Genomic DNA, 226275 nt, shown 5'->3' with positions numbered 1-226275 from the left:
GAAGTTTCCTTGAACGCACGAGGCTGCAGAGAAGTCTGCGACTCTTCCCTTGCCGGATTGTCGAACAAATGTATTAAGTCAGATACAAGTAGGCATGAGGTCGCCAATATGCAGCAATGGGACGCCCAAGTGGTCATCGTCGGCGCCGGCCCGGTCGGGTTGAGCGCGGCCTTGAGGCTGGAAGCTTTCGGGATTTCGGCCATCGTGCTTGAGGCCGAAACGGAGCTGCCGGAAGACCTGCGGGCGTCGACGTTTCATCCCCCGACGCTGGACATGCTGGCGCAGTACGGGCTGGCCGAGCCGCTGATCGCTCAGGGGCTGAAGTGCGAACAGTGGCAGATCCGGCATCATGAAACCGGCGAACGCGCCGTCTTCGACCTGTCCTACCTGCACGGCGAGACGCAGCATCCCTTCCGGCTGCAGTGCGAGCAATTTCGTCTGTGCCGTATCCTGGCCGACCACCTGTCAGATGCGCGGCATGTCGAAATCCGTATGGGCGCAACGGTGTGCGCCGTGGATCAGGATGCAGACGGCGTCAACGTCACCTATGAGCAGGGCGGTCAGGCGCAGACTCTGCGCTGTCGCTATCTGATCGGGGCGGACGGCGCCCGCAGCGCGGTGCGGACCCTGCTGGGGTGGGAGCTTGACGGCAAGACCTATCCTGAGACGACCATCCTCGCGATCACGGACTTCCCTTTCGAAGAACATCTGGAGGGGCTTTCGAACGTCAACTACTGCTGGACGGACGGCGGCACCTTCTCCCTGCTCAAGCTGAAGGATTTCTGGCGCTGTAGCCTCTATCCGCGCGGCGAAGAGTCCATCGAGGACGCGCTGGAGCCCGCCAGCATCGAGCGCAAGCTTCAGGCCATCGTCGCAAGGGACGAACCATACAAGGTGCTGGAGATCCGTCCCTATCGCGTGCACATGCGGATCGCGCCGGACTACCGCAGCGGACGGGTCGTGCTGGCGGGCGACGCCGCCCACATCAACAGCCCGTCCGGCGGAATGGGCATGAATGGCGGCGTCCATGACGCGTTCAACCTGACCGAGAAGCTGAAGGCCGTGCTGGAAGGCGCCGACGAGAGGCTGCTGGATCTCTACACCCGCCAGCGCCGCCCTATCGCCGAGCAGGAGATACTGGCCCAGGCGGATCGCAACCGTGGGCGGATGCAGGAGCGCGACCCGGAACGCCGCAAGGTCATGATGGCCGAGATGCAGGCCATGCTGGCCGATCCTGTGCGGCACAAGGACTATGTGATGCGGTCATCCATGATCGACGGCCTGCGCAAGGCGGCGACGCTGACCTGAGGCGAGGCTCCTCCGCGCGTCGCTGCTTGAGGGAGCATCGGCGAAAGCGGAAGGGGGCGCGGGCGACGGGCCGGGATGCGAAGGCGTCCCGGCCCGTTTTCGCATCAGGCGCCTAACTGTCCCTTGAGGGCGTCGACCTCTTCCTGAAGTACGTAGAACACACGGTCGGTCAGCGCCGCGTGGCGCGCGCGGCGCGCGGCCTGTTCCTGCTCGGTCAGGACATGATGATCGACGGCGTCTGGCGACAGAACGCCCTGGGCGGCCAGCAGGTTTTCCAGCGTCGCCACCCGGTCGCTCAACCCGGCCACCTCAGTCACCAGGGCGGTGATGATGGCGGTCAGCCGGTCATTGGCGGTGTCTTCGAAGAAGGTCGGGCGGGGCGGCTTGGGCGTGGACATCGGGAAACTCCTCGAAACGAAATCAGAATAGGGCGTCAGGCGATCTTCAGCCGGGCGTGAACGGCGGGGAAACGGCTCCATAACCGTTCGCGCCAGGCAGCGTCGGCGCCAGCCATTCCGTGATCAGCGGCCGCTCTTCCAGTCCCAAATGACGCGCGACCGACCAGGCTGTGGCCAGGTTGGAGGACAGGATCGGGATATCCGTTTCCTCGCTGGCAACGGCCAGGGCGGCCAGGCTTGGCGCGCCCGTTCCCATGACGATCACGGCGTCGGCGACGCCCGCCTTCAGGCCTTGGCGCAGCCCTGTCAGCAGGGTGGCGGCCGTCTGGCCGTAGATCGGGTGGGCCGCGCCATGCGCGAGGGGCGACTGGATGACAGCGGCCACATCATATCCCGCCGCGCGCCAGTGGTCCTGAGCGGCCTCGGTCAAGGCAGAAGGGTAAGGGCTGACCAGGGTGATGCGCTGCGCTCTCAGCGATTGCAGGCCATCCTTCAGCGCATCGGCGGCGCAGACGACAGGACAGGGCCCGTGGCGACGCTCCAGCGCTTCCGGCCGACGCCGCGAAGGGCCCAGCAGATAGGTCGAGCCGGTGCAGGCGAACGCAACGGCGTCCAGAGGCGCGTCGCCGAAAGGGGCCAGCCATTCCTCAAGCCGCGTCTCATAGGCCCTCAGTCTGGCGCTCATCTCGGAAGCGGGCGCATACATGCGCGCTGTCAGCAGGTTCACGTCCGGCGGCATCAGCAGCGACAGCTCGGGCTCGGCGGTCGGGTTTTCGGCCGGGGTCAGCAGGGCCACCACGCCGCGCGCGCCCAGATCGGGCCGATCGTGCTCCACACCGGATGCAGCGTGACCAGGGGGCGGCGAGATTGAAGGCATGGTCCGATCCGACGAAGAGACTTCCGCATAAGAGGTATTTGAGATAATACATCATGAAAGACTGAACGCCAGTCGAACATGGAGGAGAGCGCATGATCATCGACCGTACGGCCACCCATGAACTTCTGGCGCGGCCGCTTCACGACGAGGCGGCGCGCACCCAGTACATCGTGCAGTTGAAAAACCGGCTGCGCCGCTATGAGGACGCCAACAAGGTCGCCCTGGACGCCCGCGCTGGGCCCGCCTTCAAGGCCGCCTCGGGCAGGGCGCCCGAAACCGTCGAGGACATCACGGCGGCCATGGTCCGTGATCCCTTCTACCAGATCTGGAGCGCCTTCAGCCGCAGCGCTCAGGACGTCATGTGGAACTCGGTGGGAGAGACCATTCATCGCGAACTGCCGCGCATGAAGGAGGTCGCCGTCAGTCTGGCCCAGGCGCCGGCGGGCGGCAGCTGCGAAACCAGCCCCGACTTTGCGGCTCCGGCCGACGCCTATGCCGGCCACATCCACGGCCAGCCCGGCGGCTATATGCTGGGCGAGGGTTCAGCCGACGACTTCACGGCCGGGGCCTTCTATGAAAGCGGCGGAAACGCCTATTCGCTGGGCGTCGGCATCGGCACGCGCGACTCCAAATCTGCGGCCGTCATTGAATTCCTGGCTGAGCGTTATCCCGGCTTCAAGCCGCGTCGCATTCTGGATCTGGCCTGTTCTTCGGGAGGCGCCACGGTCGGCTATGCGGCGGCCTTTCCCGAGGCCGAGGTTTACGGCGTCGACGTGGCGCCGGGTCTGCTGCGCTACGCCCATATCCGGGCCGAGGCGATGGGATTGAAGGCGCACTTCCGTCAGATGGATGCGGGCGCCATGCCGTTCGAGGACGAAAGCTTTGATCTGGTCGTGTCGCACAACATGATGCACGAGGTCTCGCGCTCTTCGCTCGGCCGCATTTTCAGCGAGGCGCGCCGTGTGCTGCGTCCCGGCGGCGTGGTCGTGCACCAGGACGTGCCGATGAAGGGCGCCGATTTCAGCGCCTTCGAGAAGTTCATCTTCGCCTGGCAGACCAAGAACAACGACGAACCCTTCTGGGACGAGTTCCTGGCGACACAGGCGCCGGACGTCATGCTCGAAGCGGGTTTCCCGGCTGACGAAGTGCTGGAGACGACGGTGCGGATGCGGGACGGCCCGCGCGCCTGGTATATCGTGCTGGGCGAGAAGCCCGACGCTGAGGGACGTCGCGGCACGGCTCTCACCCGCTGATCGACCCGGCGATCAAATGATGAAAAAGGCCCCGGACGCATCGCCGTCCGGGGCCTTTTGCATTACCGGCCAGAAGCTGCCCGAGGCCGGGGCCTCAAAGAAAAAGGGCCCGCAGCGTGAACTGCGGGCCCAACCAGCTTCCGGGAGGCAGGTCAGAAGTTGGCTTCGTAAGTCAGGCCGATCTGACGGCCGCGCGGCAGGGAGCCCACAAAGCCGCGACGGTTGGTGGTGAAGTCCGAATAGCGGACGATGCCGACAGGATCGATGTTGTCGAAGATGTTGCGGCCGAACAGGATCACCCGGTGCGGGCCGCGCTCCCACCCCAGCTGCACGTTGGCGGTGTCGCGGCCGTCCACCCAGGCCAGGTTGGCGACCTGATCATATTTCTTGGAGCGGAAGGAATAGGTGCCGTCGACGAAGAAGCGGTTCTCGCCGACGTACCAGGCGTAGTTGCTGCCCAGGGAGTACTGGATCTTGGGCGCGTTGGGGATCGCCTTGCCGCTGACGTCGCCGTCGCCGCCGGTCAGGGTGGCGAAGTCCGGGTCGAACGCATTGGTGTATTCGGAATCCGCATAGGCGAAGGTGCCGCGCACGGACCAGTCGGAGGTGATCTTGGCCTGGGCCTCGACTTCGACGCCCTTGACCTCGACCTCGCCGACGTTGCGGATGAAGGAGACGGTCTCGGTCGAGGACAGATTGGCCACCTGGGTCATCTGCTGGTTCGACCAGTCGATATAGTAGCCGGCGACGTTCAGGCGGACGCGGCGATCGAACAGATCGCTCTTGAAGCCCAGTTCATAGTTCCAGGCGGTCTCTTCGCCGTAGGAGCGATCCGCGGGGCTCAGGCGCACGTCGGTGTTGAAGCCGCCCGGCTTGTTGCCGCGCGCCACCAGGCCATAAAACATCAGGTCGTCAGTGGCCTTGTACGACATGGTGAAACGCGGGTTGGTCGAGCGATAGGTCGCTTCGTAATCGAAGTTGGAATCGCCGCCGGTCAGGTGGAGCTTTTCTTCGGCGACCCGCACTTCGGCCGTGCCCGACAGCTTGTCGGTGAAGTCGAAGCCGACCAGGCCGAAGGCGGCCAGGTTTTCCGTTTCGATCGTGCCGTTGTCCTGCAGGGCGCGTGAGACATAGCGATAACGCCCGTCCCAGCGGTCGCTGTTGAAATAATAGGCCCCGGCCATCCAGTGCAGGCGTTCGCCGCGCGGCGAGGCGATGCGGAACTCCTGGCTGAAGCCCTTGATGTTCACCCGGTCGTCGACATGCAGCGAACCGCCCAGCAGACGCTGGGGCAGGTAATCAAGGTCGGCCTTTCGATGCTCTTCGGAATCGTTATAGGCGCTGATCGAGGTCAGGGTGTAGCCGCCGTGATCGTATTCGGCGGTCAGGCTCAGACGGCCGGTCTTGCGTTCCACGCCGCCGCCGCCGATTTCATCCAGATTCAGGCCGATCATGTCGGGCGTGACGTTGATGGCGCCGCAATAATACTGGGTGCGCGTGTTCAGATAGCAGTTGTTGGCGCTCGAGCGTTGGATCGCCATCGGCTCGTGGCCGTCGTTGTTATGGGCGTACGAGCCGCGCAGGATGAAGCTCAGTTCCGACGTCGGCGTGTACATCAGCGCCAGGGTGCCGCCGACGGTCTTTTCCTGACCGATGGTCTTGCCGTCGCTGGGCGTGCCGGGCGCGTTGTTCCGGTACTCGCCGCCATAGGTGTAGTAGTTGACGGACGCCTGGGCCGACAGCACGTCCTTCACCAGCGGCCCGCTGAGGCCCATCAGGAAGTTGTATTCGTCATGCTCGGCCGCGGTGGCGCGGATCAGGGCCTCGACGTCCTGCGACGGCTTGCGTGTCGTGTAGCTGATCGCGCCCGAGAAGGTCTGGCGGCCGTACAGGGCCGACTGCGGTCCCTTGATCACCTCGACCTGATCGACGAAGGCCATTTCGGTGGCGAACAAGCTGTCCGGGATATAGACGCCGTCGATGAAGGAGGCGGCGTTGGGCGCGCCGAAGACGTTGGCCTGGCCGCGAATGACCGGGCGCTCGAAGCGGCGGCCCTGGTCTTTCTCGATGTTCAGACCCGGCGCGATCGAGGACAGATCCGTAACGTCTCGAATGCCGCGACGCTGCATTTCCTCGGCGTTCAGGGCGGTAATGGCCAGCGGGACCTCTTGCAGACGCTCGCTGGTCTTGCGTGCGGTGACTATGATGTCATCGACCTGGGCGGTTTCTTGGGCTGCGGCGACGCTGGCCAGGACGCTGAAGCCGGCCGCGACGGCAGTCATGGCTAAGGCGTGGGTACAATGTTTCACGGTGGCTCCCCTGTCATGCCCTCTTGGCCGAGCATGTATCTTTATGAATACGTGCGATGTCGACATAACCTGAGCTTTCTGTCAATCAGTCCACATGAAAACCTGACAAACGCACGCGACGAGCCGTGCCGTTCGGTCGTCCCAGGGCTGCCCTAGAATTTAGAGGTATTCAAATGCACTCGTCATGGCTGGGCCGTGCGCGCAAGGCGCTGTCGTGCGGGCCGCCCCCGGATAGCGCACAGTGGTCTGCTCGACGCCCAGAGCGTGACGCTCCCGACTTTCGCCTAACTCCTAGGCAGACTGCAGGTTACCGGTCGCCTCGCGCCAACCGGCGGGCCTGACCGCCTTTCTCTCCAGCAGGTCCTTTCGAGGTTAAGCGCGTGACGCCAGCGCGGCTGATCCAGAGGTCGGGATGGGGCGTATTGTGCGCGGGTGCGGTTTGGAGTTCCGACTGTCGTGAAGCGCTTACCTCATCAGGCAGAGCCGGCGGATTCCGGGATGATCGTCTACTACGACGGCGGGTGCCCGCTCTGCTCTCGGGAAATCAGGGTGATGCGGCGGCTGGACCGTCACAGGCGTCTGTCCTTCCTCGACGTGACGCGGCACGATGTGGGGGATATGGACCGCGACGCGCTGCTCCGTCAGTTTCATGTGCGCGGGACCGACGGTCAGACCGTTAGCGGAGCCGCAGCCTTCGCCGCCGTCTGGCGCGAGCTTCCGGCTTTGAACTGGCTCGGCCGACTGGCGACAATCCGACCTGTCGCCGCAGTTCTGGAGTGGGCCTACCGAGGCTTCCTGCGCCTTCGCCCTCGCCTGCAGAGGGTCGTTCGCCGCCTGGAACGCGAAGGCGAGGGGGTATAATGCAGGCCCCGCGCTCAGCGATGATCCTGGGCTGGTCCGGCGTTCTGCCCTTTGCCGGCCTTGTGGGGGCTCTGGCGTTTGGGCTGGGCGATTCTGAACAGGTCGCGGGCGCCCTGCGGCTGTACGGGGCGATTATTCTGTCCTTCATGGGCGGCGTCCACTGGGGCGTCGCGACGTTGAGAAATGAAGATGAGGCGCCGCCTTATGTCGTCAGCGTCCTGCCCGCGCTGTGGGCCTTTGCCATGGGGTTCGCCCCGACGACGATCGGTCTGGTCGGGCTCGCCGCCGGTTTCTGCCTCCTGCTGGCCTATGATCTGAGACGCGTCCGGCGTGGCGACCTTCCGCAATGGTATGGTCGGATCCGTGTATGGCTCACTTTGGCAGTCTGCGTTTGCCTGATCGCGGCGTCCGCCGTGCTCCTGACCGCTAGACTTTGACGCCGAGATCGCGGGTCTTCCCCAGGATCTGAGCCGCATCGTCGCCGAGCGCCGCGCCGACCTTCACCGGCCTAAGCCTTCGTCCGCGCCGCTGATCGGCGCAGCGCCGAGAGCCAGCCGCGCGGCTTCCGCCTCTGCCAGCAAGGCGGCGCGTTTCGCCTCTCCAAAGCCGTCCAGCGTGCGATAGGGCATGGCCAGGCGGGCGTTGTGGCGAAGGCGCGGGCGATTGCGTTCCAGGAAGCCCCAGTAGAGACGGTTGAACGGACAGGCGCCATCGCCGCTCTTGCCCTTCACGTCATAGCGACAGCCGCCGCAGTAGTCGCTCATGCGCTGGATATAGGCGCCGGACGCCGCGTAGGGCTTGGAGCCGACGATCCCCCGTCCGCAAAGGTCGCCATGCCCCGCGTGTTCGGCATCTCGACCCACTCATAGGCGTCGGCATAGACGGTCATGTACCAGTCATCGACGGCGTCGGGATGAACCCCCAGCATCATGGCCAGATTGCCGGTGATCATCAGGCGCTGGATATGGTGGGCGTAGGCGTTGGCGCGGGTGGCGGACACCACGTCGGCGACGCAGGCCATGTCCGTCTCGCCTGACCAGAAGAACCAGGGCAGGGTGCGGTCCGCGTCCAGAAAGTTCATGCGCCCGTACTCGGGCGTTTTCAGCCAATAAACGCCGCGCACGAACTCTCGCCACCCCAGGATCTGGCGGATGAAGCCCTCGACCGCGTTCAGGGGCGCGGCGCCGGCCCGATAGACGGCTTCGGCTCGTCGGCAGACGTCCAGCGGGTCCAGCAGGCCCATGTTGATCGCCGTCGAGACCAGGCCGTGCCACATCCAGGGCTCGCCGTGCGCCATGGCGTCCTGCCAGTCGCCGAAGGCGGGCAGGATGCGCGCCAGAAAGGTCTCCAGCGCGGCCTCGGCCTCTTCGACCGTGGTCGGCCATCCGAAATCGTCCAGATCGCCGAAATGGTCGGGAAACAGGCGCGCGACGTCGGCGATCGCGCCCTTCGTCGTGGCCGAGGGGGCGGTGCGCAGCCGAGGGGGCGGGCGCAGTCCCCTGGTCAGCTTCTTGCGGTTCTCGGCGTCGTAGTTCCAGCGACCGCCTTCGGGATCGGCGCCCTCCATCAGCAGGCCCGTCTCGCGGCGCATCTCGCGATAGAAATACTCCATTCTGAGTTCGCGCTTGTCGGCGGCCCAGCGTCGAAAACGAGCATGGGAACAGATGAAGCGCCGGTCCTCGCGGATCTCGACCGGCAGGCCGGCGGTCGCGGCGAAGGCCGCGAAGGCTTCGGCCAGCCTGACTTCGCCGGGCTCGGTGATCACGACGCGGGCATAGGTGTCGTGCGTAAGGGCGCGATGCAGTTCGCCTATGATGGAATGCGTGTTGTCGGGGGCGTCGATGCGGACATAGCGAACCGTCACGCCTCGCGCCGTCAGCCGGTTCGCGTGCGCGCGCATGGCGGCGAAGGTCAGCGCGATCTTCTGCTTGTGATGACGCACATAGGTCGCCTCGTCCCGCACCTCCGCTATCAGCACGACGTCGCGCGCCGCCTCCAGATCAGTCAGGCCGGCCAGGCTGTCTGAAAGCTGATCGCCGAGCACCAGCCGCAGGATCCTCGCGTCATCCACCCGCGTCATGACGGCATCGACGAAGGACGGACAGGCTTGCCCGCATCATCGACGGGCGTCTTTCGGGAGGCGCAACGCGCGCTGCAGTAGATCACGTTCGGCCAGTCTCTTTGCCATTTCTTGCGCCACGCGAAGGGCCGGGCGCAGACGGGACAGGTCTTGGAAGGCAGGTCCTTCTTCTGAACTCGCCGCATCCAAGTCACCTTCCGCCCTGCAAGAGGGGTCCCGCCTCAGTCGGGCTTTATTACGCTCCAGCCCTCGGTTGGATCAGGTCTAGCCGCCTCCATTCAGCGGACTGTCGGGGAAGGGGCGGCTTTGGGGCCTGTCGAGGGGCCCTTTCTCGTCACGAGGAGGAGGCCTCAGAGGACCGGCCCCGCGTCTTCCAGAGCGACCACAACACCCCGGCGGCCAAGATGAAGGCCGTGATGGCCAGCGACCATTCCGCAGGAAACTTCTCCCAGCCCAAGAGGTCGGCCACAAAAACCTTGCCGCCTATGAACACCAGCAGCACGGCCAGCGCCTGCTTGAGATAGGCGAAGCGGTGGATGATGGCGGCGAGCGCGAAATAGAGCGCCCGGAGCCCCAGGATGGCGAAGATGTTCGAGGTGTAGACGATGTAGGGGTCAGTGGTGATGGCGAAAATCGCCGGCACCGAGTCCACAGCGAAGATCACGTCCGCGATCTCGATCATCACCAGCGCCAGGAAAAGCGGCGTGGCCCAGAGGGCCGGGCGTCCGGTCTTCGGGTGGGGCTCCCGCACGAAGAACCTCTGGCCGTGCAGCTGGTCGGTGATTCTGAGATGCCCGCGCATCCACTTCACCAGCGGATTGGCGCCCACGTCGGCATGTCCGTCGCCGGCGAAAAACATCTTGATGCCGGTGAAGATCAGGAAGGCGGCGAAGATGTAGAGCACCCAGCCGTACTGGCTGACCAGGGCCGCGCCCGCGCCGATCATGATGGCCCTGAGCACGATGACGCCCAGGATGCCCCAGAAAAGCACTCGGTGCTGCAGCGCCCTCGGAATAGCGAAGTAGCCGAAGATCATGGCGATGACGAAGACGTTGTCCATCGCCAGCGACTTCTCGATCGCGAAGCCTGTCAGGTATTCCATGCCCGACTGGCTGCCCAGCTCCCGCCAGACCCAGCCGCCGAAAAGGAGCGCGACGGCGATGTACATGCTGGAGAGCAAGAGGCTCTCACGCACGCCGATCTCGTGCTGGTCGCGGTGAAGGACGCCCAGGTCCAGCACCAGCAGCGCCACGACCACGCCCATGAACGCCAGCCACATCCAGGCCGGCTTGCCCAGCCATTCGGTCAGGAAGAAAGTCATCAGGTCCATAAGGACACCCCTTGTTCAAGGAGCGACCCCGGCGCGCAATTTGGGGGATCGACCAGAAAGGGGTAGTCGCGCACCGAGATCACTCGATGCGGTCCGACATCACGTCTGCCATCAGACGTCAGAGGGGCCCGGTCCGCTGATCCATAATTTACCGGGCCCGAACTTTCCCGGCAAGCCGAAACCGATGCGGGGCGGCCGAGCCTAGTGCAGGATAGACGGACTGGGCGGCGGCGCCCCGAGCGAGAGCGGCCAAGCGCCGATCTGGCCTGTTCCGCGCCGGGCGTTCTGCCAGCCAAGCGAGGCGCCTGGGACCGCCTTTGCGCCGTCCCAGGCGGAACCCCTCAGTAAGTGTAGGTCAGGTCGACGCCCCACATTCTGGGTTCGGTGATGTTCACGAACGGCGTGCCCAAGGTGGTGGCGGTGATGTTGTTCACGCCGGTCACATACTGGTTGTCGAACAGGTTGTTGACGTAGAAACCGACCTGATAGCGCTCGTCCGCATTGCGCCAGTAGAGACGAACATCCGTTCGGTTCTGCGCCTCGGAGGGATCGAACCAGGGGTCTGAAGGCAAGAACCCTGACCCGTGGACGTCTTGTTGCAGCGACCTTCGCCGCGATAGGCGTGGATCAGCTGCATGTCGAGCGAGCCGGCGCCGCCGAGGTCGCGCCGATAGGAGCGCCCGCCGCCGCTGACCATAGCGGTTCGCCCGTCGGCTGGCCGGCCAGATCGCCGTCGTCGGTCATCTTTCGCTTGTAGGTGGCGTCGATGTACTGGGCGTTGGCGAACAGGTTCAGGCCGTCCAGAGGCTGCACGTCCAGTTGCATGTCGAGGCCCCAGGCGGTGTCGTCGCTGGTCTCGACCAGATACTGCGGCACATTGGACCCCGCCGGTGTGACCAGCCGGATCGACTGCTTGCCGTCGTAGTCATACTGGAAGGCCGAGATGTTGAAGCGGGCGTTGGGGCCCAGGCTGCTCTTCAGCCCGATCTCGAAATTCTGCACGTCTTCATTGTCGAAGCGCGAGGCGACCTCGACGCTGTTGAAGCCCCCGGCCTTGTAGCCCTTGGCGTAGGAGAAGAAGACCATGGCGTTGTCGGTCAGGTGATAGTCCGCGACGAAGCGCGGGCTGAGGTCGGACCAGGAGTCGGACAGCTTGCAGGCCACGCCTTCCTGGACCGTGACGCCGTTGTCGCACTGAACCCCCGCCAGGCCTGACAGGTCGAAGACGAAGTCGGAATACAGATAGCCCAGCGCCGGCCCCATGTAGGTATCCAGCACGAAGTTGACCGTGGGGTCGTTGAGCACGGCGTCCAGTCCGGGCGCGACGCGCGGGCCGTTCAGCCACTGGAACGTCTTCTTGTCGCGGGTATAGCGCAGGCCGAACGTCAGGTTCAGGCGGTCGTTGGCGGCCCAGATGACGTCGGCGAACACGGCGGTCGCATCGAAATCGCCCTCGTTGATCATGTCCTCCTGCCAGCTGTGGCCCAGCGTGCTGGCGGGGATTCCGGCCATGCCCAGGATCATGTCGGCCAGCGAGAACAACGGCTGTCCGGCCGCATTGGTCAGGATGGTGTTGATGCTGTCGGTGGTGGCGTAGGTGTCGCTGCGCTGTTCGGCGTGTTCGCTGTAGTAGCTGGCGCCGGCGATCCAGTTGAACGCGCCGTGTTCGCCGGCGAAACGGAATTCCTGGTACCAGGACCGGTTCTTTTCGCGGTTGTTGGTGTCGAAATACAGATCCGGCCGGTTGGTGCCGTCCTCGTCCTCGCGGTTCTCGGTGCTGAAGCGGCGAGCCGAGGTCAGGGAGGTGAAGTCGATGTCGCCGAAGGCGTGGGTGATCGTCAGCGTGCCCTCGTCCAGGCGACGCGTCTCGTGGTTGTCGATGACGTCATTGCGGATTCCGGCCTTGAACGGGTTCAGATAGTCCGCAGGATTCGACGGAAAGGGCGGCAAACCCGGTGCGGCGGGCAGGGGGCGACGCCGATCGCCGGGCGGGCGTCCTGATCGATCTCGTCATGGGTCCAGCTGAGGATCATCTGCGTCTGGGGACCGACATCCCAGCGCAGGGCTGCACGCGCGGCCCAGTTGTCCTCGCGGTCATAGTCCTGGCCGCTGGCCTCATCGATGAGCCAGCCGTCGCGGCGGTTCACCAGGGCGTTGACCCGCAGGGCCAGGGCGTCGTTGATCGGCAGGTTGACCAGACCCTCGAAGCGGCGCTTGTCGTATTCGCCCAGCCGGACGCCGAGGCGGGCTTCGAATTCGTCGCTGGGCTTGTTGGTGGTGATGGATACGGCGCCGGCGGCGCTGTTGCGGCCGAACAGGGTGCCTTGCGGCCCTTTCAGCACCTCGATCCGGGCCACGTCGCTGAACGCCAGCAGGCCGGCCCGAGCGCGCCGCATAGACGCCGTCGACATAGACGCCCACCGCCGGGTCCGTGCCGACGCCGAAGTCCGACGTCGAGACCCCGCGAATGCTGTACTTGGCCTGGGTCGGACTGGTGTTCGACACCGAGAGCCCCGGCACGAAGGCGGAGATGTCGCCCATGTCGTCCGCCGCCAGCGATTCCAGCGTCTTGGCCGTGACGACGCTGACCGTGATCGGGACTTCCTGCAGGCTCTGTTCGCGCCGTTGCGCGGTGACGACGACGTCATCGAGGGTCGTGGCCTCCTGCGCCGTCGCCAGACCCGGCGCGGCCATGGCGGCCAGCGCCACGCTCCCCGCCAGCGTCGCCTTGCGACAGTGTTCCATCTTGATCATCGCAGCCCCTCCCAAAGCCCCGTTTCTCAAACTTCAAGAAACAGAATATTATTCCGTTTGACAAGGGGCTGTGGCTCGATGCGGCGTATGGAAAGGCGTCAAGTCATGTTAGACGGCCTGCAGACTGGAATGGAGGGCGGCAGTGACCTCGCGCGCGTCGCAAGAAATCATCACCACGCTGGAACGCCGCGCCGCGCCGATGCAGCAACGTGCGCGCGATAGAATCACCCGGGTGCTGGCGGCGACCGAGAAGCTCCTGGCCTCGACCTCCGTCGATACGATCACCACCAGCGCCATCGCGGCTGAAGCCAATGTGCCGGTCAGCTCGATCTATCGCTACTTCCCGAACGTCTTCGCCATCTACAAGGAACTGTTCGAGACCCTGGTGGCGCAGCTGCACGCCCGCATTGCGGAGATCATGGAGAACCCCGAGTTCACGTCATGGCGCGAGCGCCATCTGCAGGTGATGCGGACCCTGCGCAAGATGCTGGACGAGGACCCCGCCTATCGCCCCCTGTTCCATCTGATGCTGACGACGCGCGAACTGCGGATCGTCAAGGAACAGGCCAATGCCCAGATCGCGGCCTATCTGGCGGCGCGGTGGGAGCAGGGGCTGGACGGCTTCCAGGGCGACGCGCCCCTGGCCGTCGCCCGCATGGCCACTGAGATTTTCACCTCGTTTGAAACTCTGACCAGCGGCGAGGCCCAGTCGGAATGGACCGACCGTCTGTTCGCGGAGGCGACCGTGGCGCTGGAGCGTTATCTGTCAGCCTATCTGCAGGACTGATCGGGCGCAGACGGCTCAGGCCATGCGTCGGAAAAGCGCCAGCTTGCCCGGGGTGAAGGGCGGATAGCGGATGCTGGCGTCCAGGGCGAAGCCGCGTTTCAGCACGGCGCGCCGATGGCTGAAGGCCTCGAAACTGTAGCGTCCGTGGTAGGCGCCCATGCCGCTGGCCCCCACGCCCCCGAACGGCAGGTTCGGATTGGCCATGAAGATCACAGCATCGTTGATGGTGGCCGAGCCGGATCGCGTGGCGGCGATGATCCGGTCAGCCGTCGCCTTGTTCCGGGTGAAGGCGTAGAGCGCCAGGGCAGGCGCGCGGGCGTTGATCGCCGCCAGGGGTTCGTCCAGCGTCTGATAGGGCAGGACCGGCAGGATCGGACCGAAGATCTCCTCGGCCAGAACCGGCGCATCGGCCGCGACATCCGTCAGGATGGTGGGCGCGACATAGCAGGCGTCGACATCGGCCTGGCCGCCCGTGACGGCGCGGCCGTCGGCCAGCAGGCTCTGCAGGCGCGCGGCGTGATGCGCGTTGATGATGCGGCCGTAGTCCGCGCTTTGCCGTGGATCGGGGCCGAACATGGCCGTGACCGCGCGCTTCAGCTCCTCCAGCAAACGAGCCTCGACGGAGGCGGCGACATAGACGTGATCCGGCGCCACGCAGATCTGGCCGGCGTTCAGGAACCGGCCCCAGACGATGCGCCGGGCGGCCACGGCGAGGTCGGCGGTTTCATCGACGATGCAGGGGTTCTGACCGCCCAACTCCAGCACGACCGGGGTCAGATGGCGGGCGGCGGCCGCCATGACGATCCGACCGACCCGTTCGCCGCCGGTATAGAAGATCAGGTCGAAACGCTGGTCCAACAGGGCTGTCGAGACCGCGGCGTCGCCCTCGACCAGGGCGAAGGCGCGGGGGTCCAGATAGCGTTCCACCAGGCGCTTCAGCAGGATGGAGGACTGGACCGCCATGTCCGAGGGCTTGATGACCGCGCAGTTGCCCGCCGCGATGGCCCCGACCAGAGGGGCCAGCACCAGCTGGAAGGGATAGTTCCACGCCCCGATGATCAGGGTCACGCCGTAGGGCGCCGGCTCGATAAAGCTCTTGCCGGGTTGGATCGCCAGGGGTGCGGGTCCGCTGGGGGCGGCTCCATCGGCCCAGATGCTTGCGCGCGAGGGCCGCCTCGCTGGAGACCAGGTCGATCTCGGCCGTACAGGCCTCGGCGAACGGCTTGCCCAGATCCGCCTTCAGCGCAGAAGCGATCTCCGCTTCGTTCTCGACCATCATCCGTTCGAGGGCGGCGAGCTGGGCCCGACGCCAGGCCAGGTCGCGCGTCAGGCCGCTGTCGAAGGCGGCGCGCAGCCGATCCAGGATCGCGGGGATCTGAGGGTCAGGGGTCTGAGCGGCAGGGGTCTGGTGCACAGGGGTCTGGGCCGCGTCTAACGACATGATCCCTCCAGTGAATCGATCCAGGACCGGATCAGGGCGACGCCCTCGTCATGGCGGGTCGAGCGGCCGATCTCGGGCATCATGACGGCCGGATGGGTCGAGTCCATGCGGTAGGCCATGATGGATTCATCCGCCTTGCCCGGCACGATGTCGAACCGCAGGTTCCCCGTGCCAGCGCCCGCCGCGACGGGCGGTTTGCACAGGCCTGCAGACCCGGACAGCGGCGAGGGCGCATCCAGATAGAGCCCCGAGGTGGCGGCGGCTCCCTTGGGGTTGTGGCAATGGCCGCAGTTGACGTCGAGATAGGCCCTGGCGCGGGCCTCGGTCGATGCGGCGGCGTCTGTCCAGGACACCTGAAGCGGCGCCTGGCCAGGATCGGCGACGCCCTTCAGATAGCCCATGGCGGTCAGGCGGCTCAGCTGGTTTTCCGTCCTGTCCGAATAGGCGAAGTCGCGGTTGAGCAGACGGGCCTTAGGGCCGATGGGCTGGATTTCGCGGGTGGCGACATTGGTCGCATGGCAGGCCGAGCACTGGGTCGCATTGGGGACGATGTAGGAGAAGGTTTCGTCCTTGCCGTCCGAGCCCGTCATCGTCAGGGGGACCGCGGCGCCGACGCGGTGCAGGACGGCGTCGGTCTGGGCCTCGTTCCAGAGATAAGTCAGGGCGGTCCAGCCCTCGGGCCGGCGGATCAGCAGGCGGGTTTCGATCATGCGAACCTGCTTGAGCTTCAGGCCGTCGCCTTCATGGAATTGCCTGGGGTCCCCCTGTCGCAGCACGCGGCCCTTGGCGCCGGTCGGGTAGAAGAAGGTCTTGGTGATGACCGTGCCGACCGGGAAGGACAGCGCGTCGTCCGGCGTGTAATCGGCCGAAACGCCCGGCGGCATCCAGATGGTCCGCAGCTTTTGCGCATAGTCGGTGAACAGCGGCGTGGTCAGGTCATACGGCGTGACCCGGGCGCCGAGGATGAGAGCGCCGTCCGATGTCTGAACCATGCCCCATTCCCGAAGGGATTTGGGATTGTCGGCCTCGAAATAGGTCGGCTCCGCCAGAGGCTGGGCCGCGGCCGGAGGCTTGGAACAGCCTGCTGCTCCGATCAGGAGCAGCAGGCCCAGCGAGAGCAGGCGAAGCGGTTTCATGGGCCGTGTCAGGCTTGCGGCAGGACGACCGGCTTGAGCCGGGGCAGGGTGCAGCGGTGCGGCGTGATGTCGGTGTTGGGCTTGGCGTATTTGTTGGGCCCGTCGACGTTCAGGATTCCGGCGTCGCCGTTGTCGATGCAGATCCGCAGTTCAGCGGGCAACTGGCCGTTCACCAGCTTCTTCGGATTGACATAGCCGTCCCACAGGATGTCGGGGAAGCGGCCGGTGGGGCCGATTTGGCGATGCGCAGGGCTTGGAAATCCATGCCGTCCGGCGCATTGCCGCCGCCGCTGAAGCGGTTGTCCTTGATCAGGATGGCTTCGGGATAGGGATCGAAGTCCGCGCTCATGGCGCTGTCGGAATAGCCGGCGGAGAACAGGGCGGAGATGATGATGTTGGCCGTCTTGTTGTCGGCGATCTCATTGTCGAAGATCTCGACCTGATCGTTGGAGTTGACGATCACGCCCGTGCCTGCGGGCACGCTGGCGACCGGGGTGCCGGCGTGGCCGAAGTTGCGCGTGTTGTTGGCGATGGCGCGGTTGTTGTAGACTCGCGTCCGATAGCCGGCCTGCTGAAGCTGGGGCATGTTGAAGACCAGAATGCCGCCGGTGTTGTTGGTCGCCAGGTTTTCATAGACGTCGGCGTCGATGCAGTTCTCGATCTCGATGCCGGCCACGTTGAACTCGGCGCGGTTGCGGCGGACCACCACATTCTGCGACTGGCCGACATAGATTCCGGCGTCGGAGGCGCCGATCGCCACGCTGTCTTCGATCAGGACATTCTTGGTCTGAACCGGATAGATGCCGTAGGCGCCGTTTTCCGTCTTAGGGCCCTGAGTCCATTCCGTGCGGATCTTGCGCACGATGATGTTCTCGCCCTTGTTGATCTTGATGGCGTCGCCCTTGGTGTCCTCGATCGCCAGGTTTTCGATGGTGAAGTTGCTGGCGGTGACCAGCAGCCCCTGGGCGCCGGCCGCCTGGTTGCGGAAGTTCAGGATGGTCTTGTCCATGCCCTGGCCTCGGATGGTCACGCCGTCGACCACGAGGCTCAACTCGGTATCGATGGCGAAGACGCCGGCGGGGATCTCGATCACCGCGCCGGGCTTGGCGTCCATCAACAGCTCCATCAGTTCGTTCTGATAGGTGGTGTTCGCCTTGCTGAGGTCCGTGCCCTTCTCGGCCGTTTTCGACCCGCAGGCGCTCAGAAACAATATCGCCGCGACCGGCAGCCAGATGCGCATTTTCATGATGTCCCCTCCAGAACGCTCGTGAGTGTTCGCCCAGCCCAAGGCTTTCACAAGCTTCATTACGCCGCAAGAAGAAAATGAAACTGTTTCTGTTTTTGGCTACGCTCGACGAATCGTCGGGGTTGTCTCGATGGCCTTCGTCGCCAAGACCTTCGCTCTCGCGCCGCAGTTTCGGCTCGGAAAAGCGTTGCTTTACGTAGGAGCAGGTGGCCACGAATGTGATTTTCAGTGCGCGCCGCCATCGGATCGCGCATCCATATGCAGGGTCGCCTGACCCTTTCGTCCAGGGATGAAGCCCTATGCTGACCGCATCCGCACCACCACGGTTCGCCATGATCGGCGGCGTTCGTATCCCCTTTTGGCGGTCCAGCGCCGTCTGGGCCGTTGGGGCGAACCGGGACAGGCTGACCGCCGCTCTGCGCGGTCATTGGCGCGACGCGGCCGCAGGGCGCCGGTCGGCGTGGGCGGTCGAGAAATGAGCGTCGTGACTGATTCCGCTGACGACCTGGACCAACTGTGGGCCGAGCGTTTCTGGACGAAATTCTATCACAAGGGCGTGCCCGGCTGCATTGAGGACGAGCTGGCGCGCTGGACGTCGGTCCCTCAGTTGTTCGAGGCGGATGCGCTGAAGTTCGCCGACCGGCCCGGCTTCGTCAGCCTGGGTTCGGCAGTGACCTACGGCGATATGCTAAAGGCGGCCAAGAGCTTCGGCGCGTGGTTGCAGTCGGTCGGCGTGCAGCCGGGCGAGCGGGTGGCGCTGATGATGCCGAACTGCCTGCAGTATCCGGCGGCCCTGTTCGGCGCGCTGTTCGCCGGCGCCATCGTGGTCAACGTCAATCCGCTCTACACCCCGCGCGAGTTGAACCATCAGCTCAAGGACAGCGGGGCGGTCGTCCTGGTGGTCATGGACATGTTCGCCGCCACGGTGGAGCAGGCGCGCGAAGGGACCGATCTTCGGCATGTCGTCGTCACCGCCATGGGCGACATGATGGGCGGCCTGAAGGGCGTCGCCGTCAGCGCCATGATGCGTCATGTGCAGAAGATGGTTCCAGCCTATCGCCTGCCTGGCGCGCATCGGTGGACGCGCCTGATGGCCAAGGCGCGGCGAATGAGCTTGCAGCCGGCGCCGATTAGTCCCGAGGACATCGCCTTCCTGCAATATACGGGCGGCACGTCAGGCGTGGCGAAGGGGGCGATGCTGACCCATCGCAACATCCTGGCCAACACGATTCAGGGGCGGGTCTGGCTGCTGGATCAGATTGATCAGACACGGCCTCTGGGCAATGTCACCATGCTGCCGCTGTACCATATCTTCTCGCTGACCGCGAACCTGATGATGTTCACGGGGGCGGGCGGGCGCAACATCCTGATCGCCAATCCGCGCGACGCCAAGCGGGTGGAATGGATCCTGCGCAAGGAGCGCTTCGTGGCCATGACCGGGCTGAACACCCTGTTCGTCAGCCTGATGAAAAGCCAGGCGTTTCGAGAGCGCGACTTTTCGGATCTGAAGTTGACTATCGCCGGCGGCATGGCGACCCAGAGCGTCGTGGCCCAGGAGTGGCAGGCGGTGACGGGCGCGCCGCTGATCGACGGCTATGGACTGACGGAGACGTCGCCGGTGGTCTGCATCGGGCGCGTCGATCTCGAGCATCCGGAAGGGATGGGCTTCGACGGAACGGTCGGCCTGCCGGTGCCCTCGACCGAGGTTCGCATGCGTCGCGAGGACGGCAGCTGGGCCGGGATCGGCGAAGAGGGCGAACTGCATGTGCGCGGCCCGCAGGTGATGCTGGGCTATTGGAAACGGCCCGACGAGACGTCCAGGGTGCTGTCGGACGACGGCTGGCTGGCGACGGGGGACGTCGGGGTGATGCAGGCGGACGGGCGCGTGCGTCTGGTGGATCGGATCAAGGACATGATCCTGGTGTCCGGCTTCAACGTCTATCCCGGCGAGATCGAGGACGTGGTCGCCAGCCATCCTCTGGTCGAGGAGGTCGCCGCCGTCGGCGTGCCGGATGCGGCGCAGGGCGAGCGGATCAAGATCGTCGTCGTGCCGCGATCGCCTGAGCTGACGAAGGAGATGCTGATCGCCCACTGCCGCGCGCAACTGACCGGCTACAAGGTGCCGCGCATCGTCGAGTTCCGCAGCGAACCCCTGCCCAAGACGGCGGTGGGCAAGGTGCTGCGTCGCGAACTGCGCGGCTGATCGCGTTCAGCCTGGGACGGCTGTTGCGCGCTTGTGGGTGATCAGCAAGCCGAACGCCGCCGCCAGGGGGAACATCAGCACGCCATAGACGGCGCCGGGCAGGGTCATCTCCGGGCTGCGCAGCACCGATTGGGCGATGACGATGGCGAGGGTGGCGTTGTGCAGCCCGACCTCGAAGGCGCTGGCGGTGGCCTGCGGGCGTTCGATCTTCAGCAGGCGCGGCACAGCGAAACCTATGCCGAGGCTGAACAGGCAGAACAGGATGACGATCCCCGCCAGGGCCTGGAAGTTGGCGAGCAGCACATCCAGGCTGGACGCCGCCGCACCCAGGATCACCAGGGTCAGGATCACGATTGAGGCGATCCGCACCGGCTTGTCCATCGCCTGGGCGAAGCCGGGTTTCAGCCCGCGCACCAGCATCCCCAGAGCCACGGGAACCAGCACGATCATGAAGACCTCGAGGGTCTTGGTCAGCTGCAGGCCGACCTTCATGTCGCCGGGCTGGAAATAGGCCACGGCCAGGTTGACGATGACCGGCAGGGTCACGACGGCGATGACGGAGTTGATCGCTGTCAGGCTGATGTTGAGGGCCACATCGCCGCGGAACAGGTGGCTATAGAGATTGGCCGTTGTCCCGCCCGGCGAGGCGGCCAGCAGCATCATGCCGACCGCCAGAAGCGGCGGCAGCTGGAACGCCAGCACCAGGGCGAAGCAGATCGCCGGCAGCAGAAGCAGCTGACAGGCCAGGGCCACCGCCGCCGCCTTCGGCTGTCGGCCCACCCGGACGAAATCGGATGGCGTCAAACTCAGGCCCAGGCCGAACATGATGATGCCCAGCGCGATCGGCAGCCCGATCAGGGTCAACGGCGAGCCCATAGGTCATTCCCCCTGTCGTCAGGTCCGCCCTGACAGCGCCCCTTCCGCCGCCGAGCCCGGAAGCTTCGCCAGCGGTATGGAGACCTTCCAGCACAGGGTCGTCGCGCGTCAAGACGGTTCGGAACAGGGCTGGAATCCGGCTAGAACGCCTTTCCTCAAGGCGAGCGGGCGCGGCCCGTGCTTGCTTGACGCAACGGCGGCGCGTCAGGATCGTTGGGGCCGGACGTGATACGGGGTGAAGCGATGGTGATCAGTGGTGTCGGGCTGTGCGTCGCGCTGGCTGCGGGGCCGATGGCGAGCAGCCAGGAGGCGGAGCGGCAGGCTCAACTGACCGCATCTGCGCCTCGAAACGCCGAGGCGTCCCGCACCCCGCTGAGCTATGCAGAGGCTGAGGCGCGGCTGCGTGCGACGTCCAGCCTGAACCGGGCGGCGGGGTATGCGGTAGAGGCGGCGGAGGCTCAGGCGCGCGCCGCAGACGGCCTGAACCGACCGACGGTGTCGCTGGACGCTCAGTTGATCCGCTATCGCAAGACGTTCGACCTGTCTCTGGGCGAGCCGCTGGACCGGGCGCAGTCCGACATCAGCGCGGCCATTCCGGGTTTGATTTCAGGTCTGCCGGGCGTGCCGGGCGATGTTCTGGGCGTCGTGGAGCAGAGGCTGCAGGCGGCTCTGCCGGAGATTTTCGCCGCCCTGCCGCACGACATACGGCTGCAGGTGGACGACACGACGTTTCGCCCCACGGTGACGGCGCTTCAGCCCATCTATACCGGCGGCGCCATCCCGGCCCTGCGTCGGGCGGCGGAGGCCAATCTGGATCTGGCCGAAGCCAAGCGTCGGGAAGCCGTCGATCTGGAGGGCGTCGGGCTGGCCCAGGCCTATTTCGGCCAGGTGCTGGCGGCGGAGGCGCTGAAGATCGCCATCGAAACGCGCGACGGCTTTGATCTGCATCTGAACAACGCGCGCCGCATGGAGAGCGAGGGTTCCTCAGCCGCGCCCAGACGCTTCAGGTCGAGGTGGCGCGCGATACGGCGCAGCGTCAGGTCAACCGCGCCGAGCTCGAGCATGAAAACGCCGTCGCCTCCCTGGCGCGCGTGACGGACCTTGAGGACGGGGCGACGCCGACCACGCCCCTGTTCGTCAACCGCGGCCCGCTGGGACCGGCCGACCTGTTTGTGGACAGCGCGGGGCAGTCGAACGCGCGGGTCATTCAGGCGCAGGCCGGACGCGATCTGGCCGAGGCGGGGGCCGATCTGGCGGCCTCGCGCCTGAAGCCGTCGGTGTTCGCCTTCGGGACCTACAACCTGAACCCCGATGATGCGCTGCCGACCGAGCCGGACTGGGCTTTCGGCCTGGGCGCTCGCTACACCCTGATGTCTTCGGTGGACCGGCGACGGCTGCTCGGCGCCGCGCGCGCCCAGGCCTCGGCGGCGTCGCAGATGGAGCGCAAGGCCCGCGACGACGCCCGGCTGATGGTCACGCGCGCCTATAATCAGGTCGATCTGGCCCGGCGGCAGTTCCTGAGCATGGACAGCAGTCTGGAGGCCGCGCGCGAAAACCTGCGCGTGCAGGAGGTCGGCTTCCGCGAGGGCGAGGCGACGGCCGCCTCGGTGATCGACGCCCGCAACCTGTTGGGAACCGCGCGCCTGCAACGGGCGGCGGCGGCCTATGAATACGACCTGAGCCTGGCGGCGCTGTTGGCGGCGTCGGGCAAGGGTCAGACCCTGAACGATTATCTGCAACGCGACGACCGGATCAGCGCCCCATGACCCATCGCCCCATGAGCGAGACGCCTTCTTCGGCCTATACGCCGCCCAAACCCGCCGAGGCGCCGCCGCCGAAACAGCGCCGTCCGCTTCTGCCGTTGATTGTCGCGGCGGCGGTCGCGCTGCTGCTGGTCTTCATCGTCGTGGGTCTGTTCCTGGCCGCCCGCCCGGCGCCGGATCAGGTGCAGGGCATGGTCGAGGCCGAGACCTTCACCGTCGCCACCAAGGTGCCCAGCCGCGTCGAACGCTTTATGGCGGCGGAGGGCGATCAGGTGACGGCCGGGCAGGAACTCGCGCTGATGAGCAGCCCCGAGGTCGAGGCCAAGGATGCTCAGGCGCGCGCCCTGCTGCAGTCGACGCAGGCCATCCAGTCCATGAGCCGCGAGGGCGCCCGCGCCGAGGACGTGCAGACGGTCGAGTCCATCTGGCGCGCTTCACAGGCGACGGCCCGTCTGGCCGATCAGACCGCGCGCCGGGCCGAAAACCTGTTCGCCGAGGGCGTCATTTCCGCCCAGCGTCGGGATGAGGCGGTGGCCGCCCGCGCCGCAACGGCGTCTCAGTCCGAGGCCGCGCGCCAGCAGTATCTGAAGGCGCAGGCCGGAACCCGTCCGCAGGAGAAGTCGGTCGCCGACGCCAACGTCAGCGGCGCCCGCGCCGCCGTCGCCGAGGTCGAAAGCCTGCAGGGCGAGACCCGTCTGACCGCTCCGCATGAGGGCGAGGTGTCGGAACGCTTCGCCAATGTCGGCGAGCTGGTGCTGACGGGCGTGCCGGTGTTCACCATCGTCGATACGTCTGATCCGTGGGTCGCCTTCAGCGTGCGCGAGGACCAGTTCCGCGAGCTGAAGATTGGCGCCACCGTGCGCGGGGACGTTCCGGCGCTGGGCGTGAAGGGCGCCGCCTTCCGCGTCACCGCCATCAGCCCGCAGGGCGAGTTCGCCACCTGGCGCTCGACCCGCCAGTCCAGCGGCTATGATGTCCGCAGCTTCCAGGTAAAGGCCAAGCCTGCCCGGCCGATCGAGGGCCTGCGGCCGGGCATGAGCGTCCTGTTTGACTGGTCGGCGCGATGAAGGGCGGGGCGGCCGTCTTTTTTGCGGCCGTTCAGGACGAGGCGCGGCGGCTGGCGACCCGCCCGTGGGACGCCTTCGTCGCTTTCGGCCTGCCTCTGATCCTGCTGGCGGTGATCGCGGCCATGCTAGCGCCCGGCGTGATCCGTCAGGCTCCGGTCGCCGTGGTGGATCAGGACAACTCAGCTTTCAGCCGTGCGGCGATCCGCAATATGGAGGCCAGTCCGGTCGTGCGCGTGGCCCATGCCCCGGCGACGGTGGATGAGGCCGTGGCCCTGATGCGGCGCGGCGAGGTCTACAGCATCGCGCACTTTCCCTCGGGCTTCAGCGAAGGCGCCTTCCGTCGTCCGGAGCAGGTGACGGTGTCGTTCAACGGCGCCTTCCAGACCGTGGGCGCCCTGTCAGCGCTGGGGCAGTCGGCGGCCATCGCCTCGGCCGCCGCGCCGCGACTGGAGGAACGCGCGCGCCAGATCGGCCTGCCCGCCACGGCGCTGGAGCCGCCCGCCGTCCAGGTGTCGATCATCGGCAATCCGCAGCTGAGTTTCGAACTCTTCCTCGGCGGCCTGCTGGCCCGGCGTGCTGCATCTGCTGGCGGCCTGTTCAGCGGTGCTGGCTGTCGGACGGTTGATGCAGGGCGGCTCGTTCCAGGCGTTCAAGGCCCAGGCTGACGGGCGGACGACGGCGGCCCTGATCGGGACGCTGATCCCGCATTTCGTCATCTTCACCCTATGGGGGCTGGCGTGGATCGGATGGCTGTGCGGGATCAGGGGATGGGGCGTGGCGGGGTCCTTGCCACTACTGATGCTGGGCGTGGTCGCCCTGATGGCGGTCAGCGTCGCCCTGTCGGCCCTGCTGGTCGCCCTGCTGGGGGACATCGACATGGCCTTCTCAGGCACCGCCATCTATTCGGGCGCGGCCATCGCCTTCTCGAACGGCACCCTGCCGCTGGATCACGGGCCGCGGTTCGCCCGGATCTGGAGCGACATCCTGCCCTACACCCATTATCTTCGGCTGCAGACCGGCCAGATGGTGACCGGCGCAGCGCCCGGCGGGGCCTGGCGCGACCTGATGGTCCTGAGCGGCGTCGCCGTCATCGCCCTGATCCTGGCCGCCGTGCTGGTCGGCCTGCGCGCCCGCCGTGCGCCCAAGGCCGAGGCGCTGGCCTTTCCCCTGCCGGAACAGGGCGTGGGCGCCGCCTTCATCGCCACATTCCGCAATCTGCCGCGCGCTCGGCCGGTCAGCAGCCTGCTGATCCTGGCTGTGGTTCTGTACGCCTTCTATTATCCGGCGGCCTATGCCGGGCAGGCGGCGACGGGCCTGCCGGTCGCCGTAGTGACGCCGACGCAGAGCGCCTTGACCCGCGCCCTGGTCGAAGACCTCAACGCCTCCCACGCGGTCGAGGTCGCCGCTGTGATCCCCTCGACCGCCGAGGCGTCCGACCTGATGCGGCGCGGCGTTGTGGATGGCGTCGTCATCTTGCCGGACCGGTTTGAGAGCGACCTGGCGCGCGGCGCGCCCAGCGGCGTCGCCGTCTGGCTGAACGGCGGCTATCTGGTCCGGGTCACCTCGGTCGGCAAGGCGGTCGCGGCCGCTGCGGCCCATGTCGCCGAGACGCGGCTGGAGGGCCTGCCTCAGGCCGCCCGCGCGGCAAAGCTGGCCCCGACGCTGAAGCAGGAATCCCTGTTCAATCCGACGGAAGGGTATGGCGATTATGCCGTGCCGGCGGTCAGCCTGATCATCCTGCAGCAGACCCTGCTGCTGGGCGCAGGCGTCATCGCCGCCCTGCGCCGCGAGACGGGCGCTGCCCCCTGCGGTGCAGCGCAAAGCTGGGTCTGTGGTTGGCGCTGACGGCGATCGGCACGGCGTCCTGCCTGTTCTATTTCGGCTTCGTGTTCTGGGTGCAGGATTATCCGCGCGGCGGCGATCTAGGCGGGGTCGTCCTGTTGTCGCCCGTGTTCGCAGCCGGGGTCTCGGCGCTGGGGCTGCTGCTGGGCGGATTGTTCGATCGTCACGAGCGGGTCTTGCAGGTGCTGGTCGGAACCTCGGCGCCTCTTTTCTTCCTGGCGGGGGCGGCCTGGCCGCATTTCATGATGCCCAAACTGCTGGTCTGGCTGGCTTATCTGTCGCCCTCGACCGCCGCCGTCCAGGCCTTTGTGCCGATGAACGCCATGGGCGCCAGTCTGGCGGAGGTCGCGCCTCAGGCGGCGGGGCTGGTGGCATTGGCGGCGATCTTCGGCGCCCTGTGGTTGCTGCTCGATCCGCCGCGTAGCAGCGTCGCCCGCCACGGCGGTAAATGATTAGTTAAAATTGACTAGTCCAAGATGAGTATCAACCTTGGGGATGTTGGCCTCTGGGGGAGGTTTAAATGGCGAGATTGTGGCGATTGGCCGCAAGTCCAGACATCGGAAGCGACAGTCTGGAATCTCGTTTAACAACCCATTCCCGGAGGCGAAGATGCGTACTTTGATGATCACTGCGGCCGCCACCGCCGCAGCAGCCCTGCTGGCTCTGCCCGGCGTTTCCAGCGCGCAAACCAATGTGACGGTCAGCACCAGCGTGACCAACTTCTGCGGCATCGGCCTGGCCAATGTGGCCGGCGGCAATGTCGCGGTGGCCAACGGCCAGCGCCAGAAAGTCACCACGCTGCGGATGTCGTGTAACGCCCCGACGGGCCAAGCTGACCTCCAGCGCCGCCAACGGCGACTTCAAGTCGGTCGACGGCGTGCTGATCAACTACGATTGGGACCTGGTGGTTCAGCAAGTGCCGACCCTGGGCTTCCCGGCTCAGGACACCTGGCCCGGCAGCCCGGCGATCGTCACCAACTCGGGCGGCTATAGCCAAGCCCTGGCTGACGGCATCTTCGCCGATCTGTTCCTGAACCTTTGCTACAACGTTCCGGGCGGCACCGGCGTCGGCGGCACGCAAGGCGACAACACCAACCCCGGTTCGACGGGCTGCGCGGCTGCGCCGTCTGGTCCGGGCGCGGCCACGGCCCCGGCCGGCACCTATACGGAGACCTTCACCTTCACGCTGAACCCGGCTTGATCGAGCCAGAACGGGAGCTCGCAAGGCTCCCCGTTTTTCTTTCGCATTACTGCAGGGGAGATGCAGTTATGAGAGTTCAAGTCATCGCAGGTTCGGTGCTCTGTCTGATGATGGCCATGACGGCGCCGTCAGACACGCGCGCCATGGACGTCTCGCCGATGGTGGCCAAGATCACGCCTTCAGGAAGCGGATCCAGCTACCGACTGACCGTGCGCAACACCGCCACGGCGCCGGCCACGGTGGAGATAGAAGTTTATCGGATGCGGGTTGACGAAAACGGCGTCCGCAGCCTGGTCCCTGAAGAAGACGACATCGGCGTCTTCCCGGTGCAATCCGTCATTCCGCCCAATCGCGAACAGGTGGTGCAGGTGCGCTATCTTGGCGACAGCGGGCCGGAAGGCAAGATGTACCTGGTACGGGCGGCGCAACTGCCGATCAATATGCAGTCGATCACCGGCGAGGACGAGGCCGGCGCCGACGTCAAACTGGCTTTCACGATCAACACCTATGTCTTCGTGGCGCCGACCAGCGCCAGGGCGGCGGTCGAGGTGACCTCCGTTTCCCGCGCGCCGAACGGCGACATCCTTCTGACGGCGCGAAACACGGGCGACGGCTTCGCCCATCTGCGCGAGGCGCGTTTCACGCTCAAGACGGCGGACGGGAAGACGCATGAGGTTCCTGCTGCCAATATTGATGTCGGAGAGGTCAGCGTGATGGCGGGCGGCGCCACGCGCAACATGCGTATCCCGGCTGCGCTGGCGGCTGACGCCAGCGGCGACGTGACCGCCTCGATCGTGCTGCTGTGAGATGTCCGGCCGCAAACGGATCTGGCGGCGCCTGGGCGCCGCGGCCTGCCTGGGCGGCAGCGTCGCCTCGGCCAGCAACGCCGAAGCGCCCTTCGCGGGGGATGAAGTCATCCGCACGGCGCGCAACTATTCCGAAGTCACCTACGGCGCCGCCGCCGTAGTCCCGGTCGAGCGAGACGCCCCTGACGTCCTGCTCGCCGCCGGCGCCGCGTCGAGTGTTCCCCCGCGCTCGATGCGGCGGCCGGCGGACCCCAGGATCAGACGCCCTCGGCCCGGCCAACGCCGGTGCTGAGTCCGATCCAGGGGCCGCTGACCCTCGATGGCCGCTATCTGGGCGACCTGGCGGGGGAGGTGGATCTGCAAGGCCAGGGGCTGGTCGACGCCGAGGGGCTGATGGACCTTCTGGGTCCCAGTCTGGCGCCCGCCCAGCGCGACCGGCTGAAGACGATCATCGCGTCGCAGAAGCGCGTCAACATGGCGGACCTGAGAGGCGAGGGCTTTTCCTTGAGCTTCGATCCACTGGCCCTGACCTTCGTGGCAGAACTGTCGGCCGGGGCGCGTGCGCGTCGGGACGTCAGCTTCAACCGTAACGAGTTGGTCGATCCGGCGGCCTTTGATCAGCCCGCCAATTTTTCGGCTGGAGCGAATATCACCATGGCTCAGCAGTATTCACATTCGGAGAACAGCTTTGCGCCCCTGGCGGGCGGGGTGGACATGTTCGCCAACTTCGGCGGTTTCGACGGCGTGACGTTAACGGCAGGCGTCGACTACGACGGCTCATCCGATGAGCGCTGGCGCCGCCGCGAAATCCGCCTCACCAAGGATCTGTTCCAGTCGGCGGTGCGCCTGACCGCCGGCGAGTTCGCCCCGCCGGTTGAGAGCTTCCAGGGTTCGCGACGATTTCTGGGCCTGTCGGCGGCGCGGGCCTATTCGACGATCCGACCGTTCCAGAACGTGCGGCCATCTGGGCGGCGCCAGTTCGTGCTGGATCGCCCCGCCCTGGTGGTGGTCGAGGTCAATGGCGTGATTATCGAGCGGCTGCGCCTGGACGCCGGGCCCTATTCACTGGGCGACTTTCCGTTCGGCCAGGGCGCCAACACCGTGCGCCTGCTGGTCGAGGACAATACGGGCCAGAGAGAGATCGCCGTGTTCGACCTGTTCGGCGGCGCAGGACTGCTGGACCCCGGCGTGCTGGATTTCGGCGTCTCGGCGGGCGTGCTGGAGGAGGGCGGATCGCTGGAATACGGCTCCGCCTTGGGCGCGTCGGGCTTTGTCCGCAAGGGGATAAGCGACGTGCTGACCCTGGGCGCCAACGCCCAGCTGGCCGAAGGGCGCGGCCAGGCCGGCGGGCTGGCCGTATGGGGCAGCCGCCTCGGCCTGATCCAGGCGAGCGCCGCTGTCAGTCATAACGGCGACACGGGACGGCAGGGCTATATCGGCTCGATCGACTATCTGCGCGAGACGACGTTCGGCCGGGAAGCCGATCTTCGCCTTGTAGCGTCAATCCAGGCGACCAGCCGCTATTTCCAGAGCGCCTTCGAAACCAATGGCTTCAACCGTGAGAGATGGCGCGCCGCCGGCCAGGCGTTGTTGCGGTTCCGCGCCTATACGATGGGCTTTGGCGCGGCCTATGTGAAGGGGCGGGGCGAGCGGGATCGGACCGACCTCAATCTGAACTTCGGTCGCAGTTTCCGCCGTTTCGGCGTCAATATGACCGTGCAGCGCACGACCGCCCTGGACGGGCGGGAGGACACGCGGTTCGGCATCAACCTGACCACTCGTTTCGGCGGGCGGTGGAGCGGCGTGGCCCGCTACGACAGCCAGAACGACCTACGCGAAGTCGGCCTTTCGCGCGCCTCGTCAGGCCGTCTGAACGATCTGAGCGGGGATCTGCGCTTCTCGGAAGACGGGACGCAGCAGACCATCGCCGGCGACCTGCGCTACATCAACAACCGCTTCGATGCGGAGATCATCTCAAACCGCCTGGTTTCGAACCTGAACGACGGCGAGACGCGGCAGGAGTCGCTGTGGCGGCTCTCGACCATGGTCGGTTATGCGAACGGCGCTTTCGGCATTGGCCGATCGGCGCGCGAAGGCTTCGTCATCGCCACCGGCCACCCGACATTGAAGGGCGCGCAGGTCAGCTTGACGGACTCCAGCGGCTATCCGGTCGCCAAAAGCGGCTGGTTCGGCCCGGCGCTGGCGGGCATTGATCGCGGCTATGGCGTCCGGCGCTATGAGTTGGAGGTCGATCCCTTGCCGGAGGGCTATGATCTCGGCGCCGGCGTGATCCAGGCCTTTCCTGGTTTCGGCAACGGCTATCGCTTTGTCGTCGGCAGCGACGCCTCGCGTACGGCGCGGGGCTATCTGATTTCGCCCGAGGGGCCGGTGGCCTTGATGGGCGGCCTGATCGTCCCGGCCGGTGCAAAGGACGACGCACAGGGCAAGCCCTTCTTCACCAATCGCAACGGGCGTTTCATCGCCGACGGCCTGGCCCCCGGACAATATCGACTGGTGATCAAGGGGCGAACGGTGGGCGAATTTGTCATTCCGGACAACGCGGAAGGAGTAAGCGATGTGGGAGAAATCAAAACCCCTGGCCCGGTGTCATAGGGCGCAAGGTCGGCTGATGATAGGGACAGCGGGCCTGCTTGCGGCTGCAGCCTTGGCGTCCAGCGTCTCGGCCCAGACATGCGAGCTGGCGGCGCGGGACGGGCCGCAGACGGTGCGGATCGAGTACAACCCCTTCGCCATCGGACCGTCGTCCGGCGCGCTGGACATCGACCTGGAGAACCGGGGCGACGCCGCCTGCGATGTGCGGATGTCGTTCACCGACGACGTCGGCGTTGAGGTCACCAGCGTGGTCCTGGGTAATGTGGGCGTGCAATTCCGGCCGCGTGAGGCGTCGGGCGTGCAGATGGCCGATGTGCAGACAGCCGTGTTTCAATACCAGCTCGCTCCGGGCGCCAAGGGGCAGGCCCAGTTCGACGCCGCTGTGGTGCAAGGAGCGGTGGCCGACGCCGGCGAATACGGCGTGAACCTGCGTCTGGTCGTGAAGACGGCGGACGGCGAACCGATCGGAGCGCCGATCCCGGTGCGGCTGATCCTTCAAGCGACGCCCAGAGCGCAACTGAATCTGGCGGGCGCAGCGGGAGCCTTCGGCACGGGCTCCAGCGTTGAGGTCGTGGATTTCGGCGAGGCGATCGCCGGCGTCACCCGGCGGATATTCCTTCAGGTCCGCGCCAATACGATGGCGACGGTGTCGGTTTCGTCTCAGCACGGCGGCGTCATGCGCCGGGTGGAGGAGGCGCCCGACGCCCCGGCCTTGCCCTACACAGTGGATTTGGACGGTGATGGTGTTGATCTGTCGACCCTGTGGACAAAACAGATTGATCCGCCGCGGACCCTGGCCGGTATTTCGATTCCGATGACCTTCATTTTGGGCTCTGTCGCCGGCGCCATGGAAGGTCGTTATGCGGACGTTCTGACGATAGACATCTCCCCCAAATGAACTGACCCATTTTGGGACTTTATAGCGGCGTGTTAAATTTCGTGCCAGAACGAATTTGTTTACAGCGCCAAGTATGCTGTTTGTCAGATCTGTGAAGTCATCGAAGTTTTTTATTTAGTGTTGATCAAACGTACCCACTAGGGAGAATCTTTAAAGCGCAGCTTATTAAAATCCCGATTTCTCATTTTGAACCTTGAAAAGCCACCGATACGCGACCAACAATGTGGAATTAGAGGATGCGCTGTTCAGCTTTCAGGAGCTGATGGTCCTTGGGGCCTGGCGTGCGGGAGGTTAGGGCGATGATCGGAGAGCAGACCACGACGACGCTTGGATCGGATACGGGGAGCCCCGTTGACGGGTTGTGGATAAGCCGATCTGAAGCGGCCTTCGGCGATATCCGCTCGTTCCATCCCCTTCCGCGCCTCGCGATCTGCCGGAAGCGGACGCTTGGTTTGAGGCCGATGATACGGCCCGCTTTATTCTGGATGCAGACGGTCGGGTTCTACGCACCAACGCCAAGGCGCGCGCCCTGGCCGACTGCGGCATGGTGGGGTCGCGCGGTCTGTTTATCTGCGCGGCGCATCGCAGCCGGGCGGAGCTGGACGCGCTGTTGCGGGACCTGGCCGATGGAAATCGGTCGAGCGGACGCATTCTGTTCCGCACCGGCGACGACGAGTGGTGCATCCTGGATCTGATGACGACGCCCGAGGCGCCGTGCCGAGTGTTCGCCACGGCCCAGCCGGTCAAACCGCTGGACGTGGCCAAGATCACGGCTCTCGGGGCGGTCTTCGGTCTGACCCGCGCTGAGACGGCGGTGCTGTTGCACCTGACCGCCGGCGCCACGCCCAAGGACATCGGCCGCAAGCTGGATATGTCGATCCATACCGTGCGGGCGCACCTGCGCTCGATCTGCATGCGGATGGGCGTCAAGGGCATCAATGGCGCCCTGCGGCTCAGTTTCCAGATGAGCTGACGCGCGGATCAGACGTCCAGGTCGGCGACGGCGAAGCGGGCGTTTTCCTGGATGAACTGATAGCGGGCCTCGGCCTTGCGGCCCATCAGGCGTTCGACCAGATCCTCGATCTCTTCCTCGCTGTCGGGCAGGGAGACGCGCGCCAGGGTCCGCTTCTTCGGATCCATGGTGGTCTCTTTCAGCTGAGAGGCCATCATCTCGCCCAGGCCCTTGAACCGGCCGATCTCGGTCTTCTTGCCTTTGAAGACGGTGGCCAGCAGCTCGTCGCGGTGGGCGTCGTCGCGGGCGTATTCCGACAGCGGACCCGCCGAAATCCGATAGAGCGGCGGCAGGGCCATATAGAGCCGTCCCTGACGGATCAGGTCCGGCATGGAGCGGTAGAAGAAGGTGATCAGCAGGGCGGCGATGTGGGCGCCGTCGACGTCGGCGTCGGTCATGATCACCACGCGCTCATAGCGCAGGTCGTCGACGCTGAAGCGGCTGCCCGCCTGGACGCCCAGCGCCAGCATCAGGTCGGTCAGTTCGATGTTCTGGCGCAGCTTGTCCGCCGTGGCCGAGGCGACGTTCAGGATCTTGCCGCGCAGGGGCAGGATGGCCTGGGTCGTGCGGTCGCGCGCCTGTTTGGCCGAGCCGCCGGCCGAGTCGCCCTCGACGATGAACAGTTCGGTGCCCTCGGCGGCTTGCCGTGAGCAGTCCGACAGCTTGCCGGGCAGGCGCAGCTTGCGCGTGGCGGCGGCGCGCTGGACTTCCTTGTCCTTGCGGCGGCGCAGGCGGTCCTCGGCGCGGTCGACGACGAAGCCGAGCAGGGCGTTGGCCTGTTTCGGGCTTTCGGTCAGCCAGTGATCGAAGGGGTCGCGCAGCAGTTGTTCGGCCAGGCGCGCGCCCTCGGGCGAGGACAGGCGGTCCTTGGTCTGACCCTGGAACTCGGGATTGCGGATGAAGATGGAGATCAGGGCGCCCGCATTGGCTATGACGTCTTCGGCCGTGATCTGGGCGGCGCGCTTCTCATTGATCAGCTCGCCATAGGCCTTCAGCCCCTTGACCAGGGCGGCGCGGAAACCGGCCTCGTGCGTGCCGCCGTCGGGGGTCGAGACGGTGTTGCAGTAGGAGGCGACGAAGCTGTCCGCGTCGCCGAAGCCGATCGGCGACCAGGTGACGGCCCATTCCAGCGCGCCGGCCTCGCCCTTGCGCTCGACGCGTCCGGCGAAGACGGGGGTGACGGTTTCCAGTTCGCCCACGCGCTCGGCCAGGGCGTCGGCCAGGCCGCCGGGGAAATGCAGCGTCGCCTGGGCCGGCGTCTGGTCGGTGATGCGCTCAGGGGCGCAGCTCCAGCGGATCTCGACGCCGCGGAACAGATAGGCCTTGGCTCGCGTCATGCGGAACAGGCGGGCGGGCTTGAAGGTCGCGCCGACGCCGAAGATCTGCTCGTCCGGCTTGAACCGGATCAGGGTGCCCTTCTTCTTAGAGGGGCCGACCTGCTGGATCGGGCCTTGCGACAGGCCGCGGCTGAAGGACTGGCGCCATTCGAAGCCGTCGCGCCACACCGTGACGTCCAGGCTCTCCGACAGGGCGTTGACGACCGAGACGCCGACGCCGTGCAGGCCGCCCGAGGTCTCATAGGCCTTGCCCGAGAATTTACCGCCCGAGTGCAGCACCGTCATGACGACTTCCAGCGCCGACTTGCCGGGATGGCGCGGGTGCGGATCGACCGGGATGCCGCGCCCGTCGTCGCGCACCGACAGATAGCCCTCGGCGTCCAGATCGACGGTGATCAGCTTGGCGTGCTTGGCGACGGCTTCGTCCATCGCATTGTCGAGCACTTCGGCGAACAGATGGTGCAGGGCGCGCTCGTCGGTGCCGCCGATATACATGCCGGGGCGTTTGCGGACGGGCTCAAGCCCTTCCAGCACCTCGATCGAGGAGGCCGAATAGCCGGTGGCGGCCGCCGTCGCCGTGCTGGCGTGGGACGTCAGCTCGACCTTCGGCTCATGCACCGGCGCAGGCGCTGCCTGAAGGGCCGCCGGGGGCGTCGCCGCAGGAGCGGGCGCCGCAGCGGGAGCGGCGGGCTTGGTCGGTTCGGCGTCGTCGAGCTTGGAAAACAGATCGTCCATCAGGGCATTTTGCGGCGATTCGGGGCAGGGTCTGGTAGGCTTCGCACAGAGCGGGGGCAAGCGTCGCCTCATTCAGGCCTGTTGACCATCAGGTTGCGGGTCATCAGGGCGACGAACAGGGTCCAGGGCAGGTCCTGGTGCCGCATCAGCACGCTCTCCGACAGGCTGAGCAGCAGGAATGCGGCCAGATAGGCCAGGCTCCAGTAGCCCTCCTGCCGCCCCAGGCCGGACAGGCGGATCAGGACGGCGGACGAGGTCAAGGCGACGACGGCGCCGACCAGGCCGACGCCCGTCCAGCCCAGTTCGGCGCGCAGGTCCAGCCAGCCCTGGTGAGCGGACGGCACGCGCCAGCCCGTCTCATGGCGGATCCATTCCATCGGCTCGGCGTGCGGCAGCCAAAAGGCGCTGTAGCCATAGCCGAGCCAGGGTTTGCGTTCGGTCATGCGGCCGATGGCGTCCCAGATTTCGGTCCGGCCAGTGAGGCTGGGGTCCTTGCCGAAGAGGGCCAGAATCTCGACGGAAAACTCGCTCCAGATCCACAGGCCGCCGAACAGGGCGACGCCCAGACACCAGACGGCGATGACGCCGAACACCGGGCCCATCCGCCGGATCGCCCGACACAGGACCACCAGCCCGGCGCCCAGCATGGCCATGATGAGGGCGGTCTTGGATTGCGATCCCAACAGCGCCACGGCGCAGACGACCAGCGCGATCAGCGCCAGATTCCGGTCGGCCTTCTGCTCCTGAGCGGCCATCAGGGCGGCGGCGGAGATCAGGCCCACGGCCATGACCATCCCCAGCTGGTTCTTTTCATACCACAGGCCGCGCCACATACCGGCGTTGACGTCGGCGTGCACGCCGAAGCCGGGAAGGGCGAAGACGGAGATCAGGCTTCCGACGCCAAGGGCCAGGAAGGCGGCGGTCAGCATTCGGGGCAGGGCGATCCCCGAAAAACCGCGCCCAGATAGATCGCAAAGACGCCGGTCAGAACCAGGGCCAGCACGCGCCGCTCGGTCACCTCGGGCCTGGGACCACAGGCTGGACGCCAACGCCAGCACCGCCATCAGCAGCAGGGGAATGAAGGCGGGCCAGGCCGCCGCCATGCGCCGCGCGCGAAACGCGGCCAGCCCCAGGATCACCAGATAGATCGGCGGCCAGATCAGCCGAAGCACCGGCGTTTCCTGCTGCTGTGGTGCGAAGATCGGGCCGAGCAGGGCGCCGGACAACAGAGCCAGAATCAGAGCCGCCGCCGCCTGTTCCCACAGGGTGGGGGTGTCGGAGACCGGACTTCGAAGGGCGTCGGCCCCCGTCACGCCTTCTCCACGAAGGTATCGATGACCTTCTTCTCGCCGGCCTTGTCGAAGGTGACGACCAGCTTGTTGCCCTCCACCGCGCGGACGTGGCCGTAGCCGAACTTCTGGTGGAAGACGCGATCGCCGCGCGACCAGCCGGACGCCGCCTTCGGATCGGCGGTGGCGATCAGGCGGCCTTCGCCCTCGATCACGGCGCGGCGGGCGTAGGCGGGCTTGGGCGTCTGGGCGGCGGTGTAGGTCTGGGCGCGCTTCCAGCCGGGGCTGGAATAGCCGCCGCCGAACGAGGGAGCCTCGTCCCAGCGGCTCTTGGCCTCCTTCATCCCGCTCGAGGCGCCGTAGTAGCCGGTGTCCGACTGCGGCTCGACGTGGGCGAGGGGCAGTTCATCGACGAAGCGGCTGGGCAGTTGCGAGGTCCAGCGGCCGTAGACCATGCGGTTGGCGGCGAAGCTGATGCGCGCGTCCTGCTTGGCGCGGGTGACGCCGACGTAGGCCAGGCGGCGTTCCTCCTCCAGCCCTTTCACGCCCTTCTCGTCGATGCTGCGTTGGCTGGGGAAGACGCCTTCCTCCCAGCCTGGCAGGAAGACCAGCGGGAACTCCAGCCCCTTGGCGCCGTGCAGGGTCATGATCTGCACCGAGCCTGAGCCGTCGGCGTTCTCGTCGCGGCGCTCCAGGTCCATGACCAGGGAGACATGCTCCAGATAGGCCTGCAGCGTCTCGAACGACTGCATCGACTGGGTCAGTTCCTTCAGGTTGTCCAGCCGGGTCTGGCCGCTGGTGCGGTCGGCCTTCTGCATGGCGGTATAGCCGCTCTCGTCCAGCAGGGTCTCCGTCACCTGCCAGTGCGGCGTGCCCATGGCCATCAGGTCGCGCCAACGGTCCAGATCGCGCACGAAGTTGGCCAGCGGCGTGCGCGTGCGCGCCTGAAGCTCGTCCGTCGTGATCAGATGGCGCACCGCCCGCATGGCCGAGACGCCGTTCTCGCGCGCGATGTGCAGGATTTTCTGGACGCTGGTGTCGCCGATGCCGCGCTTGGGCGTGTTGACGATGCGCTCGAAGGCCAGGTCGTCGTCCTCGGACTGGATCAGCCGCAAGTAAGCGTGGGCGTCGCGGATTTCCGCTCGCTCGAAGAAGCGCGGGCCGCCGATGACGACATAGGGAATGGCCAGCATCAGAAAGCGTTCTTCAAACGCCCGCATCTGAAACGACGCGCGAACAAGGACGGCCATGTCCTTGTAATTCATGCCCTGCTTGCGGGCTGTCTCGATCTCGTCGGCGATCAGGCGGGCTTCGGCCTCGCCGTCCCAGACGCCGCGCACGCGGACCTTGTCGCCGCTGTCGTCCTCGGTCCAAAGGGTCTTGCCCAGTCGGTCCTGATTGGCCGCGATCAGGGCCGAGGCCGCGCCCAGGATATGCTTGGTCGAGCGGTAGTTGCGCTCCAGCCGGATGACCTTGGCGCCGGGAAAGTCGCGCTCGAAGCGCAGGATGTTGTCCACCTCTGCCCCGCGCCAGCCATAGATCGACTGATCGTCGTCGCCGACGCAGCAGACGTTGCCGGTCGAGGAGGTCAGCAGCCGCAGCCACAGATACTGGGCGACGTTGGTGTCCTGATATTCGTCCACCAGGATATAGCGGAACCGGCGGCGATATTCCTCCGCCAGATCAGCGTGTTTCGACAGGATGGTGATGTTGTGCAGCAGCAGGTCGCCGAAGTCGCAGGCGTTCAGCGTCGCCAGCCGCGCCTGATAGGCGGCGTAGAGCGCCGGGCCCTTCCCGTTGGCGAAGTCTTCGCCGGGCGGCAGCTTGTCGGGCGTCCAGCCGCGGTTCTTCCAGTGGTCGATCATATGGGCCAGCGACTTGGGCGTGAACCGCTTGGTGTCGATGTTGGCCGCTTCCAGCAGCTGCTTCAGCAGCCGCTCCTGATCGTCGGTGTCCAAGATGGTGAAGCTGGACTTCAGCCCGACCAGTTCCGCATGACGACGCAGGATCTGTGCGGCCACCGAGTGGAAGGTGCCCAGCCAGCGCAACCCCTCGGCCGACGGGCCGATCAGGTGGCCGATCCGTTCGCGCATCTCGCGCGCAGCCTTGTTGGTGAAGGTGACGACCAGCAGCTCCCACGGCTTGGCCCGGCCGGTCGCCAGAATGTGCGCCAGACGGGTGGTCAGGACGCGCGTCTTGCCCGTGCCGGCTCCGGCCAGCACCAGAACCGGCCCCTCGGTCGTCTCCACCGCCTCGCGCTGTTCGGGGTTGAGCCCGGCCAGATAGTCGGACGTCGCGCCTTGCGGAGCACCTTGCGGACTCTGGGCGCGGGCGAGGTCGGAAATGCGGGGAGCGGGCAGGTCGGTCACAGGGGCGGGTACTCGGGACAGCGTCTGGGCGTCTGGGGCGGGCGGGGCGCCCATGCGGAATCTGGAAGAGGAGAACATAAGCAGCACAGCGGCCAAAGTCAGTCCCCTTCAGCCAGGGAATGAACGGAACCGTGAAGCCAGAGCGTCGTTGTCCCAAATGACAGGGACTACATAGGAAGGGATGCCTGATGGCGGAGAACTCAAGCAGCGGCGGCAACGCCGGTCTCGCCTTTATCGTAGGCGGTTTGGTGGTGGTGGTGGCCATACTGGCCTGGTTCCTGCTGGGCCGAGGCGCCGCGCCGGAGACCAAGAACGTCGATGTCGACGTCAAACTGCCTGAAGTTTCGGCGCCGGCCGTCCCGGGCGGCAACTGAGGTCGCGCGATGACGGACCCTAACCTCCCGCCCGAGCGCGTCGTTCATCAGACGACCATCAACACCGCCCCGCCGCCACGCAAAGGCGGGGGAGCGGGCCTGGCCTTCCTGGTGGGCGGGCTGCTGGTCGCCGTGGCGGTGATCGCCTGGTTCGTCTTCGCCGGGGGACGCGCGCCTGCGCCGGAGGCGCCGAACCTCGATGTGGACATAAGCGTACCCGCGCCGCGCATGCCCGACGTTCCAGATCGCCCCGCGCCGCCGGAACTCCCCCGCCCCAGCGAGACCCCTCAGGTGACGACGCCGGAACCCAAGGCCTGACGCCGTGACGGTCGGCCTGAAGCGCGTCTATGAGTCTCCGTCTCAGGCGGACGGGACGCGCATTCTGGTCGACCGCCTGTGGCCCCGCGGGCTGAGCAAGGGCAAGGCGCAAGTCGACCTCTGGCTGAAAGAGGTGGCGCCCAGCACTGAGTTGCGCCAGTGGTTCAACCACGATCCCGAAAAATGGCCCGAGTTCCAGCATCGGTACTGCGCCGAGCTGATGGCGAACGCCGAGGCGGTCTCGGAGCTGAAGGCCGCACTGGCGAGCGGCCGAGCGACGCTGGTCTATGGGGCGAAAGATGAAGAGCACAACGACGCGGTCGTGCTCGCGGCCTTTCTAGGCGGCACCTGAGCCGACTATTTCAGGCGGTAGCTGATCGTCGTGACGACGCGCACCTTCTTGTTCGGGGAGCTAGCCTCGTCGCCGGTTCCGTCGCGCGATAGGATCTCGAAAGACCCCTGGCCGGCCGTCTTGATGGGGCCGAGCGGCGCGCCGGAATCCTTGGCGAACTGTTCGGCGCCGCTGCGCGCGGCGGCGGTGGCCTCGGCGATCATGGCCGGGCGCACGTCGTTGAGCTTGGTAAAGATGTAGGACGGGCCGTTGAAGTCCTGCAGCACCACGCCCTGGCGCACCAGATCGTTCAGATTACGCGTCGTGGTCTGCACGCGGTCCACGTCGGTGGTGCGCACGATCACGGTCTGGGTCAGGATGAAGCGCGGCCCGCCGGTCTGGCTCATGTATTCGCGCGAACGGGTGTCGGCGACGCCCAGCTGGCCGAGGTCGACAGCATCGTCGGGATAGCCCTGCGCCTTCAGGAACTGGCGCACGATGGCCAGGTCGCCGTCGATGCGGCTCTGGACCTCGGAAAGCACGTCGCCGGAGGTGGTGAAGCGGATCGGCAGGACGGCCAGATCGGCCTTCACGTCCTTTTCCGCCAGGCCGCGCACCGTGACCGAGCGGTCGCCGGCGCGGGCGTTGACCACGCCCTGTCCGATCAGGCGCCGCCGCCGATCAGGCCGATAGCCATCAGCCCGCCGAAGACAGCCGCCGGGATCAGGCGTCCGGTGTCGATGCGATTATCGCTCATGGGGTCTTCTCTTCTGCAAAGCTGCGGTCGCCGCCCGCCCATTGCAGGGCGAGGACGCGGCAGGATGACGCCAGGGGCGGCGGCCCCGCCAGTCGTCAATACGGATCATCAGTCCGGCGCGGCTCAAGGAAAGCTCCGCCCCGATGGCGTCCAGAATGGCCCAGAACTCAGGCTCCAGCGCCACCGATGTGGCGTGGCCTGACAGCAGGACGGATCGTTTAATGAGACCGCTCAAGGCTTACCGCACGCCCACCATGACGATGTCGGCGCTGTTCGACGCGCCGCGGGTCAGCACCGAATGGCGTGTGTCGGTCGTGAAGCGCAGGGCGCCGGCGGCATCGCGAATTTCTGCGCGGGCAGCGTATTCAAAGCGGCTGTCGATCTCGTCGTTCGGAACGGACAGGGTGACGGCGTAAGGGGGCGCGCGGCCATCCAAAGGCTGCCGCGTCTCGGCGAGCACGCGCGATGGAGCGTCGGCGCGACTGACGTCCTCGATCCTGACCGTCAGGGTATGGCCGGGCGGAAGCATGATGCGCTCACGATAGGTCGCGGTGACCCGGACTTCGGTCATGTCGCTCGAAGGTTCGGGCGAGGTGGTGCAGGCGGCCGCCATCAGAGCAGGGATCATGACGAGCGGGGCGAGAAAAGAGCGCATCAGCGCCTCCATTGCATAAGTTCAGCTTAGCAGAACGCATCAGCGCGACATATGGCTGCAACGCTTGAGAGACGGGACGCCCGAGCGGTGGTATCGCCATGTGTCGTTTAGTCCTGTCGAGTGCGCCTGAGTGCCCCAGTCTGAAGCTCCATCGCCAGAAGGCGGATCGTCTTTTCTCCGGTCGCTGGCCATGCTGGCCTTCGGCGGCGTGGGCGTCTGCGCCCTGATCTGGGGCACGACCTGGTACGCCATCACGTTCCAGTTGGGCGCTGTGGACCCGGTGGTGTCGGTGGTGCTGCGGTTCGGGATCGCCTCGGCCCTGCTGGCGCTCGTCGTCAAGGCGACGGGCGGGCGGCTGGCCCTGACGCGCACTCAGCATCTGGCGGCGCTGGGGCAGGGGCTGTTCTCGTTCGCCATCAGCTACGCCTTCGTCTACGCCTCGGAAGAGAAGATCGCCTCGGCGGTGGTGGCGGTGATTTTCGCCGCCCTGGCCTTCCTGAACCTGATCCTGTTCCGCGTCGCCTCGGGCCAGAAGGCGGCGCCGGCGGCCTGGCTGGGCGCGGGGATGGGCGTGGCGGGCGTCGGCGTTCTGTCTGCGGGCGAGGTGATGGGCGCGGGGCTGGGCGTCCATGCTGTGGCGGGCGTCAGCTTCGCCGTGATCGCCGTCGTCGCCTCGGCCTTCGGCAACTGGTTCGCCTGGCGCGGCCAGCAGGCGGGCTCGCAGGTTCTGCCTTCGACCGCCTGGGCGATGGCCTATGGCACGGGGACGCTGGCGCTCTACGCCCTGGTCACAGGGGTGTCGTGGTCGGTCGCCTGGAGTCCGGCCTATATCGTTTCCCTGCTGTATCTGGCGGTGTTCGGCTCGGTCATCGCCTTCGGCCTGTACTTCACCATCGCCAGGGCGAGGGGCTATGCGCTGGCCAGCTACATCTCGGCCCTGACGCCGCCGATCGCCATGCTGGTGTCGGTCATGTTCGAGGGGCGCGGTTCGGCGTCCTGGCTCTGGCCGGTCTGGCCTTGGTGCTGGCGGGGCAGTTGTTCCTGATCCGCGCGCCGAAACGATCGGCGGCCTAGGCGTCGTCAGGCTTTTCCAACTTGTGACCGTCCAGCTGGGCGGCGTCGCGCTCGCGCTCCGTCTGGGTGGTCAGCCGTTCGGCCTTGGTGCGGCCGAAGGTAAGGCGGTTGGCCTCGGCCGTGCGTTTGGCGTCGACCTTGGCGCGCGCTTTGCGCGCCCGGTTCAAGTTGACGATCTCGGCCATCAGGCGCGTCCCGGCATCGGGCGGGGCATCGACATTGTGAACTCCCACAGCAGGCTTGGCGGTGAACCCATGGCGGGCGGGCTCGTTGTCTCAGCGTCCCTCACAGCCATTGGAGTCAATCATGATAAACGCCTCGATGATCAAGGAACATCAGGAAGTCGTCGGTTCCGACGGCGGCCACGTCGGCCGGGTGGACCACGTAAAGGGCGATCAGATCGAGCTGGCCAAACTGGATCTGGGTTCGGGCCTGAAGCACCACATGATCCCGGTCAGCTGGGTGTCCCGCGTCGACGAGCACGTTCATCTCAACCTCAGCAAGGACGAGGCAAAGGCGCGCTGGACCGAGAAGCACTAGCAACGCCTTACCGTGATTTCATCGAAGGCCCCGCTGCAATCAGCGGGGCCTTTCGCCATATGAGGGAGGTGGTCACGCGAAAGGGCCGATGATTTGATCCGATTGATCCTCAATCTGCTGTGGCTCTTCCTGGGCGGCTTCGCCTCGGGTCTGGCTTGGTTGTTCGGCGGACTGCTGCTGGCGCTGACCGTCGTGGGCTTGCCGTGGGCGTTCTCGGCGTGGCGGATCGCCAGCTATTCCTTCTGGCCGTTCGGGCGCGAGATCGTCTGGCGCGATCCGAACCCGGCTGATCTGGGCGCAGGCTGCCTGGGTGTCGGGCTGAACGTGATCTGGCTGGTGCTGGCGGGCTGGTACATCGCCCTGGCGCATATCCTGATCGCCGTGCCGCAGTTCGTCAGCCTGATCGGCATTCCGTTCGCGCTGAAGAATGTCGAACTGGCGCGGCTGTCGCTGGCGCCGGTGGGGCGGACCATCCGCGACAAGGGCTGAACATGAAAAACGCCGGCCGGGGCGAACCCGACCGGCGTCTTCATATCTGGTGATGCCCGCGGCTCACTGCGGCGCGATCATCTTCTCGGGGCGGACGTATTCGTCGAACTCGGCGTCGGTCAGATAGCCGCCGCCGACGGCTTCCTGGCGCAGGGTGGTGCCGTTCTTGTGCGCCGTCTTGGCGATCTTGGCGCAGGTGTCGTAGCCCAGCTTGGCGTTCAGAGCGGTGACCAGCATCAGGCTGTTTTCCAGGCCATCCTTGATGTTGTCCTCGCGCGGCTCGATGCCGACGACGCAGTTGTCGGTGAAGCTGATGGCCGCGTCGGCGACCAGGCGCACCGACTGCAGGAAGTTGTAGGCCATGACCGGGTTGTAGACGTTCAGCTCGAAGTGGCCTTGCGAACCCGCGAACGAGATGGCGGCGTTGTTGCCGAACACCTGGGCGCAGACCTGGGTCAGGGCTTCGCTCTGGGTCGGGTTGACCTTGCCCGGCATGATGGACGAGCCCGGCTCGTTTTCCGGCAGCGACAGCTCGCCCAGACCGGCGCGCGGGCCCGAGCCCAGGAAGCGGATGTCGTTGGCGATCTTGAACAGCGAGGCGGCGACCGTGTTGATCGCGCCGTGGGTGAAGACCATGGCATCGTGGGCGGCCAGGGCCTCGAACTTGTTCGGTGCCGTGGTGAAGGGCAGGCCGGTGATCTTGCCGATGTTCTCGGCGACCTTTTCAGCAAAGCCCACGGGCGCGTTCAGGCCGGTGCCGACGGCAGTGCCGCCCTGGGCCAGCTCCATCAGGCGCGGCAGGGTCAGCTCAATGCGCTCGATGCCCATGGCGACCTGGTGGGCGTAGCCGCCGAACTCCTGGCCCAGCGTCAGGGGCGTGGCGTCCTGGGTGTGGGTGCGGCCGATCTTGATGATGTGGGCCCAGGCCTTGGCCTTGGCGTCCAGCGCGGCGTGCAGGTGCTTCAGCGCGGGCAGCAGGTCGTTGACCACCTGCTCGGCGCAGGCGACGTGCATGGCCGTCGGATAGGTGTCGTTCGACGACTGGCTCATGTTGACGTGGTCGTTGGGGTGGACCGGCTTCTTGGAGCCCATCTCGCCGCCCAGCATCTCGATGGCGCGGTTCGAGATCACCTCATTGGCGTTCATGTTCGACTGGGTGCCCGAACCGGTTTGCCAGACGACCAGCGGGAAGTGGTCGTTCAGCTTGCCCTCGATCACTTCATTGGCGGCGGCGATGATGGCGTCGGCCAGCTTGGCGTCCAGCTTGCCCAGGTCGCGGTTGGTCTCGGCCGCGGCGCGCTTGACGACGCCGAGCGCACGCACGATCGGCAGCGGCATCTTCTCCCAGCCGATCTTGAAGTTGCCGAGCGAGCGCTGGGCTTGCGCGCCCCAATAGCGATCAGCGGCGACCTCGATGGGGCCGAAGGTGTCGGTTTCGATACGAACGTTGCTCATGTGCGCGGGACTCGTCTCTCAGGCGTGGCGGGAAGATGCCGGGCGGTGTAGCACGCAGGCGCGGCGGAGCAAGGCGAGCCGCTGATCACGAAAGGCGGACGGCGCGTGCACGGCTGGATCGGAACCGGAAAGGTCAGGGCGCGCGAGCAGGGCGAGGCGGTCGAGATCACCATCGACGGCCTGACCACCCAGGCCAAATACTACAAGCCGCTGGTCTATGAGTTCATGCGCAAGGAGTGGGTGTCGCGCCCCTCCTGGGGCGACTACGTCGTCGAGATCGTGATGGAGCACGTCGGCGACCCGCCGTGGATGGATCTGGACAATCTGGCCAAGGCCCTGCTGGACGCCATCAAGGGCTATCTGTTCCACGACGACAGCCAAGTCGCCCGCCTGCTGGTCGAACGCCGCGAAGGCGAGCGCGAGCGGATCAGCATCAGGGTGTTTCCGAGGGGTAAAGGCAGGGGCGCTCGGTCCGTCTGGACAGGGGTCGGTTTCGGGACGGGGCCTAAGTCAAAAAGCGCCCGGTTGCGAACATTCGATATCTGCGCATATCGTCAGCGAATGCGGGCACCCGAGACTTTTGAAACCGAGCGATTGCGCCTGCGTCCAGTCCAGAGAATGGATGCTGCGGACATTTTTCAATATGCGGGCGAGGTCCCTCCGACCCGTTTCATGCCGTTCCAACGCCATCAAGATATTGCTGACAGTCTGGCGTTCGCGCAGCGTTGTGAAGGCTGCTGGATCGAGGGCTCGGCTTTCCCTTGGGCTGTTACCGAGAAGATGTCTGAGCGCTTTTTAGGGGTGCTGGAACTGCGATTATCACCGCCCAAGGCTGACTTCGGCTACATCTTCGCTGAACCCTTCTGGGGAAAGGGCTTCGCCACCGAAGCCGCATCCGCCGTGGTCGCCTGGGCAATTGCTCAGCCCTCAATCCTTCGCGTCTGGGCAACATGCCATCCTAGCAACGTGGCGTCGGCTGCGGTCCTCCGTAGGGCGGGGCTAAGCTACGAAGCGACGCTGGCGAGTTGGGAAGCGCGCCCTCAACTTGGCGAAGTCGCCGGCCCGAGCGATTGCTACGCTCTCACGAGGTCCGCGACAGGATGATCGCCTTCACCCTTAGGCGAACCTCGCTTCACGACCCTGTGTGGATGTTTATGGAGCCTGAGTAACCTCGGGGTACCGGCGCTCGGGCGCTGAGGCCAAGGCGACGCTTGAAGCCTATTTCTTCCGGAACTGGTCCAGAGAGACGACCTTGGGACCGTCGTCGCCGGAAGGCGGCGGGGCTGCGGCCTCCGGGTCGCGCGCGGGCGGCGACAGGGGGCGATCTCGGCCTCGACGATTTCCGGCTCGTCGAACTGCAGCAGGAACTGCACGCTGGGATCGTAGAAACGAACCACGGCGCTGTAGGGCACGGTCAGCACCTTGGGCGCGCCGCCGAACTTCAGCATCACGGAGAACAGGTCAGGCTCGACCGCCAGATCCCAATATTGGTGCTGCAGCACCACCGTCATCTCGTCCGGATATTTGGCCAGGACGTCGGGCGGGACGCTGACGCCCGCCGCGCGGGTCTTGAAGGTGATGTAGAAATGGTGGGCGCCGGGGATGCCCTCGGGCATGGCCGCGCGCTCCAGCGCCAGGCGGATCACGCCGCGCAGGGCGTCCTGGGCGAGCTGCTCATAGTGCATCTCGTCGACAGGGGAGTTTGATCCGTCATCAGCGCCTCAAAACAGGGGAACGCGTGACTGTTACCCGCCAAGCGCAGGCGACGGAAGACGCAGAGTCGCCGCCGGATCAGGAATTTCGACTTTTGTGAGAAGCGCCGGGATCTGTCGCCAGGCTCCCGAGGTGTCGGGAGAGTGGGGGCTTCTGTTGCCAGGCGCCCCCGGGCCCCGCCTAAGGATCTGAACCCCTAGGAGTTTAAGTTCGAAATCAACCGAACCGCATTACGCGGCGAGGCGGACTTCTCCAGCGAAGTTATCGTTCGCAGTTAGATAAAGGCCCGATACGGTGGGCCAGGACGAGCGAAAGCAATCCTCTTTACACGTCCGTCGATGCTAGTCGGCCCCATGCTGCCTCCGCCGATAACGCGGGGAAGAAATTGGTGGAGCCGCCGGGATTCGCACCCGGGTCCGGTCCGCTTATTACAGGCGCGTTTATCGCCATAGCCCGGGCGAACCCGAGCAGGATCAATATAGTATGGGCGACGCCGCGTTCCAAGGGGCTGGCGCAGAAGTTCAGGCGAAACCGGGATGGCGGGGCCAGTCTCGCTGCTGGTTGCGGAACCAGGTCAGCTGGCGCTTGGCGTAGTTGCGGGTGGATTGCTTCACGGCGGCGACGGCGTCGTCCAGCGACAGGTCGCCCGCCAGATGCGCCGCCAGCTCCCGCACGCCGACGGCCTTCATGGCGGGCAGATCGGGGGCAGGTCCCGGGCGACAAGGGCGCGATCTCGTCCAGAGCGCCGTGGGCCATCATTACGTCGACGCGGGCGTCGCACGAGGCGTAAAGGCGCTCGCGCGGGGGCTCCACGACAAGGGCCTCATAGCTGCCGGGCGCCAGCAGGGGCGGGTGTCGGCCTTCCAGTCGCTGAGGGCGCGGCCGCTGGCGCGATGCACGCTGAAGGCGCGGACTAGCCGCTGGCGGTCGGCGGGAAAGATGGCGGCCTCGGCGGCCGGATCGACGTGCGCCAGGCGGCGGCGGAAGACAGCCTCGCCCTCGGCGTCGAACTCGGTCTGAACGGCGTCGCGGACGTCGACCGGGACAGGCGGGATTTCGGCCAGTCCCTTGGTCAGGGCGTTGAAGTAGAGGCCCGTCCCCCGACCAGCAGGGCCGGGCGGCCCTCGGCGGCCAGTTCGGCGAGCAGATCCATCACCGCACGGCTCCAGCGCCCGACGGACCAGGCGTCGGCGGGGTCGGCGACGCCGTAGAGGCGGTGCGGGACCTCGGCCTCGTCCTCGGCGGACGGCCGGGCGCTGAGCACGCGCAGGTCGGCGTACAACTGCTGGCTGTCGGCGTTGATGATGAAGGCGCCCGTTTCGCGCGCGCGCTGCATCGCCAGCCGTGACTTGCCCGAGGCGGTGGGGCCGGCGATCAGGGTGATGAGGGGTTGGGACAAAGGATCAACTCGCGAACGGACGCTTAGGGCGATAGAACGCCTGTCATCGGCCCGGCAAGTCCGTCGGGTCTTCAAGGAGTCTTCATCGTGACTGACCGCGCCGCCGTCCTCGCTGTCCTCGACGCTGTGACCGACCCCAGGTCGGGGCAGGGGTTGGCGACCGCCGGGCTGGTGCAGGGACTGGTGGTGGCCGAGGGGCGCGCGGGCTTCGTCATGGAGGTTCCCGCCAGGGAGACGGCGCTTTACGCCCCGGTGCGCGGTGCGGCCGAGGCGGCGCTGAAAGCCATGCCGGGCATGGAGCGGGTGTCGGTCGTGCTGACGGCCGAGGCGGTGGCCGCGCCGGCGCGCCGCACGGCCGGACTGTCGAAGGCGGCGACGGATCAGGGGCGGCCCAAGGCGCCGGTTCCGACCGAGCGCCCGGCCCATGTGAAGCGCGTGCTGGCCGTGGCGAGCGGCAAGGGCGGGGTCGGCAAGTCGACGGTCTCGGTCAATCTGGCGGCGGCCCTGGCGGCGCGCGGCCTGTCGGTCGGGGTGCTGGATGCAGATGTCTATGGGCCGTCGCTGCCGACCATGCTGGGGATTTCGGGCCAGCCCGCCTATGAGGACGGGGCGATGGTTCCGCACGTGGCGCATGGGCTGAAAGCCATGTCGGTCGGCCTGCTGACCAAGGCCGAGGACGCCATGATCTGGCGCGGGCCGATGGCGTCGCAGGCCATCAATCAGATGCTGACCCAGACGCGCTGGGGAACGCAAGAGCAGCCGCTGGATGTTCTGGTCATCGACCTGCCGCCCGGCACCGGCGACGTGCAACTAACCCTGATCCAGAAGACGCCGCTGGACGGGGCGGTCATCGTCTCGACGCCGCAGGAAGTGGCCCTGGCCGACGCGCGCCGGGCGCATACCCTGTTCGACAAGGTCGGCGTCCCCACGATAGGCTTGGTTGAGAACATGAGCGGCGAGGTGTTCGGAACCGGCGGCGCCGAGGCCGAGGCGGCGCGTCTGGGCGCGCCCTATCTGGGCGATCTGCCGCTGGACGGGGCGCTGCGGCGGGCCGGCGACGCGGGGCGGCCATTGGTCGCCGTTGACCCGCAGCATCCGGCGTCCGAGCGTTTCAGGCAGATCGCCGCGAAGGTCGCCCAGTCCCTGGGTCTTTAGATCGCGAGCTCTTTAGAGGGAGGCCGTGATGGCTGAGCAGGAACAAGCCGTGGTCGTCTGCGGCATCGACGGCAGCGCGCACGCTGAAAGCGCCGTGCGCATCGCGGCGCAGTTCGCCAGGGCGAAAGGCGCCAGACTGGCGCTGGTGGCGGTCAATCCGCTCAGCTCGGCCAGCGGCCACCCGGACATTCGCGCCTGGAAGGCCGAGGAGCAGGACGCCATTCTGATGCGGTCGATGACCGAGGCGCGGCGTCATTGCCCGTCGGTTGAAGCGGTCACGACCGAAGGGCACGACGTGGCTGACGCCCTGATCGCGGCCGCCGCCGCCCTGGGCGCGGATCATATCGTGGTGGGCACAGGCGACCGCAAAGGGCTGGTGAACTGGCTGATGGGCTCCACCGCCGAGGCTGTCGCCGCGCGCGCCCCGGTCAGCGTGACGATCGCGCGCTAGGGTACTCGGCTCAGGTGGGCTCGAATATCCCGCCGGGCATGATCTCATTGGCGTGATCCCGAGGACCTCCTGATGTTCAGCGGCGGTCCAGAACGGTGAAGGCGAAGGCGTGCTCGTCCTTTTCGCCCGCCTCATGCGGTTCAAACGCGGTCCGGACGAAGGCCGTTTCGTCAAAGGCGGGGAAGACGGCGTCGCCCTCCGGCTCGGCCTCGACTTCGGTGATGTACAGGCGTTTGGCGCGCGGCAGGGCGGCGGCGAACACGGCCGTGCCGCCGATGACGCAGACCTCGTCCACGCCGTCGTCGGCGGCCTGTTCGCGGGCGATGGACAGGGCTTCGTCCAGCGTCGAACAGACAACAGCGCCCTTGGCCAGGCCCGCCTCGGCGTAGGACTCGTCCTTGGTCAGGACGATGTTCAGCCGCCCCGGCAGGGGACGCAGGGGCAGGCTCTCCCAGGTCTTGCGGCCCATAATGCAGGGCTTGCCCATGGTCACCGCCTTGAAGCGCTGCAGGTCCGAGCGCAGCCGCCAGGGCAGGTCGCCGTCCCGGCCGATGACGCTATTGCGGGCGCGGGCGACGACGAGGGCGATGCGAGGCAGGGCCAAGGCGGTTCTCCGAAGCAGATCGGGAGCCGCGCGACGCCGCTCCCGTCCGCAGGAGTTAGGCGTCCGGCTGGAGCAGTTTCAAGCCTCGGTCTTCAGCCAGCTCAGCCATTTGCGCTGCATCGCGGCGTTCAGGTCGACGCCGGCGCGGTCGCAGTAGATCAGCAGCATGCCCAACACGTCCGCCGCTTCATCGGCCAGGGCCTGAGCATCGGCGGCGCCGCGCGCCCTTTGGGTCAGGCGCAAGTGCTCGGCGGTCAGCTCGCCCAGCTCTTCCTGCAACTTCAGCAGAGCCCAGTCGCGGTCGCGGTTGATGGCGTGTTCGCGCGCGTAGATGTCGGAGATGCGCAGCACATCCGCCTGCAGGTCGGTCAGCTTCATGCGAGGATCAGACGGCGACGGCGGCCTTGATGTGCGGCCAGGATTGGTAGTCGTTCAGCACGAAGTCCGACAGCTCAAAGCCGAACAGGTCGGTCTTGTCCGCCACCGTCAGGGTCGGCAGGGGCAGGGGGCGCGGCTGAGTTGAAGCTCTGCCTGCTCCAGATGGTTCAGATACAGGTGGGCGTCGCCGAAGGTGTGGACGAAGTCGCCCGGCTCCAGCCCCACGACCTTGGCCAGCATGTGCGTCAGCAACGCGTAGGAGGCGATGTTGAAGGGCACGCCCAGGAAGACGTCGGCCGAGCGCTGATACAGCTGGCAGCTCAGCTTTCCGTCGGCGACGAAGAACTGGAACAGGCAGTGGCAGGGCGGCAGGGCCATGTCGTCCACGTCGGCCGGGTTCCAGGCGCTGACGATGTGGCGGCGGCTGTTGGGGTTGGTCTTCAGGCCGTGAACCAGCTTGGCGATCTGGTCGATGCTTTGGCCGTTCGGGGCGGCCCAGGAGCGCCACTGCTTGCCATAGACGGGGCCGAGGTCGCCCTCGGCGTCGGCCCATTCGTCCCAGATGCTGACGCCGTTGTCCTTTAGCCAGGCGATGTTGGTCTCGCCGCGCAGGAACCACAGCAGTTCGATAAAGATCGACCGCGTGTGCAGCTTCTTCGTCGTCAGCAGGGGAAGCCCTTGGACAGGTCGAAGCGCATCTGACGTCCGAAGACGCCCAGCGTCCCCGTGCCGGTGCGGTCGTCGCGCCGCACGCCGTTGTCGAGGATGTCCCGCAGCAGGTTCAGATACTGCCATTCGGGATGGTCGGCGGGCGCGGCCGCCGTGCGGGCTTGCAGGTCTGCGATCTGGACGGCGGCGTTCATGCCATGAGGATGCCGCTGATTCTCTCCGGAGGGCAGGGGCCTGATTCTCTTGCTCACAGAAAGAGAAAACGCCCGCTGACGGATCAGCGGGCGCCCTCGGTTTTTAAGCGTTCGGCCGTTACTTGCCGGGCGCGAGGCGTTCGTTCTGGACCCAGCCGACGTTGTCGTTGTCGTCCATGACCTCCCACCAGGCGCCGTCGCGCTGGCCGGTCGGATAGAGGCGCAGGCCGGCGGGCAGGGCGCGCACGACCGAGCCGCCGTTCGGGGCCGAACGCAGCGTCGACGCCGTCTGGACCGTATAGCTCTGGATCGGGGCGGACTGGGCCGCCGAGCCGCCTTCCAGGCCGCCCATCTGGGTCACCATGTCGGTGTAGGCCTGTATGAAGGACTGGGCCACGATGCGGCCGATCTCGGTGTTTTCATAGCTGCCGCCGCCCAGGGCGCCTGCGCCGAAGCCTGCGGCGCCGACGCCCCAGCTCAGGTCGCGTTTGGAGGCGTAACCTTCGGTCACCAGCTCGGTTTCCGAAGTGCGGACGTTGGTCAGCGACAGGACGGTGTTGGCTTCCATGCTGCGCGTGCGCAGGCCGCCGACGAGGGCGCCGGCGCGCCCGCCCAGCGCCGCGCCGGCCAGACCGGCCAGGGCGTTGCCGCCGCTGTTGGCGTTCTGGCTGGCGATTTCGCCGACCAGCACATAGTCGGCCGCGCGCACCTGGCCGCCGCCGACGTTGGAGCCGCGCTGCAGGTCGCCGCCTGCGGCCATCTCGCGTTCGCGCTGGGCGACGCTCATGCCGGCGCCGCGATCGACCAGGGTGAAGCAGCCCGAACGCTGGATCACGACGCGCAGCAGGCTCTGCGGCGGCGACAGCTGCAGCTCGCGCCAATAGTCGGACTGGCCGTCAGTGATGGTGATGGAGCCGAGGCTGGACCGGCAGCGCGGGATCTGCGCCATCTGCGCGTCCTGGGCGCGCTGCGCGCCGCTGCGCGCCTGGGCCAAGGATGCGCTCGGCAGGGCCAAGGCGGCGATCGAGACGGCGAGGGCCGGGGCGATAAGATAGGTCTTCAAAACGTGATCTCCTGGTTTCGCTATCAAGCTTCACGGCCCTTGGCGCCGACACGCGGCGGGCGCGAACGCCGTAGCAATACGGTGAAGCTAAGGGAACCTTGTTTATTGAGCGTCGACCAATCGGTCCTGCGGCAGCCAGCCGATGTTGTCGTCAGCGTCCAGAACCTCGACCCATTGGTCATCAGACTTTCCAGTCGGGAACACCGCCGCCCCCGCCGCCAGGGGGCGAATGGCCTCGCCGTCTGGAGCCTTGCGCAGCACCGTCGGCAGGGCCAGTTGACGGCTGGCCAGGCTCTGCGCTGCGTCGGTGCGGCGACGGAGTTCGTCTTCCCGCCGGATTTCTTCGCGCAGGCGGCGTCGTTCTTCTTCGCGCGCGCGATCGAGACGCTCCTGCTCGCGGCGTTCCGCCTCGGCCTTGCGAGCGGCTTCGGCCTCGCGCTCGGCGGCGGCGGCGCGCACAGCCTCACGGTTGGCGAGCGTGACGTCCGGCGTCTGCGCGCCCGTGCCTCCAAGGCTGGTCACCAGATCGGCGTAACCGCGCACCAGGGCCAGGGCGATCACCTTGCCCTCATCCTGGCTTTCATAGCCGGCGCCGACGCGGCCGCCGAAATGGTTGTCGCGGATACGAAGGCGGCGCAACTCGTCCTTGTTAGCCACGGCGCGCGTAGTGCCGACGGTTTCAGCCAGAGGCACGCTGGCCAGAGAAAAGACGATCTGGGCGTCTTCCTTGCCGCGACCGATGTCCTTTTTCAGGTCGCGAATTCGCTCAACCGTATTGGCGTTCAGCGCCTGGGCTGGGGCGGCCTGAGCGCCCTTCGGGCCGCCGAGCGCGTTGCCGGCCATATTCATGGCCGCATTCATGGCCTGCATCTGCAAGGGATTAAGCCCGGCCTCGGCGCCTAGACCGCCCAGACCACCGAGACCTCCGCCCAGATCGCCGCCCGTGGCCGCCGCCAGGCCGGCCGTGAGCAGGGCGCGCCCGCCGACCGCCGCCAGCGAGCCAAGTAGACCCGACCTGCGGTCGCTGTCGGTCGATTCAATGGGGTTCGCCAGTTCGGCGACCAGGACGAAGTCGGCCGTGCGGACGCGCGCGGCGCCGCCCAGGCTGCGCTCGCGCTCGACCAGATCCATCCCGGGCCCGCGCTCGATTAGGGTGAAGCAGCCGGAATCGCGAATCACGGTGCGCAGCAGTTCCGTCGGCTCCCCCAGCCCCATCTGCTCGAACAGGACGCCCTGGGTTTCGGCGATCGCCACGGTTCCCAGATTCTGGGTGCAGCGCGGCGCTTCGTTCACGACCTGAGCCGTTTCAGCGTTGGATCGGCGGTTGAAAATCTGCGCTTCAGCCGGGGACGCCGAGACGGCGAACAGGGCCGAGGTTGCCGTCAGGGCGAGCGCGAAACGATACATGATGAACAGGCCGATTGTGAAAAACCGGCCCGCCCTTAGCTTTGCCGTTGCTGCAAAGCAATCGACGTCTAGCCGGAAAAGCCCCTGCGCTGAGGAAGGCCGCCTCCTCTGCGGATGTCACGCGGCCCAGACAGTCGTTCCTGTGCGGGAAGCGGCCGAACCGGGCGATGATGTCCCGATGAATCACGGCGAACTTGTACGTTTGCACTTCGGTCGCTTCATCCAGCAGAGCCAGAAGGTGGTCCTGATCCTCCAACGACTCGGAGTGCATCAGAGGCATCAGCATGAAGGGGCGCAGTTCCGCCGCGACCTGGCGATCATGTCCGCGCTCAATCGCTTTCTTGGCGAAGGCGACGGCCAGGGGGTCGGTTGCGAACATGTGGGCGGTGTCGCGAAAGGCGTTTCGCGGCAACTGGTCCAGCAGGATGATCAGGGCCAGGGCGGCGTCGGGCGTCTCCAGCCAATGATCCAGCTGGCGCGCGGCGGCGGCGAAGTGGCTGTCGCGGCCCAACTCGGTGAAGGCGCGGTCGAAGGCGGCGTCCTTGGCGAACCATTTTTCGGGGCCGGCCTCGGTCCAGAAGGCGACGACTTCGGCGGGGGTCAGAACTTGGGTCATGCCGCCAGCCTAGCAGCAGCGCGCCAGCGGGCGCGACCTTGCAACAGCTCTGACTTCGCAAATAGAGAAAGAAATGGTCGGAGTGGCAGGATTCGAACCTGCGACCCCCGCGTCCCGAACGCGGTGCTCTACCAGACTGAGCCACACTCCGACTTTACGCAATCAGGCGAGCCGTGGCCGCCGCTTGCGTCGAGGAGGGGCTTATAGCCATGCCGACCGGCCCTCGCAAGCGGGTAAATGAGCCTCCGGAAAAAACTCTTGGCCCGATGAAAATTCTTTCCTTTTCAGGTGTTGCATCCCCCGAAACCTTGGCGTATCTGACCGCTCCTCGCCGGGACGCACTGCGCCGGCGGGAACACCGGACCGCTGGGGAATGGTGTAATGGTAACACTACGGTTTTTGGTACCGTCATTCTAGGTTCGAGTCCTAGTTCCCCAGCCACCGTCCGATAAGGGTAGAGCGCATCACGCGCCCCCTTCGGGGCTCAGGTTTTACATCGGGTTTTACAGTTGATCTTCTGTTCCGGGTCTCCTGGAGCCGCGCGATCGTGCTCAGGCCGATGGCCTCTCCCGTTACATAACGCCGCGCGATCTCCTTCACGCGGTTGAACTCTCAGCCCAGGATCGTGGCGACATCATCCAGCGGCAGGCCTGCACGGACGAGTTGGTGGCGGCCGTGCCGCGCAGATCGTGGAAGCGCAGACCCTCAAGGCCGGCGCTGGACCTGCCAGACCGTTTCGCCGCCTCATCCGCCTCAAGGCGGGCGCGCCTCACGCCGCTATCCAGGCCGTTGCCGGGCGGCGTCCAGGGCAGACCATCCGACGTCTGCAGGACGGTCGGGCATTCGCCGCGATCCAGATCATCCAGCACGGCCCTGACATGCGTTGAAACCCACACGGTGGCCTCGTCTTGCGCCCTGGCTGCGCGCGGCGTCGGCGTGGCTATCGTCAACGAACGACTGGCGCAGGCCTATGTGCGCGATCAAACCGTGCTGGGTCGGTTCCATTCAGACATTCTGCATGAATACGCCTTCGTGGTGTCCAGCAGCGTCAAGCCGTCGCGTCTGGCCGAGGAGTTTCTTAGACTGCTGCCACCGGCTCAAGAACCGGCTGTGGACTAGCTTGGGGGCGATTTCGGTCCGTAGGTTTCATGCCGAAATCGGCCTGGTTAATCACAATCAGGCTGGTGAATCCGCGATTGCCTAGAAGGGCTGGGAAAGCAGGGGGGCCGTCGGGTCATGGCCCCCCGCCCGATCTTGGGCCCCCGCTCGTGTCCGGGGCGCACTTGATTTATGCGCTGCAGAGCTAGGCGACCCAAATCAGACGCTGCTTCACCCGGACCGGCACGATAGGCGGAAGAGGTGCTTAACGCCGGGTTGCGTCGGCGATCAGGGCGCGTCCGCGCTCTACAGCAGCTTGGGTAGTCAATGTCCCTGCATTGATCTGGTCCGCCAGATCCATCAGAGGGGCGCTGGTGACGGCGCCGGTTTCAGCGACCTCCTGAACATGGACGCCTCCGTCGCGTGCGATCACGGCGTCCCATGCGGCGCGGACCTCGGCCCAATAGTCCTTGGTCGCGGCCCAATAGTCGTCGCCGGGCTTGGGCTCGAAGGCCGTCGAGGCGTCGTAGGTGTTGACCACGTCTTCCTGAACCACGGCCTGAGGAACACCGCCGTTACGCCCGGTCATCTTGACGTTGTCTTGAATGTGGACCCAGCCGCCCGGACGGATAACGTGGCGATTGGTCCCAAGATAACGGTCATAGACCGGGTTGCGCACGGCGTCGCGACGGGCCAGCGGACGCCAGGTCGGGCCGGACGTCCACACGGTCATGCCATTGTCGTAGCTCCAACGTCCAACGCCGCCGTAGCGGGGCGAATCGTCGGTTTGCCAGACGGTCTGGGACCAGGCGCCGTGACGCTCTTCGGCCGACACAGGAGTCAGGGTCCACTGGTTCGGTCCGGCGTAGGTCAGCACGGTCTCGGGCTGATGGGCCCAGTCCTGACGCCAGTGTTTGACCAGTGTGGTCTGGCCCTCGTGATACATGACCAGGATGTGCTGAAGGCTGATGCGATCGCCGGTGTCGTAGACGACACGCACGATCTCGGTGCCGCCAGACCGCTTGGGCTCGAGCGGCTGATAGTCCGCCTGCAGACCGACCGTCTCGCGCATGTCGAAACGCACGCGATAATCGCCGACCTGGGCCAGGATGGCCTGACGGTCCTGTTCAAAGGCGCTGGCGGGCGCCTGGGTCTGGCCTGTCACCGGCGAGGCGGGCAACGCCTGGACAGCCGGGGCGCCGGTCAGAAGGGCGGCCGCGATCAAGATTGCGCGCATGGGGGCTCCATTGGTTTGCGAAGGACGGGGTTCAGCTGGCGCTTCCGGGGCATGGTCGAGCTCACAGGCGCACGCTCAGAGACACGCCGACGTTGCGGCCGGGCTGGGTAAAGGCGTCCAGCGTCGCCGGTCGGGCGCCGACGGCCGGGCTGTTCAGACCGTGCACGTCGCTCCACCAGGCGTATTTCTCGTCAAAGACGTTGAAGGCGCCGGCGCGCAAAGTGGCCCGTTCGGTCACGTTCCAAAAGGCGGTGACGTCCAGCAGGGTGAAGCGCTCGCCCGGCCAGCACAGGCCGCCGCCGCATTCGTGGTTCGACTTCCTGTCGGACCAGGTGACCGTGGCGCTTCCGCCCCAGACGCCCGAGGGGGCGGTGTAGTTCAGCCCGCCGACCAGCTTGATCGGATCCACGCTGGTCAGGGCGCCGCGCTTGCCGTCCGTCTCCTGCTCGCCATCGGCGAAGGAGGCGGCGACAATGGTCGAGAAGCCGTTGTCCCAGTGAATATCGCCGCGCGCTTCCAGGCCCCAGATCTCGACCTTGGTCAGGTTGACGTACTGATAGATCAGCGGATCGACGCCCGGCACGCCGGTCCCGCTCACCACGACCTGATTGATGAAGTCGTCGTATTCCGTGCGGAAGGCCGTAGACTGCAGCGAAAGGGCGCCGCCGAAGGCTTCCAGATTGCGGAAGCGGAAGCCGCCCTCGATGCTCTCGCTGGTTTCGGGCTTCAGGTCGGGATTGGGGATGGACTCATAGCCGAACACCGGGTTGGCGAAGAAGTTGTTCACCTGCATCGGCGAGGGCGCCTTGAAGCCCTGGGCGTAGTTGGCGAAGACGCCGAAATGATCGTCGACCCAGTAGATGGCGCCGATCTTGGGCGACAGATGGCTGTCGCTCTGCCCGTCGGCCGGGGCCGGGAACAGGGCATCGGCCTGCGGCGTCAGCTCATACCAGTCGTAGCGCAGGGCCGGGATGATGCTGAGGCGGCCGCCCAGCAGATCAATCTCGTCCTGGATGAACAGGCCCGCCAGGTCGAACTCGGTCTTGGGGAAAGGCCGGGCGGGGAAAGGCTCGCCCATGGGCGGGACCGTGCCATCGCGGATGCCTTCTTGAGTGGTGCGCGACCAATCGGCGCCGAAGGTGACCCGGTGACGAACGGCCTCGCCGCCGAAGCTCTTGGAACCCTGCGCCGCCAGGCCCAGACGGCGTTGTCGAAGGTCACGTCGCGGGTGCGGTCGACCGCTGGCGTGCGGTCCTCATAGGTGAACTGGCGCGTGGTCGAATCCTGCCAGAACGCGGCCACAGAGCCGGAATCCAGACCTAGGACGTCGTCGAAACGCCAGTCGAGGCTGACGCGATCGCGCTGGGTCTCGTCATGAGCCGTCAAGCCGACGACCGTGGCCGAATAACTGCTCAACGCCTCGCCATCCATGTCCTGATCGAAGTGATCGTAGGTCAGGCGCAAGGTGTGATGGTCATTCACATCCCAGACCAGCTTGGCCAACACGGCGTTGGAGGCGAAGTCCTGGGGATTGGGCTGGGTTCGGGCCGCGCCGACGCCGCCGGTCTCAGCCCTGTTCTCGGTCTCTTGAGCGTCGCGGCGGGTGTAGGCCAGCAGACCCGAAAGGGCGCCGCTGCGTCCGGCGAAGGCCAGCCCCTCGGTCCAGCCCTCATCAGCCGAACTGTAGCCGACACGCGCACGCACGCCGAAGCTGCGGCCCGCTTCGATGAAGTCGGAAGGATCCTTGGAGGTGAAGCTGACCGCTCCCGCGATGCCGTCTGAGCCATACAGAGCGGAAGCCGGACCGCGCAGGATCTCGACCGACTTGACCAGATCCAAGTCATTATAGCCGCCGCGTCCGACCGCCTGGGCGCCGAAGGCGAAGCCGTCCGGCACCCTCACGCCGTCCTGGACGATCAGGACGCGGTTGCCGCCCATGCCGCGGATGGTGAAACCCAGATTGCCGTCCCGCCCGGCGCCCGACAGGGCTGCCGAGAAGCGGGCCGGACTGGTCGGAACGCTAACGCCCGGCTCGAACCGGATCAGGTCCTTGATGTCCGTGACGAGGTTGGTCTCGATGTCTTTTGCGGTGATGACGCTGACGCTGGCGGGCACCTCGTCGACGCGTCGTTCGGTGCGAGTGCCGACGACGGTGACCGGAGCCACCCGCACCGGCTGATTCAGGTCGATCTCAAACCCGTCCTCCGCGCTGGCCGGCAAGGCGGCCCCGAGAGCCGCGGCCCCGGCGGAAATCATCAATAGCGAACGCATAGGCGGCACCCCGTTTGAAAGAGGCCTCGCCTTTAATGCGAAAGATTATCAGAATCAATAGCACTATTTCTATTTGGCTAAGCACTCTTAGGCGGTGGCATGTGGCAGCGTGTTCCGCATTCGCTCATGTCGACCGGACAGCGCTACCTTTGCACCGAAACAACAATTCCGCCGATGAAGTCATTGATTTTAAAGGAACCGGAAGTTGCCCGTTTTCCTGCCTAACAGTTGATTCGGCATCACTCAGTCTCGGACTTCCAAATGGAAGGCCGAGTTCGGCGGGCTCGACGTGTCGAGGCTCGGCGGCTGTGAAAGGCGTGTATCGAGTTGTTGAACCGGCTTGGGTGATCGTTGGGTCGACGCCCGGCCTTGGACGGTTCTGTCGATCTCGTCAGGTCGCCGACGTAGCGCGGGTTCCCTGACGAAGGTTCGTCAGGACATGAACCAGTCAACCCTCGAGACATCAGCTCACGACGGGGGCATGAAGCGGGATGGGCGCGATCCTCCGGTTCTGAAGGCCACTGGATCGCTAGACGGGCCTGGAGGTCTCCAGGAGTTTGACGGCGCGTCTGAGCTCGGCATCGTCGAGGCTGGCGAAGCCGAGCCGGAAGGCGTTCATTTGGCCATCCTCTTCTAGGCAAAGCTGGCCGCCATGTGTCAGCAAGAGACCCGAGCCCTCCGCGGCGGCGGCCCAGGCCGAGGCGTTGATCGACGGATGAACTTTCACCCAGAGAGCCAGTCCCCCTGCGGGACGATCGAAGGCGACGGCGTCGCCGAGCCGTGCAGTGAGTTCATCCGCCAGATGGTCGCGGCGCTGTTCGTAGACCTTTCTCGCCTTGCGGGCGTGACGGCCGAGATCGCCTTCGTCGATCAGCTTGGCGAGAGCGGTTTCCAGGAGGACATCGCCTTGACGATCAATCGCTTCGCGCAGATCTTTCATTCTTTCCAACAAGGCGGAGGTTCCGGTGGCGTAGCCTATCCTCAAGGCAGGAGCGAGCAGTTTTGACACCGAACCGATGTGTATTATCCGGTCTTCAGCCTGCGCACGCGCCGCCATGGGCAGAACCGGCCGGCCTTCGAAACGGTATTCGTGGTCATAGTCGTCTTCGATCAGCGTCAGTCGGCGCCGGCGCGCAATGTCGAAGAGCCGCAGGCGGCGCCCTGCGCCAAGAGTCACGGTGGTGGGATACTGGTGATGCGGCGTCAGATAGATCGCGCGGATCCTCGGGTCCTGGTCGAGCAGGCTCTCCAGGCGGTCGATATCCAGGCCCAGGCCGTCCACAGGAGCGCCCACGACGCGGGCGCCCGCGGCGCGAAATGACTTCCAGGCCATGGGATAGCCCGGGTCTTCGACGGCGACCGCTTCACCTGGCCTGAGAGCGGCGCCCGCCACGAGGAAGAGCGCCATCTGACTCCCACGCGTGACCAGGATGTCGTCGGCGCCGACAATCAGGCCGCGTTCCGAAGACAGATAGCGGGCGAGGGCCGATCGCAGGGGCGCTGCGCCGCGAGGATCGCCATATCCCGTCAGCATTCTCAGCCCTGAGGCGGACACGGCGCGGCGGAAGGCGCGCGCCAGTTCTGCGCCAGGCATCAGCCGGGCGTCAGGCGCGCCGTCGGAGAATTTCAGGGGAGGCAGAGCGGTTCGCGCTTCGATCGGTGCAGCCCGGGCTTTGGCATGCCCTGCCCAGCTTCGGGCGCCCAGGTCCGGCAGGTCCCTTGCGACAAATGTGCCGCGGGACGCCTCGGAAACCAGCCAGGCCTGAAGCACCAGCTCCTGATAGGCGGCGTCGACCGTATTCCGGTGCACGCCGAGCGTCCCAGCGAGAGCCCTCGTCCCCGGGAGACGATCTCCAGGCTTGAGCCGGCCACGTTCAATCTCGCGGATGATCGATTCCGCAAGGTTGATGAAGATGGGCCTGGAGGCGTCTTCTATCAGCTCAATGACGACGGTGCTGCGCGCCATAATCCGGCCTATCAGGTTTCGAAATAGCGGCACTTATCACGGGGCCGTTTTGCCGGTTATCCCAGCCGCTCTCCCATTCAGCAACACCGCTGCGGGACCAGGAACACGGGAAAGCGTCATGTCCGGGAAAGCTGTTTTCTATCACGCAGGATGCACCGTCTGCATTGATGCCGAGAGGGGCTTCGTGGGCGCCCTGGACCCGGCCGCCTACGCTGTTGAAGTGGTGCATCTTGGAGAGACGTCCGAGCGCCTGGCGGAGGCCGAGGCCGCCGGCGTCAAGTCGGTGCCCGCCTTCGTCATCGACGGCGCCGTGTACCACATCAATCACGGCGCGGATCTCTCGGCCCTGCGCGGGTGATCTGTTCGGCTACGCTTCCTTCCCCCGAAGCGCGGCCGCTGGGCGGGCGGCCTCCTCTCGTCAAGCCGCCCGCCTCTTTTTGTCAGACGGAGACGGCATGACTTCCGACCTTGCGACGCGGGCTCTGGACCCGCAACTGGCCCAAGCCCTGATGCAGGAGCGCCAGCGCCAGCAGGACAGCATCGAATTAATCGCGTCCGAGAACATCGTCAGCGCCGCCGTGCGTCAGGCGCAGGGCTCGGTCCTGACCAACAAATACGCTGAGGGTTATCCGGGCCGCCGCTACTACGGCGGGTGCGAGGCGGTCGACATCGCCGAGAAGCTTGCCATCGAACGCGCCTGCACCCTGTTCGACACGGCCTACGCCAACGTCCAGCCGCACTCGGGCGTCAACGCGAACCTCGCCGTGCTGTTCGCCCTGATCAGGCCGGGTGACCGCATCATGGGGCTGGACCTGGCCTGCGGCGGTCACCTGACGCACGGCTCGCCGGTCAGCCTGTCGGGCCAGTGGTTCGAGGTCAGCGCCTATCGGGTGCGCGAGGACGACGACCTGATCGACTATGACGACATGGAACGGCGCGTCCTTCAGGATCGGCCGCGCCTGATCTATGCAGGCGGCTCGGCCTATCCGCGCCGCATCGACTTCGCCCGGATGCGCCAGATCGCGGACAGGGTCGGCGCCTGGCTGGTGGCCGATGTGGCCCACTACGCCGGGCTGATCGCGGCGGGCCTCTATCCCAATCCGACGCCGCACGCTCATGTCACCACCTCGACCACGCACAAGACCCTGCGCGGCCCGCGCGGCGGTCTGATCCTGTGCAATGATCCAGAGCTGGCAAGGCGCATCGACAAGGCCGTCTTCCCCGGCACCCAGGGCGGGCCGCTGATGCACGTCATCGCCGGCAAGGCGGCGGCCTTCCACGAGGCGCTTCAGCCCGATTTCGTTGAATACTCCAGGGCGGTGATCGAGAACGCCCGCGTGCTGGGCCAGACGCTGGCGGACGGAGGCCTGCGCCTCGTGTCGGGCGGAACGGACTGCCATCTGGTGCTGGTCGACCTGCGCCCCTTCGGCCTGACCGGCAAGGCGGCGGTCGAGGCGCTGGAGGATCACGGCCTGATCGCCAACAAGAACTCGGTCCCCTATGACACGGCCTCGCCCATGGTGACGTCGGGGCTGCGGCTGGGTTCGCCGTCCTCGACCTCGCGCGGGTTCGACGCCGAGGCGTTCCGCACGGTCGGCGGCATGATCCTGACCATCCTCAAAGGCCTGCGAGACGGCGATCTCGACAGCGCGGCGGTGAAGGCGCAGGCAAGAGAACTGACGCGGGCCTGGCCGATCGCCGGACCGGCGCTGACGCCCGCCTAAGGAGGTTCTGAAGGCGCGTGCGGGTCATCTCGATTCAGAGCCAGGTCGTCTACGGCCATGTCGGCAACAGCGCGGCGGTCCAGCCGATGCAGGCCATGGGGCTGGAGGTGGCGGGGGTGCCGACCACCCTGCTGTCCAATCACCCGCACTATCCCACCATGCGCGGCCGGATTCTGGAGACGGAGCTGGTCGCCGACCTGCTGCTGGGGGTCGAGGAGCGCGACCTGCCGATGACGGCCGGGGCGGTGGTCACGGGCTATATGGGCTCGGCCGCCAATGCGGCGGCGACGGCGGGCTTCCTGCGGCGCTGGAAGGCGGAGAATCCGGCCCTGCTGCACATCTGCGACCCGGTGATCGGCGACGATGATCTGGGCGTCTTCGTCGCCGAGGGCCTGATCGAACAGTTCCGCGACGCGCTGACGCCGATGGCCGACATCATCACCCCCAACCAGTTCGAACTGGGCCGACTGGTCGGCGAACGGCCTGATACGGTCGCGGGGGTGATCGAGGCGACGCGCATCCTGAGCGCGCGCGGCACGGGGCGGGCAGTGGTGACGGGCTGCGTCCTGACCGACACCGCGCCAGGCGAGGTCGAGACGGTGGCCGTCGAGGGCGGCGTCGCCCATCGCACCTCCATCCCCCGCATCCCGATCCGGCCCAGCGGCACGGGCGACCTGTTCACCGCCTATCTGACCGGCTGGCTGATGCGCGGCGAGGGGCTGGCCGAGGCCGCCGCCCGCGCCACCGCCGGGGTCCAGACCGTTCTGCTGCGGACCCAGGCGGCGGGCGCCTTCGAGATGCGCCTGACCGAGGGCTAAAAGCCCTCAGTCGAAGCTGGCGACGGCGGCGATCACCCGATCCTGCACGGCCTCGTCCAGATAGGCGCTCATCGGCAGGCTGATGACCCGTTCCGCCTTGGCCTCGGTCACGGCCAGACCGCCGGGGCCGACCGGGTGCTGGCGATAGGCGGGCTGGCGGTGCAGGGGGATCGGGTAATAGCCGGCGGTGGGCACGCCTTCAGCCTTCAGATGGGCGGCCAGGGCGTCGCGATCGTCATGCTCTACGGTGAACTGGGCCCAGACCGACCGGCCGCCGGGAATGACCACCGGCGTCGCCGCCACATGACCGGCAAGCCCCTGCACATAGTGCTCGGCGATGCGGTCGCGGCGCTCGATCTCGTCCGGGAAGATCTTCAGCTTCTCCAGCAGGACGGCGGCCTGCAGGGTGTCCAGCCGTCCGTTCATACCCAGACGCGGGTTCAGATACTTGGGGTCGTGGGTGAAGCCCTGCGCCGCCGCATCCGCCGCCGTCGCCTGTCCGTGGACTCGCAGGGAAACGAGGTGGTCCATCAGGGCCGCCTCCTTCATCAGCACGGCCCCGCCGTCGCCATAGGCGCCCAGCGGCTTGGCCGGAAAGAAGCTCAACGTCGTGGCGTCGGCCCAGTGGATGGGGTGCTGGCCGTTCAGGGTGCAGCCGAACCCCTGAGCCGAATCCGCGATCAGCTTAATGTCGTATTGCTGCGCGATTGCCGACAGGGCGGGATAGTCTGCGGGCTGCCCGAACAGGTCCACGGCGATGACGGCGCGGGGTTTCAGCACGCCCTCGCGCTCAACCGCCTCGACGGCGGCGCGCAGGTGGTCGGGGTCGATCGTCCAGGTGTCGGGACGGATGTCGATGAAGACGGGCGTGGCGCCCGCCAGCGCCACCACCTCGGCCGTAGCCGCAAAGGTGAAGGCGGGGCAGAAGACGGCGTCTCCCGGCCCCACGTCCCACGCCATCATCAGCAGCACCAGTGCATCCGTCCCGTTGGAGCAGGACAGGGCGTGCGGCGCCTGTCCGAAGTCGCACAGGGCGTGTTCGAAGGCGCCGACCGCCGGACCCATGATGTACTGGCCGCTGGCGGCGACCTCCAGCAGGGCGGCGTCGATGGTCGCGCCGATGCGGCGGCGCTGGCTGAGAAGATCGATGAAGGGAATGGTCACGCGGTTACTCCGGGGAGTGGAGGAAAGTCAGGCCCAGTCGGCTCAGGCCCAGTCGGCTCAGGCCCAGTCGGCTCAGGGCAAGACAGCTCAGGCCAGACCTGGCCAGTAGTGCCCGTTCGGCGTCGGGCGCGGGCCGAAGATGGCCTGGCCGACGCGGACCACGGTCGCGCCTTCGCGCACGGCCAGTTCGTAGTCGCCGGTCATGCCCATCGACAGGCCGGTGATGCGCGCATCGATGCGCTCGGCCCTGTCGCGCAGGGACCGCAACAGGGTGAAGCAGGGCCGCACCCTGTCCGGGTCCTCACTGAACACCGCCAGCGTCATCAGCCCCTGCGGCTTCAGCCGGGGAAAGGCTTCCAGCCGTTCGATGAAGTCCAGGGCATCATCGGGATGCAGACCGAACTTGCTCTCCTCGCCCGAGGTGTTGACCTGGACATAGACCTTCATGTCGCGGCCGTCGGTCTCCAGCCGCTTGTTCAGCACCTCGGCCAGCTTGAGACTGTCCAGCGCATGAAACTCGTCGGCCAGACGGGTCAGGTATTTGACCTTGTTCGATTGCAGGTGGCCGACGACGTGCCAGCGCATCGACAGGTCGGCCATGGCCTCGGCCTTGTCGCGGGCCTCCTGTAGCTTGTTCTCGCCGAAGTCGGTGACGCCCGCGGCCCAGGCCAGACGCAGGATCTCGGCCGGAACCGTCTTGGTGATCGGCAACAGACGCACGCTGTCGATCGGCCGTCCGACCTGTTCGCAGGCGGCGGCGATGCGGCGATGGACCAGCGCCAGATTGGCGGCGAACCGCTCGCGCGGGTCAGCACCGAAGCGTTCGAGGTTTTCAGGCGAAAGGGTCACGAAACATACTCCCGACACAGGCGGCGGCCCAGCCGCGCGATGACTTCATAGTCGATGGTCGCGCCGTCCCGAGCCAGTTGTTCCGGCGTGCGATTGGGGCCCAGAAGTTCGAGCTGATCGCCCGCTTTCAACGCATCGGGCGGCAGGTCGCTGATGTCCACGACCAGACTGTCCATCGAGATGCGCCCGACGAAGGGCAGCAACCGCCCCTTGAATGCTGCGCCGCCGGTGGCCGACAACTGACGCGGCCAGCCGTCAGCATAGCCCACGCCGATGGTGGCCAGACGCATTCCCTTCGCCGCCGTGACGGCCCAGCCGTAGCCGACGCCCGCGCCCGCAGGCACGGCGCGGGTCTGGATGACGCGGCCCGTCACCTCGACCACCGGCTGCATGGCCTTGGCCGAGGGCGAGGCGTCCAGACCGAACAGGGCGGCCCCGATCCGGCACAGGTCATAGTGATAGTCTTCGCCCAGCCAGCACCCGGCCGAGTTGGCCAGCGAGCGCGCAACGCCCGGCGGCGCGTGGGCCAGAATGCGCTCGAAGGCCTGACGCTGGCGCGCATTGCCCGCGTGGCCGGGCGTGTCGGCGACGGCCAGGTGGCTGAGGATCAGGCGCGGTTCGATCCAGCGGATCGGGCCATGGGGGTCAAAGGTCCAGGCGGCGTCCTCGGGCGGCAGGCCCAGCCGCGACATGCCGGTGTCGAACTGGATCGCCGCCGCCAGCGGCCGCCCGACCGCCCGGCCCAGACGCGCCCAGTCCTCCATCTGTTCGCGGCTGTTCAGCACCGGGATCGCTCCGGCGGCGAGGGCGGCGTATTCGGCGCCCGGCGCCAGACCGTTCAGCACGAACAGCTCGGCGTCGGCGGGCAGGACGCGGCGCAGATTCACCGCCTCGAAGAGATGGGCGACGAAGAAGGCGCGGCATCCGGCGTCATAGAGGGCGGGCGCGATGCGGGCCGCGCCTAGACCATAGGCGTCGGCCTTGACCACGGCGGCGCAGGCGGCGGGCGCGATCCTGTCCCGCATGGCGCGATAGTTGGCGGCGACGGCGCCTAGGGACACGCGAATGCGGCCGCCGCCATGGTCGGATCGGCGGGCCGGCTGGTCGGTCGGGAACAGGGCGAGGGCAGGCAAGGGACGGAAGCTTTCACGGCGTCGGCTCACCGCCGACCTCTGCACCCTAGCCAGCGCCGCCCCGGCCATTCCCCGCCACGTCGGCGCAGATCGTCAGACCGCTTTGTAAGCGTCGATCACGCGGGGAAGATTTTCGCCAGCCGTTCGACGGCGGCGTCGATCTCGGCCGGGGTCGAGGCGGCGAAGCCCATCAGCCAGCCGGGGCGGCCCGCGCCCGCGTCGTGCAGGGGCGTCAGGCCGGTCAGGTGGACGCCGACGCGCCGGGCCGCGCGCACCGTTTCGGCCTCGTCTAAGCCGTCCTTCAGGAAGCAGGGCATCTGCAATCCTCCGGCGGGCCGGTCAGGCGTGACGACGTGGGACAGACGCGCCGTAACCGCCGCCTCCAGCGCATCCAGCCGTTCCTCATAGACGCCGCGCATAGTGCGGACATAGGCGCCGAACCGGCCGTCCTCGATGAACCGCGCCAGCGTCAACTGGGACACCGAGGCGGTGAAGCCGTCCATCAGGCTGCGGGCCGCGACCATCGGCTCGACCAGCCGGCGCGGCAGGATCAGATAGGCCAGCCTCAGCCCCGGAAACAGCGATTTGGTGAAGGTGCCCAGATACAGGGTCCGGTCGTGCGGGTCCAAACCCTGCACACAGGCGGTCGGCCGCCCGGCATAGTGGAACTCGCTGTCGTAATCGTCTTCCAGAATCCAGGCGTCATGCTCGGTGGCCCACTGGATCAGGGCCAGACGCCGGTCCAGCGACAGGGTGCGCCCGGTCGGAAACTGGTGCGAGGGGTGACGAACACCGCCCGCCCGTCCTCACGCCGGGCCAGCAGGTCGTCGGTGCGCAGCCCCTGCGCATCGACCGCCACGGGCAGGCGTTCCAGCCCCGCCGCGTCCATGGCCCTGGCGGCGCCCTGATAGGCCGGGTCTTCGATGAAGACGCCGTCGCCGGGGTCGGCCAGCACCCGCGCGCACAGGGACAGGGCCTGCTGCGAACTGGTCAGGACCAGGATCTGGTCGGGGTCGGCGCGCGCCCCGCGCTCGAGATTGGCGTATTCGGCGATCGCGCGGCGAAGGCGCGGATGCCCCTGCGGATCGCCGTGATGCAGGGCGGCGGCGCCTTCCTCGCGCAGGGTCAGGCGGTGCAGCCGGTCCCACTGGGCGAAGGGAAACAGCCGCGTCTCCGGCACGCCGGGCGAGAAGGCCAGAGGGGCGTAGGGGTCGCGCAAACGGCCGCTGTCGGCCATCGCCTGTCCGCGCCTGCTCAGGGTCGGCGCCGTTTCGGGTTGCAGGGCGGGACGGCGACCCGCCGGGCGCAGCACCCCGCGCTTCAGGCCCAGTTCGGTCAGTTCGCAGACGAAGCTGCCGCTGCCGACGCGCCTCTCGATGAAACCCTCGGCGTGAAGCTGGGCATAGGCCGTCTCGACCGTATCGCGCGACACGCCCAGCGACCGGGCCAGAGTGCGCGACGAGGGCAGGGGCCGCCCCGCCGTCAGCGACCGCTCCACGATCAACTGGCGCACGGCGCGCTGGATGCGGGCGTGCAGGGGCAGGCCGGACTGGGCCGGGTGGTCCATGAAGGCCTGGACGGAGTCCAGCTGGGCGCGCTTCAGCAATGGTCTGCGGCTTCTTTCCAAAGTGGCCGGAATGGCCCAGCCAATGCAGCGCTAGGTGTCACGCCCCCGGCGGGATGGCAATGTCGCCGCCCGTCCTGTGATGGGATTTGATGTCATGGGCGCTTTCGATTTCGCCGACTTCTTCAGCCGCGATCTGGACGACCTGAAGCAGGAGGGCCGGTATCGCGTCTTCGCCGATCTGGAGCGGCTGTCGAAAGGCGCGCCCTACGCCTGGGATCATCGGCGCGGGCGGACCATCACCATCTGGTGCTCGAACGACTATCTGTCGATGGGCGTCCATCCCGAGGTGGTCGAGGCGGCGCAAAATGCGATCCGCACTTATGGCGCGGGCGCGGGCGGCACCCGCAACATCTCGGGCACCAGTCACGAGCACGTCCTGCTGGAACGCGATCTGGCCGATCTGCACGGCAAGGAGGCGGCGCTGCTATTCACTTCGGGCTATGCGGCCAATGACGCGGCCCTTTCGACGCTGGCCTCGCGCCTGCCGGGCGCGGTGATCTTTTCCGACGCCCTGAACCACGCCTCCATGATCGAGGGCATGCGCCGCTCGGGCGTGGAGAAGCACATCTTCGCCCACAACGACTGGCGCGACCTGGACCGGTTGATGAGCGGTGTCTGCAGCTACCGGCCCAAGCTGGTCTGTTTCGAGAGCTGCTATTCGATGGACGGCGACTTCGCCCCCATCGCTGCCATCTGCGACGTGGCCGAAAAACACGGCGCCTTCACCTATCTGGACGAGGTCCACGCCGTGGGCCTGTACGGCGCGCGCGGCGCCGGCGTGGCCGAACGCGACGGCCAGTCGCACCGCATCAGCATGATCCAGGGCACGCTCAGCAAGGGATTCGGCGCGATGGGCGGCTATGTGGCGGGTGATGCGGATGCGGTCGATTTTGTTCGCAGTCATGCGCCAGGCTTTATCTTCAGCACCGCCCTGCCGCCGTCGGTCGTGGCGGGGGTGCGCGCTGCGCTGAAGCATCTGAAAGCCGACGGCGGACCCCGGCGAGCCCTGGCCGCGCGGGCCAAGTCCATCCGCGAAGCCATGGTCAGGATGGGCTTGCCGGTCCTGCCCAGCCCCAGCCACATCCTGCCGGTGATGATCGGGGACGCGGCGACGGCGAGGCGCGTGACGGACCGGCTGATGGAGGATTTCGGCGTCTATATCCAGCCGATCAACTTCCCGACCGTTGCGCGCGGAACCGAGCGCCTCAGGGTCACGCCCACGCCTCTTCATGCCGACGAGCACGAAGAGCAACTGCTGGAGGCGCTGGTCGAAATCTGGCGCGATAACGCCGAGTGGCGACGCTTCTCAGCGATGGCGATGCGCCAGCTAGAGACCGTCTGACGCGGCCCGCGCCCAGACCCCGCACGCCAGAAGCGGTGGTGTGGCGCGTCTGTATCCAGCGGCCGGCGACGCGCCGACTTCGCCCCGCTTATCGCCGCCGTCCGCGACCCCTTCCTCGGAGACTTTCAAGCCAGATGTCGTCCTCCCCGACCATCGCCTCGCCGTTTCGCCTTAGTGATCTGCTCCATCCCGTCGTCGCCGGCCTGATCTCCGTTCTGGTCAACTATGGCGGCACCTTCATCCTGGTTTTCCAGGCGGCCAAGATCGCTGGGCTCAGCCCTGAGATGACGGCCTCATGGGTGTGGTCGGTCTCTATCGGCGTGGGCCTGACCGGCCTGTATCTGAGTTGGCGCTATCGCGAGCCGATCATCACGGCGTGGTCGACGCCGGCGGCGGCCTTTCTGGTCACGGCACTGGCGACCACGGCTTATGCCGATGCGATCGGCGCCTATATGGTTTCGGCGGCCGCCTTCGTCCTGCTCGGCGTATCAGGCGGCTTCGACAAGGTGGTCAGACTGATCCCGCCGGGCATCGCCTCGGGCCTGCTGGCGGGCATATTGTTGCAGTTCGGCGTGGGGGCCTTCGCCGGGGCCAGCGTCGATCCCCTGCTGGTCGGCCTGCTGATCCTGGCCTATGTCGGCTTCAAGCGGTTCTCGGCGCGCTATGCGGTCGTCGGCATCCTGCTGTTGGGGGTTGCGATCCTGATCTGGCAGGGGCGGGTGGACGTGTCGGGCCTGAAGCTGGAGTTCGCCGCTCCAGTCTTCGTCATGCCGACGTTTTCGCTCAACGCCCTGCTGAGCGTGGCCTTGCCGCTCTTCCTGATCACCCTGTCGGGCCAGTACATGCCCGGCATGTTGGTGCTGAGGAACGACGGGTTCAAGACCAGCGCCAATCCCATCGTCGCCGTGACGGGCCTGGGCTCGCTGCTGTTGGCGCCGTTCGGGTCGCACGCTTTCAACATCGCCGCCATCACCGCCGCCATCGCCACGGGGCCAGAGGCGCACGAAGACCCCGCAAAGCGATGGATCGCGGGCGTCGCCGCAGGGGTCTTCTACATCCTGGTCGGCGTGTTCGGGGTGACGTTGGCGGCGGTTTTCATGGCCTTCCCGGCGGCCTTCATCACCACCCTGGCGGGGCTGGCGCTGCTGGGCACGATCGGGGGCAGCCTGGCGGGCGCTATGGCCGACACCACGTCGCGGGAGGCGGCCCTGATCACCTTCCTGGCGGCGGCAGCGAACATCACCCTGCTGGGGATCGGCGGCGCCTTCTGGGGGCTGGTGATCGGGCTGGCGGCGCACTGGATCTTCACCGGCCGCGTCCCGCGTCGCGCTGCGAAGGACGTCGCGGGCGAGGGCGTCACGCCATAAGGCAGGACGCCCCCGTGTTCACGCCATCAAGGCCTGCGCGCTCTGATAGAGCATGTAGAGGGCCACGACGAAGATCAGGCCTGCGAAGACGGTGTTCAGCAGGCCCTTGCGGCTGGACATCGTCTTGGCCAGTCGCGCGCCCACCAACCCGCCCAGAACGCCGCCGCCGATGAAGACCGCCGCCAGCGGCCAGTCCACCCATCCCGCCAGCGCATAGTTGAAGGCGGTGGTCAGGCCGAAGGCGGTGACGCCGACCAGAGACGAGCCGACGGCGTAATAGATGGGCATGCCGGTCGAGCCCATCAGGCTGGGCACGATCAGGAAGCCGCCGCCGATGCCGAAGAAGCCCGACAGCATCCCCGTCGCCGTCCCCGTGCCGATCAGCTTGGGCGCATTGCGCGCGGTCAGGATCACCTGCGGGTCGCCCGCAGCCGAGCGGCCGCGCAGCATCAGGGCGCCGACGACCAGCATCAGCACGGCGAACAGGGCCAGCAGCTTCTGCCCGTCCACCGCCTTTCCGAGGCTGGAGCCCAGGGCCGCCCCGACCACGCCCGCCGCCGCGAACAGCAGGGCGATCTTCCACTTCACCGCCCCGTGGCGGGCGTGGTTCAGCAGGTTGGCGAAGGCGTTGGCGGCCACGGCGAAGGCGCTGGTGCCGATGGCCAGGTGGGGGTCCTTCACCCCCACCAGATAGACGATCAGCGGCACGGCCAGGATCGAGCCGCCCCCGCCCACCAGGCCCAGGGTGAAGCCGACCAGCGACCCCGCCCCGGCGCCCAGTCCGTATTGCAGCAGGCTGAGCGGCTCGCCCATCAGGCGGCGCTCTTGGCGCGGGGGGCGACGCCCGGCTCGACGCGGTCGGGGGCGCACAGCCACTCGCGGCCCTTCAGCATCCCGACCCAGTAGATTTCCGGCAGGGCTTGCGCCTTCAGGTGCCAGGCGCGGCGCGTCGGCTGGCGGCCGTCCAGCATCCAAGCCGGGAAGCTGGGCAGCAGCTTGCCGCCATAGCCGAACTCGGCCAGCACGATCTTGCCGCGCTCGACCGTCAGGGGGCAGGAGCCGTAACCGTCGTAAACGGCCTTCAGCGCCTTGCCGGCCAGCATGGAGATGACGTTCTCGGCCACGACTGGGGCCTGTTTGCGGGCGGCGGCGGCCGTCTTGGCGTTGGGCGCAGAGCAGGCGTCGCCCAGGCCGAAGACGTTGTCGAGGCGGTTGTGGTGCAAGGTGGCCTGATCGACGTCGATCCAGCCGCTGTCGGCCGCCAGCGGGCTGTTGCGGATGAAGTCGGGCGCGGTCTGCGGCGGGCAGACATGGATCATGTCGAAGTCGCGGACGACTTCGCTGACGGCGCCACCGGCGTAGGCGACGGCGAAGGTCGCCTTGCGCGCCTCGCCGTCGATGGCCGTCAGGCGCGAGTTGAAGCGCAGGTCGACGCCGTAACGCTCGATGTATTTCATCAGGGCGGGGACGTAGTCCTTGACCCCGAACAGCACGGCCCCGGCGTTGTGGAACTCGATGTCCACGTTCTTGAGCGCGCCGGTGCGCTGCCAGTGGTCGGCCGACAGATATAGGGCCTTCTGCGGGGCGCCCGCGCATTTGATCGGCATGGGCGGCTGGGTGAACAGGGCGCGGCCGCCCTTCAGTTCCTGCACCAGCTTCCACGTATAGGGCGCCAGATCGAAGCGGTAGTTGGAGGTCACGCCGTTGCGGCCCAGCGTCTCAGCCAAGCCGGGGATGGCGTCCCAGTCCAGCTTGATGCCCGGCGCGGCGACCAGGGCGCGATAGCCGATCCGGCGACCGTCCGACAGGCGCACCTGATCGGCTTCCGGCGCGAAGTCGACGACGCTGTCCTTGATCCAGCGGGCGCCCTTGGGGATCAGGCGGCAGGTCTCGCGCATGGTGCGCTCGGGCGTGAAGACGCCGGCGCCGACCAGCGTCCAGCCGGGCTGGTAGTAGTGGCGCTCGGACGGCTCGACGATCACCACGTCAAGGCCGGGGCGGCGGCGCAGCAGGCTGGCCGCCGTGGCGATGCCGGCGGCGCCCCCGCCGACGATCAGGACGTCGCAGGTCTCGGGGCAGGTCTCGGAAGCTTGCGGATGGGCCATGCCTCAGCCCTCCAGGCGCGGGCCGAGCGGCGAGACGTCGTAACCGGCGGCGGCGGCCAGGGCGACGATCTCTTCGGCCGGGCGCTCGCCCGCCTGCGACAGGGCCCACAGGAAGGTGGTGCGGGTGCCCGAACGGCAGTAGCCGAGGATGGGCTGGGGCAGTTCGGCCAGCGCCGCCTTGAAGCGGGCCACGTCGTCAGGCGTCATGGCTCCGCCGCGGACCGGGATGTGGACGAAGGGCAGGCCCGCGGCCTCGGCGGCGGCGCGGATGTCCTCGGTCGTCGGCTGGCCCGGCTCTTCGGCGTCGGGGCGGTTGGAGATGATGGCGCGATAGCCCTGGGCGGCCGCCGTCGCGACCTCCTCAGGCAGGATCTGCGGCGAGACGTGCAGGCGGTCTTCCAGGGTGCGGATGTCCATGAGGCTTCTCTGGCTTGAGGAAAGGAGGTGCGCGTCAGAGCGCGTTGATGGGCACTTTCAGGTAGCGGACGCCGTTGTCTTCAGGCTCGGGCATCCGGCCGCCGTTCATATTGACCTGAACCGAGGGCAGGATCAGGCGCGGCATGGACAGAGTGGCGTCGCGGGCGGTTCGCATCTGGACGAACTCATCCTCAGTCACGCCGTCGCGGACGTGGATATTGCCCTCGCGCTGGGCGCCGATGGTGGTCTCCCACGCGAACTCGGTGCGGGCGGGCGGCGCCTTGTAGTCGTGGCACAGGAAGACGCGCGCCGCCGGGGGCAGGGACAGCAGGCGCTGGATCGAGCGATACAGCGTCCGCGCGTCGCCGCCGGGGAAGTCGCAGCGCGCCGTGCCGTAGTCGGGCATGAACAGGGTGTCGCCGGGGAAGACGGCGTCGCCGATCACATAGGCCAGGCAGGCCGGGGTGTGGCCGGGAACGTGCAGCGCCGTGGCCTGAAGCCCGCCGATGGCGAAGCGGTCGCCGTCGTCGAACAGCTGGTCGAACTGGCTGCCGTCGCGGCGGAACTCAGTCCCCTCGTTGAAGACTTTGCCGAAGACGTCCTGCACCTTGATGATGTCGCGGCCGATGGCCAGGCGGCCGCCGAGGCGCTCCTGGAGATAGGGCGCGGCCGACAGGTGATCGGCGTGGGCGTGCGTCTCCAGCAGCCACTGAACCTCAAGGTCCTCGGCTTCGACATAGGCGATCAGGGCGTCGGCCGAGGCGGTCGAGGTGCGGCCCGCGGCCTGATCATAGTCCAGCACGCTGTCGATGATGGCGCAGGCGTTCGAGCCGGGGTCGCGCACTATATGGCTGACGGTGAAGGTGGCGGGGTCGAAGAAGGATTTGACCACGGGGCGCAGGGCCGGGTTCGTCAGGGCGGCCTCGATCACTTCCCTCGCGTGGTCGCGGGCGGGGTCGATGGGGGCGTCGGTCACGGCGTCTCTCCGCATTGATCTGTATCAAGCAATTAGATATTTACATATTATATGCAAGTAAATGTTTTCAAGGTGCGTCAGACCTCGGCTGCGCGTAGCCCTATGACATGGAAACCGACTCGATGACGGACACGCCTTTGCTGCGGCCGCTGCGGATCAATGAGGCGGCGCCGGATTTCGCCGCACGCACGACGCGCGGCCAGCGCCGGCTGAGCGACTATCGCGGGCGTTGGCTGGCCTTCTTCTCGCACCCGGCGGATTTCACCCCGGTTTGCACCAGCGAGTTCATCGCCCTGGCCCGGCGTCAGGCGGACTTCACGGCGATCGGCTGCGAGCTGCTGGGCCTGTCGGTCGACAGCCTCTATTCTCACCTGGCGTGGCTGAAGGACATCCGCGACCGCTTCGGCGTGACGGTGGAGTTCCCGATCATAGAGGACCCGTCCATGGTCATCGCCCAGGCCTATGGAATGATCGACCCGGCGGCGCTGACAGCGCCTCGGTGCGCGCCACCTTCGTCATCGACCCGAACGGGGTGGTGCGGGCCATCAGCTGGTATCCGATGAACGTCGGCCGTTCGGTCGAGGAGTTGCTGCGGCTGATCACGGCCCTGCAGATGGCGGATCGGGAAGGGGCCTCCGCGCCCGAGGGCTGGACGCCGGGCGCGCCTTTGCTTCAGGCGGCGCCGACTGACTTCGGCGACGTGCTGGCGGGCGATGACGCCTGGTATTATCGGCCGGGGCCGAAATGACGCGCGGCGACGTCGATCTGGACTGGTTGAAGGCCGCCGCGCCCGAGGTGGCCGAACTGCTGCGGCAACTGGCCAACGCCAATCGCCTGCTGATCCTGTGCCATATCGCTCAGGAAGAGCGTTCCGTCGGCCAGTTGGAACAGGAGCTGGGCCTGCGTCAGCCGGGCCTGTCGCAGCAGCTGGCCGAACTGCGCCAGTCGGGTCTGGTGAAGACCCGGCGGGAATCCCGCTCCATCTACTATTCCCTCGCCGACGAGCGGGCCGAAGGGGTGATGGCCATGCTGTTCGAGATCTTCTGCCAGGACCCGGCGGCCCTGGCCGAAAGACTGCATCAAGCGCCCGCGCCGGAACCCACGCGGCCTGTAGGCGACGCGGCCCGGTTCGCCCGGATCCTTCCTCCGCGCGCCTGATGCGGCCCTTGCTGCCCTAGCCTCAGCTCAGGCGGTCCTCGACGATGCGGGCGAAGATGGACGAGGCGACGGGCAGAACGGCGTCGTTGAAGTCATAGACCGTCTGGTGGACCATCGGGCCCCCTGGCCGAAGAACATATAGGCCCCCGGCGCGTGCTGCAGCATATAGGCGAAGTCGTCGGTGAAGGGATAAGGCTTCAGATCGCGCAACACCTTGTCCGCGCCCAGCACGGAGGCGCAGGCGTCGGCGGCGATGGCGGCCTGAGCCGGGGCGTTGATGCAGGGCGGCACGCCGGCGATTTCCGTCACGGTGAGGGCGCAGCCGGTCATGCGGCCGACGCCGTCGCAGATGGCCTGAAGCTGGCTCCACATGGTTTCGATAACCTCGGGCGAGGTGGCGCGCAGGGTGCCCGCCAGGCTGGCTTCGTGCGGCACGACGTTGTGCGAGGCGCCCGCCTGCAGCTTGGTGACGGTGAACAGGGCCGGTTCCATCGGATCGACGTGACGGCCGATGATGGATGAGATTTCCGACGCGACGCGGACGGCGGCCTGCAGGGGGTCCTTGGTCTTGTGCGGGGCGGCGCCGTGGCCGCCGACGCCCTGGATGTCGATCTCCCAGATCTTGTAGCCGTTCAGGGTCGCGCCCGGACGCACCGCCGCCTCGCCGAACGGCAGCAGGGGCATGTTGTGATAGGCGTAGATTTCGTCGCACGGATAGCGGTCGAACAGGCCGTCGTCGATCATGGCCTTGGCGCCCAGGCCGTTCTCCTCGGCGGGCTGGAAGATCAGCACCACGCGTCCGCGCACAGGCGGATTGGCCGTCAGGTAACGGGCGACGCCCAGCAGGGTCGCCGTGTGGCCGTCGTGGCCGCAGGCGTGCGAGACGCCGGGCTTGGTCGAGGCGTGCTCGGCGCCGCTGTCGTCGTTCATCGGCAGGGCGTCCATGTCGGCGCGCAGGCCGATGGAGGGGCCGGGCTCGCGGCCCTGAACCACCGCCACGACGCCTGCGCCGCCGATGCCGCCTTCAGGCGACAGGCCCATGTCCTTAAGGGCGTCGAAGACGATCTTCGCCGTGCGGCTTTCCTCGCCCGAGAGCTCGGGGTGGGCGTGAAAATCCCGACGCCAGGCGGTCATGTCTGAGGCGAGGGCGGCGAGGGCGGGCAGGGGCTTCATAGGTCTCAGGCATCCGGCGAAAAAGACGACGCCCAACCCTTAGCACCCCCGCGCTGTCGGGGACATGGCGGCCCCCGGTCGCGGGTCAGGCGGCGTCGTCTCGTCCGATGGCGGCCGGATCGTAGTTCAGGATCGGCGCGAGCCAGCGCTCAGCCGTCTGCACGTCCCAGCCCTTGCGGGCGGCGTAGTCCTCGACCTGATCGCGGTCGATCTTGCCGACGCCGAAATAGTGGCTGCCCGGGTGGCCGAAGTAGAGGCCGCTGACTGAGGCCGGGGGTCATGGCGAAGGATTCCGTCAGGCTCATCCCGGCGTTGGCGCCTGCGTCCAGCAGACGGAACAGCGCAGCCTTTTCCGTGTGGTCGGGCTGGGCCGGATAGCCGGGGGCGGGGCGGATGCCCTGATACTTCTCCTCAATCAGGTCCTGCACCGAGGTCTGCTCGTCAGGGACATAGCCCCACAGCTGGGTGCGGACCTCCTTGTGCAGCCGCTCGGCGAAGGCCTCGGCCAGACGGTCGGCGAGGGCCGTGGCCATGATGGCGGAGTAGTCGTCGCCCGCCGCCTTGAACTCGGCGGCCTTTTCCAGCTCGCCGTGACCGGCGGTGACGGCGAAGGCGCCCAGATAGTCGGCGCCGTCTTCGGCGACGAAGTCGGACAGGCACAGGTTCGGCTTGCCGTTGGACTTCTTGATCTGCTGGCGCAGGCCGTGGAAGCGGGCGGCCTCGACCGAGCGGCTCTCGTCGGTCCAGACCACCACGTCGTCGCCGCGCGCATTGGCGGGCCAGAAGCCGACGACGCCCTTGGCCGTGAACCATTTCTCTTCGACGATGCGCTGCAGCATGGCCTGGGCGTCGCGGAACAGGTCCTGCGCCGCCTCGCCGACGATCTCGTCCTCCAGGATCAGCGGATAGCGGCCGATCAGCTCCCAACTGGCGAAGAAGGGCGTCCAGTCGATGTGGTCGGCCAGATCCTGCAGGTCCCAGGCGTCGAATGCTTTTACACCTAGGAAGGAAGGCGCGGGGGCGGGCGTCTGGCCCTCATCGGGCCGCCAGCGGTTGTCGCGCGCCTGTTCGATGGTGGCGCGAGCCTTCACCTCCTGCCCCCGGGCGTATTGCTCGCGGATGCGGATGTATTCGTCGCGGGTGGCCGCTTCGTTCTTCGCCCGGTCAGTCGCTGACAGCAGGCCCGAGACCACGCCCACGGCCCGGCTGGCGTCGATGACATAGGTGGTCGAGCCCTTGCGATAGGCCGGTTCGATCTTCACCGCCGTATGGGTGCGGCTGGTGGTTGCGCCCCCGATCAGCAGGGGAATGTCGAAGCCGCGCCGCTCCATCTCGGCGGCGACGAAGGTCATTTCGTCCAGCGACGGCGTGATCAGACCCGACAGGCCGATGATGTCGACTTTGTGCTCAATGGCGGCGTCCAGGATGCGGTCGGCGGGAACCATGACGCCCAGGTCGACGACCTCGTAGTTGTTGCACTGAAGCACGACGCCGACGATGTTCTTGCCGATGTCATGGACGTCGCCCTTGACCGTGGCCATCAGGATCTTGCCGGCCGCCTGACGTTCCTGACCGGCTTTCTCGGCCTCCATGAAGGGTTCGAGGTGGGCCACGGCCTGTTTCATCACGCGCGCGGACTTCACCACCTGCGGCAGGAACATCCGGCCCGAGCCGAACAGGTCGCCGACCACGTTCATCCCGTCCATCAGCGGGCCTTCGATGACGTGCAGCGGGCGTTCGGACGCCTGACGGGCCTCTTCGGTGTCCTCGACGATGTAGTCGGTGATGCCGTGGACCAGGGCGTGTTCGATGCGCTTGGCGACCGGGGCGTCGCGCCATTTCAGGTCCACGACCTTGGCCGCGCCCTTCTCGCCCTTGTAGCGGGGCGCCATGTCCACCAGCCGCTCGGTGTTGGACACGTTGGTCCGCTGCGGCCGGTTGAGGATCACGTCCTCGACCGCCTCGCGCAGTTCGGCGTCGATGTCGTCATAGACGGGCAGGTCGCCGGCGTTGACGATGCCCATGTCCAGACCAGCGTTGATCGCGTGATACAGGAAGACGCTGTGGATCGCCCGGCGCACCGGCTCATTGCCGCGGAAGCTGAACGAGACGTTCGACACCCCGCCCGAGACGCGGGCGTGGGGCAGGGTGGCCTTGATGACCCGCGTCGCCTCGATGAAGTCGACGGCGTAGTTGTCGTGCTCCTCGATCCCCGTCGCCACGGCGAAAATGTTGGGGTCGAAGATGATGTCCTCGGGCGGGAAACCGACCTCGTTGACCAGGATGTTGTAGGCGCGGGTGCAGATCTCGATCTTGCGCGCGGCGGTGTCGGCCTGGCCCACCTCGTCAAAGGCCATGACCACGACAGCGGCGCCGTAGCGCAGGCACTGGACGGCATGGTGTCGGAAGGCGTCTTCGCCCTCCTTCATGCTGATCGAGTTGACGATCGGCTTGCCCTGCACGCACTTCAGGCCCGCCTCGATCACCTCCCATTTGGAGGAGTCGATCATGATCGGCACCCGCGCGATGTCGGGCTCAGCCGCGATCAGGTTCAGGAAGGTGCGCATGGCGGCGGGACCGTCCAGCAGGCCCTCGTCCATGTTGACGTCGATGATCTGGGCGCCCGCCTCAACCTGCTGACGCGCGACCGACAGGGCGGCGGGATAGTCGCCCGCGATGATCAGTTTCTTGAACTTGGCCGAGCCGGTGACGTTGGTCCGCTCGCCGACGTTGATGAAGACAGGACGCATCAGCACGCACCAAAGGCAGTCCTTCTCCCCTTGGGGAGAAGGTGTCATGCAGCGCATGACGGATGAGGGGTAGGGTTCCGCAGGCTGAACGGCTGAGGGTGAGCGCGTTGTGGGCCGCCCCTCATCCGACCGCTTCGCGGCCACCTTCTCCCCGAGAGAAGGAAGGGGCAGGTGGTCGTCACGACACGAGCTCGAACGGTTCTAGGCCCGACAGGCGCAGGGCGACCGGGCGCTCCGGCACAACGCGCGGGGGCACGTCCGCGACCTCTTCGGCGACGTGGCGGATATGGTCGGGGGTGGTGCCGCAGCAGCCGCCGACGATGTTGACCAGACCCGACTGCGCCCATTCCTCGAGGAAGTGAGCCGTTTCGTGCGGCTGTTCGTCATACTGGCCCATGGCGTTGGGCAGGCCCGCGTTCGGATAGGCGCTGACCAGGGTGTCGGCCACCCGGCTCAGTTCGGCGATGTGGGGCCGCATCAGCTCGGCGCCCAGGGCGCAGTTGAAGCCGACGGCGAACGGCCTGGCGTGGCGGATCGAGTTCCAGAAGGCTTCCGCCGTCTGGCCGCTCAGGGTGCGGCCGGAGCGGTCGGTGATGGTGCCGGAAATCCACAGGGGCAGGGGCTCCAGCCCTTCGTCCTCCAGATCCTTGATCGCCTTGATCGCGGCCTTGCAGTTCAGGGTGTCGAACACCGTCTCGATCAGGAACAGGTCGACCCCGCCCTGATGCAGGGCGCGAGCCTGCTGCTTATAGGCCTCATAGACCTCGTCATAGGTGACGGCGCGATAGCCGGGGTCGTTGACGTCGGGGCTCAGCGACAGGGTGCGGTTGGTGGGGCCTATGGCGCCGGCGACGAAGCGGGGCTTGTGCGGTTCCTTCTCGGTCCAGCGATCGGCGACCTCGCGCGCGATGCGGGCGCCTTCATAGTTCAGGTCATAGACCGCGTCTTCCAGCCCGTAGTCGGCCTGGGCGATGGTGGTCGAGGAGAAGGTGTTGGTCTCCGAAATGTCCGCCCCGGCGGCGTAATAGACGTCGTGCAGGTCGGCGATGATGTCCGGGCGCGTCAGGATCAACAGATCGTTGTTGCCCTTCTGCGGATGGCTGTGGTCGTGGAAGCGCTCGCCGCGGAAGTCCTCTTCCGTCAGCTCGCGGCGCTGGATCATCACGCCCCAGCTGCCGTCCAGCACCAGGATCGCTCTTTCGCCGCCGCGTGCAGGGCGGCGATCCGGTCGGGGCGGGTCAGGGGAGACGTCATCTACGCAACAGCCTTGGTTTCGCGCACGCCCAGGACCCGGCAGATCGCATAGACCAGCTCGGCCCGGTTCAGGGTGTAGAAGTGGAAGTCCGAAAAGCCCTCTTCCTGAAGGCGGGCGCAGGTTTCGGCGGCGATGGAGGCGGCCAGCAGCTTGCGCGTCTCCGGGTCGTCGTCCAGCCCGTCGAAGTGGCCTGCCAGCCAATCGGGCAGGGCCGCGCCGCACGCCGCCGTCATCCGTTGCAGTCCCGCGAAGTTGGTCACCGGCATGACGCCCGGGATCAGCGGAATGGTCACGCCCGCCGCCCGCACCCGATCGCGGAAACGCAGGAAAGCCTCGATGTCGAAGAAGAACTGGGTCACGGCGCGCGTGGCGCCCGCATCCACCTTGGCCTTCAGCACCTCGATGTCGTGGTCGATGGAGGGGCTTTCCGGGTGCTTTTCCGGATAGGCGCCGACCGTGACCTCGAACCCGCCGATGCGGCTGAGGGCGGCGGTCAGTTCGGTGGCGTTGGCGTAGCCGTCGGCGCGCGGCGTATAGGCGCCGCCGATGCCTGCGGAGCCCGGCGGGTCGCCGCGCAGGGCGACGATGTGATCGACCCCGATGGCCTTATAGCCCTCGATGACCTCATCGACCTCGGCGCGGCTGGCCTCGACGCAGGTCAGGTGGGCGGCGGGGCGCAGGGTGGTTTCGCTGATGATGCGCTGGACGGTGCGGTGGGTCCGCTCGCGCGTCGAGCCGCCCGCGCCGTAGGTGACGGAGACGAAGGCCGGGTTCAGCGGCTCCAGCCGCCGGATCGCCGACCACAGATTGGCCTCGGCCGCGTCGGTCTTGGGCGGGAAGAACTCGAAGGAGACGTTGACGGCGTTGCGGTTCGAGCCGGCGCGCGCGACTGGGCCCAGCGGCGACAGCAGCAGGGCGCGGGCTTCGGCGAGAGAGGAGGGGGCCATCAGGCGGTCTTTCGGACGGGGCTCGCGGCGCGTTCGCCGGTCCATATGTGAACGGTTAGCCCCTCCGTGTCGGGCGGCAGGGCGATGGGCGCCGAGGGCGTCAGACCCGCCTCGGTCAGCCATTCGCGGATTTCAGCGTCGGGGAAGCCCAGGCGACGGTGCTGATGCGCCTCGCGCAGGTGCTCGAAGGCGTGCGGGGCGAAATCGACGATCAGCAGCTTGCCGCCCGGCATGACCAGACGCGCAGCCTCGGCCACGGCGGCGGCGGGATCGGCCAGGTAGTGCAGCACTTGATGGACGATCACCAGATCGGCGCTCTCGTGCGGCAGGCGGGTCGAGAAGATGTCGCCGTGGCGCAGCTCGACCTTGTCCAGCCCGGCCTTGGAGACGTTGGCGCGGGCGATGTTCAGCATGTTCTGCGACAGGTCCAGGCCGACCGACATCTTCGCCTTCTTGCCGAACAGGGTCAGCATCCGGCCCGAGCCGGTGCCCAGGTCGACCACCCGATCGAACGGGCCGGGACCGGCCGCGCGCTCGACCGCCGCCTCGACCGCGCTTTCGCAGACATAGAGGCTGCGCATCTGGTCCCACTGGGGCGCGATCTGTTCGAAATAGCGGGCGGCGTCGATGGCGCGCTCCTTGCGCACCTCCTCCAGGCGGCGATGGTCGGCCTCGCCCTCGCCGTCGTCCAGCAGGTCCAGCACGGTGTCGATCAGCCGCCGCGACAGGGCGTCGTGCGACAGACGGTAGAAGACGCGCGCGCCATCGGGAAACCGCTCGATCAGACCCGCGTCGGCCATCAGCTTCAGATGGCGCGAGACGCGCGGCTGGCTCTGGTCCAGAACGCGCGACAGCTCCATCACCGACAGCTCCTCCGCAGCCAGCAGGGACAGGACGCGCAGGCGGGTCGGTTCGCCGGCGGCGCGCAGGGCTTCTACGGTCTGGTCAGCAGTCAGTGTCATAGGTCGTATAAAGATATCCTTATACGCTTATGCAAGCGAAATCTGGTCGCGTGCGTCCGCCAACCACCGAACGCAGGCACGGATCGTTCTTCTTGTGTCTGAATTCAGGGTCGAGAGCGCCCCAAAGAGCAAATCTCAGTCTGCGACAGGCGTCTGCAGCGGCTCGTTCGCAAAGTGGGCGGACAGATTCTGCAGGAGCAGCATCAGCATGCCCTGCACCGCTTCGGTCGTGGCGCCGCCGGTATGGGGCGTCAGGACGGTGTTGGGCACGCCCGCCCAACGCGCCGCGTCGGTCGGCTCCTCAGCGAAGACGTCGAGTGCTGCGGCGCCCAGGCGGCCCTCTCTCAGGGCGGCGATGACGGCGTCTTCGTCCACCAGTTGTCCGCGCGCGACGTTGACCAGCAGACCTAAAGGCCCAAGCGCATCGATGACATCTTGAGAGATGAGCCCCCGGTTGCTCTCGTCCGCGCGGCAGGCGACGACAAGAATGTCCGAATCGCGCGCCAGGGCGATCAGGCTGTCGGCGCGGGGCCAGGCGGCCTCCTTGGCGCGCGGCCCCCACCAGCGGACGTCCATGCGCATGACCTCGGCGCGCCGCGCTACGGCCTCGCCGATGTGGCCCAGACCGACGATTCCCAGACGCTGACCGCTCAGAGATGTGGTGATGCTGCGGCTGGACAGGCTCCATTCGCCCGCACGGACGGCGCGGTCGCCCTCGGCGATCTGGCGGCGTGAGGCGAGGATCAGGCCGATGGCGTGGTCGGCCACGTCCTCATGGTTTACGCCGGGCGCATGGGTGACGGGCAGGCCGCGCGCGCGGCACCACTCGACGTCGATGCCGTCGTATCCAGCGGTGAAGCAGGCGACCAGCGACAGGGTCGGCAGGCGCTCGATCAGATCCTTGTCGAGCTCGAACTCGCCGGCGACGATCAGGGCGCGAATGTCGCCGGCGGCCTCGATCGGCGGGCCTTCCCAGAAGCGATAGACATCGTAGGCGCCTTCCAGGAAGGCGCTCAGCGGGGCCAGATGCCGCTGCATGATCAGGACGGCGGGACGCTGGGTCATGGGCGCAGACTATCCCGCTTTCGCCGGAGCGCCAGCCTTCTCATTCACCGCTCATCCCGGCGGACGCCGGGATCCAGTGTTCTGGCGACAGGTGCGACGTTCGACCCTCTGGTCTTCGGCTCTTACTGGATCCCGGCGTCCGCCGGGATGAGCGGGAGAGGGGCATAGAAAAACGGCCCCCCGATCGCTCGGAGGGCCGCGTGTCAGTCTGTCCGCTGGATCAGCGGCCGAACTTCTGGTGCTGGACGCGCTTGGGAATGATGCTGTCCGCGCCCAGGCGGCGCATCTTATCCTGCTCGTAGGCTTCGAAGTTGCCCTCGAACCATTCCACATGGCCGTCGCCTTCGAAGGCCAGGATGTGGGTGGCCAGACGGTCCAGGAACCAGCGGTCGTGGCTGATGACCACCGCGCAGCCGGCGAACTCTTCCAGAGCCTCTTCGAGGTTTTGCAGGGTTTCGATGTCCAGGTCGTTGGTCGGTTCGTCGAGCAGGATCAGGTTGCCGCCGGTGGCCAGGGTCTTGGCCAGGTGGACGCGGTTGCGCTCACCGCCCGAGAGCTGGCCGACCTTCTTCTGCTGGTCGCCGCCCTTGAAGTTGAAGCTGCCGACATAGGCGCGCGTGTTAATCTCGCGCTTGCCGACCATCATGATGTCGGTGCCGCCCGAGATGGCCTGCCAGATGGTGTCGTCCGGCTTCAGGTCGTCGCGCGACTGATCGACATAGGCCAGCTTGACCGTCTCGCCGACCTTGATCGTGCCGCCGTCGGGCTGTTCCTGGCCGGTGATCAGCTTGAACATGGTCGACTTGCCGGCGCCGTTGGGGCCGATGACGCCGACGATGCCGTTGGGCGGGAGCTTGAAGTTCAGGTTGTCGAACAGGACCTTGTCGCCATAGGACTTCTTCAGCCCCTCGACTTCCAGCACCACGTTGCCCAGGCGCGGGCCGGGCGGGATCTGGATGACGGCGAAGGACTGGGCCTGACGGCTGTTTTCCTGCTCGGCGACCATCTTCTCATAGGCGGCCAGACGGGCCTTGGACTTGGCCTGACGGGCCTTGGCGCCCGAGCGGACCCATTCCAGTTCGCGGGTGAGGGCGCGCTGGCGGGCTTCGGATTCCGACTGCTCCTGCACCACGCGCTTGGTCTTGGCTTCCAGCCACGAGGAGTAGTTGCCCTCGTGCGGGTGGCCCTTGCCGCGGTCCAGCTCCAGCGTCCACTTGGTCACCAGGTCCAGGAAGTAGCGGTCGTGGGTCACCAGGATGACGCAGCCGGGGAAGTTTTCCAGGTGGTGCTGCAGCCAGGCCACCGACTCGGCGTCCAGGTGGTTGGTCGGTTCGTCGAGCAGCAGCATGTCCGGCTTGGACAGCAGCAGGCGAGCCAGCGCCACGCGGCGCTTTTCACCGCCCGACAGATTGGTGACTTCCCAGTCGTCCGGCGGGCAGCGCAGGGCGCCCATGGCCTGATCGATGCGGCTGTCGATGTCCCAGACGTCGCCGGCGTCGATCTTTTCCTGGAGGGCGGTCATCTCCTCCATCAGCTCGTCGGTGTAGTTTTCGCCCAGTTCGTTGGCGACTTCGTTGAAGCGGTTGACCCACTGCTTCTCTTCACACCAGGCCTCGACGTTCTGGCGAACGTTCAGGTTCGGGTCGAGCTGCGGCTCCTGCTCCAGGTAGCCGCGCTTGACGCCGTCGGCGGCGCGGGCCTCGCCCTGGAACTCGTGGTCCAGGCCGGCCATGATCTTCAGCAGGGTCGACTTACCCGAGCCGTTGACCCCGACGACGCCGATCTTGGCGTCGTTGTAGAAGCTGAGCCAGATGTTCTCGAAGACCTTCTTGCCGCCGGGATAGGCCTTGGTCAGGCCCTGCATCTGGAAGATATATTGTTGCGCCATGCGTCGCGTCGCGCCTTTGATTCAGTGCGGATGGGAAGTTGCCGGGGGATGTAGCGATCCCGAAGGCTTTGGGCAAATCTTCGGACGCCGACGCGGCTTTTCAATGGCGGCGTCGGCCCCGCCTTAGGCGTAGTTGAAACTGATGGAGATGCGCTGTTCCTCGGCGCGGTTGGCGGGCACTTCGTGGCGCAGCCAGCTTTCCCACATCAGCACCGTGCCGGGCGCCGGCTTCAGATAGACGAAGGGTTGTTCCGCCTCGCCGGCTTCGGCGGTCAGGCCGGGGCGGGCCATCATCATGGCCAGGCGCGGGTCCTCGATCTTCAGCGAGGAGGCGCCGTCGGGCACATGGATATAGACGGTGCCGGACAGCACGGCGTGGGGGTGGATGTGTCCGGTGTGGCCGCCGCCGGGCATCAGGACATTCACCCACAGATTGTCCAGCCGCAGCTTCTTCGCCAAGTCGAAATGCAGGCTATGGGCGAAGAGCGCCGCATGCTTGTCCAGCAGCTTCTTCAGCTCGCCGAACTCAGGGAACCGCTGAGGCAGGTCGTTGATCGAGCCATAGGAAGTATAGCCCGGATAGTGGTTGGCCCGGCACCATTCGATCCCGGCCTCGTCCTCTTCCGCCATGACCAGGCACAGGTCCAGCAGTTCCTCGTGCAGCTCCATCCACCCGCGCGCCGAGGCGAGGGAGGCGTCATACACTTGGGTCGGGAAGAGGGAGCGAGAGGGCATGGCCCGCGATACCGCGTCTGGATTTATGCGAGAAGACGAAAACGGTCGCGCAGGGCGGGCGACGGGGTGTTTTCCGGCCCCTCGGCGGCACCTTTCGGGCGAAACGGGTCGGGTATTTTAATACCAGCTATAAATAGACGATATTTTTCAACAAGTTATCCTGTTTTCCGCATCAAGGATGGCGTTGACCTGTGCGCGTGGACCCTCTATCAGCACGGCCTCCGCCCGATCCATCTGGTTCGGGCCGCGTTTTTCGTCTTCCAGGACCCTCATCATGCTGAAGAGCACTACGGCTTCGCTGAAGCCGGCCGAGGTCGAGAAGAAGTGGATCCACATCGACGCCGAAGGCGTCGTGGTGGGCCGCCTCGCGACCTTCATCGCCAACCGCCTGCGCGGCAAGCACCTGCCGACCTACACCCCGCACGTTGACTGCGGCGACTACGTCGTCGTCACCAACGTCGACAAGGTGGTGTTCACCGGCAAGAAGAACACCGACAAGGTCTACTATCGCCACACCGGCCACCCGGGCGGCATCAAGCAGACGACCCCGGAGAAAGTCCTGGGCGGCCGCTTCCCCGAGCGCGTGCTGGAAAAGGCCGTTGAGCGCATGCTGCCCAAGGAGTCGCCGCTGGCTCGCAAGCAGATGACCCACCTGCGCCTGTTCGCCGGCGCCGCGCACGACCACGAAGCCCAACAGCCGACGACCATCGACTTCAAGTCGATGTCGTCCAAGAACACCCGGAGCGCCTGAGCATGACCGACGTGACTCAAGACACCGCCGCCGGCTTTGACGCCCTGAAGGGCCTGGGCACCGCTGCTGCCGAGGAAATCGTCCGCGAGCCGAAGATCGACGCCCTGGGCCGTTCGTACTCGACCGGCAAGCGCAAGAACGCCATCGCCCGCGTGTGGGTGAAGCGCGGCACCGGCAAGATCACCGTCAACGGCAAGGACGTGGCTGCGTATTTCGCTCGCCCCGTGCTGCAGATGATGGTCGCCCAGCCGCTGAACGTTTCGGACCGCGCCACCCAGTACGACGTGATCTGCACCGTCGAGGGCTCGGGCCTGTCGGGCCAGGCCGGCGCCATCCGCCACGGCCTGTCGCACGCCCTGACCCACTACGAGCCGGAACTGCGCAAGGTTCTGAAGCCGCACGGCTTCCTGACCCGCGACAGCCGCGTCGTCGAGCGTAAGAAGTACGGCCGCGCCAAGGCGCGCAAGTCCTTCCAGTTCTCGAAGCGCTAGGTCGCGAACCCGCGACTGGGAATACAAAGGGCGCTTCGGGGAAACCCGAGGCGCCTTTTTCTTTTGCCCTTTTCCCGCAATGGAAGGGGCATTTCGGGAGCATGCGATGACCCACACCATCTTCATCGACGGCGAGGCCGGGACCACGGGGCTGGAGATCCGCGAGCGTCTGGAGGCGCGCGGCGATCTGGAACTGATGCTGCTGGGCGACCGCCGACGCGATGTCGAGGCGCGGCGCGAGGCGCTGAACAGCGCCGATGCGGTCATTCTGTGCCTGCCGGATGATGCGGCCCGCGAGGCCGTGTCGATGATCGAGAATCCGTCGGTGCGGGTCATCGACGCCTCGACCGCCTATCGCGTGGCGGACGGCTGGACCTATGGCTTCGCCGAGATGGATGCGGCCCAGCGCGCGGCCATCGCCGCCTCGACGCGGGTGTCGAACCCCGGCTGCTATCCGACCGGCTTCATCGGCCTGATGCGGCCGCTGGTGAAGGCTGGGCTGGTCCCGGCGGACTGGCCGGTTACGATCAATGCGGTGTCCGGCTATTCCGGCGGGGGCAAGGCGATGATCGCCGAGTTTGAAGCTGAGGGCGCATCCACCGCCTTCCGCGCCTATGGCCTGACGCTGAAGCACAAGCATGTGCCGGAAATGACCAAGCACGCGGGGCTGTCGCGGCCGGTGCTGTTCTCGCCCGCTGTCGGGAATACCGCCAGGGAATGCTGGTCGAGGTTCCGCTGCACCTGTCGGCCCTGCCGGAGACGCCCTCGGTCGAGCGGCTACACGGCGCGCTGGTCGAGGCCTATGACGGCCAGCGTTTCGTCGAGGTCGCCGAGATCGACGAGACCGAGGCCATGACCGGCATCGAGCCCGAGGGCCTGAACGGCACCAACCGGATGCGCCTGCACGTCTTCGGCGATCGCGGCGGGGAGCAGGCGCGTCTGGTCGCCCTGCTGGACAATCTGGGCAAGGGCGCCTCGGGCGCGGCGGTTCAGAACCTCAACATCATGCTGGGTCTGGACGAGGCGACCGGCCTCATGTGAGGCCGGCCGGGGCGCGCGATCAGCGCGCCCGCGCCGCCTTGACCGCCGACTCCACCGTCCCGCCGAAGAAGACGGCGGCGATGATGATCAGCAGGCCGTAATCGTGTCCGGGGAAGACCAGCGGCACGCCCGCCGCCAGGATGATCAGCGCCGGAAACAGGCTGGCCCAGACGGCGGTCGAGGCGGCGTGAGGATGGATCATCGGCGGGCGCTGCATGCCCATCCGCCGGGCCATGATGCCGTTCAGCGGCACGAAGGCCGCCGGCACGATAATGGCGATCGCCAGATACTTCACCAGCTGGCCGGGCGCTCCGAACAGGGTCGCCGTTGCGATCAGCAGGATCAGCGGAATGGCCGTGGCGACGGCCAGCAGCAGGTTAGGCTCGATACGCTTCAAGACTTTACTTTCACATAGGCGCCGGGCGCCGGTTCGATGGGCTTCAGCGGCCCGGCCCTGGGATCGCGAGCGGCGATCTTCTCGCCGGACTTCGCGCCCAGCCAGCCGGCCCAGTGCGACCACCAACTGCCGGGATGCTGCTGCGCCTCCGCTTGCCACTCCTCAAGCGTTTCGGGAAGGGCGGCGTTGACCCAGTGCTGATACTTGTTGGCCGATGGCGGGTTGATGACACCGGCGATATGGCCCGAACCGGCCAGCGTATAGGTCACCGGCCCGCCGAACAGCCGCGCCGAGCGGTAGACCGAGTTCATCGGCGCGATGTGGTCCTCGCGGCTGGCCTGGAAGTAGAGGGGGATGCGGACCTTCGACAGGTCGATGGCCTCGCCGTCGATCTCCAGTTCGCCCTTGGCCAGGGCGTTCTGGCCGTACATGAGACGCAGGTATTGCAGGTGAAGCCGCTTGGGCATCCGCGTCTGGTCGGCGTTCCATGCCAGCAGATCAAAGGCGGGCGGCGCCTTGCCCATCAGATAGTTGGACACGAAGAAGGACCAGATCAGGTCGTTGGCGCGAAGCGCGTTGAAGGTGTCGGCCATCGCCGTGCCGGGCAGGACGCCGCCCGCCTCGTCCATCATGCGCTCGATCTCGGCCAGCCAGTGCTCGTCGGTGAACAGCAGCAGGTCGCCCGCCTCGGCGAAGTCGTGCTGGGCGGCGAAGAAGGTGGCTGAGGCGACGCGGTCGTCGCCCTTGGCCGCCATGTGCGCCAGGGTGGCCCCTAGCATGGTGCCGCCGATGCAGTAGCCGACGGCGTTCAGATGCTTCTGGCCGGTCTGTTCCAGCGTCTTCTCGACGGCGCGATAGACACCCTTCTTCATATAGTCGTCGAGGCCGAACTCGGCCTTGTCGCGGTCCGGATTGACCCATGAGCAGACGAAGACGGTGAAGCCCTGCGCGCTCAGCCAGCGGATGAGGGAGTTCGCCGGCTGCAGGTCCATGATGTAGAACTTATTGATCCACGGCGGGAAGATCAGCAGCGGAATGGCGTGCTGCTGCTCCGTCGCGGCGTCGTACTGGATCAGTTCGAACAACTCGTCGCGCCAGACGACCTGACCCGGGGCCGTGGCGACGTTCTCGCCCAGGACGAAGCGGCCGTAGTCGGCCTGGCTGATCTTCAGCGAGCCAGCCCCGCGCTCCAGATCGGCGGCGAAGTTCTGCATCCCGCGCACCAGAGACTCGCCGCTGGTTTCGGCCAGCGCCTTCAGCGCCACGGGGTTCGAGGCCAAGAAATTGGCAGGCGAGAAGGCGTCGGTCAGCAGGCGGGTGAAGAACTCAGCCCGGCGTTTCACGCGCGGGTCCACGTCCTCGACGCTGGAGACCAGATTATTCATCCAGTCCGAGGTGGCCAGATAGGACTGGCGCATCATGTCGAACATGGGGTTCTCGGACCAGGCGGGGTCGCGGAACCGCTTGTCGGAAGGAGCGGGGCTGTCGACTGTCTCGCCCATCGCCCGGCGTGTGGTGGTCGACCACAGCTCCATATAGCGGCCGAACAGGTCGGCCTGGGCCTGGAACAGTTTCTCGGGGCGGGCGGCCAGGCTGGTCATGACCGAGGACATGGCCGGGGCCACATTGAACGGGTCGGGCGACAGGGCGGCGGGGCGGTCGGCTTGCGACAGGGCCGCCTCGGCCACCGCCGTCTGGGCCATCATCGCCGCCTTGGCGAGGTTCAACGACAGGGTTTCCAACTGCTGACGCTGCTCGGCGCTGAAGGCCATGAAGTCGGGCGAGGAGGAGGGAGCTTCGTCCTGCGGCGTCGGTTCCGGGGCGGGCGCCGGTTGCGGCTGTTCAGGCGGTGCAGCGGCCCTCTTGGCGCGCGGCTTGGCCGAGGTCGGGCGGCCGGCTTTGCGCGGCGCGGGCGCGTCGGCAGGCGCCGTCGGCTGGAGCGGGGCCTTGGTCGGGCGCTTGGCCATGGCGAACCTCCGTTGGGGACGAGCGAATGCGCGCGCCTTCCTCCCGACGCGATGATGGCATATGTCAGTGACGGAAATGAACGCGCTTATGCTGAAAAAGACGGTATGGACGGCAGCCTGGGGGCGACCCTCGGTTCAGCCCTGATTTTGGGCGGCTGCGTCGGGGCTTTCGAGCCGAAGACCGACCCGACCTCGCCGCTGGCGCCCGCATCCAGCAACTGGTCGATGAGAATCGCCATTATCCGCGCTGGGCCGATTTCCCGCGCAGCAGCACCCCGCTGCCGGCGCCGACCGAGATCGCCGCCGATGTGGGACGCCTGCAAGGCCGCAGCGCTGCTCTGACGGCTGAGATGGCCCGTATCGACTGGACGCTGAACAGCGACCCGGCCGCCTTCCTCGCCGAGATCAACCGCCGTTTGGACGCCAGCCAGATGTCGCCCCAGACGCTGAAGACCGCTCAGGAAGTCGAAGTCTACGCCGAAGAGCTGCGCCGCCGCGCCACGGCGCCGCCGCCTATCGACCGTCCGCGCTTCTGAGACGCACGACCGTATCAGGCGCAGTCACGATATAAGGGGCATGAGGCGCGCAGATCGCGTCCGGCCTCGAATCCCGCGATCCTGAACGCTTCGGCCGCAGGCCGACGCTCGAATCTGCTGCAAAGGTCCGCATGGCCCGTTCTGTCTTCATTGTCGCTATTTTCGTCGGACGGTCCTTCTGATGGCGGACGGTTACGGCCTGCCCGCCTTTCTGGGTGTCAGCCGCTCTCTGTCGGGGCGGGCGTGGCGGCAGCGTCCCGCCGAGACGGCGACGACCCGCGCCCATATGCAGGCGCTGGGGCTGGACGAGGTGATGGCTCGCGCCCTGTCGGCGCGCGGCGTGGCGGCGGATCAGGGCGCCGACTTCCTCAAGCCGACGCTGAAGGCGCTGTTCCCCGATCCGTCCAGCTTCATGGACATGGACGCCGCCGCCGCCGCCATCGTCGACGCCTTGCAGAGCGGCGCCAGCATCCACGTCTTCGCCGACTACGATGTGGACGGGGCGTCCAGCGCGGCCCTGTTGGTGCGCTGGTTCCGGGCGCTGGGCGCCGACCTGCCCATCTATGTGCCGGATCGCCTGACCGAGGGTTACGGCCCCAGCGCGCGGGCCTTTGATACGCTGAAAGCGCGCGGCGCCGATCTGGTCATCACCGTCGATTGCGGCGCGGCGGCTAACGAAGCCGTGGCCCATGCGGCGGCCATCGGCCTGAAGGTCGTGGTCATCGACCACCATATGATGCGCGAGGAGCCGCCCGCCTGCCTGGCCGTGGTCAATCCGAACCGGCCGGGCTGCGGCTCGGGGCAGGGCAATCTGGCGGCCGCGGGGGTGGTCTTCGTCCTGCTGGCCGCCCTGAACCGCGAGGCGCGCGGGCGCGGCCTGTTCGAGGGCAAGACTGAGCCCGATATCCGTCAGTGGCTGGACCTGGCCGCCATGGGCGCCATCTGCGACGTGACGGGCCTGACCGGCTTCAACCGCGCTTTGACCAGTCTGGGGCTGGGGGTCATGTCGCACTGGCGCAATCCGGGCCTGCGCGCCCTGCTGGCGGCGGCGGGGGCTGAGCCGGGACCAGCCAAGACCAACCATGCGGGCTTTATCCTGGGGCCGCGCATCAATGCGGGCGGTCGGATCGGCAAGTCGGATCTGGGCGCGCGCCTTCTGTCCACCGACGATCCTGACGAGGCGCAGATGCTGGCGCAGGAACTGGACGCCTTGAACCTCGCTCGCCGCGAGGTCGAGGCCGAGGTGACGGAACAGGCTGTCCGCCGCGTCGAGGCGACGGGCGCCCATGCCGACGACAGCGCCGCCGTGGTCGTCTCGGGCGAAGACTGGCACCCGGGCGTGGTCGGCATCGTCGCCGGCGCCTGCGCGAACGCTGGAGGAAGCCGGTCATCGTCATCGGCATCGACGCCATCAACGGCGTGGGCAAGGGGTCGGGCCGATCGCAGCCGGGAATGAATCTGGGCCGAGCGGTGCAGGCGGCGTGGACCGACGGCCTGCTGATCGCCGGCGGCGGCCACGCCATGGCCGCGGGTCTGACGGTGGCGGCCGGCCGCATCGACGAACTGCGCGCCTTCCTCAATGAGCGACTGTCGGACGAACGCGTCGAGGCCGTGGCCCAGGACTGGGTCGAGGTCGACGCCCTGATCGACCCGCGCGCCGCCACCCGCGATCTGTTCGACGCCTTTGAGCAACTGGCCCCCTACGGCCCCGCCAACCCAGAGCCTCTGTTCGCGCTGGAAGGGGTTCAGGCCCGCGAACCGGTGGCCATGAACGGCGGCCATGTGCGGTGCCGTCTGGTCGGGCCGGACGGCGCCTCGGTGCGCGCCATCGCCTGGCGCTGCGCCGACCTGCCGACGGGCAAGGCGCTGCTGGCGGGGCAGGGCGGCCTCAACGTGGCGGGCCGTCTGAAAGCCGACGATTGGAACGGCCGTCGCGGCGTTCAGTTCGAGATCGAGGACGTCGCCGATCCGCGCATGGTCTGAAAGCGTCAGCCTTGGCTGTGAAACGACGCAGGTCTTTGAAAAAGTCGCATAAATCGCCTCCACCGAGCTTGCCATAAGCGGAATCGGCGGCTATCTACACGGTCCTCCGCGCAGCGGTCCCTTCGTCTATCGGTTAGGACGCCAGGTTTTCAACCTGGAAAGAGGGGTTCGATTCCCCTAGGGACTGCCACGCGGAGTTTATCTCCCCTGACATTTAGATCTGTCGTCGCTCGTGAATACGCACGCTTGCCGTGTCGATTTTGCGCGATCGATCCGGCGTCTGCGTGCGGCTTTGTCGTTTTTTTGAAAAAGCGCGAAGCAGCCTCTTGCGTCGCCGAAAAGGGACGGCTATCAGGCCGCTCCTCCGCGCAGCGGTCCCTTCGTCTATCGGTTAGGACGTCAGGTTTTCAACCTGAAAAGAGGGGTTCGATTCCCCTAGGGACTGCCACGCGGAGCAAACACCTCCCCAAAATCTCCAGCCCCAAGACCGCCTGTGCAACGCGCGGTTGCGCGCGTTTGTCTTGCACTCGTGACGATAATGTGGCGTAAAAGGGGCGGCAAGATTGCCAGTCTTGACATACCCGTGGTATGGCGACTGTCCCGGAGTGCTCGGGCGGGGAGTAGGTGATGAGTTTCGAAGAGAGCGATACGCTTGAGACCGTCAAGGTCGCCGGTAAGGTCAAGTGGTTCGACGCTGGCAAGGGGTACGGCTTCATCGTCCCGGACGATCCGGCTCTGACGGAAGGTCGCGACGTCCTGCTTCATGTCACCGGCCTGCGCCAGGCGGGGCACGAGTTGGCGGGCGAGGGCGCGGCCATCACCTGCGAATGCGCAAAGCGGACGAAGGGCTGGCAGGTCGTGACGGTCATTGATCTGGAAGCGGCTGAGGCGACGCCTGTGACGCGGCGGGAAAACGTCCGGCCCTCGTCGATTGGTCAGGCTTTCTCTGCTGACACCCCGCTGGAAGCCGCCGTGGTCAAATGGTTCAATCGCACCAAGGGCTATGGATTCGTGGTGCGTGACGGCCAGGACGGCGATATCTTCGTTCACGTCGAGACGCTGCGACGCTGCGGCCTGGACGACCTGCTGCCGGGCGATCCGGTCAGCGTTCGCTTCGCCGAAGGTCCCAAGGGCCTCGTGGTGGCTGATATCAGACCGGGCGGCTGAGTTCGTCCGTAGAGGACGATGATGATGAACCTCACTCGCCGTTTCGCCCTGGGGGCCGCCCTGGGGATCGCCGTGATGGCTTCGGCCTGCGCTCGCACAGGGCCGGTGGATGGCGCGGGGCAACCGCTTGAAGCTCTGTCCATCGTCACGTCGATGGGCGAGCACAAATTCATGGTCGAGATCGCGGACGACGACACTGAGCGCGCGCGCGGCCTGATGTTCCGCCCGCCGCTGGAAGACGATCGCGGGATGTTGTTCCAGTTCCCGACGGCGTCCGAGCAGAGCTTCTGGATGAAGAACACGCCCAGTTCGCTGGACATCCTCTACATCGACCCGCGCGGCCGCATCGTGTCCATCGCCCGCCACACGACGCCGAACTCAGAGGCGCCGATCCCTCGAACGGCGCGGCTAATGGAGTGCTGGAACTGCGCGCAGGGCGGGCTGACGAGATCGGCGCCAAGCCGGGCGACACGGTGAAACACCCTTTCTTTCGCCCTTGACGACTAAGGCGCCGCTTAGGCCGTTGCGGCGCCGCCGCCGACGTGCCATGAGAGCGCTCCGTCGGTCCGGGGTGTGGCGCAGCCTGGTAGCGCATCTGGTTTGGGACCAGAGGGTCGGAGGTTCGAATCCTCTCGCCCCGACCACGGTTTAAGCCCGTTTGGGCTGGATGAGTTTTACACTCGTCCCTGCGGCGGACGCGCTGCCTCTCAATCAAGTTTTCTCGATCGGCGCGGGCTTTGGTTGCGCAGAGCAGGCCCTTTGAACTTCGGCTATGGGTGGGAAGCGGACTTAAGGTCCCTTATGGTTGCCCTCTCGCGTGAGGAACGATCACAATGGACTTCACCTATTATGTGGCGTTCGCCCTTTCATTGGTTATCGGGTTCGTGGGCGCGCTGATTTTCGTCATGTTGAAAGGGCGCTCCTACTGGCGGTTCGCATTGACGACCTTGCTCGTTGCCGTGTTTGCCGACTTCGCGCTTCTTATCGATTGGAGCTACGCGGACGAAATGACCGATGTGTTGCTACTGGACGCCGCTTTTTTCACGGCTTACGGATTGGTCGGCTGCGCCATAGGCGCGGTGCCTGTTTTGGGCGCGCGTGGGATATATCGACTGGTCCGAGCACGCCGGACAAGGTGAGCCGGATGTCCGCTACGGGTCGTGAAGCGAAGTTCGCTTCGGCCTGTAAGACGGGCTTCGCGATCCATATGGACGATGACGCGGCTTCACTTATCGCCGCATCGCCCCGACCCGCGTCAGGTCGAGGCGTAGCCGCCGTTGATGGCGTAGGAGAAGCCGATCGGCAGGGCGGCGCGGAACTGGGTGAAGAAGGCCGCCAGTTCGCCCAGCGTCGAGCGCGGAACGAATATGATGTCGCCGCGACGTAGAGGCAGAATCTCGCCGCGCGGCGCCCGCAAGTCGAGCACCTTCAGCATGCGCAGATCGCCCGGTCCGCGTCGGATCAGGGCGCAGTTTCGAGCGTTGGACGTCGGCAGGGCGCCGCCCGCCATGATCAGGGCCTGATAGGCGTCGATCTGGCCCGGCATGTCGAAAACGCCGGGATTGCGCACCTCGCCGTCGACCCAGACCTTGAGCGGGCCGGCCTGGCGCAGCGTCACTTCGACCTCGGGGCGCAGAAGGTGAGGGGCGTAGCCGGCCGAGATGTCGCCCTCAAGCTCAGACAGGCTGCGCTCGGCGGCGGTCACATGACCGACGAGGGGCAGGGAGACACGGCCGTCCGGGCCGATCTTCAGCTGACGGGTCAGTTCGGGCGCGGTGGGCAGGGCGACCTCGATCTCGTCTCCGGCGTAGAGACGGTATTCAGGCTCGATATCGGTCCACGGCGCGAAGGTCAGGTCACGCGGCAGGTCGGCCACTGTCTGAGGCGTGGGCAGGACGGCGGCGGGCTCGTTGCGCCCGCTTGACGCGCAGCCGGTCAGGCCGGCGCCCAGCGCCAGAAGAAGCAGGCGGCGATCAACGTCCATGAGCGGCCGGGTCCGATCGATTGCGAAACTGAAGTTCCGCCAAGTTGACGCCTTATGGGTAACGGCCGGTTAACGCCAACGCTTCAAGCTGTCCCGGTCTGACACTGGTGGATGATCCGGCCCGTATGCGTTCGCACGTCACAGCAACCCGTCCCCGGTACGGCGTCATGGACGTCGTGGCCCTGCTGTTCCGGGAGCTGCTGTTGATGGTCATCATCTTCGCGGTGATCTTCGGCATCGGCGCCGCTGTCGTGATGACGATGAAGAAGACCTACACGGCCGGAGCCAGCCTGTTTGTCGGCGTCGGTCAGGAATATGTCTATCAACCGCGCGTCGGCCTGGGCGAGCGGGCGATGCCGCCTTCGGCCGCTGAGGTGGCTCAGTCCGAGGCGGCCATCCTTAACAGCCTTGAGGTCAAGCGCCGCGTGGTGCGCGCTCTGGGCGTCGAGAGCTTCCAGAGCCCCGATGCTCCCCCGCCCGCCGATCCGGCCCGCCGCGAGGCCTCGGCGGTTCGCGCGGTCGCCAGCGGTCTGGGCGTCGAGGTGACGCCGCTGAGCCCGGTGATCGGCCTGAGCTACAAGAGCGATGATCCGGCCAAGTCGGCGCGGGTCTTGAACACGGTCATCGACCAGTATCTGACCTATCGCCGCGAAGTGTTTCAGGACCGCGCGACGGCGGCGATCCGCACTCAGCGCCAGACATTCGAGGACGAGCTGGGCGACGCTGACCGCGCGTATGAAGACTTCCTGCGCACCAATAATATCGGCGATTTCGCCACGGCCAGGGCGACGGTCGCCAGCACCTATCAGTCGATCTTCGCCGAGCGGATGGGCGTTCAGGCCCAACTGCAGCAGGCGTCGCAGCGTCTGGCTACGCTGGTAAGCCAGCTGTCGCGGACCCCGGCCGAGGTGGCCCTGTACAAGGATCTGAACGTTTCGGCCCAGGATCTGATCCTGCAACTGCGCACGGAACGTGAGAGCCTGCTGGCACGCTATCAGGCCGACGCCCAGCCGGTGCGCGAGATCGACGCCAAGATCGCCCAACTCCAGACCTATGTCGGCACAGGCACGGCGGTCGGCGCCAAGGAGGTCCGCACGGGACCGAACCCGATCTGGGTCGAACTGGAGACCACCCGCATCAACGCCCAGGCCGAGCGGGATGCGCTGGCGGCGCGGCTGGCCGTTCTGGATCGGCAACTGTCGGACCTGCGCGCGCGTCAGTCGCGCCTGACCGAACTGGAGTCGCGCAACTCGACCCTGGCGGGCAACCGCGAGGTGCTGACCGCCTCGATCCGCGAGTTCCAGCAGCGCGAGACCCAGAGCCGCGCCGACAACGAACTGGTCAAGGCGGGCGCCGACAACGTCACCGTCATCGAGCGCGCCCAGCCGCCGTCGAAGGGCAAGAGCCTGAAGGCGCCGCTGATGATCGCCGTTTTCCTGTTCGCCGGCTTCACCGCCCTGTGCGTCGGCCTGCTGCGGGTGCTGCTGCGGCCGGGATTCGCCATGCCCGCGACCCTGAGCCGCACCCTCAACGCGCCGGTGCTGGCCGTAGCGCCCGCCAAGAGCATCTGAGCGCGTATGACGCGGATACGCGGCGATGACCGGCGGACGGCCCGTGCTAGGTTTCGCCAAATGGCGCGCGCGTAACCGATCTGCATGGTCGATCTGACGACAGAAATGGCTGGCCTGTGGGCTGCGTTGGGGCCGGCCCCGGCGCATCGCGGCCGCGTGATCCTGTTCGCCGCCGCGACCTCGGGCGAAGGCGTCTCGACGGTAGCGCGCGAGTTCGCCCGTATGGCCGCCGTGCGCGGACGCCGTCCGGTCTGGCTGATCGACGGCGACTTGTCGCAGCAGGGCCAGATGGAGCAGATCGCCGCCGAGCCGGACCGGTTCGGCGCCTGGGGGCGTCTGTGCGGGCGTCGCCGGACGGGTCGGCCTTCTACGCCGTGTCGCCGCCGTTGCGCGGCCGTGACGGCAAGCCCGCTGCGCCGGGACGCGTCCTGACGGCCAAGGCCTGCCTGGGAGGGCGGCTGTATGTCACCCGCTTCCATATGGAGCTGCTGCGCGCAGGCCAGCGGGTCGAGGCGGTCGATGATCCGCGCTATTGGACCCGGCTGCGGGCGCATGCCGACACCGTGGTGATCGACGCCCCGGCGGCGGACCGTAGCGACATGGCCCTGACGCTGGCGTCGCTGGCGGACTCAACGGTGATGGTGGTGGCGGCGGACAGCACCGGCGCAGCCGCGCCTGCCGCCCTGCGTGAAGAGATCGATGCCGCCGGAGGCCGTGTTGCGGGTCTGGTGATGAACCGTTCGACCTGGAGCCCGCCCAAACTGCTGAAGCGGTTCTTCAGCTAGGCGCGCGCTGGCGGTTCAGGCGGTCCAGTTCGCTTTGGCCGTAGAAGCGCGGCTCGAAGCCCTTCATCCACATGATCTTGCCCAGACCGCGCGCGGCGCGGTCGGCCATCTCGGCGCGGCTGTCGCGGCCCATAATAGTCATGGCGAGGGCTGCTGCGCCCCAGACCAGCGTCTGTACCGCGCCGATGGCCATCCAGCGGCCGACGCCGAGCCAGTCGCGCGCCTCGGCGGCTGTCTGGCTGGGGCCCTGGCCATAGGCGAACGCGCGGGTCAGGGCGTAGCGCAGGGTGGCCCGATGCGGGGGCGAACTCGTCCACCCAGGCGTCGGCCGCCCAGCCGAACTGGCCGCCGCGCGCCTTCAAGGCGGCGAACAGGACATCGTCTTCGCCGCCGATCTGATCCGATCCGACGTGGAAGGGCGCCTCTCCGGGCAAGGCGGTCGCGCGCACCAGAAGCGAGTTGCCGCAGCCGTAGGGCTCGTCGATCAGTTGATCGCCTTCAGGGCCTTCGCGGCCGAAGAAGCGTTCCAGGTAGGCCGTCGCCCAGCCGGTTCCGTCCGGCACGCGACCCAGGATCGGGCCGAACACGGCGTCGGCGCGGGTCGCCGCCTGACCGCGCAGCAGGGCGGCCAGCCAGCCGGGGCTGGCGGCCTCGTCATCGTCCAGAAAGGCGATCAGCGGCGCTTCGGTAGCGGCCAGGCCCGTGTTGCGCGCGGTGGCTACGCCGGGTCGCGGCGCGTGGGTCCAGATCAGCGGGACCGGCGTTTCGCCCGTCAACGCCTCGACGGTCGCGCGGGCGCTGGCTTCGGGGTCGTTGTCGGCGACGACGATTTCGCGCAGGCGGCTGTCGACGTTCTGCTGGGCGAAGATCGAGCGCAGGGCGCGGGTCAGTTCGTCCGGGCGACGCAGGGTCGGAATGACGACGGCGACGTCAGGGCTGCTCATATCGCCTCTGCATAGAGGGCGGCGCGATACAGCCGCAGGCTGAGGCCGCGAACGGCGGGGGGCAGCAGGCTGACGCGCGCCGCCTGTTTGAACAGGGGCCGGATCAGGCGCAGGCCGGGCACGGCCTTCAGCTTTTTCGCCACGCGATAGCTGGGATAGGCGGCGACGAAGTCAGGGTGCCGGGCGGCCACGCGGGCGAAGTTGGGCGCCGACTGCTCATATTTGGCGGCCAGGGCCTCGACTGTGTCCAGACCCATGTGAGTGGCCGGATTGTCGATGTGCGTGACCGCGAACCGGCGCGAGACGCGCATGGCCCATTCGACGTCCTCCCAGCCCCAGCCGCTGAAACCGGCGTCGAAGCTCTCGGTGTCGAACACGTCTCGGCGCACGAGGAGGTTGGAGGTGAAGACGTATTTTTCCGGCTGTAGCGCCCTCTGATCGGCGGGGATGCAGTCGGATCGCGCGGCCATCTGACGGTGGACGGCGAAGCGCGCGTCGGTCGGCGCCTGAAGCAGGGAGAAACCGCCGAACGCCACGGCCGGGTCATCCTTCATCGCCAGATCGACCCAGTCGCTGAGGAAGCGCGGATGGTCGGGGCGCATGTCGCTGTCCAGGAACAGCAGGAAGCGGCCGCGCGCGGCCTCGGCCAGACGGTTGCGGCCTCCGGAACGCCCCTCGTTGGCGTCCAGGGTGATCAGCCGAGCGGGCAGGGACAGGGCGTCGATCAGGGCGGTCAGACGCGCGGTCAGGGCCGGGTCCGCCGTGCCGTCGTCCAGAATGATCAACTCGGCGCGCTCTGCGACCGCATGAGCCTCGCGGTAGAGCATACGCAGGAGCTCTGACGGATCGTCGCGCAGGAAGGGCATCAGCACCGACAGGACGGGCGTCGCCGCCGCCCATGCCGTGTTGTCGTGAACCGAGCCGCTCATGCCGCCGCCTTTCGCGCCTGCAGGAAGCCGCGCAGGCGGCGCAGCAGGTCGCGCACGCCGGCGGCGTTCAGGGCGTATGCGACGACGCCGTACACGGCGACGCCCACGCCTGCGTCCATCATCAGTTCGGCGAAACCTCCGATCGGTGGCAGCAATAGGACGACTGCGGCCATGACGGCGGCGGCCAGACCGCAGCGCGCCAGAGCGTTCCACGGCACCGGCAGCGGCAGGATGCGGCGCCCGATGGTCATGGAGGCGCTCAGGCCCAGGGCAAAGCTGATCGCCGTCGCCCAGGCCGCGCCCATCACGCCGAAGCGCGGGATCAGCAGGATGTTCAGGACGATGTTGCTGCCCGCCGGAATGCTCATGGCCAGCAACAGCCAGCCGGTGCGGCGGCCCAGGGTGAAGGCCTGTCCGAAATAATAGGTCGTCATGCCCGACAGGAAGGCGCCCAGCGCCACCCACGGCGTGACGGAGGCGGCGACCGTGCGCAGGTCTTCGCCGATCATGAACTCGGCCAGCGGTCGCGCGACCAGAGCCACGCCTACGGCGGCGGGCAGGCCGATCAGCACCAGGGTGGAAGCCTGTTCTCTGGCTGCCGCTTGAAGATCCTCGCGCCCGCCGCGTTCCAGCGCCATGACGAGGGCGGGAGCGCCCGCTGCGCCCAGCCAGACGAACATGACGTCCAGGGTCCGGTTGGCGATGCTGTAGGCGGCGTGATAGGCGCCGACCGCCGCCTCATTCATGAACAGCGCCAGCAGAAAGCGGTCCGTCGAGGCCAGCACCACGGTCAGCCCCAGTCCGACGGCGATGGGATAGCCATAGGCGGCGTAGGCCTTCAGCCGCTGGCGATCGAGCCGCCCGCGCCGGGCTTCGCGCAGTTCGGCGGGAAGGATGAAGGGCAGGGCGGCCAGCGGGGCCAGCAGCATACCCGCCAACGGGGCCTCAGCCCCCAGCCCCAGCAGGGCCAGGCCGACGCCGAAGACCAGTCCGGCCACCGCGCTCCAGATATCGATGGCGGCGGCGGGGCCGACATCCCCGCCGCGCGGAACCGTTCCTGCGCCAGCTTCAGGAAACAGCGCACCGGCACGCCCGCCAAGGCCACCGCCAGCGGCAGGCGGAAGCTGTCCGGCATGGGCCACAGCCACACCATGAGGCCGACGACCGGCACGAAGACGGCGGTCATAATGAGGGCGGCGCGATACAGGCTGGCGAAATGCCCGGCCATCTGCGCCTCGTCGGACTGGGCGGCCCAGAAGCGGGCCATGGACGCTTCCAGCCAACTGAACGTCGCCACATGGGCAAGGGTCAGCACCGAATAGGCCAGGGCGTAGCGCCCGAAATCCTCGGGCGACAGCAGGCGCGTAAAGATGATGATGGTCAGAAACCCGACCACGCCCTGCACGATGTTGGCCGGCAGATAGCCGAACACCCCCGCCAGAACATCAGCGCACGGCCATCCGGTCGCCCAACAACACGGGGACGGTCACGGCTATGATCCACAGGTCCAGCCAGAAGGACTGGCGCTCGATGTATTCGATATCGAGCTGCACGCGGCGGCGCACCTCATCGGCCGTGTGTAAAGGCCCGCGCGAGCCCTTGATGGCGGCCCAACCGGTCATACCGGGCTTGATGCGATGACGGTGGGCGTATTCGGCGACCAGACGCGCCGACTCGGCGTCGCCGGTCTTCATGCCGATAGCGTGCGGACGCGGCCCGACAAGCGACATCTCGCCGCGCAGGACGTTCACCAGCTGGGGTAGTTCATCCAGGCTGGTGGCGCGCAGGAACTTGCCCAGACGGGTGACGCGGTCGTCGCCGGCTGTGACCTGACGGCTGGCGGTGGCGTCGGAGGCTTCCTGGCGCATGGTGCGGAACTTCCACACCACGATCTCTTCCTGGTTGAAGCCGTGGCGGCGCTGGCGAAACAGGGCCGGGCCCTTGCTGTCCAGCCTCACGGCCAGGCCGATCAGGAACAGAACCGGGCTGAGCGCGAGCAAGGCCAGCGCCGACAGGATGATGTCGAGGATGCGCTTGTTGAACGCGCGCCGCTCGCCGTCCATCGCGCCGCCCAGCAAGGGCAGGGAGGCTGAAGCCAGCTTCTCCAGCGCCTCATTGCGTTGAGCGGCGCCCTTGGGATCGACCAGAAGCGTCAGCGGGATGGGCAGGACTTCCAGCCGGCGCGTCAGGGCGCGCACCCGCGCCTCGGCCTTGGGGTCGATGGCCAGGATGACGCGGTCGATATAGGGCGTCAGTCGATGGTCGAGCAGGGCGTCGGCGCCGCCCAGAACCGGCACTCCAGCCAGGGCGTCAGGCGTACGGGCCAGGCGGTCGTCGAAAACGCCCAGAATGTTCAGGTCGCGGCGATCCAGCGCCTCGCGGATCAGAGATTCGGCATGGCGCGTGGCGCCGACCACGACGACGTTGGGCGTTAAGTCGCCGCGGCTTCTCCATTGCGCCACCAGCATTCGCCAGATGGTATGCAGGCCGGTCACCACCACCGTGGACGCGATCGCCCACCAGCCGTATTCGGCCAGGGGCGTTTCGCCGGGCAGGACGAGCCCCAGCGCGCAAGGGATGGCTCCGCCCAGGGCGGCCACGACAGCGACCCCCGCCAGATGGCGCGCCGGCGCCCGGCTGCTGTCAAAACGATATAGGCCCAGCGAGCGCATCAGGCCCAGAGTGACCAGTGCGCCGAGCAGAATCGGCAGGGCTTGAAACAGCCCGACCTGCATCAGACCGCCTGGGGCCAGCCGCTCGATCGCTACGACGCACAAGAAGGACGAGGCGACGATGTCCACCCCACGGAAATAGAAGACCCGGCGTCGCGCCGCAGCCCGCTGTCGGGTATTCAGCCAAACCTCTGGACGCAACGGCCCGCGCCGCGTCCGCCCGGTCGACCCTGTCGGCGCCGCGGCGCGCGATTCGGTTGTCGCGGCGCGAGATGCGCGCGCGCCATCCGTCGCGGATGCCAGGGTGTCAGCGGGGGTGATGGCCAATTCTCTTTCCCGAAATCGAGCAAAATGGGGCGATACCCCCTCACACATGCCACTCTTATGCCGGGTTAACACAAAGGGCGTCAGTTCCGCATTGCGAAGCGTCGCGCGACTCGCTATCCACGCGGCCTGCCGGAGACGTGGCCGAGTGGCTGAAGGCAACGGTTTGCTAAATCGTCGTACCCTGTAAGGGGTACCGAGGGTTCGAATCCCTCCGTCTCCGCCAGAACCCCTAAAAGCAAGCAATATCAGTAACTTAACTGCCCTTCGGGGCGAGTTGTGTGACGGATTGTGTGACACGCGTTTAGCTGGTTCCGGGGGGCATGGATTGGCGCTTGGGCCCGAACATGCTCCATGTGATTCTTCACAACGATTTACAGGTGCCTGCTTCGCGGGTGCCGAGGTGGAGGAGGTGCCTATGGGGGGCTCTAGTAGCCGGACTGTCGGCTTGGCTAATGTTGGCTTCTCAGGAGCGAGCGCCCGCCAGTGAATCTTTGGCAATGATGGCTCATTGGCAGTGCCAAGTATGGACCGGGATGGCAGGAGATGAGGGGGCCGCTAAAACTCATTATGATCGAGTGTATGCAAGCGGAAGCCGATTTGTTGCATCTGCGCGCGCCGGGCAAATCGAGCCAGCGGATTTCGCGGCTACCGTGCCCATATACATTTCCCTCTCGTTGGCAGGGCCGTCGGATGATTTCGTGCTTGGTCGCCTCTACGAAATCACGACAGAGCGTGCGTTTGACAGGGTCGTAAAGCGAGACAGGAACGATGTATTGCGCGCTCCATCGGACTACCTGATGGACGAAGAGTTGCAGGCGATCGTAGCTAGAGAGCTTGTTGGGTCGAGTAACTGTGCTGCTTTATGATTAAGCAGATGATCGGTCGGCAATCAGGCGATGATTTAACGCTGGCTGTCGCGCGCTGAGAGGTCATGCAATAGCGGACCAGACACGGACCTCACCATGTCTCGCATCCGCTGCTGGTACCCTTGCTGTGCAGTGAAAGGGGCGATGAGCGTGGCGACTCTTACACCCCCGATGGGGTCAAGCCGCTCGTCCGATCCGAGAATCTCGCACCCTCGCGGATCGAGGTCTTCAGCGGTTTGCGACACAAGTTTCGTGAGGGTGTTGATCGTTAGGCGGACCCGGCGGCATGAACTTGTGGTCACCGCGTCGAGGATGCCGCTTTTTAGCTTTGTATTTCGTAAGTTTCCTTGTTCGTGTGGACGAGGAAGCTGGTATCGTCGAGCCAACTCGACGACTGAACGTTTGCTGAGGGTGCGCTCAGGGTGACTGACGCATCTTCGCATCTGCCCGTGTTCACGAAGCATGAGATTTCCGAGTAGTTCAGAGGCCAGGCGATATCTGGCATCGACCACGTTCCTGTCGCAAACACCGCCGGGGAAGGCTCGCCAAACACGTTCACCATCACGTCGCCTGCGCCGGGCGATACGGGGGTGAGGCGGGCCAGCGATGCGAGCCGGGTCAGGCTTCCAAGTTCTGCGAATGACAGGCTCCCATCCACGACGCCGCCTGACTTCTCTTCAAAAGCCTTGATCGCAGACACCGTGTCCGGGTCCGTCAAAGGTTGAAAGGGAGTCCGGAGGTCGATGGGGTAGCTTAGGTCGGCGAGGGATCGTCTCGCCATGAACCGGAACAGGCGGACGTCTACGTCGTCACGCTGAAACTCGGGAGCGGTGGCGATGACTTCCTCAAACGGCTTTTGCATGAGGGCGGCGGCTTCGACCTCAGATTGAGCAAAAACCGGCCCGGACAGGGCGGCGATGGCGATGGTCGCAAATAGAATGCGCATGGCGACTTTCCAAACCGATGTTCGCTAAAGGTGGCATTGGTTCGCACCTTTTGTCACGTGGCCGCGAGGTCAGGCTGGGATCACCTGACGCCCCCCCCACCTTTCGCCGTGATTTGACCTACTCTCTGTTTTCCCAAGCTTCAGCGTCCTCGACCGTGAAGTCTGTCCATTCGCATCCGCAAGACAAAGCTTGTCCGCCGCAGCTGGGGCATTCCTCTACGGCGCAGCCCGGCACATGATACTGCCCGACAATGACACCGCAGTCCCTACAATGATGCTTCGGGGTCCGGCTTTCATCTCGAAACAGCTCCTCTCCCCCGTATGCGAGGCGGTGGTATGTGCGACCGATCAGGGCCATTGGCTTTGTTTGCGCTTTAGTGATCCGCCCCGGCCAGAAGCTCGCCATTGGGTGTCCATCGACTTCAATGATCTCTCCGTCCCACGACGCACGTTCCAACTCTTCGAGAAGCGAGTCAGGCGGCAAGTCGAGCTTCTCAAGGAGAAGCTTTGCGATCTGTGGAATGCTGGTATTTCGGAGGTCGATGTAACCGACCGTCGAAGGGACGCCCGGGAGAGCCGCGTCATCGATCCGGATAGGCAAAATGTATTCCCGGTCAAGACCGAAGGACCGGGCTTGGGCCTGTCGTAGCTCATGCTTGGTCCAGAGCTTTTCCAGATAGATTTCGGACACGAAAACGACGCAGAAGCGCGATTTCTCCCCGTAGATCGTGGCTAGATGTTGGAATAGGTCTTTGCCCCAAAGTGAGGCTTGTTCCGCGTAGTCGTAGAAAACGCGTGCGCCCGCGCGGTTTAGGAGCTTTGAGAGATGCTCGGCGTGGTGCCGGTCTTCGCCCGCGAATGATAGAGCTACGTCGTATTGGATGTCTGTCATGGGGCGAGCTTCGCACCTGTCGCTCGCCCCTGTCACGCTCGACGAACGCTAGTGGTCCATTGCGCCCCTTAGTAGCCGCCTAGGCGTTTGAGGACGGCTACAGCGTTCTCAAAACCGTCTTTGGTCGGGGCAGGGCGGACGCGATTGCCGTTGATCCCAACATACGGAGAATAGACCTGGCTGCCAGCCGTGACGACCGCCCCTTCGTCATCCTCAGAGACGACATAGACCGATAGGATATAGGCGATGCGGTCGTGAACCTGTGGTGCGTTACCATTGAGAGTTTCGCTGACAGAGTGAGTGAGGCTGACCATTTGCGCGAATGGACTGGTGTAGTCATGCTTGCATGTCAGGCCTTCCCTCGTGCGATCCATGACGATGCCGCTTCGGCGGACGCAATCTTGCGCTAGTTCTTCAATGAGCACCTTGGCGCTCTTGTCGAAATACACGGGCTCCGGGGTCTGGTGCGTCGCAGCTTGCAGGGCGAGGGCAGCAATAATCGTTACGAACATGGATTCTCTTGAAGGCGCTATAGGATCGCCCGAACAAGCGCTGCTTAATCCGGACGATCCATCTCTAGCACAGATATATGGGCGCTATGCGAGGCTAACATTATGTTTCAAATGCTTTTTCTCGATGCGCTGAATAGCTGCGCGTGACACGCCAAACTGTGCCGAAAGAGCGCCCAAGCTGACGCCTTCCGAGCGCAGCTTCAGCACTTCAGCTTGCTGGCGGTTAGACAGCGCCGCTGGGCGCCCCAGAGAGCGCCCCTGAGCCTTGGCGCGGCTCAATCCGGCCTGCGTCCGCTCAATCAGAAGATCGCGCTCAAACTCGCTGACAGCGGCAATGACGCCCATCGTCATTTTTCCTGCTGCGCTGGTCAGGTCCACACCACCGAGGGCGAGGCAATGAACTCTCACGCCGGACGTGGCGAGGCGTTCAACCGTCGTTCGCACGTCCATCGCATTACGCCCAAGGCGATCCAGCTTGGTGACGATCAGCACGTCACCTTCCTCTAGCCGATCAGTGAGCTTTGAAAAGCCAGGGCGCTCCATAGCGGCTACTGAGCCGGAAATGGTTTCCGTGACGACCCGCTTGGGCTCGACGCCGAAGCCAGCAGCTTCAATCTCATTTATCTGATTGTCGGTGGTTTGATCAGACGTGCTCACTCGGCAATATGCAAACGTCCTAGCCACAACAAACTCCGCATCGAAAACCTGTATCGATATTTAGGCTGTATCGAAACAGTTGTCTAGCTAGATTACGATACGCTCCTGATCGCTGTATCGTTATCGTTCGTTTTCGAGCCGCTATCTGGATTCGGAGAGCGCTCGATCCAGAAGACAGGTCTCGATGGAGCGGGTCCGGTCCAGCGTTGTGGGTAGAGGAGGCCTGATCGGCGTTGGGCAACATACCAAGCCTTTGCAGAGGCTCTGGTAGCCCGTGGAGCCCCGATGATCTGATCCCGTCTATCAGTCAGTCCTCGCTTTCTGCGGGCTTCATTGAGGGTCTCGCTGGTAACGAACGGTGCTTTTGAAATGTATCTTGTCCAGCCGACGAGACGATCAATCCGCTTTGTATGGGCTTGGCGTTCTGGCGCTTTCATGAGCTTTGCACCGCCGCCTACGCGGGAGAGCACTGGCCGAACCTCATCCAGTGATGATGATATGATGCCGTGAAGATGAGGCTCGTGAACCGGAGAGGTTTCGATGATGAAGGCGTATTGCACAGCTGGATCACCGGCGGCACGGAACTCCCGGTTCATTCGTTCTGTGAAATAGCCGACAAACCCACGAGGGGAGGCGAGAGCTTTTTCGATCTCATTGGGGCCTAGCCGAAGCGTGAACGAAAACAGTTCGCCCGTCATGGAGGCTCCCATAGCCAGGAGCTTCAGTTTGTCTCCTGTGTGGTCCCAATCAGGTGTCCAGATGGTTCTGGTTTCGTGACCTGTTTCACCGTTTCGTTCTGTTCTTTTTCTATAGATTTTATCCTCCCACTTACGCACTGGAGGTTTGCGTCCCGATGCTAGAATCGTGGCGCAGCCTTTGTGCAAAGAAGCTTGGATTTGCTGGAATATATGGTGGTCCGCGAGAGGGTCGCGACGAGAGGCAGAGCCAGCATTTTTTGACTGAGGACGTATGCGCCTCATCCGGCGAGCGACCTTTTCTGAGGTCCGCTTATCCTGCTCTTGTTCAGCTATCCATTCGCCGATTGTGGCTTTTATTTTTGGGGGAGGGGGCATTGGGTTAGGCTACGCAACAAAGGATATTTTGAAACTATAAGGCGAGTGAAGTTGGGCCTAGATCGCTGTCGTGAATGCATACAGCTTCCTTACAAGTTTCGTTCGGATTCTATGGTGATGGTTCTTAGGTTATCCGGACGCTCAGGAGCCAAACTATAAGGTAATCGTATTTTTTCAGCGACAAAAATATTGGGAACGGGGTCCATACAGGGTGTCGTTTAAATCTAGGACTTCGTATTGGCTGAGCTGTCTTGATAGAGATGGCTTAGGTCCAGGCCCTCGAACTTAATGTCTTTGATGGCATTGTATGTGTGTTCTATCCCCAGGCGCCCGAGGTAGTGCTCATCCATCCCCTGTTGAGCGTGTCCCAAGAGTTGATTTTGATATTGGGGCGGAACCTTGTGGATAGCCATCTGCGTTTTCCATGTATGCCTGAGGCTGTAGAGCGTTGGCTTTGGCTTCCCTTGAATGACGCCGAGGATGATCTTGTCGTTAAAGTTCCTTACCCAAGAATCTGACGAATATAACTTTCTCGGATCGGAGGAGAGTTTCCATTCTGGGAACAGGCGTTCTTCACGACGAGCCTTCATTCGTTCGACATATTTTAGGAATCCGAGGCGCTCCAGGTCCGGGTGGATTGGAATCTTGCGAGCTGCATTCTCAGTTTTGTGCGACACGATGAAGTCGCGTTCGTCGTCTGGATCGTCAGGATCATACTCAGTGAGGATCGAGATATATGGATAGCCATCCTCCTCTTTAATATCATCTACGGTGAGCTGAGCGACTTCACTGGGACGCGCGCCCGTGAAAAGCATTACCAACGGCACCCATTTCCGGTGGTCATCAATAATCACATAGCCGGGGCTGTTAACTTGAGTGCTGGATTTGGCTCCAGTGAAAATCGGCCATCTGAAGAGTGCGTTCAGCTCATGAACTGCAAACGGATTGGCCTTGCGCCTTCCCTTCGACTTTGATGCTCCCTTCACAAACACGTCTTTGCAAGGGTTCTCTGAAATAATGTTCCTTTGTCGGGCGTAGGTGAATACCCACTTCAGAATAGCCAGATAGCCGTCTCGAGCGGTGTTTGGTGAAATGTGATTGTAGGGTTTAGGGCGAGGCTCGATTTGCCTTGATCGCTTGAGACAGTGTGAGGTTGGGGAACCTCTGCTTCATATTCGCGGGCATGAACTGGATCTCATCCATGAAATCCCGGATGTTCATTTCAGTGATTTTGTAGATGGGTTTTTTCCCACATGCGTATCGAGCATCTGGGACGCTATGCGGACCTTGTGTTCCCATGAAGCTTCAGATGGATTTTGCGCCATCGCTGCCTCAGCCACTTCCTTGACCGACCAATGAGATTCTGCGCGTCGTGGAGCGGTAGAAGGCGACGAAACTGTGAAGCCGGGGGAGGTGGGGAAGGAGTGGCCCAACGCATAGTCCGAGCGACTGGCTAGGGTTTTGATCTCAACCTCGAGGAGCATCTCCATTAGCTGGGTGGAGGTGATTTCGTCCTGCTCAAGGCCTGTCTTTTTGATTATCCAATCAGCCTCGATGCGGTGGATGCGATCCAGCTCCCTACGCAAAAGCTCTCGCGCGTTATGCCGCGAAGAGGGATCGTGCAGCGCGGCTGATTGTTGGATTGCATAATCGTCGCGGTTTTCTCGATCTTCCGCCGTTTCTTTGAGGCGGCTGGACTGAAGCGCCTCCAAGTTCCGTTCATAGCGTGCTGCGGCAATCTGCTGGAGCATCGGATGGGTGAGAACTACGTGCCGGGGCGAGCTGTCAGGGACGTGTAGGTGCTGCTCAAACAGATCGTCATAGCCCAGGGTCGCAGCCTTCAGCCGCGCTTCCTTGAGCGTTTTGACCCGTAATGATTTTTGAAAGAAGGCCTTCCCGCCGAAAATCGGTTTGTGCCGGAGGCCTTCGGGGACGCGCCGCCAGTAATAGAAGATGCCTTTACGCGCGATAAGATAGTCGGGGTGCTTAGCCATAGTGGCGCGGCTTGTGTGACAGATTGAGTGACACGGCAAGCTAAGAACCGATTGATATATTAAAGTTTTTTGTTTTCAAAGCCCGGACTGTCACACACGGGAGAGTCCCTCCGTCTCCGCCAGAACCTTTCATCTTCATAATGATGATGCAGCCTCAGCCTTCCTTGGACGGGGCGGCTTTGGCGTCGGTGGGGCGGCGTACAGGGACGCCGTGCTGGCGCAGGATGCGACGGGCGACTTCGGGCGCGCCGACCATCGGCAGCGGTTGCCCGAAACGCTCGCGCCACAGTTGATCCAGGCGAACTTCCTCCGGAGTGAGCAGGCGAGTCATTGACGAGTCCTTGTTACGCAGACGCCTTGCTTTTAGGCCGTCCCGCCGGGGGCGAACGCAAACTCATGTAACCTGAGCCATATGTGAGGGGAGCCGCAGGTTGGGCCTCTTCAGGGGCGAGCTTCCCTAAGGTGATCTTGGCGCCGCGCGGCGCGCGGGTTAGGCCTGTGACTCAACTTCTCAACGGGAGAAACGCACATGGCCGATCTGGCCCTCGCCACCGACAAGATCCGCGCCGCCGTCGGCGAAAACTCGGGTCTGGGCAAGACCGTGAAGCTGGACTTCGGCGATGACGGCAAGATCTTCATCGACGGCGCCTCGGCTCCGAACACCGTCAGCAACGACGACAAGCCCGCCGACGCCACGGTCTCGATCAAGTGGGACGACTTCGTCGCCCTGGCCGAGGGTCGCCTGGACCCGATGATGGCCTTCATGCAGGGCAAGCTGAAGATCGCCGGCGACATGATGATCGCCCAAAAGCTGGCGCCGCTGCTCAAGGGCTAACGGCGGGCTGAGGCCTGATGATCAACGGCGCGGCTCCGATGGGGCCGCGCCGTTTTCATTTGGGGGATGGCTCGCGCCAGGTTGGGGGCGGCGCGGGTCGTTCTATCCTGCCTTATCAGGCGGATTCCTGTGGTGGTGATGGACAGAAGGCGAACTGAAATCGCCATCGACGATGTCGCCCAAATAAAGATTCGTGCTTGATTTTTTGGGCGGAGCTGGCGGCCGGCCGAACAGCCAGTCCATAAGGCCGCGCTTGGCCGGACGGGGGTTTTGAGGGGACGACGGGTGTTGCGGAGTCATCATGGCGGACTCTCCTAAGGCTGGGAATTAAACCCCTTCAGAGAGGCGCTGTTCCTGCGGCGCCGCTTTTGTGGCCAGTATTATTTTAGCGCCATCGCATGCCCGTCTGCGCCGCCGGCCGATCACCTTCTTTTCTGTGCGCCACGTGGCGGAGCGGAGCCTGCGCCAGGGTCCGATCACGACTTAAGGAACCCCTGGGCGCCGGCTGCATTTCGAGAAGGTGGCGACCGTCGAAATCAAAATGGGGGCGAAGCGGCTTCATGGGCAGCATGCAGCATAGGGCGACCGCACCCGTCGATGACCTGGAACGTTATCGCCGGACCCGCAGCGTGTTGCCGATACTGGCGGCGTCGCTGACGGATGAAGACCTGCAGGCTCAGTCGATGGCGGAGGCCAGTCCGGGCAAATGGCACCTCGGCCATGTGAGCTGGTTTTTGAAACCATGCTGCTCGAAGAGCCGGGCTATCAGCCGATCGACTCCAGGCTGGGGCGGGTGTTCAACTCCTATTATGAGGCTCTGGGCGAACGGATCGGGCGCGCCGAACGGGGTCTGATGACGCGGCCTTCGCGGGCTGAGGTCATGGCTTATCGGGCAGAGGTCGATCGGCGGATGGAAGCGCGCCTTGCCGACGCTGCAAGGCCGCTAGGCGCGCTAGAACAATATCTTTTTGAGCTGGGCCTGAACCACGAGCAGCAGCACCAGGAGCTGTTCCTGATGGATATCCTCCATCTGATGTCGCGCTCGCCCCTGGATCCGGCCGTCTATGACGAAGAGCCGCGTTCATCGCCGTTGGAGGCTCCGTACGGCGGCTGGCAAGCTTTCGAAGGCGGGCTAGTTGAAATCGGCGACGCCGGCCACAGCTTCGCCTTCGACAATGAGCGGCCTGCTCACCGCGTCTGGCTGGAGCCGTTCGAACTGGCTGCGGACCTGGTCACCAACAGAGAGTGGCTGGCCTTCATCAGCGACGGCGGCTACGCGCGGCCCGATCTGTGGTTGAGCGACGGCTGGGCGACAGTTCAAGCGCAGGGCTGGACGGCGCCGCTCTACTGGAGACGTGAGGAAGACGGCGGCTGGACGGTGATGACGCTGGCGGGGCGGCGGCCGGTCGATCCGGCGGCGCCGGTGCGTCATGTCAGCTTCTACGAGGCCGACGCCTTCGCGCGGTGGTTGGGGGACGCCTGCCGACCGAGGCGGAGTGGGAACACGCGGCCCGCGGCCGACCCGAGGCCTTCTCCAATCTGGACACCGAGGCGTGGCAATGGACCGCCAGCGCCTATGCCCCTTATTCCGGCTTTCGCCCGACCGAAGGCACGGCCGCCGAGTACAACGGCAAGTTCATGGCCAATCAGATGGTGCTGCGGGGCGGCGCCTTCGCCACTGCGCCGGGCCACGCGCGGCCGACCTATCGCAACTTCTTCTATCCGGACCAGCGCTGGGCCTTCACCGGCGTGCGGCTGGCGTCGGACGCTGACGAGGCGAGGCGACGGGGCGAGAGCTACGACGAACATGAGGCGTTTCGTCGCGATCTGGTCGCCGGCCTGGCGGCCAGGCCCAAGAGCCTGCCGCCCAAATGGTTCTATGACGCGCGAGGCTCGGACCTGTTCGAGGCCATTACGCGGCTGCCGGAATACTATCCGACCCGACAGGAAGCGGCGCTGCTGCGCCGGGTCGCGCCGCAGTGGGCGGGGCGGTTCGGTCCTGACGCCGTGCTGGTCGAGCTGGGCTCGGCGCCAGCGAAAAGACCCGGATCGTGCTGGACGCCGCGCCTGATCTGGCGGCCTATGTGCCCATCGACATCAGCCCTACGGCGTTGGAGGACGCGGCGGCCCGGTTGCGACAGGCCTATCCCGCGCTAAGGGTCCTGCCGCAGGTTGGCGATTTCGAGCATATGGGCGTCTTGCCGGCCGAAGCGGGGCAGGGGCGTCGCGTCGGTTTCTTCCCGGGCTCGACCATCGGCAATCTGACGCCAGAGGCCGCCGAGACCTTGTTGCGCGACGCGCGCGACATGCTGGGGCCGGACGCCTTGTTCATTCTGGGCGTCGATATGATCAAGGAGCCGTCGGTCCTGGTGCCCGCCTACGACGACGCCCAAGGCGTGACCGCCCGCTTCAACCTGAACGTGCTGGCGCGGGCCAACCGCGATCTAGGGACGGACTTTGATCTGGACGCCTTCGCCCATCGGGCGGTCTGGAACGAGGCCGAGGCGCGCATGGAAATGCATCTGGAAGCCCTGCGCCCCATGACGGTGCGCCTTGGGAAGCTTGTCTTCCGCTTTGCGCAGGGCGAGACGATCCACACCGAAAGCTCGCGCAAGTTCGACGAGGCCCGCGTGCGCGCCCTGGCCGAGGCGGCGGGCTGGCGGGTCGAGGCGTTCGAGGTCAGCGACGCCCCGCGTGTGGCCCTCGCGTTGCTGGCCAGCTAGTCGTCGGCTCATGTCGGATAAAGAAAAACGGCGAGGTTTCCCGCGCCGTCTGTAAAGTCTGAAACGGGGTCGCTGGGATCAGCGCTTCGGCGTCGCCGGATCCTGAGCGGCCTTGTTGCGCGCGCCGTGAGAGGCTTCGCCGCCCTTGCGGCCGGCCTGGGCTGCAAGAAAGCGATCCTGAGAGAAGCTGCGCTTCTCGCTGGGGACGCTGGCGCCGCCCTTGCGGGCGATTTCGCGCTGACGTTCCGGGTCCATCGAGGCGAAGCCTCGCTTGGAAACACCGGAGCCGCGAGTGGGCTGACCTTCGGCCATTTCGGATGTTCCTTTCGTAGACGGTGGCGCTTGCGAAAGAGAACCCAGCCCCGGCGCGGAGGTTCCGAGAAAGGATTAAAACCCTGTTCGGCGGCGCGCCTCGACAAGACGGAACCGCGCGGACTTCGGCGGGTTCATCGAGGCTCGGAGTGCAGCATTCAGGAGCTCAGTTCATGTCGGCATCCAACGACCCCTTCGCCCATACGGACGGCGCGCCATCGCCCGAGGACATCATCGAGGACCGCTCCACCCTCAGCGACCGTCTTGTGGGCGCCGCCGACGAGATTCTGGCCGCCGGGGCGCGGCCACGCCCCTTACGTCAGGCCGTGCGAGAAGATGCGGCCGAGGTGCGCGACTGGGCGCGCCATCGCAGCTCTGAGGCCCGCGACGCGATCTGCGATGAGCCGATCCGTATGTCGCTCTACCCCTTGGCATCGGTGTCCTGATCGGCCTGCTGGCCGCGCGTTAAACCACTATCAGGGAGGTTAGGCCGGGCCGGAAGCCGGGCGCGCGATCGGCGTCGCCTGCATGGCCCGATCCGAGACGAAGGGGTTGCTGCGCCGCTCTGCCCCGAAGGTCGAAGCCGGCCCGTGGCCCGGCACGAAGGTGACGTCGTCGCCCAACGGCCACAACTTGGTGGTGATCGCGCTCAGCAGGGCCTGATGATCGCTCCGCGGGAAGTCGGTGCGGCCGACCGAACCCTGAAACAGAACGTCGCCGACCTGGGCGAAGCGAGCCTCGCGGTTAAAGAAGATCACGTGGCCGGGCGTGTGGCCGGGACAGTGGAAGACCTCCCACGTCGTCTCGCCCAGGCTCAGCACGTCGCCATCGTCCAGCCAGCGCGTGGGGGTGAAGGTGCGGGCTTCCGGCAGGCCGTACTTCTGGCCCTGGGTGGGAATCAGGTCGATCCAGAACTGGTCCTCAAGATGCGGGCCGACGATGTCGAGACCGGTCTTCTCCTGCATTTCGGCGGCGGCGCCGGCATGGTCCAGGTGGCCGTGGGTGATCCAGATGGCGTCCAGCGTCAGTCCGCGCCGTGCGACCTCGCCCAGGATGGCGTCGACCGAGCCGCCGGGATCGATGACGGCGGCCTTGTTCGTCGTCGTGCACCACACGGTGGTGCAGTTCTGCTGAAGCGGGGTGACGGGCGTGACAAAGACGCCGATGGGGGCTGCGGAAGAGGCTGACGACTGGCTCATGGGCCATCAGATAGCGGCCCTCTGACCACAAAGGAACCGCGTTGCGTTGACGTTTCAGCCCCTTCTCGACATAAGGGCGGGCTCCGAGGCGCCGCTCCCGAAAGGGGCGGCCCTGTTGCTTTATCCACCGCGCGCCTTTGCGGCGTCGCCACAGAGCGTCAGATATCCGACCATGCAAGTCGTCGAAAAGTCGAACGAAGGCCTCAGCCGCGTGATTGCGGTGACCATTCCCGTCGCCGAGCCTCAATGAAAAGCTCGAAGCCCGCATCAAGGAAGTGGCCCCCCAGATGAAGCTGAAAGGCTTCCGTCCGGGCAAGGTGCCGGCCTCGTACGTCAAGAAGACCTTCGGCCGTGACTTCATGGGCGAAATCATCAACGCCTCGCTGAACGAGACCAGCCAGGGCGCTCTGGAAGAGCTGAAGCTGCGTCCGGCCGCGCCGGCCGAGATGAACCTGACCTCCGACATGGACAAGGTCATCGCCGGTCAGGAAGACCTGGCCTATGAAATGTCGCTGGAAGTCATGCCGGAATTCACCCCGGTCGACCCCAAGACCCTGAAGCTGACCCGCCCGACCTATGAGGCCTCGGAAGAGGACCTGGACGAGGCGCTTAAGGAACTGGCCTCGCAGGCCAAGTCCTACGAGGACAAGAAGGGCAAGACGGTCAAGGCCGCCGACGGCGACCAGCTGACCATCGACTTCGTCGGCAAGATCGACGGCGAAGCCTTCGACGGCGGCGCCGCCACCGACGCGGACCTGGTGATCGGCTCGGGCCGCTTCATCCCCGGCTTCGAAGAGCAGCTGAAGGGCGCCAAGGTCGGTGAAGAAAAGACCATCGAAGTGACCTTCCCCGAAGAGTACCAGGCCAAGCACCTGGCCGGTAAGGCCGCGACCTTCGACGTGACCGTCAAGGCCATCAAGGCCGAGGTCGAATCCAAGATCGACGACGAGTTCGCCAAGCGCATCGGGCTGGAGTCGCTGGACCAGCTGAAGGAACTGCTGAAGTCCAACCTGAACCAGCAATACGCCGGCGCGACCCGCTTCAAGCTGAAGCGCGCCCTGCTGGACATCCTGGACGAAGGCCACGACTTCGCCCTGCCGCCGAAGATGGTCGACGCCGAGTTCGAAGGCATCTGGGCCCAGGTTTCGGCCGACAAGGACGCGGGCCAGCTGCCGGAAGAAGACGCCAAGAAGTCGGAAGACGAACTGAAGGCTGAGTACCGCAAGATCGCCGAGCGCCGCGTGCGCCTGGGCCTGGTGCTGGCCGAGATCGGCCGCGCCAACAACGTCGGCGTGACGGATCAGGAACTGTCGAACGCCATCATGGCCGAGGCCCGCAACTATCCGGGTCAGGAAAAGATGGTGCTGGACTTCTACCGCCAGAACCCGAACGCCGCGGCCCAGCTGCGCGCCCCGATCTATGAGGAAAAGGTCGTCGACCTGATCGTCTCGGTCGCCGAGGTGAAGGACGAAGCCATCACCAAGGAAGAGCTGATGAAAGAAGAAGACGAGGCGTAAGCCTTTCTTCCTCAGGCCCTGAGCCTTGCGATCCCCGCTCCGGTTTTCCGGGGCGGGGATTTTGCTTTCCGGCGCCGCCTTGCGCCGAGGCCTCATGAACGCGATATCGTAGGAGACAGGCGCGCGCCGTATGAGTCGTGCGACCCTCCTGAATTCGAGAAGGCCTTCATGCGCGATCCGATCGACTACATCTCCAACAACCTGGTGCCGATGGTGGTGGAGCAATCCAGCCGCGGCGAGCGCTCCTTCGACATCTTCTCGCGCCTGCTGCGCGAGCGGATCATCTTCCTGACCGGCCCGTTCGAAGACGGCATGGCCTCGTTGATCTGCGCCCAGCTGCTGTTCCTGGAATCGGAAAATCCGAAGAAGGAAATCAGCATGTACATCAACAGCCCCGGCGGTCAGGTGACCTCGGCGCTCGCGATTTACGACACCATGCAATACATCAAGTCGCCGGTCTCGACCGTCGTCATGGGCATGGCCGCATCGGCTGGCTCGCTGATCCTGACGGCCGGCGAGGCGGGCCAGCGCGTCGCCCTGCCGAACGCGCGGGTGATGGTGCACCAGCCCTCGGGCGGCTTCCGCGGCACGGCCTCGGACATCGAGCGCCACGCCGAGGACATCATTGCCACCAAGCGCCGCCTGAACGAAATCTATGTCCAGCACACCGGTCGCACCTATGAAGAGGTCGAGCGCACCCTGGACCGCGACCACTTCATGACCGCCGAGGAAGCCAAGGCCTGGGGTATCGTCGACCACGTCTATGACAAGCGCACCCAGGCTGACGACGACGGCGTGAAGGCTCCCTAAGCTTTAGACGCGCTTCGGCTGCGACAATTGGCGAGGCGGGATTCGGCGACGGATCCCGCCTCGAATCTTGTTTGAGACTCGGTATCAGCGGGAGGGGGCTCATGGCGACGCAGTGGAGAGACGACGGCTTTCGATATGGCGCCGTGACGCGCGTCCTGCACTGGGCGATGGCCCTGCTGCTGGCGTGGCAGTTCGCGGGCATGGCGATCAAACTGACCGTCGGCAAGGGCCGATCACCGCCTTCTGGGTCGGCACGCACAAGGGGATCGGCGTCATTCTGCTGGCCCTGATCGTGCTGCGCGCGCTGTGGGGGCTCTACAACATGAAGACGCGTCCGGCGCATGGCGGCGGCTTCTGGGGCTGGCCGCCAAGGTCGGGCATCTGGCGCTCTACGCCCTGATGCTGATCGTCCCGGCGCTGGCCCTACTCCGGCAGTATGGATCGGGCAAGCCGCTCGACGTGTTCGGCGTGCGTCTGATCGACGGGGGCTGGGCTGAGGTTCCGTGGATGACAGCCCCGGCCAACGCCGCTCATGGCCTGCTGGCCTGGGTGCTGCTGGCCGCGATTGCTGGCCATATCCTGATGGTGCTGGTCCATCGCTTCATCTGGAAGGATGAGACGACCCAGCGGATGATCGGCTAGCGATTATGGGCGGCCGGTGAAGACGCGGTAGCCCTTTTCGGCGGCCGCCGCGATCATCTCGGCATCGCCCGAGGTGTCGCCGTAAGCGGCGGCCAGCGTCATGTCGTCGCCGTAGGCGGCGCGAAGACGGCTCATCTTCTCCTCGCCCCGGCAGTTGCCGCCGAGGAAGCTGCCCGCCACGCGATCCTGGGCGTCGAACGCCAACCGTGTGCCGATCAGGTTCTCGGCGCCCAGCCTGCGGGCGAAGGGGGCGACGGTTGTCTCAGGCGAGGCGGTGACGATGACGCGATGGGCGCCGCGACGGCCCCAGTCCTCCCAGGTCGCCAGCGCGTCCGGGCGCATGAAACGCGGCCAGATCTCTGCGGCGAAGCGTTCGGCGTCAGCCTCCAGCGCCTTGCGGTCGACGTTCATCAGGAACTCGCGCACCGAGGCGACCTTGATCCGGCCCCGGTCGCGGTCGCCCAGATAGGCGAACACCGCTGGGATCATCTGCGCCAGACCGGTCACCCATCGCAGCGGCCCGGCCCGCCACTTCAGAAAACTGGTGAAGCTGTCGCGATCGTCAGGGTGCCGTCGAAATCGAAGGCGACGATGGGCTGTCCGGGGTCAGGGGACTGGTGAAAGGCTTTTTGGCTTCCCATGTCAGACATTAGCCGTGATCCCCATATTATCTGTCCTGTCCGTCCTTGAAGCGCGTTGCAGCGCCGCAACGGGGTTGTGGCGGAACGTGTGATGGGTGATTGTCATTTTTTGAAGACCTTCGATGATAGATTCCCTGGATCGATCGTGAAGGAAGCGCTTTTCGTCTCAATGTCGGGGCGGATTGCGGATAGTGAGAAGGGTCTATGACCAAAGCCGCCGGCACAGACGCCAAAAGCACGCTCTACTGCTCGTTCTGCGGCAAGAGCCAGCACGAAGTCCGCAAACTGATCGCCGGACCGACCGTTTTCATCTGCGATGAATGCGTCGAACTGTGCATGGACATCATCCGCGAAGAGCACAAGATCGCCTTCAAGACCTCCAAGGACGGCGTGCCTACGCCCAAGGAGATCCGCGACGTCCTCGACGATTATGTGATCGGTCAGAGCCACGCCAAGAAGGTGCTGAGCGTCGCCGTTCATAACCACTACAAGCGCCTGAACCACGCGACGAAGAACAACGACGTCGAACTGGCCAAGTCGAACATCATGCTGATCGGGCCCACCGGCTCGGGCAAGACGCTGCTGGCCCAGACGCTGGCGCGCATCATCGACGTGCCGTTCACCATGGCCGACGCCACGACCCTGACCGAGGCCGGTTATGTGGGCGAGGATGTCGAGAACATCATCCTGAAGCTGCTTCAGGCGTCGGATTACAACGTCGAACGGGCTCAGCGCGGCATCGTCTACATCGACGAGATCGACAAGATTTCGCGCAAGTCGGACAACCCCTCGATCACCCGCGACGTGTCGGGAGAGGGCGTGCAGCAGGCCCTGCTGAAGATCATGGAAGGCACCGTCGCCTCCGTGCCGCCGCAGGGCGGGCGCAAGCATCCGCAGCAGGAGTTCCTGCAGGTCGACACCGCCAACATCCTGTTCATCGTCGGCGGCGCCTTCGCCGGCCTTGAAAAGGTGATCTCGGCGCGCGGGGCAGGGGCCTCGATCGGCTTCGGCGCCAAGGTCAAGGAGATCGACGAGCGTCGCACCGGCGAAATCCTGAAGGGCGTCGAGCCGGATGACCTGATGCGCTTTGGCCTGATCCCCGAGTTCATCGGCCGTCTGCCGGTTCTGGCGACGCTGGAAGACCTCGACGAGACGGCGCTGATCACCATCCTGACCGAGCCGAAGAACGCCCTAGTCAAGCAGTACAAGCGCCTGTTCGAGATGGAGAACGTCACCCTGACCTTCACCGACGACGCCCTGTCGGCGGTGGCGAAGAAGGCGATCACCCGCAAGACCGGCGCGCGCGGCCTGCGCTCCATCCTGGAGGGCGTGTTGCTGGAGACCATGTTCGAACTGCCCACCTTCGAGGGCGTCGAAGAGGTCGTGGTCAACGCCGAGGTGATCGACGGCAAGGCTCAGCCGCTGCTGATCTATTCGGAAACCAAGAAGAAGACGGCCGACGGCGCCGCCTGACGCTGACGTCCGATCCAAGCGAAAAGGGGCGGCTCGCCACGGGCCGCCCCTTCATCGTTTCAGAGATGGCTCAGGCGGCCGTCTGAAATCACACGCTTTTTCACGCTTCTGTGGGCTGCAGGCCCGCCACGCTTGAACCGCGTCCAGACAGAACCACATACTCACACGAAAGCCGCTGAAAACAGCGGGTCGAGTCGGGACGAAGAGGCAGTAACGCCAAATCAGACCGGTTCGGCGGGCCGGAGATTCACGATGGCCCCCGAAAGTACGCATCATGACCGAGAGCAAAATCCTCCCTGTCCTGCCGCTGAGAGACATCGTCGTCTTTCCGCACATGGTCGTGCCGCTGTTTGTCGGGCGCGAGAAGTCCGTGCGCGCCCTCGACGAGATCATGAAGGGCGAGAAGCAGATCCTGCTCGCCACCCAGATGAACTCGGTCGATGACGACCCGGCGACGGACGCCATCTATTCGACCGGCGTGCTGGCCACGGTGCTGCAACTGCTGAAGCTGCCGGACGGCACGGTGAAGGTGCTGGTCGAGGGCAAGTCGCGCGCGCGCCTGACTCGCTTCACCGACCGTGAGGACTACTACGAAGCCGAGGCCGTGGAGATCGACGATGAAGCCGGCGATCCGTCGCAGAGCGAAGCCTTGCTGCGCGCCGTGATCGAGCAGTTCGAAAACTATGTGAAGCTGAACAAGAAGGTCCCGCCCGAGGCCCTCAGCGCCATCCCCCAGATCACCGACCCGTCCAAGCTGGCGGACTCGGTCGCCGCGCATCTGTCGGTCAAGATCGCCGACAAGCAGGCCCTGCTCGAAACTGTCGTCATCCCGGCGCGGCTTGAGAAGGTCTACGGCATGATGGAAGGCGAGATCAGCGTCCTTCAGGTCGAGAAGAAGATCCGCAGCCGCGTGAAGCGGCAGATGGAGAAGACCCAGCGCGAGTATTATCTGAACGAGCAGATGAAGGCGATCCAGCGCGAGCTGGGCGAGACCGACGACGCGCGTGACGAACTGCTGGAGTTGGAAAAGCGCATCAAGAAGACGCGCCTGTCCAAGGAGGCCCGCACCAAGGCCGAGGCGGAGCTGAAGAAGCTGCGCAACATGTCGCCGATGTCGGCGGAATCGACCGTGGTGCGCAACTACCTCGACTGGCTGCTGTCGATCCCGTGGTCCAAGACCCGGCCAAAGCCCATCGACCTGCAGAAGGCCGAGGACATCCTCGAAGAGGATCACTATGGCCTGGAGAAGGTCAAGGAACGGATCATCGAGTATCTGGCCGTTCAGGCGCGCACCGGCAGCCTGAAGGGGCCGATCCTGTGCCTCGTCGGCCCTCCGGGCGTCGGCAAGACCTCGCTGGCCCAGTCGATCGCCAAGGCGACGGGGCGTGAATACGTCCGCATGTCGCTGGGCGGCGTGCGCGACGAAGCCGAGATCCGCGGTCACCGCCGGACCTATATCGGCTCCATGCCCGGCAAGATCATCCAGTCGATGAAGAAGGCGAAAACCACCAACGCCTTCGTCCTGCTGGACGAGATCGACAAGCTGGGCGCCGACTGGCGCGGCGACCCGTCCTCGGCGCTGCTGGAAGTGCTGGACCCGGCCCAGAACTCGACCTTCGGCGACCACTATCTGGAGGTCGACTACGACCTGTCGCCGGTGATGTTCGTCACCACGGCCAATAGCCTGAACATGCCCCAGCCCCTGCTGGACCGCATGGAGATCATCCGCGTCTCTGGCTACACCGAGGATGAGAAGGTCGAAATCGCCCGCCGCCACGTCCTGCCCAAGCAACTCAAGGACCACGGCCTGAAGGAGGGCGAGCTGATCGTCCCTGACGACACGATCCGGGGGCTGATCCGCTATTACACGCGCGAAGCCGGCGTGCGTTCGCTGGAGCGCGCCCTGGGCGGTCTGGCCCGCAAGGCGGTGCGCGAGATGGCCAGGACCAACGCCGCCTCGATCACCGTGGATGCGGCCAAGCTGGCCGAATACGCGGGCGTGAAGAAGTTCCGTTACGGCGAGACGGATGCGGAAGATCAGGTCGGCATCGTCACCGGCCTGGCCTGGACCGAGTTCGGCGGCGACATCCTGACCATCGAGGCCCTGAAGATGCCGGGCCGCGGCCGCATGACCGTGACCGGCAACCTGAAGGATGTCATGAAGGAGTCGATCTCGGCGGCGGCGTCCTACGTCCGCAGCCGCGCCCTCAGCTTCGGCGTCAAGCCGCCGCTGTTCGAGAAGACCGACATCCACGTGCACGTGCCGGACGGCGCCACGCCCAAGGACGGCCCCTCGGCGGGGGTGGCCATGACGGTGGCCATGGTGTCGGTTCTGACCGGCATTCCCATCCGCAAGGACATCGCCATGACCGGCGAGATCACCCTGCGCGGTCGGGTCACGGCCATCGGCGGCCTCAAGGAGAAGCTGCTGGCCGCGCTTCGCTCAGGCGTGAAGACGGTCCTGATCCCGCAGGAGAACGAGAAGGACCTCGAGGAGGTGCCGGAAAACGTCAAGGCGGCCCTGGAGATCGTACCGATCTCTAACGCCGACGAGGCGCTGAAGTGGGCCTTGACCGGCACGCCGACCCCCGTCGAGTGGGACGAGGCGGCCGAACCCATGACCCCGACGCCGCCGGCGCCGCTGGCCGGCGAGGGGGCCAGCATCAGCCACTGATGCGGGCCTTGGCCTGAGAGTGACGAGAGGCGGCTCGGGGCGACCCGAGCCGCCTCTTTTGACCTGCGCCCCAATAGCCGCTTAAGTTCCGCCTTCGTTCGCGAGGGGGCTTTCGACGTGACCAAGACTGAACTGATCGGCCGCATGGCCCAGGCGGCGGGGATCAGCCGCGACCAGGCCAAGCTGGCGCTGGAGGCGTTTACCGATCAGGTGACGGCCTCTCTTGTAGAGGGGCGCGTTGTGCGCCTGGTCGGCTTCGGCAGCTTCGTCGCCGCCGAGCGCAAGGCGGGCGTGGCGCGCAATCCTCAGACCGGTCAGGAGATCGCGCGGCCCGCCTCTCGCACCGCGCGCTTTCGCCCGGGCGAAGGCTTGAAAAGCGCCTTGAACGGCTGACCGCCACAGGGCATGAAGCCTGTCCTCGACATTGAGTCGAATGATGCGGGCGGCTAGCTCAGCTGGTCAGAGCATCTCGTTTACACCGAGAGGGTCGGCGGTTCGAACCCGTCGCCGCCTACCATCACTTCCGTTCGGACGGGCAGGGCGTCCTATTCTTCGGAGCCGGCGAGGCGAGCTTCACGCCAGGCGGCCTTGGTCAGGGCCGGCAGCATGGCCACGGCGTCGGCGGCCTTGGCGCTGGAGGCGTTGCCCGACAGCATCCGCTTCTTCACCCCCTGGATGATGCCGATCAGGCGGAACAGGTTGAAGGCGAAGTGCCAGTGCAGGTCCGGCAGGGTGTCGCGCCCGGTGGCGGCGCAATATCGCCGGGCCATGTCGTCCAGCGAAGGAATGCCCGCGGCCTCAAGGTCCAGACCGTTTAGCCCGGCGCGGCCGTCGGCGGGCAGAATCCAGTTCATGGCCAGATAGGCGAAGTCGGCCAGAGGGTCGCCCAGCGTCGCCAACTCCCAGTCCAGCACGGCCCGGACCGTCATGGAATCGGGGGCGTAGATCAGGTTGTCGATGCGATAGTCGCCGTGGATGATGGCGGTGCGGGTCTGTTCCGGCGCCGTGCGCGGCAGGAAGTCGATCAGGCGTTCGACCTCGGGCAGGTCGTCGGTCTGGGCGGCGCGATATTGCTTGGTCCAGCGCGCGACCTGACGCTCGAAATAGTTTCCGGGGCGCCCGAAATCCTCCAGTCCCACGGCGACCGGATCGACGCTGTGCAACTGGGCCAACGTATCGACCATGGCCTCATAGGCGGCGCGGCGCTCGGACGGCGACAGGCCCGGCAGGGCGCCGTTCCAGAAGGTGCGTCCCTCGACCAACTCCATCACATAGAAGGCCGAGCCGATGACGGCGTCGTCCTGACACAGGGCGAGCGGCGCGGGCACGGGAAAGCCGGTCGGATGCAGGGCGCTGATCAGCCGATATTCACGCTCGACCGCATGGGCCGAGGGCAGCAGGGGGCCGAACGGGCGGCGGCGCAGGACATAGTCCCGGCCGTCGACGGTCATCCGGTAGGTCGGGTTCGACTGGCCGCCGGGGAACTTCTCCAGATGGATATCGGCGGGCGCGGCGGGCAGGACGCCCGCCAGCCACTGTCCCAGACGCGCGACGTCTAGATCGCTCATCGCGCCGCCTCAGCGTGGCGGGCGAACTCGGACCGGGCGATGGCGCGGGCGTGCACCTCGTCGGGGCCGTCGGCGAGGCGCAGGGTGCGGATGCCCGCCCAGGCCGCGGCCAGCTCGAAGTCCTGGGACACGCCGCCGCCGCCGTGGGCCTGGATGGCGTCGTCGATGATGCGCAGGGCCATCATCGGCGCCTGGACCTTGACCATGGCGATCTCGTCCTTGGCCGCCTTGTTGCCCGCGCGGTCCATCATGTCGGCGGCCTTGAGGCACAGCAGGCGCGTCATCTCGATGTCGATGCGGGCGCGCGCGACGCGCTCTTCCCAGACCGAATGTTCGCCGATCCGCTTGCCAAAGGCGACGCGCGACATCAGGCGGCGCGTCATCGCCTCCAGCGCCTCTTCGGCCGCGCCGATGGTGCGCATGCAGTGGTGGATGCGGCCGGGGCCAAGGCGCCCTGCGCGATCTCGAAGCCGCGCCCCTCGCCCAGCAGGATATTCTCGACCGGCACCCGCACGTCGGTGAGGCTGACCTCCATGTGGCCGTGCGGGGCGTGGTCATAGCCATAGACGCTCAGCGGCCGCTCGATCTTCACGCCCGGCGCATCCATCGGCACCAGGATCATCGACTGCTGGCGATAGGTCTTCTCGTCCGGGTCGGTCTTGCCCATGACGATGGCGACGCGGCAGCGTGGATCGCCCGCGCCCGACGACCACCATTTCCGGCCGTTGATGACATAGCAGTCGCCGTCGCGACGGATTTGCGTCTGGATATTGGTGGCGTCGGACGAGGCGACGGCCGGTTCGGTCATCAGGAAGGCTGAGCGGATCTCGCCGTTCATCAACGGAATCAGCCACTGCGCCTTCTGAGCGGGCGAGCCGTAGCGGTGCAGCACCTCCATATTGCCCGTATCGGGCGCTGAGCAGTTGAACACTTCGCTGGCCCATTCGATGCGGCCCATCTCTTCGGCGCACAGGGCGTATTCGAGGTTGGTCAGCCGTTCGCCCGTGAACTCGAAATCGTCCGGCTCGGCCATGCCTTCGGGGGCGGGCGGCATGAACAGGTTCCACAGGCCGGCGGCGCGCGCCTCGGCCTTCAACGCCTCGATCGAGGGCAGGGGCGCGGCCCAGCGGTCGCCTTCAGCGATCTCGGCGTGGACGGCGGCGACGCGCGGACGCACCTTGTCGGCCATGAAGGCCCGGACGCGCGCCTGAAACGAACGCTCGCGTTCCGTCAGGGTGAAATCCATCGCTTAACTCCCTTAGGCATGGCCACAACGCCGAGTCGGTCTTTCAACCGGTCGAAGATTCTCGACAGGCTTCACCATGCCAGACCGTTCGTCATCTGAAATCGGCTGAAGCGTCCAAGGCAGAGGGCGCGCTCCTCCGTCTGCAGGGGGAGCGCGCCGGTCGCCTGAGCCTATTCCGAGGTCTTGCCGTCGAAATGTTCTTCGGCTTCGTCGGCCTTGGTCGGGTGGACCACGTCGTGGCGATGCTCCGGCGGGCCATAGAGGGTGTAGAGCTTCAGCGGCTGCGAGCCGGTGTTGATCAGGTTGTGACGGGCGCCGGCCGGAACGATGATGCCGGACTCAGCCTTGGCGGGGCGCGACTGCCCGTCGATGACGATCTGTCCTTCGCCCTGTTCGATGCGGAAGAACTGGTCGTGGCCTTCGTGGACCTCTTCGCCGATCTCTTCGCCCGGTTGAAGCGTCATCAGCACCAGTTGCAGGTGACGGCCGGTGTAGAGCACGCGGCGATAGTCGTCGTTGTCGAGCGTGGCCCGTTCGATGTCGTCAAGATAGCCTTGCATGGCGGATCCTCATGAAGAACTGGGAGAGTTCGACTCATAACGCGCCCGAAGCGGCCGGGTCTTGATCTTTCGCAAAACCAGAAAAACGCCGGAGCTTTCGCCCCGGCGTTTGTGCAGTCTTACGCTTTTGATCGCTTAGCCGCGCTGGGCCAGCGGCACGTAATCGCGCTCGGTCGGGCCGGTGTACAGCTGACGCGGGCGGCCGATCTTCTGCGACGGATCGGCCATCATTTCCTGCCACTGGGCGATCCAGCCCACGGTGCGCGCCAGGGCGAACAGCACGGTGAACATGGTGGTCGGGAAGCCCATGGCCGACAGGGTGATGCCCGAGTAGAAGTCGACGTTCGGGAACAGCTTGCGCGAGGTGAAATACTCGTCCTGCAGGGCGACGGCTTCCAGTTCCTTGGCGACCTGGAACAGCGGGTCGTTCTCGCGACCCGTGGCGGCCAGCACTTCATAGGCCGACTGCTGCATCACCTTGGCCCGCGGATCGTAGTTCTTGTACACGCGGTGGCCGAAGCCCATCAGCTTGTACTTGCGCGCCTTCACGCCCTCGATGAACTCGGGGATGCGGTCCGGGGTGCCGATTTCCTTCAGCATGTTCAGCGCCTCTTCATTGGCGCCGCCGTGCGACGGGCCCCACAGGCAGGCGATGCCGGCGGCGATACAGGCGAACGGGTTGGCGCCCGACGAACCGGCCAGGCGGACGGTCGAGGTCGAGGCGTTCTGTTCGTGGTCGGCGTGCAGGATGAAGATGCGGTCCATCGCGCGCACCAGCGCCGGATCGACGTGGTAGTCCTCGGCCGGCACGGCGAAGCACATGCGCAGGAAGTTCTCGGCGTACGACAGGTCGTTGCGCGGCGAGATGAAGGGCTGCCCGATGTGATACTTGTAAGCGCGGGCCGCGATCGTCGGCATCTTGGCGATCAGGCGGATGGCCGAGATGTTGCGCTGCACCGGATCATGGATGTCCAGGCTGTCGTGATAGAAGGCCGACAGGGCGCCGACGGTGCCGACCATGATCGCCATCGGGTGGGCGTCGCGGCGGAAGCCTTCGAAGAAGCGGTCGAACTGGGCGTGCAGCATGGTGTGGCGCGTGACGCACTGCTCGAACTCTTCGTATTCGGCGGCGTTTGGCAGTTCGCCGTGCAGCAGCAGGTGGCAGACTTCCAGGAAGTTGGACTTCGAGGCCAACTGGTCGATCGGATAGCCGCGGTGCAGCAGCACGCCGGCGTCGCCGTCGATATAGGTCAGGGCCGATCGCAGGCCGCCGTGGAGGTGAAGCCGGGGTCGAAGGTGAAGGCGCCGGTGCCGCCGTACAGCTTGCGGATATCGATGACGTCCGGGCCGGTCGAGCCGGAAAGGACGGGGAGCTCTACAGTCTTGTCCTGATAGGACAGGGTCGCCGAGCCGGCGGGTTTCGCTTGTTCAGTCATCTAGGCCCCTTGTTCTTCCTTGGACCGGCGCGGGGAGGCGGTCGGCCTGAGTTGGTTATGGGAGATCACTTAGTCTGTTGCAGCGCATCATCCAAGCGTCCGAGACTTTCGTCACGCCCGAGAGCGCAAAGAGTTCGTGCGATATCGGGCGAGGCCGAACCGCCCGTCAAGGCGGCGCGCATGGAAGGTCCTATTTTTCCGAAGCCTACGCCTTCTTCCTCGGCGAACGCCTTAAGTTCGGCTTCAAGGGCGAAGACATCCCAGCTTTGGAAAAGAGCCAGACGTTCACGCAGTCGTGAAATTCTCTGCCCGCTTTCGCCTTGCAGCAAACCGGCCGATTTCTCGTTGAGCGCGAGTGGACGCGCCTGCAACACGAATGCCGTTTGATCCGCCAACTCGGGGATGGTCTTAGCGCGATCCTTGACGAAAGGCATGGCCCGCAGCAGCCGTTCCTCGTCGTCCGGCTCCAGGGTGCGGCCGCGCGCCAAATGGGCGTCGAGCGTCAGTTTGGCGAGGCGGTCGTCGTCCGCCAGCCGCAGCCAGTGGGCGTTGACGTGGGCCAGTTTGTCGAAGTCCAGGCGGGCGGGCGCTTTGTTGACGCCCGCCAGGTCGAACCAAGCGAGGGCCTGTTCGTCGCTGAACAGTTCATCGTCGCCGTGCGCCCAGCCCAGACGGGCCAGATAGTTGCGCATGGCTTCGGGCAGATAACCCATGTCGGCGTATTCGTGCACGGCCTGGGCGCCGTGGCGCTTGGACAGCTTGGCGCCGTCGGGGCCGTGGATCAGGGGGATGTGGGCGAAGGTCGGTCGGGCCCAGCCGAGCGCGTCGTAGATCAGGCTCTGGCGGGCGGCGTTGTTCAGATGGTCGTCGCCGCGGATGACGTGGGTCACGCCCATGTCGTGGTCGTCCACCACCACGGCCAGATTATAGGTCGGCGCCCCGTCGGAACGCAGGATGACCAGGTCGTCCAGCGACGCCGATTCCCAGCGCACCGTCCCCTGCACGGCGTCCTCGACGACGACGGCCTGATCCAGCGGCCGACGGAAGCGCACAGTGTGCGGCTTGGCCAGGTCATCGACGCTGGGCTCGCGGTCGCGCCAGGGCGAGACGAAGTCGCGCCCTCGGCCTTGGCCTGGTCGCGCAGGGCCGTGGTCTCGTCGGCCGTCAGGAAGTCGCGATAGGCGTGGCCTGTCGCCAGCAGCTCATTGATCACCTCGCGGTGGCGGTCGGCGCGGCCGAACTGGAAGACGGGCTCTTCGTCGCCGAACAGCTCAAGCCAGGACAGGCCGTCGAATATGGCCTTGACCGCATCGTCCGTCGACCGCTCGCGGTCGGTATCCTCGATGCGGATCAGGAATTTGCCGCCGCGTCCCTTGGCGTAAAGCCAGTTGAATAACGCGGTTCTCGCCCCGCCGATATGCAGGTAGCCTGTGGGCGAGGGGGCGAAGCGGGTGACGACGGTCGATGAAGGGGAGGTCATAGAGGCAGCATCCATAGGGCAGGGTCTTATACGCCCGCCTGTGGGGAAGCGAACCCTTATGGCCCGGTTATTTGCCAGCTTGCTCGCCGACGCGCGGGCGCAGGCCGAACGCTGGCCGCTATGGTCGTCCGTCTGCTTCGGCGCCGGGTGCGCGGCCTACTTCGCTCTGAAGGGCGAGCCGGCGACCTGGCCGCTGGTGCTGGGCGCCGCCGTCCTGGTCGGCGTCTGGATCATCGGTCGGGTCAGAGGCGCGCCGCGTTGGGCGACCCTGATCCTGCTGATGCTGGCCTGCTTCGCGGGCGGACTGGCGGTGGCCAAGCTGAGAACAGAGGCTGTGGCGGCGCCGATCGCGCCTGCGGACATGGCGCCCACCCAGGTCGAGGGCTGGGTCATAGACGTGGACTCGTCCGGTCAGAACGGGGCGCGTGTCGTGGTGGCGCCGGTGCGCGTGCGGGGCCTGACGCCTGAGCAAACGCCCGAGCGGCTGCGCGTGACGGTGAAGGGCGCCGCCGCCACCGGGCGCGCCGATCCGGGTGTTCGGCATCCTGAACCCGCCGCCGCCGCCCGCCAGCCCGGGCGCCTATGACTTCGGCCGCAACGCCTATTTCAAGGGGATGGGCGGGACCCTGTTCGCCCTGGGCCCGACCCGTCCGGCGGTGCTCGCCCCGCCCCCGTGGCGGGTAAGGGCGACGATGAAGGTCAATGCGGTTCGCTATACTCTGGCTGAGCGGATCGTGGCGCGTCTGGGCGAGCGGACCGGCGGGGTGGCGGCGGCCATGACGACCGGTCACGAAACATGGATTCAGGATCCGGATCTGGACGCCATGCGCGATTCCGGGCTGGCGCACATCCTGTCGATCTCGGGCCTGCATATGGCGGTCGTGGGCGGCTTTGTCTTCTTTGCCGCCCGCCTTCTCGTTGCGGCGTGGCCGTGGCTGGCGCTGCGCGTCTCGGGCAAGAAGGCCGCGGCGATCGCAGGGTTGATCGCGGTGGGGACCTATCTCGTCATCTCGGGCGCGCCGCCGCCGGCCGAGCGCGCCGCGATTACCGCGTCGATCGCCTTTCTGGCGATCCTGACGGATCGGCAGGCGGTGACCATGCGGGCCCTGTCGGCGGCGGCTTTTGCCGTGCTCTTGCTGCGGCCAGAGGCCGTCGTGACGCCCGGGTTCCAGATGTCGTTCGCGGCGACAGCGGCGCTGGTGGCGCTTGTCGAGGTCTGGCCGCGCCGTATCCGCGAGTTCGCCGCGCCCTGGCCTATCGTCGCCGCGCAGCGGTTGACCAGTTGGCTGATGGCCGCCTGCGCCGCCAGCCTGGTGGCGGGCATGGCGACCGGACCGTTCGCCATGCAGCACTTCAATCGCACGGCCGTCTACGGGCTGATCGCCAATATGGCGACGGCGCCGCTGGCGGATTTCGTCATGATGCCCGCCCTGGCGCTGGGCGCAGCGCTGGAGCCTTTGGGACTGGGCGCGCCCTTCCTGTGGGTGGCGGGTCAGTCAGTCGACGCCATGCTGATGATCGGACACTGGGCGGCCAGTCTGCCGGGCGCCGTGAAGGCGATCCCCAGCGCTCCTGCGGCCGCCCTGCCGGTCGCCTTTCTGGGCATATTGTTCATGTGCCTGTGGCGGGGGCCGTGGCGGTTTCTGGGCTTGCCGTTTGCGGCGGCTGTGCTGATCTGGCCGCGCCCGGCCCCGCCGGATATCTGGATCGGCGATGGTGGAGCGAATGCGGCCTATCGGCTCGAAAGCGACGCGGTCGTGGTGCGGCCGGCAGTGCGCCAATTCGCCAGCGACCTTTGGTCCCGGCGTCGAGGGCTGGAGCCGGTCGCACGGTCGCCCGAGGGCTGGACCTGCAAGCGTTCCTACTGCGCGCCGGACGGCGAACCGGGGCCGCTGGCGCTGTGGTGGGGCAAGGCGGCGCCGACGCCCGAGCAGCTGGATCAGATGTGCCGTAGCGCGCAGGTGATCAGCGTGCGCGCCGTGATCACAACCCTGCCGTCGTCGTGCCAAGGGCGGCTGGTGCTGGACGGCGCCGACTATGCGCGCGGCGGTTCGGTGGAGTTATGGCGCGACGGCGCCGGCGGCTGGCGCGCCCTGTGGGCGGCGGAAGTGCGGGGACGGCGACCGTGGAGCGGTGGAGGAGCAGAATAGGCGCCGTCTCTTAATCCCGCTCATCCCGGCGGACGCCGGGATCTAGTAAGAGATACGCGTGCTGTCGCTGGCCAGAGGAGGCGAGGGGACAATCAAACGGCCCCGTTTGAAGCCAAAGCACTGGGTCCCGGCGTCGGCCGGGATGATCGGAGTTTATAGGGCTGCGCCTCAGTGATACCGGCGCAGCAGGCCGACCAGCTTGCCTTGAACCTCAACCTGATCAGGGCCGAAGATGCGGGTCTCATAGGCGCTGTTGGCGGGCTCCAGGGCGATGGACTGGCCCTTCTTTCGCAGGCGCTTGAGCGTGGCCTCTTCGCCCTCGACCAAGGCGACGACGATTTCGCCGGAAGAGGCGCTCTCCACCCGCTTGATGATGACCGTGTCCCCGTCGAGGATGCCGGCCTCGATCATGGAATCACCTTCGATTTCCAACAGGTAGTGTTCGCCGGCGCCCAGCATGGACTCCGGGACCGGCAGGCGCTCGCGTTCGTGCTGGATGGCGGCGATCGGGGTGCCGGCGGCGATCTTGCCCAACAGGGGCAGGTCACGAACGTCATTGGCGGCCTCGGCCGCGGCCGGGCGCGGGCCCAGGCCGCCGCCCTCGATCACGTCGGGCTTGAAGGGAGCGCGCCCCTTGGCCGGAGCAGCGGTCGTCGCCTGTTCCGGCAGCTTCACGACCTCCAGCGCGCGAGCGCGGTGGGCCAGGCGGCGGATAAAGCCGCGTTCCTCAAGCGCCGTAATCAGGCGGTGGATGCCCGACTTGGACGCCAGGTCCAGCGCCTCCTTCATCTCGTCGAAGGACGGGGAAACGCCCGTCTCGCGGATGCGCTCATGAATGAACATCAGGAGTTCGTGCTGTTTCTTCGTGAGCATGGCGGCGAATCCAGAACAAGGCGTGAACCGTTGGTGATGTTCTGTAAGTGTTCTGGTTAAAAGTCAACTAACGTCACGCTTGAGGCCCTCAAAGCAGAAACCCGCGCCTGCCGTTCGACGGCGGGCGCGGGCTTCAGGGCTGGCGGAACCTGACCTTAGCGGGCGGGCGTCGCCGGAGCGCCGTCCTTGTAGCGCTCGAACCATTCGATCATGGCGTTCATGCGGGCCGCGTTCTGGGACGGACGGACGGCCAGGCTGTGGCCGACGCCGGGGATCTTCACCAGGGCCGTGGGGACGCCGCGCAGTTGCAGGGCGGTGTAGTACTGCTCCGACTCGCTGACCGGGGTGCGGTAATCCTCGTCGCCGACGACGACCATGGTCGGGGTCTTGACGTTGCCGACCAGCGACAGCGGCGACCGGCGCCAATAGGCCTCCGGGTTCTCCCACGGGAACTCGCCGAACCAGTAGCGGGCGAAGAAGGCCGGGTTGTCGGCCGTCAGCACGAAGCTGGCCCAGTCGATGACGGGCTTCTGGACCACGGCGGCCTTGAAGCGGTCGGTCTTGCCGACGATCCAGCTGGTCAGCACCCCGCCGCCCGAGCCGCCGGTGACGAACAGGCGGTTGGGATCGGCGACGCCCTGGGCGATGACGGCGTCCACGCTGCTGATCAGGTCGTCAAAGTCGTTCGACGGATAGTTGTGGTGGATCAGGTTGGCGAACTCGTCCCCATAGGAGGTCGAACCGCGCGGGTTGACCGACAGCACGGCGTAGCCCGCAGCGGCGAACAGCTGATTGTCGGTGGCGAAGTGCGGGCCATAGGCGGCGAACGGGCCGCCGTGGATTTCCAGCACCAACGGATAGCGCTGCCCCTCGACATAGTCGGCCGGCAGGGTGAGCCAGCTTTCGACCGCGCGCTGGTCGTGAGACGAGGCGACCTGGATGCGGCGCACCTCGCCCAGACGGCGGGCGCTGAGGAAGTCGGCGTTGAGGCGCGTCAGCTGGGTGCTGCGGCCGCCCTTCAGCACATGGACGTCGGCCGGGCGTGTGGGCGTGCCGCGCGTGAAGGCGATGGCGCCGTCGTCGGCCACGGTGAAGTCGCCGCCGGTGTAGGGACGGCCGAAATCGTCGCCCGTCAGGTCTTCGATCAGGGGGTGACGACGCCGTCCAGCGAGACGCGGGCGACCTTGGTGCGGCCCTGATCGTCATAGGCGACATAGACCGAGCGGCCGTCGCGGCTCCACACCGGTGATTTGACCGACCGGTCCAGGTTCGCCGTCAGCACCCGGCTGTTCGAGCCGTCGGCGTCCATCACATAGAGGCGGGTGTTGTGATAGCCCATCCGCTTGTCGTCATAGCCGAGATAGGCGATGCGGCGGCCGTCGGGCGAGGCGACGGGCGAGTTGTCGGGACCGGCGCGGCTGGTCAGGGCGGTCAGGCCGCCCGTCTGCACGTCCAGGGCGAAGACTTCGCTGTCATTGGCCTCGCGCTGCCAGTCGGGGCGACGGTTGGCGCTGAGGTACAGGGTGCGAGAATCAGCCGACCAGGACAGGCCGCCGCCGTGATTGAAGTCGCCGTGAGTCAGTTGGCGCGCGCCGCCGCCTTGGGCGCCGACGACGAAGACGTGGCGGAAACCGGGCTTGAGATAGCCCTGACCGTCCGAGCGATAGGATACGGTGTCGATAATCTCCAGCGGCGGGGCCCATTTGGCGCCTTCCGGTTTGGCCAAAGGCGAGCCGATCTTGGGCTTGTCGCCGGGAACCAGGACCGAATAGGCCAACTGCTCGCCGTTGGGCGACCAGCTTATGCTGGACGGGGTGTTGGGCAGGTTGGTGACGCGGACCGATTCACCCGACGCCATCCAGCGCACGAACAGTTGGGGCGCGCCGCCCTCGGCGTTCGAGATGTAGGACAGGCGCGTTCCATCCGGCGACCAGCGCGGCTGGCGGTGCGAGCCGGCCGAGGCGACCAGCGGCGAGTGCTGGCCCGTCTTCACGTCAATCAGCCAGATGGTCGGACGCATCTGATCGGTCATGATGTCGGCCGTCTGGCGGACATAGGCGATCCGGCTGCCGTCGGGGCTGATCTGGGCGTCGGAGGCGACCTCCATGCCAAACAGGTCCTGGGCCGTGAACAGGCCTCGGTCGGCGGCGGGCAGGGCGGTCTGACCGGCCGGCGCCGTCTGGGCCGGCACCGTTTGGGCCAGCGCCGGGGCGTGGGCGCTAAGGATCAGGGCGCAGGCGGCCCAGGCGAACTTGTTCATATGAATCCCCCTCTGAACTGACAGGGATCATAGGAAGACGCGAGGCGACGACAAGATACGGAAAAGGCCGCCGGAACGAATCCGACGGCCCGTTTTGATCCGAATCCCGAAGAAGAATCAGAACTTGAAGCTGGCCCGCAGCAGCAGGGTGTAGCGGACGTAGTCTTCCAGCAGTTCGGCGTCGCCGGTGATGGCCAGCATCCCCAGCTCGTTGCCCACATTCAGACGGAAGCCCAGGATCGGGCCGCCGCCTTCGATGCTGGCGGGCGTCAGGGTGAAGGCGTCGCCGCCCGAGGCGAAGCGGGCGATGGTGGTCCCGGCGTCGACCGAGAAGTTCTGACGCCAGCCCAGACGGACTTCCGGGCGGATCCAGCCGTCCTTGCCGAAGCCGTAGCCGATGTTGACGGCCGCCACGCCCGAGAACAGGTGGCCGTCGCGCTCGTCGATATCCAGGTCGAACCCGTCGCCGCCACCGCGTTCGGAGCGGGCGTCCTCGCTCAGCGAGAAGTATTCGACATAGGCTTCAGGGCGGACGTTAACACGACCGAAGTGACGCTCGTAAGAAGCCCCGCCCGCTGCGGCCAGGGTGAAGCCGTGCCAGTCGGACTCATTCTTCAGGTTGACGCCCTCGGCGACCAGTTTGCGCGTCGCGCTGAAGGAGGCGTAGCCGCCCGCCGCGCGCGCCCAGGTCGACCAATACTGCCCTTGGGCTCGCCAATAAAGGCCCAGTTCCAGCAGGTTGGCCGACAGCACTTCTTCAGCGGCCGATTCCGGGTCTTCCAGATCGGACGAGGTGAAGGCGGCGGTCAGGCCAAAGGCGCCCATCGAGGTGCCGCGCTCGACGCCGCCCGCCAGGCCGAAGCCCTCCGAGCGGAAGCCGTAGGTGTCCGTCTTATCCTTGTCGGCGTAGAAGTTGATCTCCTGAACCCAGGCGCTGGTTTCGCCCGGCGTCGCCGCGGCGTTGCGGCCGGTCAGGGCGCGGGTCACGGCGTCGACGCCGCTGGCCAGCGACAGCAGGGGGCCGCCCGAGTGCTCGGGCAGCAGCTGCTGATAGACGTTGAAGAAGCCTTCCCGATCCGTCTGGTTCAGCAGGGCCGCGCGGATGACCTCGTTATCGGCCAGCCCGGCGTAGAGCACGTCGTAGGCGGCGGCTTCCGAGTTGATCATCTTGGCCTCTTCGGCCGTGATCCTGCGGGCGTCGATCGACAGTTCGTTGCCGGTCACGTCGCCGATCTCGACGACAAAGGCGTACGGAGAATTGGACTGCAACTGCTCGGACGTCAGGTCTCCAGCGTTCAGATCGCCGGCCTTGATCACCTTGAAGCTGGTCGTGCCCTCGGCTGCGATCAGGGAGTTGAAGCGCACGCCCAGGCTGCTGGCGCCCGCCAGGTCGGCTGAGCCGGACACGTTGTAGCGGAACTCGTCGGCCGTCGCCTCGTCCAGGGTCACGATCAGCTTGCCGTCTTTGCCGACGTTCAGGCTGGAGATATCCAGGCTGGTGGTCTGCTGAGCGTCCAGGACCCCTTGGAAATGTCGATGTCGAGCTGGCCGTCGTCGTTCGACAGCTTGCCCTTGACCACGGCTCCGCCGCTGATCGACAGGCGGTCGGCCCCGGTCCCGAACGAGATGTCGCCGTTCACCGTGCCGTTGCGCAGATCCAGCACGTCGGCGCCGGAGCCGAAGCGGATGTCGCCGACGATCCCAGGTTCATTGGCGTCCGGCACCCCGTCGCCGTCAGCATCAGGCAACTTGTTGTCCGGGATGACCACGCCGTCCTGGACGAAGGTCACGCCGGTCGTATTGGCGCTGACGTCCACGGCGATGGCGGAACCGGTGCGCTCGACATCCTTTTCGGGCGTGACGACGGCGATGATGCGACCGGTGTTGTTGATCGTGGAAAGCGTGCCGGATTCGTCGCGGATCGCCACGGCCGAACCCTTGGACCCGTTCACCGCCACGGCGATGTTGCCCGAGTTCGAGATCGAGCCGACGTTGGCGCCGCTCTGGATCAGGACGCCGCTCGCCGTGTCGGCGTCGGAGGTGGCGATGGAGCCCTGGATGGCGCCGCTGTTGAAGATGGTAGGCAAGGAAGCGCCGCTGCCGACCAGGACGGTGCTGCTGTTCGCGGAAACGGCGGACGAGACGATGGTGCCTTCGTTGCGGAAGCCGCCGACGACCGTCACGTCCTGCCCCGTGCCGCCGATCTGCACGGCCTTGGCGTCGACGTCCTTGTAAACGCCTGCCGCTTCGATGGAGCCGCGGTTGATCAGGCCATAGGCGGAATCGCCCGCGCCGGCCGCGCCCAGTGTGATGGCGCTGTCGGACGAACCGACCAGCACGGCCGCCGACCCGCCGAACGAGCGGATGGTGGCGGTCGTTTCCTGGGCGTCGGGGATGCCGTCACCGTCGCGATCGTCGTCTTCGCGATTCTTCTTGCCGTCGCCGTCGTCGTCCTCGTCGCCGTTCTTGACGCCGTCGCCGTCGTCGTCGCCGTCGATGCCGCCCGAACCGTAGGACGGGGCGGTGTCGAAAACGACGCCCTTGCCGACATCGCCGGCGATCGCACGGCCGGACCGCCCTGCAGCAGGTCGTCCGCATCCAGGTTTTCGAGATAGGTCTGGCCGGGCCAGGGTTCGCCCGTCGTGGGCTTGGACGGCGGGGCCGTGGTGTAGCGATAGCCGGTGGCGGTCACGGCGCCTTGAATCTTGACCTGGCCCCCGACATCGCCGTCGATGGCAACGCCGGTCGAGTTCTCGCCGACGACGCCGATACCGCCCAGCAGGGTGACGTCGCCGCTGACATCGCCGGTCGTGCGGACGCCATAGCCGTTGTCGCCGATGACGTTGATCTGGCCCAGGCTGACGATGTTGCCGGTCAGGGGCGCTTCGACCGACAGACCGGCGGAATTGTTGCCCTCAACCCGGATCGAACCGGAGTTTTCGATCCGAATATTGCCCGTCAGGGGCGAAGCGCCGGTGACACGAACGCCATAGCGGTTATTGCCCTCAGCGAAGGGACCGTCCAGGTCGCCGTCCTTGTCGTCGTCCTTATATTCGTCGATCGCATCGGTGATGGTGATGGGGCCGCCGATGGTGATGTCGCCGGTGTTGCCGCCGTTGGCGAGTATGCCCGTGGCGCCGTCGGCGGCCTTCAGCATGTCGATCTTGGAGCCGGCGTCGAGTTTGACGCTGTTGCTGGAATCCAGCGTCACGGCTGCGCCGGAGGTGACCGCGATGGAGCCGCCGTTGGCGATCCGCACGTCGTCGCGGGCGCCGTTATTGGCGGTCGAGGTGCTGATCGGCGTGGTGCGGCCGTTCGAGATGACCTGTTCGGCTTGGGCGCCGGCCGCAACCATCAGGGGAGCGATCGCTACAGCGGTCGCGAGCAGAATACGCATCGGTAGGAAACCCCTCGTGGTCGCACGCGCAAGGACTGAGCCGACCCTCCTAACAGGGTCCGCACCCACATGCCCCAAATTTCTTGAATTTGAGGCGATTGCAAGGCCTGGCGTTAGGCGGCTGAAGCTGAACGGCAGATGAAAACCACAGCGTGGCCGGGATGCAAGCTCGGCCTTGTGCGCTTCCGCCTTGCAGCGTAGCCGGGGACGGATATAGGGCGGAAAATCTGCAGGATGCTGATTTGCACCGTCCCGCATCCAAAGTCGGAGCCTTGGCGTTAGCGTGAAGAAGTTCAGCGGAAAGGCCCCAGGCATGAGCGTTAGCCCGATCAACGTCCAGGAAAGCGAACTGCGCCTGTTTCCGGGCTTGGATGACGAGGTCGCTGCGACCCTTCGCACGCTGAAGGCTTGCGCGGCCCAGGATCGCCCCCGGCTGGTGGACACCACCATGCTGTTTGCGCCGCGCTCGGGCGGGGTGAAGCGTTACCTGCTGTCCAAGAAGGCGTGGCTGGCGGACAACCGCCCCGACGTGGCGCACAGCCTTGTCGTGCCCGGCGCCGGCTATAAGGCGAGCGCCGACGGCGTGGTGCGGCTGCAGGCCCCAAGCTGCCGTTCGGCGACGGTTATCGTTGGCCCGGTTCGGTGCGTCGTTGGGGCGCCTGGGTGTCGTCGCTGAATCCCGCGCTGATCGAAGCGGGCGATCCCTATACGCCGGGGCAGGGCGCGCTGGAGGCGGGCCAGAGGGTCGGCTGTCCGGTCGTGGGTTTCTGTCATTCGGACCCGGCGAGTCTCGCGGCCCTGCATTTCGGCGAGTGGGCCAAGAAGCCGGTCGAGAAACGCTGGGCCAAGCTGTTCTCTCAGTTCGATCGCGTCGTCTCGCCCAGCCGCTTCATTGCCCGGCGGCTGGAAGAGGCCGGCGTCGGCGGCATCGTCGTGCGCCCGCTGGGCGTGGAGGTCGATACCTTCCATCCGGATCGTCGCGATCGCGACTGGCTGCTGAAGAAGCTGGGTCTGGGCGTCGACGCCCGCCTGCTGTGCTTCGCCGGGCGTCCGGCCAAGGAGAAGAACGTCGGCGTGCTGATCGACGCGGTCCAGCGTCTGGGCGCGCCCTATCATCTGGTGCTGGTCGGCGCGGGCGCTGGATGCCGCCGGAAGATCGGCTGATCTCCCTGCCGTATGAGAAGGACCCGCGCGCCGTGGCCCGCATCATCGCCAGTTGCGACGCCTTCGTGCACGCCAATGACAAGGAGCCGTTCGGCCTGATCGTGCTGGAGGCGATGGCCTGCGGCCGGGCCGTGGTCGGCGTCAACGCGGGCGGCGTGGCCGAGACGGTCGATGACAGCGTGGGGCAACTGGCCGCCTCGGCCGACCCGGTCGACTACGCCGCAGCCATTGAGGCGCTGTTCGCGCGCGACGTAGAGGCGCTGGGCGCGGCGGCGCGGGTCAAGGCGGTGGAGCAGTTCGCCTGGAACCGCGTGTTCGAGGACCTGACCATGCTGTACGGCGAACTGACCGGGCAGGCCGCCTTTGTCACGCCGCGAGAGCGACTGCCGCTCAACTAGGGCTCGGGATCGACTGAACTGCGGGCGTGCGAAAGCGGCGCCTGCGGTCGGTTTCGATTTTCAGGAGAAGAGGGAAGGGCGGTGCGCCACTCCCTCAAAGCCTTGAGAGGAGTGGCGCGAGTGACGGGGCTCGAACCCGCGACCTCCGGCGTGACAGGCCGGCACTCTAACCAACTGAGCTACACCCGCGTTCCCGTCCGAAGCGACTGTGCGCCCCGGCGAGGGGCGTCGTTTAGGCGGGGCTGCGCCGAAGGTCAAGCGACCTGGCTGTGGATAAATCAAATCATCTTGTCGGAGCGGCTGCGGCGGCCTGAGGCGGGGCGGCGGGACCGGCGATTCCGCCGTCCGCCGGAAGCTGAGAGGCCGTGGCCGGCGGGGGCGGTTCGTAGTGCACGCCCACGCCCGGCCCCAGCGGCAGGTCCAGCGCCACCCAGGCCGCCACCATGATCAGGCCCGCAACCAGGAAGGCTCCGGCGTAGGGCAGCATGGTCGCCATCAGCGATCCCAGGCCGAATCTCGGATCCCACCGCTGGGCGAAGGTCAGGATCAGCGGGAAGTAGCTCATCAGCGGCGTGGCGATGTTGGTGACGGAATCACCCATGCGATAGGCGGCGGTCGTCATCTCCGGGCTGATGCCCAGGAGCATGAACATGGGCACCACGATGGGCGCCAGAGCCGACCACTTGGCCGAGGCCGAGCCGATGAACAGGTCGAAGATGCAGGACACCAGCACGACCATGATCAGCAGCAGCGGCGTGGGCAGGGCCAGTTCGCGCAAGGAGGCGGCTGCATTGACCGCCAGGATCGGTCCCAGGCCGGACCAGTTGAACATGGCGACGAAGTGGGCGGCGAAGAAGGCCAGGACGATATAGGGGGCCAGTTGGCTGATCCCCTCGCGCATCATCCGCACCAGGTCGTGGTGGGTCTTGATCGAGCCGGACCCCGCGCCGAAGGCCGCGCCCGCCATGAAGAAGGTCAGGGCGAAGAACGCCACCAGCGAGCGGTACAGAGGATTGAAGCGCTGCTCCGGCTCGGCGTCGGCGTCGACAAACGGGGAGCCGGGCAGGAAGGTCACCGCGGCCCAGACGGCGATCATGGCCAGTATGGTCAGGCCGGCCCAGGCCAGGCCGCGCTTCTCGGCGGCGGTCAGGGGCGTCTTCTCCTCGGCCGCGACCGGGGCGGCGTCGTGCGGGATCCAGGCGCCCAGGCGCGGCTCGATGACGCGGTCGGTCAGGAACCAGACGATGGGAGTGAAGACGATCACCACCCCGACGATGAAGAACCAGTTGCCGGCGATGCTGACGGCGTAGGACGGGTCGATCAGATGGGCCGCCGGCTCGGTGATGCCCAGGATCAGGGCGTCGCTGGCGCCGGGGAAGAGGTTGCCCGCATAGCCGCCCGACACGGCGGCGAAACCAGCGGCCAGGCCCGCCAGCGGATGGCGGCCGGCAGCGGCGAAGATGACGGCCGCCAGAGGAATCACCACGACATAGGAGGCGTCCGACGCGTGGTGCGACACCATGCCGGTGATCACCACGATCGGCGTCAGGATGAAGCGCGGCGCATTCAGCAGCGCGCCTCGGATCGCTGTCGAGAACAGGCCGGTCCGCTCGGCCACCGAGGCGCCGTAGATGATGGTGATGACGATCCCCAGCGGCGGGAAGTCGGCCAGGGTGCGCGGCATGCCGATGAACAGCCGCTCCAGATTGGCGGCGCCAACAGGCTTTGCGCCTGCAGCACTTCGCCGGTCACCGGGTTGACGGCGGACCAGCCCAGGCCGGCCCCGACCAGGCTCAGCACGACCAAACCGAGGATCAACCATAGGAACAGGAAGACAGGATCTGGCAGCCGATTGCCGATACGCTCGACGGTGTTCAGCAGACGGGCGGCCAGGTTCATGCGCAAGCTCTGGGTTCAGGATAGACGACAGCGCATTTCGCGGATCACCGGCATAGGAGGCAATCGAAAGGGCTGCGGCAAATCGCGCAAAGAACTGCGAACCGTTCGCAACAAAAAACCTTTGCCGACATGGGTTTGAACCCTGGCGAGGTTGGGTCTAAGAAGCCCCGAATCCGCCCCCTACCTCCCGGCGGGCGAGGCAGCTCGAATGAACGAATTTCTTCTAGAATATCTTCCGATCGTCGTTTTCCTGGGCATCGCCATCGTGCTCGGCGCCGGCTTCATGCTGGCGGCCTGGGTGCTGGCCCCCAAGAACCCCGATACCGAGAAGCTCTCGGCGTATGAGTGCGGCTTCAATGCCTTTGACGACGCGCGCATGAAGTTCGACGTGCGCTTCTATCTGGTGTCGATCCTCTTCATCATTTTCGACCTGGAAATCGCCTTCCTGTTCCCGTGGGCGGTGTCGATGTTCGACCTGTCGCATGGCGGCATGGTCTTCGCCTTCTGGTCGATGATGGTCTTCCTGGGCGTCCTGACGGTCGGCTTCATCTACGAATGGAAGAAGGGAGCACTGGAATGGCAGTGATCGCCCCCTCTAGCCCCCTGGTCCCCGCCGGTTCGGCGGCGCGTTCGACCGTCGAGGGCTATGATCCCAAGATCCACGACAAGTTCTTCGAGTCCGTCAACACGGAGCTGGGCGAGCGCGGCTTTCTGACGACCTCGCTGGACGACGTCATCACCTGGGCCCGCACGGGCTCGCTGATGTGGATGTCGTTCGGCCTGGCCTGCTGCGCCGTCGAGATGATCCACCTGTCGATGCCGCGCTTCGACCTGGAGCGTTTCGGCACCGCGCCGCGCGGTTCGCCGCGCCAGTCAGACCTGATGATCGTCGCCGGCACCCTGACCAACAAGATGGCTCCGGCCCTGCGCAAGGTCTATGACCAGATGCCGGACCCGCGCTACGTCATCTCGATGGGCAGCTGCGCCAATGGCGGCGGCTACTATCACTACAGCTACAGCGTCGTTCGCGGTTGCGACCGCGTGGTGCCGGTGGACGTCTATGTCCCGGGCTGCCCGCCGACCGCCGAGGCCCTGCTGTACGGCATCCTGCAACTGCAGAAGAAGATCCGCCGCACGGGGACCATTGAGCGATGAGCGAGCTGGTGCGCGTCGCGGAGCGCGAATCCGCCCTGACCCCGCTGGGCACGGAAATGGTCGCGGCGCTCGGCGTCGAGGCTGTGGTGGCCTATGGCGAACTGACCCTGATCGCCCCGCGCGAGAACATCGTCGAGATCATGACGGCCCTGCGCGATCAGTTCGGCTTCCAGCAGTGCATGGACGTCTGCGGCGCCGACTATCCTGACCGCGCCGAGCGGTTCGAGGTGGTCTACCACCTGCTGTCGCTGACCCGCGCCGCGCGGGTTCGCGTCAAGGTGTCGACCGATGAGGTCAAGCCGGTCCCCAGCGTGACGTCGGTCTATCCGTCGGCCGGCTGGTTCGAGCGTGAAGCCTTCGACATGTACGGCATGATCTTCTCGGATCACCCGGACATGCGCCGCATCCTGACCGACTACGGCTTCCAGGGGCACCCGCTGCGCAAGGACTTCCCCATGACGGGCTATGTCGAGGTCCGCTACGACGAAGAGCAGAAGCGCATCGTCTATGAGCCGGTGAAGCTGACGCAGGAATTCCGCAACTTCGACTTCCTGTCTCCGTGGGAAGGCGCCGACTATCCGACATCGGTCCTGCCGGGCGATGAAAAGGCGGGAGCGCAGTAATGGCCGACGTCAAGAACATGCCCGCGCCGCTGGGTGCGGCTATCGACCCGTTCGAGGATTACGAAGACGGCCTGACCCCGCACGCGCGGGCGATGGACGACCGCAAGTTCACCATCAACTTCGGCCCGCAACACCCTGCCGCGCACGGCGTGCTGCGCCTGGTGCTGGAGCTGGACGGCGAGCTGGTCACGCGCGTTGATCCGCACATCGGCCTGCTGCATCGCGGCACCGAGAAGCTGATGGAGGCGCGCACCTACCTCCAGAACATCCCCTACCTGGACCGGCTGGACTACGTCTCGCCGATGAACCAGGAGCACGCCTTCTGTCTGGCCATCGAGCGCCTGCTGGAGATCGACGTGCCGTATCGCGGCCAGCTGATCCGGGTTCTGTACTCGGAGATGGGCCGCATCCTGAACCACCTTCTGAACGCGACCATGCAGGCCATGGACGTGGGCGCCCTGACCCCGCCGCTGTGGGGCCACGAAGAGCGCGAGAAGCTGATGGTCTTCTATGAGCGCGCCTGCGGCGCTCGTCTGCACGCCAACTACTTCCGCCCGGGCGGCGTCCATCAGGACCTGACGCCCGAGCTGATCGACGACATCGGCCGCTGGTGCGCCGAGTTCCCGGCCGCGCTGAACGACATCGAAAGCCTGGTCACCGAGAACCGCATCTTCAAGCAGCGCAACGTCGACATCGGCGTGGTGTCCAAGGAGAACGCGCTCGCGTGGGGCTTCTCGGGCGTCATGCTGCGCGGCTCGGACATCGCCTGGGACCTGCGCAAGGCCCAGCCGTACGACTGCTACGCCGACATGGAGTTCGACATCGCCGTCGGCAAGAACGGCGACTGCTGGGACCGCTACCTGTGCCGCGTCGAAGAGATGCGCCAGTCGGTGCGCATCATGGAGCAGTGCATCCACAAGCTGCGCAACTGCCCTGGCGAGCCTGTCCTGACCGAGGACAACAAGATCGCCCCGCCGCGTCGCGGTGAGATGAAGCGTTCGATGGAAGCGCTGATCCACCACTTCAAGCTCTACACCGAGGGCTTCCGCACCCCGGAAGGCGAGGTCTATGCGGCCGTCGAGGCGCCCAAGGGCGAGTTCGGCGTCTATCTGGTGTCGGACGGCACCAACAAACCCTACCGCGTCAAGCTGTCGGCCCGGCTTCCGTCACCTGCAGGCGATGGACTGGATGAACCGCGGCCACATGCTGGCGGACGTGTCCGCCATCCTCGGCTCGCTCGACATGGTGTTCGGAGAAGTGGACCGATGAGCGTTCGTCGTCTCGCCAAGGAGCAACCGTCCTCTTTCGAGTTTTCGAAGGAGACGATGGAAAAGGCTCAGTGGTGGATCAAGAAGTATCCGGAATCGCGTCGCCAGTCGGCCGTGATCCCGATCCTGTGGCTGGTCCAGAAGCAGGAAGGCTGGGTCTCTGAACCCGCCCTGCGCGCCATCGGCGACCTGTTGGGCATGGCCTATATTCGGGTGCTGGAGGTCGCGACCTTCTACACCATGTTCCAGCTGACGCCGGTCGGCACGACCGCGCTGATCCAGGTCTGCGGCACGACGCAGTGCATGCTGCGCGGGTCCAATGATCTGATGCGCGTGTGCCGCGAGAAGATCGGACCCAAGGACGAGCTATCCGCCGACGGCCGCTTCACCTGGCAGGAAGTCGAATGCATCGGCGCCTGCTCGAACGCGCCGGTGGCCCAGATCAACGACCTCTATTACGAAGACCTGACGCCTGAGAATATGGCCCAGATCATCGACGACTTCGCCGCGGGCAAGACGCCGAAGGCGGGCAGCTATGTCGGCCGTCACACGTCTGAGCCGGTGGGCGGCCCGCGCGTTCTGACGGACCCGGCGCTGTATGACGGCTCGGCCGCCCGGAAGATTACGAAGCTGCCGAACTCGGAGCCCGTCGCTGAAAAGGCGCCGGCCTGATGGCGCGGCCGGACCTCGAGACAGATGCGGGCAGGGCGGCCTATCGGGCCGAGCTGCGTCGCGTGGGCTGGCGTCAGCGTTGGGCTGGCCTGGCTTGCATCGTGGTCGCGGCCGCATTGGTTTTGTTCGCGCGCGACGGCCGTTTCGGCCTGACTGACAACGCGGTGATGGCGGCCTATGGCCTGTTGGCTATCGGATGGGTGCTGGTGATCTACGCCGTCTTCCAGCGCACCCGCCACCATAAACGCCGCATGGCGGAAGGACTTTAAGGGATCATGGTCGGCATCCTCCAAGACAAGGATCGGATCTTCACCAACCTCTATGGCTTCCACGACTGGGGCCTTGAGGGTGCGAAGACGCGCGGCGCGTGGAACGCCACCAAGGACATGCTGGACCTTGGCGGCGACTGGATCATCAACAACGTCAAGAACTCGGGCCTGCGCGGACGCGGCGGCGCCGGTTTCTCGACCGGGCTGAAGTGGTCCTTCATGCCCAAGGAAGTGAAGGACCGTCCTCACTACCTGGTCATCAACGCCGATGAGTCCGAGCCCGCGACCTGCAAGGACCGCGAGATCATGCGTCATGATCCGCACCTGCTGATCGAAGGCGCCCTGATCGCCTCCTTCGCGATGAAGGCCCACGCCTGCTACATCTACCTGCGCGGCGAATACATCCTCGAGCGCGAGCGCATGGAAGCCGCCGTCAAGCAGGCCTATGAGGCCAGGCTGATCGGCGACGACAACGTCCACGGCTGGGACTTCCACGTCTATATCCACCACGGCGCGGGCGCTTATATCTGCGGCGAAGAAACGGCCCTGCTGGAGTCGCTGGAGGGCAAGAAGGGCCAGCCCCGCCTGAAGCCGCCGTTCCCGGCCGGCGCCGGCCTCTATGGCTGCCCGACGACCGTGAACAACGTGGAATCGATCGCCGTGGTCGGCACCATCCTGCGTCGCGGCGCGGACTGGTTCGCCAGCTTCGGTCGTCCGAACAACACCGGCACCAAGCTGATGTCGCTGTCGGGTCACGTAAACACGCCCTGCGTGGTCGAAGAGGCCATGTCGATCCCGCTGCGCCAGTTGATCGAGGATCACGGCGGCGGCGTGCGCGGCGGCTGGGAAAACCTGAAGGCCATCATTCCCGGCGGCGCGTCCTGCCCGGTCATCACACGCGAACAGGCTGAAGTCGCGCTGATGGACTTCGATTCCATGCGCGAGCATCGCTCGTCGCTGGGCACCGCCGGCGTGACGGTCATGGACCAGTCCACCGACATCGTGAAGGCGATCGCCCGCATCAGCTACTTCTTCAAGCACGAGAGCTGCGGCCAGTGCACGCCGTGCCGTGAAGGCACCGGCTGGATGTGGCGCGTGCTGGAGCGTATGGCCATCGGCGACGCCGACCCGTCCGAGATCGACCTGCTGCTCGACGTGGCCGGTCAGGTCGAAGGTCACACCATCTGCGCCCTCGGGGACGCCGCCGCCTGGCCCGTGCAGGGCCTGATCCGGCACTTCCGTCACGAGATCGAAGAGCGCATCCACACCTACCGCAGCCGCCGCGCGAACTTCGCCGGCCACGCGATCGCGGCGGAGTAATCGTAATGCCTATCGCCAAGGTCAACGGCGTTGAAGTCGAGTTCGAACCGGGCATGACCGTGCTGCAGGTCGCCGAGCGCGCCGGGCAGGAAATCCCGCGCTTCTGCTACCACGAGCGCCTGTCCATCGCCGGCAACTGCCGCATGTGCCTGGTCGAGGTGAAGCCTGGACCGCCGAAGCCGCAGGCTTCGTGCGCGCTGCCGGCCGCCGACGGCCAGGAGATCTTCACCGACACGCCGATGGTCAAGAAGGCCCGCGAAGGGGTGATGGAGTTCCTGCTCATCAACCACCCGCTGGACTGCCCGATCTGCGACCAGGGCGGCGAGTGCGACCTGCAGGATCAGGCCGTCGGCTACGGCCGCGACGGCTCGCGCTACGGCGAGAACAAGCGCGCGGTCGAAGAAAAGAACATGGGCCCGACGGTCAAGACGTTCATGACGCGCTGCATCCAGTGCACGCGTTGCGTTCGCTTCATTACCGAAGTGGCTGGCGTGCCGGACATCGGCATGATCTCGCGCGGCGAAAGCGCTGAGATCACGACCTATCTGGAAAAGAACATCGACAGCGAGCTGTCGGGCAACGTCAACGACCTGTGCCCGGTCGGCGCCCTGACGCACCGTCCGTGGCAGTACCACTACCGCCCGTGGGAGCTGAAGAAGACCGAGACCATCGACGTGATGGACGCGCTCGGCTCCAACATCCGCGCCGACTCGCGCGGCGCCGAAGTCATGCGCGTGCTGCCGCGCGTGAACGAGGGCATCAACGAAGAGTGGCTGTCGGACAAGAGCCGCTACGCCGTCGATGGCCTGCAGGCGCGTCGTCTGGATCGCCCGTGGGTGCGCGAGAACGGCAAGCTGCGTCCCGCTTCGTGGGATGAAGCCCTGTCGGTCGTGGCCGACAAGCTGAAGGCCGCTCCGGCTAACCGCATCGGCGCCATCGCCGGCGATCTGCAGGACGCCGAGTCGATGAAGGCGACGCTGGACCTGTTCCGCGCCCTGGGCTCGGCCAACACCGACTGCCGTCAGGACGGCGCGGCGCTGGGCGGCGAGGCTCGCGAGGGCTGGCTGTTCAACTCTGGCCTGCAAGGCATTGAAAACGCTGACGCCATCCTGATCGTGGGCGCCAATCCGCGCACGGAAGCGCCGCTGCTCAACGCCCGTATCCGCAAGAGCTGGCTGAAGGGCGGCGTCGAAGTCGGCGTCATCGGCCCGCAAGCCGACCTGACCTATGATTACGCCTGGCTGGGCGCCGGTTCGAAGACCCTGGCCAAGCTGCCCAAGGCCGCGACCGACTTCCTGACCCAGGCGGAACGTCCCGCTATCATCGTCGGCGCGGGCGCCCTGATCGGCGAGACCGGCCCGGCCGTGCTGAACGCCCTGGGCGCGCTGGCCAAGAAGGTCGGCGTGGTCAAGGACGGCTGGAACGGCTTCAACGTCCTGCACGCCGCCGCCGCGCGCGTCGCCGGTCTGGACATGGGCTTCCTGCCGGGCGAGGGCGGTCTGGACGTGGCCGGCATGCTGAAGCCGGGCGCGCTGGACGTGCTGTTCCTGCTGGGCGCCGATGAGGTGAACGCGGACGCATCGGGCGCTTTCCGCGTCTATCTGGGTTCGCACGGCGATCGCGGCGCGCATGGCGCGGACGTGATCCTGCCGGGCGCGGCCTACACCGAGAAGTCGGGCCTGTACGTCAATACCGAAGGCCGGGTGCAGATGGCCGAGCGCGTGGTCTTCCCGAAGGGCGAGGCCAAGGACGACTGGGCCATCATCCGCGCCCTGTCCGAGCGTGTGGGCGCCAAGCTGCCGTTCGACACCCTTGAGCAACTGCGCGCCAAGCTGATGGGCGACCATCCGACCTTCGGCCGCATCGACTATCTGGCCCCCGCTGCGACGTTCGACGTCGCCAAGCTGGCGCCAAGGGGACCTGGGCGACGTCGCCTTCGTCTCCGTCATCGCCGATCCCTACCTGACCAACCCGATCGCGCGCGCCAGTGAAACGATGGCCCAACTGTCCGCTGAGCGGACGGCGCCGGTCGCCCTGGCGGCGGAGTAAGACATGGACGCTGCGACTTCCTTCTGGGCCACTCCCGTCGGCTGGACCCTCGCCACTCTGGGCGGGATCCTGCTGGTCGTGGTCGGCATCCTGATCTCCCTGGCCTTCCTGTTGCTGGCCGACCGCAAGATCTGGGCGGCCGTTCAGCTGCGCAAGGGTCCGAACGTGGTCGGCCCATTCGGCCTGCTGCAGTCCTTCGCCGACTTCTTCAAGTTTGTGCTGAAGGAGATCGTCATCCCGGCCGGGTCGGACAAGGTGGTCTTCATCCTGGCCCCCTGATCAGCTTCGTGCTGGCCTTCATCGCCTGGGCGGTGATCCCGTTCGCGCCGGGTTGGGTGGTGTCTGACCTGAACGTCGGCATCCTCTACATCCTCGCGATCAGCTCGCTGGGCGTTTACGGCATCATCATGGGCGGCTGGGCTTCGAACTCGAAGTATCCGTTCCTGGGCTCGCTGCGTTCGGCGGCGCAGATGGTGTCCTATGAGGTCTCGATGGGCCTCATCATCATCAACGTCATCCTGCTGGCCGGGACGATGAACCTGACCGAGATCGTGACCCAGCAACAGGGTTGGATCTGGAACTGGAACGCCTTCGGCGGCGGCCTCGAGACCCTGCCGACCATCATCGTCATGCTGCCGATGACCATCGTCTTCTTCATCTCGGCCCTGGCCGAGACCAACCGCCCGCCCTTCGACCTTCCGGAAGCGGAATCCGAACTGGTGGCCGGTTATCAGGTCGAATATTCCTCGACCCCCTATCTGCTGTTCATGATCGGCGAATACGCCAACATCGTCTTCATGTGCGCCATGATCACCCTGCTGTTCTGCGGCGGGTGGAATCCGGGCTTCCCGACCGACTTCCTGAACAGCGTCCCGGCCTTCGTCGCCAACCTGTTTTACCTGGCGGTCTTCGCCGTGAAGGTGGTCTTCTGGTTCTTCATGATCGCCCTGGTGAAGGCCTTCGTGCCGCGTTACCGCTATGACCAACTGATGCGTCTGGGCTGGAAGATCTTCCTGCCCGCCTCGCTGGTGGCAGTGGTTTTCGTGGCGGCGTGGCGCGTGTTCGTGGTGGGCGGCTGATGAGCATCCGCGTGCCCCTTCTGATCGGCCTGGCCGTCGCCGCGACGGCCGGCGCCTGCGCGCCCTATGAGGCCGAGCCCGTCTCGGTCTATCAGTGGGAGCGCAAGGTGCAGGAAGTTGAACGGCGCGAGGCGGAACGCCAGCGCCTGTGCCAGACTCTCGACAAGGAAAGCGCCCGCTATGAACGCGAGTGCGCCGGAGTGAAATCGTAATGCTGACCCGTATTGTTCAGGCGGCCAAGGGCGCGATGCTGACCGACGTGTTCGGCGCTGTCGGCCTGTCGCTGAAGTACATGGCCAAGCCCAAGGCCACGGTGAACTATCCGTTCGAGCGCAACCCGCAGTCGCCGCGCTTCCGCGGCGAACATGCGCTGCGCCGCTATCCGAACGGCGAAGAGCGCTGCATCGCCTGCAAGCTGTGCGAGGCCATCTGCCCCGCACAGGCCATCACCATCGAGGCTGAGCCGCGCGCCGACGGCAGCCGTCGCACGACGCGCTACGACATCGACATGGTCAAATGCATCTACTGCGGCCTGTGCCAGGAGGCCTGCCCGGTGGACGCCATCGTCGAGGGACCGAACAGCGAGTTCGCCACCGAGACGCGTGAAGAACTGCTCTATGACAAGGCGCGCCTGCTGGACAACGGCGACCGCTGGGAGCGTCTGATCGCGAAGAATCTGGAACTCGACGCTCCGTATCGCTAAACGGAGCGGCGATTCCGCCACGCTGACCCTGGCCTTCGGGCTGGGGCCGATTTTGGAAGGGTCCGGGGTTTCCCCTCGGGCCATTGGTTTTGAAGAGGGGCGTCGTCCCGCACATGTTGCAAGGCCTGGCCTTCTATCTTCTGGCGACGGTCGCCGTGGTTTCCGCCCTTCTGGTGGTGACTGCGCGCAATCCCGTGCACTCCGTTCTCTGGCTGATCCTGACCTTCTTCTCGGCGGCCGGACTGTTCGTGCTGCTGAGCGCCGAGTTCCTGGCGATGCTGCTGGTCGTCGTCTACGTCGGCGCCGTGGCGGTGCTGTTCCTGTTCGTCGTCATGATGCTGGACGTCGACTTCGTGAAGCTGCGCGAAGGATACGCGCGCTACCTGCCGCTGGCGGGCATCGTGGCGGGCGTGCTGCTGGCCGAGATGATCATGGTGTCGATCACCGTCGTTCAGGGCGGAGCCGCCCGCGACGCCGCCTCGCCGGTTCCGGCCGGGCCTGACGCGACCAACATCGAGACGATCGGCCGCGTGCTTTACACGGACTACGTCTACTTCTTCCAGGCGGCGGGCGTGGTCCTGCTGATCGCCATGATCGGCGCCATCGTCCTGACCCTGCGTCACCGTCCGGGCGTGCATCGCCAGGATCTGGCGGCCCAGGCCAACCGCGAACGCGCCAAGGCCGTCGAGGTCAAGTCCGTGACCACGGGCCAGGGCGTCACCCCCGAGGAGCTTCTGTGATGGATATCTCGCTCCAGCACTATCTGGCGGTCGCCGCCATGCTGTTCACCATCGGCGTCTTCGGCATCTTCGTGAACCGCAAGAACGTCATCATCATCCTGATGTCGGTCGAGATGATCCTGCTCGCGGTGAACATCAACTTCGTGGCCTTCTCGACCCACCTGAACGACGTGTCGGGGCAGTTGATGGCCATGTTCGTCCTGACCGTCGCCGCGGCCGAAGCCGCCGTCGGCCTGGCCATTCTCGTGACCTTCTTCCGTAACCGCGGCGACATCGCGGTCGACGACGCCTCCGTGATGAAGGGCTGATCGGAACCGTGACTATTCAGACTCTCGTCACTCTCGGCGTCTTCGCCCCCTGCTGGGGGCCATGATCGCCGGCTTCTTCGGTCGCCGGATCGGCGACATTCCGTCTCAGGCCGTGACCACGGGCCTGCTGTTCTTCTCGTGCGCGGTCTCGTGGATCGTGTTCGGACAGTGGACCTGGGGCGGGCTGGAAGCCTTCACCGTCAAGATTGCGCCCTTCATCCACGTGGGCGACTTCCAGTCGAACTGGTCGATCCGCGTCGACGCCATGTCGGCGGTCATGCTGATCGTGGTGACCTCGGTGTCCTCGCTGGTTCACCTCTATTCCTGGGGCTACATGAAGGAGGACGACAGCCGTCCTCGCTTCTTCGCCTATCTGTCGCTGTTCACCTTCATGATGCTGGCGCTGGTGACGGCCGCCGACTTCCTGCAGATGTTCTTCGGCTGGGAAGGCGTGGGCCTGGCGTCCTATCTGCTGATCGGCTTCTGGTACAAGAAGGCCTCGGCTTCGTCCGCCGCCATCAAGGCCTTCGTCGTCAACCGCGTCGGCGACTTCGGCTTCCTGCTCGGCATGATGACCGTGTTCTGGATGTTCGGCACGATCGAGTTCGCCAAGCTGTTCCCGCTGATCGAAGGCAAGGTCGGCGCGGGGTGGGAGTTCCTGGGCTACACCTGGTCGGCGCTGGACCTGGCCGGTCTGCTGCTGTTCGTCGGCGCCATGGGCAAGTCGGCGCAGTTCTTCCTGCACACCTGGCTGCCGGACGCGATGGAAGGCCCGACGCCGGTGTCGGCCCTGATCCACGCGGCCACCATGGTCACCGCCGGCGTCTTCATGGTCTGCCTGCTGTCGCCGCTGTATGAGCACGCGCCGGTCGCGTCGCAGTTCATCGCCATCATCGGCGGGATCACGGCAATCTTCGCCGCGACCGTCGGCATGATGCAGAACGACATCAAGCGGGTGATCGCCTATTCGACCTGTTCGCAGCTGGGCTACATGTTCTTCGCTGCGGGCGTCGGCGCTTACCAGCCCGCCATGTTCCACCTGTTCACGCACGCCTTCTTCAAGGCCTTGCTGTTCCTGGGCGCCGGTTCGGTGATCCACGGCATGCACCACGAGCAGGACATGCGAAAGATGGGCGGCCTGTGGAAGCTGCTGCCCGTCACCTATGCGACCATGATGATCGGCACCATCGCCATCACCGGTCTGGGCATGCCCGGCGTCGGCGGCTTCGCGGGCTTCTATTCCAAGGACTCCATCCTCGAGAGCGCATATGCGGCGGCGACGACCGGCCACTCGGCTGCAGGCATGTTCGCCTTCGTCATCGGCATCTCTGCCGCCCTTCTGACGGCCTATTATTCGTGGCGTCTGGTGTTCATGACCTTCCACAACAAGCCCGTTTGGAAGGAAGAGGAGGGCGCGCACGCTCACGCGGGCGACCACGCCTCGCACGCCCAGATCGAAACCCATTCCGAACCTCTGGACGGCGACTATCACGCGCACGACGATCATCACCATGGTCCGCTGAAGCCGCACGAGAGCCCGTGGGTCATGGTGCTGCCGCTGCTGCTGCTGTCGATCGGCGCGGTGTTCGCGGGCATGATCTTCGCCCCGCACTTCATCGGCCATCATGAGGCCGAGTTCTGGCGCGGCGCCATCTTCGTCGGTGGCGACAACCACGTCCTGCACGAGAGCCACAATGTCCCGACCTGGGTGAAGTGGGCGCCGCTGATCGTGACTCTGCTGGGCACGGCCATCGCTTACTGGCTGTATGTCGTGAAGGAAGGCGCGGCCAAGGAAATGGCCGAGCGCAAGGGCCCGCTGTGGACCTTCCTCTACAACAAGTGGTTCTTCGATGAGCTGTATGACGCCGTCTTCGTGAAGGGCGCCAAGGCGCTCGGCGACTTCTTCTGGAAGATCGGCGACGTGAAGATCATCGACGGCCTCGGCCCGAACGGCGCGGCCTGGGCTTCGCTGAAGTCGGGCGGCTGGTTGTCCCGGTTCCAGTCCGGTTTCGTCTACTTCTATGCATTCGTGATGCTGATCGGCGTGGCTGCGTTCCTTGCCTTCGCCATCTTCACGTGGGGAGCCTGAGCCTCGTGCCTCACATTCTGAGCATCGTCACCTTCCTGCCGCTTCTCGGCGCGGCCGCGATCCTGGTCGCGCGCCTGCTGAACAAGGGCGGTCAGGACGCCGCGGCCCCGGCCGCCCGCTGGATCGCCCTGGTCACCACCATGGTGGTGCTGGCCGTGTCTGTCCTGCTGGTCGCCCAGTTCGATCCGTCGAACCCGGCCTATCAGTTCGTCGAGAACTACGCCTGGTTCGCCGGCGCCGGCTATCATCTGGGCGTGGACGGGATCTCGATCCTGTTCGTCCTGCTGACGGCCTTCCTGCTGCCGATCTGTATCGTGGCCAGCTGGAAGTCGATCCAGACGCGCGTCGTCGAATACATGATCGCCTTCCTGATCCTGGAAACGCTGGTTATCGGGGTGTTCACCTCGCTGGACCTGTTCCTCTTCTACATCTTCTTCGAAGGCACCCTGGTCCCGATGTATCTGATCATCGGCATCTGGGGCGGCGCCAACCGGATCTACGCGGCGTACAAGTTCTTCCTCTACACCTTGGCCGGTTCGGTCCTGATGCTGCTGGCCATGCTGTGGATGGCCCACACGACCGGCACCACCAGCATCCCGGAGCTGAAGCAGTACGCCTTCGACGCCTCGGTGCAGCCGATCCTGTGGCTGGCCTTCTTCGCCTCCTTCGCGGTGAAGATGCCGATGTGGCCGGTGCACACCTGGCTGCCCGACGCCCACGTTCAGGCGCCGACGGCCGGTTCGGTCATCCTGGCCGGCATCCTGCTGAAGCTGGGCGGCTACGGCTTCATCCTGTTCAACATCCCGATGTTCCCGTTGGCGTCGCAGATGTTCACGCCGCTGGTGTTCGCACTGTCGGTGATCGCCATCGTCTACACGTCGCTGGTCGCCTTCCGTCAGACGGACATCAAGAAGCTGATCGCCTATTCGTCGGTCGCCCACATGGGCTTCGTGACCATGGGCATCTTCGCCGGCAACGACACCGGGGTGCAGGGCGCCGTCTTCCAGATGCTGAGCCACGGCCTGATCTCGGGCGCGCTCTTCCTGTGCGTCGGCGTGGTCTATGACCGGATGCACACGCGTGAGATCGCCTTCTACGGCGGCCTGACGGCGCGGATGCCCTGGTATGCGGCCATCTTCCTGATGTTCACCATGGCCAACGTCGGCCTGCCGGGCACCTCGGGCTTCATCGGCGAAGTGCTGACGATGACGGGCGCCTATCAGGCCTCGACGTGGACCGCCCTGATCGCCGCCTCGGGCGTGATCTTCTCGGCGGTCTACGCGCTGACGCTGTTCCGCAACGTCATGTACGGCGAGATCACCAATCCGGCGCTGCAGACCATCACGGACATCGACAAGCGCGAGCTGTTGATCTTCGTGCCGTTGATCGTCGGCACCATCTGGCTGGGCCTCTATCCCAACGCCGTCCTCGACTACACCGGGCCAAGCGTTGAGGCCCTGACGACCGCCTATCGCGCAGCCATCGGCGGGTGAGAGCATAATGACTGATCTGTCTTCCGCCCTTCATCTCTCGGCCCCGGAACTGACCCTTGCGGTCGGCGGTCTGGTGCTGCTCATGGTCGGCGCCTTCTCCGGCGAGAAGTCGACGCGCCTGGTTTCGGGCCTGTCGGTTCTGCTGCTGCTGGCGGCGACGGCGTTGGCCGTCGTCGGCCCGCTGGGTTCGGCCTTTAACGGGGCCTATGTGGCCGACCCGCTGGCCGTTTACGGCAAGGCGCTCATCTTCCTGTCCGCCGCCGTGGCCGTGGTGCTGGGCGACAGCTGGATGCACCGCAACAACATCGCCAAGTTCGAATATCCGATCCTGATCGTGCTGGCCTCGGTCGGCATGGGCATGATGGCCTCGTCGGGCGACCTGATCTCGCTCTACATCGGCATCGAGATGCACTCGCTGGCCCTCTATGTTCTGGCCGCCTATCGCCGCGACGACCTGAAGGCCTCGGAAGCCGGTCTGAAGTATTTCGTCCTGGGCGCCCTGTCGTCGGGCCTGCTGCTGTACGGCGCCAGCCTGATCTACGGTTTCGCCGGTTCGATGCGGTTCGAGGACATCGCCGCCTTCGCCAGCGCCAACCCCGGTCCGGGCCTGATCTTCGGTCTGGTCTTCCTGATCTGCGGTCTGGCGTTCAAGGTTTCGGCCGCGCCGTTCCACATGTGGACGCCGGACGTCTATGAAGGCGCCCCGACCCCGGTCGTGGCCCTGTTCTCGACCGCGCCCAAGGTGGCGGCGATGGTGCTGATCATCCGCGTCCTGATCGAAGGCTTCGGCCTGGCGCATGCCCAGTGGGCGCAGGTGCTGATCCTGATCTCGCTGATCAGCTTCGCGGTCGGCGCCTTCGGCGGCTTGATGCAGAAGGACATCCAGCGCCTGCTGGCCTATTCCTCGATCATCAACATCGGCTACGCCCTGCTGGGCGTGGCGGCGGGCACGCAGGTCGGCGTTCAGGCGACCCTGATGTTCATCACCCTGTACGTCGTGGACCAGATCGGCTTCTTCGCCATCCTTCTGTCGCTGAGCCGTAACGGCCGTCCGATCCGCAAGATCGCGGATCTGGCGGGCCTGAAAAGGACCGCCCGCTCACGGCCGTCGCCCTGACGATCCTGTCGCTGTCGGCCATCGGCATCCCGCCGATGTCGGGGTTCTGGGGCAAGTTCTACGTCTTCGGCGCAGCCGCCGACGCCGGTTACTGGATGGCGGGCGCCGCAGGCCTGGTGGCCTCGGTCGTGGCGGGCTTCTACTACCTGCGCATCATCAAGGTCATTTGGTTCGACACGCCCGAGTTCGACGTGACGACGGACAAGGCGCCGGTCAGCGCGGAGTGGATCGGCTGGGCGGCTGCGGCCTTCAGCTTCCCGGTGCTGCTGGTCGCCCTGACCTGGCTGGAGCCGCTGACGCGCGCGGCGGCCGCAGGCGTCGGGATCGGATAAGGGGCCTTGGCGGCTCCGGTCCTGATCCTCGAAGAAACCGACTCCACCAACGCCGAGGCGCGTCGTCGCGCCGAGGTGGGCGAGGCCGGGCCGCTGTGGATCGCGGCCCGGCGTCAGACCGCGGGGCGGGGCCGTCGCGGCCGTGCCTGGGACAGCCGGGACGGCAACCTGGCCACGACCCTGTTGCTGACGCTGAACCGTTCGCCGGCCGAGGCGGCGCAACTGACCTTCGCCGCCGCGCTGGCCGTGGCCGATCTGCTCGATCTTTATGTTCCGCCCGCGCTGGTCAGCATCAAATGGCCCAATGACGTGCTTCTGGACGGGCGTAAGTCGTCCGGCATCCTGATCGAATCCGGTCCTGCGCCTTCCGGCGGCCTGTGGCTGGCCGTAGGCATCGGCGTGAACCTGTCCCATGCGCCCGAAGGGACCGAGCGGCCTACAACCTGCATCGCCGAGCACCTGCGTCACGACGTGGCGGCCGGGCCGTCTATGGAGGAGGGGGCCAGGGCGCTGGCCGAAACCTTTGACGCCTGGCTGGAACGCTGGACGCGGTTGGGCTTTCAGCCGGTACTGGACGCCTGGGTCGCGCGGACGCCGGGCCTGTTCGGGCCGTGCACGGCGCGACTGAGCCACGAAACCCTGAGCGGGATCGCCGACGGCGTCGAGGCCGACGGCGCTCTGCGTCTGAAATTGCCGGACGGAAGCCTGCGAGTGATCTCTGCGGGCGACGTCTTCTTCGGAGAGGCCGCCTGATGCTGCTGGCGATCGAGCAAGGCAACACCAACACCCTGTTCGCCGTCCATGACGGTCAGGAGTGGATCTTCCAGTGGCGCACCGCCACCGATCCCATGCGCACGGCCGATGAATACGCCGTCTGGCTGCATCAGCTGTTCGAGATGCGCGGTCAGGGCCTGACGATGGCCGACATGGATGGCTGCATCATCTCCAGCGTGGTGCCGCAGTCGATCTTCAACCTGCGCAACCTGGCGCGTCGCTATCTCAGCGTCGAACCCCTGGTGATCGGCGAAAACGTCGAACTGGGCATCGAGGTGCGCATCCATAAGCCCAGCGAGGCCGGGGCCGACCGCCTGGTCAACGCCATCGGCGCGCTACAGGCCTATGAGGGCGACCTGCTGCTGATCGACAGCGGCACGGCGACCACGTTCGACGTCGTCTCCGGCGCCAACGGCAAGGGCGGGGGCGCCTTTGAGGGCGGGTTGATCGCGCCGGGCATCAATCTGTCGCTGCAGGCCCTGCATGAGGCTGCGGCCAAGCTGCCGCGCATCGCCATTCAACGTCCCGAGACCGTCATCGGGCGCGACACAGTCACCTCCATGCAATCGGGCGTCTTCTGGGGCTATATCGCCCTGATCGAAGGGCTGGTGGACCGCATCAAGGCCGAGTGGGGCAAGCCCATGACGGTCATCGGCACCGGCGGCGTCGCCTCACTGTTCGAGGGCGCAACTGACTCTATCGACCGGTTCGATCCGGACCTGACCATCCGCGGCCTACTCGAAATCTGGCGGCGGAACTCCCATCTGTAAGGCCGTATGACTAAGAAAAATCAAAACGACGAACTCGTCTTCCTGCCGCTGGGCGGCTCGAACGAGGTCGGAATGAACCTGAACGCCTATGGCTTCGGCCCGGCGCATGATCGCAAATGGATCATCGTCGACGTGGGCGTGACCTTTGGCGACCAGTCCACGCCGGGCGTAGACGTGATCGTGCCCGATCCGACCTTCCTGGAAGGCGAGAATATCCTCGGCATCGTGCTGACGCACGCGCACGAGGATCACATCGGGGCCTTGGGCTGGCTGTGGCCGCGCATCCAGGCGCCGCTGTACGCCACGCCCTTCACCGCCTTCCTGATCCGCGAGAAGCTGCGCGACGCGGGCATCTATGAAGATGTCGAACTGATCGAGGCCCCGCTGGGTTCGACGGTGAACCTGGGGCCGTTCGAGGTGACCTATGTCACCATCACCCACTCGATCGCCGAGCCGAACGGCCTGGCCATCAAGACCCCGCTGGGCACGGTGCTGCACACCGGCGACTGGAAGATCGACAACGATCCGGTCGTGGGCGAGCGCACCGACGTCGACTTCATCCAGAAGCTGGGCGACGAGGGCGTCCTGGCCATGGTGTGCGACTCCACCAACGTCTTCGTCGACGGAGTCGCAGGCTCCGAGGGCGACGTGAAGGTCAAGCTGGCCGAGCTGATCCAGGGCTTGAAGGGCCGGGTGGCGGTGGGCTGCTTCGCCTCCAACGTCGCGCGCATGGACAGCGTGATCCGCGCGGCAGAGGCCGCCGGGCGCCGCGTAGCCCTGGCCGGTCGCTCGATGCACCGCATCACCGCCGCCGCCAAGTCGGTCGGGATGTTGAGCGACCTCAAGCCCTTCCTGTCCGAACAGGAAGCCAGAGTCTGGCCGGCCGACGAGATTCTGTATCTGTGCACCGGCAGCCAGGGCGAGGCGCGTGCGGCTTTGTCGCGCGTGGCCGAAGGGACGCATCCCTTCATCAAGCTGGGGCAGGGGGATCACTGCATCTTCTCGTCGCGCGTCATTCCCGGCAACGAACTGGCCATCGGTCGGCTGCAGGACAAGATGGCCGAGCGCGGAGTGCGCATCTACACCGAAAAGGATCACCCGGGCATCCACGTCTCGGGCCACCCGTGCCGCGACGAACTGCGCCAGATGTATCAGTGGGCCCGGCCGCAGATCGCCGTGCCGACCCACGGCATGCGCCGCCACCTGATTGAGCACGGCAATCTGGCCAAGGACATGCAGGTGCCCGAGACTGTGACGCCGCGCAACGGCGACATGGTGCGCCTGGCCCCCGGACCGGCCGCCATCATCGACGAGGTGCCCTCGGGCCGCCTGTTCGTCGACGGCGGCATGCTGGTCGAGGAGGGCGGCGAGGCCCTGCGCGAGCGCAGGCACGCGGCCAACAACGGCATCCTGATCGTCAGCTTCGCCCTGGATAAGCGCGGCCGCATCGCCAGCGACATTGACGTGCGCGGCATCGGCCTGCCGGGCGATGCGGACCGTCCGCTGGGCGACGTGCTGGACGACATGGCCGAGCGCGTCGAGAACACGGTGCGCGGTCTGAAGGGCGAGGCGCTGCAAGACGAAATGGTCATCGAACAGGCCGTCAGCCGCACCCTGAAGAAGGCCAGTCAGCAGATCTGGGACCGTCGTCCGATCGTCGAAACCGTGGTGCTGAGGCTCTGATGGCGGATCGGCTGTATCTACTGAACCCGGATTGGTTCGACGATCAGGGCGGGCCGTGGTTCTGTCCGCCCGGCGCGCGGATCGAAGGCGTGTTGGGCCTGTATCCGCGCCTGCGCGAGCACCTGACCGTGACCTATCTGGATCACCCGCGCCCGCGCCCGGCCGTGATCGCCGAGGTCGGGGAGGCGAACCAGAGCTGCCCGCTTCTGGTGCTGGACGGCGAGTTCGATTGGCCTGATGCTCAGGTCAGCGAGGAAACGGGCGCGCGCTTCCTGCAGGACGACGACATCCTGCCGTATTGGGCCGCGCGTTACGGCATCGGGCGGCCGCATCCCTGATGCCTTCTCCTCCCCATGAAATGGGGAGGGATCGGCGGCGCAGCCGCCGAGACGGAGGGGCCGCCTGGTTTCGCTGACCTTGGCCCCTCCACCACTTCGTGGTCCCCCTCCCCATTGCATGGGGAGGAGAGGTTTGTGTGTTAAAGCGTGACCTTGCGGTAGTTGTCGCGGTCCAGATTGCCGATCTCGACCGAGATCTGGCGCGGGCCGTCATAGGGCGCGACGCCGGCCAGCAGGGCGGCTTGCACCGCTTCGCCCAGGGCGGTCTTCTGCTCCTGGGTTCGGCCGCTGAGGATGCGCAGGTCGCAGTGGACCATGGCCTGTTCCGGCGCGCCGTCGGCGATGATCAGGTTTTCGCAGCGCACGATGCGCGTCTTGCAGGCGGGCAGGGTGGCGCCGACCACCTCGACACAGAGGCGATGGATCTCCAGCGCCAGGGCGCGCCAGTCGGTCGCGTCGAAATGGGTGGAGTGTTCCAGCGTAATCTGTGGCATTCAGGGCGTCCTAGTTGCGTGGCCCCTCCCTATCGCCCCGCGACGATGATTGCGATGAACGGACTTTTGAGACGATGCCCCTTGGCCCCTTCACCCTGGTCGCCACTTTCCTGACGGTGTGGTGGATCGTGTTGTTCGCCATCCTGCCGCTGGGGATGTCTGATCAGGTCAAGGATCCGCCGACGGACGGCACCCAGTGGGGCGCGCCGAAGAATCCGAACCTGAAGAAGAAGTTCATCACCACGACCTGGGTGTCGATCATCGTCTGGCTGGTGATCGTCGCCTTCGTCTGGGTCGGCTGGACCCCAATCCCCGACATCACCCACGCGAACGCGCTCTAGCTTTCGTCCCCCTTGCCCGGTTAAACCTCGGGCCTGACTGAATTTGCCGAGAATCCTCCCATGCGCCTGTCGCGCTACTTCCTGCCGATCCTAAAAGAAGCCCCTTCCGACGCCCAGATCGTGTCGCATCAGCTGATGCTGCGCGCGGGCATGATCAAGCAGGAGGCCGCCGGCATCTACGCCTGGCTGCCGCTGGGCCTGCGGGTGCTGCGCAAGATCGAAAACATCGTGCGCGAGGAACAGGTCAAGGCCGGCGCCGTCGAGCTGCTGATGCCGACGCTGCAACTGGCCGACCTGTGGCGCGAGAGCGGCCGCTACGACGCCTATGGCCCGGAGATGCTGCGCATCACCGACCGCCACGAGCGCGAGCTGCTGTACGGGCCGACCAATGAGGAGATGGTCACCGACATCTTCCGCGGCTTCGTGAAGTCGTACAAATCCCTGCCGCTGAACCTCTTCCACATCCAGTGGAAGTTCCGCGACGAGCGCCGTCCGCGCTTCGGCGTCATGCGCGGCCGCGAGTTCCTGATGAAGGACGCCTATTCCTTCGACATCGACGAGGCGTCCGCCCGCATCGCCTATAAGCGGATGTTCGCCGCCTATCTGAACACCTTCGCCCGCCTGGGCCTGAAGGCGGTCCCGATGCGCGCCGACACCGGCCCGATCGGCGGCGACCTGAGCCACGAGTTCATCGTCCTGGCCGAGACGGGCGAGAGCGAAGTCTTCTGCGACCGCAAGCTGGTCGAGATGGCGCCGCCGGGGCACGACCTCAGCGTCGAGCAATTGGAAGGCGTGTTCACCGAGCGCACGGCCCTCTACGCCGCGACCGAGGAGATGCACGACGCGGCCCAGTTCGAGGCCCAGACCGCCGAGGGCGACCGCCTGTCGGCGCGCGGCATCGAAGTCGGCCACATCTTCTACTTCGGCACCAAATATTCGGCGGCGATGAAGGCCAACGTCCAGGGGCCGGACGGCAAGGACGCGCCGGTCCACATGGGCAGCTATGGCGTCGGCGTCTCGCGCCTGCTGGGCGCCATCATCGAAGCCAGCCACGACGCTGGCGGCATCATTTGGCCGGACGCGGTCGCCCCGTTCGACGTGGTGGTGATCAACCTGCGCGCCAGCGACGAGGCCGTCTCGGCCGCATGCGAAGAGGCCGTGGCCAAGCTGGAAGCGGCGGGCAAGGACGTGCTCTACGACGACACGGACGAGCGTCCGGGCGGCAAGTTCGCCACCGCCGACCTGATCGGCGTGCCGTGGCAGCTGACCATCGGGCCCAAGGGACTGGCCGAGGGCGTGGTGGGATTGAAGCGCCGCGCCACCGGCGAGAAGCAGAGCCTGTCGCTGGACGCCGCCATGGAGCTGCTTACGAAATGACCGACGCCGCGACGGCTTCCGCTCCGCCGCCCGCATCGAAAGGGTCCGGCTCGTTCTCCAGCTGGGAGATCGGGCTCGCCCTCCGCTATCTGCGCGCCAAGCGCAAACAGGGCGGGGTGGCGCTGATCGCCATGATCAGCTTCATCGGCATCATGCTGGCCGTGGCCGTGCTGATCAGCGTCATGAGCATCATGGCGGGTTTTCGCGGCACCCTGATGGACCGCATCCTGTCGTTCAACGGCCATATGTATGTACAGGGGTCGGTGCTCTATGCGCCTGACCGCGAAGCGGCGTTGAAGCGGATCGCCGACGTGCCGGGCGTCGTATCGGTGACGCCTTTGACCGAAAGCCCCGCCATGTTCCGCGCGGGCAATCTGGCGACCGGGGGCATGGTGCGTGGGGTGAGGCCCCAGGATCTGGCCTCGATGAAGTTCGTCTTTGAAAGCCTGAGCCCCGAGGCGCGCGAGCAGTTCGGTAAGGGCGAATACGGCGGCGATCACGTCCTGATCGGCAAGACCCTGGCCGCAGAAGCGGGCCTGCGCGAAGGCGATCCTATCTCGCTATATTCGCCGACCGGCGCCGACAGCGCCTTCGGCAATCTGGGCGGGCTGGAGAAGACCTATATCGTCGGCGGCGTCTATACGTCGGGTGCGGCCGATTACGATCGGGCCTTCATCTTCATGCCGTTGGAGCAGGCTCAGCTCTTCTTCGGCAAGGATGGCGTCTGGGACATCATCGAGATGAAGGTGGCCGAGCCGGACAAGGTCGAGAACCTGCTGGCGCCGGTGCAGCGTGCGGCCGGGGCGGGCAACGTCGTCACCGACTGGCGCAACCGTCAGGCCGCGATCTGGGGCGCGCTTCAGGTCGAGCGCACGGCCATGAGCATCATCCTGGGCATGGTGGTGGCCATCGCCGCCATGAACATCATCAGCGGTATCGTCATGCTGGTGAAGAACAAGACGCGCGATATCGCCATCCTGCGGACCGTGGGGGCGAGCCAGTCGTCCATTCTGCGCATCTTCTTCGTCTCAGGCGCGGCCATCGGCATCGGCGGCACGATTGCGGGCTTGGTGCTGGGCCTGCTGTTCTGCTGGAACATCGGCGCGATCCAGCATTTCCTGGAGGGACTGCTGGGCGTCCAGCTATTCAACGCCGAAGTCTATATGCTCGATTCCGTCCCGGCCAAGGTCGATCTTTGGGACGTGGTCGGTGTGACCGTCTTCTCCTTCCTCATGAGCTGCCTGGCCAGCTTGCCCCCGTCGTGGAATGCGTCGCGCATCGATCCGGTGGAGGCCCTGCGCTTTGAATAGGCTGTTGAAGAAGAAGCCCGTCGTCGCCCCTGAGACGAACGGCGCCATCCTGTCGCTGCGCGGGGTCACGCGCACCTATCCGACGGCGCAGGGCGGGCTGACGGTGCTCAAGGGCGTCGATCTGGAGGTCATGCCGGGCGAGGTCGTCGGCCTGATCGGACCGTCCGGCTCGGGCAAGTCCAGCCTGCTGCACGCGGCGGGCCTGCTGGAGCGGCCGACCAGCGGTCAGGTGCTGATCGACGGCGAGGATGTCGGCGGGCTGGACGAGCGGGCGCGCACCCGCCTTCGCTTGCATCGCATCGGTTTTGTTTATCAGTTCCACCATTTGCTGCCGGAGTTCGACGCTCTGGACAACGTCGCCCTGCCGATGCGCATTGCGGGCGTGCGCGAAGGAGAGGCGCGTCGCCGCGCGACCGAGCAGCTGACCGCGCTCGGCCTTGGTCAGCGGATTACGCACCAGCCGGCGCAACTGTCGGGCGGCGAACAACAACGCGTGGCCATCGCCCGCGCCCTGGCCAACAGTCCGAGTCTGCTGTTGGCGGACGAGCCGACGGGGAACCTGGACCCAACCACCAGTCAGGCGGTGTTCGAGGTCCTGCGCGAACTGGCGAAGACCACGGGCGTCGCGGCTTTGATCGCCACGCACAACATGGAACTGGCCGGTCATATGGACCGCGTCTTCGCGCTGAAGGACGGCCATCTGGTGCAGCGCGCCGCCGAAAGTCAGGCCTATTAGCGGTCGACAAGCCTGTTCGCAGGCTTAAGCCATCGTCCGATGGGGCGGCATGACCCAGGTCGCCTTCCTCGCGGATTGAGGGTTGACGAGAACAAATGAGCAACTTAGAACAAAAAGGCAACATCTGATCTGGGGATAAAATCAATGGCGCGTTGGGTGAGGGATCTTCTGTCGCTTGCGTCCTGCGGCGGCTTCGTCTGGATGGTCTGGCAGGCGGCCTTCCTGGTGACATGACCGCGCCCCGCTGAGGGGCGACTCCTGCATGATGAAGAAGCGTCGTCTAAGCGGCGCTGCGATGCGGAGTTTTCGATTGGCGGATGCGGTGAACAGTCAGGGCTTTGTCCACCTGCGGGTCCGCAGCGCCTATTCGCTTCTGGAAGGGGCGATCAAGGCGAGCAAGATCGGCAAGATGGCCGCAGAGGCGGGCATGCCGGCGGTGGGGGTGGCGGACCGGGCCAACCTGTTCGGCGCGCTTGAGTTCAGCCAGACGACAAAGGAAGCCGGCGTCCAACCGATCGTCGCCTGCGCTCTGCCTGTCCTCGACATCGGCGGACAGTCGGCCCAGCGCTGGGCCAAGACGCCGACGATCGTTTTAATCGCGCAGAACGAGCAAGGCTGGCTCAACCTGTGCGCCTTGTCATCCGCCGCCTACCTCGACGCAGGCGAAATGGCCGAGCCGGGGTGCCCTGGGGGCAGGTTGTGGATAAGTCCGAAGGGCTCATCCTGCTATCAGGCGGGCCTGACGGTCCCGTCGACCCTCTGTTCGTGCAGAAGAAGCCGGCGGAGGCCGCCGCCGCCCTGGCTGAGATGAAGCGGGTCTTCGGCGATCGCTTCTATGTCGAGCTTCAGCGCCACGGCCTGGACAGCGAGACGGCGGCCGAGGGTGGGCTGGTCGAGTGGGCTTACGCCCACGATGTCCCGTTGGTTGCGACCAACGACGTCTATTACGCCAAGGCGGCGCAGGCGAAGTCGCACGACGCCTTGCTGTGCATCTCCGACGGCGCCTTCACCGGCCAGGAGGATCGCCGCCGCGTCACCGGCGAGCACTGGTTCAAGTCGGCGGAGGCGATGCGCGAGTTGTTCGCGGATTTGCCCGAGGCCTGCGACAACACCATTCATATCGCCCGTCGTTGCGCCTTCCTGGTTAAGATGCACAAGCCGATCCTGCCGCGCTTCGACACCGGGGCGGGCCGTTCCGAGGCTGACGAACTGGCCCACCAGGCGCGCGAGGGGCTAAAGGCGCGGCTGGAGAAGAATAAGGCTTATGCGCCCGAGCAGGACTATTGGGACCGTCTCGAGTGGGAGGTCGGGATCATCCAGCAGATGGGGTTCCCCGGCTACTTCCTGATCGTTGCCGACTTCATCAAATGGGCCAAGCTGCATGACATCCCGGTCGGGCCCGGGCGGGGTTCGGGCGCGGGCTCCCTGGTGGCTTGGTCGCTGACCATCACCGACCTGGATCCCTTGCGGTTCGGCCTGCTGTTCGAGCGCTTCCTGAACCCCGAACGCGTGTCGATGCCCGACTTCGACATCGACTTCTGCCAGGAGCGGCGCGAAGAGGTCATCGACTACGTTCAGGACCGTTACGGCAAGGACCGGGTGGCCCAGATCATCACCTTCGGCACCCTGCAGGCGCGGGCCGTGCTGCGCGACGTGGGTCGGGTGCTGCAGATGCCGCTGGGCCAGGTGGACCGTCTGGCCAAGATGGTGCCGGCCAATCCCGCCAACCCGGTAACCCTGGCCCAGGCCATCGACCTGGAGCCGCGCCTGCGCGAGGCGCGCGACGCCGAAGCTTCAGTCAAGGCGCTGCTGGAGACGGCGCTGGAACTTGAGGGGCTGTACCGCAACGCCTCGACCCACGCGGCCGGCATCGTCATCGGCGACCGGCCGCTGACGGAGCTGGTGCCTCTGTACCAGGACCCGCGCTCCACTATCCCGGCCAGCCAGTTCAACATGAAGTGGGTGGAGCCGGCGGGCCTGGTGAAGTTCGACTTCCTGGGCCTGAAGACCCTGACGGTGCTGGACCGCGCCAAGGGATATCTGGAACGGCGCGGCGCGGCTCAGGACTGGGGTCTGCTGCCGCTGGACGATCCCAAGACCTATGAACTGATGGCCTCGGGCCAGACCGTCGGGGTGTTCCAGCTGGAATCCCAGGGCATGCGCGACACCCTGCGCAAGATGCGCTGCGGTTCGATCGAGGAAATCACCGCCCTGATCTCCTCTATCGGCCGGGGCCGATGGAGATGATCGACACCTATATCGACCGGAAATTCGGCCGGGCCGAGGTCGACTATCTGCACCCCAGCCTGAAGGAGGTGCTGACCGAGACCTACGGCGTCATCATCTATCAGGAACAGGTGATGAAGATCGCCCAGATCCTGGCCGGCTACAGCCTGGGCGAGGCCGACCTGCTGCGTCGCGCCATGGGCAAGAAGAAGAAGGAGGAGATGGACTTCCAGCGCCTCCGCTTCGTCAAGGGCGCCTCCGAAAAGGGGGTGCCTGAGGCGCAGTCTGGCTCCATCTTCGACCTGGTGGCCAAGTTCGCGGGCTATGGCTTCAACAAGTCGCACGCGGCGGCCTATGCGCTGATCTCGTTCCAGACGGGCTGGCTGAAGGCCAATCATCCGGTCGAGTTCTTCGCCGCCTCCATGAGCCTTGACCTGTCGAACACGGACAAGCTGGCGGTCTTCTATCAGGACTGCCGACGGTTCGAGGTTCCGGTGCTGGCGCCCGACATCAACCGCTCCTCCGCCGACTTCGACGTGTCGTGGAAGGACGGGCAGGGCAGCGTGCTGTATGCGCTCGGCGCCATCCGCAACGTGGGGCTTGAGGCGATGCGTCACGTGGTCGAGGTGCGCGAGACGGGCGGGCCGTTCGCCGATATTTTTGATTTCCTGGAGCGGGTCGATCCCAAGGCCGTCAACAAGCGGGCGCTGGAAGGGCTGGCGCGGGCGGGCGCGTTCGACAGCATTCATCCGAACCGCCGTCAGTTGTTCGAACAGGCTGACGTTCTGATCGCCTATTGCCAGAGCGTGGCGGCTGAACGTGCCTCGGCCCAGGTCAGCCTGTTCGGCGCCGATCAGGCGGGGGCTGCGCGTCCACGGCTGAAGAGCGTCGAACAATGGGCCGGCCCGGACAAGCTGGATCAGGAACTCTACGCCGTCGGCTTCTATCTGTCGGGCCACCCGCTGGAAGAACTGACGCCGGCCTTGAAGCGCAAGCGCGTGACCTTCGTGGCCGAAGCGCAGGGGCTGGCCGAGGCGGGGCACGAAGCGTTTCAGATGGCGGGCGTGGTGCGTCGCCGTCAGGAACGGGCCAGCGCCCGCACCGGCGAGAAGTTCGCCTTCGTCACCTTCTCGGACCCGACCGGCGAGTTTGAATGCCTGTTCCCGCCGGAGCAACTGCGGCGCTGCCGGGAGGTTCTGGAGGTCGGCACGTCGGTTCTGGTCAGGGTGCGGGCCAAGGCGGCGGACGGGGAGGTGCGTTTCTTCGGCGACGACGCCAGCCGCATGGACGTATTGCTGGACGACGCCCAGATCGGTTTGCGCGTCATCCTGTCGGCGCAGTCGGCTGACGCCGAGGCGCTGAAGGCGCGGCTGGATCGGGCGCGGGCGCAGGGCAAGGGCGGCGAGGTCTGGCTGCAGGCGACGCTGGGTGGCCGCACCGAGGTCGAGATTAAGCTGCCTGGACGATACCGGCTGGACGCGGCGCTGCGCGGCGCGTTGAAGTCGGCGCCGGGGGTGGTGATGCTGGAGGATGCATGATGAGCGAGACGAGCGTGAAGACCCATGCCGGGTCCTGCCACTGCGGCGCGGTCGCCTATGAAGTCGATGTCGGTCTGGATGGACTGGTCGAATGCAACTGCTCCCATTGCTACCGCAAGGGATCGTTCTGGCGTTCGCGCCGCGCTCGGCGTTCCGCCTGACGAAGGGAGAGGGTGAAACGACATCCTACTTCTTCAATCAGCACAAGATCGATCATCGCTTCTGCAAGACCTGCGGGGTGCAGCCGTTCGGCTACGGCGTGGGGCCGGACGGAGCCGAGGTGGCCGCGATCAATATCCGCACCCTGACCGATATCGAGCCGTGGGACTGGACGGCGCAGCGCGTGGACGGCCGCCGCTTCTGATCCGGCCCAAGCGTCGGCTCGCGGGGTGACGTAGGGCCCGCGACGGCTGATGCGGCCATCTTGTTCGGCCGCTTGTGTTTTTCAGGCCTTTCGCCTATATGCGCGGCGCACTTCGCACGTGGGCGTGGCGTGGTTCGGGGAGACATCCCGGCCTGCACCGTTCCGAGGGATCAGCAGATCCTTTTAACCGCCCGCGCTAGGTTTGATCGGAAAAAGGAAAACACGATCATGGCTCTGCCTGAATTCTCGATGCGTACCCTGCTGGAAGCCGGCGCTCACTTCGGTCACCAGACGCACCGCTGGAACCCGAAGATGGACCGCTACATCTTCGGCTCGCGCTCGAACATCCACATCATCGATCTGTCGCAGACGATGCCGCTGCTGCACCAGGCTCTGGTCGCCGTGCGCGACGTGGCCGCCAAGGGCGGTCGCGTTCTGTTCGTCGGCACCAAGCGTCAGGCCGCCGACCCGGTCGCGCAGGCCGCCACGCGCTGCGCCCAATACTACATGAACAACCGCTGGCTGGGCGGCACCCTGACCAACTGGCGCACCGTCTCGAACTCGATCCAGCGCCTGCGCGAACTGGAAACCATCCTTCAAACCGGCGAAGGCCGTAACAAGAAGGAACTGCTGACCCTGCAGCGCGAGAAGGACCGTCTGGAACTGTCGCTGGGCGGCATCAAGGACATGGGTTCGGTGCCGGACATCATGTTCGTGATCGACACCAACAAGGAATCGATCGCGATCCAGGAAGCCCGCAAGCTGAACATCCCGATCATCGCCATCCTGGACACCAACTCGGACCCGGACGGCATCACCTATCCCGTGCCGGGCAACGATGACGCCGCCCGCGCCATCCAGACCTACTGCGACCTGATCGCCGACGCCGTTCTGGACGGCCTGGCCGCCGGCGCCGTCGCCCAAGGCATCGACCTGGGCGCTTCGGAAGCTCCGGTTGAGCCGATGCTGCGCGAAGCCTCGGCCCCCGTGGCCGCCGACCCGGCTCCGGCCGGCACGGAAGGCGTGGCTGAAGAGATGGTCGCCGCCGAGGCCGCTGCCGTCGAGACCCCTGCGGTCGAGGCTGCCGAGGTCGTCGAGGCTGAGAAGGTCGAGGGCTGAGATCGACGTCCGGGGCCTAGAGCGCCGGAGTGACGTCAACTTGACATGCGGCCGGGCTATCCAGTCCGGCCGCCCATTTTTTTCAGGAGAAAGACATGGCCGAGATCACTGCCGCCCTCGTGAAGGAGCTTCGCGAGCGTTCGGGCGTCGGCATGATGGACTGCAAGAAGGCGCTGGTTGAGAACAACGGCGACATCGAAGCAGCCATCGACTGGCTGCGCGCCAAGGGCCTGTCCAAGGCCGCCAAGAAGGCCGACCGCGTCGCCGCCGAAGGCCTGGTGGCCGTCGCCGTGCGCGAAGACGGCAAGGGCGAAGTCGCCTCGGCCATCGAGTTCAACGCCGAAACCGACTTCGTGGCCCGTAACGACCTGTTCCAGTCGGCCGCCAAGGAATTCGCTCAACTGGGCCTGCACCACGACGGCGTCGAAGCCATCCACGGCGCGACCCTGGAAAACGGCAAGACCGTCGAGGCTGAAGTCACCAACCTGATCGCCACCATCGGCGAGAACATGCAGCTGCGTCGCGCGGCTCGCCTGTCGGTTGGCGAAGGCGCGATCGCGACCTACGTGCACAACGCCGTTTCGCCGGGCGTCGGCCGTATCGGCGTGCTGGTCGCCCTGGAAGGCGCCGGCGACAAGGAAGCCCTGCGCGAAGTGGGCCGCAAGATCGCCATGCACGTGGCCGCCACGGCTCCGCTGGCGCTGGACACCTCGGACCTGGACCCGGCTGCGATCGAGAAGGAGCGCACTGTCCTGATCGAGAAGGCCAAGGAAGAAGGCCGCCCGGAAAACATGATCGAGAAGATCGTGTCGGGCCAGATCGCCAAGTTCCAGAAGGACGTGGTGCTGACCAAGCAGCCGTTCGTCATGGACCCGGACGTGACCATCGAACAACTGGTCGCCAACACCGGCAAGGAGCTGGGCTCTGAGCTGAAGCTGGCCGGTTTCGTCCGCATGGCTCTGGGCGAAGGCGTCGAGAAATCCGACGCTCCGGACTTCGCGTCGGAAGTCGCCTCGATGACCGGCGGCAACTAAGAAGACCTCTCCCTCCCCGCGAAGGGGAGGGAGAATTATGCGTTTGGGCGCGTTCGGCTTTGAAGGCTGACGCGCCCTTCGTCTATGATGAGCCGCCGATTCACTTCGCGCGGATGCTAACCCCTGTATCCACGGACCCCTGATCATGCCCGACGCCCCCTCTGAGTTTCGTTACAAGCGCGTCCTGCTGAAGGTCTCGGGCGAGGTCCTGATGGGCGATCAGCCCTATGGCATCGACATGAAGACGGTGGATGTGGTCGCCGCCGCCGTCGCCGCCGTGGCGCGTCAGGGCGTCGAAATCTGCCTGGTCATCGGCGGGGGCAATATCTTCCGTGGCCTGTCCAAGGCGGCTGAGGGCATGGACCGCGCCAACGCCGACTACATGGGTATGCTGGCCACCATCATGAACGCCCTGGCCATGCAGGGCGCGCTGGAGAAGATCGGCGTAGACACCCGAGTCCAGAGCGCCATTCCGATGGCCGCCATCGCCGAGCCCTACATCCGTCGCCGCGCTCTCCGTCACCTCGAGAAGGGCCGGGTGGTGATCTTCGCCGCCGGCGTGGGCGCGCCCTTCTTCACCACGGACTCTGGCGCCGCGCTGCGGGCGGCCGAGATGGGCTGCGACGCCCTGCTAAAGGGCACCAGCGTCGATGGCGTCTACACGGCCGATCCGAAGAAGGACCCGACGGCCACCCGCTATGAAACGCTGACCTATCAGGATGTCCTGGCCAAGGACCTGCGGGTCATGGACGCCTCGGCCATCGCCCTGATGCGCGACAGCGGCATTCCGATCGTGGTCTTCTCGATCGCGAGGAAGGTTCGCTGCACAAGACCTTGACGGGGCAGGGGACCTATACCGTCATCACCAACAAGCCCGCCTGAGCGGCTTCGCTATTCAACGACAGGACCAAGGACATTCGTCATGGCCAAACCCGATCTCAAAACCTTTCGTGACCGGATGGAAAAGTCGGTCTCCTCGCTGAAGGATGACTATGCGGGCCTGCGCACGGGCCGCGCCAACGCGGGCCTGCTGGAACCGGTCGTCGTCGAAGCCTATGGCGCGACCTCGCCGCTGACCGCCGTCGCCGCCATCAGCGTGCCGGAACCGCGCATGATCTCGGTCAGCGTCTGGGACAAGGGCATGGTGGTCTCGGTCGAGAAGGCGATCCGCTCCGCGGGCCTGGGCCTGAACCCGATCGTCGACGGCCAGAACCTGCGTATTCCGATCCCGCCGCTGACCGAAGAGCGCCGTAAGGACCTCGCCAAGCTGGCCGCCAAATATGCCGAGGACAAGAAGATCGCTGTGCGCAACGTGCGCCGCGACGCCAACGACGAGCTGAAGAAGGCTGAAAAGGCCGGCGATATCAGCCAGGATGAACAGAAGAAGATGGAAGCTGAGGTCCAGAAGGACACTGACGCCGCCATCAAGCGCATCGACGAGACCTTGAAGGCCAAGGAAGTCGAGATCATGCAGGTCTGACGCCCGCGTCAGGTCTGTCCAAGGAAGGTCTCATATGTCGGCCGAGCCCGTCGCCACGGCGCCTGTAAAGGGGCCTCGTCACGTCGCCCTGATCATGGACGGCAACGGCCGCTGGGCGCAGCGACGGGGTCTTCCGCGCGCCGTGGGCCACCGCGAGGGGGTCCAGGCCCTGCGCCGGACCATCAAGGCCGCGCCTGAACTGGGCGTGCAGTGCCTGACGGTGTTCGGCTTCTCGACCGAGAACTGGAGCCGTCCGGCCGACGAGGTGTCCGACCTCATGGGGCTGGTGCGCGCCTTCGTCGGCAGTGATCTGAAGCGGCTGGAGGCTGCGGGCGTGCGGGTCAAGGTGCTGGGGCGCCGCAAGGGCCTGCCGGAGGACATCGCCGGCATCGTCGCGCGGGCCGAGGCGCAGACGGCCCACAACGACAAATTCCTGCTGCAGGTGGCCTTCAACTATGGCGGCCGCGCGGATCTGGCCGATGCGGCCCAGCGGCTGGTCGAGCGCGCCCGCGCGGGCGAGGACATCGTCGTCGACGAAGAGGCGCTGGGCGCTGGACTGTCGACGGCGGGCGCGCCGCCGGTCGATCTGATCGTGCGGACCTCGGGCGAGCAGCGTCTGTCCAACTTCCTGTTGTGGGAGGCGGCGTACGCCGAGATGGTTTTCCAGGACATCCTGTGGCCGGACTACGGCGCTGAGGCCCTGGCCGAGGCCATCGCCCAGTTCGCCTGTCGCCAGCGTCGTTATGGCGGGCGCGAGGTCATGGATACGGCTTATGGCGAGGCGGCGGTCTGATATGGCGCTGAAGCCTCGCGACATCGCCCTGCGCGCCGCCTCTGCGGTCGTACTGGCCCCGGCGGCGGTTCTGGCGACCTGGGCCGGCGGCGACTGGTTCTGCGCCCTCGTGGTGGCGGGCGCGGTGCTGCTGGCGTTTGAATGGGCGCGGATGTGCGCGCCCAGCCTGTGGCGACCGATCGGTATCGGCGTGGCCCTGGCCCTGGTCGTGGCGGTGATCGCCGCCCACGTCGGCCAGATTTCCCTGGCCCTGGTGCTCATGGTGTTCGGAGCGCTGGCGGCGGGTCTGTTCGCCCGAACGCGCGGCGAGTCGGCGCTCGATACGGCCTATGGCGTGCTGTATCTCGGCTGGCCCTGCGTCCTGCTGATCTGGCTGCGCGACCTGCACGAGGTGCAGGGGCTGTATTGGACCGTGCTGGTCTTCGCCGTGGCATGGTCGGCGGACATTCTGGCCTATCTGGTCGGCAGCTTCGTCGGCGGCCCCAAGCTGTGGCCGCGCTTTTCGCCGAACAAGACCTGGTCCGGCTTCATCGGCGGGCTGACCGCCGGGATGATCGCCGGCGCCGCAATGGCGGGCTGGCTGGACATGGGGATGCTGACGGCCGTCTGGGGCGGGGTGCTGGGCCTGACCGCCGCCCTGGCCACCATGGGCGGCGATCTGTGGGAGTCGGCGCTGAAGCGGCGTTTCGGCGTCAAGGACGCGGGCAATCTGATTCCAGGCCACGGAGGTCTGCTGGACCGCGTCGACGGCCTGATGTTCGCCGTGGTCGTGGTCGCGGCAGGGCGGCTGATCGTCCTCATGTTGGAGCGGGCGGCGTGATCGCGCGGCGCGTCACGATTCTGGGCTCGACCGGGTCGGTCGGCTCGTCGACGCTGGACCTTATGGAACAGACGCAAGGCGCGGGCTCTGCGCGGTTCGAGGTCGAGGCCCTGACCGGCGGCGCCAATATCGCCCGGCTGGCCGAGCAGGCGCGCCGCTGGCGGCCGCGCATCGCCGTGACAGCCGATCCCGCGCGGCTGAATGAACTGCGCGAAGCCCTGACGGGAACCGGGATCGAGACGGCGGCCGGCCCCGACGCCATCGTGGAAGCAGCCACGCGCCCGGCCGACTGGATCATGGCCTCCATCGTCGGCGCGGCGGGCCTGCGGTCGGCCTGGGCGGCGGCGGGGACGGGCGCGACCCTGGCCCTGGCGAATAAGGAGAGCCTGGTCTGCTGCGGTCCGGCGTTGATCGAGCGGGTCCGGCGCAGCGGGGGCCAGCTGATCCCGGTCGATTCGGAGCACTCCGCCATCTTTCAGGTCTTCCCGCTCGAGGCGCCCGAGCGGGTGTCCAAGCTGGTGCTGACCGCGTCGGGCGGGCCGTTCCGCACTCTGCCCCGCTCGGCCATGACGCGGATCACGCCCGAGCAGGCGGTCGCCCATCCGAACTGGAGCATGGGCGCCAAGATTTCGGTCGACAGCGCCACCATGGCCAACAAGGGGCTGGAACTGATCGAGGCCGCCTATCTGTTCGACATGCCGGGCGAACGGATCGATGTGGTCGTCCACCCGGAATCGATCATCCACAGCCTTGTGGAATATGTGGATGGTTCGACGCTGGCCCAGATGGGGCCGCCGGACATGAGGACGCCGATCGCCTGCGCTCTGTCCTGGCCGGACCGACTGGCCTGGCCCGCGCCCAAGCTGGACCTGGCGTCGCTGGGACGACTGACCTTCGAGGCGCCGGATGAGGCGCGCTTTCCGGCCCTGAGGCTGGCGCGCGAAGCCCTGGCGGCGGGCGGCGCGGCGCCGATCGTCTTCAATGCAGCTAATGAAGTGGCGGCTCTGGCGTTTCTTGACCGACGGCTGGGCTTTCTCAATATTGCCGCAGTCGTCGCCGACACCCTTGAGAAGGCGACCAGCGCGGGCGTGTCTTGCGGTTCGGACGATGCCTGCGATGCGGCTCTGGCCGTCGATGCGCAGGCGCGGCGGATTGCGAGCGACGTCATCGCGTCGCTGAACATGGCTGCCTGAGGGCGCAGGAGAGACGAGCGGCATGTTAGGCGCGATCAGCCAGATTCTGACCTATGTCGTGCCGTTTCTGCTCGTCCTGACGCTGGTCGTGACGGTGCACGAACTCGGGCACTTCCTGACCGCGCGCGCCTTTGGCGTGAAGATGGACCGCTTCGCCATCGGGTTTGGCCGCGCCCTCTTCAAACGCACTGACAAACACGGCGTCGAATGGCGCGTCGGCTGGCTGCCGCTGGGCGGTTACGTCAAGTTTTCCGGCGATCTGGATGCGACCGGCGTGCCCGACCGGGCCGGGTTGGAGGCGATGCGCAAGCAGCTTGTCGCGGCCCACGGGCCGGGCGCTGAGCGCGACTATCTGTATTTCAAGCCGCTGTGGCAGCGCGCCCTGGTCGTGGCGGGCGGTCCGTTCGCCAACTTCGTCCTGGCCATTTTCATCTTCACCCTGCTGTTCAGCCTGGTCGGCGTCGAGCTTCGTCCGGCGCGGGTGATGCAGGTGCAGGCGGGATCGCCCGCCGCCGCCGCTGGCTTCCAGCAGGGCGACCTGATCACCCACGTCAACGGCAAGCTGATCTCGGACGGCGGCGAGGTGACGCGCGTCGTGGCCCTGAGCAGCGGCGATCCGGTGCGCTTCACCGTCGAGCGTGGCGACCGCGCCGTGGAACTGACGGCCACGCCAGAGCGCCGCGTCGAGACCGATCGCATCGCCGGCCGGGTCAGCGTGGGCCGCATCGGCCTGGCCCTGGGCTCGACCCGCGACGAGATCCGTCACGTCCGCTACGGCCCGATCGCGGCCGTGGGGCAGGGCGTGCGCGAGACGGGCGCTATCCTGAACACGACCCTGACCTATATCGGCCGTATCTTCACCGGCCGCGAGTCGGGTGATCAGTTCAGCGGGCCGCTGGGCATCGCCAAGGCTTCCGGCGCCCTGACCAACGCCGCCGTGGCGGCCAATCCCGAGCCCTGGGCCATCGTCCGCAATCTGTTGCTGACGCTGACGAGCTTCGCGGCCATACTTTCGGTCGGAATCGGCTTTTTAAATCTGATGCCCATTCCCGTTCTGGATGGGGGGCACCTGCTGTTCTACGCTTACGAAGCCGTGGCGCGCCGTCCGATGGCGGCCAGGGTTCAGGAGGCGGGATATCGGGTCGGTCTTGCTTTGCTGGCGGGTTTGATGTTGTTCGCGACCTGGAACGATCTGCAGAAGCTCAATCTCTTCAAATTCCTCGGCGGGCTCGTCTCGTGAGCCGACGCCAGCCCCCGATGGTATCCGCATGAATCAAAACGACAGTCGCCTCATGACCCAGACCCGTGGCCGCATTATCGGGGTCAGCGCCCTGGCCCTGACCTTCGCCGCCGGCCTCGCGAGCCCCGCGCTGGCGCAACAGACGCCCAACGTCGTGGTTCAGGAAGCGCCGCCTCAGGCTGATCGCGCCGTGGTCAACCGCATCGTGGTGCGCGGCAACGAACGGATCGACCAGACGACGGTCCTGTCCTACCTGCCGATTCAGCCGGGGGACACCATCGACGCCGTGACCATCGACGTGGCGGTGCGGACCCTGTCGCGCACGGGGCTGTTCGCCGACGTCCAGCTGGGCCTGCAGGCGAACGGCGACCTGATCGTCGAGATCGCCGAGAACCCGATCATCAACCAGGTGACGTTCGAGGGTAACAAGGCGCTGGCCGAGAAGAAGCTGCGCGACGAGGTCACCATCAAACCACGCGGCATCTACACCCGAGCGCGGGTGCAGGAAGACGTCGGCAAGATCGTCGAACTGTACCGCCTGTCGGGCCGCATCTCGGCGACGGTGACGCCCAAGCTGGTCCAGCTGGACCAGAACCGGGTCGACGTCGTGTTCGAGATCGACGAGGGGCCTGAGACGGGCATCGCCGCCATCACATTCCTGGGCAATCGGGCGTTCTCGGACAGCGACCTGGCTGGGGTCATGGTGACGAAGACCTCCAAGTGGTGGCGGCTGTTCAGCTCCAACGACAACTACGATCCGAACCGGCTGGATTACGACCGGGAACAGCTGCGTAAATTCTATACGAACCGCGGCTATTACGACTTCCGCATCCTGTCGTCCGTGGCTGAGCTGAAGCCTGACAACAGCGCCTTCGGCGTCACCGTCACGGTGGATGAAGGGGATCGCTACAACTTCGGCGAGATCAAGGTCGTCACGGAGAATGACCGGCTGAACGCCGACTTCCTGCAGTTGCTGCTGCCGATCCGTAAGGGCGACCTGTACGAGAGCGATCGCATCCAGGCGGCGGTCGATACCTTGACCTTCGCCGCCGGTTCGGCCGGTTACGCCTTCGTCGAAATCAATCCGACCTATCGCGCGGACCCCGAGACGGACACCGTCAACGTCACCTTCAATGTCCGCGAAGGCCAGCGTGTCTACATCGACCGCATCAATGTGGTCGGCAACACCCGCACCCTGGACAGCGTCATCCGCCGCGAGCTGATGGTGGGCGAGGGCGACGCCTTCAACCGCTCGCTGGTCGAGCGGTCGCGCAATAACCTGCGCGCCCTGGGCTTCTTCAAGGACGTCAAGATCGAAGAGACGCGCGGCAGCGCGCCGGACCGTTCCGTCGTCAACGTCACCGTGGAAGAACAGCCCACCGGCGAACTGTCGGTCGGCGCGGGCTTCAGCTCGGTCGACTCCTTCGTGCTGAATCTGGGCATCACTGAGCGCAACTTCCGGGGTCGCGGCCAGAACGTCGTGGCCCGCGCCGAATGGGGTTCGCTGCGCCAGCAGATCGACTTCCGCTTCACCGAGCCCAAATTCCTGGGTCGCGACGTGCGCGCGGGCTTCGACCTGTTCCACACCCGCTACGACCTCAGCAAATATTCGTCCTATGACTACCGTTCGACGGGCGGCGGGGTGCGCATCACCTATCCGCTGAACGGTTACGCCAGCTTCAGCGCCCGCTACTTCCTGAAGGATGACGAGGTCATCATCCCGTACGGCTATTGCGGCGGCGTCGGCGCCGGCTCGTCGGCCCTGTGCGATCAGGCGGGCTCGTACCTGAACTCCTCGGCGGGCTACACCCTGCTGGTGAACCGGTTGAACGATCCCGTGCGCCCGACGCGCGGCTGGACCGCCTCCCTGCGTCAGGATTTCGCCGGCATCGGCGGCGACGTGAACTACATCAGGACCGAGGCGGACGCCTCCTGGTACTATGGCATCCGTCCAAACTGGGTGGTCAGCTTCCAAGGCCAGACCGGCTACGTCAGCGGTTGGAACGGCGATCCGATCCGGATCAACGACCGCTTCTTCAAGGGCGGAAACACCTTCCGCGGCTTCGAGACGGCCGGCATGGGCGCGCGCGACCTGACCACGACCGACGCCCTGGGCGGCAACTTCTACGCCATCGGTACGGTCGAGCTGACCGTGCCGAACATGCTGCCCGATGAATACGGCATCAAGACCTCGCTGTTCGCGGACTTCGGCACGATCGGCAAGCTGGACGATCGCTATCTGATCGATCCCTCGACGGGTCTGCGTAACCCCAACATCGTCGACGATCTCGCCTTGCGCGCAGCGGCCGGCGTCAGCATCCACTGGCGTTCGCCGATGGGGCCGATCCGTTTCGACCTGTCCAAGGTCTTGAACCGCGAAGACTACGACAAGACCGAGACGTTCCGCTTCTCGACCTCCACCCAATTCTAACTGCGGTCTGACCGCCGTCACTAAGGCTTAGATTATGAAACTCATCGCCATCGGCGCCTTCGCCCTTGCTTCGCTGACCGCCTCGGCCGCCCTGGCCCAGTCGCAGGGCCCGGCCAATCCCGGCCCGGCCATCCCCGGCGTCTGCGTCTACTTCAACCAACGCGTCCTGGCCCAGTCGACCGTCGGCCAGGCCGTGCAGACCCGCATGGAACAGCTGGCCCAGGAAGTTCAGGGCGAGATTCAGCCCTACGCCACCACCATTCAGTCCGAAGCCCAGGCCCTGCAGCAAGGTGCCGCGACCATCCCGGCCGACCAGATGAACCAGCGCCGCCAGCAGCTGCAGCAGCGCATCCAGGAAGCCCAGCAACTGGAAGCCACGCGCGAGAATGAACTGCGCTACACCCTGGCTGAACAGCGCCGCAAGATTTCGGAGGCCATCGAGCCCCTGCTGGTCGCCGTCTATCAGGAGAAGGGCTGCGGCATCATGCTCGACCGTGAGAGCGTCTTCATCATGAACCCGGCCATGGACGTGACCGACACTGTGATCCAGCGCCTGAACGCCCAGCTGCCGACGCTGAGCTTCAACCGCATGCCGGTTCCGGCCCAGCCGCAGTCGTAAGACGGGCCATGCCCGATCCGAGGTTCTTTCAGACCCTGTCGCCCCTGACGGTCGCCGCCCTCGCCGAGCATATCGGCGGGGAGGTGGTCCGGGGCGGCGATGTCGCCATCTCGGCCGTTGCGCCCCTGTCCAGTGCGGACCGGGGCGCGATTGCGTTTTTAGGCGACCGCAAGTTCGCCGCTGCTCTGGCCGAGACGAGGGCCGGTTGCGTGATCGTGCCGTCGTCGGGCGTGGAGGCGGCGCCCGCTGACGCTGCTGTCATCGTGTCGGGCGAGGCTCAGGCCGCTTGGGCGCGGGCCTCGGCCCTGCTGCATCGGCCGGTCCGTCTGGATCGCGCCATCAGCGCCGCCGAGGCCGCCGAGGACGACACTGTGGTGATCGAACCGGGCGTGATCCTGGGCGAGGGCGTCCGCATCGGCCGGGGAAGCCGCATCGGCGCCAACACCGTGATCGGGCCGGGCGTGCAGATCGGTCGCGACTGCCTGATCAGCCCCGGCGTCACCGTCGGCTTCGCCCTGTTGGGCGACCGGGTAAAGCTGCTTGCGGGCGCGCGCATCGGCGAGGCGGGCTTCGGCGCCGCCGGGTCGAAGGCCGGGCCTGTCGACATTCCCCAACTGGGGCGAGTGATCCTGCAGGACGGGGTGACGGTCGGGGCCAACTCCTGCATCGACAGGGGCGCCTATGACGACACCGTCATCGGCGAGAACACCAAGATCGATAATCTGGTCATGATCGGCCACAACTGCGTCATCGGCCGCAATAACCTGATGGCGGCCCACACCGGCATCTCGGGGTCAGTCACCAGCGGCGACAACTGCATCTTCGGCGGCAGGGCGGGCGTGGGCGACCACATCACCATCGGCGAAGGCGCCCGCGTCGCGGCCGGCGGCGGCGTCCTGGCCGATGTTCCGCCGGGCGAGATCTGGTCCGGCTATCCCGCCAAGCCGCTTCGCCAGTTCTTGCGCGAGACGGTATGGCTGTCCAAACAGGCGTCCCAGAAGAAGGGCGCGAAGGAATCGAAAGCATGAGCGAAGACAACAAGATCGACTACGCCGAGGTGATGCGTCGCCTGCCGCACCGCTATCCCTTCCTGCTGGTCGATAAGGCTGAGGACTTCGTGGCGGCGACCTCCATCGTCGGCATCAAGAACGTCACCCACAACGAGCCCTTCTTCCCCGGCCACTTCCCGATCGATCCGGTCATGCCCGGCGTCCTGATCGTCGAGGCCATGGCCCAGACGGGCGCCCTGCTGATGTCCAAGTCGCTGGACGTGGCCGTGGCGGACAAGGTCATCATGTTCATGTCGATCGACGGCGTGCGCTTCCGCAAGCCCGCGCGTCCGGGCGACCAGCTGCGCATGGAGGTCAAGGTGATCAAGGCGCGCGGCGACGCATACAAGTTCCGCGGCGAGACCTTCATCGACGGCAAGCTGGCCGCCGAGGCCGAGTTCATGGCCATGGTCGTGACCGTGGCGGAGCCTGCCCAGTGACCATCCACCCGACCGCCGTGGTGGACGCCTCGGCGACCCTGGCGGACGGGGTCGAGATCGGCCCGTGGTGCACGGTCGGGCCGGGCGTGACCCTGGCCTCGGGCGTGCGTCTGGTCAGCCACGTCGTGATCCAGCAGGATGTGAGCGTCGGCGCGAACACGACCATCCACCCCTTCGCTGTCATCGGCGGCGATCCGCAGCACGGCGGCTACAAGGGCGAGCCGGTGCGGCTGGAGATCGGCGAGAACAACCTGATCCGTGAGCACTGCACCTTCAACCGTGGCACGCCTCAAGGAACGGGCGTGACGCGCGTCGGATCGAACAACCTGTTCATGACCGGCGCCCACGTCGGCCACGACTGCGTGGTCGGCGACAACGTGGTGATGGCCAACAACGCCACCCTGGGCGGCCACGCCCAGATCGGCGACAAGGTCTTCCTGGGCGGCCTGTGCGCCGTGCACCAGAACGGCCGGGTCGGGCAGGGCGCCATCGTCGGCGGTCTGGCCGCCGTGACGCGCGACGTCATTCCCTACGGCTCGGCCTGGGGCAACCACGCCAGCCTGCACGGCCTCAATCTGATCGGGCTGAAGCGCAAGGGCTACGGCAAGGACGCGGTGCGCCGCCTGCTGGCCGCCTATCGTGATCTGTTCGAGGGCGACGGCGTCTTCGCCGAGCGGTTGGATCGGGTCGAGCAGGCCTATGCCGACCTGCCCGAGATCATGGAGATCGTCGCCTTCATCCGTGACGGCGGCAAACGCCCGCTGTGCCTGCCGGGCGCGGAATGACGACCGCGCCCAAGCTGGCCCTGATCGCGGGTTCTGGCGATCTGCCCATCCGCGTCGCCCAGCGCTGCGAGGCGGAGGGGCGCGAGGTCTTCATCATCCGCCTGAAGGGCTTCGCCGACGCCCACCTGCACCGCTGGCCGGGGCAGGACTTCGGCATGGCCGAGATCGGCAAGATCCTGAAGGCCATGCGCGCCGAGGGGTGCCGGGCCGTCTGTCTGGCGGGCTATGTCAACCGGCCGGATTTCAAGACCTTAAAGCCTGATCTTAAGGGGCGTCCCTGCTGCCCGGCATCATCGCGGCGGCGTCCAAGGGCGACGACGCCCTGCTGCGCAAGATTCTGTCGGTGTTCGAGGATGAAGGCTTCGCCGTCGAGGGCGCGGACGACCTCCTAGGCGGCGAGATGCTGACGGCGGGCGCTTTGGGCCGTGTGGGGCCGACGGCGGAGCAGCTTCAGGACCTGAAGAAGGCGCTGCACGTCGCTGAAAAATCAGGCGAACTGGACATCGGTCAGGGCGCGGTCGTCTGCGACGGCCTGGTGCTGGCGGTCGAGGCGCAGGAAGGCACGGACGAGATGCTGCGGCGCGTGGCGCATCTGCCCGCCGACCTGCGCGGCTCGCCGGGTTTCGCGCGGGGCGCGTTGGGCAAGGCGCCCAAGCCGATCCAGGATCTCCGCGTCGACATGCCGGTGATCGGGCCGACCACGGTCGAACTGGCCGCCGCCGCGGGCCTGGCGGGGATCGGCGGGTTTGAGGGACGGCTGATCGTCATCGACCATGAGGGCTTGGTCGAAGCGGCCGATCGTCTGGGCCTGTTCGTCTGGGGCGTTGAGCGATGAGCCGTCCTCTGAAAGTGATGCTCGTGGCGGCCGAGGCTTCCGGCGACGCTCTGGGCGCCGGGCTGGCGCGGGCGCTGAAGACGCGGCTGGGCGACCACGTGGTCTTCGTCGGCGTGGGCGGCCCCAAGATGGCGGCCGAGGGCGTCGTCAGCCCCTTCGATATCGCCGAACTGTCGATCCTGGGCTGGATCGAAGGGCTGAAGGCTTATGGCCGGGTCAAGAAGCGCGTGGCCGAGACGGCGGCCCTGGCGGCGGCTGAAAAGCCCGACGCCGTGGTGCTGATCGATAGCTGGGGCTTCACCATCCGCGTGGCCCAGGCGATCCGCGCCGCCTCGCCGAAGACGCCGCTGATCAAATACGTCGGGCCGCAGGTGTGGGCCTCGCGACCGGGCCGGGCCAAGACGCTGGCCGGGGCGGTGGATCACCTGCTGGCCCTCTATGCGCTCGACGCGCCCTGGTTCGAGAAGGCGGGCTTGCCGACGACCGTTGTCGGCTCGCAGGCGCTGCACGTCGATATGGCGGGTGCCGACGGCGCCCGTTTCCGCGCGGCGCGGGGCATTGCGGCGGATGCGCCGCTGCTGCTGGTCCTGCCGGGCAGCCGACCCAGCGAGATCACGCGCATGACGCCCGTCTATGAAGACGCGGCTAAGCGTCTGAAGGCCGAGATCCCGGGGTTGGAGGTCGCCGTCGTCGCGGCGGGCACTGTCGCCGCCGATGTGGCGGGCTGCGTCGCCGCCTGGCCGTTCCGCGCCCATGTCGTGCAGGAAGCCGACAAGTACGACGCGATGAAGGCTGCGAACGCCGCCCTGGCCACCAGCGGCACGGTCTCGACCGAACTAGCCCTGGCGGGCGCGCCCATGGTCATCGCCTACAAGATCGACGGGCTGAGCTACGCTCTGATGAAACGGCTGGTGACGGCCAAACACATCACCCTATTCAACATCGCCGCCGATGAGGCCATCGCGCCGGAGTTCATCCAGCATGAGGCGACGCCGCAGGCCCTGGCCAAGGCGGTCGGGCGGTTGCTGACCGATCCCGAGGCGGCGGCCGATCAGGCGCGTCGTCAGACCGAGGCGCTGAACCTGATGGGACGCGGCGGGCCGGACCCGTCGGAACTGGCGGCCGATGCCGTGCTGCGGGTGATCGCGACGAAGGCGGGCTGATCCCTTACTCCCCGCTCATCCCGGCGGAGGCCGGGATCCAGTAAGAACCACGCGCGCGGTTCCTGGCCGATTGTGCGGGCGTCACCGTGGCTAGGCCTGTGACTGTGGCCAAAGCACTGGGTCCCGGCGTCCGCCGGGATGAGCGGTTTTTGAGGACTTAGGCCAGCAAGGCTCGAGTCGCGGTTTCCACGTCGGCCTGACGCATCAGGCTTTCGCCAACCAGCAGGGCGCGGGCGCCGGCCTTGGTGACGCGCGCTACGTCCTGCGGTGTGAACAGTCCGCTTTCGGCGACCAGCAGCGCGCCGGCCGGGCTCATCGCCGCCAGTTGCTCCGTCGTCGCCAGATCGACCTCGAAGGTCCGCAGCGAGCGGTTGTTGACGCCGATCAAGGCGTCGTCGCGGCCCTCGACCAGTTGGGCGGCGCGCGCCATCTCATCCGCGTCGTGGGTCTCGATCAGGGCGTCCATGCCCCAGCGGGTCGCCTCGGCCAGCAACTCGGCGGCCAGGGCGTCGTCCACCATGTCCATGATGATCAGGATGCAGTCGGCGCCCAGCGCCCGGCTCTCGGCCACCTGCCACGGATCGACCAGAAAGTCCTTGCGCAGGCAGGGCAGGGCCACCGCCGCGCGCGCGGCGGTCAGATAGGCGTCGTCGCCCTGGAAGCTCGGCCCATCGGTCAGCACGGACAGGCAGGCGGCGCCGCCGCGCTCATAGGCCTGCGCCAGGACGGGCGGGTCGAAGTCGGCGCGGATCAACCCCTTGGACGGGCTGGCCTTCTTGATCTCGGCGATCAGGGCCGGGCGGCCGGTTTCGGCGAACCGGCGGGCCAGGGCGGCGCGGAAGCCGCGTGGCGCCGAGGCTTCACGGGCGCGGGCCTCAACGGCGTCCTGCGAAACGGCGGCCTTGCGGGCGGCGACATCCTCGCGCTTGTAGGCGGCGATGCGGTCCAGAACGTCGCTCATCAGGCGTCCTCGTCTTCGATCGGCGCGTGGGAGACGCGCACCAGTTCAGCCAGGGCGGCGGCGGCGCGGCCGTCATCGATGACGGCGGCGGCCAGTTCGGCGCCGGATTTCAGGTCTTCGGCCCGCCCGGCCACGACCAGGGCGGCGGCGGCGTTCAGTAGGACGATGTCGCGATAGGGGCCGCGCTCGCCTGCCAGCAGGGCGGTCAGGGCCGCCGCGTTATGCTCGGCGTCGCCGCCGCGCAGGTCGTCCAGCGTGGCCAGCGGCAGTCCGGCGTCGGCGGGCGTGACGGTGAAGCGGCGCACGGCGCCGTCCTTCCATTCCGCCACCTCGGTCGGACCCGTGGTGGTCAGCTCGTCCAGACCCTGGCCGTTGACGGTCCAGGCTCGCTTGGCGCCCAGGCGGCCCAGAACCTCGGCCAGCGGCTCCAGCAGGGCGGGGTCATAGACGCCCATGACCTGATGCGTGGCGCCTGCCGGATTGCACAGCGGACCCAGGAGGTTGAACACGGTGCGGAAGCCGATCTCGCCGCGCACCGGCCCGACGTGACGCATGGCGCCATGATAGGTCGGTGCGAACAGGAAGGCGACGCCGGCCCGGTCCAGCGCCCGCGCCTGCTGGGCGGGCGTGGCGTCCAGATTGACGCCCAGGGCGGCCAGAACGTCGGACGAGCCGGACTTGGAGCTGACGGCGCGGTTACCGTGCTTGGCGACCTTCAGGCCCGCGCCCGCCAGCACGAAGGCGGCCGCCGTCGAGACATTGTAGGTGTGCTGGCCGTCGCCGCCGGTGCCGCAGGTGTCGATCACCTGATCGAACGGGTGGTTCAGCGACAGGGCGGCCTCGCGCATGGCGCTGGCGAAGGCGACGATCTCGTCCACCGTCTCGCCGCGGATGCGCAGGGCGGTGACGGCGGCGGTGACCTGGGACGGGGTCGGTTCGCCGCGCAGGCAGGCGGCGAAGAAGGCCTTGGCCTCGTCCAGGGTCAGAACCTGGCCGTCGACCAGCTTGGCCAGCAGGGGCTTTATGGTGTCCATCACACGCTCGCCAGATTCTTCAGGCTGGAATGGCGCTTGACGCCCGCCAGGTCCAGGAAGTTGGCGATCATCTCGTGGCCGTGTTCGGTGGCGATGGATTCCGGGTGGAACTGGACGCCGTGGATGGGGCGCGTGCGGTGCGACAGGCCCATGATCTCGCCGTCCTCGGTCCAGGCGGTGACCTCCAGCGCGTCGGGCAGGGTCTCGCGTCGCACGGCCAGGGAGTGGTAGCGCGTCGCCGTGAAGGGCGAGGGCAGGCCGCCGAAGACGCCGCGTCCTTCATGCAGGATGGGCGAGGTCTTGCCGTGCATCAGGGTCTTGGCGCGCACCACCTCGCCGCCAAAGGCCTGGCCGATCGACTGATGGCCCAGGCAGACGCCGAGGATGGGCATGGTCTCGGCGGCGGTCTCGATCAGCGACAGGCAGATGCCCGCCTGATCGGGGGCGCAGGGACCGGGCGACAGCAGGACGGCCTCGGGCTGCAGGGCCCATGCCTCTTCGACCGTCAGGTCGTCGTTGCGGACGACATGCGTCTGGGCGCCCAGCTCTGCGAGGTAGTGGACGAGGTTATAGGTGAAGCTGTCGTAGTTATCGACGACGAGGATCATGGCGAAGGCTTCTTGAAGACGGGGAGGCAGGGCGGCCCAAGCATGGAAGGCAAACGGGCCGATTGAAAGCGGACGTTAAGCTGTCCGGGCGATACAGGAGCATCGCCATCGGAAGAAATCCGTCTTGACCCCTGTAGAATGCATCCGTGACGCCCGCGCCCTGTTGAACGAGGCGCCGAGCGAGCCACCCAAGCCGCTGCGCCTGCTGGCGGCGGCCGCCTTCGCCGCGACGACGGCGGTTCTGTTGGCCGGAACCATGGTCGTGGGCCCCGGCGTATCGTTTGACCAGGCTGCCACGGTTTCCAATCCTTAGCCGTCAGAACCCTGGCCGCGCGTGGTCGCGGTGAATCGCCACGCGTCCTCGGCCGCCTTCATCGGCGCGCGGGCTTTCGCCAGCGTTTCAGCATATTCGGCGGCCGGATCGCTGTCGGCGACAACGCCCGCGCCGGCCTGAACGAAGATCTGGCCCTTGGCGAACATTGCGGTGCGCAGGACGATGCAGATGTCCGCCTCGCCATTGGTCGAGATGTAGCCGACGCCGCCGCCGTAACCGACGCCGCGCTTTTCGCTTTCAAGCTCGTCGATGACCTCCATGGCCCGCACCTTGGGCGCGCCCGATAGGGTGCCGGCGGGCAGGGCGGCCAGAAGGGTGTCCACCGCGTCCAGCTTCGGATCGGCGGCGCCGATCACGTTGGAGACGATGTGCATGACCTGGCTGTAGCGCTCGACCACGAAGCTTTCCGTGACCTCGACCGAGCCGGGCGAGGAAACGCGGCCCACGTCGTTGCGGCCCAGGTCCAGCAGCATCAGGTGCTCGGCCCGCTCCTTGGGGTCGGCCAGCAGTTCGGCCTCCAGGGCTTGATCCAGTTCGGGCGTGGCGCCGCGCGGACGCGTGCCCGCCAGCGGACGGATGGTGACCCGCCCGTCTTTCAGTCGGACCAGGATTTCCGGGCTGGAGCCTGCCAGCTGGAAATCCACATAGTCGAGGAAGAACAGATAGGGCGACGGGTTGCCGCGACGCAGCGACCGGTAGAAGGCGAACGGGTCCTGGCTCCAGGGCGCCGAGAAACGGTGCGCCAGCACGACCTGGAAGATGTCGCCCGCGGCGATGTAGTCCTTGGCCCGCGCCACCATGCGGCCGAAGGCGGCCTCATCGACGGGGAGTGGAAGTCGGGCGCCGCAACGGGCTCGACCTCGCGCTGGATCGGCAGGGGGCCGCGCAGGCGGTCCTCGAAATCCTCCAGCCGGGCCTCGGCGGCGGCGTAGGCCTGAGCCGGGTCCGTCACCGTGTCGGGATAGGCGGCGGCGATCAGGACGATCTCGTGCTTCACCGAATCGAAGATGGCGACCAGCGCCGGGCGCGCCATGACCGCGTCGGACAGATCCAGCGGGTCCGGGTTGGCCGGGCCCAGCGGCTCCAGCAGGCGCACCATGTCATAGCCGAACACGCCGAACAGACCGGCGGCCATGGGGGGCAGGTCAGCGGGCAGCTCGAACTTCGTCGCCGCGATCAGGGCGCGCAGGGAGTCCAGCGCGGGCCGGTCTTCCGGCGTGAAGGTTTCCGTCAGGACGTCGGCGCCGCGCGCGATCTCGGCCTTGCCGTCCCGACAGCGCCAGACCACGTCGGGCGACAGGGTGACGAAGGAATAGCGGCCGTTGACGGCGCCGCCTTCGACGGACTCGAACAGGCTGGCGTAGCGCCGCCCGTGCCCGACCTTCAGGAAGGCCGAGACGGGTGTTTCAAGATCATCGACCAGACGGCGGACCAGAACCTGGGGGCGGCCCGCCGTCAGGCCGGCGATGAAGGCGTCGCGGTCTTGCAGCATTACTTCTTGGCGGGAGCGGCCGGGGCCGCCGCCGGAGCGGCGGGGGCTTCGACGCCCAGGGCCTGAAGGGCCAGGGCCGGGTCATTGCGCGACTTGGTGCGTGCGGCGGCGGCGGCGATGGTGCGGTCAGCCATCGTGTTGGCCAGTTCCTCGGTCAGGCGCGCCCGGGCTTGTTCAGCCAGCGGCGCCGCCTGCGCCGGATCAGCGGCGTGGATGGCGTCGACACGGCCGACGACGAAGCTGTCCTGGGCCTGCTGACCCGAGAACACCTGGCCCTTGGACTGACCGAACAGACCGCGCAGCACGCCGTCGCCGACCTGAGCCTGCGACTCGCGGCTTTGCTGGACGGCGGTGCGGACCGTCAACTGGGCGCCGGCGTCGGCGGCGACCTTGGCGATGTCTTCACCGGCGCGGATGCGACCGGCCAGCTCTTCAGCCTTGGCCGACAGCAGGCGGGCGTTCTCACGCATCGTCCATTGCTGGCCCAGAGGCGCGCGCACTTCGTCCAGCGTCGGCAGGGCCGACGGGCGGATCTCGTCCAGACGGACTGCGAAATACTGGCCGTCACCGGCGTCGATGACGTCGCTTTCGCCGCCCTTGGACAGGGCGTAGGCGCTTTCCAGAACTTGACGCGGGGCGTTCATCGGCTGGCCGTCCGGCAGTTGGCCCTGTTCGGTGAAGGGCGGCAGCTGGATGACGCGGGCCTTGGCGGCGGTCGCGGCGTCGGCCAGGTTCTTGCCTTCCTGACGCGCCTTCTCGAACTGTTCGACCTTGGCGTAGGTCGCGGCCTTCACCGCTTCGGCCTGAAGCTCCTGAACCACGGCGGCGCGGGCGCTCTCCAGCGACACGGCCTGGCCAGCCTGGATCGCGGCGACCTTGGCGACCGTAAAGCCCAGACGGCCCTGGATGGGCGCCGACACCTGATCGGCGGCCAGGGCGAAGACGGCGGCGCCGACGGCGGGGTCGCCCACGGCGGCCTGCGGCGTGGCCTTGTAGTCGCCCAGTTGAATGTTGTTGGCCTTGGCCACCTCGGCCGGAGCCTTGCCGGCGCGCAGGTCGGCGGCGATCTTGTCGGCGGCTTCCTTGGTCGGGACCGTCAGGGTCACGAAGGTGCGCTTCTCCGGTTCGGCCAGGGCGGCCTTGCGGAACTCATAACGCTCCTTGATTTGCTCTTCGGTGATCGCCGGGCGGGCGTCGTTCGGGCCCGGCGAGAACAGGACCAGCGAGATCATGCGAAACTCGGGGCTGCGCAGGCGCGCCTCGTTTTCCTTCATGAAGGCGGTCAGCTGGGCGTCGGTCGGCGCGCCGGCGCGGCCCGCCATGGCTTGAGTGACCGAGAACCAGCGGCCGTCGCGCGTTTCCAGCGCCTGGCCCGCCAGCAGGGCGGCGTAGACGCGCGGCGCCTGCAGGCCAGCGAAGACGGCGGAGCCGACGTGGGCGGTGACATACTGGTCGCGCAGGTCGTCTTCCAGCATTTCGGACGTCAGGTTCTGCTGGGCCAGGGCCTGGGCGTACAGGTCTTTGTCGAACTGGCCCGTGATCTGGTTGAAGAAGGCGGGAATCTTGCGGATCTGGGCCAGGATCAGTTCCTTGCCCGGACGGATGCCGGCCTTATAGGCCCAGTCCAGGAAGCCCAGTCGCTGGGTCTGGCTGTCGAGATACTGCTGGTGCAGGTTCTCCTTGACCATGTCGTCATAGCTGACGGGACGGCCGGCCTGTTCCTGAAGATTGGCGCGCACGCGCTCGAAGTCGGCGCGGAACTGCCCCGAATCCACGCTGCGGTCGCCGGCGCTGATGATGTGACGCGGCCCCAGGTTGGCGAAGATGTCGGATTGGGCGCCGACCACCAGGAAGCTGAGGATGATCAGGGCGAACAGGCCTGCGGCCCATTTCGACTTGGCGAAGTTTCGGAAGTACGTGATCATCGAAAAGAACCTGACGAGGGCCGGCGTCAAAGGGGCGCCAAGGGTCGCGTATAGGGGGTGCGGGGCCGCCGCCGCAAGTGAGGCCTGACGACATCTTGGCTTCTGTCGCGCTCGCCACTAGACAAGCCGCATGACACAATCTGTGAAGCTGGTCGCCGGCAACTGGAAAATGAACGGTCTGGGCGCGAGCCTGGCCGAGGCTGAAACTCTTGCAAAGGCGCTGAATGAGCAGGCTGCGGCCTGCCGCGTGGCCTTGTGCCCGCCGGCCACCCTGATCGACCGGATGGCGCAGGCGCTGAAGGGCAGCGTCGTCGAGATCGGCGGGCAGGACTGCCACGCCGAGGCGTCGGGCGCCTACACCGGTTCGGTCTCGGCCGAGATGGTTCGCGAGGCGGGCGCCGGTCTGGTGATTCTCGGCCACTCGGAACGTCGCGCCGGGTTCGGCGAGACGGACGCCGATGTCGCCGCCAAGGTCGAGGCCGCCCTGGCCGCTGGTCTGGAGCCCATCATCTGCATCGGCGAGACGCTTCAGGAGCGCGAAGCCGGGCAGGCGGTCGAGGTCGTCAGCCGTCAGGTCGCCGGTTCGCTGCCGGCCTCGCTGGCGGGCAAGGCTTTTGCAGTCGCCTATGAGCCGGTCTGGGCCATCGGCACCGGCCTGACGCCGACGCTGGAGCAGATCGAAGAGGTCCACGCCGCCGTCCGCGCCGCCATGATCGCCAAGCTGGGGAGGGCGGCCGCGCCGCGCCGATCCTGTACGGCGGCTCGGTCAAGCCGTCGAACGCCAAGGAGATCCTGGCCGTGGCCGAGGTCGGCGGCGCCCTGGTCGGCGGCGCCTCGCTGAAGGCCGAAGACTTCCTGGGCATCATCCGGGCGGCCTGAGCGCGCGGACCGTTTGCTCGAAACCCTCAACGGTGTTAGAGGCCGCCGCTTGATCGGCGCGTTTCTGCGCCCACATGAATGACGCCATGCTCCAGACCATTCTGCTCGTCGCGATGATCATCATCTCGGTCTCTCTTTCGGCCGTGATCCTGCTGCAACGTTCCGAGGGCGGCGCCCTGGGCATGGGCGGCGGGCCGTCGGGCTTCATGACGGCGCGTGGCGCGGGCAACCTTCTGACCCGGGTGACGTCGATTTTGGCCGTGGCCTTCTTCGTCTGCGCCATCGGCCTGACGATCGCAGGCAACTATGCGCGCGGGTCGCAGTCGGTGATCGACGCCGACGCCGTCGGCTCCATCGCCCTGGATCAACCTGAGCAGACGGCCCCGGCGCCCGAAGCCGCTCCGGCGACCCCGGCCGCTCCGGCCGCCCCGTCGCTCGACGATCTGGAAGCCAGCCTGCCCGCCGGCCAGGGCGCGCCCGCCCAGTAAAGGCGTCGCCGCCATCGAGTTTGGGGAAGCGCGCCGCGAGGCGCGCTTTCTTCTTTGATCAACAGTTGGATTTGTTCAGAGCCGCTCTCCGCTCAGGACGAATCATGGAGTAAGGTGTCCGCCCATGGCTCGCTATGTGTTCATCACCGGCGGCGTGGTTTCCTCTCTTGGAAAAGGCCTCGCTTCCGCCGCTCTCGGCGCTCTTCTGCAGGCGCGCGGCTACAAGGTCCGCCTGCGTAAGCTGGACCCTTATCTCAACGTCGATCCGGGCACGATGAGCCCTTATCAGCACGGCGAGGTCTTCGTGACCGACGACGGCGCCGAGACGGACCTCGACCTGGGCCACTATGAGCGCTTCACCGGCGTCTCGGCGGCCAAGTCGGACAACATCACGACCGGCCGCATCTATCAGACGATCATCGAGAAAGAGCGTCGCGGCGATTATCTGGGCGCGACCGTCCAGGTGATTCCGCACGTCACCGACCAGATCAAGCAGTTCTGCCTCAACCCGGCCAAGACCGACGCGGGCGAGGATGTGGACTTCGTTCTGGTCGAAATCGGCGGCACGGTCGGCGACATCGAGGGTCTGCCCTTCTTCGAAGCCATCCGTCAGCTGGAGCAGGACCTGCCGCGCGGCCAGTCGTGCTTCGTCCACCTGACCCTGCTGCCCTTCATCAAGACCGCCGGCGAGATGAAGACCAAGCCGACGCAGCACTCGGTCAAGGAGCTCCGCTCCATCGGCATCCAGCCCGACATCCTGCTGTGCCGCTGCGAGGCGCCGATTCCGGCCGATGAAAAGCGCAAGATCGCCCAGTTCTGCAACGTTCGTCCCGACAGCGTCATTCAGGCGATGGACTCGGCCGACATCTACGCCGTGCCGCTGGACTATCACCGCGAGGGTCTGGACACCCAGGTGCTGGCCCACTTCGGCATGGACGACGCCCCGGCGCCCGAACTGTCTGGCTGGAACGAGATCGTGCGTCGCCGTCTGCACCCGGACGGCGAAGTCACCATCGCCGTGGTCGGCAAATACACTGTCCTGAAGGACGCCTATAAGTCGCTGATCGAGGCGCTGCAGCACGGCGGCGTCGCCAACAACGCCAAGGTCAATATCGACTGGATCGAAGCCGATACCTTCGAGGGCGATCCGCAGGCCTGCGCCGAACGTCTGGAAGGCGCCCACGCCATTTTGGTGCCGGGCGGCTTCGGGGAGCGCGGCGCGGAGGGCAAGATCGAGGCGGCGCGCTATGCTCGCGAGCGCAAGATTCCTATTTCGGCATCTGCTTCGGCATGCAGATGGCGGTGATCGAGGCGGCGCGGAACCTGGCGGGCTTCCCCAAGGCGACCTCGACTGAGTTCGGCCCCGCGGACGAACCCGTCGTCGGCCTGATGACCGAGTGGGTTCAGGGCAATGAGCGCGTCAAGCGCGAGCAGGGCGGGGACCTGGGCGGCACCATGCGCCTGGGCGCTTACGCTTCGACCCTGGCGCCGGGCTCCAAGATCGCCGAGATCTACGGCCAGACCGATATCAATGAGCGCCACCGTCACCGTTATGAGGTGAACATCAACTACCGCGAGGCGGTGGAGGAGAAGGGCGGTCTGTTCTTCGCCGGCATGTCGCCCGACGGCGTCCTGCCTGAAACGGTCGAGCGTCGGGATCACCCTGGTTCATCGGCGTGCAGTACCACCCCGAGTATCGCAGCCGCCCCTTCGCCCCGCACCCGCTGTTCGCCAGCTTCATCGCGGCGGCCCTGGTGCAGAGCCGGCTGGTCTGATCACAGACGATTGTAGCGGTGTTATCCGGTTTTCGTGTCAACCTGTCGTTAACGATCTGGAACGACGCCCATGGCCGGAAACATTCTCTACTTCCTGCATCGCCACTTTCGTGCGGTGTTCGCGATCAGCGTCACGCTGGGCGTGGTGCTGGCTTTTGCGATGGCGCGCACGATGTTGCGTCTGATCGGCGGGATCTAGGAAGCGGCGATCAGGAGAGCCTGGTTAGGGCGTCGCCTTTGTGGGCTGCGGCATGGTCTGTCTTGTCGCTGGCGATTTCGTATTGGGGCGTGTCGTGTGATGCACGTCGTCTGTGCCCTTTGTAATCAAAGTCCTGGCGATGGATGCGGATGATTTTACCGCTCACTCGGCCGGCTTCTGAATTCCAGCTGACATGATCGCCGATTGAGAAATCCGCCATTATCTCCCTGCCTCCAGAGGTCATAGAAGACGCCGTTGTCCGATGATCATCTTGAACATGTCGTCGAGCGCCGAAAGCAGATATCCACCAAATCCAGTCATGCTCAGTGAACCCGTCAACGCCATGTGGGTTGCGGCGGATAGAGGTCACGATGGCGGGAGCTTCTGGGCGCGGGGTCTGCCCTAAAGCGACAGACCAGCTGAGGCTGCGCGCTGAGTACGGCGCACGGTGATGAGTTTCTATTAGTTTCCAGACAGGAGTTTGCAGGGATGTTGCTGAAGGATCGGGTGGCGATCGTAACGGGTTCGGGCGGGGGTCTGGGCCGCTGTCACGCGCTGTATCTGGCCTCGCAGGGCGCGCGGGTCGTGGTCAATGATCTGGCCGAGGCGGCGGCGCAGGGCGTGGTCGATGAGATCGTCGGGGCGGGCGGCCAGGCGATGGCGGCGGCGGGGTCGGTGACCGACGTGGACGCGGTCCAGGCGATGGTCGATGCGGCGATGCAGGCGTGGGGCCGCATCGACATCCTGGTCAACAACGCCGGCATCCTGCGCGACAAGAGCTTCGCCAAGATGACGATGGACGACTTCCGACTGGTGGTGGACGTGCACCTGATGGGCGCCGCCATCTGCTCCAAGGCGGTGTGGGAGATCATGCGCGCCCAGACCTACGGCCGCATCGTCATGACCACCTCGTCGTCGGGCCTGTACGGCAACTTCGGCCAGGCCAACTACGGCGCGGCCAAGCTGGCCCAGGTCGGGCTGATGCAGACCCTGGCTATCGAGGGCGCCAAATACGACATCAAGGTCAACGCCCTCGCCCCGACGGCGGCGACGCAGATGACGGCGGGCATCCTGTCCGAAGAGGTGCTGAAGGCGCTGGACCCGGCGCTGGTCAGCCCCGGCTTGCTGGCCCTGGTCAGCGAGGACGCTCCGACGCGCGCCATCCTGTGCGCCGGCGCCGGCCACTTCGCCACGGCCAACATCACCCTGACGCAGGGCGTGCGCATCGGCGGGGCCGAGGACGCCGGCGAACAGCTGATCGCGCGTTGGGCCGAGGCGGCTGACCGCACCGGCGAGACGGTCCCCTCCTTCGGCTTCCAGCAGGCGGCCCAGGAAATGGCCTCGGCGGGCGTGGAAGGCCCGGTGACGGCGTGAAGCGGGCCTAGAAGCTGTCGTTGCTCATGGCGCCGGTCAGGTCGCTGGCTGATATGGCGGCGGCCAGCCACGGGCCGACCTTGGGAAGCTCGAACTCGAAGAAGTAGAGGCAGGCGGTCAGCTTGCCTGCGTGGAAGGCGTCGGCGGGCGCCTGGCTGGCCGCCCTGGCCTGATCCAGCCACAGCCAGGCCATGACGACATGGCCGAACGCGCGCAGGAAGGCGGTCGCATTGTCCATGCGGATCGCTTCGGGCAGGTTCTGGATCGCCCGCAAAGCGCGCAGGATATCCTGCCAGGCGGCGCGCAGGGCGTCGGCGGCGGCGGCCAGATCGGCGTTCTGTGCGGCCTGGTCACAGGTCTCGCCCAGGCGGCGTTCCAGCACCGCAAGCCCGGCGCCGTCGGCGCGCAGGATCTTGCGGCCCAGCAGGTCGAGCCCCTGAATGCCGGTCGTGCCTTCGTGGATCGGGTTCAGCCGGTTGTCGCGATAGAGCTGCTCCACGTCGAAGTCCCGCGTGTAGCCGTATCCGCCGTGAATCTGGATGGCGATGTCGTTGGCGGCGAGGCCGTATTCCGACGGCCAGGTCTTGGCCACCGGGGTCAGCAGGCCCAGCAGGGCGGCGGCGTCCGGATCGTCGTGCTGATCGACCAGTTTGGCGCAATACAGGCACAGGGCCAGCGCGCCTTCGGCATAGGCTTTCTGCGTCAGCAGCATATGGCGAACGTCGGGGTGTTCGATGATGGCGACCGAACCGGCGTGGCCCGGCCGCTGGCCCTGCAGCCGCTCCTGCGCATAGGCAAGCGCATGGCGATAGCCGCGATAGCCCAAGGCGGCGGCGCCCAGCCCCACGCCGATGCGCGCCTCGTTCATCATTAGGAACATCTGTTGCAGGCCGCGTCCCGGCTCGCCGATGCGCCAGCCGATCGCGCCTTCACCCTCGCCGAAGTTGAGCAGGCAGTTGGCCGTGCCGCGATAGCCCATCTTGTGATTGAGGCCCGCCACGCTGATGTCGTTGCGCTGACCGTCCGGAAGCACCTTGGGCACGATGAAGAGCGACAGGCCCTTGGTGCCGTCCGGCAGGGCGCCGTCGTCCAGCGGGATCTTGGCGAGCACCAGATGGACGATGTTGTCGCTGATGTCCTGGTCGCCGCCCGAGATCCACATCTTGTTGCCCGACAGGCGATAGCGGGCGCCCAGTTCGTCCTCGCCGTCGGCCACGGCCCGGGTGCGCACGTCCGCCAGGTTCGAGCCGGCCTGAGGCTCCGACAGGCACATGGTGCCGAACCACCGGCCCGCGATCTGGGGCAGGGCGAAGGCCTCGACCTGAGCCGGCGTGCCGAACTCGGCGATCAGGCGCGCATTGGCCGTCGTCAGCATCGCATAGGCCGCCGTGGCGATATTGGCCGCGCCGAAGAAGGCGAACGACGCCGAACAGGCGAGATAGGGCAGGCCCAGCCCGCCCAACTGCTCGCTGAACCCGGCCGAGAACAGGCCGAGTTCGGCATACTGCTTCAGAGCGGTTTTGATCGCAGGCAGGGTGATCACCCGCCCATCCTCCAGCCGAGGCTCGGCCGCATCAGCCGCCTTGTAGTGAGGCAGGAACAGATCGACAGCCAGCGATTCGGACAGGTCCAGCACCGCGTCGATGCTTTCGCGACTGTGATCGGCGAAGGCCGGCGCCTGGAACAGCTTCTCCATCTTCAGCCAGTCATTCAGCATGAAATCCAGGTCGCGACGGACGATCAGCGGATGGGTCATGCGGTCAGGGCTCCGGGGCGACGGTCGTGGCGGTCCGGCACGACTAATCCCCGCGTTGGCGGCTTGATCGATGCCTGATAGCCGATGGTTGGATTGTTGGACAAAGACAGGCGGCAAATCAACTGCAGCGCCTGAAGGCTGTTCACCGGGCGTTGGAGGAAGAGATTCTCAGCGGCCGCATCCCGACGGGACCGCCTTGGCCGTCGGAAAGGGCTGGTGGGCTAGGGAAACCTTAGGGCGCGCCTTGATCGAAATGCCCGGGCAGGTTGGCCGACCTGCCCGGGCCGCCGCTTAGAACGTGCGGCTCAGTTTGATGAAAGCCGTCCGTCCTGCGAAGTCATAGGACGACACCAGCGGTGCGTTTCCAAACACGGAGTACCAAGAGGTCGCCGAGATTTCGGGCGGATTGACGTTGAAGACGTTTCGAACGCCAAAGGTCGCCGTCCATTCATGGGCGCGAACCTGGGCTGAGAGATGATGCAAGAAATAGTTGGGCGTCCGCAGGTTGTAGATCGACGTCGCCGGGTCGAGCTTTCGACGTTCGTAGCCGCTCATCTCGCCCACCCATTCGGTACCCCAGCGAACAAGCCAGTTGTCCACGCTATAGGCTAGGTCGGCCGTGCCGCTGTAACGGGGGACCCGATATCGCCGGCGCTATTGATTGCGGGTTCGTCGTCGAACAGCATCTGTTCCTGAGTGGGCGTGTAGCTCACGGCCACGTTGAGGGCGACCTGGCCGGGGCCGACGTCGTTTCGATAGCGCAGATTGTAGTCCAGACCCTTGACGACATCCGTGGCTATATTGACGTAGGAGTCGATGACACGCAGATATCCGGTTTGCTGGTCGCGACTGATCAGACGGCAGAGCCCCGTCCGTGCTTTGAACTCGTCCGGCGTTGATGCGTAGCAGTCGGTCATGATGTTGGCCGAGCCGAGGCGAGAGACGCCATTATTGACTTCGATCTCGTAGTAATCGACCGCCACAGCCAGATCGCCCCAGCCTTGCTTAAGGCGCGGCGTGAAGACTGCGCCCAAGGAGAGATTGCTGCTGGTTTCAGCGGATAGGCCAGTGGCGGCGCCGCCACGCTGAATGACGGTGATGCTGCCTTTTTGTGTGAAACCGGGCGCCAGGCCTTCCGAAGCGCAGTTCGCCTTGATGTAGGCGTCCTTGCTCTCGAAATTGTTGCACGGGTCCAAAAGAGCGTTGCCGAAACTGGAGGTGTCGCCGACGTATTGTTCATAAAGGGCCGGCGCGCGATACGAGGTTCCGTAGGATGCGCGGAAGTTCAGCCAGTCGTTCGTCTTCCAGAAGAGGCCCAATTTGTAGGTCGTGTCGTCTCCGTACGAATCGTAATCGGTGTACCGGTAAGACGCGGTCAGGTTCAGGTCCTGAACCATCGGCAAGTCTTTAAGCAGGGGAACGTCAATCTCACCGAAGGCCTCAATCACAGAATCATCGCCTTTGGTGATGCCTGCGGATGTATAGTTGAGGATATCGGAGGCGCGCGACGCTTCAGACGGAGTGTCTAACAGCGAGGCATGACGGTATTCGGCGCCGAAATACGCCATCACCTGTCCGGCCGGCAAGGTCCAGAGCGGTCCATCGAATCCGGCGGCCAGGACGGTTTCTTCATACTTCGTCTTGCCGATGTCCACCGGGGAGACATAAGCGAAGAAGTCGGCCGGAACCTTGCCTTTCAGAAGGGCTGCCGAGAGGGCGGGCGCGGCGACGCAGCCCGGGTTTTTGGCGAGTTCGCGACAGACGAACCGGCCGTCGGGACCCACCACTACGTCAAGCGCTTCTGACAGTCGGCTCTTCAAATACTGCGGCTGGCGATATTCGGCGTCGGATCGGGCGAAGCTGAGATAGGCATCATACCGCCAGCCGTCCATGCGCGTGATGTCGCCCTTCAGGCCGACGACGTGACGCTGGAAGTCCACCGTCTGGTGCGCTGTATTCTGTTCAAGAGTGAACGCCTTGACCGCGACGTCCTTGCCCTTGCTCATGCCTTCGTCGGCGCCGTAGCGGCTCCAAGACAGGCTGTTTGGAAGCAGGGGGCTGCCTACCGCATAGTCGGGGTTAAATTGCCGCGTGCCGGTTTGGTATGACTCGCGACGCGAATACATGGTCTCTAGATAAAGTTCAGCGTCGCCCAGGGCGTTGAGGCCGTAGCCGCCTTCGGCGTAGAGGTTGAGGGTCTTGGTCGGCGAAATCAGAGAGCGGTTCAGCATCCGGTCGTCGAATGAATCGCGCACGTCGAGGTTGACCCCCGTGCCGCCCACGCCTTCCCATCCGACAAACCCGGTATCAACGGCCGAGTTTGGGCGCCAGCGGTTGAACTGGGTTCCCACGGCTCCGGGGCGCCGACGCCTGTACGCGTGCCTGTGCCGATCAGATTAATCGAGGCCCCTGAGCCGTTCGTCGGAAAGCATTTGGCCTTCCCTGTGTTCGGGTCGATGTAATCGAGGCTGGCCCCTGTCTGCGGATTGCGCTGCATAAGGCGGTTGCAGAGGGTGAAGTCGCGATCCCTCAACGTCATTTCATTTCGTTCGAAATAATCAGCCGCCCCGCTCAATCGCCAGTTCGCGCCGCGCAAACCCCCTACGACGGACAGGCGGCTGCTCATGCCGGCCCCATCTGCGTCCATAGGGACATTGGCCGTGGCTTCGACGGACAAGCCTTCAAAGTTCTTGCGGGTCTGCAGATTGATGACCCCTGCGACGGCGTCCGAGCCGTAAACGGACGATGCCCCGTCCCGCAGGACTTCGACGCGTTCGATCATGGCGCTGGGCAGGACGTTGAGGTCAGCCGCCCCTACCGAGCCGCGCGTGCCTGCGGGAGAGACGCGTCGGCCGTTGAGCAGCACCAAGGTGCGAGTGGGGCTCATGCCGCGTAGGCCGATGGTGTTCACCCCGGCGCCGCCGTTGACGGTGAAGCCGGCTCGCGAATTGTCCGTCTGGGTCGCGCCTCCGGTAATGGCGGTGCCTTGGAGAACTTCGGCCGTCGAGGCGTAGCCCTGAAGCGTCGCATCCTCGCGGGTCACGACTTGAACCGGCGAGGGGAGTTATAAACGTCGCGGCGGATGCGCGAGCCGACGACGACCACGTCCTCGACGTTGGTGGCCTGGGTCTGATCGGCATCCGCCAGGGCGGGGGCGCCGGACATCGTCAGGGCCAGGGCCGAACCGGCCATTAGGAATGACTTTTGGTACTGCATGGGTTTCTCGATCTGGTCGCTTGCGCGACGCATGGTTGACGCCTGCGTTTCAGAAGAAGCGCAGATCGAGAACGCTATTTTGCAAATAAATTACTTCAACACCAATTGTCATTAGCGAGTTCAATTCGAACTAGTGATGCAAAATAGCATCTTCATGCGTAATATTACATTATTTAGGCATGATTCTGTCTTATCATTACTTGGAGTAAGGGCCGCTCTTCAGCGGCCCATCCCTCCTGTGCAGGGCGCGGCGGGGGTGAAGCCGTCGATCTGGGCCTGAACCTGCTTGTCCAGGGCGCGGTAGCCGTCCTGGTTCACGGTGACGCCCGCGACGGCGACGCCCTTGGCCGGGCTGTAGTAGGCGACGGTGCCCCAGAAGCCGGAGTGCCAATAGGCCTGGGCCCGTCCCTCGCCGTAGGCCATCAGCCCCATGCGGTAGTGGTCGCCGCCGGGGTGGGCGCCGGGCCGGGTCATCTCGGCCAGGGTCTCGGGCCGGGCGAAGACGCGGCCCTCGAACAGGGCGGCCATGAAGCGGGCCATGTCGCGCGCCGACATCACCAGGCCGCCGCCGCCGTACAGGTCCATGGAGGCGTCGATGCCGGTGGCCTCGCGTTCGCCCAGAAACTGGCGGGCGCGGTCCGGCGCGGTCTCCGGCGGCGGCTCCATGATCTCCCACCAGGTCGAGGCCAGGCCCAGGCGGTCCAGGCCCAGCTGGTCGCGCACGGCGACGGCCAGTGACTGTCCGGTGATCCGCTCGATCATGTCGCCCAGCAGGATGTAGCCGGTGTCGGAATAGAGGAATTTCTCGCCAGGCGCGCCTTGCGGCCCGGCGTAACTCATCGACAACCGCACCAGGTCCTCGCGCGACCAGCGCCGTTCGGGATCGCCGAACAGGGTCTGGGTGAAGCGCGGGTCCGAGCCGTGGTCATAAAGGCCTGCGCTGTGGGTCAGCAGATGGCGCACCGTGATCCGGCCGGTGTCATAGCCGCGCGCCCGCAACAGGGCGTCCAACTGGGGGTCGATCAGGCCCGCGATCGGCGCTTCCAGGTCCAGCAGCTCCTGCTCCCACAGGCGCAGGGCCGTAGCGGCGGTGAAGGTCTTGGTGTTGCTGGCGATGCGCAGAGGGGTGTCGACCGTCATCGGGCGACCGGCGTCCGCGTCGGCCAGGCCGACGGCGGCGCCCCGGCCCTGGGGCAGGCAGCGCCCCTCCAGATGGACGGCGGAGGAGCGGGGCAGGGCGGCGACGGCCGCCTGCAGCTCCGCCTCGGCGGGCGAGGCGGTCAGCAGGGTCGCGGCGGCGAGGACGGCCAGGCTCATGCGAACCCCGCTTGCGCAGCAGGGCCGCCGGATCGGCGTCGCGACCCATCAGCATCCGATAGGTCTCGGCCGGATCGCGGCTGTTCCCGACCTTCAGGGCGATGTCGTAGTAGCGGCGCGACAGTTCGGGATCGAAGAAGCCCCCGGCGCCTTGGCGAAGAGCTCGCCCGCGTCGGCCACCAGGGTGTCGGCCCACAGATAGGCGTAATAGCCCGCCGAATAGCTGTCGGAGGCGAAGATGTGGCCGAAGTGCGGGCTGCGGTGGCGCATGACCAGCTCGTCCGGCAGGCCGATCTCGGCCAGCACCGCCTTCTCGAAGGCGGCCGGGTCCGACGGCGGCGTCTCGGCCAGGTGGTAACGCATGTCGACGATGGCGCTGGCCAGGAACTCGACCGTGGCGAAGCCCTGGTTGAAGTGGCGGGCGCGGTCGACCTTGTCCATCAGCTCGCTCGGCATCGGGCGGCCGGTTTCGTGATGCAGGGCGAAGCGGCCGAGGATCTTCCGGTCCGACAGCCACAGCTCCCACATCTGCGAGGGGAACTCGAGGAAGTCGCCCGGCACATTGGTGCCTGAGACGGACGGATAGGCGACGTCCGAGGCCAGGCCGTGCATGCCGTGGCCGAACTCGTGGAACAGGGTGGTGGCGTCGTCCCAAGAGATCAGCGCCGGGCGGCCCGGCGCCGGCTTCACGAAGTTCTCGTTGTTGGAGACCACGGGGGCCACGGCGCCGACGAAGCGCTCCTGGCTGCGGATCTGGTTCATCCAGGCGCCCGAGCGCTTGCCGCTGCGGGCGAAGGGGTCGAAATAGAAGTAGCCGACGTGGCGGCCTTGGGCGTCCTTCACCTGCCAGGCGGTGACGTCGGGGTGATAGACGGGCAGGTCGGCCGCGACGATGGTCCAGCCGAAGTTGCGCCCCGCGGCCCAGAACATGGCCTCGCGCAGCTTGTCCAACTGCAGATAGGCCTTCACCTCGCCCTCATCGAGGTCGTAGCGCGCCTTGCGCACCTTCTCCTGATAATAGCGGTAGTCCCAGGGCGCGATCTTGATCCCGGCGCCTTGGCCGTCGGCCAGGGCCTGCATGTCGCGGACCTCTTCGTGGACGCGGGCGACGGCGGGACGCCAGACCTGCTCCAGCAGGGTCATGGCGCGCTCGGGCGTCTGGGCCATGGTGTTGTGCAGGCGCATGTGGGCGTGGGTCGGGTGGCCCAGCAGGCCCGCCCGCTCGTGGCGCAGCTTCAGGATTTCGGCGATCAGCGCCTTGTTGTCGTGGGCGTCGCCGTTGTCGCCGCGCATGACGAAGGCGGTCCAGACACGGCGACGCAGCTCGCGGTCGTCGGCGTAGGTCAGCACCGGATCGACCGAGGAGCGGGTGTTGACGATGGCCCAGCGCCCCTTGAGTCCGCGCTCCTCGGCAGCCATGGCCAGGGCGTCGATGAAGGCGTCGGGCAGGCCGCGCAGGGCCGCGCGGTCGTCGACGACGATCCAGGTCTCTTCGTCCGCCAGCAGGTTGCGGCGGAAGGCGGTGAATTTCTGCGACAGCTCCTGGCTGATCTCGCCGACCCGGATGCGGGCCGCGGGCGACAGTTCGGCGCCGCCGCGGATGAAGTCGGTGCGGTGCAGCCAGACGACGCGCTGCTGCTCGGGCGTCAGGTTGGACGTCTCGCGCGTCGCCTCGACCGCCTTGATGCGGGCGTAGAGGGCGGCGTTCTGGTTGATGGCGTTGGCGTGGGCGGCGAACAGGGCCTCCAGCTCGGACTGAATGGCGCGGAACTCCGGCGTGGACAGGCTGGACGACAGGACGCTGTAGATCGTTCCTGCCCGCTCCAGCGCGCGGCCGGAGGCCTCATAGGCGGCCACGGTGTTGTCGAAGGTCGGGGCCGCGCGGTTGGCGGTGATGCGGTCGATGTTGGCCAGTTGGTCCTTCATGGCCTGGACCAGGGCGGGCTTCAGGTGCTCGACCTTGACCTTGTCCCAAGGCGGAACCCCGCCGTTCGGACCGGGCCAGGGGGCATAGACTGGATTGCCGGCCAGGGCGGCGGCGTCGCGCACGAAGGTCACGCCGCCGATCGAGGCCACGCTGGGCCGGGCGGTCAGGAACAGGGAGGCGGCGGCCGAGGCGGCCAGCAGGCCGCGCCGCGACAGGGCGGGGGAAGTCGTCATCATGGTCTCCGGGTAATGGGTGCGCGATCAGGCCTTGGCCGTGCGCGTGTCGGGCGTCAGTTGTTCGAAGGTCAGCCGCCAGCGCTCTTCGGCGCGGCGGAACAGGTTGATTCCCTGGCCGCCTCCGCTGAGCGGCCGGCCGTCGGCCAGGGTCCCCTGATAGCTGTAGCGGAAGGCGCAGGCCGCCGCGTCGGGGCCGTCGATCAGCCATTCGGGATCGGTCATCTGATAGACCTCGTCGGGCAGGATGGACCAGGTGCGCTCGAACCCGGCGCGCACGGCGGCGATGCCTTCCTCGCGCCGGTCCGAGAAGACGAAGACGGCGTCGGGCGCGATGACGTGGCGTTCCAGCAGGTCGAAGTCGTGGCTGTTGATCAGGCCGCGATACAGCTGGAACACCCCTTCGGCCCAGCGGTCGTCGGGGCCGCGCGCGGCGACCCGCGTGGCGGGCAGCAGGGCGGCGCCGGCCGCCATCGTGAGGGCCAGACGCCGATTGAGGACGCTTTTCATCCGGCACACCTCTGCAAGGCTTTGATGCGGGGCGCCGGGCTTGTCGACGCCTGGTTCTGGGTTTGGGCGCTGAGGCGCATCATCTCGTATCTCTGAGTGCGCGGCGCGGCGCCGAAGCGGCGCAGGGCCTGGGCGATGGGCGAGTCCGCCGGCTCGTCGCCGACGCAGAGGCGGCGTCCGCGAACGCGTGCGGCTAGGGAGGCGATGATGGCCTCGGCCGCATGGCTGCTTTCCGCCGCCACGTCGATCAGCCGGGATACGCCGCCCGAGTTTTGCTCCACGGCATAGGCGGCAATTCCCATGCCTGAGCGCCAGCCGAGCAGGGTCAGCCGGTCGCGCACGACGGCGCGCATGACGTTGGCCTCGTTGCGCTGCCAGGGAGCGGCGCTGACCCCGATATGCAGCCGACGATGAAGATCGGGCAACAGCTCGGGTTGAAGGACCACGAGAGGATCGGCGCCCCGCCCATGGCGGGGCTGTTGAAGCTGAGCAGGCGGCGGCGGTCGACGAAGCCGGCCGAGGCGTAGAGCCGCCGCGCACGATTGGCGGTCATGACCTCAAGGCGCGTCTCGGTCACGCCCGAACCCTCCAGAATGCGGCACTGATGCCGCATCAGCGCCAGGCCGATGCCGGTGCGCCGATGGGCGTCGATCACGCCGAAGCCGCCAATCCAGGCCTCTGTTCCGGCGGCGGCGACGAAGGACAGGCCCACGGGCAAGTCGTTCGCGACTGCGACCAGCGAGAGGCCCAGATCGACGGCCGACATGGAGATGAAGCGCTCGAGTTCGTCTTCGGTGAAGGGCAGGGGGACGGGATAGTTGGCGTAAATCTCGCGCCACAGCAGGGTCAGTTCGCCCAGCGGCAGCACGTCGGCGGGATGGAAGTCGAGCGAAGGGGGTCTCACGCCAGGGCGCTCCGGTTGTCAGATGTCGAGAATAAGGGGGCGACGCCGTCCTGGCGGATGCGCTCCAGACGGGGAGTCTGGCCGGGGGACCAGGCTGGCAGGCGATGGGCCACGCGATAGGCCAGGGGATGCCCGCCTCGCCCTCGGCCGGGCGCGTCGGGCGCGGCGTGGCGACGAACTCGACCTCCAGGGCGTCATGCGCGGCGACGACGACGGCGTAGCCGTGGCCGCCCAGGTCGGCGAAGGCCAGGTGCGGGGCGACCTCGGGGTTGGACGCGGCCAGGGCGTCCTCGACCCGACCGGTGGTCTTTAGCGCGTAGCAGGCTCGCACGCCGTGGCGGACCGCCAGGTTCATGGCCGGCTGCACCGACCCGCCCGCGGCCGGGCGATGCAGATAGGAGGGCGACAGCGGCCGGTCCAGCGGCAGGGCCGCCTCGGCCGCCTCGAAGCTGGACGGCGTCGAGATGGAGCCGACCACGAACTCGGCCGCCGTCGGGCGATAGTCGCGCGGGGGCACGTCCGGGGACAGCAGGCCGGCGAAGAAGCTGTGCCGGTCCCCCACCAGGGTGGCGACATTGGTCACGCCCTCGGCCTCGAGGAAGGTCAGCAGTTCGCGCCGCTCGGCCGGATAGCCGCACCAGTCGTCCGTGCCGTAGAGGCCGTAGCCCTCGGACGGCCAGTCGGCCTCGACGCCCTCGACGCCCTCGGGCAGGTTCTGCCAGTCGGTGCGCCGGTGCAGCATGCCGACCGAATTGCCCCACAACTTCCAGCGCGCGGTCGAGCCGGTCAGCCGCTCTTTCAGCCACGCCTTCTGCCGGGCGCCCAGCATGCTGCCGGGCGAGGCGTCGCGGCGCGGGTTGGGCAGGTCCTGCCCGCCGAAACGGATCGTGTCGGGCGCGCCGCCGGGCATGGCGCGGCCGGCGTCCAGAGCCTCGACCGCGTCCTGGGCCGCATACCAGGGGAAGCCGCGCACGACGAAGGGGGCGGCGTCCGCCCGCTCGGCCGCCGCCTGCGAGCGGAAGGAGCGGTTGTCGGTCAGGATCAGCTCGACATTGGCGCCCCACCGCAGGGCGCGGTTGATCAGCAGGCTGTTGATCGCCGCCTGATTGTCCGCCTGATGCGACAGGCCGTCGGCGTCGAAATCGATCAGCGGCGCGTCCTTTACCGCCGGCGGCAGGAAGCGCCTCAACCCTTCGATGTCGCCGCGCACGCGGGCGGGGATGTATTCGAACCAGGCCTGGTTGGCCGCCGCCTTCAGGCTCTGGGCCGCGCGCGAGCCGTCGTAGTTGATCTGGCTCTGCCAGCAGCGGTTCGAGAACTCATGATTGTCCCAGACGCAGATGAAAGGCCACAGGGCGCGCGCGTCCTGGATGTCGGGATCGGCCAGATAGGCCTGATAAACATGGCGATAGTCGGCCACGGTGGTCGGGACCTGGATGGTCCCGACGCGGGCGCCGGTCGGCAGGGGGCCGATCTCGCGCACCGAGCGTCCCTGCAGGGTCGCCTGGTCCTTGGGCGACCAGATCATCTCATAGATGAAGTCGCCCAGGTGCAGAACGAAACGCAGCCGTTCGGCCTCGGGTTTGCCTGCGTCCTCGGCGATCATGCGCCGATAGGGCGTCGCGTAGCCCAGGTTGATGTTCTGGCAGCTGACGAAAGCGAAGCGGGCGGGCGCGGCGTCGGTGTCGGCCGGGGCGGTGAAGGTGCGGCCCGTGCGGCTGGCCCCGCCGTCGGCGTCGATGAAGCGGTACCAGTAGACTCGCCCCGGCTTCAGCCCGGCGACCAGCGCCCGGCAGGTCCAGTCGGCGGCTTCCAGCGGCGTGACCGCAGCGCGGGCGACGACGCGGCGGAAGCCCTCGTCCTCGGCCGCCTCGACGGTCAGGGCGCCGCCGTCCCGTCCCTCGACCGGCGGTCGGCGCGTCCACAGGATGACGCTGTCCGGCTGCGGATCCCCCGAGGCTACGCCCTGGGGGAAGCGCTCGGGCGCCGGACGCACGGCCCCCGATCCGGCGCGGACGGGGCCGGCGAAGACCACGGCGGCCCCGAAGGAGGCCGCAGCGGCGGCGAGGAGTTCACGACGGTCGGCAGCAGGCATTGTCAGGGAACCCGGTCATGAGTCCGCGCCGCTGCTGTCGGCGGTCATGCCCAGCAAGCGGCGCAGCCCCGGCGGATGAAGGCCGGCGATGGAGAGTTGAGGTGCGATTTGGGTTCGGTGAGCGGCAGGGCGTGAAGACGAAGCTCGGCCGCCAAGGCGTAATGTTCGTGGACCGCCAGATAGATGCTGTCGCTCCACAGGGCGTTACGGACCTCAGACAGGTCGTGAGCGAGCAGGCAGAGGAGATGTTCGGAGGCGTCGCAGGCCAATCGCAATGCAGCTCCCGGCCAGCGCGCCAGGACGCCTTCCGCCGTCCGCGAACGGATGACCTGATAGTCGCGGGCGCGGCTGTGCGCCTCGTCATAGACAATGCCCATGACCGCGACGCTGCGCGCCGCCGCCCGGGCGAAGGCAGGCGCCAGACGCGCTTCGACTTGCGGGAAGCAATCGAACAGCACCGTCTCGGTCGCCGCATCGATCATGGCCTCGGCCTGGGTCCAGACCTGCTCCGGCGAGCGAAGCTGATAGTAGCGATCCTCGGGCTCGGGCGACTTGAGCCGGGCCAAGGCGTCGGCAGCGGCGTGTACCTGGTCGGTGAAACGCCCTCTCAGGGCGCTGATCAGCTGATCCGGAGCCACCGCACGAAACGCGCGGGGCTCGCCGCCGTCATCGATGACGGCGCCCTTCTGCACCAGCGTCGATAGCGCCTTATAGGTATTGGCCTGCGCCTTACCGATGCCCTGAGCGATCCGATAGCCGGTCGACGGCCCGGCGCGCTGCAGCTCGCAATAGGCGAGCGCTTCGGTTTCGGTGAAGCCCAGGGGCATGAGGGTCTCTTCAGGCGACATGAACATAAGCCTAGTTGCGTTAGCTGCTATGGGAAGTGAAATCGGCGTAATGTCGTCGACACAATTTCATCATTACAGATTTCTCATTTGACGACTAGTCGATGCTACTAGTCATTATCGTCGTATGAAGATTTCCGCTCTCCTCCTATCCGCCGCGGTCCTGGCGACCGCCGTCCCTGCGCTTGCGGAAGCGTCCCCGTCCGCCGAGGCCTTGCTGCAGCGCCACGCCGCCTGGCGCGGCGGCAGCGCCTTGGACGGCCTCATGGGGCTCAGCTTGTCTGGAACGGTGACCACCGCGGGCCTGCAGGGCGTAACGCGGGCTTGGCTCGCCGTCGGCCCGGATGGCGTACGACGCTATCGGCAAGCGGATGAGCTGGGGCCGGTGCATGAAGAAACGGGCGCCACCGAGGTCGGGGGCTGGAGCCGCACAATGAGCGGCCAGATCGAGACCCTGTCGCGCGAGCAGGCCGATGAGGCGTTGAACGCCGCAGCCCTGATGCTGGGCCAGCTGCCGCGCGGCGCGCGTCCCAGAGTAGGCGCGGCTGAGGATGTGGACGGGCGGGCCTGTGTGCCCGTAGCGGCTGACGCCGGGCGTCAGCTCTACGAGTTGCTCATCGACAGCATGGACGGCGCCCTGTGCGGCGTGCGCGTCAGTGCGCCGGGCGAGAGCCGAACGGTCCTCTATTCCGATTGGCGCTGGGTCGACGGCGTACGTATGCCCTTCCATCAGGCGGTGGACGACAGCGACGATAATAATGACGGCCACATTGCGATCGACAGATTGACGGTGAACCCGGCGCTGGACGACGCCGTCTTCGCCCGGCCTGCGGCCGTGCAGGTGGTCCGCTTCGATCCCGGCCGCACGGACAGCGGGTGGCTGGATTTCGAGTTGTTCTCGCAGCGCCGCCTTTTCATCCCCGTGACCATCCAGGGCCAGACGGTCGACGCCATGCTCGACAGCGGGGCGGAGGTCACCGTCGTCGACCGCGCCTTCGCCGAGAAGATCGGGCTGGTCGGTCAGGGCGGGGTCACCGCCATCGGCACCGGAGGCAGCGAGACGGTCTCTATCGCGCCCGGCTTTGACGTGCGTCTGGGCGGGGCGGAGTTGAAGGGCGTGACCGTGGCGGTCATGGACCTGTCGCCGATCACCCAGGCTCTGGGCCGCCCCGTCCCGGTTCTGCTGGGCAAGGAGATGATGAACCAGGCGATCACCGACATCGACTTCGCCGCGCGGCGAATCCGTCTGGTGGCGCCCGACGCCTTCGCGCCGCCGCCGGGCACGATCGAACTGCCCTTGACGCCGGTCAACGGCCTGCGCGCCCTGCCTGTGGTCATCGAGGACGGCCCGACCGTCATGGCGATGTTCGACCTGGGCAACGGTACGCCGATCGCCCTGTTTCCGGGCTACGCCGCCGAGGCGCGGTTGGCGGAGGGACGGCGGGTCTCGGCCGTCATGGCGGGCGGGGTTGGCGGCGCGGCGCCGGCGGTTCTGTTCAACCTGAACAGCCTCAGCATAGGCGGTCATGTGTTCGAGAGCGTGCCGGCGACCGTGCGCGGCGAAGGCGTGTGGGCGCGCGAAGACGCGGCGGCCAACGTCGGCATGCCGATCCTGTCGCGTTTTCGCCTGATGATCGACTTCGGCGGCGACCGGCTGTTCCTGCTGCCCGGGCCGGACATGGCCAGGCCGCTGGCGCGCGACCGCTCGGGTTTGAACACCATCGTACGCGACGGCAAGCGCGTCGTCCGCTTCGTCGCGCCGGGCTCTCCGGCCGAGGCGGGCGGATGGAAGGCCGGCGACGTCATCGTCGACATCGACGGCGGCGGCATCGACCCCGAGAACCACTGGGGCGAGGCTGCGGCCGGGCGCACCGTGACCTTGACGCTGGAGGGCGGGGAGCGCCGCGCCCTGACCCTGGCCGACTATTTCTGACGCTTCGGCGCCGCACCCGACAGAACCGGATCCAACCGGGAGGAAACCGTGAAGATGAACCTGCGCACCGTCCTTGCCGCCGCCTCGGCGCTCAGCCTGCTGACCGCCTGCTCCAGCCCCGACGCGGGCCGGGCCGAGCGTAAGGCTCCCGTCTATGGGACGTTCGGCTTCGACGCCGCGGGCATGGATCGGACGGTGCGGCCCGGCGACGACTTCTTCGCCTTCGCCAACGGCGGCTGGGTCAAGACGACCGAGATTCCGGCCGACCGCTCGGTGTGGAACACCTTCGGCGTCCTGGCCGAGAAGGCCGACGGCCGGGTGCTGGAGCTGATCACCCAGGCGCGGGCCGGCAAGGACAAGGACGCCGCCAAGGTGGCCGACTTCTACGCCAGCCTGATGGATGCGGCGGCGGCGGAGGCCAAGGGCGTCCAGCCGATCCAGGCCGAGCTGGCGCGCATCGCCGCCCTGAACGACCGCCGCGGCCTGTCGGCCTATCTGGGCGGGGTGATGCGGGCCGACGTCGATCCGCTGAACGCTACCAACTACTACACCGACCGGCCGCTGGGCCTGTGGGTGGCCCAGGACCTGGACGAGCCCGAACGCTACGCCCCCTATCTGATGCAGGGCGGGCTGGGGATGCCGGACCGCGACTACTACCTGGACCCGGCCCCGCGCTTCGCCGATCTGCGCCGCCAGTATCAGGCCCATGTGGCCGCGACCCTGCGCCTGGCGGGCCTGGACCAGGCCGACGCGCGCGCCGCCCGCGTCATGGCGCTGGAGACCCGCATCGCCCGCAGCCATTGGAGCCAGCTGGACACCGGCGACGTGCAGAAGGCGAACAACACCTGGACCAAGGCCCAGTTCGCCCAGCGCGCGCCGGGCCTGGACTGGGACGCCTTCTTCGCCGCCGCAGGTCTGGCCCAACCGCAGACGATCAAGGTCTGGCAGACCGACGCCGTGACCGGACTGTCGGCGCTGGCCGCGTCCGAGCCGATGGAGGCCTGGCGCGACTACCTGGCCTTCCACGCCGTCGACCGCGCCGCGCCCTGGCTGTCCAAGGCCTTCGTCGACCAGCATTTCGCCTTCCATGGCCAGGCGCTGTCGGGTACGCCGCAGCAGTCGCCGCGCTGGAAGAAGGCGGTGGCGGCCACCAATGGCGCGCTCGCCGACGCCGTGGGCCGCATGTACGTCGCCCGCTATTTCCCGCCCGAGGCCAAGGCCGAAGTCGAGGCCATGGTGACCAACATCAAAGCCGCCTTCGCCCGCCGCATCGAGGGGCTGGAGTGGATGTCGCCTGAGACCAAGGCTGAGGCCCAGGCCAAGCTGAAGTCCATGCGCGTCGGCGTCGGCTATCCTGACAAATGGCGCGACTATTCCAGCCTGACGGTGCGGGCCGACGACGCCTTCGGCAATCTCGAGCGGTCGAGCCTGCTCGAATACCGCCGCCAGCTGGCCAAGCTGGGCCAGCCGGTCGATCGCGGCGAGTGGTTCATGGTCCCGCAGGAGGTGAACGCCCTGTTCGCCCCCTCGCAGAACTCCATCATCTTCCCGGCGGCCATCCTGGAGCCGACCTTCTTCGACCCGAACGCGGACCCGGCGGTCAACTACGGCGCCATCGGCGGGGTGATCGGCCATGAGATCACCCACGGCTTCGACAACCTGGGCTCGCAGTTCGACGCGCGCGGGCGGCTGCGCGACTGGTGGACGGCCTCGGACAAGGCGCGCTTTACCGCCGCCACCGACCTGCTGATCGCCCAGTACGACGCCTACAAACCCTTCGCCGACGCCTCGGTGAACGGGCGGCTGACCCTGGGCGAGAACATCGCCGACGTGGCGGGCCTGTCGGCGGCCTACGACGCCTGGAAGCTGTCGCTGAAGGGCGCCGAGGCGCCGGTGCTGGACGGCTTCACCGGCGACCAGCGCTTCTTCCTGGGCTGGGCCCAGAACTACCGCAGCCGCTACCGCGACGCGGCCCTGCGCCGCCGCCTGCTGACCGACGTGCACGCGCCTGGCCCCTATCGCGCCGACGCCGCGCGCAATCTGGACGCCTGGTACGCCGCCTTCGACGTCCAGCCCGGCGAGGCGCTGTACCTCGCTCCGGCCAAGCGCGTGCCGGTGTGGTGAGCGGAAGCTGAAACGAGAAAGAGGGGAGAGTACTCATGATTGACGCAAGGCGCATGAACCGGCGCGGCGTGCTGGCGGCGGGCTCAGGCCTGGCGCTGGCGGCCGCCACCGGCCCGGTCTGGGCGGGGGCGAAGGACGCGGACGCGCGGCTGGACGCCCTTTGGACGCCCAGCTTCAGGCCTGGCTGGACCGGGCTCCCGAACTGGTGACGGGCCTCGGCCTGGACGTCGGCGCGCGCGCGACCCAGCGCTTCAAGCTGGCCGACCGATCGCAGGCCGCGGCCGTGGCGGGCCGTGACAAGGCGGCGGCCGACCTGGCCGCCGTTCGCGCGGTCGATCCGGCGTCCCTCTCCCCGAGGCTCGCTTGAGCCGCGACATCGCCGTGTTCCAGCTGGAGTGCACGGCGGCCTATCGGGCCTTCCCCTTCCACAAGTCCGAAGGCTGGCGCGAAAGCCCCTACATCGTCAGCCAGATCGGCGGCGTCTATTCGATGACGCCGGACTTCCTGGACGCCCAGCATCCGGTGAAGACGGCGCAGGATGTCGACGCCGCCCTGTCGCGCATGGCCGCCTTCGCCAAGGCCCTGGACCAGGACACCGACCGGGCCGAGGCCAACGCCGCCGCAGGGATCGTGCCGCCCGACTTCCTGCTGGACGGCGCCCTGGCCCAGTTGAAGGCCCTGCGCGACGGCCAGGCCAGGGACAAGGCCATGATCCGCTCGCTGACGCGCCGCGCGCGCGAACAAGGACTGGACGATCCCGAGGCGGCGGCCGTCGCCCTGTTCGAGGGGCCGATCCGCCAGGCCCTGACGCGTCAGATCGCGGCCCTGGAGCGCCATCGCGCCCGCGCCGTCCACAACGCCGGGATCGGCTTGCGCCTGCCGGACCCCGAGGCCTATTACGCCCTGAACCTGAAGACCTATACGACCACGGCCTATTCGGCGGACGAGATCCACCGCATCGGCCGCGATCAGGTGGCCGAGCTGACCGGCCGCCTCGACGGCCTGCTGAAGGCCGAGGGCTATACCAAGGGCACGGTCGGCGCGCGGGTCGCGGCCCTGAACCGCGAGCCGCGCTTTCTCTTCGCCAATACGGACGCTGGGCGCGCCGAGCTTCTGGCCTATCTGGAGACCGAGATGGCGCGGGTCCGGGCGCGCATGCCCGAGGTCTTCGCCACCGTGCCGCGCGGCGGCTTCGAAATCCGCCGCATCCCGGTCGAGATCGAGGGCGGGGCGCCCGGCGGCTACGCCTCGGCGGGCAGCCTGGATGGGACGCGGCCGGGCATCTACTACATCAATCTGAAGGACACGGCGGACTGGCCGCGCTGGGGCCTGAAGACCCTGACCTATCACGAGGCGGCTCCGGGCCACCTGTTCCAGGGCGCCCTGGCGCGCGAGGCGGGGATTTGCCGCTCTATCGCCGCCTGACCGGCTTCTCGGCCTATTCCGAGGGCTGGGGCCTGTACGCCGAGCGGCTGGCCGACGAGATGGGCTTCTACGACGACGATCCCATCGGCCGCATCGGCTATCTGCAGAGCTTCCTGTTCCGCGCCGCGCGCCTGGTGGTCGACACCGGCCTGCACGCCAAGGGCTGGAGCCGCGAGGAGGCGATCCGCTACATGATCGCCACCGCCGCCGAGCCCGAGAACCGCGCCGCGCGCGAGATCGAACGCTACTGCGCCGCCCCGGGCCAGGCCTGCGCCTACAAGCTGGGCGAGATCGAGATCGCCCGCCTGCGGGCCGAAGCCGAGCGCCGTCCCGGCTTCTCGCTCAAGACCTTCCACGACCGCGTCGTGATGTCCGGACCGATGCCCATGACGGTGCTGGCGTCGCACCTCACCGCATCAACGTGAGCTGAAGAGCTCTACATTAGCAAAGGATCGACTTGATGAGAGTACTGCTCGTAGGAGCGGCCGCCGCCGCGCTTCTGGCTGCCGCCGCCTTGGCTCAGGACGGACATGATCACGCCTGCATTGACCAGGCGTGCAGCGTCTTCGATTATTCCAGACCCCGGCGGCGCAAGGCGGCGCCTCGGGCTGGCAGGGAACCGAGGCGCCGAAATACGGGACGTGGGGCTTCGACCTGTCGGGCCGCGACACCTCGGTCGATCCTGGCGACAACTTCTTCCGCTACGCCAACGGCGCGGCGGTTGATCAACTGACCATCCCCTCGGACCGCACCTCTTATGGCTCGTTCGCACTGCTGCGCGAACTGTCCGACAACCGCATGAAGAAGCTGGTCACGGATCTGGCCGCGCGCACCGACCTGGCCCCCGGCTCGGACGAGCAGAAGATCGCCGACGCCTACCGCGCCTTCATCGACGAGGCCCGCATCGAGGCGTTGGGAGCCCAGCCGCTGGCCCCCTATCTGGCCGCTATCCGCGCCGCCGACACCCATGAGAAGATCGCCGCCTACATGGGCCAGACGCAGGGCCGCGTGGGCGGCTCCTTCTTCGGCACCGGCATCACCATCGACCAGAAGAACCCGACCCGCTACGCCGTGACGACGGGCCAGGGCGGCTTGGGGCTGCCCAACCGCGACTACTATCTGGACGCCCGCTTCGCCGACAAGAAGGAGAAGTATCAGGCCTATATCGAGCGGCTGCTGACCCACATCGGCTGGGCTGACCCGGCCGGTTCGGCCGCCGCCGTCGTCGCCCTGGAAGATCGGATCGCCCAGGCCCACTGGACCCCGATCGAGAACCGCAATCGCGACAAGACCTATAATGAATACTCGATCCAGACCCTGGCCGCCGATGCGCCGGGCTTTGACTGGAACGGCTATTTCAACGCCGCCGGCCTGGGCTCGATCGACCGCTTGATCGTGCGTCAGAACACGGCCATGCCCAAGATCGCCGCCGTCTTCGCTCAGACGCCGGTGGCCACCCTTCAGGCCTGGCAGGCGTTCCACACTGCGGACGCGGCCGCTCCCTATCTTTCGCAGCGCTTTGCCGACGCTCACTGGGAGTTTCGGTATAGGGATCTGGACGGGCAACCGGAGCAAAGCAGCCGCGAGAAGCGCGCCATCAGCTTCGCCGAAGGCGCCCTGGGCGAGGCGGCGGGTCGTCTGTACGTCGCCGAATACTTCCCGGCCGAATCCAAGGCCAAGATGGAAGAGCTGGTCGCCAACCTGCGCACCGCCCTGTCGCACCGCATCGACAACCTGACCTGGATGGGCGCCGAGACCAAGGCGGCGGCTCAGGAGAAGCTGCAGAAATTCACCGTCAAGATCGGCTACCCGAACAAGTGGCGAGACTATTCGGGCCTGGAGATCAAAGCCGACGACCTGTTCGGCAATGCTCAGAGGCTGGCGCGCTTCGAATGGCAAGACGACGTATCGAGGCTGGGCCGGCCCGTGGATAAGGAGGAATGGGGAATGACTCCCAGACGGTGAACGCCTATTACAGCTCAGTGAACAACGAAATCGCCTTCCCCGCGGCGATCCTGCAGCCGCCCTTTTTCGACCCGGACGCGGACCCGGCCGTCAACTACGGCGGCATCGGCGGCGTCATCGGTCACGAGATCGGCCACGGCTTCGACGACCAGGGCTCCAAGTCTGACGGCGACGGCGTTTTGCGCAACTGGTGGACGGACGAGGACAAGGCCAATTTCGATAGTCTGACCGCGCGCCTGGGCGCCCAGTATGACGAGTTCGAGCCTCTGCCGGGTTTCCACATTCAGGGCAGCCTGACCATGGGCGAGAACATCGGCGACGCCGCCGGCACGGCCGTCGGGCTTGAGGCCTACCACCTGTCGCTGAAGGGCCAGCCGGCGCCGGTGATCGACGGCGTCACCGGCGACCAGCGGTTCTTCTACGGTTGGGCTCAGGTCTGGCAATCGAAGTATCGCGAGGATGCGCTGAAGAACCAGATCGCGCGGGGGCCGCATAGTCCGCCCGAGTACCGTGTCATCGGATCCGTTAGAAACGTCGACGCCTGGTATGATGCTTTCAAAGTCAAATCCGGCACGCGCTTCTACCTTAAACCGGCCGATCGCGTAAGAATTTGGTGATTACATAGCTCGCTAGTCATTACGAGCAGACTAGCCGTGAGGGGCGCTTCGATCCGTCATCGGAACATGCCCTGCACGGCTAGTCAGGAACCTGATTTCCGTGATGTGAGGTCGCCGGTGTCGCCGGGACTCTGGATATGCGGCAGTTTCTTTGGGCGATTACGCTCTGCGTAGCCTATGAACCACCGCCGCGGCCTCGCCCCAAGTAAACTCAGATGGGTAATTCGGGGGCAGGAAAAGTTCAATAAAAACAACGTGCGTGGCGGACAGGGTGGGATTCGAACCCACGGTAGGCTTCCACCTACGGCGGTTTTCAAGACCGCTGCCTTAAACCACTCGGCCACCTGTCCAGCGCGACTCGGCGCGCTCGCGTGCATAGCCGTAAAGCTGTCCGCAATCCAAGCGGAAAGCGCGTCAGGCCGGCCTCGCGGCTCGTGTGGAGCGGGTGACCAGCCAGATGCCGCCGCAGACCAGGATCAGCGCGATCAGATAGCTCCATTTGAACATCGACTCGCCCAGGAAGGCGGCGGACAGCGTCACGCCGAAGACGGGAATCAGGAAGTTGAAGGCCGCGATCAGGCCGACCGGATGGTGCTTCATCAGCACGCTCCATACGGCGAAGGCGATCGATGACAACAGCGCCAGATAGAGCAACAGCGCGGCCGAGGCGGCGTTCAGCGCCTCCAGATGGCCGCCCGCCGCCCACCCGGCGCCGGTCAGGGCGGCGCCGCCGATGAACAGCTGCCAGCCCGTCATGATCATGGGATCCAACTGGCGCGAGACGCGCTTGCCGTAGATTGAGGCCGCCGCCAGCACAAAGGCGGCGATGACGATGAAGCCTTCGCCCAGCAGGCTGAAGTCGAACCCTAGGCCGGCCCCGCCCAGATTGACGACGACCACGCCCAGAAAGCCGATCAGGCAGCCGAGCGCCTTTCGCCCGTTGAGGCGGTCGTCGGCATACAGATAGTGGGCCAGAACCACGCTGAAGAAGACGCTGGTGGAGTTCATGATCGACGACTTCACGCCGGTCGCGTGCGCCAGGCCGATATAGAAGAAGACGTACTGGATCGCCGTCTGCGTCAGGCCCAGCAGGGCGACCTGCGCCGTCTGGCGTGGCTCAAGCCTCAGCACCGGCTTCTTCAACGCGGCGGCGACGAACAACAGGATCAGTCCCGCCAGGGCGAACCGCCACCCGGCGAAAAGCAACTGGCTGGCGATATCGTCTTTCGCGATGTGCAGCAGGGCGTAGCCGCCCTTCACAGCGGGAAAGGCGCTGCCCCACAACGCGCAGCACAAAGTAGCGAGAATGAAGACGCCGGAACGGGTCTGATACAGCGATGGGGTCAAGATCGGCTTCAGCGAGCGGGAGGGAAGAAGGCGCGCGACGTTCCGCCGCGCTCATAAGCGCAAACGCGACGTTAACCAAACCGGAAACCGTTCGGCCGCATAAGCAAGGTCTGTCAGTCGGTCGGAGTGCGTTGAAACATGTGGGCCAGGATCCTGAGAGCGGTGGTCGTCGCCGCCGCCTTTTCGACCCTGGCGGCGTGCGCCAGCCTGGGCGGAGGGCGCGAGGCGCCGCTGAAGCCGCCTGTCGTCACGGACCCTGCGCCGATCGTTTCGGGAACCATGCGGCCCTATCAGATCCGCGGTCGCTGGTATCACCCGAAGGAACAGCCCAACTATGACGAGGTGGGTCAGGCCTCGTGGTACGGCTCCTATCACCACGGCCGCTCGACCTCGACGGGCGAGCGTTTCGACATGAACGGCCTGACGGCGGCTCACAAGACCCTGCCGCTGCCCAGTCTGGTTGAGGTCACCAACCGGGCGAACGGGCGTCGGGTGATCCTGCGCGTCAATGATCGCGGCCCCTTCGTCGACGGGCGAATCATCGACCTGTCGCGCGGGGCGGCTGAGGAATTGGGCCTGCTGAATCAGGGCGTGGGCGAAGTGCGGGTCCGCTATGTCGGCCGGGCCCCGCGCCAGGGCGGCGGGACGCCGATGCAGCGCGCAGAGGCGACGCCGGCCCGCGCCGACGCCGCGCCGAGCCGAGACGCGGGGCCGCGCCCTTATTATGAAGTCGCGACGGCGCCGCCAACCGCACAGGCGCCTGCGCCTCAGCCTGTTCCGTCTTACGCTGCTCCTGCCGCCGCCTATTGGGTGCAGGCCGGGGCCTATTCGGATCGGCGCGGCGCGGATCAGGTCGCGCGCCGCCTCGGCGACCGAGCCTCCATCCAGAACCTCGATCGAGACGGCCGGACCCTGTTTCGCGTCGTCGTCGGACCCTGGCCCGATGCGACGGCCGCGGAGCGCGCGCGTCAGGCCGTGATTGCCCGCGGTTTCAGCGACGCCCTGTTGATAGGCGGCTGACGGGTCTTGCGTCCGCCGCGCGGGTCGCCATTGTGCGCGGGTGCAGCGAGGCAGATTCATCACGTTCGAAGGCGGCGAAGGCGCCGGCAAGACCACACAGGCGCGCCTGTTGGTCGAGCGGCTGCGCGCCGCTGGGCTGGACGTGGTCCAGACGCGGGAGCCGGGAGGCTCGCCGGGGGCTGAGGAAATCCGCAACATCGCCGTCTCGGGCGACGCCGACCGCTGGTCCGCGCGAACTGAGACCTTGCTGATGTACGCTGCCCGATCCGACCATCTGGAGCGCACGATCCGTCCCGCGCTGGAAGCCGGGCGCTGGGTGGTGTGCGATCGCTTCGCCGATTCGAGCCGCGTCTATCAGGGCGCAGGCGGCGGCGCGCCTGAAAGCCTGATCGAGGCGCTGGACGCGGCCGTGGTCGACGGCGACCAACCCGACCTGACCCTTGTGTTCGACCTGCCGGTGGATGTGGGGCTGGAGCGCGCCTTCGGTCGCGGCCTGTTCGAGACGCGCTTTGAATCCAAGGGCATGGCCTTCCATCAGAAGCTCCGCGAAGGCTTTCTGGAAGTGGCTGAGCGCCACCCCCACCGCTGTGTCGTCATCGACGCGACGGGCGAGGTCGATGAGGTGTCCGAACGCCTCTGGACGGTGGTGGAGGCGCGGCTGCTTTGAGCGAGCATCCGCGCGACCGGTTCGATCTGATCGCCGACCTCAAGGCCGAAGAGGCTTTTCTGGACGCGCTGGACCGTGGTCGTCTGCACCACGCCTGGCTTCTGTGCGGGGTCGAGGGATCGGGCAAGGCCAGCTTCGCCTATCGCGCCGCGCGGCGGCTGCTGGGCGCGGCGCCGGATCTTTCACGCGGGCCGCTGGGCGCCGCGCCGCACGATCCCGTCAGTCGTCTGGTTTCGGCCCAGTCGCACCCTGATCTGCTGGTGCTTGAGCGTCTGGTCGAGGGCGGCAAGCAGAAGAAGTCGATCTCGGTCGAGCAGGCGCGCGACCTGCCGGAGTTCTTCGCCAAGAGCCCGTCCCAGGCGCGGCATCGGGTGGCGATCATCGACGCTGCCGACGACCTGAATGTCAATGCAGCCAATGCCTTGCTGAAAATTCTTGAGGAACCGCCTGAAAGCGGGGTTCTGTTCCTGGTGACGCACGCGCCGGGCCGTTTGCTGGCGACCATCCGCTCGCGGTGTCGCCGTCTCAGCTTTCCGGTCTGGCCTGAACATCGTCTGGCGGAACTGGTCGAGCGACGCACTGGCGTGTCGCTGTCCGAGGCGGATGAGGCGGCGCGCATGGCCGGCGGTTCTCCGGGCGCCGCGCTGGATCTGGCGTCTGGCGCCATGTCCGAAACGGATCGTCTGGCGCGCAGCTGGGTCGAAGGCGGCGCTGTGGACCGCGCCGAGCAACTGGCCGTGGCCGACGGCTTTCGCGGCGCTGAAGGGCAGGCGCGGTTCGACGCCCTGATGGATCGCCTGATCGCGGCGGTGAAGCGGCGCGCGGTCGAGACGGGCGGGCGCGAGGGCGCGCTGTGGGCTGAACTGTGGGGGCGGCTGTCGGAACTGCCGGACCGCGCGGCGGGCCTGAATATGGACAAGGGGGATGTGCTGGCTGGGCTCTGGCCGACATCGCCCGCGTCAAGGCATCAGTATAAGGGCGTTCACCTGAAATGATCATCGACAGTCACGTCAATCTTCACGCGCCCCAGTTCGATGAAGACCGCGACGCCGTGGTCGCGCGCGCGCGCGAAGCGGGCGTGCGGCTGATGGTCGAGATTTCGGACAAGCTGTCGACCTTTGATGCGACCCATGCGCTGGCCATGAACAACGCCGACATCTGGTGCACGGTCGGGGTGCATCCGCATGAAGCCAAGGACTATGCCGATCTGACGGCCGATCATCTGGTGGAGTTGGCGCAGCGCCCGCGCGTCATCGGCATCGGCGAGTGCGGGTTGGACTTCCATTACGATCTCAGCCCGCGCGATGTGCAGGCGGCGGTCTTCCGCCAGCATATCGAGGCGGCGCGCCGCACCGGGCTGCCGCTGGTCATCCATACCCGTGAAGCGGACGAGGTCATGGCCGACATCCTGCGCGAAGAACATGGGCGGGCGCCGTTCATTCTCATGCACTGCTACACCAGCGGCATGGAGCTGGCTGAACTGGCTATGGAATTGGGCGGGTGGTTCTCTGTTTCCGGCATCGCCACCTTCAAGGCGGCCGAAGAGGTGAGGGCGGTGATCCGGCGGATGCCCGAAGACCGCATCATCGTCGAGACGGACTGCCCCTATCTGGCGCCGATCCCGCATCGGGGCCGCCGCAACGAGCCCGCCTATGTCGGCCTGGTGCTGGCCAAGCTGGCCGAGATCTGCGGGTGGTCTCCGGAACAAGCGGATCGTCTGACGACCGACGCCTTCTTCAACTTGTTCGACCGCATCCCCGGCCCGCCGAATGAGAGAGCTGGAGGTCGTCATCCTAGGCTGCGGTTCGTCGGGCGGGGTGCCGCGCGGCGACGGCGACTGGGGCGACTGTGATCCGGCCGAGCCGCGCAACCGGCGCACCCGGTGCTCCATGCTGGCGCGTCTTCATGGCCCGGATGGCGTCACCAGCGTGGTCATCGACACCTCGCCGGACTTCCGTCAGCAGATGCTGATGGCGGAAGTCCAGCATATCGACGGCGTGCTCTACACCCACGACCATGCGGACCAGACCCACGGCATCGACGATCTGCGGGTCTTCGCCCACGCGCGCGGCCGCATTCCCGCCTGGATGGACGAGCCGACCCATGCGGCCCTGACGCGGCGGTTCGACTACATTTTCGAGAGCCAGCACGGCTATCCGGCCATCGTCGAGGCGCGGCCGCTTCCGCCGCACGGCCGTCAATGGAGCGTGCCTGGGCCAGGCGGCGACCTGCCGGTGGCGACGTTCGATCAGGCGCACGGCCCGATCCGATCGGTCGGCTACAGGATCGGCGGCGTTGTCTATTCCAGCGACGTCTCAGACCTCGATGATGAGGCGCTGGAAGCGGTGAGCGGGGCTGACCTGTGGATACTGGACGCTCTTCGCTATACGCCCCATCCGACCCACGCCCATGTCGATAAGGCGCTGGACTGGATCGCGCGAGCGCGGGTGAAGCAGGCCGTCCTAACCAATCTGCACATTGACCTGGATTATCAGCGTTTGAAGCGGGAGCTTCCGACCAATGTCGATGTCGCTTATGACGGTTGGCGTAGCCGAATCTTGCTGGACGAGGCTCAGGCTGGGGAGTGACGCTCGCCTGTCCATGCAAGAATATGTGATGTGCCACAGGGGTTTTATCGGCTATTCGCTCCGGCTGAGCTGCGGGCGGTGGGGCCCTCCATTGGTGTAACGGCGGCGTTGGGGGATTCTGCGCCGCGAACCTGGACGACTGTATGAAACGTATTTTCGCTTACCTCATCGTCGGGGCTATGATCCTCGGCGTTGTGACGGGCTGGGGCCTGAATAAATTTCTGACGGCGGATCAGGCTTCGGCCGCCGCGTCGAACCTCAATCTCATCACCGACATCTTTCTGCGTCTGATCAAGATGATCATCGCGCCGTTGGTGTTCACCACCCTTGTGGCGGGCATCGCCCATATGGAGGACGCCGCCTCGGTCGGGCGGATCGGCGTCAAGACCATGACCTGGTTCATCGGCGCCTCGATCGTGTCGCTAGTGCTGGGCCTGGTGATGGTCCAACTGCTGCAGCCGGGCGCGAACATGCACCTGCCCGAGGCGGTGGCTGCGACGGCCCCGGCGGCCTCGACCGACGCCTTCTCGTTGCACGGCTTCATCGCCCACCTGGTGCCGACCTCGATCTTCGACGCCATGGCCAGGAACGAGATCCTGCAGATCGTCGTCTTCTCGGTCTTCGTCGGCACGGCGGTCGCCGCCCTCGACGACAAGGCGCCGGCGGTGCTGCACCTGGTCGAACAGGCCGCCAGCATCATGCTGAAGGTGACCGAGTTCGTGATGAAGCTGGCGCCGTTCGCCATCTTCGCCGCCCTGGCCTCGACCATCGCCACCCAGGGGCTGGAGATGTTGGGCACCTACGCCAAGTTCGTGCTGGGCTTCTATGGTTCGATGGGCGTGCTTTGGGGCCTGCTGTTCGTGGCGGGCGCCGTGGTGCTGGGCAAGCGGGTGATCCCGCTGTTCCAGGCCATCCGCACCCCGACGCTGCTGGCCTTCTCGACGGCCAGCTCGGAAGCCGCCTATCCGCGCATCCTTGAGGCCCTGCCCAAGGTCGGCGTGCGCCGCCGCATCGTCAGCTTCGTCCTGCCGCTGGGCTATTCGTTCAACCTGGACGGATCGATGCTCTACTGCACCTTCGGCACCATGTTCATCATGCAGGCCCACGGTGTGCATCTGAGCGTGTCGCAGCAGATCTTCATGCTCTTGCTGCTGATGGTGACGTCCAAGGGCATTGCGGGTATTCCGCGCGCCTCGCTGGTGGTGATCATGGCGACCCTGACCTACTTCGGCCTGCCTGAGGCGTGGATCGCCATCGTGCTAGGCGTCGACCACCTGCTCGACATGGGGCGCTCGGCCACAAACGTCGTCGGCAACTCCGTCGCCGCCGCCGTGGTCGCCAAGTGGGAAGGCGAGCTGGACGACATCCCAGCAGCGGACAGCGCGGACGGCGAGCCGCAGCCCGCCGCCGTCTGACGCCGGTCCAGTCCAACAAGAAGCAGGGGGCGTGGAGAGATCATCTCCACGCCCTTTTTCTTGGGTGTAAGGCCGCAGTCCGCCATGCCGGGCCGGGCGTTGCTGTTGACCTGAACCGCGCGCGGCCCTACTGCGGCGGTCGCGTCAGGTTCCCCTCGACGGGGGATTAAAAGGGAACGGAGTGTGAAACTCCGGCTGTTCCCGCAACTGTAAGCGGTTAGCCCGCGCGTCAAACGCCACTGGCGGCTCGAGAGGTCACGACCTCATCGACTGCTGGGAAGGCGACGCGCACCGGCCTTGATCCGCGAGCCAGGAGACCTGCCTGTCGCCGTCGTTCTCCGCGCGGTCGGGATGTGCCGGGCGGTCGAGGCAACTCGTGTGACGACAGTCGTAAACCAGCCGCGTCAGCGGCCGCTTTCGCTCATCCGGGCGATGGTCGGTCCGACGCGGCGTCGTCATATGGAGACCCGGAATGAACCGGACCGCATTCGCCGCCTTGGCCGCCGCCAGCCTTCTGGCCGCCGCCCCTTCTTTCGCCGCTGAAGCGCTCGATCAGCAAGCCGCCGCCCCCGATGTCGCGGGCCGCGCCGGCGCCACCGCCGTCGAGGACGTGGTCGTCACCGCCAACCGCTCGGCCCAGCCGATCGAGCGGGTCGGCGCTTCGGTCGCCGTCCTGACCCAGGCCGCCATTGAAGCGCGCCAGACGACCGCCGTGGCCGAGCTTCTGGCGCAGACGCCGGGCGTCAGCTACAGCCGCAACGGCGGCGTGGGCGCGGCCAACAGCCTGTATATCCGCGGCGCGGAGGGCCACCACACCGTCGTCCTGATCGACGGGGTCAAGCTGAACGACCCGTCCTCGACCCAGGGCGGCTTCAACTTCGGCAATCTGCTGGTTGGCGACGCGGCCCGCATCGAGGTTCTGCGCGGCGCCCAGTCGACCTTGTGGGGCAGCCAGGCCATCGGCGGCGTGGTGAACATCGTCACGACCGAGCCGACAGAAGCCTTCCAGGGCGGCCTGGACGCAGAAGCCGGCGCGCGCGGCACGACCTATTTCCGCGGCGGCGTGAGCGGCGCCAATGAGCGCCTGAGCTGGCGCCTGGCGGCCAGCCGCTACGCCACCGACGGCTTCTCGGCCTATGCCACGGGAACCGAAGACGACGGCTACGACAATACCGGCCTGTCGGGACGGCTGAATCTGAAGATCACCGAGGCCGTGTCGCTGGACCTGCGCTCGGTCTGGTCCAGCGGGCGCGCAGACTTCGACGCCTGGAACGGCGACAGCCGCGACTATGGCAAGACGCAGGAGTTGGTCGCCTACGCCGGGCTGAACATCGACCTTCTGGACGGCCGTTTCCGTAACCGCATCGGCTATGCCCACACCGATACGGATCGTCGCAACTTCAACCCGGACAGCAAGATCCAGCCCCTGACCTTCGATTCCGAAGGCCAGAACCGCCGCTGGGAGTATCAGGGCGCCTTCGCCGTCACCGAGACGCTGAACACGACCTTCGGCGTCGAGCACGAAAAGTCTGAAATGAAGGCGCGCTCGCTCGGCGATTGGAATCCCAACGCAGACTACGGGCGCGGCGAGGCTGAGCTGAACAGCGTCTACGGCCAGGTTCAGTGGACTGTTCTGGACGGACTGACCTTGACCGGCGGGCTGCGCTATGACGATCACGCCCAGTATGGCGACAACCTGCTGGGGCAGGTCGCGGCGGCCTGGGCGCTGAACGAAGGCGCCACCGTCCTGCGCGCCAGCTGGGGGCAGGGCTTCCGCGCGCCGGGTCTGTACGAGCTCTACAGCGAGTACGGCAGCCTGGATCTGCAGCCTGAAGAAGCCGAGAGCTGGGAGATCGGCGTCGAACAACGCCTCTTCGACCGCGCCGTCGTCTCGGCGACCTATTTCCAGCGCGATAGCGACAATGAGATCAACTACGCCAACTGCCTGCCCGGCGACGCTCACCCGATCTGCAGCCAGCCGTACGGCGGCTATTATCAGAACATCCAGAAGGCCGAGACCAAGGGCGTCGAACTGATCGGCCGTCTCGACGTGACCGAGCGTCTGCACCTGAACGCCAACTACACCTGGACGGACGCCAAGAACGCCGTCGGCGATCATGAAGGCAAGCGTCTGCGCCTGCGTCCCGAGCACATGGGCAATCTCGCGGGCGACTACGACTGGGCCTTCGGTCTGAAAACCGGCCTGTCCGTTCGCTACGTGGGCGAGACCTTCAATGACCTGTCGAACGCGGTGAAGGTCGGCGACTTCACCTTGGTCGACCTGCGGGCCTCCTATCCGATCGACGACAATCTGGAAGTCTACGGCCGGATCGAGAACGCCTTCGACGAGGACTACCAGACCGTGCTGGGCTACGGCACGGCCGGTCGCGGCGTCTTCGGCGGCGTGCGCGTCCGCTTCTGATGCGAAGGCCGGGCCGCCCTGATGTCGGGGCGGCCCGGCCAAACCTCTATTCCCGTTCGGCCCAGCGCAGCAGGGGAATGAGCGGCACGCCCCAGCCGATGCCCGCCATGGCGAAGAAGATCAGGTCGATCCACCAGGCCTTAGGCAACAGGGCGTGCAGCGTCACGGCGCCCCAGATCCAGAAGATCAGGAAGAACACCACCGCCACGGTGGCGACGAACCGGCGCGCGCGGGGCGGCATCAGCGCTTGTTCCTGAACAGGAAGAAGGCCGCCAGGCCGATCACCGTGGTCACCAGCGACCACAGCAGCCACTCCCAGTCCGTCAGGGCGGCGACCGCAAAGACGCGAATGGCCAGGAAGGCGCCGCAGGCCGCGCTGACCAGCGCCACCAGGATGACGGCCCCTATGCCTCGGCGTCCCGTCAGAAGGTCGGCGATCCACGCCAGGGCCACGGCGCCGACAACGGCGATGGCGATCTCGATATATTGCACCGGCCGGCGCTCCCTGACTGCTGTGCGACGCTTTGGCGAAGAAAGCGACTCGATCTTGCCACGCGGGAGGGGCATATCCTCGGTTCCGCCGCCTGTGAAGAGGCGGCAAGCATATCGGGGCGAACGGCAGGCGTCGAATGAAGCGTATTGGGGATTTGGATCGCAGCCGCGCTGTGGCGCTGTGGCTGTTTTTCTGCGCGACCTTGGTGTTCGCAATGATCGTGGTCGGGGGGCGACGCGCCTGACCGGATCGGGTCTGTCGATCACGGAATGGAAGCCCATCATGGGCGCGCTGCCGCCGATGAACCACGCTGACTGGGTCGAGGCGTTCGACAAGTACAAGGCCATCCCCCAGTATACCGAAGTGAACGCCGGCATGAGCATGGCGCAGTTCCAGTACATCTTCTGGTGGGAGTGGGCGCACCGGCTGCTGGGGCGTCTGATCGGCGCCGTCTTCGCCTTGCCCTTCATCGCCTTCCTGGCCTTCCGCGCGATCCCGCGTCGTCTGATCGGCCGCTGCGCCGTTCTTCTGGCTCTGGGCGGCCTGCAGGGGCTGATCGGCTGGTGGATGGTGTCCAGCGGCCTGGCCGAGCGCGTCGATGTAGCGCCGGAACGTCTGGCGACCCATCTGGGCCTGGCCTTCGTGATTTTTGCGGGCCTGATCTGGACGGGGCTGGAGGCGTGGGCCGGGGTTGACGCCAACCGTCCGTCGCGCGCCTGGACCTGGGCCGCGGGCCTGCTGCTGGGCGGGGTCTTCGTCCAGTGCCTGTTGGGTGGCCTGGTGGCGGGCGCCAAGGCGGGCCTGATCTACACGGACTGGCCGTTGATGAACGGAGCCTTCTTCCCGCCGATCGCGTGGGGGCAGGGGGCGTTGGCCTTCCTGCATGATCAGGGGCTGGTCCAGCTGAACCACCGCATCGGCGCATACATGCTGTTGTTCGCCGGCACCTTCTATGCGGTCCAGGCCCTGCGCGGGCGTCTGGACGGCGGGCTGGGGATCGCCGCCGTCATCTTTGC

At 66.4% G+C, this 226275-nt stretch carries 205 protein-coding genes, 9 tRNA genes, 1 other RNA gene, 29 pseudogenes and 1 riboswitch (1 of these 245 cut by a window edge); of the genes and pseudogenes, 133 read left to right on the top strand and 111 right to left on the bottom strand.

All coding sequences use genetic code 11. The annotated features are described in order from the left end of the window. The first annotated feature begins 108 nt into the window (after nt 1-108). Entirely contained in the window at nt 109-1308 is a 1200-nt protein-coding gene (locus tag V8F63_RS14805; RefSeq protein ID WP_392353876.1) for an FAD-dependent monooxygenase, read from the top strand. A 104-nt stretch (nt 1309-1412) separates the two neighbouring features. Here V8F63_RS14805 and V8F63_RS14800 read toward each other — a convergent pair whose 3' ends face one another. After that, nucleotides 1413-1706: a hypothetical protein gene (locus tag V8F63_RS14800; protein ID WP_024354889.1), complete on the bottom strand. Its 294-nt coding sequence runs from the start codon at nt 1704-1706 to the stop codon at nt 1413-1415. A gap of 46 nt (nt 1707-1752) precedes the next feature. Then, nucleotides 1753-2541 (bottom strand): hypothetical protein, encoded by a 789-nt coding sequence (locus tag V8F63_RS14795; RefSeq protein ID WP_392353875.1) that lies wholly within the window; start codon nt 2539-2541, stop codon nt 1753-1755. Nucleotides 2542-2675: 134 nt separating this feature from the next. Here V8F63_RS14795 and V8F63_RS14790 point away from each other — a divergent pair, with 134 nt between their 5' ends. Beyond that, nucleotides 2676-3836: a class I SAM-dependent methyltransferase gene (locus tag V8F63_RS14790; RefSeq protein WP_392353874.1), complete on the top strand. Its 1161-nt coding sequence runs from the start codon at nt 2676-2678 to the stop codon at nt 3834-3836. 152 nt (nt 3837-3988) lie between these two features. Here the strand turns inward: V8F63_RS14790 and V8F63_RS14785 are convergent, their stop codons facing one another. Then, a complete protein-coding gene (locus tag V8F63_RS14785; protein ID WP_313632987.1) occupies nt 3989-6118 on the bottom strand; it encodes a TonB-dependent receptor domain-containing protein in 2130 nt (709 codons plus the stop codon). A gap of 525 nt (nt 6119-6643) precedes the next feature. On the opposite strand from V8F63_RS14785, the gene V8F63_RS14780 reads away from it, so the two are divergent. Both V8F63_RS14780 and V8F63_RS14775 read left to right on the top strand, forming a co-directional pair. After that, nucleotides 6644-7006 carry a thiol-disulfide oxidoreductase DCC family protein gene (locus tag V8F63_RS14780; RefSeq protein ID WP_025977511.1) on the top strand — a complete coding sequence of 121 codons (363 nt, stop codon included), beginning with the start codon at nt 6644-6646 and terminating at the stop codon, nt 7004-7006. Nucleotides 7007-7026: 20 nt separating this feature from the next. Then, the gene (locus tag V8F63_RS14775) at nt 7027-7443 is read left to right on the top strand and encodes a DUF3429 domain-containing protein (protein ID WP_392353873.1); all 417 of its coding nucleotides are present in this window, start codon (nt 7027-7029) and stop codon (nt 7441-7443) included. Nucleotides 7444-7506: 63 nt separating this feature from the next. Here the strand turns inward: V8F63_RS14775 and V8F63_RS14770 are convergent, their stop codons facing one another. The 7 genes from V8F63_RS14770 to V8F63_RS14740 all read right to left on the bottom strand — a co-directional run bounded on the left by V8F63_RS14770 (nt 7507) and on the right by V8F63_RS14740 (nt 12812). After that, nucleotides 7507-7770 (bottom strand): hypothetical protein, encoded by a 264-nt coding sequence (locus tag V8F63_RS14770; RefSeq protein WP_392353872.1) that lies wholly within the window; start codon nt 7768-7770, stop codon nt 7507-7509. Next, nucleotides 7767-9086 (bottom strand): cryptochrome/photolyase family protein, encoded by a 1320-nt coding sequence (locus V8F63_RS14765; RefSeq protein WP_392353871.1) that lies wholly within the window; start codon nt 9084-9086, stop codon nt 7767-7769. The genes V8F63_RS14770 and V8F63_RS14765 overlap by 4 nt, the downstream gene beginning before the upstream one ends. Continuing rightward, nucleotides 9083-9271, bottom strand: coding sequence for a DUF2256 domain-containing protein (locus V8F63_RS14760; RefSeq protein ID WP_134581202.1), 189 nt, complete (start codon nt 9269-9271; stop codon nt 9083-9085). Before V8F63_RS14760 ends, V8F63_RS14765 begins: the two co-directional genes overlap by 4 nt. Nucleotides 9272-9420: 149 nt before the next feature. Beyond that, nucleotides 9421-10416, bottom strand: a complete 996-nt coding sequence (locus V8F63_RS14755; RefSeq protein ID WP_134581201.1) for a TerC family protein — start codon at nt 10414-10416, stop codon at nt 9421-9423. 341 nt (nt 10417-10757) lie between these two features. Continuing rightward, nucleotides 10758-10988, bottom strand: coding sequence for a hypothetical protein (locus V8F63_RS14750; protein WP_392353870.1), 231 nt, complete (start codon nt 10986-10988; stop codon nt 10758-10760). A 55-nt stretch (nt 10989-11043) separates the two neighbouring features. Beyond that, nucleotides 11044-12366 (bottom strand): TonB-dependent receptor, encoded by a 1323-nt coding sequence (locus V8F63_RS14745; RefSeq protein ID WP_392353869.1) that lies wholly within the window; start codon nt 12364-12366, stop codon nt 11044-11046. Next, on the bottom strand, nt 12330-12812 hold the full coding sequence (locus tag V8F63_RS14740; protein ID WP_392353868.1) for a hypothetical protein: 483 nt from the start codon (nt 12810-12812) through the stop codon (nt 12330-12332). Before V8F63_RS14740 ends, V8F63_RS14745 begins: the two co-directional genes overlap by 37 nt. 71 nt (nt 12813-12883) lie before the next feature. On the opposite strand from V8F63_RS14740, the gene V8F63_RS14735 reads away from it, so the two are divergent. Continuing rightward, complete coding sequence (locus V8F63_RS14735; protein WP_392353867.1) at nt 12884-13231, top strand: hypothetical protein; 348 nt, start codon at nt 12884-12886, stop codon at nt 13229-13231. A gap of 81 nt (nt 13232-13312) precedes the next feature. Continuing rightward, nucleotides 13313-13957, top strand: a complete 645-nt coding sequence (locus V8F63_RS14730; protein ID WP_253121233.1) for a TetR/AcrR family transcriptional regulator — start codon at nt 13313-13315, stop codon at nt 13955-13957. Between the two features lie 15 nt (nt 13958-13972). On the opposite strand, the gene V8F63_RS14725 is transcribed toward V8F63_RS14730, so the two are convergent. Then, nucleotides 13973-15025, bottom strand: coding sequence for an aldehyde dehydrogenase family protein (locus V8F63_RS14725; protein WP_392353866.1), 1053 nt, complete (start codon nt 15023-15025; stop codon nt 13973-13975). Between the two features lie 28 nt (nt 15026-15053). Between V8F63_RS14725 and V8F63_RS14720 the strand changes: the two genes are divergently transcribed. Continuing rightward, entirely contained in the window at nt 15054-15392 is a 339-nt protein-coding gene (locus tag V8F63_RS14720) for a hypothetical protein (RefSeq protein WP_392353865.1), read from the top strand. On the opposite strand, the gene V8F63_RS14715 is transcribed toward V8F63_RS14720, so the two are convergent. The 3 genes from V8F63_RS14715 to V8F63_RS14705 are packed head-to-tail and all read right to left on the bottom strand — an operon-like array spanning nt 15389 to nt 17780. Then, a complete protein-coding gene (locus tag V8F63_RS14715; RefSeq protein WP_392353864.1) occupies nt 15389-16534 on the bottom strand; it encodes an SO2930 family diheme c-type cytochrome in 1146 nt (381 codons plus the stop codon). The genes V8F63_RS14720 and V8F63_RS14715 overlap by 4 nt on opposite strands. 8 nt (nt 16535-16542) lie before the next feature. After that, nucleotides 16543-16707: a hypothetical protein gene (locus tag V8F63_RS14710; protein ID WP_392353863.1), complete on the bottom strand. Its 165-nt coding sequence runs from the start codon at nt 16705-16707 to the stop codon at nt 16543-16545. After that, entirely contained in the window at nt 16704-17780 is a 1077-nt protein-coding gene (locus V8F63_RS14705) for a parallel beta-helix domain-containing protein (RefSeq protein ID WP_392353862.1), read from the bottom strand. Before V8F63_RS14705 ends, V8F63_RS14710 begins: the two co-directional genes overlap by 4 nt. 25 nt (nt 17781-17805) lie before the next feature. Between V8F63_RS14705 and V8F63_RS14700 the strand changes: the two genes are divergently transcribed. Both V8F63_RS14700 and V8F63_RS14695 read left to right on the top strand, forming a co-directional pair. Continuing rightward, on the top strand, nt 17806-18054 hold the full coding sequence (locus V8F63_RS14700) for a hypothetical protein (protein WP_392353861.1): 249 nt from the start codon (nt 17806-17808) through the stop codon (nt 18052-18054). Nucleotides 18055-18255: 201 nt separating this feature from the next. After that, nucleotides 18256-19983 (top strand): AMP-binding protein, encoded by a 1728-nt coding sequence (locus V8F63_RS14695; protein ID WP_392353860.1) that lies wholly within the window; start codon nt 18256-18258, stop codon nt 19981-19983. A 6-nt stretch (nt 19984-19989) separates the two neighbouring features. On the opposite strand, the gene V8F63_RS14690 is transcribed toward V8F63_RS14695, so the two are convergent. Then, nucleotides 19990-20859 carry a bile acid:sodium symporter family protein gene (locus V8F63_RS14690; RefSeq protein ID WP_392353859.1) on the bottom strand — a complete coding sequence of 290 codons (870 nt, stop codon included), beginning with the start codon at nt 20857-20859 and terminating at the stop codon, nt 19990-19992. Between the two features lie 243 nt (nt 20860-21102). Between V8F63_RS14690 and V8F63_RS14685 the strand changes: the two genes are divergently transcribed. Genes V8F63_RS14685 through V8F63_RS14660 form a run of 6 tightly spaced genes read left to right on the top strand, consistent with a single transcriptional unit; the run spans nt 21103 to nt 25983 of the window. After that, entirely contained in the window at nt 21103-21954 is an 852-nt protein-coding gene (locus V8F63_RS14685; RefSeq protein ID WP_392353858.1) for a TolC family protein, read from the top strand. After that, the gene (locus V8F63_RS14680) at nt 21951-22625 is read left to right on the top strand and encodes a TolC family protein (protein WP_392353857.1); all 675 of its coding nucleotides are present in this window, start codon (nt 21951-21953) and stop codon (nt 22623-22625) included. Before V8F63_RS14685 ends, V8F63_RS14680 begins: the two co-directional genes overlap by 4 nt. Continuing rightward, nucleotides 22622-23689, top strand: coding sequence for an efflux RND transporter periplasmic adaptor subunit (locus V8F63_RS14675; RefSeq protein ID WP_392353856.1), 1068 nt, complete (start codon nt 22622-22624; stop codon nt 23687-23689). Before V8F63_RS14680 ends, V8F63_RS14675 begins: the two co-directional genes overlap by 4 nt. After that, the gene (locus V8F63_RS14670) at nt 23686-24354 is read left to right on the top strand and encodes an ABC transporter permease (RefSeq protein ID WP_392353854.1); all 669 of its coding nucleotides are present in this window, start codon (nt 23686-23688) and stop codon (nt 24352-24354) included. The genes V8F63_RS14675 and V8F63_RS14670 overlap by 4 nt, the downstream gene beginning before the upstream one ends. Beyond that, entirely contained in the window at nt 24263-25534 is a 1272-nt protein-coding gene (locus V8F63_RS14665) for an ABC transporter permease (protein ID WP_392353853.1), read from the top strand. Before V8F63_RS14670 ends, V8F63_RS14665 begins: the two co-directional genes overlap by 92 nt. Further along, nucleotides 25525-25983, top strand: a complete 459-nt coding sequence (locus V8F63_RS14660) for an ABC transporter permease (protein ID WP_392353851.1) — start codon at nt 25525-25527, stop codon at nt 25981-25983. Before V8F63_RS14665 ends, V8F63_RS14660 begins: the two co-directional genes overlap by 10 nt. Here V8F63_RS14660 and V8F63_RS14655 read toward each other — a convergent pair whose 3' ends face one another. After that, complete coding sequence (locus tag V8F63_RS14655; protein ID WP_392353849.1) at nt 25984-26262, bottom strand: hypothetical protein; 279 nt, start codon at nt 26260-26262, stop codon at nt 25984-25986. A gap of 26 nt (nt 26263-26288) precedes the next feature. On the opposite strand from V8F63_RS14655, the gene V8F63_RS14650 reads away from it, so the two are divergent. The 6 genes from V8F63_RS14650 to V8F63_RS14625 all read left to right on the top strand — a co-directional run bounded on the left by V8F63_RS14650 (nt 26289) and on the right by V8F63_RS14625 (nt 32022). After that, nucleotides 26289-26732, top strand: a complete 444-nt coding sequence (locus V8F63_RS14650) for a hypothetical protein (protein ID WP_392353848.1) — start codon at nt 26289-26291, stop codon at nt 26730-26732. Next, complete coding sequence (locus V8F63_RS14645; protein ID WP_392353846.1) at nt 26729-27538, top strand: hypothetical protein; 810 nt, start codon at nt 26729-26731, stop codon at nt 27536-27538. The genes V8F63_RS14650 and V8F63_RS14645 overlap by 4 nt, the downstream gene beginning before the upstream one ends. 1 nt (nt 27539) lies before the next feature. Further along, a complete protein-coding gene (locus V8F63_RS14640) occupies nt 27540-27830 on the top strand; it encodes a hypothetical protein (RefSeq protein WP_392353844.1) in 291 nt (96 codons plus the stop codon). Beyond that, nucleotides 27824-30151, top strand: a complete 2328-nt coding sequence (locus V8F63_RS14635) for a hypothetical protein (protein ID WP_392353843.1) — start codon at nt 27824-27826, stop codon at nt 30149-30151. Before V8F63_RS14640 ends, V8F63_RS14635 begins: the two co-directional genes overlap by 7 nt. A gap of 16 nt (nt 30152-30167) precedes the next feature. Then, nucleotides 30168-31049 carry a hypothetical protein gene (locus tag V8F63_RS14630; RefSeq protein ID WP_134581191.1) on the top strand — a complete coding sequence of 294 codons (882 nt, stop codon included), beginning with the start codon at nt 30168-30170 and terminating at the stop codon, nt 31047-31049. A 544-nt stretch (nt 31050-31593) separates the two neighbouring features. Beyond that, on the top strand, nt 31594-32022 hold the full coding sequence (locus V8F63_RS14625) for a helix-turn-helix transcriptional regulator (protein ID WP_025977493.1): 429 nt from the start codon (nt 31594-31596) through the stop codon (nt 32020-32022). A gap of 8 nt (nt 32023-32030) precedes the next feature. Here V8F63_RS14625 and V8F63_RS14620 read toward each other — a convergent pair whose 3' ends face one another. The 3 genes from V8F63_RS14620 to V8F63_RS14610 all read right to left on the bottom strand — a co-directional run bounded on the left by V8F63_RS14620 (nt 32031) and on the right by V8F63_RS14610 (nt 37845). After that, on the bottom strand, nt 32031-34133 hold the full coding sequence (locus V8F63_RS14620) for a DNA topoisomerase IV subunit B (protein ID WP_029972552.1): 2103 nt from the start codon (nt 34131-34133) through the stop codon (nt 32031-32033). Between the two features lie 68 nt (nt 34134-34201). Continuing rightward, entirely contained in the window at nt 34202-35446 is a 1245-nt protein-coding gene (locus tag V8F63_RS14615) for an O-antigen ligase (RefSeq protein ID WP_392353840.1), read from the bottom strand. After that, entirely contained in the window at nt 35443-37845 is a 2403-nt protein-coding gene (locus V8F63_RS14610; RefSeq protein ID WP_051582104.1) for an ATP-dependent helicase, read from the bottom strand. Before V8F63_RS14610 ends, V8F63_RS14615 begins: the two co-directional genes overlap by 4 nt. A 134-nt stretch (nt 37846-37979) precedes the next feature. Here V8F63_RS14610 and V8F63_RS14605 point away from each other — a divergent pair, with 134 nt between their 5' ends. Genes V8F63_RS14605 through V8F63_RS14595 form a run of 3 tightly spaced genes read left to right on the top strand, consistent with a single transcriptional unit; the run spans nt 37980 to nt 38835 of the window. Further along, complete coding sequence (locus tag V8F63_RS14605; RefSeq protein ID WP_025977489.1) at nt 37980-38165, top strand: hypothetical protein; 186 nt, start codon at nt 37980-37982, stop codon at nt 38163-38165. 9 nt (nt 38166-38174) lie between these two features. After that, nucleotides 38175-38483, top strand: a complete 309-nt coding sequence (locus tag V8F63_RS14600; RefSeq protein ID WP_025977488.1) for a hypothetical protein — start codon at nt 38175-38177, stop codon at nt 38481-38483. A gap of 4 nt (nt 38484-38487) precedes the next feature. Next, on the top strand, nt 38488-38835 hold the full coding sequence (locus V8F63_RS14595; RefSeq protein WP_313632955.1) for a DUF488 domain-containing protein: 348 nt from the start codon (nt 38488-38490) through the stop codon (nt 38833-38835). Nucleotides 38836-38840: 5 nt separating this feature from the next. On the opposite strand, the gene V8F63_RS14590 is transcribed toward V8F63_RS14595, so the two are convergent. From V8F63_RS14590 to V8F63_RS14580, 3 genes are all read right to left on the bottom strand, one after another. Continuing rightward, nucleotides 38841-39467, bottom strand: a complete 627-nt coding sequence (locus V8F63_RS14590; RefSeq protein ID WP_392353837.1) for an SIMPL domain-containing protein — start codon at nt 39465-39467, stop codon at nt 38841-38843. A gap of 93 nt (nt 39468-39560) precedes the next feature. Beyond that, a complete protein-coding gene (locus V8F63_RS14585; RefSeq protein ID WP_392355109.1) occupies nt 39561-39755 on the bottom strand; it encodes a hypothetical protein in 195 nt (64 codons plus the stop codon). A 54-nt stretch (nt 39756-39809) separates the two neighbouring features. Then, nucleotides 39810-40238: a YbaY family lipoprotein gene (locus V8F63_RS14580; protein WP_392353835.1), complete on the bottom strand. Its 429-nt coding sequence runs from the start codon at nt 40236-40238 to the stop codon at nt 39810-39812. Between the two features lie 178 nt (nt 40239-40416). Here V8F63_RS14580 and V8F63_RS14575 point away from each other — a divergent pair, with 178 nt between their 5' ends. Further along, a complete protein-coding gene (locus V8F63_RS14575; protein WP_392353833.1) occupies nt 40417-41271 on the top strand; it encodes an EamA family transporter in 855 nt (284 codons plus the stop codon). 25 nt (nt 41272-41296) lie between these two features. Here V8F63_RS14575 and V8F63_RS14570 read toward each other — a convergent pair whose 3' ends face one another. Beyond that, nucleotides 41297-41485 carry a DUF4169 family protein gene (locus V8F63_RS14570; RefSeq protein ID WP_392353831.1) on the bottom strand — a complete coding sequence of 63 codons (189 nt, stop codon included), beginning with the start codon at nt 41483-41485 and terminating at the stop codon, nt 41297-41299. A 121-nt stretch (nt 41486-41606) separates the two neighbouring features. Between V8F63_RS14570 and V8F63_RS14565 the strand changes: the two genes are divergently transcribed. Both V8F63_RS14565 and V8F63_RS14560 read left to right on the top strand, forming a co-directional pair. Then, nucleotides 41607-41840, top strand: coding sequence for a DUF2171 domain-containing protein (locus V8F63_RS14565; protein WP_003167222.1), 234 nt, complete (start codon nt 41607-41609; stop codon nt 41838-41840). A gap of 93 nt (nt 41841-41933) precedes the next feature. Further along, entirely contained in the window at nt 41934-42329 is a 396-nt protein-coding gene (locus V8F63_RS14560; RefSeq protein WP_303683724.1) for a YccF domain-containing protein, read from the top strand. Nucleotides 42330-42392: 63 nt separating this feature from the next. Here V8F63_RS14560 and fumC read toward each other — a convergent pair whose 3' ends face one another. Beyond that, nucleotides 42393-43784, bottom strand: a complete 1392-nt coding sequence (fumC, locus tag V8F63_RS14555) for a class II fumarate hydratase (RefSeq protein WP_121482825.1) — start codon at nt 43782-43784, stop codon at nt 42393-42395. A gap of 105 nt (nt 43785-43889) precedes the next feature. Between fumC and V8F63_RS14550 the strand changes: the two are divergent. Next, a pseudogene (locus tag V8F63_RS14550) lies at nt 43890-44234 on the top strand (RusA family crossover junction endodeoxyribonuclease); the annotation flags it as partial. Nucleotides 44235-44345: 111 nt separating this feature from the next. Continuing rightward, nucleotides 44346-44888 (top strand): GNAT family N-acetyltransferase, encoded by a 543-nt coding sequence (locus V8F63_RS14545; protein WP_392355108.1) that lies wholly within the window; start codon nt 44346-44348, stop codon nt 44886-44888. Here V8F63_RS14545 and V8F63_RS14540 read toward each other — a convergent pair. From V8F63_RS14540 to V8F63_RS14530, 3 genes and pseudogenes are all read right to left on the bottom strand, one after another. Then, complete coding sequence (locus V8F63_RS14540) at nt 44858-45469, bottom strand: ClpXP protease specificity-enhancing factor SspB (protein WP_392353830.1); 612 nt, start codon at nt 45467-45469, stop codon at nt 44858-44860. The two genes, V8F63_RS14545 and V8F63_RS14540, sit on opposite strands and share 31 nt — an antisense overlap. Before the next feature lie 170 nt (nt 45470-45639). Further along, nucleotides 45640-46005, bottom strand: a transfer-messenger RNA (tmRNA) gene (ssrA, locus tag V8F63_RS14535). Between the two features lie 13 nt (nt 46006-46018). Further along, nucleotides 46019-46833: pseudogene (locus V8F63_RS14530) on the bottom strand (tRNA (adenosine(37)-N6)-dimethylallyltransferase MiaA). Between the two features lie 150 nt (nt 46834-46983). Between V8F63_RS14530 and V8F63_RS14525 the strand changes: the two are divergent. Beyond that, on the top strand, nt 46984-48051 hold the full coding sequence (locus tag V8F63_RS14525) for an Mrp/NBP35 family ATP-binding protein (protein WP_392353828.1): 1068 nt from the start codon (nt 46984-46986) through the stop codon (nt 48049-48051). 28 nt (nt 48052-48079) lie between these two features. Then, on the top strand, nt 48080-48502 hold the full coding sequence (locus tag V8F63_RS14520; protein WP_392353826.1) for a universal stress protein: 423 nt from the start codon (nt 48080-48082) through the stop codon (nt 48500-48502). A 76-nt stretch (nt 48503-48578) separates the two neighbouring features. Here V8F63_RS14520 and V8F63_RS14515 read toward each other — a convergent pair whose 3' ends face one another. From V8F63_RS14515 to V8F63_RS14485, 7 genes and pseudogenes are all read right to left on the bottom strand, one after another. Continuing rightward, a complete protein-coding gene (locus V8F63_RS14515; RefSeq protein WP_392353824.1) occupies nt 48579-49106 on the bottom strand; it encodes a dihydrofolate reductase in 528 nt (175 codons plus the stop codon). Nucleotides 49107-49184: 78 nt separating this feature from the next. After that, nucleotides 49185-49484, bottom strand: coding sequence for a phosphoribosyl-ATP pyrophosphohydrolase (locus V8F63_RS14510; protein ID WP_134581173.1), 300 nt, complete (start codon nt 49482-49484; stop codon nt 49185-49187). Between the two features lie 7 nt (nt 49485-49491). After that, a pseudogene (locus V8F63_RS14505) lies at nt 49492-50347 on the bottom strand (thymidylate synthase). 118 nt (nt 50348-50465) lie between these two features. Next, entirely contained in the window at nt 50466-51410 is a 945-nt protein-coding gene (locus tag V8F63_RS14500) for a CsgG/HfaB family protein (protein WP_025977471.1), read from the bottom strand. Between the two features lie 102 nt (nt 51411-51512). Beyond that, entirely contained in the window at nt 51513-52817 is a 1305-nt protein-coding gene (locus V8F63_RS14495; protein ID WP_134581170.1) for an SH3 domain-containing protein, read from the bottom strand. Next, nucleotides 52750-53433 carry a DUF924 family protein gene (locus V8F63_RS14490; protein ID WP_392353822.1) on the bottom strand — a complete coding sequence of 228 codons (684 nt, stop codon included), beginning with the start codon at nt 53431-53433 and terminating at the stop codon, nt 52750-52752. Before V8F63_RS14490 ends, V8F63_RS14495 begins: the two co-directional genes overlap by 68 nt. 74 nt (nt 53434-53507) lie before the next feature. Then, a tRNA-Pro gene (locus V8F63_RS14485) sits at nt 53508-53584 on the bottom strand. Nucleotides 53585-53800: 216 nt separating this feature from the next. On the opposite strand from V8F63_RS14485, the gene V8F63_RS14480 reads away from it, so the two are divergent. Continuing rightward, a tRNA-Gln gene (locus tag V8F63_RS14480) sits at nt 53801-53874 on the top strand. Nucleotides 53875-54029: 155 nt separating this feature from the next. Here the strand turns inward: V8F63_RS14480 and V8F63_RS14475 are convergent. Further along, on the bottom strand, nt 54030-54329 hold the full coding sequence (locus V8F63_RS14475) for a hypothetical protein (RefSeq protein WP_167349617.1): 300 nt from the start codon (nt 54327-54329) through the stop codon (nt 54030-54032). A gap of 1 nt (nt 54330) precedes the next feature. On the opposite strand from V8F63_RS14475, the gene V8F63_RS14470 reads away from it, so the two are divergent. Beyond that, nucleotides 54331-54552, top strand: coding sequence for a hypothetical protein (locus tag V8F63_RS14470; protein WP_392353820.1), 222 nt, complete (start codon nt 54331-54333; stop codon nt 54550-54552). 244 nt (nt 54553-54796) lie between these two features. Here the strand turns inward: V8F63_RS14470 and V8F63_RS14465 are convergent, their stop codons facing one another. The 4 genes and pseudogenes from V8F63_RS14465 to V8F63_RS14450 form a co-directional block, all read right to left on the bottom strand. Continuing rightward, nucleotides 54797-55768 carry a DUF6607 family protein gene (locus tag V8F63_RS14465; protein ID WP_392353818.1) on the bottom strand — a complete coding sequence of 324 codons (972 nt, stop codon included), beginning with the start codon at nt 55766-55768 and terminating at the stop codon, nt 54797-54799. A gap of 61 nt (nt 55769-55829) precedes the next feature. Further along, entirely contained in the window at nt 55830-56963 is a 1134-nt protein-coding gene (locus V8F63_RS14460) for a TonB-dependent receptor (RefSeq protein WP_392355107.1), read from the bottom strand. A 626-nt stretch (nt 56964-57589) separates the two neighbouring features. Then, a pseudogene (locus tag V8F63_RS14455) lies at nt 57590-58024 on the bottom strand (TonB-dependent receptor plug domain-containing protein); the annotation flags it as partial. Between the two features lie 544 nt (nt 58025-58568). Next, entirely contained in the window at nt 58569-60005 is a 1437-nt protein-coding gene (locus tag V8F63_RS14450; RefSeq protein WP_392353817.1) for a PLP-dependent aminotransferase family protein, read from the bottom strand. Nucleotides 60006-60189: 184 nt separating this feature from the next. Between V8F63_RS14450 and V8F63_RS14445 the strand changes: the two genes are divergently transcribed. The 3 genes from V8F63_RS14445 (at nt 60190) to pdxY (ending at nt 62547) form a co-directional block, all read left to right on the top strand. After that, nucleotides 60190-60363, top strand: coding sequence for a thioredoxin (locus V8F63_RS14445; protein WP_392353816.1), 174 nt, complete (start codon nt 60190-60192; stop codon nt 60361-60363). Between the two features lie 97 nt (nt 60364-60460). Further along, entirely contained in the window at nt 60461-61729 is a 1269-nt protein-coding gene (gene glyA, locus V8F63_RS14440; RefSeq protein WP_392353814.1) for a serine hydroxymethyltransferase, read from the top strand. 17 nt (nt 61730-61746) lie between these two features. After that, on the top strand, nt 61747-62547 hold the full coding sequence (gene pdxY / locus V8F63_RS14435) for a pyridoxal kinase (RefSeq protein ID WP_392353812.1): 801 nt from the start codon (nt 61747-61749) through the stop codon (nt 62545-62547). A 6-nt stretch (nt 62548-62553) separates the two neighbouring features. Here the strand turns inward: pdxY and V8F63_RS14430 are convergent, their stop codons facing one another. The 5 genes from V8F63_RS14430 to V8F63_RS14410 all read right to left on the bottom strand — a co-directional run bounded on the left by V8F63_RS14430 (nt 62554) and on the right by V8F63_RS14410 (nt 67299). Continuing rightward, complete coding sequence (locus V8F63_RS14430) at nt 62554-63711, bottom strand: DegT/DnrJ/EryC1/StrS aminotransferase family protein (RefSeq protein WP_392353810.1); 1158 nt, start codon at nt 63709-63711, stop codon at nt 62554-62556. An 87-nt stretch (nt 63712-63798) separates the two neighbouring features. Then, complete coding sequence (locus tag V8F63_RS14425; RefSeq protein WP_312447478.1) at nt 63799-64560, bottom strand: YggS family pyridoxal phosphate-dependent enzyme; 762 nt, start codon at nt 64558-64560, stop codon at nt 63799-63801. Beyond that, nucleotides 64557-65693: an alanine racemase gene (alr, locus tag V8F63_RS14420; RefSeq protein WP_392353808.1), complete on the bottom strand. Its 1137-nt coding sequence runs from the start codon at nt 65691-65693 to the stop codon at nt 64557-64559. The genes V8F63_RS14425 and alr overlap by 4 nt, the downstream gene beginning before the upstream one ends. 116 nt (nt 65694-65809) lie before the next feature. Continuing rightward, complete coding sequence (locus tag V8F63_RS14415) at nt 65810-66418, bottom strand: PLP-dependent aminotransferase family protein (RefSeq protein ID WP_392355106.1); 609 nt, start codon at nt 66416-66418, stop codon at nt 65810-65812. Then, entirely contained in the window at nt 66418-67299 is an 882-nt protein-coding gene (locus V8F63_RS14410; protein WP_392353807.1) for a PLP-dependent aminotransferase family protein, read from the bottom strand. Before V8F63_RS14410 ends, V8F63_RS14415 begins: the two co-directional genes overlap by 1 nt. A gap of 115 nt (nt 67300-67414) precedes the next feature. Here V8F63_RS14410 and hemA point away from each other — a divergent pair, with 115 nt between their 5' ends. Beyond that, nucleotides 67415-68662 (top strand): 5-aminolevulinate synthase, encoded by a 1248-nt coding sequence (gene hemA / locus V8F63_RS14405; protein WP_392353805.1) that lies wholly within the window; start codon nt 67415-67417, stop codon nt 68660-68662. Between the two features lie 134 nt (nt 68663-68796). Then, nucleotides 68797-70029, top strand: coding sequence for a benzoate/H(+) symporter BenE family transporter (locus V8F63_RS14400; RefSeq protein ID WP_253121268.1), 1233 nt, complete (start codon nt 68797-68799; stop codon nt 70027-70029). 18 nt (nt 70030-70047) lie between these two features. Here the strand turns inward: V8F63_RS14400 and V8F63_RS14395 are convergent, their stop codons facing one another. From V8F63_RS14395 to V8F63_RS14380, 4 genes are read right to left on the bottom strand one after another with little or no spacing between them, the layout of a single operon-like run. Next, on the bottom strand, nt 70048-70842 hold the full coding sequence (locus tag V8F63_RS14395) for a sulfite exporter TauE/SafE family protein (RefSeq protein WP_312447473.1): 795 nt from the start codon (nt 70840-70842) through the stop codon (nt 70048-70050). Next, on the bottom strand, nt 70842-72134 hold the full coding sequence (locus V8F63_RS14390; protein ID WP_392353803.1) for an FAD/NAD(P)-binding oxidoreductase: 1293 nt from the start codon (nt 72132-72134) through the stop codon (nt 70842-70844). Before V8F63_RS14390 ends, V8F63_RS14395 begins: the two co-directional genes overlap by 1 nt. A gap of 3 nt (nt 72135-72137) precedes the next feature. Next, nucleotides 72138-72551 carry a TIGR01244 family sulfur transferase gene (locus tag V8F63_RS14385; protein WP_392353801.1) on the bottom strand — a complete coding sequence of 138 codons (414 nt, stop codon included), beginning with the start codon at nt 72549-72551 and terminating at the stop codon, nt 72138-72140. A gap of 34 nt (nt 72552-72585) precedes the next feature. Then, nucleotides 72586-73542 (bottom strand): MBL fold metallo-hydrolase, encoded by a 957-nt coding sequence (locus tag V8F63_RS14380; protein WP_392353799.1) that lies wholly within the window; start codon nt 73540-73542, stop codon nt 72586-72588. Nucleotides 73543-73634: 92 nt separating this feature from the next. Between V8F63_RS14380 and V8F63_RS14375 the strand changes: the two genes are divergently transcribed. The 3 genes from V8F63_RS14375 to V8F63_RS14365 are packed head-to-tail and all read left to right on the top strand — an operon-like array spanning nt 73635 to nt 74685. Continuing rightward, entirely contained in the window at nt 73635-74090 is a 456-nt protein-coding gene (locus V8F63_RS14375; protein ID WP_392353798.1) for a redoxin domain-containing protein, read from the top strand. Further along, nucleotides 74027-74275: a hypothetical protein gene (locus V8F63_RS14370; RefSeq protein WP_392353797.1), complete on the top strand. Its 249-nt coding sequence runs from the start codon at nt 74027-74029 to the stop codon at nt 74273-74275. Before V8F63_RS14375 ends, V8F63_RS14370 begins: the two co-directional genes overlap by 64 nt. Then, nucleotides 74272-74685 (top strand): metalloregulator ArsR/SmtB family transcription factor, encoded by a 414-nt coding sequence (locus V8F63_RS14365; protein WP_392353795.1) that lies wholly within the window; start codon nt 74272-74274, stop codon nt 74683-74685. Before V8F63_RS14370 ends, V8F63_RS14365 begins: the two co-directional genes overlap by 4 nt. Before the next feature lie 27 nt (nt 74686-74712). Here the strand turns inward: V8F63_RS14365 and V8F63_RS14360 are convergent, their stop codons facing one another. The 8 genes and pseudogenes from V8F63_RS14360 to V8F63_RS14325 all read right to left on the bottom strand — a co-directional run bounded on the left by V8F63_RS14360 (nt 74713) and on the right by V8F63_RS14325 (nt 85460). After that, a complete protein-coding gene (locus V8F63_RS14360; protein WP_392353793.1) occupies nt 74713-75858 on the bottom strand; it encodes an amidohydrolase in 1146 nt (381 codons plus the stop codon). Between the two features lie 85 nt (nt 75859-75943). Continuing rightward, a pseudogene (gene metH / locus V8F63_RS14355) lies at nt 75944-78608 on the bottom strand (methionine synthase). 178 nt (nt 78609-78786) lie between these two features. Beyond that, nucleotides 78787-79862: pseudogene (locus tag V8F63_RS14350) on the bottom strand (homocysteine S-methyltransferase family protein). Continuing rightward, nucleotides 79863-80810 carry a methylenetetrahydrofolate reductase [NAD(P)H] gene (metF, locus tag V8F63_RS14345; protein ID WP_392353791.1) on the bottom strand — a complete coding sequence of 316 codons (948 nt, stop codon included), beginning with the start codon at nt 80808-80810 and terminating at the stop codon, nt 79863-79865. After that, the gene (locus tag V8F63_RS14340; protein WP_025977434.1) at nt 80810-81772 is read right to left on the bottom strand and encodes a metalloregulator ArsR/SmtB family transcription factor; all 963 of its coding nucleotides are present in this window, start codon (nt 81770-81772) and stop codon (nt 80810-80812) included. Before V8F63_RS14340 ends, metF begins: the two co-directional genes overlap by 1 nt. A gap of 135 nt (nt 81773-81907) precedes the next feature. After that, nucleotides 81908-82837, bottom strand: coding sequence for a 2-hydroxyacid dehydrogenase (locus V8F63_RS14335; RefSeq protein ID WP_392353790.1), 930 nt, complete (start codon nt 82835-82837; stop codon nt 81908-81910). A gap of 220 nt (nt 82838-83057) precedes the next feature. Continuing rightward, nucleotides 83058-84725, bottom strand: a complete 1668-nt coding sequence (ettA, locus tag V8F63_RS14330) for an energy-dependent translational throttle protein EttA (RefSeq protein WP_025977430.1) — start codon at nt 84723-84725, stop codon at nt 83058-83060. A gap of 123 nt (nt 84726-84848) precedes the next feature. Beyond that, the gene (locus V8F63_RS14325; RefSeq protein ID WP_392353788.1) at nt 84849-85460 is read right to left on the bottom strand and encodes a TIGR02466 family protein; all 612 of its coding nucleotides are present in this window, start codon (nt 85458-85460) and stop codon (nt 84849-84851) included. Between the two features lie 277 nt (nt 85461-85737). Between V8F63_RS14325 and rplM the strand changes: the two genes are divergently transcribed. From rplM to argC, 3 genes and pseudogenes are all read left to right on the top strand, one after another. Beyond that, nucleotides 85738-86211 (top strand): 50S ribosomal protein L13, encoded by a 474-nt coding sequence (gene rplM / locus V8F63_RS14320; RefSeq protein WP_201105658.1) that lies wholly within the window; start codon nt 85738-85740, stop codon nt 86209-86211. Nucleotides 86212-86213: 2 nt separating this feature from the next. Next, the gene (gene rpsI, locus V8F63_RS14315; protein ID WP_024354145.1) at nt 86214-86702 is read left to right on the top strand and encodes a 30S ribosomal protein S9; all 489 of its coding nucleotides are present in this window, start codon (nt 86214-86216) and stop codon (nt 86700-86702) included. A 106-nt stretch (nt 86703-86808) separates the two neighbouring features. Further along, nucleotides 86809-87743, top strand: a pseudogene (argC, locus tag V8F63_RS14310) (N-acetyl-gamma-glutamyl-phosphate reductase). A gap of 19 nt (nt 87744-87762) precedes the next feature. On the opposite strand, the gene V8F63_RS14305 reads toward argC, so the two are convergent. Next, nucleotides 87763-88140, bottom strand: a complete 378-nt coding sequence (locus tag V8F63_RS14305; RefSeq protein WP_134581134.1) for a hypothetical protein — start codon at nt 88138-88140, stop codon at nt 87763-87765. Continuing rightward, the gene (gene phaC, locus V8F63_RS14300) at nt 88137-90107 is read right to left on the bottom strand and encodes a class I poly(R)-hydroxyalkanoic acid synthase (RefSeq protein ID WP_392353785.1); all 1971 of its coding nucleotides are present in this window, start codon (nt 90105-90107) and stop codon (nt 88137-88139) included. Before phaC ends, V8F63_RS14305 begins: the two co-directional genes overlap by 4 nt. A 308-nt stretch (nt 90108-90415) precedes the next feature. On the opposite strand from phaC, the gene V8F63_RS14295 reads away from it, so the two are divergent. The 8 genes and pseudogenes from V8F63_RS14295 to V8F63_RS14260 all read left to right on the top strand — a co-directional run bounded on the left by V8F63_RS14295 (nt 90416) and on the right by V8F63_RS14260 (nt 94932). Beyond that, a complete protein-coding gene (locus tag V8F63_RS14295) occupies nt 90416-90643 on the top strand; it encodes a hypothetical protein (protein WP_392353783.1) in 228 nt (75 codons plus the stop codon). A 181-nt stretch (nt 90644-90824) separates the two neighbouring features. Then, nucleotides 90825-92626 (top strand): annotated as a pseudogene (gene recJ / locus V8F63_RS14290) (single-stranded-DNA-specific exonuclease RecJ). Nucleotides 92627-92741: 115 nt separating this feature from the next. Further along, nucleotides 92742-92816, top strand: a tRNA-Glu gene (locus V8F63_RS14285). A gap of 183 nt (nt 92817-92999) precedes the next feature. After that, a tRNA-Glu gene (locus V8F63_RS14280) sits at nt 93000-93074 on the top strand. Nucleotides 93075-93253: 179 nt separating this feature from the next. Next, nucleotides 93254-93793 carry a cold-shock protein gene (locus tag V8F63_RS14275; RefSeq protein WP_392353781.1) on the top strand — a complete coding sequence of 180 codons (540 nt, stop codon included), beginning with the start codon at nt 93254-93256 and terminating at the stop codon, nt 93791-93793. 24 nt (nt 93794-93817) lie between these two features. Beyond that, on the top strand, nt 93818-94270 hold the full coding sequence (locus V8F63_RS14270) for a DUF192 domain-containing protein (RefSeq protein ID WP_392353780.1): 453 nt from the start codon (nt 93818-93820) through the stop codon (nt 94268-94270). A gap of 90 nt (nt 94271-94360) precedes the next feature. Beyond that, nucleotides 94361-94437, top strand: a tRNA-Pro gene (locus V8F63_RS14265). A gap of 189 nt (nt 94438-94626) precedes the next feature. Beyond that, on the top strand, nt 94627-94932 hold the full coding sequence (locus tag V8F63_RS14260) for a hypothetical protein (RefSeq protein WP_025977420.1): 306 nt from the start codon (nt 94627-94629) through the stop codon (nt 94930-94932). 116 nt (nt 94933-95048) lie between these two features. Here V8F63_RS14260 and V8F63_RS14255 read toward each other — a convergent pair whose 3' ends face one another. After that, the gene (locus V8F63_RS14255; protein WP_392353777.1) at nt 95049-95777 is read right to left on the bottom strand and encodes a polysaccharide biosynthesis/export family protein; all 729 of its coding nucleotides are present in this window, start codon (nt 95775-95777) and stop codon (nt 95049-95051) included. Nucleotides 95778-95902: 125 nt separating this feature from the next. Between V8F63_RS14255 and V8F63_RS14250 the strand changes: the two genes are divergently transcribed. The 3 genes from V8F63_RS14250 (at nt 95903) to V8F63_RS14240 (ending at nt 98133) form a co-directional block, all read left to right on the top strand. Beyond that, nucleotides 95903-97348, top strand: a complete 1446-nt coding sequence (locus V8F63_RS14250; RefSeq protein WP_025977418.1) for a chain-length determining protein — start codon at nt 95903-95905, stop codon at nt 97346-97348. 84 nt (nt 97349-97432) lie between these two features. Continuing rightward, nucleotides 97433-97780: a hypothetical protein gene (locus V8F63_RS14245; RefSeq protein ID WP_392353775.1), complete on the top strand. Its 348-nt coding sequence runs from the start codon at nt 97433-97435 to the stop codon at nt 97778-97780. Continuing rightward, nucleotides 97723-98133, top strand: a complete 411-nt coding sequence (locus tag V8F63_RS14240; RefSeq protein WP_392353773.1) for a hypothetical protein — start codon at nt 97723-97725, stop codon at nt 98131-98133. Before V8F63_RS14245 ends, V8F63_RS14240 begins: the two co-directional genes overlap by 58 nt. Here the strand turns inward: V8F63_RS14240 and V8F63_RS14235 are convergent. From V8F63_RS14235 to V8F63_RS14215, 5 genes and pseudogenes are all read right to left on the bottom strand, one after another. Beyond that, nucleotides 98130-99077, bottom strand: a complete 948-nt coding sequence (locus V8F63_RS14235; protein WP_392353771.1) for a glycosyltransferase family 2 protein — start codon at nt 99075-99077, stop codon at nt 98130-98132. The genes V8F63_RS14240 and V8F63_RS14235 overlap by 4 nt on opposite strands. Continuing rightward, nucleotides 99074-100006, bottom strand: a complete 933-nt coding sequence (locus V8F63_RS14230) for a glycosyltransferase (RefSeq protein WP_392353769.1) — start codon at nt 100004-100006, stop codon at nt 99074-99076. Before V8F63_RS14230 ends, V8F63_RS14235 begins: the two co-directional genes overlap by 4 nt. Beyond that, nucleotides 100003-101004 carry a polysaccharide biosynthesis C-terminal domain-containing protein gene (locus V8F63_RS14225; protein ID WP_392353768.1) on the bottom strand — a complete coding sequence of 334 codons (1002 nt, stop codon included), beginning with the start codon at nt 101002-101004 and terminating at the stop codon, nt 100003-100005. Before V8F63_RS14225 ends, V8F63_RS14230 begins: the two co-directional genes overlap by 4 nt. 215 nt (nt 101005-101219) lie before the next feature. Further along, nucleotides 101220-101402 (bottom strand): annotated as a pseudogene (locus tag V8F63_RS14220) (oligosaccharide flippase family protein); the annotation flags it as partial. Between the two features lie 49 nt (nt 101403-101451). Further along, nucleotides 101452-102879, bottom strand: coding sequence for an exopolysaccharide biosynthesis polyprenyl glycosylphosphotransferase (locus V8F63_RS14215; protein ID WP_392353766.1), 1428 nt, complete (start codon nt 102877-102879; stop codon nt 101452-101454). Between the two features lie 257 nt (nt 102880-103136). On the opposite strand from V8F63_RS14215, the gene V8F63_RS14210 reads away from it, so the two are divergent. Beyond that, a tRNA-Ser gene (locus tag V8F63_RS14210) sits at nt 103137-103228 on the top strand. Nucleotides 103229-104193: 965 nt separating this feature from the next. Here V8F63_RS14210 and V8F63_RS14205 read toward each other — a convergent pair. The 8 genes from V8F63_RS14205 to V8F63_RS14170 form a co-directional block, all read right to left on the bottom strand. Continuing rightward, nucleotides 104194-104817: a hypothetical protein gene (locus V8F63_RS14205; RefSeq protein WP_392353764.1), complete on the bottom strand. Its 624-nt coding sequence runs from the start codon at nt 104815-104817 to the stop codon at nt 104194-104196. A 118-nt stretch (nt 104818-104935) separates the two neighbouring features. After that, complete coding sequence (locus V8F63_RS14200; RefSeq protein WP_392353762.1) at nt 104936-105709, bottom strand: TIR domain-containing protein; 774 nt, start codon at nt 105707-105709, stop codon at nt 104936-104938. 68 nt (nt 105710-105777) lie between these two features. Next, nucleotides 105778-106221, bottom strand: a complete 444-nt coding sequence (locus V8F63_RS14195) for a hypothetical protein (protein WP_392353761.1) — start codon at nt 106219-106221, stop codon at nt 105778-105780. Nucleotides 106222-106305: 84 nt separating this feature from the next. Then, nucleotides 106306-106905, bottom strand: a complete 600-nt coding sequence (locus V8F63_RS14190) for a recombinase family protein (protein ID WP_392353759.1) — start codon at nt 106903-106905, stop codon at nt 106306-106308. Nucleotides 106906-106970: 65 nt separating this feature from the next. Continuing rightward, a complete protein-coding gene (locus V8F63_RS14185) occupies nt 106971-107576 on the bottom strand; it encodes a hypothetical protein (RefSeq protein WP_392353758.1) in 606 nt (201 codons plus the stop codon). Nucleotides 107577-108175: 599 nt separating this feature from the next. Beyond that, complete coding sequence (locus V8F63_RS14180) at nt 108176-108943, bottom strand: site-specific integrase (protein ID WP_392353757.1); 768 nt, start codon at nt 108941-108943, stop codon at nt 108176-108178. Nucleotides 108944-109168: 225 nt separating this feature from the next. After that, nucleotides 109169-109945, bottom strand: a complete 777-nt coding sequence (locus V8F63_RS14175; RefSeq protein ID WP_392353755.1) for a DUF6538 domain-containing protein — start codon at nt 109943-109945, stop codon at nt 109169-109171. Nucleotides 109946-110099: 154 nt separating this feature from the next. Next, nucleotides 110100-110276, bottom strand: a complete 177-nt coding sequence (locus V8F63_RS14170) for a hypothetical protein (RefSeq protein ID WP_167309467.1) — start codon at nt 110274-110276, stop codon at nt 110100-110102. Nucleotides 110277-110474: 198 nt separating this feature from the next. On the opposite strand from V8F63_RS14170, the gene V8F63_RS14165 reads away from it, so the two are divergent. The 4 genes and pseudogenes from V8F63_RS14165 to V8F63_RS14150 all read left to right on the top strand — a co-directional run bounded on the left by V8F63_RS14165 (nt 110475) and on the right by V8F63_RS14150 (nt 113503). Beyond that, nucleotides 110475-110780, top strand: coding sequence for an SCP2 sterol-binding domain-containing protein (locus V8F63_RS14165; RefSeq protein WP_024354161.1), 306 nt, complete (start codon nt 110475-110477; stop codon nt 110778-110780). Between the two features lie 706 nt (nt 110781-111486). Further along, a pseudogene (locus tag V8F63_RS14160) lies at nt 111487-112197 on the top strand (SUMF1/EgtB/PvdO family nonheme iron enzyme); the annotation flags it as partial. A gap of 47 nt (nt 112198-112244) precedes the next feature. Next, entirely contained in the window at nt 112245-112937 is a 693-nt protein-coding gene (locus V8F63_RS14155; protein WP_392353753.1) for an L-histidine N(alpha)-methyltransferase, read from the top strand. Continuing rightward, nucleotides 112832-113503, top strand: coding sequence for an L-histidine N(alpha)-methyltransferase (locus V8F63_RS14150; protein WP_392353752.1), 672 nt, complete (start codon nt 112832-112834; stop codon nt 113501-113503). The genes V8F63_RS14155 and V8F63_RS14150 overlap by 106 nt, the downstream gene beginning before the upstream one ends. A 78-nt stretch (nt 113504-113581) precedes the next feature. Here V8F63_RS14150 and V8F63_RS14145 read toward each other — a convergent pair whose 3' ends face one another. Then, nucleotides 113582-113815, bottom strand: a complete 234-nt coding sequence (locus tag V8F63_RS14145; RefSeq protein ID WP_392353750.1) for a general stress protein — start codon at nt 113813-113815, stop codon at nt 113582-113584. Between the two features lie 173 nt (nt 113816-113988). Here V8F63_RS14145 and V8F63_RS14140 point away from each other — a divergent pair, with 173 nt between their 5' ends. Beyond that, on the top strand, nt 113989-114261 hold the full coding sequence (locus tag V8F63_RS14140; protein ID WP_392353749.1) for a hypothetical protein: 273 nt from the start codon (nt 113989-113991) through the stop codon (nt 114259-114261). A gap of 39 nt (nt 114262-114300) precedes the next feature. Here the strand turns inward: V8F63_RS14140 and V8F63_RS14135 are convergent, their stop codons facing one another. Beyond that, nucleotides 114301-115014: an MBL fold metallo-hydrolase gene (locus tag V8F63_RS14135; RefSeq protein ID WP_392353747.1), complete on the bottom strand. Its 714-nt coding sequence runs from the start codon at nt 115012-115014 to the stop codon at nt 114301-114303. A 172-nt stretch (nt 115015-115186) separates the two neighbouring features. Between V8F63_RS14135 and tig the strand changes: the two are divergent. The 4 genes and pseudogenes from tig (at nt 115187) to V8F63_RS14115 (ending at nt 117983) form a co-directional block, all read left to right on the top strand. Then, nucleotides 115187-116531 (top strand): annotated as a pseudogene (gene tig, locus V8F63_RS14130) (trigger factor). 168 nt (nt 116532-116699) lie between these two features. Then, nucleotides 116700-117341, top strand: coding sequence for an ATP-dependent Clp protease proteolytic subunit (locus V8F63_RS14125; RefSeq protein ID WP_024354168.1), 642 nt, complete (start codon nt 116700-116702; stop codon nt 117339-117341). Between the two features lie 184 nt (nt 117342-117525). Then, nucleotides 117526-117741 carry a hypothetical protein gene (locus V8F63_RS14120; protein WP_392353746.1) on the top strand — a complete coding sequence of 72 codons (216 nt, stop codon included), beginning with the start codon at nt 117526-117528 and terminating at the stop codon, nt 117739-117741. Further along, nucleotides 117741-117983: a cytochrome b/b6 domain-containing protein gene (locus V8F63_RS14115; RefSeq protein ID WP_392353745.1), complete on the top strand. Its 243-nt coding sequence runs from the start codon at nt 117741-117743 to the stop codon at nt 117981-117983. The genes V8F63_RS14120 and V8F63_RS14115 overlap by 1 nt, the downstream gene beginning before the upstream one ends. Before the next feature lie 3 nt (nt 117984-117986). Here the strand turns inward: V8F63_RS14115 and V8F63_RS14110 are convergent, their stop codons facing one another. After that, nucleotides 117987-118490, bottom strand: a complete 504-nt coding sequence (locus tag V8F63_RS14110; protein ID WP_392353743.1) for an HAD-IB family hydrolase — start codon at nt 118488-118490, stop codon at nt 117987-117989. 338 nt (nt 118491-118828) lie between these two features. On the opposite strand from V8F63_RS14110, the gene clpX reads away from it, so the two are divergent. The 4 genes from clpX to V8F63_RS14090 all read left to right on the top strand — a co-directional run bounded on the left by clpX (nt 118829) and on the right by V8F63_RS14090 (nt 123288). After that, nucleotides 118829-120097, top strand: a complete 1269-nt coding sequence (gene clpX, locus V8F63_RS14105) for an ATP-dependent Clp protease ATP-binding subunit ClpX (RefSeq protein WP_025977406.1) — start codon at nt 118829-118831, stop codon at nt 120095-120097. Between the two features lie 274 nt (nt 120098-120371). Continuing rightward, nucleotides 120372-122771, top strand: a complete 2400-nt coding sequence (gene lon, locus V8F63_RS14100; protein WP_392353741.1) for an endopeptidase La — start codon at nt 120372-120374, stop codon at nt 122769-122771. A 144-nt stretch (nt 122772-122915) separates the two neighbouring features. Beyond that, nucleotides 122916-123164, top strand: coding sequence for an HU family DNA-binding protein (locus tag V8F63_RS14095; RefSeq protein ID WP_235599242.1), 249 nt, complete (start codon nt 122916-122918; stop codon nt 123162-123164). Between the two features lie 47 nt (nt 123165-123211). Next, nucleotides 123212-123288, top strand: a tRNA-Val gene (locus V8F63_RS14090). A gap of 28 nt (nt 123289-123316) precedes the next feature. Here V8F63_RS14090 and V8F63_RS14085 read toward each other — a convergent pair. The 5 genes and pseudogenes from V8F63_RS14085 to gltX all read right to left on the bottom strand — a co-directional run bounded on the left by V8F63_RS14085 (nt 123317) and on the right by gltX (nt 129061). After that, the gene (locus V8F63_RS14085) at nt 123317-124339 is read right to left on the bottom strand and encodes a phosphotransferase family protein (protein WP_134581112.1); all 1023 of its coding nucleotides are present in this window, start codon (nt 124337-124339) and stop codon (nt 123317-123319) included. Beyond that, nucleotides 124314-125585: pseudogene (locus V8F63_RS14080) on the bottom strand (acyl-CoA dehydrogenase family protein); the annotation flags it as partial. The gene V8F63_RS14085 and the pseudogene V8F63_RS14080, both read right to left, overlap by 26 nt. Nucleotides 125586-125755: 170 nt before the next feature. After that, complete coding sequence (locus tag V8F63_RS14075; RefSeq protein WP_134581110.1) at nt 125756-126145, bottom strand: cupin domain-containing protein; 390 nt, start codon at nt 126143-126145, stop codon at nt 125756-125758. 135 nt (nt 126146-126280) lie between these two features. Continuing rightward, nucleotides 126281-127581 (bottom strand): annotated as a pseudogene (gene gltA, locus V8F63_RS14070) (citrate synthase). A 65-nt stretch (nt 127582-127646) separates the two neighbouring features. Next, nucleotides 127647-129061 (bottom strand): annotated as a pseudogene (gltX, locus tag V8F63_RS14065) (glutamate--tRNA ligase). Nucleotides 129062-129119: 58 nt separating this feature from the next. Between gltX and V8F63_RS14060 the strand changes: the two are divergent. Both V8F63_RS14060 and V8F63_RS14055 read left to right on the top strand, forming a co-directional pair. Then, complete coding sequence (locus tag V8F63_RS14060; protein ID WP_392353738.1) at nt 129120-129647, top strand: DUF4131 domain-containing protein; 528 nt, start codon at nt 129120-129122, stop codon at nt 129645-129647. Then, nucleotides 129595-131211, top strand: coding sequence for a ComEC/Rec2 family competence protein (locus V8F63_RS14055; RefSeq protein ID WP_392353737.1), 1617 nt, complete (start codon nt 129595-129597; stop codon nt 131209-131211). Before V8F63_RS14060 ends, V8F63_RS14055 begins: the two co-directional genes overlap by 53 nt. 168 nt (nt 131212-131379) lie before the next feature. On the opposite strand, the gene lexA is transcribed toward V8F63_RS14055, so the two are convergent. The 6 genes from lexA to V8F63_RS14025 all read right to left on the bottom strand — a co-directional run bounded on the left by lexA (nt 131380) and on the right by V8F63_RS14025 (nt 137741). Further along, on the bottom strand, nt 131380-132084 hold the full coding sequence (gene lexA / locus V8F63_RS14050; RefSeq protein ID WP_278069156.1) for a transcriptional repressor LexA: 705 nt from the start codon (nt 132082-132084) through the stop codon (nt 131380-131382). Nucleotides 132085-132239: 155 nt separating this feature from the next. Then, entirely contained in the window at nt 132240-133172 is a 933-nt protein-coding gene (locus V8F63_RS14045) for a S9 family peptidase (protein WP_392353735.1), read from the bottom strand. A gap of 56 nt (nt 133173-133228) precedes the next feature. Continuing rightward, a complete protein-coding gene (locus V8F63_RS14040; protein ID WP_392353733.1) occupies nt 133229-134344 on the bottom strand; it encodes a hypothetical protein in 1116 nt (371 codons plus the stop codon). A 117-nt stretch (nt 134345-134461) separates the two neighbouring features. Continuing rightward, a complete protein-coding gene (locus V8F63_RS14035) occupies nt 134462-135793 on the bottom strand; it encodes an autotransporter outer membrane beta-barrel domain-containing protein (protein WP_392353731.1) in 1332 nt (443 codons plus the stop codon). A gap of 26 nt (nt 135794-135819) precedes the next feature. Beyond that, entirely contained in the window at nt 135820-136683 is an 864-nt protein-coding gene (locus V8F63_RS14030; protein ID WP_392353730.1) for a hypothetical protein, read from the bottom strand. Beyond that, a complete protein-coding gene (locus V8F63_RS14025) occupies nt 136611-137741 on the bottom strand; it encodes a hypothetical protein (RefSeq protein WP_392353729.1) in 1131 nt (376 codons plus the stop codon). Before V8F63_RS14025 ends, V8F63_RS14030 begins: the two co-directional genes overlap by 73 nt. Before the next feature lie 313 nt (nt 137742-138054). Here V8F63_RS14025 and V8F63_RS14020 point away from each other — a divergent pair. Further along, nucleotides 138055-139303 (top strand): annotated as a pseudogene (locus V8F63_RS14020) (glycosyltransferase). A gap of 112 nt (nt 139304-139415) precedes the next feature. Here V8F63_RS14020 and V8F63_RS14015 read toward each other — a convergent pair. The 3 genes from V8F63_RS14015 to V8F63_RS14005 all read right to left on the bottom strand — a co-directional run bounded on the left by V8F63_RS14015 (nt 139416) and on the right by V8F63_RS14005 (nt 141202). Further along, a tRNA-Asp gene (locus V8F63_RS14015) sits at nt 139416-139492 on the bottom strand. A 94-nt stretch (nt 139493-139586) separates the two neighbouring features. Then, nucleotides 139587-140987 (bottom strand): AbgT family transporter, encoded by a 1401-nt coding sequence (locus V8F63_RS14010; RefSeq protein WP_392353728.1) that lies wholly within the window; start codon nt 140985-140987, stop codon nt 139587-139589. Further along, the gene (locus tag V8F63_RS14005) at nt 140870-141202 is read right to left on the bottom strand and encodes an AbgT family transporter (RefSeq protein ID WP_392353727.1); all 333 of its coding nucleotides are present in this window, start codon (nt 141200-141202) and stop codon (nt 140870-140872) included. Before V8F63_RS14005 ends, V8F63_RS14010 begins: the two co-directional genes overlap by 118 nt. A 208-nt stretch (nt 141203-141410) precedes the next feature. Between V8F63_RS14005 and V8F63_RS14000 the strand changes: the two genes are divergently transcribed. From V8F63_RS14000 to V8F63_RS13905, 20 genes and pseudogenes are all read left to right on the top strand, one after another. Next, entirely contained in the window at nt 141411-141788 is a 378-nt protein-coding gene (locus tag V8F63_RS14000) for an NADH-quinone oxidoreductase subunit A (RefSeq protein WP_003164585.1), read from the top strand. Further along, entirely contained in the window at nt 141758-142357 is a 600-nt protein-coding gene (locus V8F63_RS13995) for an NADH-quinone oxidoreductase subunit B family protein (protein WP_119412176.1), read from the top strand. The genes V8F63_RS14000 and V8F63_RS13995 overlap by 31 nt, the downstream gene beginning before the upstream one ends. Next, complete coding sequence (locus V8F63_RS13990; RefSeq protein ID WP_025977393.1) at nt 142354-142980, top strand: NADH-quinone oxidoreductase subunit C; 627 nt, start codon at nt 142354-142356, stop codon at nt 142978-142980. The genes V8F63_RS13995 and V8F63_RS13990 overlap by 4 nt, the downstream gene beginning before the upstream one ends. Nucleotides 142981-143072: 92 nt before the next feature. Next, nucleotides 143073-144249 (top strand): annotated as a pseudogene (locus tag V8F63_RS13985) (NADH-quinone oxidoreductase subunit D). Beyond that, complete coding sequence (nuoE, locus tag V8F63_RS13980) at nt 144246-144920, top strand: NADH-quinone oxidoreductase subunit NuoE (RefSeq protein WP_392353725.1); 675 nt, start codon at nt 144246-144248, stop codon at nt 144918-144920. Before V8F63_RS13985 ends, nuoE begins: the two are co-directional and overlap by 4 nt. Next, nucleotides 144920-145189, top strand: coding sequence for a hypothetical protein (locus tag V8F63_RS13975; RefSeq protein WP_025977390.1), 270 nt, complete (start codon nt 144920-144922; stop codon nt 145187-145189). The genes nuoE and V8F63_RS13975 overlap by 1 nt, the downstream gene beginning before the upstream one ends. A 6-nt stretch (nt 145190-145195) precedes the next feature. Next, on the top strand, nt 145196-146509 hold the full coding sequence (nuoF, locus tag V8F63_RS13970) for an NADH-quinone oxidoreductase subunit NuoF (RefSeq protein ID WP_025977389.1): 1314 nt from the start codon (nt 145196-145198) through the stop codon (nt 146507-146509). A 5-nt stretch (nt 146510-146514) separates the two neighbouring features. Next, entirely contained in the window at nt 146515-148500 is a 1986-nt protein-coding gene (gene nuoG / locus V8F63_RS13965; protein WP_392353723.1) for an NADH-quinone oxidoreductase subunit NuoG, read from the top strand. A 61-nt stretch (nt 148501-148561) separates the two neighbouring features. Next, nucleotides 148562-149637 (top strand): annotated as a pseudogene (gene nuoH / locus V8F63_RS13960) (NADH-quinone oxidoreductase subunit NuoH). After that, complete coding sequence (locus V8F63_RS13955) at nt 149637-149849, top strand: hypothetical protein (RefSeq protein ID WP_025977386.1); 213 nt, start codon at nt 149637-149639, stop codon at nt 149847-149849. Before nuoH ends, V8F63_RS13955 begins: the two are co-directional and overlap by 1 nt. Further along, nucleotides 149849-150340, top strand: a complete 492-nt coding sequence (nuoI, locus tag V8F63_RS13950; RefSeq protein WP_003170180.1) for an NADH-quinone oxidoreductase subunit NuoI — start codon at nt 149849-149851, stop codon at nt 150338-150340. The genes V8F63_RS13955 and nuoI overlap by 1 nt, the downstream gene beginning before the upstream one ends. Nucleotides 150341-150453: 113 nt before the next feature. Continuing rightward, the gene (locus V8F63_RS13945) at nt 150454-151080 is read left to right on the top strand and encodes an NADH-quinone oxidoreductase subunit J (protein WP_392353722.1); all 627 of its coding nucleotides are present in this window, start codon (nt 150454-150456) and stop codon (nt 151078-151080) included. Next, on the top strand, nt 151080-151388 hold the full coding sequence (gene nuoK, locus V8F63_RS13940) for an NADH-quinone oxidoreductase subunit NuoK (protein ID WP_003164596.1): 309 nt from the start codon (nt 151080-151082) through the stop codon (nt 151386-151388). The genes V8F63_RS13945 and nuoK overlap by 1 nt, the downstream gene beginning before the upstream one ends. Before the next feature lie 14 nt (nt 151389-151402). After that, nucleotides 151403-153477 (top strand): annotated as a pseudogene (nuoL, locus tag V8F63_RS13935) (NADH-quinone oxidoreductase subunit L). Between the two features lie 5 nt (nt 153478-153482). Beyond that, entirely contained in the window at nt 153483-154970 is a 1488-nt protein-coding gene (locus V8F63_RS13930; RefSeq protein WP_121483228.1) for an NADH-quinone oxidoreductase subunit M, read from the top strand. 7 nt (nt 154971-154977) lie between these two features. Beyond that, nucleotides 154978-156419: pseudogene (nuoN, locus tag V8F63_RS13925) on the top strand (NADH-quinone oxidoreductase subunit NuoN). Between the two features lie 6 nt (nt 156420-156425). After that, complete coding sequence (locus tag V8F63_RS13920; RefSeq protein ID WP_392353719.1) at nt 156426-157172, top strand: biotin--[acetyl-CoA-carboxylase] ligase; 747 nt, start codon at nt 156426-156428, stop codon at nt 157170-157172. Beyond that, the gene (locus tag V8F63_RS13915; RefSeq protein ID WP_035302244.1) at nt 157169-157963 is read left to right on the top strand and encodes a type III pantothenate kinase; all 795 of its coding nucleotides are present in this window, start codon (nt 157169-157171) and stop codon (nt 157961-157963) included. The genes V8F63_RS13920 and V8F63_RS13915 overlap by 4 nt, the downstream gene beginning before the upstream one ends. A gap of 6 nt (nt 157964-157969) precedes the next feature. Beyond that, nucleotides 157970-159646 carry a ribonuclease J gene (locus tag V8F63_RS13910; RefSeq protein ID WP_134581097.1) on the top strand — a complete coding sequence of 559 codons (1677 nt, stop codon included), beginning with the start codon at nt 157970-157972 and terminating at the stop codon, nt 159644-159646. Further along, nucleotides 159646-159984 carry a DUF3088 family protein gene (locus tag V8F63_RS13905; protein ID WP_025977378.1) on the top strand — a complete coding sequence of 113 codons (339 nt, stop codon included), beginning with the start codon at nt 159646-159648 and terminating at the stop codon, nt 159982-159984. The genes V8F63_RS13910 and V8F63_RS13905 overlap by 1 nt, the downstream gene beginning before the upstream one ends. A gap of 140 nt (nt 159985-160124) precedes the next feature. Here V8F63_RS13905 and V8F63_RS13900 read toward each other — a convergent pair whose 3' ends face one another. After that, nucleotides 160125-160478, bottom strand: coding sequence for an isomerase (locus V8F63_RS13900; protein ID WP_392353718.1), 354 nt, complete (start codon nt 160476-160478; stop codon nt 160125-160127). 74 nt (nt 160479-160552) lie between these two features. Here V8F63_RS13900 and V8F63_RS13895 point away from each other — a divergent pair, with 74 nt between their 5' ends. The 21 genes and pseudogenes from V8F63_RS13895 to lpxB all read left to right on the top strand — a co-directional run bounded on the left by V8F63_RS13895 (nt 160553) and on the right by lpxB (nt 183371). Beyond that, nucleotides 160553-160819: a DUF1467 family protein gene (locus tag V8F63_RS13895; RefSeq protein ID WP_025977376.1), complete on the top strand. Its 267-nt coding sequence runs from the start codon at nt 160553-160555 to the stop codon at nt 160817-160819. A 60-nt stretch (nt 160820-160879) separates the two neighbouring features. Next, nucleotides 160880-162196: a proline--tRNA ligase gene (gene proS / locus V8F63_RS13890; protein ID WP_392353716.1), complete on the top strand. Its 1317-nt coding sequence runs from the start codon at nt 160880-160882 to the stop codon at nt 162194-162196. Beyond that, the gene (locus V8F63_RS13885) at nt 162193-163506 is read left to right on the top strand and encodes a lipoprotein-releasing ABC transporter permease subunit (RefSeq protein WP_392353714.1); all 1314 of its coding nucleotides are present in this window, start codon (nt 162193-162195) and stop codon (nt 163504-163506) included. The genes proS and V8F63_RS13885 overlap by 4 nt, the downstream gene beginning before the upstream one ends. Beyond that, nucleotides 163499-164242 (top strand): ABC transporter ATP-binding protein, encoded by a 744-nt coding sequence (locus tag V8F63_RS13880; protein WP_392353712.1) that lies wholly within the window; start codon nt 163499-163501, stop codon nt 164240-164242. The genes V8F63_RS13885 and V8F63_RS13880 overlap by 8 nt, the downstream gene beginning before the upstream one ends. Before the next feature lie 310 nt (nt 164243-164552). Next, nucleotides 164553-168006 (top strand): annotated as a pseudogene (gene dnaE, locus V8F63_RS13875) (DNA polymerase III subunit alpha). Then, nucleotides 168006-168370, top strand: a pseudogene (locus tag V8F63_RS13870) (GFA family protein). The pseudogenes dnaE and V8F63_RS13870 overlap by 1 nt, the downstream one beginning before the upstream one ends. 228 nt (nt 168371-168598) lie before the next feature. Continuing rightward, on the top strand, nt 168599-169489 hold the full coding sequence (rpsB, locus tag V8F63_RS13865) for a 30S ribosomal protein S2 (protein WP_392353711.1): 891 nt from the start codon (nt 168599-168601) through the stop codon (nt 169487-169489). 95 nt (nt 169490-169584) lie between these two features. Continuing rightward, nucleotides 169585-170523 carry a translation elongation factor Ts gene (gene tsf / locus V8F63_RS13860; RefSeq protein WP_024352571.1) on the top strand — a complete coding sequence of 313 codons (939 nt, stop codon included), beginning with the start codon at nt 169585-169587 and terminating at the stop codon, nt 170521-170523. A 145-nt stretch (nt 170524-170668) separates the two neighbouring features. Beyond that, nucleotides 170669-171405 (top strand): annotated as a pseudogene (gene pyrH, locus V8F63_RS13855) (UMP kinase). A 40-nt stretch (nt 171406-171445) separates the two neighbouring features. Then, on the top strand, nt 171446-172003 hold the full coding sequence (gene frr / locus V8F63_RS13850; protein WP_024352573.1) for a ribosome recycling factor: 558 nt from the start codon (nt 171446-171448) through the stop codon (nt 172001-172003). A 34-nt stretch (nt 172004-172037) separates the two neighbouring features. Further along, nucleotides 172038-172796, top strand: a complete 759-nt coding sequence (gene uppS, locus V8F63_RS13845; protein ID WP_392353709.1) for a polyprenyl diphosphate synthase — start codon at nt 172038-172040, stop codon at nt 172794-172796. 1 nt (nt 172797) lies between these two features. After that, entirely contained in the window at nt 172798-173616 is an 819-nt protein-coding gene (locus V8F63_RS13840) for a phosphatidate cytidylyltransferase (protein ID WP_392353707.1), read from the top strand. Further along, nucleotides 173613-174809, top strand: a complete 1197-nt coding sequence (gene dxr, locus V8F63_RS13835) for a 1-deoxy-D-xylulose-5-phosphate reductoisomerase (protein WP_253121375.1) — start codon at nt 173613-173615, stop codon at nt 174807-174809. Before V8F63_RS13840 ends, dxr begins: the two co-directional genes overlap by 4 nt. A gap of 22 nt (nt 174810-174831) precedes the next feature. After that, nucleotides 174832-176049: an RIP metalloprotease gene (locus V8F63_RS13830; protein ID WP_253121376.1), complete on the top strand. Its 1218-nt coding sequence runs from the start codon at nt 174832-174834 to the stop codon at nt 176047-176049. A gap of 52 nt (nt 176050-176101) precedes the next feature. Then, nucleotides 176102-178480 carry an outer membrane protein assembly factor BamA gene (bamA, locus tag V8F63_RS13825; RefSeq protein WP_029972539.1) on the top strand — a complete coding sequence of 793 codons (2379 nt, stop codon included), beginning with the start codon at nt 176102-176104 and terminating at the stop codon, nt 178478-178480. A 34-nt stretch (nt 178481-178514) separates the two neighbouring features. Further along, nucleotides 178515-179099 (top strand): OmpH family outer membrane protein, encoded by a 585-nt coding sequence (locus tag V8F63_RS13820; RefSeq protein ID WP_303683061.1) that lies wholly within the window; start codon nt 178515-178517, stop codon nt 179097-179099. 8 nt (nt 179100-179107) lie between these two features. Further along, entirely contained in the window at nt 179108-180127 is a 1020-nt protein-coding gene (gene lpxD, locus V8F63_RS13815; RefSeq protein WP_392353704.1) for a UDP-3-O-(3-hydroxymyristoyl)glucosamine N-acyltransferase, read from the top strand. After that, nucleotides 180124-180588 carry a 3-hydroxyacyl-ACP dehydratase FabZ gene (gene fabZ, locus V8F63_RS13810; protein ID WP_121483203.1) on the top strand — a complete coding sequence of 155 codons (465 nt, stop codon included), beginning with the start codon at nt 180124-180126 and terminating at the stop codon, nt 180586-180588. Before lpxD ends, fabZ begins: the two co-directional genes overlap by 4 nt. Continuing rightward, nucleotides 180585-181373: an acyl-ACP--UDP-N-acetylglucosamine O-acyltransferase gene (gene lpxA / locus V8F63_RS13805; RefSeq protein ID WP_392353701.1), complete on the top strand. Its 789-nt coding sequence runs from the start codon at nt 180585-180587 to the stop codon at nt 181371-181373. The genes fabZ and lpxA overlap by 4 nt, the downstream gene beginning before the upstream one ends. Continuing rightward, nucleotides 181370-182208 (top strand): annotated as a pseudogene (gene lpxI / locus V8F63_RS13800) (UDP-2,3-diacylglucosamine diphosphatase LpxI). The gene lpxA and the pseudogene lpxI overlap by 4 nt, the downstream one beginning before the upstream one ends. Continuing rightward, a complete protein-coding gene (lpxB, locus tag V8F63_RS13795) occupies nt 182205-183371 on the top strand; it encodes a lipid-A-disaccharide synthase (RefSeq protein ID WP_392353700.1) in 1167 nt (388 codons plus the stop codon). The pseudogene lpxI and the gene lpxB overlap by 4 nt, the downstream one beginning before the upstream one ends. Before the next feature lie 157 nt (nt 183372-183528). On the opposite strand, the gene trpC is transcribed toward lpxB, so the two are convergent. From trpC to V8F63_RS13780, 3 genes are read right to left on the bottom strand one after another with little or no spacing between them, the layout of a single operon-like run. Beyond that, nucleotides 183529-184332 (bottom strand): indole-3-glycerol phosphate synthase TrpC, encoded by an 804-nt coding sequence (gene trpC, locus V8F63_RS13790; RefSeq protein WP_392353698.1) that lies wholly within the window; start codon nt 184330-184332, stop codon nt 183529-183531. Next, complete coding sequence (gene trpD, locus V8F63_RS13785; protein WP_392353696.1) at nt 184332-185369, bottom strand: anthranilate phosphoribosyltransferase; 1038 nt, start codon at nt 185367-185369, stop codon at nt 184332-184334. Before trpD ends, trpC begins: the two co-directional genes overlap by 1 nt. After that, on the bottom strand, nt 185366-185974 hold the full coding sequence (locus V8F63_RS13780; RefSeq protein WP_392353694.1) for an aminodeoxychorismate/anthranilate synthase component II: 609 nt from the start codon (nt 185972-185974) through the stop codon (nt 185366-185368). The genes trpD and V8F63_RS13780 overlap by 4 nt, the downstream gene beginning before the upstream one ends. A gap of 124 nt (nt 185975-186098) precedes the next feature. Between V8F63_RS13780 and V8F63_RS13775 the strand changes: the two genes are divergently transcribed. After that, a complete protein-coding gene (locus tag V8F63_RS13775) occupies nt 186099-186287 on the top strand; it encodes a hypothetical protein (protein WP_134581078.1) in 189 nt (62 codons plus the stop codon). Here the strand turns inward: V8F63_RS13775 and trpE are convergent. Both trpE and V8F63_RS13765 read right to left on the bottom strand, forming a co-directional pair. Continuing rightward, nucleotides 186284-187800: pseudogene (trpE, locus tag V8F63_RS13770) on the bottom strand (anthranilate synthase component I). The gene V8F63_RS13775 and the pseudogene trpE overlap by 4 nt on opposite strands. Continuing rightward, complete coding sequence (locus V8F63_RS13765) at nt 187800-189725, bottom strand: peptidylprolyl isomerase (RefSeq protein ID WP_312445385.1); 1926 nt, start codon at nt 189723-189725, stop codon at nt 187800-187802. Before V8F63_RS13765 ends, trpE begins: the two are co-directional and overlap by 1 nt. 130 nt (nt 189726-189855) lie before the next feature. On the opposite strand from V8F63_RS13765, the pseudogene tpiA reads away from it, so the two are divergent. The 4 genes and pseudogenes from tpiA to V8F63_RS13745 all read left to right on the top strand — a co-directional run bounded on the left by tpiA (nt 189856) and on the right by V8F63_RS13745 (nt 193066). Then, nucleotides 189856-190604: pseudogene (gene tpiA / locus V8F63_RS13760) on the top strand (triose-phosphate isomerase). A 74-nt stretch (nt 190605-190678) separates the two neighbouring features. Next, on the top strand, nt 190679-191092 hold the full coding sequence (secG, locus tag V8F63_RS13755; RefSeq protein ID WP_392353693.1) for a preprotein translocase subunit SecG: 414 nt from the start codon (nt 190679-190681) through the stop codon (nt 191090-191092). 124 nt (nt 191093-191216) lie between these two features. Further along, nucleotides 191217-192867: pseudogene (locus V8F63_RS13750) on the top strand (CTP synthase). Nucleotides 192868-192937: 70 nt separating this feature from the next. Beyond that, nucleotides 192938-193066 carry a hypothetical protein gene (locus V8F63_RS13745; RefSeq protein ID WP_268750902.1) on the top strand — a complete coding sequence of 43 codons (129 nt, stop codon included), beginning with the start codon at nt 192938-192940 and terminating at the stop codon, nt 193064-193066. A 10-nt stretch (nt 193067-193076) separates the two neighbouring features. On the opposite strand, the gene V8F63_RS13740 is transcribed toward V8F63_RS13745, so the two are convergent. Next, a complete protein-coding gene (locus V8F63_RS13740) occupies nt 193077-193286 on the bottom strand; it encodes a DUF2945 domain-containing protein (protein ID WP_392353690.1) in 210 nt (69 codons plus the stop codon). Nucleotides 193287-193555: 269 nt separating this feature from the next. On the opposite strand from V8F63_RS13740, the gene V8F63_RS13735 reads away from it, so the two are divergent. Continuing rightward, the gene (locus V8F63_RS13735) at nt 193556-194440 is read left to right on the top strand and encodes an SDR family NAD(P)-dependent oxidoreductase (RefSeq protein ID WP_303683074.1); all 885 of its coding nucleotides are present in this window, start codon (nt 193556-193558) and stop codon (nt 194438-194440) included. Nucleotides 194441-194447: 7 nt separating this feature from the next. Here V8F63_RS13735 and V8F63_RS13730 read toward each other — a convergent pair whose 3' ends face one another. The 11 genes from V8F63_RS13730 to V8F63_RS13680 form a co-directional block, all read right to left on the bottom strand. Further along, nucleotides 194448-196196 (bottom strand): acyl-CoA dehydrogenase, encoded by a 1749-nt coding sequence (locus tag V8F63_RS13730; RefSeq protein ID WP_392353688.1) that lies wholly within the window; start codon nt 196194-196196, stop codon nt 194448-194450. 291 nt (nt 196197-196487) lie between these two features. Continuing rightward, nucleotides 196488-196796: a hypothetical protein gene (locus V8F63_RS13725; protein WP_392353686.1), complete on the bottom strand. Its 309-nt coding sequence runs from the start codon at nt 196794-196796 to the stop codon at nt 196488-196490. 8 nt (nt 196797-196804) lie between these two features. Next, on the bottom strand, nt 196805-198478 hold the full coding sequence (locus V8F63_RS13720) for a TonB-dependent receptor (RefSeq protein WP_392353684.1): 1674 nt from the start codon (nt 198476-198478) through the stop codon (nt 196805-196807). Further along, nucleotides 198421-199239: a TonB-dependent receptor plug domain-containing protein gene (locus V8F63_RS13715; RefSeq protein WP_392353683.1), complete on the bottom strand. Its 819-nt coding sequence runs from the start codon at nt 199237-199239 to the stop codon at nt 198421-198423. The genes V8F63_RS13720 and V8F63_RS13715 overlap by 58 nt, the downstream gene beginning before the upstream one ends. Beyond that, on the bottom strand, nt 199236-199445 hold the full coding sequence (locus V8F63_RS13710; protein ID WP_392353681.1) for a hypothetical protein: 210 nt from the start codon (nt 199443-199445) through the stop codon (nt 199236-199238). The genes V8F63_RS13715 and V8F63_RS13710 overlap by 4 nt, the downstream gene beginning before the upstream one ends. A 186-nt stretch (nt 199446-199631) precedes the next feature. Beyond that, complete coding sequence (locus tag V8F63_RS13705; RefSeq protein ID WP_392353679.1) at nt 199632-200729, bottom strand: serine hydrolase domain-containing protein; 1098 nt, start codon at nt 200727-200729, stop codon at nt 199632-199634. 93 nt (nt 200730-200822) lie between these two features. Next, nucleotides 200823-202892: a M3 family metallopeptidase gene (locus V8F63_RS13700; RefSeq protein ID WP_392353677.1), complete on the bottom strand. Its 2070-nt coding sequence runs from the start codon at nt 202890-202892 to the stop codon at nt 200823-200825. Nucleotides 202893-202916: 24 nt separating this feature from the next. Next, nucleotides 202917-203399 (bottom strand): nuclear transport factor 2 family protein, encoded by a 483-nt coding sequence (locus V8F63_RS13695; protein ID WP_392353675.1) that lies wholly within the window; start codon nt 203397-203399, stop codon nt 202917-202919. After that, a complete protein-coding gene (locus V8F63_RS13690) occupies nt 203396-203845 on the bottom strand; it encodes a hypothetical protein (protein ID WP_392353673.1) in 450 nt (149 codons plus the stop codon). Before V8F63_RS13690 ends, V8F63_RS13695 begins: the two co-directional genes overlap by 4 nt. Before the next feature lie 111 nt (nt 203846-203956). Beyond that, on the bottom strand, nt 203957-206398 hold the full coding sequence (locus V8F63_RS13685) for an alkaline phosphatase D family protein (RefSeq protein ID WP_392353672.1): 2442 nt from the start codon (nt 206396-206398) through the stop codon (nt 203957-203959). A 44-nt stretch (nt 206399-206442) separates the two neighbouring features. Beyond that, nucleotides 206443-207225 (bottom strand): helix-turn-helix domain-containing protein, encoded by a 783-nt coding sequence (locus tag V8F63_RS13680; protein WP_392353670.1) that lies wholly within the window; start codon nt 207223-207225, stop codon nt 206443-206445. A gap of 232 nt (nt 207226-207457) precedes the next feature. Here V8F63_RS13680 and V8F63_RS13675 point away from each other — a divergent pair, with 232 nt between their 5' ends. From V8F63_RS13675 to V8F63_RS13650, 6 genes and pseudogenes are all read left to right on the top strand, one after another. Further along, nucleotides 207458-209176: an aspartyl protease family protein gene (locus tag V8F63_RS13675; RefSeq protein ID WP_392353668.1), complete on the top strand. Its 1719-nt coding sequence runs from the start codon at nt 207458-207460 to the stop codon at nt 209174-209176. A 54-nt stretch (nt 209177-209230) separates the two neighbouring features. After that, nucleotides 209231-211300, top strand: coding sequence for a M13 family metallopeptidase (locus tag V8F63_RS13670; RefSeq protein ID WP_392355105.1), 2070 nt, complete (start codon nt 209231-209233; stop codon nt 211298-211300). A 35-nt stretch (nt 211301-211335) separates the two neighbouring features. Continuing rightward, nucleotides 211336-211509, top strand: coding sequence for a hypothetical protein (locus tag V8F63_RS13665; RefSeq protein WP_392353666.1), 174 nt, complete (start codon nt 211336-211338; stop codon nt 211507-211509). Then, nucleotides 211461-211667, top strand: a complete 207-nt coding sequence (locus V8F63_RS13660; protein WP_392353665.1) for a hypothetical protein — start codon at nt 211461-211463, stop codon at nt 211665-211667. The genes V8F63_RS13665 and V8F63_RS13660 overlap by 49 nt, the downstream gene beginning before the upstream one ends. Before the next feature lie 14 nt (nt 211668-211681). Beyond that, nucleotides 211682-213150 (top strand): annotated as a pseudogene (locus V8F63_RS13655) (DUF885 family protein). Nucleotides 213151-213185: 35 nt separating this feature from the next. Continuing rightward, nucleotides 213186-215307, top strand: a pseudogene (locus V8F63_RS13650) (M13-type metalloendopeptidase). A gap of 260 nt (nt 215308-215567) precedes the next feature. Here the strand turns inward: V8F63_RS13650 and V8F63_RS13645 are convergent. Both V8F63_RS13645 and V8F63_RS13640 read right to left on the bottom strand, forming a co-directional pair. Then, nucleotides 215568-215657: transfer RNA gene (locus V8F63_RS13645), tRNA-Ser, on the bottom strand. Nucleotides 215658-215721: 64 nt separating this feature from the next. After that, entirely contained in the window at nt 215722-216654 is a 933-nt protein-coding gene (locus tag V8F63_RS13640; protein ID WP_253121129.1) for a DMT family transporter, read from the bottom strand. 138 nt (nt 216655-216792) lie between these two features. Between V8F63_RS13640 and V8F63_RS13635 the strand changes: the two genes are divergently transcribed. The 7 genes from V8F63_RS13635 (at nt 216793) to V8F63_RS13605 (ending at nt 224766) form a co-directional block, all read left to right on the top strand. Continuing rightward, nucleotides 216793-217674, top strand: coding sequence for a septal ring lytic transglycosylase RlpA family protein (locus tag V8F63_RS13635; RefSeq protein ID WP_392353664.1), 882 nt, complete (start codon nt 216793-216795; stop codon nt 217672-217674). A gap of 40 nt (nt 217675-217714) precedes the next feature. Further along, nucleotides 217715-218341, top strand: a complete 627-nt coding sequence (gene tmk / locus V8F63_RS13630; RefSeq protein WP_392353663.1) for a dTMP kinase — start codon at nt 217715-217717, stop codon at nt 218339-218341. After that, nucleotides 218338-219336, top strand: coding sequence for a DNA polymerase III subunit delta' (locus V8F63_RS13625; RefSeq protein WP_392353661.1), 999 nt, complete (start codon nt 218338-218340; stop codon nt 219334-219336). The genes tmk and V8F63_RS13625 overlap by 4 nt, the downstream gene beginning before the upstream one ends. Next, entirely contained in the window at nt 219333-220193 is an 861-nt protein-coding gene (locus tag V8F63_RS13620) for a TatD family hydrolase (protein ID WP_392353660.1), read from the top strand. The genes V8F63_RS13625 and V8F63_RS13620 overlap by 4 nt, the downstream gene beginning before the upstream one ends. Continuing rightward, nucleotides 220111-220929 carry an MBL fold metallo-hydrolase gene (locus tag V8F63_RS13615; protein WP_392353658.1) on the top strand — a complete coding sequence of 273 codons (819 nt, stop codon included), beginning with the start codon at nt 220111-220113 and terminating at the stop codon, nt 220927-220929. Before V8F63_RS13620 ends, V8F63_RS13615 begins: the two co-directional genes overlap by 83 nt. 143 nt (nt 220930-221072) lie before the next feature. After that, a complete protein-coding gene (locus V8F63_RS13610) occupies nt 221073-222344 on the top strand; it encodes a dicarboxylate/amino acid:cation symporter (RefSeq protein WP_134581055.1) in 1272 nt (423 codons plus the stop codon). Between the two features lie 129 nt (nt 222345-222473). After that, a riboswitch (cobalamin riboswitch) is annotated at nt 222474-222685 on the top strand. A gap of 131 nt (nt 222686-222816) precedes the next feature. After that, entirely contained in the window at nt 222817-224766 is a 1950-nt protein-coding gene (locus V8F63_RS13605) for a TonB-dependent receptor (protein WP_392353655.1), read from the top strand. A 46-nt stretch (nt 224767-224812) separates the two neighbouring features. Here the strand turns inward: V8F63_RS13605 and V8F63_RS13600 are convergent, their stop codons facing one another. Both V8F63_RS13600 and V8F63_RS13595 read right to left on the bottom strand, forming a co-directional pair. Next, the gene (locus tag V8F63_RS13600; RefSeq protein WP_392353653.1) at nt 224813-225007 is read right to left on the bottom strand and encodes a DUF2842 domain-containing protein; all 195 of its coding nucleotides are present in this window, start codon (nt 225005-225007) and stop codon (nt 224813-224815) included. Next, complete coding sequence (locus V8F63_RS13595) at nt 225007-225258, bottom strand: transglycosylase (RefSeq protein WP_278069096.1); 252 nt, start codon at nt 225256-225258, stop codon at nt 225007-225009. Before V8F63_RS13595 ends, V8F63_RS13600 begins: the two co-directional genes overlap by 1 nt. 137 nt (nt 225259-225395) lie before the next feature. Here V8F63_RS13595 and V8F63_RS13590 point away from each other — a divergent pair. Next, nucleotides 225396-226275: pseudogene (locus V8F63_RS13590) on the top strand (COX15/CtaA family protein); it runs 175 nt beyond the window's last position.

Origin of the sequence: Brevundimonas sp. LF-1, assembly GCF_037055305.1 — a bacterium.
GTDB lineage: Bacteria > Pseudomonadota > Alphaproteobacteria > Caulobacterales > Caulobacteraceae > Brevundimonas > Brevundimonas sanguinis.
This window is presented reverse-complemented; position numbering and strand designations above follow the sequence as displayed.

Coding starts and splice junctions, on each gene's coding strand:
- V8F63_RS14805 (WP_392353876.1), top strand. CDS start 109: ATGCAGCAATGGGACGCCCAAGTGGTCATCGTCGGCGCCGGCCCGGTC.
- V8F63_RS14800 (WP_024354889.1), bottom strand. CDS start 1,706: ATGTCCACGCCCAAGCCGCCCCGCCCGACCTTCTTCGAAGACACCGCC.
- V8F63_RS14790 (WP_392353874.1), top strand. CDS start 2,676: ATGATCATCGACCGTACGGCCACCCATGAACTTCTGGCGCGGCCGCTT.
- V8F63_RS14785 (WP_313632987.1), bottom strand. CDS start 6,118: ATGACTGCCGTCGCGGCCGGCTTCAGCGTCCTGGCCAGCGTCGCCGCA.
- V8F63_RS14780 (WP_025977511.1), top strand. CDS start 6,644: ATGATCGTCTACTACGACGGCGGGTGCCCGCTCTGCTCTCGGGAAATC.
- V8F63_RS14775 (WP_392353873.1), top strand. CDS start 7,027: ATGATCCTGGGCTGGTCCGGCGTTCTGCCCTTTGCCGGCCTTGTGGGG.
- V8F63_RS14770 (WP_392353872.1), bottom strand. CDS start 7,770: ATGAGCGACTACTGCGGCGGCTGTCGCTATGACGTGAAGGGCAAGAGC.
- V8F63_RS14765 (WP_392353871.1), bottom strand. CDS start 9,086: ATGACGCGGGTGGATGACGCGAGGATCCTGCGGCTGGTGCTCGGCGAT.
- V8F63_RS14760 (WP_134581202.1), bottom strand. CDS start 9,271: ATGCGGCGAGTTCAGAAGAAGGACCTGCCTTCCAAGACCTGTCCCGTC.
- V8F63_RS14755 (WP_134581201.1), bottom strand. CDS start 10,416: ATGGACCTGATGACTTTCTTCCTGACCGAATGGCTGGGCAAGCCGGCC.
- V8F63_RS14740 (WP_392353868.1), bottom strand. CDS start 12,812: ATGCGGCGCGCTCGGGCCGGCCTGCTGGCGTTCAGCGACGTGGCCCGG.
- V8F63_RS14735 (WP_392353867.1), top strand. CDS start 12,884: ATGCTGTACTTGGCCTGGGTCGGACTGGTGTTCGACACCGAGAGCCCC.
- V8F63_RS14715 (WP_392353864.1), bottom strand. CDS start 16,534: ATGAAACCGCTTCGCCTGCTCTCGCTGGGCCTGCTGCTCCTGATCGGA.
- V8F63_RS14705 (WP_392353862.1), bottom strand. CDS start 17,780: ATGAAAATGCGCATCTGGCTGCCGGTCGCGGCGATATTGTTTCTGAGC.
- V8F63_RS14695 (WP_392353860.1), top strand. CDS start 18,256: ATGAGCGTCGTGACTGATTCCGCTGACGACCTGGACCAACTGTGGGCC.
- V8F63_RS14690 (WP_392353859.1), bottom strand. CDS start 20,859: ATGGGCTCGCCGTTGACCCTGATCGGGCTGCCGATCGCGCTGGGCATC.
- V8F63_RS14685 (WP_392353858.1), top strand. CDS start 21,103: ATGGTGATCAGTGGTGTCGGGCTGTGCGTCGCGCTGGCTGCGGGGCCG.
- V8F63_RS14675 (WP_392353856.1), top strand. CDS start 22,622: ATGACCCATCGCCCCATGAGCGAGACGCCTTCTTCGGCCTATACGCCG.
- V8F63_RS14670 (WP_392353854.1), top strand. CDS start 23,686: ATGAAGGGCGGGGCGGCCGTCTTTTTTGCGGCCGTTCAGGACGAGGCG.
- V8F63_RS14655 (WP_392353849.1), bottom strand. CDS start 26,262: ATGCCGCAGAAGTTGGTCACGCTGGTGCTGACCGTCACATTGGTTTGC.
- V8F63_RS14650 (WP_392353848.1), top strand. CDS start 26,289: ATGTCGCGGTGGCCAACGGCCAGCGCCAGAAAGTCACCACGCTGCGGA.
- V8F63_RS14640 (WP_392353844.1), top strand. CDS start 27,540: ATGTCCGGCCGCAAACGGATCTGGCGGCGCCTGGGCGCCGCGGCCTGC.
- V8F63_RS14630 (WP_134581191.1), top strand. CDS start 30,168: ATGATAGGGACAGCGGGCCTGCTTGCGGCTGCAGCCTTGGCGTCCAGC.
- V8F63_RS14625 (WP_025977493.1), top strand. CDS start 31,594: ATGGTGGGGTCGCGCGGTCTGTTTATCTGCGCGGCGCATCGCAGCCGG.
- V8F63_RS14620 (WP_029972552.1), bottom strand. CDS start 34,133: ATGGACGATCTGTTTTCCAAGCTCGACGACGCCGAACCGACCAAGCCC.
- V8F63_RS14610 (WP_051582104.1), bottom strand. CDS start 37,845: ATGGGCGCCCCGCCCGCCCCAGACGCCCAGACGCTGTCCCGAGTACCC.
- V8F63_RS14605 (WP_025977489.1), top strand. CDS start 37,980: ATGGCGGAGAACTCAAGCAGCGGCGGCAACGCCGGTCTCGCCTTTATC.
- V8F63_RS14600 (WP_025977488.1), top strand. CDS start 38,175: ATGACGGACCCTAACCTCCCGCCCGAGCGCGTCGTTCATCAGACGACC.
- V8F63_RS14580 (WP_392353835.1), bottom strand. CDS start 40,238: ATGGAGGCGCTGATGCGCTCTTTTCTCGCCCCGCTCGTCATGATCCCT.
- V8F63_RS14575 (WP_392353833.1), top strand. CDS start 40,417: ATGCTGGCCTTCGGCGGCGTGGGCGTCTGCGCCCTGATCTGGGGCACG.
- V8F63_RS14570 (WP_392353831.1), bottom strand. CDS start 41,485: ATGGCCGAGATCGTCAACTTGAACCGGGCGCGCAAAGCGCGCGCCAAG.
- V8F63_RS14565 (WP_003167222.1), top strand. CDS start 41,607: ATGATAAACGCCTCGATGATCAAGGAACATCAGGAAGTCGTCGGTTCC.
- fumC (WP_121482825.1), bottom strand. CDS start 43,784: ATGAGCAACGTTCGTATCGAAACCGACACCTTCGGCCCCATCGAGGTC.
- V8F63_RS14545 (WP_392355108.1), top strand. CDS start 44,346: ATGCGGGCACCCGAGACTTTTGAAACCGAGCGATTGCGCCTGCGTCCA.
- V8F63_RS14540 (WP_392353830.1), bottom strand. CDS start 45,469: ATGCACTATGAGCAGCTCGCCCAGGACGCCCTGCGCGGCGTGATCCGC.
- V8F63_RS14520 (WP_392353826.1), top strand. CDS start 48,080: ATGGCTGAGCAGGAACAAGCCGTGGTCGTCTGCGGCATCGACGGCAGC.
- V8F63_RS14510 (WP_134581173.1), bottom strand. CDS start 49,484: ATGAAGCTGACCGACCTGCAGGCGGATGTGCTGCGCATCTCCGACATC.
- V8F63_RS14495 (WP_134581170.1), bottom strand. CDS start 52,817: ATGTATCGTTTCGCGCTCGCCCTGACGGCAACCTCGGCCCTGTTCGCC.
- V8F63_RS14490 (WP_392353822.1), bottom strand. CDS start 53,433: ATGACCCAAGTTCTGACCCCCGCCGAAGTCGTCGCCTTCTGGACCGAG.
- V8F63_RS14465 (WP_392353818.1), bottom strand. CDS start 55,768: ATGCGCGCAATCTTGATCGCGGCCGCCCTTCTGACCGGCGCCCCGGCT.
- V8F63_RS14450 (WP_392353817.1), bottom strand. CDS start 60,005: ATGGCGCGCAGCACCGTCGTCATTGAGCTGATAGAAGACGCCTCCAGG.
- glyA (WP_392353814.1), top strand. CDS start 60,461: ATGACTTCCGACCTTGCGACGCGGGCTCTGGACCCGCAACTGGCCCAA.
- hemA (WP_392353805.1), top strand. CDS start 67,415: ATGGGCGCTTTCGATTTCGCCGACTTCTTCAGCCGCGATCTGGACGAC.
- V8F63_RS14400 (WP_253121268.1), top strand. CDS start 68,797: ATGTCGTCCTCCCCGACCATCGCCTCGCCGTTTCGCCTTAGTGATCTG.
- V8F63_RS14395 (WP_312447473.1), bottom strand. CDS start 70,842: ATGGGCGAGCCGCTCAGCCTGCTGCAATACGGACTGGGCGCCGGGGCG.
- V8F63_RS14390 (WP_392353803.1), bottom strand. CDS start 72,134: ATGGCCCATCCGCAAGCTTCCGAGACCTGCCCCGAGACCTGCGACGTC.
- V8F63_RS14385 (WP_392353801.1), bottom strand. CDS start 72,551: ATGGACATCCGCACCCTGGAAGACCGCCTGCACGTCTCGCCGCAGATC.
- V8F63_RS14380 (WP_392353799.1), bottom strand. CDS start 73,542: ATGCGGAGAGACGCCGTGACCGACGCCCCCATCGACCCCGCCCGCGAC.
- V8F63_RS14375 (WP_392353798.1), top strand. CDS start 73,635: ATGGAAACCGACTCGATGACGGACACGCCTTTGCTGCGGCCGCTGCGG.
- V8F63_RS14365 (WP_392353795.1), top strand. CDS start 74,272: ATGACGCGCGGCGACGTCGATCTGGACTGGTTGAAGGCCGCCGCGCCC.
- V8F63_RS14360 (WP_392353793.1), bottom strand. CDS start 75,858: ATGAAGCCCCTGCCCGCCCTCGCCGCCCTCGCCTCAGACATGACCGCC.
- metF (WP_392353791.1), bottom strand. CDS start 80,810: ATGGCCCCCTCCTCTCTCGCCGAAGCCCGCGCCCTGCTGCTGTCGCCG.
- V8F63_RS14340 (WP_025977434.1), bottom strand. CDS start 81,772: ATGACACTGACTGCTGACCAGACCGTAGAAGCCCTGCGCGCCGCCGGC.
- V8F63_RS14335 (WP_392353790.1), bottom strand. CDS start 82,837: ATGACCCAGCGTCCCGCCGTCCTGATCATGCAGCGGCATCTGGCCCCG.
- ettA (WP_025977430.1), bottom strand. CDS start 84,725: ATGGCGCAACAATATATCTTCCAGATGCAGGGCCTGACCAAGGCCTAT.
- V8F63_RS14325 (WP_392353788.1), bottom strand. CDS start 85,460: ATGCCCTCTCGCTCCCTCTTCCCGACCCAAGTGTATGACGCCTCCCTC.
- rpsI (WP_024354145.1), top strand. CDS start 86,214: ATGACCGACGTGACTCAAGACACCGCCGCCGGCTTTGACGCCCTGAAG.
- phaC (WP_392353785.1), bottom strand. CDS start 90,107: ATGGCCAAGCGCCCGACCAAGGCCCCGCTCCAGCCGACGGCGCCTGCC.
- V8F63_RS14275 (WP_392353781.1), top strand. CDS start 93,254: ATGAGTTTCGAAGAGAGCGATACGCTTGAGACCGTCAAGGTCGCCGGT.
- V8F63_RS14270 (WP_392353780.1), top strand. CDS start 93,818: ATGAACCTCACTCGCCGTTTCGCCCTGGGGGCCGCCCTGGGGATCGCC.
- V8F63_RS14260 (WP_025977420.1), top strand. CDS start 94,627: ATGGACTTCACCTATTATGTGGCGTTCGCCCTTTCATTGGTTATCGGG.
- V8F63_RS14255 (WP_392353777.1), bottom strand. CDS start 95,777: ATGGACGTTGATCGCCGCCTGCTTCTTCTGGCGCTGGGCGCCGGCCTG.
- V8F63_RS14250 (WP_025977418.1), top strand. CDS start 95,903: ATGCGTTCGCACGTCACAGCAACCCGTCCCCGGTACGGCGTCATGGAC.
- V8F63_RS14245 (WP_392353775.1), top strand. CDS start 97,433: ATGGTCGATCTGACGACAGAAATGGCTGGCCTGTGGGCTGCGTTGGGG.
- V8F63_RS14235 (WP_392353771.1), bottom strand. CDS start 99,077: ATGAGCAGCCCTGACGTCGCCGTCGTCATTCCGACCCTGCGTCGCCCG.
- V8F63_RS14230 (WP_392353769.1), bottom strand. CDS start 100,006: ATGAGCGGCTCGGTTCACGACAACACGGCATGGGCGGCGGCGACGCCC.
- V8F63_RS14205 (WP_392353764.1), bottom strand. CDS start 104,817: ATGCGCATTCTATTTGCGACCATCGCCATCGCCGCCCTGTCCGGGCCG.
- V8F63_RS14200 (WP_392353762.1), bottom strand. CDS start 105,709: ATGACAGACATCCAATACGACGTAGCTCTATCATTCGCGGGCGAAGAC.
- V8F63_RS14195 (WP_392353761.1), bottom strand. CDS start 106,221: ATGTTCGTAACGATTATTGCTGCCCTCGCCCTGCAAGCTGCGACGCAC.
- V8F63_RS14185 (WP_392353758.1), bottom strand. CDS start 107,576: ATGACGGGCGAACTGTTTTCGTTCACGCTTCGGCTAGGCCCCAATGAG.
- V8F63_RS14175 (WP_392353755.1), bottom strand. CDS start 109,945: ATGGCTAAGCACCCCGACTATCTTATCGCGCGTAAAGGCATCTTCTAT.
- V8F63_RS14170 (WP_167309467.1), bottom strand. CDS start 110,276: ATGACTCGCCTGCTCACTCCGGAGGAAGTTCGCCTGGATCAACTGTGG.
- V8F63_RS14165 (WP_024354161.1), top strand. CDS start 110,475: ATGGCCGATCTGGCCCTCGCCACCGACAAGATCCGCGCCGCCGTCGGC.
- V8F63_RS14145 (WP_392353750.1), bottom strand. CDS start 113,815: ATGGCCGAAGGTCAGCCCACTCGCGGCTCCGGTGTTTCCAAGCGAGGC.
- V8F63_RS14140 (WP_392353749.1), top strand. CDS start 113,989: ATGTCGGCATCCAACGACCCCTTCGCCCATACGGACGGCGCGCCATCG.
- V8F63_RS14135 (WP_392353747.1), bottom strand. CDS start 115,014: ATGAGCCAGTCGTCAGCCTCTTCCGCAGCCCCCATCGGCGTCTTTGTC.
- V8F63_RS14125 (WP_024354168.1), top strand. CDS start 116,700: ATGCGCGATCCGATCGACTACATCTCCAACAACCTGGTGCCGATGGTG.
- V8F63_RS14115 (WP_392353745.1), top strand. CDS start 117,741: ATGCTGATCGTCCCGGCGCTGGCCCTACTCCGGCAGTATGGATCGGGC.
- clpX (WP_025977406.1), top strand. CDS start 118,829: ATGACCAAAGCCGCCGGCACAGACGCCAAAAGCACGCTCTACTGCTCG.
- lon (WP_392353741.1), top strand. CDS start 120,372: ATGACCGAGAGCAAAATCCTCCCTGTCCTGCCGCTGAGAGACATCGTC.
- V8F63_RS14095 (WP_235599242.1), top strand. CDS start 122,916: ATGGCCCAGGCGGCGGGGATCAGCCGCGACCAGGCCAAGCTGGCGCTG.
- V8F63_RS14085 (WP_134581112.1), bottom strand. CDS start 124,339: ATGAGCGATCTAGACGTCGCGCGTCTGGGACAGTGGCTGGCGGGCGTC.
- V8F63_RS14075 (WP_134581110.1), bottom strand. CDS start 126,145: ATGCAAGGCTATCTTGACGACATCGAACGGGCCACGCTCGACAACGAC.
- V8F63_RS14060 (WP_392353738.1), top strand. CDS start 129,120: ATGGCCCGGTTATTTGCCAGCTTGCTCGCCGACGCGCGGGCGCAGGCC.
- lexA (WP_278069156.1), bottom strand. CDS start 132,084: ATGCTCACGAAGAAACAGCACGAACTCCTGATGTTCATTCATGAGCGC.
- V8F63_RS14040 (WP_392353733.1), bottom strand. CDS start 134,344: ATGAACAAGTTCGCCTGGGCCGCCTGCGCCCTGATCCTTAGCGCCCAC.
- V8F63_RS14025 (WP_392353729.1), bottom strand. CDS start 137,741: ATGCGTATTCTGCTCGCGACCGCTGTAGCGATCGCTCCCCTGATGGTT.
- V8F63_RS14010 (WP_392353728.1), bottom strand. CDS start 140,987: ATGCCGCGCACCCTGGCCGACTTCCCGCCGCTGGGGATCGTCATCACC.
- V8F63_RS14005 (WP_392353727.1), bottom strand. CDS start 141,202: ATGAACCTGGCCGCCCGTCTGCTGAACACCGTCGAGCGTATCGGCAAT.
- V8F63_RS14000 (WP_003164585.1), top strand. CDS start 141,411: ATGAACGAATTTCTTCTAGAATATCTTCCGATCGTCGTTTTCCTGGGC.
- V8F63_RS13995 (WP_119412176.1), top strand. CDS start 141,758: ATGGAAGAAGGGAGCACTGGAATGGCAGTGATCGCCCCCTCTAGCCCC.
- V8F63_RS13990 (WP_025977393.1), top strand. CDS start 142,354: ATGAGCGAGCTGGTGCGCGTCGCGGAGCGCGAATCCGCCCTGACCCCG.
- nuoE (WP_392353725.1), top strand. CDS start 144,246: ATGAGCGTTCGTCGTCTCGCCAAGGAGCAACCGTCCTCTTTCGAGTTT.
- V8F63_RS13975 (WP_025977390.1), top strand. CDS start 144,920: ATGGCGCGGCCGGACCTCGAGACAGATGCGGGCAGGGCGGCCTATCGG.
- nuoF (WP_025977389.1), top strand. CDS start 145,196: ATGGTCGGCATCCTCCAAGACAAGGATCGGATCTTCACCAACCTCTAT.
- nuoG (WP_392353723.1), top strand. CDS start 146,515: ATGCCTATCGCCAAGGTCAACGGCGTTGAAGTCGAGTTCGAACCGGGC.
- V8F63_RS13955 (WP_025977386.1), top strand. CDS start 149,637: ATGAGCATCCGCGTGCCCCTTCTGATCGGCCTGGCCGTCGCCGCGACG.
- nuoI (WP_003170180.1), top strand. CDS start 149,849: ATGCTGACCCGTATTGTTCAGGCGGCCAAGGGCGCGATGCTGACCGAC.
- V8F63_RS13945 (WP_392353722.1), top strand. CDS start 150,454: ATGTTGCAAGGCCTGGCCTTCTATCTTCTGGCGACGGTCGCCGTGGTT.
- nuoK (WP_003164596.1), top strand. CDS start 151,080: ATGGATATCTCGCTCCAGCACTATCTGGCGGTCGCCGCCATGCTGTTC.
- V8F63_RS13910 (WP_134581097.1), top strand. CDS start 157,970: ATGACTAAGAAAAATCAAAACGACGAACTCGTCTTCCTGCCGCTGGGC.
- V8F63_RS13905 (WP_025977378.1), top strand. CDS start 159,646: ATGGCGGATCGGCTGTATCTACTGAACCCGGATTGGTTCGACGATCAG.
- V8F63_RS13900 (WP_392353718.1), bottom strand. CDS start 160,478: ATGCCACAGATTACGCTGGAACACTCCACCCATTTCGACGCGACCGAC.
- V8F63_RS13895 (WP_025977376.1), top strand. CDS start 160,553: ATGCCCCTTGGCCCCTTCACCCTGGTCGCCACTTTCCTGACGGTGTGG.
- proS (WP_392353716.1), top strand. CDS start 160,880: ATGCGCCTGTCGCGCTACTTCCTGCCGATCCTAAAAGAAGCCCCTTCC.
- V8F63_RS13885 (WP_392353714.1), top strand. CDS start 162,193: ATGACCGACGCCGCGACGGCTTCCGCTCCGCCGCCCGCATCGAAAGGG.
- rpsB (WP_392353711.1), top strand. CDS start 168,599: ATGGCTCTGCCTGAATTCTCGATGCGTACCCTGCTGGAAGCCGGCGCT.
- tsf (WP_024352571.1), top strand. CDS start 169,585: ATGGCCGAGATCACTGCCGCCCTCGTGAAGGAGCTTCGCGAGCGTTCG.
- frr (WP_024352573.1), top strand. CDS start 171,446: ATGGCCAAACCCGATCTCAAAACCTTTCGTGACCGGATGGAAAAGTCG.
- uppS (WP_392353709.1), top strand. CDS start 172,038: ATGTCGGCCGAGCCCGTCGCCACGGCGCCTGTAAAGGGGCCTCGTCAC.
- V8F63_RS13840 (WP_392353707.1), top strand. CDS start 172,798: ATGGCGCTGAAGCCTCGCGACATCGCCCTGCGCGCCGCCTCTGCGGTC.
- V8F63_RS13830 (WP_253121376.1), top strand. CDS start 174,832: ATGTTAGGCGCGATCAGCCAGATTCTGACCTATGTCGTGCCGTTTCTG.
- bamA (WP_029972539.1), top strand. CDS start 176,102: ATGACCCAGACCCGTGGCCGCATTATCGGGGTCAGCGCCCTGGCCCTG.
- V8F63_RS13820 (WP_303683061.1), top strand. CDS start 178,515: ATGAAACTCATCGCCATCGGCGCCTTCGCCCTTGCTTCGCTGACCGCC.
- lpxD (WP_392353704.1), top strand. CDS start 179,108: ATGCCCGATCCGAGGTTCTTTCAGACCCTGTCGCCCCTGACGGTCGCC.
- fabZ (WP_121483203.1), top strand. CDS start 180,124: ATGAGCGAAGACAACAAGATCGACTACGCCGAGGTGATGCGTCGCCTG.
- lpxB (WP_392353700.1), top strand. CDS start 182,205: ATGAGCCGTCCTCTGAAAGTGATGCTCGTGGCGGCCGAGGCTTCCGGC.
- trpC (WP_392353698.1), bottom strand. CDS start 184,332: ATGAGCGACGTTCTGGACCGCATCGCCGCCTACAAGCGCGAGGATGTC.
- V8F63_RS13780 (WP_392353694.1), bottom strand. CDS start 185,974: ATGATCCTCGTCGTCGATAACTACGACAGCTTCACCTATAACCTCGTC.
- V8F63_RS13765 (WP_312445385.1), bottom strand. CDS start 189,725: ATGATCACGTACTTCCGAAACTTCGCCAAGTCGAAATGGGCCGCAGGC.
- secG (WP_392353693.1), top strand. CDS start 190,679: ATGAATGACGCCATGCTCCAGACCATTCTGCTCGTCGCGATGATCATC.
- V8F63_RS13745 (WP_268750902.1), top strand. CDS start 192,938: ATGGCCGGAAACATTCTCTACTTCCTGCATCGCCACTTTCGTGCGGTG.
- V8F63_RS13740 (WP_392353690.1), bottom strand. CDS start 193,286: ATGGCGGATTTCTCAATCGGCGATCATGTCAGCTGGAATTCAGAAGCC.
- V8F63_RS13735 (WP_303683074.1), top strand. CDS start 193,556: ATGTTGCTGAAGGATCGGGTGGCGATCGTAACGGGTTCGGGCGGGGGT.
- V8F63_RS13730 (WP_392353688.1), bottom strand. CDS start 196,196: ATGACCCATCCGCTGATCGTCCGTCGCGACCTGGATTTCATGCTGAAT.
- V8F63_RS13710 (WP_392353681.1), bottom strand. CDS start 199,445: ATGCGTCGCGCAAGCGACCAGATCGAGAAACCCATGCAGTACCAAAAG.
- V8F63_RS13705 (WP_392353679.1), bottom strand. CDS start 200,729: ATGAGCCTGGCCGTCCTCGCCGCCGCGACCCTGCTGACCGCCTCGCCC.
- V8F63_RS13700 (WP_392353677.1), bottom strand. CDS start 202,892: ATGATGACGACTTCCCCCGCCCTGTCGCGGCGCGGCCTGCTGGCCGCC.
- V8F63_RS13695 (WP_392353675.1), bottom strand. CDS start 203,399: ATGAAAAGCGTCCTCAATCGGCGTCTGGCCCTCACGATGGCGGCCGGC.
- V8F63_RS13685 (WP_392353672.1), bottom strand. CDS start 206,398: ATGCCTGCTGCCGACCGTCGTGAACTCCTCGCCGCCGCTGCGGCCTCC.
- V8F63_RS13680 (WP_392353670.1), bottom strand. CDS start 207,225: ATGCCCCTGGGCTTCACCGAAACCGAAGCGCTCGCCTATTGCGAGCTG.
- V8F63_RS13670 (WP_392355105.1), top strand. CDS start 209,231: ATGAACCTGCGCACCGTCCTTGCCGCCGCCTCGGCGCTCAGCCTGCTG.
- V8F63_RS13665 (WP_392353666.1), top strand. CDS start 211,336: ATGATTGACGCAAGGCGCATGAACCGGCGCGGCGTGCTGGCGGCGGGC.
- V8F63_RS13635 (WP_392353664.1), top strand. CDS start 216,793: ATGTGGGCCAGGATCCTGAGAGCGGTGGTCGTCGCCGCCGCCTTTTCG.
- V8F63_RS13620 (WP_392353660.1), top strand. CDS start 219,333: ATGATCATCGACAGTCACGTCAATCTTCACGCGCCCCAGTTCGATGAA.
- V8F63_RS13615 (WP_392353658.1), top strand. CDS start 220,111: ATGAGAGAGCTGGAGGTCGTCATCCTAGGCTGCGGTTCGTCGGGCGGG.
- V8F63_RS13610 (WP_134581055.1), top strand. CDS start 221,073: ATGAAACGTATTTTCGCTTACCTCATCGTCGGGGCTATGATCCTCGGC.
- V8F63_RS13605 (WP_392353655.1), top strand. CDS start 222,817: ATGAACCGGACCGCATTCGCCGCCTTGGCCGCCGCCAGCCTTCTGGCC.
- V8F63_RS13600 (WP_392353653.1), bottom strand. CDS start 225,007: ATGCCGCCCCGCGCGCGCCGGTTCGTCGCCACCGTGGCGGTGGTGTTC.